Source organism: Acinetobacter brisouisimilis (assembly GCF_000368265.1).
Taxonomy (GTDB): Bacteria; Pseudomonadota; Gammaproteobacteria; order Pseudomonadales; family Moraxellaceae; genus Acinetobacter.
Window position 1 is genome coordinate 1,354,555 of sequence record NZ_KB851219.1, and the last position, 230,686, is coordinate 1,585,240.

The 230,686-nt window shown below is 39.5% G+C and carries 215 protein-coding genes, 6 tRNA genes and 4 pseudogenes (2 of these 225 running past the window's edge); 110 read left to right on the forward strand and 115 right to left on the reverse strand.

Annotation, left to right across the window (positions count from 1 at the left end; genetic code table 11):
• The 4 genes in view from F975_RS10145 to F975_RS10160 are tightly spaced (at most 24 nt apart) and all read right to left on the reverse strand, a layout consistent with a single transcriptional unit that may run on beyond the window.
• Nucleotides 1-192 carry the 5' portion of a helix-turn-helix domain-containing protein gene (locus F975_RS10145; RefSeq protein WP_004752936.1) on the reverse strand. It extends 753 nt beyond the left edge of the window, so only the first 192 of its 945 coding nucleotides appear in the window; it begins with the start codon at nucleotides 190-192; the stop codon falls past the left edge of the window.
• Nucleotides 189-494 carry a hypothetical protein gene (locus tag F975_RS10150; RefSeq protein ID WP_004752938.1) on the reverse strand — a complete coding sequence of 102 codons (306 nt, stop codon included), beginning with the start codon at nucleotides 492-494 and terminating at the stop codon, nucleotides 189-191. Before F975_RS10150 ends, F975_RS10145 begins: the two co-directional genes overlap by 4 nt.
• Nucleotides 476-928, reverse strand: a complete 453-nt coding sequence (locus F975_RS10155; RefSeq protein ID WP_004752940.1) for a phage regulatory CII family protein — start codon at nucleotides 926-928, stop codon at nucleotides 476-478. Before F975_RS10155 ends, F975_RS10150 begins: the two co-directional genes overlap by 19 nt.
• A 24-nt stretch (nucleotides 929-952) precedes the next feature.
• The gene (locus tag F975_RS10160; protein ID WP_004752942.1) at nucleotides 953-1,201 is read right to left on the reverse strand and encodes a Cro/CI family transcriptional regulator; all 249 of its coding nucleotides are present in this window, start codon (nucleotides 1,199-1,201) and stop codon (nucleotides 953-955) included.
• A 90-nt stretch (nucleotides 1,202-1,291) separates the two neighbouring features.
• On the opposite strand from F975_RS10160, the gene F975_RS10165 reads away from it, so the two are divergent.
• From F975_RS10165 to F975_RS10190, 6 genes are all read left to right on the forward strand, one after another.
• Entirely contained in the window at nucleotides 1,292-2,002 is a 711-nt protein-coding gene (locus tag F975_RS10165; protein ID WP_004752943.1) for a LexA family protein, read from the forward strand.
• A 57-nt stretch (nucleotides 2,003-2,059) separates the two neighbouring features.
• Nucleotides 2,060-3,031, forward strand: a complete 972-nt coding sequence (locus tag F975_RS10170; protein ID WP_004752946.1) for an AAA family ATPase — start codon at nucleotides 2,060-2,062, stop codon at nucleotides 3,029-3,031.
• Between the two features lie 28 nt (nucleotides 3,032-3,059).
• Nucleotides 3,060-5,582, forward strand: coding sequence for a S8 family peptidase (locus F975_RS10175; protein WP_004752947.1), 2,523 nt, complete (start codon nucleotides 3,060-3,062; stop codon nucleotides 5,580-5,582).
• A gap of 143 nt (nucleotides 5,583-5,725) precedes the next feature.
• Nucleotides 5,726-5,929: a hypothetical protein gene (locus F975_RS10180; RefSeq protein WP_004752949.1), complete on the forward strand. Its 204-nt coding sequence runs from the start codon at nucleotides 5,726-5,728 to the stop codon at nucleotides 5,927-5,929.
• The gene (locus tag F975_RS10185) at nucleotides 5,926-6,192 is read left to right on the forward strand and encodes a hypothetical protein (protein WP_004752951.1); all 267 of its coding nucleotides are present in this window, start codon (nucleotides 5,926-5,928) and stop codon (nucleotides 6,190-6,192) included. Before F975_RS10180 ends, F975_RS10185 begins: the two co-directional genes overlap by 4 nt.
• Before the next feature lies 1 nt (nucleotide 6,193).
• A complete protein-coding gene (locus tag F975_RS10190) occupies nucleotides 6,194-7,336 on the forward strand; it encodes a tyrosine-type recombinase/integrase (protein ID WP_004752954.1) in 1,143 nt (380 codons plus the stop codon).
• 139 nt (nucleotides 7,337-7,475) lie between these two features.
• On the opposite strand, the gene F975_RS10195 is transcribed toward F975_RS10190, so the two are convergent.
• From F975_RS10195 to efp, 7 genes are all read right to left on the reverse strand, one after another.
• Nucleotides 7,476-7,552: transfer RNA gene (locus F975_RS10195), tRNA-Val, on the reverse strand.
• 25 nt (nucleotides 7,553-7,577) lie between these two features.
• Nucleotides 7,578-9,590 (reverse strand): transglutaminase TgpA family protein, encoded by a 2,013-nt coding sequence (locus F975_RS10200; protein WP_004752956.1) that lies wholly within the window; start codon nucleotides 9,588-9,590, stop codon nucleotides 7,578-7,580.
• 3 nt (nucleotides 9,591-9,593) lie between these two features.
• Nucleotides 9,594-10,502: a DUF58 domain-containing protein gene (locus tag F975_RS10205; protein WP_004752958.1), complete on the reverse strand. Its 909-nt coding sequence runs from the start codon at nucleotides 10,500-10,502 to the stop codon at nucleotides 9,594-9,596.
• A 24-nt stretch (nucleotides 10,503-10,526) separates the two neighbouring features.
• Nucleotides 10,527-11,480 (reverse strand): AAA family ATPase, encoded by a 954-nt coding sequence (locus F975_RS10210; protein WP_004752959.1) that lies wholly within the window; start codon nucleotides 11,478-11,480, stop codon nucleotides 10,527-10,529.
• Between the two features lie 83 nt (nucleotides 11,481-11,563).
• Nucleotides 11,564-11,869, reverse strand: coding sequence for a YbdD/YjiX family protein (locus tag F975_RS10215; RefSeq protein ID WP_171063178.1), 306 nt, complete (start codon nucleotides 11,867-11,869; stop codon nucleotides 11,564-11,566).
• Nucleotides 11,863-13,986, reverse strand: a complete 2,124-nt coding sequence (locus F975_RS10220; protein ID WP_004752963.1) for a carbon starvation CstA family protein — start codon at nucleotides 13,984-13,986, stop codon at nucleotides 11,863-11,865. The genes F975_RS10215 and F975_RS10220 overlap by 7 nt, the downstream gene beginning before the upstream one ends.
• A gap of 160 nt (nucleotides 13,987-14,146) precedes the next feature.
• Nucleotides 14,147-14,716: an elongation factor P gene (gene efp, locus F975_RS10225; RefSeq protein ID WP_004752965.1), complete on the reverse strand. Its 570-nt coding sequence runs from the start codon at nucleotides 14,714-14,716 to the stop codon at nucleotides 14,147-14,149.
• A gap of 70 nt (nucleotides 14,717-14,786) precedes the next feature.
• On the opposite strand from efp, the gene epmB reads away from it, so the two are divergent.
• From epmB to F975_RS10240, 3 genes are read left to right on the forward strand one after another with little or no spacing between them, the layout of a single operon-like run.
• Nucleotides 14,787-15,803 (forward strand): EF-P beta-lysylation protein EpmB, encoded by a 1,017-nt coding sequence (gene epmB, locus F975_RS10230; protein WP_004752967.1) that lies wholly within the window; start codon nucleotides 14,787-14,789, stop codon nucleotides 15,801-15,803.
• Between the two features lie 9 nt (nucleotides 15,804-15,812).
• Entirely contained in the window at nucleotides 15,813-17,576 is a 1,764-nt protein-coding gene (locus F975_RS10235; protein WP_004752969.1) for a hypothetical protein, read from the forward strand.
• Entirely contained in the window at nucleotides 17,573-19,669 is a 2,097-nt protein-coding gene (locus F975_RS10240; RefSeq protein WP_004752971.1) for an EAL domain-containing protein, read from the forward strand. The genes F975_RS10235 and F975_RS10240 overlap by 4 nt, the downstream gene beginning before the upstream one ends.
• A 76-nt stretch (nucleotides 19,670-19,745) precedes the next feature.
• Here F975_RS10240 and rpmE read toward each other — a convergent pair whose 3' ends face one another.
• From rpmE to F975_RS10255, 3 genes are all read right to left on the reverse strand, one after another.
• A complete protein-coding gene (gene rpmE, locus F975_RS10245; RefSeq protein ID WP_004752972.1) occupies nucleotides 19,746-19,973 on the reverse strand; it encodes a 50S ribosomal protein L31 in 228 nt (75 codons plus the stop codon).
• 204 nt (nucleotides 19,974-20,177) lie between these two features.
• Nucleotides 20,178-20,579 (reverse strand): lactoylglutathione lyase, encoded by a 402-nt coding sequence (gene gloA / locus F975_RS10250; protein ID WP_004752974.1) that lies wholly within the window; start codon nucleotides 20,577-20,579, stop codon nucleotides 20,178-20,180.
• A 4-nt stretch (nucleotides 20,580-20,583) separates the two neighbouring features.
• Nucleotides 20,584-22,746, reverse strand: coding sequence for an AmpG family muropeptide MFS transporter (locus F975_RS10255; RefSeq protein WP_171063179.1), 2,163 nt, complete (start codon nucleotides 22,744-22,746; stop codon nucleotides 20,584-20,586).
• A 181-nt stretch (nucleotides 22,747-22,927) separates the two neighbouring features.
• Between F975_RS10255 and F975_RS10260 the strand changes: the two genes are divergently transcribed.
• Complete coding sequence (locus F975_RS10260) at nucleotides 22,928-25,552, forward strand: Lon protease family protein (RefSeq protein WP_034425955.1); 2,625 nt, start codon at nucleotides 22,928-22,930, stop codon at nucleotides 25,550-25,552.
• A 65-nt stretch (nucleotides 25,553-25,617) separates the two neighbouring features.
• Here the strand turns inward: F975_RS10260 and F975_RS10265 are convergent, their stop codons facing one another.
• On the reverse strand, nucleotides 25,618-26,856 hold the full coding sequence (locus F975_RS10265; RefSeq protein ID WP_004752981.1) for a dihydroorotase: 1,239 nt from the start codon (nucleotides 26,854-26,856) through the stop codon (nucleotides 25,618-25,620).
• 11 nt (nucleotides 26,857-26,867) lie between these two features.
• A complete protein-coding gene (locus F975_RS10270; protein ID WP_004752983.1) occupies nucleotides 26,868-27,884 on the reverse strand; it encodes an aspartate carbamoyltransferase catalytic subunit in 1,017 nt (338 codons plus the stop codon).
• Between the two features lie 243 nt (nucleotides 27,885-28,127).
• On the opposite strand from F975_RS10270, the gene rlmKL reads away from it, so the two are divergent.
• Nucleotides 28,128-30,329, forward strand: a complete 2,202-nt coding sequence (gene rlmKL / locus F975_RS10275) for a bifunctional 23S rRNA (guanine(2069)-N(7))-methyltransferase RlmK/23S rRNA (guanine(2445)-N(2))-methyltransferase RlmL (RefSeq protein WP_004752986.1) — start codon at nucleotides 28,128-28,130, stop codon at nucleotides 30,327-30,329.
• Between the two features lie 78 nt (nucleotides 30,330-30,407).
• Here the strand turns inward: rlmKL and F975_RS10280 are convergent, their stop codons facing one another.
• The 3 genes from F975_RS10280 to F975_RS10290 all read right to left on the reverse strand — a co-directional run bounded on the left by F975_RS10280 (nucleotide 30,408) and on the right by F975_RS10290 (nucleotide 35,134).
• Nucleotides 30,408-31,706 carry a DUF945 family protein gene (locus F975_RS10280; RefSeq protein WP_004752988.1) on the reverse strand — a complete coding sequence of 433 codons (1,299 nt, stop codon included), beginning with the start codon at nucleotides 31,704-31,706 and terminating at the stop codon, nucleotides 30,408-30,410.
• A 195-nt stretch (nucleotides 31,707-31,901) separates the two neighbouring features.
• On the reverse strand, nucleotides 31,902-34,481 hold the full coding sequence (clpB, locus tag F975_RS10285) for an ATP-dependent chaperone ClpB (RefSeq protein WP_004752991.1): 2,580 nt from the start codon (nucleotides 34,479-34,481) through the stop codon (nucleotides 31,902-31,904).
• Nucleotides 34,482-34,711: 230 nt separating this feature from the next.
• Nucleotides 34,712-35,134: an OsmC family protein gene (locus F975_RS10290; RefSeq protein ID WP_004752992.1), complete on the reverse strand. Its 423-nt coding sequence runs from the start codon at nucleotides 35,132-35,134 to the stop codon at nucleotides 34,712-34,714.
• Between the two features lie 138 nt (nucleotides 35,135-35,272).
• Between F975_RS10290 and crp the strand changes: the two genes are divergently transcribed.
• Together crp and F975_RS10300 are read left to right on the forward strand one after the other, a co-directional pair.
• Entirely contained in the window at nucleotides 35,273-35,968 is a 696-nt protein-coding gene (gene crp, locus F975_RS10295; protein ID WP_004752994.1) for a cAMP-activated global transcriptional regulator CRP, read from the forward strand.
• Between the two features lie 75 nt (nucleotides 35,969-36,043).
• On the forward strand, nucleotides 36,044-37,096 hold the full coding sequence (locus tag F975_RS10300; RefSeq protein WP_004752995.1) for an NADP(H)-dependent aldo-keto reductase: 1,053 nt from the start codon (nucleotides 36,044-36,046) through the stop codon (nucleotides 37,094-37,096).
• Between the two features lie 47 nt (nucleotides 37,097-37,143).
• Here F975_RS10300 and F975_RS10305 read toward each other — a convergent pair whose 3' ends face one another.
• The 5 genes from F975_RS10305 to F975_RS10325 all read right to left on the reverse strand — a co-directional run bounded on the left by F975_RS10305 (nucleotide 37,144) and on the right by F975_RS10325 (nucleotide 41,745).
• Nucleotides 37,144-37,923: a M48 family metallopeptidase gene (locus F975_RS10305; RefSeq protein ID WP_004752997.1), complete on the reverse strand. Its 780-nt coding sequence runs from the start codon at nucleotides 37,921-37,923 to the stop codon at nucleotides 37,144-37,146.
• Nucleotides 37,924-38,048: 125 nt separating this feature from the next.
• Entirely contained in the window at nucleotides 38,049-38,360 is a 312-nt protein-coding gene (locus F975_RS10310; RefSeq protein ID WP_004752999.1) for a hypothetical protein, read from the reverse strand.
• 146 nt (nucleotides 38,361-38,506) lie between these two features.
• Nucleotides 38,507-39,826, reverse strand: a complete 1,320-nt coding sequence (locus F975_RS10315) for an adenylosuccinate synthase (protein WP_004753001.1) — start codon at nucleotides 39,824-39,826, stop codon at nucleotides 38,507-38,509.
• A gap of 70 nt (nucleotides 39,827-39,896) precedes the next feature.
• Nucleotides 39,897-41,063 carry an ATP phosphoribosyltransferase regulatory subunit gene (locus tag F975_RS10320; RefSeq protein ID WP_004753003.1) on the reverse strand — a complete coding sequence of 389 codons (1,167 nt, stop codon included), beginning with the start codon at nucleotides 41,061-41,063 and terminating at the stop codon, nucleotides 39,897-39,899.
• A 121-nt stretch (nucleotides 41,064-41,184) separates the two neighbouring features.
• On the reverse strand, nucleotides 41,185-41,745 hold the full coding sequence (locus tag F975_RS10325; protein WP_034425960.1) for a cysteine hydrolase family protein: 561 nt from the start codon (nucleotides 41,743-41,745) through the stop codon (nucleotides 41,185-41,187).
• 119 nt (nucleotides 41,746-41,864) lie between these two features.
• Here F975_RS10325 and F975_RS10330 point away from each other — a divergent pair, with 119 nt between their 5' ends.
• A complete protein-coding gene (locus F975_RS10330; protein ID WP_004753008.1) occupies nucleotides 41,865-42,266 on the forward strand; it encodes an Lrp/AsnC family transcriptional regulator in 402 nt (133 codons plus the stop codon).
• A gap of 1 nt (nucleotide 42,267) precedes the next feature.
• Here F975_RS10330 and F975_RS10335 read toward each other — a convergent pair whose 3' ends face one another.
• A complete protein-coding gene (locus F975_RS10335; RefSeq protein ID WP_004753010.1) occupies nucleotides 42,268-42,723 on the reverse strand; it encodes an Lrp/AsnC family transcriptional regulator in 456 nt (151 codons plus the stop codon).
• 155 nt (nucleotides 42,724-42,878) lie between these two features.
• Here F975_RS10335 and F975_RS10340 point away from each other — a divergent pair, with 155 nt between their 5' ends.
• Nucleotides 42,879-43,622: an AzlC family ABC transporter permease gene (locus tag F975_RS10340; protein WP_004753012.1), complete on the forward strand. Its 744-nt coding sequence runs from the start codon at nucleotides 42,879-42,881 to the stop codon at nucleotides 43,620-43,622.
• Nucleotides 43,619-43,921 carry an AzlD family protein gene (locus F975_RS10345; protein WP_004753013.1) on the forward strand — a complete coding sequence of 101 codons (303 nt, stop codon included), beginning with the start codon at nucleotides 43,619-43,621 and terminating at the stop codon, nucleotides 43,919-43,921. The genes F975_RS10340 and F975_RS10345 overlap by 4 nt, the downstream gene beginning before the upstream one ends.
• A gap of 18 nt (nucleotides 43,922-43,939) precedes the next feature.
• Here F975_RS10345 and F975_RS10350 read toward each other — a convergent pair whose 3' ends face one another.
• Both F975_RS10350 and F975_RS10355 read right to left on the reverse strand, forming a co-directional pair.
• Entirely contained in the window at nucleotides 43,940-44,251 is a 312-nt protein-coding gene (locus F975_RS10350) for a hypothetical protein (RefSeq protein ID WP_004753016.1), read from the reverse strand.
• 24 nt (nucleotides 44,252-44,275) lie between these two features.
• On the reverse strand, nucleotides 44,276-45,298 hold the full coding sequence (locus F975_RS10355) for a type I glyceraldehyde-3-phosphate dehydrogenase (protein ID WP_004753018.1): 1,023 nt from the start codon (nucleotides 45,296-45,298) through the stop codon (nucleotides 44,276-44,278).
• Nucleotides 45,299-46,053: 755 nt separating this feature from the next.
• On the opposite strand from F975_RS10355, the gene alaS reads away from it, so the two are divergent.
• The 3 genes from alaS to csrA all read left to right on the forward strand — a co-directional run bounded on the left by alaS (nucleotide 46,054) and on the right by csrA (nucleotide 50,527).
• Complete coding sequence (gene alaS / locus F975_RS10360) at nucleotides 46,054-48,690, forward strand: alanine--tRNA ligase (protein WP_004753019.1); 2,637 nt, start codon at nucleotides 46,054-46,056, stop codon at nucleotides 48,688-48,690.
• A 60-nt stretch (nucleotides 48,691-48,750) separates the two neighbouring features.
• On the forward strand, nucleotides 48,751-50,031 hold the full coding sequence (locus F975_RS10365; RefSeq protein ID WP_004753022.1) for an aspartate kinase: 1,281 nt from the start codon (nucleotides 48,751-48,753) through the stop codon (nucleotides 50,029-50,031).
• A 241-nt stretch (nucleotides 50,032-50,272) separates the two neighbouring features.
• Entirely contained in the window at nucleotides 50,273-50,527 is a 255-nt protein-coding gene (gene csrA, locus F975_RS10370; protein ID WP_004753025.1) for a carbon storage regulator CsrA, read from the forward strand.
• Between the two features lie 81 nt (nucleotides 50,528-50,608).
• Here csrA and rnhB read toward each other — a convergent pair whose 3' ends face one another.
• Together rnhB and F975_RS10380 are read right to left on the reverse strand one after the other, a co-directional pair.
• Nucleotides 50,609-51,181, reverse strand: coding sequence for a ribonuclease HII (gene rnhB / locus F975_RS10375; RefSeq protein ID WP_004753027.1), 573 nt, complete (start codon nucleotides 51,179-51,181; stop codon nucleotides 50,609-50,611).
• 16 nt (nucleotides 51,182-51,197) lie between these two features.
• Nucleotides 51,198-51,575 (reverse strand): hypothetical protein, encoded by a 378-nt coding sequence (locus F975_RS10380; protein ID WP_004753029.1) that lies wholly within the window; start codon nucleotides 51,573-51,575, stop codon nucleotides 51,198-51,200.
• A 217-nt stretch (nucleotides 51,576-51,792) separates the two neighbouring features.
• Here F975_RS10380 and F975_RS10385 point away from each other — a divergent pair, with 217 nt between their 5' ends.
• Nucleotides 51,793-52,350, forward strand: a complete 558-nt coding sequence (locus tag F975_RS10385) for a cytochrome b (RefSeq protein WP_004753032.1) — start codon at nucleotides 51,793-51,795, stop codon at nucleotides 52,348-52,350.
• A gap of 35 nt (nucleotides 52,351-52,385) precedes the next feature.
• Here F975_RS10385 and F975_RS10390 read toward each other — a convergent pair whose 3' ends face one another.
• From F975_RS10390 to prfA, 4 genes are all read right to left on the reverse strand, one after another.
• Nucleotides 52,386-53,384, reverse strand: coding sequence for an adenosine deaminase (locus tag F975_RS10390; protein ID WP_004753034.1), 999 nt, complete (start codon nucleotides 53,382-53,384; stop codon nucleotides 52,386-52,388).
• Nucleotides 53,385-53,446: 62 nt separating this feature from the next.
• Entirely contained in the window at nucleotides 53,447-54,766 is a 1,320-nt protein-coding gene (locus F975_RS10395; RefSeq protein ID WP_004753036.1) for an NCS2 family permease, read from the reverse strand.
• Between the two features lie 271 nt (nucleotides 54,767-55,037).
• Nucleotides 55,038-55,865: a peptide chain release factor N(5)-glutamine methyltransferase gene (gene prmC / locus F975_RS10405; RefSeq protein WP_004753038.1), complete on the reverse strand. Its 828-nt coding sequence runs from the start codon at nucleotides 55,863-55,865 to the stop codon at nucleotides 55,038-55,040.
• Nucleotides 55,865-56,953: a peptide chain release factor 1 gene (prfA, locus tag F975_RS10410; RefSeq protein WP_004753040.1), complete on the reverse strand. Its 1,089-nt coding sequence runs from the start codon at nucleotides 56,951-56,953 to the stop codon at nucleotides 55,865-55,867. The genes prmC and prfA overlap by 1 nt, the downstream gene beginning before the upstream one ends.
• A gap of 316 nt (nucleotides 56,954-57,269) precedes the next feature.
• Between prfA and F975_RS10415 the strand changes: the two genes are divergently transcribed.
• The 3 genes from F975_RS10415 (at nucleotide 57,270) to F975_RS10425 (ending at nucleotide 59,601) form a co-directional block, all read left to right on the forward strand.
• Nucleotides 57,270-57,737, forward strand: coding sequence for a glycine zipper domain-containing protein (locus F975_RS10415; RefSeq protein WP_051064862.1), 468 nt, complete (start codon nucleotides 57,270-57,272; stop codon nucleotides 57,735-57,737).
• Nucleotides 57,738-57,805: 68 nt separating this feature from the next.
• Nucleotides 57,806-58,801 carry an LLM class flavin-dependent oxidoreductase gene (locus F975_RS10420; protein ID WP_004753045.1) on the forward strand — a complete coding sequence of 332 codons (996 nt, stop codon included), beginning with the start codon at nucleotides 57,806-57,808 and terminating at the stop codon, nucleotides 58,799-58,801.
• 101 nt (nucleotides 58,802-58,902) lie between these two features.
• The gene (locus F975_RS10425) at nucleotides 58,903-59,601 is read left to right on the forward strand and encodes a YcbK family protein (RefSeq protein WP_004753047.1); all 699 of its coding nucleotides are present in this window, start codon (nucleotides 58,903-58,905) and stop codon (nucleotides 59,599-59,601) included.
• A 61-nt stretch (nucleotides 59,602-59,662) separates the two neighbouring features.
• Here the strand turns inward: F975_RS10425 and cybC are convergent, their stop codons facing one another.
• Both cybC and F975_RS10435 read right to left on the reverse strand, forming a co-directional pair.
• Nucleotides 59,663-60,043, reverse strand: a complete 381-nt coding sequence (cybC, locus tag F975_RS10430; RefSeq protein ID WP_228127419.1) for a cytochrome b562 — start codon at nucleotides 60,041-60,043, stop codon at nucleotides 59,663-59,665.
• A 398-nt stretch (nucleotides 60,044-60,441) separates the two neighbouring features.
• Entirely contained in the window at nucleotides 60,442-60,906 is a 465-nt protein-coding gene (locus tag F975_RS10435; protein ID WP_004753052.1) for an Lrp/AsnC ligand binding domain-containing protein, read from the reverse strand.
• A 142-nt stretch (nucleotides 60,907-61,048) separates the two neighbouring features.
• On the opposite strand from F975_RS10435, the gene F975_RS10440 reads away from it, so the two are divergent.
• Entirely contained in the window at nucleotides 61,049-62,302 is a 1,254-nt protein-coding gene (locus F975_RS10440; protein ID WP_004753053.1) for a D-amino acid dehydrogenase, read from the forward strand.
• Between the two features lie 74 nt (nucleotides 62,303-62,376).
• On the opposite strand, the gene ppsR is transcribed toward F975_RS10440, so the two are convergent.
• A complete protein-coding gene (gene ppsR, locus F975_RS10445) occupies nucleotides 62,377-63,213 on the reverse strand; it encodes a posphoenolpyruvate synthetase regulatory kinase/phosphorylase PpsR (RefSeq protein WP_004753055.1) in 837 nt (278 codons plus the stop codon).
• Between the two features lie 154 nt (nucleotides 63,214-63,367).
• Between ppsR and ppsA the strand changes: the two genes are divergently transcribed.
• From ppsA to alr, 14 genes are all read left to right on the forward strand, one after another.
• Nucleotides 63,368-65,746, forward strand: coding sequence for a phosphoenolpyruvate synthase (ppsA, locus tag F975_RS10450; RefSeq protein ID WP_004753057.1), 2,379 nt, complete (start codon nucleotides 63,368-63,370; stop codon nucleotides 65,744-65,746).
• A gap of 71 nt (nucleotides 65,747-65,817) precedes the next feature.
• A complete protein-coding gene (locus F975_RS10455; protein WP_004753059.1) occupies nucleotides 65,818-66,567 on the forward strand; it encodes an RDD family protein in 750 nt (249 codons plus the stop codon).
• 265 nt (nucleotides 66,568-66,832) lie between these two features.
• Complete coding sequence (cyoA, locus tag F975_RS10460) at nucleotides 66,833-67,861, forward strand: ubiquinol oxidase subunit II (RefSeq protein ID WP_004753061.1); 1,029 nt, start codon at nucleotides 66,833-66,835, stop codon at nucleotides 67,859-67,861.
• Between the two features lie 2 nt (nucleotides 67,862-67,863).
• Nucleotides 67,864-69,855, forward strand: a complete 1,992-nt coding sequence (gene cyoB / locus F975_RS10465; RefSeq protein ID WP_004753064.1) for a cytochrome o ubiquinol oxidase subunit I — start codon at nucleotides 67,864-67,866, stop codon at nucleotides 69,853-69,855.
• 4 nt (nucleotides 69,856-69,859) lie between these two features.
• Nucleotides 69,860-70,483: a cytochrome o ubiquinol oxidase subunit III gene (gene cyoC / locus F975_RS10470; RefSeq protein WP_004753066.1), complete on the forward strand. Its 624-nt coding sequence runs from the start codon at nucleotides 69,860-69,862 to the stop codon at nucleotides 70,481-70,483.
• Nucleotides 70,480-70,806 carry a cytochrome o ubiquinol oxidase subunit IV gene (gene cyoD, locus F975_RS10475; RefSeq protein ID WP_004753069.1) on the forward strand — a complete coding sequence of 109 codons (327 nt, stop codon included), beginning with the start codon at nucleotides 70,480-70,482 and terminating at the stop codon, nucleotides 70,804-70,806. The genes cyoC and cyoD overlap by 4 nt, the downstream gene beginning before the upstream one ends.
• A 10-nt stretch (nucleotides 70,807-70,816) precedes the next feature.
• Nucleotides 70,817-71,695 (forward strand): heme o synthase, encoded by an 879-nt coding sequence (gene cyoE, locus F975_RS10480; protein ID WP_004753071.1) that lies wholly within the window; start codon nucleotides 70,817-70,819, stop codon nucleotides 71,693-71,695.
• Nucleotides 71,696-71,863: 168 nt separating this feature from the next.
• On the forward strand, nucleotides 71,864-73,933 hold the full coding sequence (locus F975_RS10485) for a PA5441 family protein (RefSeq protein WP_004753073.1): 2,070 nt from the start codon (nucleotides 71,864-71,866) through the stop codon (nucleotides 73,931-73,933).
• 4 nt (nucleotides 73,934-73,937) lie between these two features.
• Nucleotides 73,938-74,669, forward strand: coding sequence for a DUF3142 domain-containing protein (locus F975_RS10490; protein WP_004753075.1), 732 nt, complete (start codon nucleotides 73,938-73,940; stop codon nucleotides 74,667-74,669).
• 135 nt (nucleotides 74,670-74,804) lie between these two features.
• Nucleotides 74,805-75,191 carry a 30S ribosomal protein S6 gene (gene rpsF, locus F975_RS10495; RefSeq protein WP_004753077.1) on the forward strand — a complete coding sequence of 129 codons (387 nt, stop codon included), beginning with the start codon at nucleotides 74,805-74,807 and terminating at the stop codon, nucleotides 75,189-75,191.
• Between the two features lie 11 nt (nucleotides 75,192-75,202).
• Entirely contained in the window at nucleotides 75,203-75,430 is a 228-nt protein-coding gene (rpsR, locus tag F975_RS10500; RefSeq protein ID WP_000090661.1) for a 30S ribosomal protein S18, read from the forward strand.
• An 8-nt stretch (nucleotides 75,431-75,438) separates the two neighbouring features.
• On the forward strand, nucleotides 75,439-75,885 hold the full coding sequence (gene rplI / locus F975_RS10505; RefSeq protein WP_004753079.1) for a 50S ribosomal protein L9: 447 nt from the start codon (nucleotides 75,439-75,441) through the stop codon (nucleotides 75,883-75,885).
• 182 nt (nucleotides 75,886-76,067) lie between these two features.
• Nucleotides 76,068-77,516 (forward strand): replicative DNA helicase, encoded by a 1,449-nt coding sequence (dnaB, locus tag F975_RS10510; protein ID WP_004753081.1) that lies wholly within the window; start codon nucleotides 76,068-76,070, stop codon nucleotides 77,514-77,516.
• A complete protein-coding gene (alr, locus tag F975_RS10515) occupies nucleotides 77,503-78,609 on the forward strand; it encodes an alanine racemase (RefSeq protein ID WP_228127420.1) in 1,107 nt (368 codons plus the stop codon). The genes dnaB and alr overlap by 14 nt, the downstream gene beginning before the upstream one ends.
• Before the next feature lie 205 nt (nucleotides 78,610-78,814).
• Here alr and F975_RS10520 read toward each other — a convergent pair whose 3' ends face one another.
• Genes F975_RS10520 through F975_RS10535 form a run of 4 tightly spaced genes read right to left on the reverse strand, consistent with a single transcriptional unit; the run spans nucleotide 78,815 to nucleotide 82,517 of the window.
• Entirely contained in the window at nucleotides 78,815-79,549 is a 735-nt protein-coding gene (locus tag F975_RS10520; RefSeq protein WP_004753084.1) for a proteasome-type protease, read from the reverse strand.
• Nucleotides 79,550-79,571: 22 nt separating this feature from the next.
• The gene (locus F975_RS10525) at nucleotides 79,572-80,360 is read right to left on the reverse strand and encodes a transglutaminase family protein (protein WP_004753085.1); all 789 of its coding nucleotides are present in this window, start codon (nucleotides 80,358-80,360) and stop codon (nucleotides 79,572-79,574) included.
• Nucleotides 80,357-80,959, reverse strand: coding sequence for an alpha-E domain-containing protein (locus F975_RS10530; RefSeq protein WP_004753088.1), 603 nt, complete (start codon nucleotides 80,957-80,959; stop codon nucleotides 80,357-80,359). The genes F975_RS10525 and F975_RS10530 overlap by 4 nt, the downstream gene beginning before the upstream one ends.
• Nucleotides 80,960-80,969: 10 nt before the next feature.
• Complete coding sequence (locus F975_RS10535; protein ID WP_004753090.1) at nucleotides 80,970-82,517, reverse strand: circularly permuted type 2 ATP-grasp protein; 1,548 nt, start codon at nucleotides 82,515-82,517, stop codon at nucleotides 80,970-80,972.
• Between the two features lie 225 nt (nucleotides 82,518-82,742).
• On the opposite strand from F975_RS10535, the gene F975_RS10540 reads away from it, so the two are divergent.
• Nucleotides 82,743-83,732 (forward strand): helix-turn-helix transcriptional regulator, encoded by a 990-nt coding sequence (locus F975_RS10540; RefSeq protein ID WP_004753093.1) that lies wholly within the window; start codon nucleotides 82,743-82,745, stop codon nucleotides 83,730-83,732.
• On the opposite strand, the gene F975_RS10545 is transcribed toward F975_RS10540, so the two are convergent.
• Both F975_RS10545 and mnmG read right to left on the reverse strand, forming a co-directional pair.
• Nucleotides 83,716-84,237 (reverse strand): hypothetical protein, encoded by a 522-nt coding sequence (locus F975_RS10545; protein ID WP_004753096.1) that lies wholly within the window; start codon nucleotides 84,235-84,237, stop codon nucleotides 83,716-83,718. The genes F975_RS10540 and F975_RS10545 overlap by 17 nt on opposite strands.
• Nucleotides 84,238-84,949: 712 nt before the next feature.
• Nucleotides 84,950-86,830 carry a tRNA uridine-5-carboxymethylaminomethyl(34) synthesis enzyme MnmG gene (gene mnmG / locus F975_RS10550; RefSeq protein ID WP_004753098.1) on the reverse strand — a complete coding sequence of 627 codons (1,881 nt, stop codon included), beginning with the start codon at nucleotides 86,828-86,830 and terminating at the stop codon, nucleotides 84,950-84,952.
• Between the two features lie 256 nt (nucleotides 86,831-87,086).
• On the opposite strand from mnmG, the gene F975_RS10555 reads away from it, so the two are divergent.
• The 6 genes from F975_RS10555 to F975_RS10580 all read left to right on the forward strand — a co-directional run bounded on the left by F975_RS10555 (nucleotide 87,087) and on the right by F975_RS10580 (nucleotide 91,380).
• Nucleotides 87,087-87,440 carry a hypothetical protein gene (locus tag F975_RS10555; protein ID WP_004753099.1) on the forward strand — a complete coding sequence of 118 codons (354 nt, stop codon included), beginning with the start codon at nucleotides 87,087-87,089 and terminating at the stop codon, nucleotides 87,438-87,440.
• A 603-nt stretch (nucleotides 87,441-88,043) separates the two neighbouring features.
• Nucleotides 88,044-88,235, forward strand: a complete 192-nt coding sequence (gene cydP, locus F975_RS10560; RefSeq protein ID WP_004753102.1) for a cytochrome oxidase putative small subunit CydP — start codon at nucleotides 88,044-88,046, stop codon at nucleotides 88,233-88,235.
• On the forward strand, nucleotides 88,235-89,824 hold the full coding sequence (locus F975_RS10565) for a cytochrome ubiquinol oxidase subunit I (protein WP_004753103.1): 1,590 nt from the start codon (nucleotides 88,235-88,237) through the stop codon (nucleotides 89,822-89,824). Before cydP ends, F975_RS10565 begins: the two co-directional genes overlap by 1 nt.
• Nucleotides 89,821-90,966 (forward strand): cytochrome d ubiquinol oxidase subunit II, encoded by a 1,146-nt coding sequence (gene cydB, locus F975_RS10570; RefSeq protein WP_004753105.1) that lies wholly within the window; start codon nucleotides 89,821-89,823, stop codon nucleotides 90,964-90,966. Before F975_RS10565 ends, cydB begins: the two co-directional genes overlap by 4 nt.
• 14 nt (nucleotides 90,967-90,980) lie before the next feature.
• Nucleotides 90,981-91,082, forward strand: a complete 102-nt coding sequence (cydX, locus tag F975_RS15525) for a cytochrome bd-I oxidase subunit CydX (protein WP_004753106.1) — start codon at nucleotides 90,981-90,983, stop codon at nucleotides 91,080-91,082.
• Between the two features lie 4 nt (nucleotides 91,083-91,086).
• A complete protein-coding gene (locus F975_RS10580; RefSeq protein ID WP_004753109.1) occupies nucleotides 91,087-91,380 on the forward strand; it encodes a cyd operon YbgE family protein in 294 nt (97 codons plus the stop codon).
• A gap of 60 nt (nucleotides 91,381-91,440) precedes the next feature.
• On the opposite strand, the gene F975_RS10585 is transcribed toward F975_RS10580, so the two are convergent.
• The 4 genes from F975_RS10585 to F975_RS10600 form a co-directional block, all read right to left on the reverse strand.
• On the reverse strand, nucleotides 91,441-92,034 hold the full coding sequence (locus F975_RS10585) for a nitroreductase family protein (RefSeq protein ID WP_004753111.1): 594 nt from the start codon (nucleotides 92,032-92,034) through the stop codon (nucleotides 91,441-91,443).
• A gap of 402 nt (nucleotides 92,035-92,436) precedes the next feature.
• A complete protein-coding gene (gene ftsY / locus F975_RS10590) occupies nucleotides 92,437-93,552 on the reverse strand; it encodes a signal recognition particle-docking protein FtsY (protein ID WP_004753113.1) in 1,116 nt (371 codons plus the stop codon).
• Between the two features lie 77 nt (nucleotides 93,553-93,629).
• Nucleotides 93,630-93,974, reverse strand: coding sequence for a hypothetical protein (locus tag F975_RS10595; RefSeq protein WP_004753116.1), 345 nt, complete (start codon nucleotides 93,972-93,974; stop codon nucleotides 93,630-93,632).
• A 174-nt stretch (nucleotides 93,975-94,148) separates the two neighbouring features.
• Entirely contained in the window at nucleotides 94,149-94,511 is a 363-nt protein-coding gene (locus F975_RS10600; RefSeq protein WP_004753118.1) for a hypothetical protein, read from the reverse strand.
• Nucleotides 94,512-94,728: 217 nt separating this feature from the next.
• On the opposite strand from F975_RS10600, the gene F975_RS10605 reads away from it, so the two are divergent.
• The 3 genes and pseudogenes from F975_RS10605 to F975_RS10615 all read left to right on the forward strand — a co-directional run.
• Complete coding sequence (locus F975_RS10605) at nucleotides 94,729-94,962, forward strand: hypothetical protein (protein ID WP_004753120.1); 234 nt, start codon at nucleotides 94,729-94,731, stop codon at nucleotides 94,960-94,962.
• A gap of 154 nt (nucleotides 94,963-95,116) precedes the next feature.
• The gene (locus tag F975_RS10610) at nucleotides 95,117-95,548 is read left to right on the forward strand and encodes a CBS domain-containing protein (RefSeq protein WP_004753122.1); all 432 of its coding nucleotides are present in this window, start codon (nucleotides 95,117-95,119) and stop codon (nucleotides 95,546-95,548) included.
• A 112-nt stretch (nucleotides 95,549-95,660) separates the two neighbouring features.
• Nucleotides 95,661-96,083, forward strand: a pseudogene (locus F975_RS10615) (CBS domain-containing protein); the annotation flags it as partial.
• A 150-nt stretch (nucleotides 96,084-96,233) separates the two neighbouring features.
• Here the strand turns inward: F975_RS10615 and trpB are convergent.
• The 9 genes from trpB to F975_RS10660 all read right to left on the reverse strand — a co-directional run bounded on the left by trpB (nucleotide 96,234) and on the right by F975_RS10660 (nucleotide 103,862).
• Entirely contained in the window at nucleotides 96,234-97,436 is a 1,203-nt protein-coding gene (trpB, locus tag F975_RS10620; protein WP_004753127.1) for a tryptophan synthase subunit beta, read from the reverse strand.
• A gap of 24 nt (nucleotides 97,437-97,460) precedes the next feature.
• Entirely contained in the window at nucleotides 97,461-98,648 is a 1,188-nt protein-coding gene (locus F975_RS10625) for a vWA domain-containing protein (protein ID WP_004753129.1), read from the reverse strand.
• Nucleotides 98,649-98,660: 12 nt separating this feature from the next.
• Nucleotides 98,661-99,506: an AAA family ATPase gene (locus F975_RS10630; protein ID WP_004753130.1), complete on the reverse strand. Its 846-nt coding sequence runs from the start codon at nucleotides 99,504-99,506 to the stop codon at nucleotides 98,661-98,663.
• Between the two features lie 15 nt (nucleotides 99,507-99,521).
• On the reverse strand, nucleotides 99,522-99,911 hold the full coding sequence (locus F975_RS10635) for a hypothetical protein (RefSeq protein WP_004753132.1): 390 nt from the start codon (nucleotides 99,909-99,911) through the stop codon (nucleotides 99,522-99,524).
• 2 nt (nucleotides 99,912-99,913) lie between these two features.
• Entirely contained in the window at nucleotides 99,914-100,213 is a 300-nt protein-coding gene (locus tag F975_RS10640; protein WP_034426319.1) for a YcgL domain-containing protein, read from the reverse strand.
• Between the two features lie 109 nt (nucleotides 100,214-100,322).
• Nucleotides 100,323-101,465, reverse strand: a complete 1,143-nt coding sequence (locus F975_RS10645) for a ribonuclease D (protein ID WP_004753137.1) — start codon at nucleotides 101,463-101,465, stop codon at nucleotides 100,323-100,325.
• A 255-nt stretch (nucleotides 101,466-101,720) separates the two neighbouring features.
• Nucleotides 101,721-102,317 (reverse strand): recombination mediator RecR, encoded by a 597-nt coding sequence (gene recR, locus F975_RS10650; protein WP_004753139.1) that lies wholly within the window; start codon nucleotides 102,315-102,317, stop codon nucleotides 101,721-101,723.
• An 11-nt stretch (nucleotides 102,318-102,328) separates the two neighbouring features.
• Nucleotides 102,329-102,661 (reverse strand): YbaB/EbfC family nucleoid-associated protein, encoded by a 333-nt coding sequence (locus tag F975_RS10655; protein ID WP_322782728.1) that lies wholly within the window; start codon nucleotides 102,659-102,661, stop codon nucleotides 102,329-102,331.
• Between the two features lie 13 nt (nucleotides 102,662-102,674).
• A complete protein-coding gene (locus F975_RS10660; RefSeq protein ID WP_004753143.1) occupies nucleotides 102,675-103,862 on the reverse strand; it encodes an O-succinylhomoserine sulfhydrylase in 1,188 nt (395 codons plus the stop codon).
• A 332-nt stretch (nucleotides 103,863-104,194) separates the two neighbouring features.
• Between F975_RS10660 and F975_RS10665 the strand changes: the two genes are divergently transcribed.
• From F975_RS10665 to F975_RS10675, 3 genes are all read left to right on the forward strand, one after another.
• On the forward strand, nucleotides 104,195-105,070 hold the full coding sequence (locus tag F975_RS10665; RefSeq protein ID WP_004753145.1) for an NAD(P)-dependent oxidoreductase: 876 nt from the start codon (nucleotides 104,195-104,197) through the stop codon (nucleotides 105,068-105,070).
• Between the two features lie 85 nt (nucleotides 105,071-105,155).
• Nucleotides 105,156-105,422: a YARHG domain-containing protein gene (locus tag F975_RS10670; RefSeq protein WP_004753146.1), complete on the forward strand. Its 267-nt coding sequence runs from the start codon at nucleotides 105,156-105,158 to the stop codon at nucleotides 105,420-105,422.
• A 24-nt stretch (nucleotides 105,423-105,446) separates the two neighbouring features.
• Entirely contained in the window at nucleotides 105,447-105,863 is a 417-nt protein-coding gene (locus F975_RS10675) for an HIT family protein (RefSeq protein WP_004753148.1), read from the forward strand.
• A 71-nt stretch (nucleotides 105,864-105,934) separates the two neighbouring features.
• Here the strand turns inward: F975_RS10675 and F975_RS10680 are convergent, their stop codons facing one another.
• Nucleotides 105,935-106,546: a glutathione S-transferase family protein gene (locus F975_RS10680; protein ID WP_004753150.1), complete on the reverse strand. Its 612-nt coding sequence runs from the start codon at nucleotides 106,544-106,546 to the stop codon at nucleotides 105,935-105,937.
• Nucleotides 106,547-106,792: 246 nt separating this feature from the next.
• Between F975_RS10680 and trmB the strand changes: the two genes are divergently transcribed.
• A complete protein-coding gene (trmB, locus tag F975_RS10685) occupies nucleotides 106,793-107,509 on the forward strand; it encodes a tRNA (guanosine(46)-N7)-methyltransferase TrmB (protein ID WP_004753153.1) in 717 nt (238 codons plus the stop codon).
• A 132-nt stretch (nucleotides 107,510-107,641) separates the two neighbouring features.
• On the opposite strand, the gene F975_RS10690 is transcribed toward trmB, so the two are convergent.
• The 3 genes from F975_RS10690 to grxD all read right to left on the reverse strand — a co-directional run bounded on the left by F975_RS10690 (nucleotide 107,642) and on the right by grxD (nucleotide 109,631).
• A complete protein-coding gene (locus F975_RS10690) occupies nucleotides 107,642-108,307 on the reverse strand; it encodes a class I SAM-dependent methyltransferase (RefSeq protein WP_004753155.1) in 666 nt (221 codons plus the stop codon).
• 132 nt (nucleotides 108,308-108,439) lie between these two features.
• Nucleotides 108,440-109,222 carry a Rossmann-like and DUF2520 domain-containing protein gene (locus tag F975_RS10695; protein WP_004753157.1) on the reverse strand — a complete coding sequence of 261 codons (783 nt, stop codon included), beginning with the start codon at nucleotides 109,220-109,222 and terminating at the stop codon, nucleotides 108,440-108,442.
• Nucleotides 109,223-109,289: 67 nt separating this feature from the next.
• On the reverse strand, nucleotides 109,290-109,631 hold the full coding sequence (gene grxD, locus F975_RS10700; protein WP_004753159.1) for a Grx4 family monothiol glutaredoxin: 342 nt from the start codon (nucleotides 109,629-109,631) through the stop codon (nucleotides 109,290-109,292).
• 160 nt (nucleotides 109,632-109,791) lie between these two features.
• On the opposite strand from grxD, the gene F975_RS10705 reads away from it, so the two are divergent.
• Complete coding sequence (locus F975_RS10705; protein ID WP_004753162.1) at nucleotides 109,792-111,006, forward strand: aspartate aminotransferase family protein; 1,215 nt, start codon at nucleotides 109,792-109,794, stop codon at nucleotides 111,004-111,006.
• Between the two features lie 481 nt (nucleotides 111,007-111,487).
• On the opposite strand, the gene F975_RS10710 is transcribed toward F975_RS10705, so the two are convergent.
• Entirely contained in the window at nucleotides 111,488-112,102 is a 615-nt protein-coding gene (locus tag F975_RS10710) for a carbonic anhydrase (RefSeq protein WP_004753164.1), read from the reverse strand.
• Nucleotides 112,103-112,326: 224 nt separating this feature from the next.
• Between F975_RS10710 and F975_RS10715 the strand changes: the two genes are divergently transcribed.
• Nucleotides 112,327-113,349 (forward strand): hypothetical protein, encoded by a 1,023-nt coding sequence (locus F975_RS10715; RefSeq protein ID WP_004753168.1) that lies wholly within the window; start codon nucleotides 112,327-112,329, stop codon nucleotides 113,347-113,349.
• A 278-nt stretch (nucleotides 113,350-113,627) separates the two neighbouring features.
• Here the strand turns inward: F975_RS10715 and nfuA are convergent, their stop codons facing one another.
• Entirely contained in the window at nucleotides 113,628-114,272 is a 645-nt protein-coding gene (nfuA, locus tag F975_RS10720) for a Fe-S biogenesis protein NfuA (protein WP_004753170.1), read from the reverse strand.
• A 139-nt stretch (nucleotides 114,273-114,411) separates the two neighbouring features.
• Here nfuA and F975_RS10725 point away from each other — a divergent pair, with 139 nt between their 5' ends.
• Entirely contained in the window at nucleotides 114,412-115,032 is a 621-nt protein-coding gene (locus F975_RS10725; protein ID WP_004753173.1) for a rhomboid family intramembrane serine protease, read from the forward strand.
• A 106-nt stretch (nucleotides 115,033-115,138) separates the two neighbouring features.
• A complete protein-coding gene (locus F975_RS10730; protein WP_004753175.1) occupies nucleotides 115,139-116,668 on the forward strand; it encodes a hypothetical protein in 1,530 nt (509 codons plus the stop codon).
• Between the two features lie 103 nt (nucleotides 116,669-116,771).
• Here F975_RS10730 and F975_RS10735 read toward each other — a convergent pair whose 3' ends face one another.
• Entirely contained in the window at nucleotides 116,772-118,391 is a 1,620-nt protein-coding gene (locus F975_RS10735) for an inorganic phosphate transporter (protein ID WP_004753177.1), read from the reverse strand.
• A gap of 427 nt (nucleotides 118,392-118,818) precedes the next feature.
• Between F975_RS10735 and metH the strand changes: the two genes are divergently transcribed.
• From metH to F975_RS10750, 3 genes are all read left to right on the forward strand, one after another.
• Complete coding sequence (gene metH / locus F975_RS10740) at nucleotides 118,819-122,505, forward strand: methionine synthase (RefSeq protein WP_004753179.1); 3,687 nt, start codon at nucleotides 118,819-118,821, stop codon at nucleotides 122,503-122,505.
• Nucleotides 122,506-122,577: 72 nt separating this feature from the next.
• The gene (locus F975_RS10745) at nucleotides 122,578-123,777 is read left to right on the forward strand and encodes an AAA family ATPase (protein ID WP_004753181.1); all 1,200 of its coding nucleotides are present in this window, start codon (nucleotides 122,578-122,580) and stop codon (nucleotides 123,775-123,777) included.
• Nucleotides 123,778-123,916: 139 nt separating this feature from the next.
• Nucleotides 123,917-124,768: an HNH endonuclease family protein gene (locus tag F975_RS10750; RefSeq protein ID WP_004753183.1), complete on the forward strand. Its 852-nt coding sequence runs from the start codon at nucleotides 123,917-123,919 to the stop codon at nucleotides 124,766-124,768.
• Nucleotides 124,769-124,875: 107 nt separating this feature from the next.
• On the opposite strand, the pseudogene F975_RS10755 reads toward F975_RS10750, so the two are convergent.
• From F975_RS10755 to F975_RS10765, 3 genes and pseudogenes are all read right to left on the reverse strand, one after another.
• A pseudogene (locus F975_RS10755) lies at nucleotides 124,876-125,261 on the reverse strand (endonuclease domain-containing protein).
• A gap of 148 nt (nucleotides 125,262-125,409) precedes the next feature.
• On the reverse strand, nucleotides 125,410-125,940 hold the full coding sequence (locus F975_RS10760; protein ID WP_004753186.1) for a YaeQ family protein: 531 nt from the start codon (nucleotides 125,938-125,940) through the stop codon (nucleotides 125,410-125,412).
• 221 nt (nucleotides 125,941-126,161) lie between these two features.
• Nucleotides 126,162-126,593, reverse strand: a complete 432-nt coding sequence (locus tag F975_RS10765) for a hypothetical protein (protein WP_004753188.1) — start codon at nucleotides 126,591-126,593, stop codon at nucleotides 126,162-126,164.
• A 602-nt stretch (nucleotides 126,594-127,195) separates the two neighbouring features.
• Between F975_RS10765 and F975_RS10770 the strand changes: the two genes are divergently transcribed.
• From F975_RS10770 to lon, 4 genes are all read left to right on the forward strand, one after another.
• Nucleotides 127,196-127,281, forward strand: a tRNA-Leu gene (locus tag F975_RS10770).
• 221 nt (nucleotides 127,282-127,502) lie between these two features.
• A complete protein-coding gene (locus tag F975_RS10775) occupies nucleotides 127,503-127,958 on the forward strand; it encodes a hypothetical protein (protein ID WP_004753191.1) in 456 nt (151 codons plus the stop codon).
• A gap of 115 nt (nucleotides 127,959-128,073) precedes the next feature.
• Nucleotides 128,074-128,664: a 5-formyltetrahydrofolate cyclo-ligase gene (locus F975_RS10780; RefSeq protein ID WP_004753194.1), complete on the forward strand. Its 591-nt coding sequence runs from the start codon at nucleotides 128,074-128,076 to the stop codon at nucleotides 128,662-128,664.
• A gap of 128 nt (nucleotides 128,665-128,792) precedes the next feature.
• Nucleotides 128,793-131,222, forward strand: a complete 2,430-nt coding sequence (gene lon / locus F975_RS10785) for an endopeptidase La (RefSeq protein WP_004753196.1) — start codon at nucleotides 128,793-128,795, stop codon at nucleotides 131,220-131,222.
• An 85-nt stretch (nucleotides 131,223-131,307) separates the two neighbouring features.
• Here lon and F975_RS10790 read toward each other — a convergent pair whose 3' ends face one another.
• Together F975_RS10790 and F975_RS10795 are read right to left on the reverse strand one after the other, a co-directional pair.
• The gene (locus F975_RS10790) at nucleotides 131,308-131,730 is read right to left on the reverse strand and encodes an RcnB family protein (RefSeq protein WP_004753199.1); all 423 of its coding nucleotides are present in this window, start codon (nucleotides 131,728-131,730) and stop codon (nucleotides 131,308-131,310) included.
• Nucleotides 131,731-132,029: 299 nt separating this feature from the next.
• Nucleotides 132,030-132,404, reverse strand: a complete 375-nt coding sequence (locus F975_RS10795; RefSeq protein WP_004753201.1) for an RcnB family protein — start codon at nucleotides 132,402-132,404, stop codon at nucleotides 132,030-132,032.
• A 586-nt stretch (nucleotides 132,405-132,990) separates the two neighbouring features.
• Between F975_RS10795 and rlmH the strand changes: the two genes are divergently transcribed.
• Nucleotides 132,991-133,470 carry a 23S rRNA (pseudouridine(1915)-N(3))-methyltransferase RlmH gene (gene rlmH, locus F975_RS10800; RefSeq protein ID WP_004753203.1) on the forward strand — a complete coding sequence of 160 codons (480 nt, stop codon included), beginning with the start codon at nucleotides 132,991-132,993 and terminating at the stop codon, nucleotides 133,468-133,470.
• 35 nt (nucleotides 133,471-133,505) lie between these two features.
• Entirely contained in the window at nucleotides 133,506-134,282 is a 777-nt protein-coding gene (locus F975_RS10805; RefSeq protein ID WP_004753205.1) for a dioxygenase family protein, read from the forward strand.
• A 112-nt stretch (nucleotides 134,283-134,394) separates the two neighbouring features.
• On the opposite strand, the gene F975_RS10810 is transcribed toward F975_RS10805, so the two are convergent.
• The gene (locus F975_RS10810) at nucleotides 134,395-135,225 is read right to left on the reverse strand and encodes a DODA-type extradiol aromatic ring-opening family dioxygenase (RefSeq protein WP_004753207.1); all 831 of its coding nucleotides are present in this window, start codon (nucleotides 135,223-135,225) and stop codon (nucleotides 134,395-134,397) included.
• Nucleotides 135,226-135,555: 330 nt separating this feature from the next.
• Here F975_RS10810 and F975_RS10815 point away from each other — a divergent pair, with 330 nt between their 5' ends.
• The 3 genes from F975_RS10815 to F975_RS10825 all read left to right on the forward strand — a co-directional run bounded on the left by F975_RS10815 (nucleotide 135,556) and on the right by F975_RS10825 (nucleotide 137,684).
• Nucleotides 135,556-135,915: a hypothetical protein gene (locus F975_RS10815; RefSeq protein ID WP_004753208.1), complete on the forward strand. Its 360-nt coding sequence runs from the start codon at nucleotides 135,556-135,558 to the stop codon at nucleotides 135,913-135,915.
• Nucleotides 135,916-136,064: 149 nt separating this feature from the next.
• Entirely contained in the window at nucleotides 136,065-137,432 is a 1,368-nt protein-coding gene (trhP, locus tag F975_RS10820) for a prephenate-dependent tRNA uridine(34) hydroxylase TrhP (protein WP_004753210.1), read from the forward strand.
• Nucleotides 137,433-137,435: 3 nt separating this feature from the next.
• The gene (locus F975_RS10825; RefSeq protein ID WP_004753212.1) at nucleotides 137,436-137,684 is read left to right on the forward strand and encodes a YfhL family 4Fe-4S dicluster ferredoxin; all 249 of its coding nucleotides are present in this window, start codon (nucleotides 137,436-137,438) and stop codon (nucleotides 137,682-137,684) included.
• Nucleotides 137,685-137,775: 91 nt separating this feature from the next.
• Here F975_RS10825 and ahpF read toward each other — a convergent pair whose 3' ends face one another.
• Nucleotides 137,776-139,341 (reverse strand): alkyl hydroperoxide reductase subunit F, encoded by a 1,566-nt coding sequence (gene ahpF / locus F975_RS10830; RefSeq protein ID WP_004753214.1) that lies wholly within the window; start codon nucleotides 139,339-139,341, stop codon nucleotides 137,776-137,778.
• Between the two features lie 558 nt (nucleotides 139,342-139,899).
• Entirely contained in the window at nucleotides 139,900-141,153 is a 1,254-nt protein-coding gene (gene glyA / locus F975_RS10835) for a serine hydroxymethyltransferase (RefSeq protein WP_004753216.1), read from the reverse strand.
• 202 nt (nucleotides 141,154-141,355) lie between these two features.
• Here glyA and F975_RS10840 point away from each other — a divergent pair, with 202 nt between their 5' ends.
• Together F975_RS10840 and F975_RS10845 are read left to right on the forward strand one after the other, a co-directional pair.
• Nucleotides 141,356-141,802, forward strand: coding sequence for a hypothetical protein (locus F975_RS10840; RefSeq protein ID WP_004753218.1), 447 nt, complete (start codon nucleotides 141,356-141,358; stop codon nucleotides 141,800-141,802).
• A gap of 54 nt (nucleotides 141,803-141,856) precedes the next feature.
• Entirely contained in the window at nucleotides 141,857-142,546 is a 690-nt protein-coding gene (locus F975_RS10845; protein WP_004753221.1) for an exonuclease domain-containing protein, read from the forward strand.
• Nucleotides 142,547-142,548: 2 nt separating this feature from the next.
• Here the strand turns inward: F975_RS10845 and F975_RS10850 are convergent, their stop codons facing one another.
• Entirely contained in the window at nucleotides 142,549-143,526 is a 978-nt protein-coding gene (locus F975_RS10850) for an acyltransferase family protein (RefSeq protein WP_004753223.1), read from the reverse strand.
• A gap of 160 nt (nucleotides 143,527-143,686) precedes the next feature.
• Between F975_RS10850 and F975_RS10855 the strand changes: the two genes are divergently transcribed.
• Entirely contained in the window at nucleotides 143,687-144,787 is a 1,101-nt protein-coding gene (locus F975_RS10855) for a diguanylate cyclase (protein WP_004753225.1), read from the forward strand.
• Nucleotides 144,788-145,047: 260 nt separating this feature from the next.
• On the opposite strand, the gene ilvD is transcribed toward F975_RS10855, so the two are convergent.
• The 6 genes from ilvD to F975_RS10885 all read right to left on the reverse strand — a co-directional run bounded on the left by ilvD (nucleotide 145,048) and on the right by F975_RS10885 (nucleotide 153,605).
• The gene (gene ilvD, locus F975_RS10860) at nucleotides 145,048-146,877 is read right to left on the reverse strand and encodes a dihydroxy-acid dehydratase (RefSeq protein ID WP_004753227.1); all 1,830 of its coding nucleotides are present in this window, start codon (nucleotides 146,875-146,877) and stop codon (nucleotides 145,048-145,050) included.
• A gap of 1,017 nt (nucleotides 146,878-147,894) precedes the next feature.
• The gene (locus F975_RS10865; RefSeq protein WP_004753229.1) at nucleotides 147,895-148,587 is read right to left on the reverse strand and encodes a hypothetical protein; all 693 of its coding nucleotides are present in this window, start codon (nucleotides 148,585-148,587) and stop codon (nucleotides 147,895-147,897) included.
• A 163-nt stretch (nucleotides 148,588-148,750) separates the two neighbouring features.
• Entirely contained in the window at nucleotides 148,751-149,824 is a 1,074-nt protein-coding gene (locus F975_RS10870) for a Csu type fimbrial protein (RefSeq protein WP_004753231.1), read from the reverse strand.
• Entirely contained in the window at nucleotides 149,815-152,274 is a 2,460-nt protein-coding gene (locus F975_RS10875) for a fimbria/pilus outer membrane usher protein (RefSeq protein WP_004753233.1), read from the reverse strand. The genes F975_RS10870 and F975_RS10875 overlap by 10 nt, the downstream gene beginning before the upstream one ends.
• Before the next feature lie 9 nt (nucleotides 152,275-152,283).
• The gene (locus F975_RS10880) at nucleotides 152,284-153,003 is read right to left on the reverse strand and encodes a fimbrial biogenesis chaperone (RefSeq protein ID WP_004753235.1); all 720 of its coding nucleotides are present in this window, start codon (nucleotides 153,001-153,003) and stop codon (nucleotides 152,284-152,286) included.
• Nucleotides 153,004-153,077: 74 nt separating this feature from the next.
• Nucleotides 153,078-153,605, reverse strand: coding sequence for a Csu type fimbrial protein (locus tag F975_RS10885; protein WP_004753237.1), 528 nt, complete (start codon nucleotides 153,603-153,605; stop codon nucleotides 153,078-153,080).
• A gap of 614 nt (nucleotides 153,606-154,219) precedes the next feature.
• On the opposite strand from F975_RS10885, the pseudogene F975_RS15530 reads away from it, so the two are divergent.
• Nucleotides 154,220-154,405, forward strand: a pseudogene (locus F975_RS15530) (phage portal protein); the annotation flags it as partial.
• A 45-nt stretch (nucleotides 154,406-154,450) separates the two neighbouring features.
• On the opposite strand, the gene F975_RS10890 reads toward F975_RS15530, so the two are convergent.
• Together F975_RS10890 and imm48 are read right to left on the reverse strand one after the other, a co-directional pair.
• Entirely contained in the window at nucleotides 154,451-154,675 is a 225-nt protein-coding gene (locus F975_RS10890) for a hypothetical protein (RefSeq protein ID WP_004753240.1), read from the reverse strand.
• A gap of 19 nt (nucleotides 154,676-154,694) precedes the next feature.
• Complete coding sequence (gene imm48, locus F975_RS10895) at nucleotides 154,695-155,087, reverse strand: Imm48 family immunity protein (RefSeq protein ID WP_051064834.1); 393 nt, start codon at nucleotides 155,085-155,087, stop codon at nucleotides 154,695-154,697.
• A gap of 1,457 nt (nucleotides 155,088-156,544) precedes the next feature.
• Here imm48 and F975_RS10905 point away from each other — a divergent pair.
• Nucleotides 156,545-157,758, forward strand: a protein-coding gene (locus tag F975_RS10905) for an IS3 family transposase (protein WP_155757289.1) whose coding sequence is annotated in 2 segments (ribosomal slippage) — nucleotides 156,545-156,872 and nucleotides 156,872-157,758 — 1,215 coding nt in all. Because the reading frame shifts where the segments join, the coding sequence is not laid out codon by codon here.
• On the opposite strand, the gene F975_RS15325 is transcribed toward F975_RS10905, so the two are convergent.
• On the reverse strand, nucleotides 157,755-158,099 hold the full coding sequence (locus tag F975_RS15325; RefSeq protein ID WP_004753246.1) for a hypothetical protein: 345 nt from the start codon (nucleotides 158,097-158,099) through the stop codon (nucleotides 157,755-157,757). The genes F975_RS10905 and F975_RS15325 overlap by 4 nt on opposite strands.
• A gap of 3 nt (nucleotides 158,100-158,102) precedes the next feature.
• Entirely contained in the window at nucleotides 158,103-158,687 is a 585-nt protein-coding gene (locus F975_RS10915) for a recombinase family protein (RefSeq protein ID WP_004753247.1), read from the reverse strand.
• A 223-nt stretch (nucleotides 158,688-158,910) separates the two neighbouring features.
• Between F975_RS10915 and F975_RS10920 the strand changes: the two genes are divergently transcribed.
• A complete protein-coding gene (locus F975_RS10920) occupies nucleotides 158,911-159,090 on the forward strand; it encodes a hypothetical protein (protein WP_004753249.1) in 180 nt (59 codons plus the stop codon).
• Between the two features lie 132 nt (nucleotides 159,091-159,222).
• On the opposite strand, the gene F975_RS10925 is transcribed toward F975_RS10920, so the two are convergent.
• The 10 genes from F975_RS10925 to F975_RS10970 form a co-directional block, all read right to left on the reverse strand.
• Nucleotides 159,223-159,726: a hypothetical protein gene (locus F975_RS10925; protein WP_004753251.1), complete on the reverse strand. Its 504-nt coding sequence runs from the start codon at nucleotides 159,724-159,726 to the stop codon at nucleotides 159,223-159,225.
• Between the two features lie 1,038 nt (nucleotides 159,727-160,764).
• Nucleotides 160,765-161,424, reverse strand: a complete 660-nt coding sequence (locus F975_RS10930) for a hypothetical protein (RefSeq protein ID WP_004753253.1) — start codon at nucleotides 161,422-161,424, stop codon at nucleotides 160,765-160,767.
• Between the two features lie 63 nt (nucleotides 161,425-161,487).
• On the reverse strand, nucleotides 161,488-164,025 hold the full coding sequence (locus F975_RS10935; protein ID WP_004753254.1) for a DUF927 domain-containing protein: 2,538 nt from the start codon (nucleotides 164,023-164,025) through the stop codon (nucleotides 161,488-161,490).
• A complete protein-coding gene (locus F975_RS10940) occupies nucleotides 164,022-164,357 on the reverse strand; it encodes a CHC2 zinc finger domain-containing protein (protein ID WP_004753256.1) in 336 nt (111 codons plus the stop codon). The genes F975_RS10935 and F975_RS10940 overlap by 4 nt, the downstream gene beginning before the upstream one ends.
• A 4-nt stretch (nucleotides 164,358-164,361) precedes the next feature.
• Nucleotides 164,362-164,904 (reverse strand): hypothetical protein, encoded by a 543-nt coding sequence (locus F975_RS10945; protein WP_004753258.1) that lies wholly within the window; start codon nucleotides 164,902-164,904, stop codon nucleotides 164,362-164,364.
• Nucleotides 164,897-165,217 carry a hypothetical protein gene (locus F975_RS16030; RefSeq protein WP_004753260.1) on the reverse strand — a complete coding sequence of 107 codons (321 nt, stop codon included), beginning with the start codon at nucleotides 165,215-165,217 and terminating at the stop codon, nucleotides 164,897-164,899. The genes F975_RS10945 and F975_RS16030 overlap by 8 nt, the downstream gene beginning before the upstream one ends.
• Nucleotides 165,217-166,140, reverse strand: a complete 924-nt coding sequence (locus tag F975_RS10955) for a hypothetical protein (protein WP_004753262.1) — start codon at nucleotides 166,138-166,140, stop codon at nucleotides 165,217-165,219. The genes F975_RS16030 and F975_RS10955 overlap by 1 nt, the downstream gene beginning before the upstream one ends.
• On the reverse strand, nucleotides 166,137-166,457 hold the full coding sequence (locus tag F975_RS10960) for a helix-turn-helix transcriptional regulator (RefSeq protein WP_004753264.1): 321 nt from the start codon (nucleotides 166,455-166,457) through the stop codon (nucleotides 166,137-166,139). Before F975_RS10960 ends, F975_RS10955 begins: the two co-directional genes overlap by 4 nt.
• A 12-nt stretch (nucleotides 166,458-166,469) precedes the next feature.
• Nucleotides 166,470-166,706: a hypothetical protein gene (locus F975_RS10965; RefSeq protein ID WP_004753266.1), complete on the reverse strand. Its 237-nt coding sequence runs from the start codon at nucleotides 166,704-166,706 to the stop codon at nucleotides 166,470-166,472.
• A gap of 121 nt (nucleotides 166,707-166,827) precedes the next feature.
• A complete protein-coding gene (locus F975_RS10970) occupies nucleotides 166,828-167,538 on the reverse strand; it encodes a hypothetical protein (protein WP_004753268.1) in 711 nt (236 codons plus the stop codon).
• A 155-nt stretch (nucleotides 167,539-167,693) separates the two neighbouring features.
• Between F975_RS10970 and F975_RS16135 the strand changes: the two are divergent.
• Both F975_RS16135 and F975_RS10980 read left to right on the forward strand, forming a co-directional pair.
• Nucleotides 167,694-167,782: pseudogene (locus F975_RS16135) on the forward strand (IS630 transposase-related protein); the annotation flags it as partial.
• 581 nt (nucleotides 167,783-168,363) lie between these two features.
• A complete protein-coding gene (locus F975_RS10980) occupies nucleotides 168,364-172,110 on the forward strand; it encodes an RNA-directed DNA polymerase (RefSeq protein WP_004753270.1) in 3,747 nt (1,248 codons plus the stop codon).
• Between the two features lie 826 nt (nucleotides 172,111-172,936).
• Here F975_RS10980 and F975_RS10990 read toward each other — a convergent pair.
• Together F975_RS10990 and F975_RS10995 are read right to left on the reverse strand one after the other, a co-directional pair.
• Nucleotides 172,937-174,307, reverse strand: a complete 1,371-nt coding sequence (locus F975_RS10990; RefSeq protein ID WP_004753273.1) for a tyrosine-type recombinase/integrase — start codon at nucleotides 174,305-174,307, stop codon at nucleotides 172,937-172,939.
• Between the two features lie 180 nt (nucleotides 174,308-174,487).
• Nucleotides 174,488-174,563, reverse strand: a tRNA-Arg gene (locus F975_RS10995).
• Nucleotides 174,564-174,744: 181 nt separating this feature from the next.
• Here F975_RS10995 and F975_RS11000 point away from each other — a divergent pair.
• The 7 genes from F975_RS11000 to F975_RS11030 all read left to right on the forward strand — a co-directional run bounded on the left by F975_RS11000 (nucleotide 174,745) and on the right by F975_RS11030 (nucleotide 181,131).
• Nucleotides 174,745-175,680 carry an ABC transporter ATP-binding protein gene (locus F975_RS11000; protein ID WP_004753275.1) on the forward strand — a complete coding sequence of 312 codons (936 nt, stop codon included), beginning with the start codon at nucleotides 174,745-174,747 and terminating at the stop codon, nucleotides 175,678-175,680.
• Nucleotides 175,677-176,450, forward strand: a complete 774-nt coding sequence (locus F975_RS11005; protein ID WP_004753277.1) for an ABC transporter permease — start codon at nucleotides 175,677-175,679, stop codon at nucleotides 176,448-176,450. The genes F975_RS11000 and F975_RS11005 overlap by 4 nt, the downstream gene beginning before the upstream one ends.
• Nucleotides 176,447-177,262 carry an NADPH-dependent 7-cyano-7-deazaguanine reductase QueF gene (gene queF, locus F975_RS11010; protein ID WP_004753279.1) on the forward strand — a complete coding sequence of 272 codons (816 nt, stop codon included), beginning with the start codon at nucleotides 176,447-176,449 and terminating at the stop codon, nucleotides 177,260-177,262. The genes F975_RS11005 and queF overlap by 4 nt, the downstream gene beginning before the upstream one ends.
• A 28-nt stretch (nucleotides 177,263-177,290) precedes the next feature.
• Complete coding sequence (locus F975_RS11015; RefSeq protein ID WP_004753283.1) at nucleotides 177,291-177,944, forward strand: hypothetical protein; 654 nt, start codon at nucleotides 177,291-177,293, stop codon at nucleotides 177,942-177,944.
• A gap of 131 nt (nucleotides 177,945-178,075) precedes the next feature.
• A complete protein-coding gene (gene rodA, locus F975_RS11020) occupies nucleotides 178,076-179,218 on the forward strand; it encodes a rod shape-determining protein RodA (RefSeq protein WP_004753285.1) in 1,143 nt (380 codons plus the stop codon).
• A gap of 14 nt (nucleotides 179,219-179,232) precedes the next feature.
• A complete protein-coding gene (gene mltB / locus F975_RS11025) occupies nucleotides 179,233-180,234 on the forward strand; it encodes a lytic murein transglycosylase B (protein ID WP_004753287.1) in 1,002 nt (333 codons plus the stop codon).
• A 288-nt stretch (nucleotides 180,235-180,522) separates the two neighbouring features.
• Nucleotides 180,523-181,131, forward strand: a complete 609-nt coding sequence (locus F975_RS11030) for a septal ring lytic transglycosylase RlpA family protein (RefSeq protein WP_004753290.1) — start codon at nucleotides 180,523-180,525, stop codon at nucleotides 181,129-181,131.
• Nucleotides 181,132-181,531: 400 nt separating this feature from the next.
• Here the strand turns inward: F975_RS11030 and tsf are convergent, their stop codons facing one another.
• Together tsf and rpsB are read right to left on the reverse strand one after the other, a co-directional pair.
• Entirely contained in the window at nucleotides 181,532-182,407 is an 876-nt protein-coding gene (gene tsf, locus F975_RS11035) for a translation elongation factor Ts (protein WP_004753292.1), read from the reverse strand.
• Nucleotides 182,408-182,551: 144 nt separating this feature from the next.
• The gene (gene rpsB, locus F975_RS11040; protein WP_004753293.1) at nucleotides 182,552-183,304 is read right to left on the reverse strand and encodes a 30S ribosomal protein S2; all 753 of its coding nucleotides are present in this window, start codon (nucleotides 183,302-183,304) and stop codon (nucleotides 182,552-182,554) included.
• Nucleotides 183,305-183,511: 207 nt separating this feature from the next.
• Between rpsB and map the strand changes: the two genes are divergently transcribed.
• Nucleotides 183,512-184,336 carry a type I methionyl aminopeptidase gene (gene map, locus F975_RS11045; RefSeq protein ID WP_004753295.1) on the forward strand — a complete coding sequence of 275 codons (825 nt, stop codon included), beginning with the start codon at nucleotides 183,512-183,514 and terminating at the stop codon, nucleotides 184,334-184,336.
• A gap of 260 nt (nucleotides 184,337-184,596) precedes the next feature.
• Nucleotides 184,597-184,905 (forward strand): hypothetical protein, encoded by a 309-nt coding sequence (locus F975_RS16190; protein ID WP_004753297.1) that lies wholly within the window; start codon nucleotides 184,597-184,599, stop codon nucleotides 184,903-184,905.
• 198 nt (nucleotides 184,906-185,103) lie between these two features.
• On the opposite strand, the gene F975_RS11055 is transcribed toward F975_RS16190, so the two are convergent.
• Nucleotides 185,104-186,708 carry an isocitrate lyase gene (locus F975_RS11055; RefSeq protein WP_004753299.1) on the reverse strand — a complete coding sequence of 535 codons (1,605 nt, stop codon included), beginning with the start codon at nucleotides 186,706-186,708 and terminating at the stop codon, nucleotides 185,104-185,106.
• Between the two features lie 524 nt (nucleotides 186,709-187,232).
• Between F975_RS11055 and F975_RS11060 the strand changes: the two genes are divergently transcribed.
• Together F975_RS11060 and paeA are read left to right on the forward strand one after the other, a co-directional pair.
• Nucleotides 187,233-188,222, forward strand: a complete 990-nt coding sequence (locus tag F975_RS11060; protein ID WP_004753301.1) for a LysR family transcriptional regulator — start codon at nucleotides 187,233-187,235, stop codon at nucleotides 188,220-188,222.
• A gap of 119 nt (nucleotides 188,223-188,341) precedes the next feature.
• Complete coding sequence (gene paeA / locus F975_RS11065) at nucleotides 188,342-189,667, forward strand: polyamine export protein PaeA (protein WP_004753303.1); 1,326 nt, start codon at nucleotides 188,342-188,344, stop codon at nucleotides 189,665-189,667.
• 32 nt (nucleotides 189,668-189,699) lie between these two features.
• Here the strand turns inward: paeA and F975_RS11070 are convergent, their stop codons facing one another.
• The gene (locus F975_RS11070; RefSeq protein WP_004753306.1) at nucleotides 189,700-190,176 is read right to left on the reverse strand and encodes a hypothetical protein; all 477 of its coding nucleotides are present in this window, start codon (nucleotides 190,174-190,176) and stop codon (nucleotides 189,700-189,702) included.
• Nucleotides 190,177-190,488: 312 nt separating this feature from the next.
• Nucleotides 190,489-192,018 (reverse strand): lysine--tRNA ligase, encoded by a 1,530-nt coding sequence (gene lysS / locus F975_RS11075; protein WP_004753308.1) that lies wholly within the window; start codon nucleotides 192,016-192,018, stop codon nucleotides 190,489-190,491.
• Nucleotides 192,019-192,280: 262 nt separating this feature from the next.
• On the opposite strand from lysS, the gene F975_RS11080 reads away from it, so the two are divergent.
• On the forward strand, nucleotides 192,281-192,793 hold the full coding sequence (locus tag F975_RS11080) for a YqiA/YcfP family alpha/beta fold hydrolase (RefSeq protein WP_034426333.1): 513 nt from the start codon (nucleotides 192,281-192,283) through the stop codon (nucleotides 192,791-192,793).
• A 46-nt stretch (nucleotides 192,794-192,839) separates the two neighbouring features.
• Here F975_RS11080 and F975_RS11085 read toward each other — a convergent pair whose 3' ends face one another.
• Nucleotides 192,840-193,388 (reverse strand): adenine phosphoribosyltransferase, encoded by a 549-nt coding sequence (locus tag F975_RS11085; protein ID WP_004753311.1) that lies wholly within the window; start codon nucleotides 193,386-193,388, stop codon nucleotides 192,840-192,842.
• A 401-nt stretch (nucleotides 193,389-193,789) separates the two neighbouring features.
• On the opposite strand from F975_RS11085, the gene rubA reads away from it, so the two are divergent.
• The 8 genes from rubA (at nucleotide 193,790) to F975_RS11125 (ending at nucleotide 201,097) form a co-directional block, all read left to right on the forward strand.
• Entirely contained in the window at nucleotides 193,790-193,954 is a 165-nt protein-coding gene (gene rubA, locus F975_RS11090) for a rubredoxin RubA (protein WP_004753313.1), read from the forward strand.
• Between the two features lie 63 nt (nucleotides 193,955-194,017).
• Entirely contained in the window at nucleotides 194,018-195,193 is a 1,176-nt protein-coding gene (locus F975_RS11095; RefSeq protein WP_004753315.1) for an NAD(P)/FAD-dependent oxidoreductase, read from the forward strand.
• A gap of 22 nt (nucleotides 195,194-195,215) precedes the next feature.
• Nucleotides 195,216-196,154 (forward strand): alpha/beta fold hydrolase, encoded by a 939-nt coding sequence (locus F975_RS11100; RefSeq protein ID WP_004753317.1) that lies wholly within the window; start codon nucleotides 195,216-195,218, stop codon nucleotides 196,152-196,154.
• Between the two features lie 15 nt (nucleotides 196,155-196,169).
• The gene (oxyR, locus tag F975_RS11105; RefSeq protein ID WP_004753318.1) at nucleotides 196,170-197,072 is read left to right on the forward strand and encodes a LysR family transcriptional regulator OxyR; all 903 of its coding nucleotides are present in this window, start codon (nucleotides 196,170-196,172) and stop codon (nucleotides 197,070-197,072) included.
• A gap of 232 nt (nucleotides 197,073-197,304) precedes the next feature.
• Nucleotides 197,305-198,099 (forward strand): ChbG/HpnK family deacetylase, encoded by a 795-nt coding sequence (locus tag F975_RS11110; RefSeq protein WP_004753321.1) that lies wholly within the window; start codon nucleotides 197,305-197,307, stop codon nucleotides 198,097-198,099.
• A complete protein-coding gene (locus F975_RS11115) occupies nucleotides 198,096-199,067 on the forward strand; it encodes a glycosyltransferase family 2 protein (protein WP_004753324.1) in 972 nt (323 codons plus the stop codon). Before F975_RS11110 ends, F975_RS11115 begins: the two co-directional genes overlap by 4 nt.
• Nucleotides 199,067-199,450, forward strand: coding sequence for a GtrA family protein (locus tag F975_RS11120; RefSeq protein ID WP_004753325.1), 384 nt, complete (start codon nucleotides 199,067-199,069; stop codon nucleotides 199,448-199,450). The genes F975_RS11115 and F975_RS11120 overlap by 1 nt, the downstream gene beginning before the upstream one ends.
• Nucleotides 199,451-199,459: 9 nt before the next feature.
• Nucleotides 199,460-201,097, forward strand: coding sequence for a glycosyltransferase family 39 protein (locus tag F975_RS11125; RefSeq protein ID WP_004753327.1), 1,638 nt, complete (start codon nucleotides 199,460-199,462; stop codon nucleotides 201,095-201,097).
• A 97-nt stretch (nucleotides 201,098-201,194) separates the two neighbouring features.
• Here F975_RS11125 and gyrA read toward each other — a convergent pair whose 3' ends face one another.
• From gyrA to F975_RS11145, 4 genes are all read right to left on the reverse strand, one after another.
• Nucleotides 201,195-203,894: a DNA gyrase subunit A gene (gyrA, locus tag F975_RS11130; protein WP_004753329.1), complete on the reverse strand. Its 2,700-nt coding sequence runs from the start codon at nucleotides 203,892-203,894 to the stop codon at nucleotides 201,195-201,197.
• Between the two features lie 402 nt (nucleotides 203,895-204,296).
• Entirely contained in the window at nucleotides 204,297-205,229 is a 933-nt protein-coding gene (locus tag F975_RS11135) for an FAD-binding protein (protein WP_004753331.1), read from the reverse strand.
• Nucleotides 205,230-205,246: 17 nt separating this feature from the next.
• On the reverse strand, nucleotides 205,247-205,996 hold the full coding sequence (locus F975_RS11140) for an electron transfer flavoprotein subunit beta/FixA family protein (RefSeq protein WP_004753333.1): 750 nt from the start codon (nucleotides 205,994-205,996) through the stop codon (nucleotides 205,247-205,249).
• Nucleotides 205,997-206,404: 408 nt separating this feature from the next.
• Nucleotides 206,405-207,010, reverse strand: a complete 606-nt coding sequence (locus F975_RS11145) for a LysE family translocator (protein WP_004753337.1) — start codon at nucleotides 207,008-207,010, stop codon at nucleotides 206,405-206,407.
• Nucleotides 207,011-207,124: 114 nt separating this feature from the next.
• Between F975_RS11145 and F975_RS11150 the strand changes: the two genes are divergently transcribed.
• Nucleotides 207,125-207,619: an Lrp/AsnC family transcriptional regulator gene (locus F975_RS11150; protein WP_004753338.1), complete on the forward strand. Its 495-nt coding sequence runs from the start codon at nucleotides 207,125-207,127 to the stop codon at nucleotides 207,617-207,619.
• Nucleotides 207,620-207,624: 5 nt separating this feature from the next.
• Here the strand turns inward: F975_RS11150 and xerC are convergent, their stop codons facing one another.
• The 7 genes from xerC to F975_RS11185 form a co-directional block, all read right to left on the reverse strand.
• On the reverse strand, nucleotides 207,625-208,536 hold the full coding sequence (xerC, locus tag F975_RS11155; RefSeq protein ID WP_004753340.1) for a tyrosine recombinase XerC: 912 nt from the start codon (nucleotides 208,534-208,536) through the stop codon (nucleotides 207,625-207,627).
• Between the two features lie 16 nt (nucleotides 208,537-208,552).
• Complete coding sequence (locus F975_RS11160) at nucleotides 208,553-209,374, reverse strand: enhanced serine sensitivity protein SseB C-terminal domain-containing protein (protein WP_004753341.1); 822 nt, start codon at nucleotides 209,372-209,374, stop codon at nucleotides 208,553-208,555.
• Between the two features lie 250 nt (nucleotides 209,375-209,624).
• The gene (gene dapF, locus F975_RS11165; RefSeq protein WP_004753343.1) at nucleotides 209,625-210,470 is read right to left on the reverse strand and encodes a diaminopimelate epimerase; all 846 of its coding nucleotides are present in this window, start codon (nucleotides 210,468-210,470) and stop codon (nucleotides 209,625-209,627) included.
• A 6-nt stretch (nucleotides 210,471-210,476) separates the two neighbouring features.
• Complete coding sequence (lysA, locus tag F975_RS11170) at nucleotides 210,477-211,727, reverse strand: diaminopimelate decarboxylase (protein ID WP_004753345.1); 1,251 nt, start codon at nucleotides 211,725-211,727, stop codon at nucleotides 210,477-210,479.
• Nucleotides 211,728-211,742: 15 nt separating this feature from the next.
• Nucleotides 211,743-211,949: an LPS translocon maturation chaperone LptM gene (gene lptM / locus F975_RS11175; RefSeq protein WP_004753348.1), complete on the reverse strand. Its 207-nt coding sequence runs from the start codon at nucleotides 211,947-211,949 to the stop codon at nucleotides 211,743-211,745.
• Nucleotides 211,950-212,052: 103 nt separating this feature from the next.
• Complete coding sequence (locus F975_RS11180; RefSeq protein WP_004753350.1) at nucleotides 212,053-213,450, reverse strand: amino acid permease; 1,398 nt, start codon at nucleotides 213,448-213,450, stop codon at nucleotides 212,053-212,055.
• Nucleotides 213,451-213,773: 323 nt separating this feature from the next.
• On the reverse strand, nucleotides 213,774-215,186 hold the full coding sequence (locus F975_RS11185; protein WP_004753351.1) for an amino acid permease: 1,413 nt from the start codon (nucleotides 215,184-215,186) through the stop codon (nucleotides 213,774-213,776).
• Between the two features lie 226 nt (nucleotides 215,187-215,412).
• Between F975_RS11185 and radA the strand changes: the two genes are divergently transcribed.
• Together radA and F975_RS11195 are read left to right on the forward strand one after the other, a co-directional pair.
• Entirely contained in the window at nucleotides 215,413-216,798 is a 1,386-nt protein-coding gene (radA, locus tag F975_RS11190; RefSeq protein ID WP_004753353.1) for a DNA repair protein RadA, read from the forward strand.
• A 170-nt stretch (nucleotides 216,799-216,968) separates the two neighbouring features.
• Nucleotides 216,969-217,928 (forward strand): Tim44 domain-containing protein, encoded by a 960-nt coding sequence (locus F975_RS11195; RefSeq protein ID WP_004753354.1) that lies wholly within the window; start codon nucleotides 216,969-216,971, stop codon nucleotides 217,926-217,928.
• 54 nt (nucleotides 217,929-217,982) lie between these two features.
• Here the strand turns inward: F975_RS11195 and F975_RS11200 are convergent, their stop codons facing one another.
• Complete coding sequence (locus tag F975_RS11200; RefSeq protein ID WP_004753357.1) at nucleotides 217,983-219,167, reverse strand: S1C family serine protease; 1,185 nt, start codon at nucleotides 219,165-219,167, stop codon at nucleotides 217,983-217,985.
• 191 nt (nucleotides 219,168-219,358) lie between these two features.
• Between F975_RS11200 and F975_RS11205 the strand changes: the two genes are divergently transcribed.
• The 4 genes from F975_RS11205 to F975_RS11220 all read left to right on the forward strand — a co-directional run bounded on the left by F975_RS11205 (nucleotide 219,359) and on the right by F975_RS11220 (nucleotide 221,219).
• Entirely contained in the window at nucleotides 219,359-220,117 is a 759-nt protein-coding gene (locus tag F975_RS11205) for a Nif3-like dinuclear metal center hexameric protein (protein ID WP_004753358.1), read from the forward strand.
• Nucleotides 220,118-220,267: 150 nt separating this feature from the next.
• The gene (locus F975_RS11210) at nucleotides 220,268-220,894 is read left to right on the forward strand and encodes a superoxide dismutase (protein WP_004753360.1); all 627 of its coding nucleotides are present in this window, start codon (nucleotides 220,268-220,270) and stop codon (nucleotides 220,892-220,894) included.
• A gap of 169 nt (nucleotides 220,895-221,063) precedes the next feature.
• A tRNA-Asn gene (locus F975_RS11215) sits at nucleotides 221,064-221,139 on the forward strand.
• A 4-nt stretch (nucleotides 221,140-221,143) separates the two neighbouring features.
• Nucleotides 221,144-221,219: transfer RNA gene (locus F975_RS11220), tRNA-Asn, on the forward strand.
• A 255-nt stretch (nucleotides 221,220-221,474) separates the two neighbouring features.
• On the opposite strand, the gene phoA is transcribed toward F975_RS11220, so the two are convergent.
• Nucleotides 221,475-222,893 (reverse strand): alkaline phosphatase, encoded by a 1,419-nt coding sequence (phoA, locus tag F975_RS11225; protein WP_004753362.1) that lies wholly within the window; start codon nucleotides 222,891-222,893, stop codon nucleotides 221,475-221,477.
• A gap of 195 nt (nucleotides 222,894-223,088) precedes the next feature.
• Here phoA and F975_RS11230 point away from each other — a divergent pair.
• Both F975_RS11230 and F975_RS11235 read left to right on the forward strand, forming a co-directional pair.
• Nucleotides 223,089-223,164, forward strand: a tRNA-Asn gene (locus F975_RS11230).
• Between the two features lie 153 nt (nucleotides 223,165-223,317).
• The gene (locus F975_RS11235) at nucleotides 223,318-223,584 is read left to right on the forward strand and encodes a hypothetical protein (RefSeq protein ID WP_004753364.1); all 267 of its coding nucleotides are present in this window, start codon (nucleotides 223,318-223,320) and stop codon (nucleotides 223,582-223,584) included.
• 49 nt (nucleotides 223,585-223,633) lie between these two features.
• Here F975_RS11235 and F975_RS11240 read toward each other — a convergent pair whose 3' ends face one another.
• The 3 genes from F975_RS11240 to glnA form a co-directional block, all read right to left on the reverse strand.
• A complete protein-coding gene (locus F975_RS11240; RefSeq protein WP_004753366.1) occupies nucleotides 223,634-224,062 on the reverse strand; it encodes an organic hydroperoxide resistance protein in 429 nt (142 codons plus the stop codon).
• 88 nt (nucleotides 224,063-224,150) lie between these two features.
• Nucleotides 224,151-224,585, reverse strand: coding sequence for a MarR family winged helix-turn-helix transcriptional regulator (locus tag F975_RS11245; RefSeq protein WP_004753369.1), 435 nt, complete (start codon nucleotides 224,583-224,585; stop codon nucleotides 224,151-224,153).
• 105 nt (nucleotides 224,586-224,690) lie between these two features.
• On the reverse strand, nucleotides 224,691-226,100 hold the full coding sequence (glnA, locus tag F975_RS11250; RefSeq protein ID WP_004753371.1) for a type I glutamate--ammonia ligase: 1,410 nt from the start codon (nucleotides 226,098-226,100) through the stop codon (nucleotides 224,691-224,693).
• A gap of 768 nt (nucleotides 226,101-226,868) precedes the next feature.
• Between glnA and F975_RS11255 the strand changes: the two genes are divergently transcribed.
• From F975_RS11255 to folE, 5 genes are all read left to right on the forward strand, one after another.
• Nucleotides 226,869-227,453, forward strand: coding sequence for an anthranilate synthase component II (locus tag F975_RS11255; RefSeq protein ID WP_004753373.1), 585 nt, complete (start codon nucleotides 226,869-226,871; stop codon nucleotides 227,451-227,453).
• Between the two features lie 8 nt (nucleotides 227,454-227,461).
• Nucleotides 227,462-228,511, forward strand: coding sequence for an anthranilate phosphoribosyltransferase (gene trpD / locus F975_RS11260; RefSeq protein ID WP_004753375.1), 1,050 nt, complete (start codon nucleotides 227,462-227,464; stop codon nucleotides 228,509-228,511).
• A 9-nt stretch (nucleotides 228,512-228,520) separates the two neighbouring features.
• Nucleotides 228,521-229,327: an indole-3-glycerol phosphate synthase TrpC gene (trpC, locus tag F975_RS11265; RefSeq protein WP_004753377.1), complete on the forward strand. Its 807-nt coding sequence runs from the start codon at nucleotides 228,521-228,523 to the stop codon at nucleotides 229,325-229,327.
• 208 nt (nucleotides 229,328-229,535) lie between these two features.
• A complete protein-coding gene (locus tag F975_RS11270) occupies nucleotides 229,536-230,222 on the forward strand; it encodes a Smr/MutS family protein (protein ID WP_004753379.1) in 687 nt (228 codons plus the stop codon).
• A 91-nt stretch (nucleotides 230,223-230,313) separates the two neighbouring features.
• Nucleotides 230,314-230,686: the 5' portion of a GTP cyclohydrolase I FolE gene (gene folE, locus F975_RS11275; RefSeq protein ID WP_171063183.1), read on the forward strand. It continues 176 nt past the right edge of the window; only the first 373 of its 549 coding nucleotides appear in the window; its start codon is at nucleotides 230,314-230,316; the stop codon falls past the right edge of the window.

Sequence of the window (230,686 nt, forward strand, 5' to 3'; positions counted from 1 at the left end):
AATTTTCAGGATGGTTTTACGGTCTAAACCTGTATCCTGTTCCAGTCGTTGCATACTTGGGTAACAGGTATGGTCTTCACCTGCCCGATCTGCCAGTGACAACAGTACCAGTTTTTTAAGCGGTTTGAGGCTGCCACCTTTGCGGTCGGCAAATTTGATCCGCCATGCCCAGTTGGTTGCATCTAGACTCATTGCTCACCTGCCTTGGGCTTGATGTAACCGCCCATCATGTCGATTTTGTCTGCATTGAGCAGGCTTTTTTCAATGTCGTTGACCAGCGCCCACTGAATGCGAAAACGGCGCTGGAGTTGTTCTTTAAATTTGTGGCGTGGTACGGCGGCATTGGCTTCGTTGTAGCACCGTTGGCGTAAGTTCTGCTGTGCTTCTGCCAGTAGTTCGTTCAGCACGCGCAATGCGGGTTCGTACCATGTCTGGATTGCCTGACGTTGTTTTTGCGCGGTCAGGCTGTGTGGGTTTAGTTTTTCTCTATACATGCCTGCACCTGTGTAGCGAGTGTGCCGAGTAGCACATGGAGTTCGTGAATGACTTTGCTCATGTCGAGGGCTTCGCCTTGGGTAATGCGTCCGTCTGCCATCATGTCGTGGAAGGTTTGTGCGACATTGCCCTTTTGGATGGCGATGCGTACAAAGGTGTCCATAAGGCTATGGTCACGCTGACTTTCGGGGATGTCGGGCAGATCTATGGCGGCTTTGCCGTGTTCGGCGCAAAGGCTTTGCAATATGCGGTAGTCCCCTGTCAGTGCCATGAGTTTTGAAGCCTCGAGCAATGTCAGGTGATGGGTTTCCGTGTTTGGGTTGACCTTGCTGTTCAGCACGGCGGGGCTTTTGATGCCTAGGCGTGGGGCTAAGGCAGATGCGCCGCCGTGGTGGTCGTGTACGGTTGCGTATGCGGCATCTAGGATGTTCATGGTGGTGTCCTTTGAACGTGTTTTTTAGACTGCTCGCCGAATAAACTGTGTTTGAGTAACGACTTCACGCAATTCGATCCAAATATCTTGGTAAGTGTTTGGAAATAATTCTTTTCTTGAGCTAATGCCTTGTTCTTCTGCAATTACGGCTAGGCGGATTTTTCGATCAGTGGGAATAGTTTTCCATCCACTCACTGAGGAAGGTCTAATTCCTAATAATCGAGCAACGGCGTTACATCCACCAAGAGCTTGTATAAGTTGGTTGTCTGTCATGTTGTGCTCCTAATCTTTGCACCAATTATTAGGCATTCCTTATTTTTAATCAATAGGAATACCTAATTTTATTCATGTTAGGATTGCCTAATGAAAGACTTAAAAACATTGGCTGAACGCCTTAGATACGCAATGGAAGTTTTACCACCTAAGAAAATTAAGGGGGTCGATCTTGCTCGTGCTGTTGGAGTGAAACCACCATCTGTTAGTGATTGGCTGTCAGGTAAATCAAAGACAATGGAAGGTGAAAATCTATTAAAAGCATCTAAATTTTTAGGAGTAAATCCGAATTGGCTTGCTTCTGGTATCGGTGCTCCAACAACTTCTAAAGATGTTCAGGATTCATCTAATGAACAAGCAGAAGCTAATGTTTTATTTACAGATATTAATCTAATCAAAATCCCAGTCTTAGATTATGTTCAAGCAGGTCTATTCCAAGAAGTTGCTTATGATGGGGTTGTTCCTAAAAGCTATACTTACACTGATTATTCGGGAATAGATAAACATTCAGTATTCAGTGTAATTGTGAAAGGTGAAAGTATGCTCCCTGATTTTAAAGAGGGAGATATGCTAATTGTCGATGCTTCCCTACAACCAAAGCCAGGAAGCTACGTAATCGCCCAAAATGGTTCCCATGAAGCAACATTCAAGAAATATCGCGGATTAAGTTTTGATGAGTATGGTCGTGAAATCTTTGAATTAGTTCCTTTAAACTCAGACTTTCCAACCCTTTCATCACAAACACACGAAATTAGAATTATTGGTGTTGTCGTAAGGCACATGAGAGATTTTAAATACTAATTTAGTCAATGATGATAAAATTTAAAAATTGTTCGAAATACTTTGGAGCACTGTAAAGTGGCAACAGCAGATCAAATTAAAATGCTTATAAAAAGTCATGGGGAAAATGACAATCAGCGTTTTTATGTGGCTGCATTACAGATTGCAGCCCGAGAAGCAAGACTTGGCCATACAAAACTAGCAAATGATCTAAAGAATATTATAGAAAAATATCAATTTAAAAATCCAAAATCACCTAATCAAGATTTATTAAATTTAAATACACAGCATAATAACAATTTGGATGGATTAATTGAATTCTCTATGCCTCATACACATAGAGGCTCATTAGTTCTAAGCAGTACTACATTGGATCGTATTGAATTAATTATTCACGAACAAAGACAAAGACATGAACTAACCAAATATGGATTACACCCTCGGAATAAAATATTGTTTGTTGGCCCACCAGGCACAGGTAAAACATTAACAGCTAATATACTTGCATCTGAGTTAAAGCTTCCTCTGTATAAAGTTGTATTAGAATCATTAATTTCAAAATTTATGGGTGATACTGCAAACAAATTAAGAAATATTTTTGACTTCATGAAAGATAATATTGGAGTCTATTTATTTGATGAATTTGATGCAATTGGTTCTCAGCGTAACCTTACAAATGATGTCGGTGAAGTTAGACGAATTTTAAATTCTTTTTTAATACTTCTCGAACAATCATCAACAGATAGTATTATTATTGCTGCTACAAATCACCCAGAATTATTAGATGCCGCACTAAATCGTAGATTTGATGATATTATTAGATTTGAAAAGCCTAGCAAAAAAGAAATAAAAATTTTTATTGAATCAAGATTAAGCCCATTCAAAAAAGAAAATTTAGAATGGGAAAGTATATATATAAATTGTCAAAATCTTAGTCTTGGCGATATATCTAAAGCTTTTGATGACGCGGCGAAAGAAGTTGTACTATATAACAAAGGATATTTTACAAATGCCATTTTATTAAAATCATTAACTAGACGGACTAAATAATTATTCTTCATTTTTACTAGGTTTGATCATGCGTAAAGAAAATCACTTATATTTTAAAAATTTACAATCAAAAGATAGTTATACATCAAAAAAAACATATATACCGACTATTCCCAATAGAATAGCCTCAACTCATGCAAATAAGCTATTAAATGATTTCGATCTTTCACAAGTAGAATTTAATAACAGATCGCAAAAATTTCTCAATCACATAACAACAGATGGAATATACATTACATTAACAAGTGATCCAGAATCTTCCCTGCCTCTAGATTCAATTGATAATAATGATTTTAAATTATCTAATGTTTGTATAAATAGTAATAAATGTGAAGAAGCAACTATTTTTATTCCTGAAGAAAAACGAAAAGTATTCATTAAAAAAATAACAGACTATATTAAAACCATTAATAGCCAACCCAATCCTAAAAATAAAAACCTTATTAATAGTATTGCCAGTATAAAATTATCAAAATTAGAAAATTTTTGGACAGACTCACAAGATAGTTTTCCTAAAAGCAAATATAAAAAATTTTGGTGGGAAGTTTGGATAAAAAAAATAAATAATGATTCTAGTTTAACATATCGTGAAGTATTAGACTTTTCTGAATCTATTCAAGCAAAGATTGGCAATAATTATTTAGAGTTTGTGGAAAATATTGTAGTATTAATAAACACTTCCGCTACTGAGCTAGAAAAATCAGTTTTTCTAATGAATAATTTATTAGAAGTTCGGCAAGTTAATGAACCAGCTACCTTTTTTATTAACTTAAATGAAAAAGAACAGTATGAATGGGTAAATGAGTTAAATTCACGTCTTACTTCTAATCCACATCCAACAACCTCTATTTGTATATTGGATACAGGTGTCAATCACGATCACCCTCTTATAGAAAAATTTATTTTTGGCTCTAATTCAGTTAGTTATGACCCAACTTGGCCTGTATATGATCTTAAACCCAAGTATGGTACGAACTCATATAATCCTCACGGATCTATGCAAGCTGGAATTGCAATATATGGAGATCTTAAACAATGCGTTATAAGTACAAATCAAATACATATTAATCATATAATTGAATCTGGAAGAATTTTCCCTCCTAAAGGCAATAATAATCCAGAACTTTATGGCTCATTAACAATTCAAACTGCTCATAAAGTTGAAATTACGAATCATCATATAAAACATAGAATTTTTTCATTAGCAATCACAGCTGAGGGTGATAATACAGGAAAACCAACTTCTTGGTCTGGTGCAATCGATAAATTCACCTTTGGAGAGCTCCCAGACAAAAACAAAAGTCTATTTATTATATCCACAGGTAACAATAGACACCTACAACCTAATATGAATTTATGGGATCAAGCCCATTTAGCAAAAATAGAAGATCCTGCTCATAGTTGGAATGCTCTTACAATTGGTTCTTTCACCAATTTAACCACAGTACTTGACCATAAAATGAAAGGTTGGGCTCTTTTGAGCAAGGCGGGTGATTTATGCCCTACAACTAGAACATCAGTAAATTGGGAATGGGTTAAGAATGCACCTCTAAAACCAGATTTTGTGCTAGAAGGAGGAAATAGGCTAATTTCTCCTGACACTCCACCAGAAATAACGGATCACGAAGATTTATCTATACTTACAACATCTGGAGATATTCTTAACCCGTTTGATATTCATTTGGACAGTAGTGCTGCATGCGCTTTAGCCTCAAATTATGCAGCTCAAATTGCAGATAAATATCCTAGCTATTGGCCTGAAACTATTCGAGGTTTATTAATCCACTCCTGTCAATACACCCCTGCTATGGTTAATCAATATAATAGATTCATTCAAAATGACATGCTTTCACCCAAAAAAGCTGCGGAGGTTTTGCTACGTTCAGTTGGTTATGGAGTTCCTAATCCAGAAATTGCTCTCAACAGTTCAAATAATCATGCTCTCATAGTTATTCAAGATGAATTAAAACCATTTAAAAAAAATGGTTCAGATGTAAAATTTAATGAAATGCAGGTTATAGAATTACCTTGGCCAAAGCATTTACTTGCTCAATTAGGTGAAAAATCTGTTGAACTAAAAGTTACTCTTTCTTATTTCATTGAACCTAATCCACAACGTAAAGGGTTTCGAAGCAGATTCTCTTATCAATCCTGTGGGCTTCGATTTAGAATGGTTGGTCCCACTCAGACTGTTAAGGATCTAAAAGCAAGTATAAACAGACAAGAGATGTACGCTGATTATGATCCGAGCTCCAATGCTGAGAATGATAATTGGTGGCTTGGCCCCAATTTAAGGACTAAAGGGAGTATTCATTCTGATATATGGTCAGGCACAGGAGCTGAATTAGTAAGTATGGATCATATTGCAATTTATCCTGTTACAGGTTGGTGGAAAAGTTCCAAATCTCAAGCACGATGGACTCAAAAAATCCGATATTCATTAATAATTAGCATCAAAGCAAGTGAAAATGTACCTATCTATAATGAAATTCAAAATCGCATTCAAATAATGAATCAAATACCAAATAATACTATTGAAATAAAGATTTAAGTATTTAGGTTAAAGCATATTTTAAATAAAATTAGGTATTCCTATTGACAATATAATTAGGCTTACCTAATATTTATCTCACTACCAATAAAAAGCCCCTTCACTTTGGACGGCGTAGGGGCTTTGCTTATAGCGAGATAAGTATGAAACAAAAACACATTCCGAGTCAAATGCCTGCAACCTCCGCAAGACTCTACCAACACCCCACCACACAAGAACAACGCCCAAACCGCCTAAAAGTGGTATTGGCCAACACCAAAGACTTTGCCCTGTTCGCCAGTATCGGTACGCTATGCTATGTAGCAATTACGGCTGTGGTGTATGCGCTTGGAGGTGGCATGTCATGAGCTCCAACATTCAACGCCTCAAACTCACCGTATTTGCACGGCGCTACTGGCAAGACGAAGAATCTCGCCCCTGCCGTGATACCCTCATCAGCCACATAAAACGTGGCTGGTTAAGCGGCAAGAAAATCGGGACACAGTGGTATGTCGAGTGTACATCTTGGGGCGCACCTCTATTTTACTCAGCAGAAGTGCCAAAGGTCGAACTCCCGTCCCCACCCAAAACAGGCAACCGCATCGCAGACCGAATTTTAGCGGAGATTTAACATGACACCTCGTGGTCGTGGCGTGGGGCATCAGGACTTACCGCCCCACGTTGAAATTGATAAAAAAGCAAATGGTACCGTATATTACCGCTACCTACTGCCAAACGGACAACGCAAATCTTTAGGCAAAGACAAAACCGAAGCCATTCAGGCGGCACAGGCGCTTAACGCCGTACTGGAACGCAACCCAGACATTGTCTCAAAAATTTTAGCAACGGTTGAAAAAGCACAAAAGCAGTCCACCATGCCGACTTTTGGTCAGGCACTTGCCGAATACGAAAATATTCACTTACCCAAAAAGAAATATGCCAAAAACACACTGGAAATTATCACGGCGAATATTGGCAAATATCATGACCTGTGGGGTCAGCACTACTGCAGTGATATTACCCTGCTCATGGTGTCTGAGTTTTTAAAACGACAAACTGACTTTCAGGCAGAAAAACACCGTTCTCAGCTCATCGATATCTGGAAGTATTTTGTGGCAAATGGTTGGGCTGCAGACAATATCGCAGAGAAAACCCTAAAACCGATTCGCCCAGAAAAAAACCGTACCCGACATTCAAACGAATCTGTCGAGGCCATTAAGGCAATCTGCCCGCCGTGGTTAAAACTCGCGATTGATTTGGCGCTGCATTCTATCCAACGGCGCGCCGATCTGGTGGTGATGGAACGCTCTAGCATTAACATCAAAGACAACACCATGACCGTGTTGCAGCATAAATCGCTCAATTACGACAAACCTGTGTTTATTGAAGTGGATATGCACCCTGAACTTAGGGATGTGGTGTTGGAGTGTATCGAACATGCCATGAAGCTGCGCTGCCCGTTCTTGATTGCCACCCGACCAGAGCGCATTACCGAACACAACCGAAACGTCAAACTACATGCTTTTGCAGTCACCGAAGACCACCTGACAAAACAGTTTAAAAAGTACCGTGACCTGTCAGGTGCATACGATCACCTAGAACCCAATCAGCGTCCATCACTGCATGATTTACGGGCTTTGGGGATTTATAACATCACACAGAAGTATGGCAAAAAGTACGCGCAAGCACTGGCTGGACATGCCACAGTGAAAATGACAGATCATTATCTGGAAGGTCATGAAGCGCCAAAACCTGAGAAAATTAGCTACCGTTAATGATTGTTTTTAAATTTAAATACGGCAGTTTTCCACATGAGGGCTAGAGATAATTCCCCGAAAAGTCCCCGAAAATACCCCTAATAAAAAAGCCCACTGTTTAAGGTGGGCTTTAATATGTTGATTTCTCAACTAATTTTGGTAGGCATATCCAGACTCGAACTGGAGACCTCTACGATGTCAACGTAGCGCTCTAACCAACTGAGCTATACGCCTAAAGTGCCTGTATCATATTCAGATTTTATTGGCTTGACAAGATTTTTCTGCGCTTGCTTAAAACAATTGAACACTCTTTAAGCAAAAAAGCAAACTCTTTCCACATTTCAGCTTTATGTTGCTGTTTTTTCTGAAAAACCAAGCAATGTTGTAGATCAATCAATCGCTTAAAATTCAGCTGTTGCTCAGGTAAAGTCAGCAAGCTCAGCCGCAACATCCATTTCTGAAAGGTTTCCTCTGGCATTTTCTGCAAATCTTGATCCAGCCTTTGATTAAACTGATAAATCAACTTCTCATATTGTGTACGCTGAGGGCGATTCCGCCATACAATCACTGCGATATACAACAATAAAATGCTTAAGATGGTTGCAATCAGCACCCACAATAATTTTGCCTGTGAATTAACTCCCCATGACCGCAGCCAACTGCGTTGCTGCTCGACATCATAGCCCACAACCTTGCTTTGCCATTGATAGCTGGCATAGTCACTCCATACACGCAATTGATTGATCAACAACATACGTTGGGGGCTAAACAATGTTGAGCTATTTTGCTGACGTGTTTCGCTTAAATAATTTTGCATGCCATTATCAATACGCTGTGGTGCAATCAACGCGGTGGGATCAATACGCTGCCAGTGCTGATTCACCCACACTTCTGCCCATGCATGAGCATCAAGCTGACGGACTTCCCAACTTTGATTATCGGGTGCAGGCTGTCCTCCCTGATAACCCACCACCACACGTGCAGGAATGCCTGCGGCGCGCATAAGCACCACAAAACTCGATGCAAAATGTTCGCAAAACCCGACTCGCGTCTGAAATAAAAATTGATCGACGCGATTGCCCTGTAATGCTCCAGGGCTGAGACTATAACTAAATTTATTTTGACGATACCAGTTCAACACACGCTGTATATAGCGTTCAGGTTGTTGATCACTTTCTTGATACAACTGGGTTGCCAATGCTTTACTGCGAGGATCTGTTTCAGGCAATTGCAGATTTATATAGCGAACATATTCAGGCAACAGCCTATCGATTGACGATGCAGATACCCATGTCAATGCAATTGGCTGGGTAGATTGCACAGGTCGGCGTGACACAATGCTGCCATCTTGACGTAGAACATAGCGTTGACTTGCTGGGACTGAATATTCCAACCCCATCACCCAGCGCTGTTCAGAGTCGGCTGGTAAATAGCTATAATTCAGGCGTTTTGCCTGAGCCAATTGTGGCTGTTCTTCTGTTTGCCATTGTTGATTGATTTCGCTACTGTTCCATTTCTGCCCATCAAAACGATCAAGCACCATTGCCCGCCAATACAGTTCAGAACGTGGTGGTAAACTTGAAACAGGCAAGACTATACGAAATGCCAAAGCATTGGATTGAGAAAGTTCTGCAATATCTCCAAGCGACAAAGTATCACTGACACCTGTGACTGCTTTATTCTGATCTGGTAAAGGAATGTACCAAAGCGGCGGCAGCCGCGGAAAAAATAAAAATAAAATGATAAAAAACGGAACCGCAAATAAAATTGCCTTAAAAATATGCAGTGTGTCTGTCCACAGTTCTCTTTTATTGGGCAAAGCATGTTCAGTGAAGTCAGCTTTTTGTATGGCATATAGCCCCAGCAATGATACAACCACACCCAGAAAAACCAAGATTGCCATATAAAAGGCCTGGGTATATAAAAACAAACTGGCAAATACAAAAAGTGCAAAGTTGAAACTGACCAAAGCATCACGTTTATCTTTACTTTCTAGCGCCTTGCCATACAAACACAAACTCAAGAATGCAACGCCAGCTTCAACTCCTAAAAATGTCCGATATTGCAAATAAATACATGCCAGCCCAACAACAATAAAGCCTCCACGAAATACCGCAGGCAAGACCAAAGATTTCTGACGCCCAAATATGCGTAATGTAACGAGCCACACAACGGCATATGCAACCAGCAAACTAACAGGAGCAAAAGCAATCTGGGCAAGTAAAATCAGTAACAGCACACCCAATAGCAAAAACTGGATTTGTTTATTCATGATTTATGCCTGTGCTAAAAATTTCTTGGCTTGCTGATATTGGCGAATGCCAGCCCCCACCACCAATTCGGCTTTAGGCAATAACATGCCATAAGCACGTTTTTCCTGTTCACACTGTTCAACCAGTGCCATCATCATTGAAAGGCGGACTTCATGCATGGCACTGGGCATTTTGGCATATTCGATGATCTGGATTTGTACATTCGGTTCTTGTTCAAAACGTTTGACAAACCAGCCTTGATCACGCGCCACATGCTTCCATGACACACGCTGCAAACTATCACCATCAACATAATTACGCAGATCATGAAATTCTTCCAAACTTTGTTGTTGATGGCGGTGACTCAGTTTACTCTCACGCTGTATCTGCACAGCTTGTGGGGCAATCCAGACCTGATGTTGAAAATACAAATATGTCCATGCCCGAACCAGACCAAAGGGATAAGTCGCCATAATGCGACAGCGCGGCAAAATATAGCGTCCACGTGCTTCAGGGTGCAAACTAATCTGAACATCCTGCGTGACGTCTTTCATCATGATATATAAAGTCTGTTCTGCAATTTCAATGCGTAAGAATCGTGGGCTAGCTTTTGCCTGATGCAAACGCAATCTTAAAATAAAGGGCTGATTAACCTGCCCGACATCATCATCACTAAGCATCTCAACTTTTAAGCCATGTAACTGTTTAAATGCCAGATAAAAACTCATGGCTAAAAGTGCACTGACCAGAAAACATAAACTCAGCACCAGATTATTGGCGTAGTTAATCCCCGCAATAAAAGTTAAAAGAATCAATACACAATATAAAATGCCATCACGATGCAAGAACACCAAAATATCACGCTGCTTAATTTGTTTTTCTGCCTGCATTTGAAAGCGCAGACTCATCCACGCTAAAATTTTCTGACGCATGCGCTCTCTCATTTTAATTTAAAGTTAATAACTTACAGGTACTCGCTGCATCATTTTTTGTGCTTCTAATTCACTTAAACCAATCCGATGTGCGACTACAGCAGCAAAAACTGCCTGTACATCATCTGTGGTTGCAAATGCTCTCTGCTGTATCATCGCATATGCTTGTGTTGCATTTTTCAGGGCAATCACCCCTCGGGTAGATAACCCCTGTAAACCTGTACGGGTTTTATCAGCCAGATCTAGAATATAATCCAGAACTGCATCACTGACTTCAATCTGCTGGCGTAACTGCTGCAATGTCAGCAAATCCTGTGCAGAAAAAATTTCGGGCAAGTCTGACAATAAACTCTGCCGACTTGGATCAGTCAATAATGCGCGTTCAGCAGAACGTGATGGATAACCCAGTGACAAGCGCATTAAGAATCGGTCTAACTGGGATTCAGGCAAGGCATACGTCCCGCTTTGAAATAACGGGTTTTGAGTCGCCACCACCCAAAATGGCTGAGGCAAACGGTAATGCACCGCATCCAAAGTCACGCTCCCCTCTTCCATAGCTTCAAGCAAGGCGCTCTGAGTTTTCGGGCTACTACGGTTAATTTCATCTGCCAGTAAAATCTGGGTAAAAATCGGCCCTTGCTTAAATTCAAATTGCTGGATTTTTTGATTAAATAAATTAATCCCAATCACATCACTCGCTAACATATCATTGGTAAACTGAATGCGGTTAAAGCTTAAACCTGTCAATTTTGCCAAGGCATGCGACAAGGTTGTTTTCCCCAAACCAGGCAAATCCTCAAACAAAACATGACCACCCGCCAACAAAGCAGCTAGCGCCAATTCAGTTTGTTGTGGCTTATCTAAAATAATTTGATTAATTTCGAGTAAAAACTGTTTAATTTTTGGAAAAAATGCTGCGAGCTGACTTTCAAAATCTGTTTCATTTAAAGTTTGTTGTTTTTTATGAACTTCCCACATAAATTATGCCTAAAAAATAGAAAACGGTGCATGTTGTAACATACACCGTTTGACCAGTCATTCAAAGAATTAAGCTTAGTCTATTAGCAAGGGCATTTTTTGATACCTGATTTTGCAGAAGGATAACGCACATCGACACAATGCCGATAAAACGTTTTTGCATCCATTGGCATCAGGTCTGGATGATGCTGATGCATATGCTCCAAATAGGTTGCATAGTCAGGCACGCCCACCATCAGGCGAAAACTTTGCTGTAATCGCTGCCAAAGGATTGCTATTTTAGACCAGTTTTTAGGCGATAGTAGCAGATGTTTTTGCGACAAAATCGTCATCTTGATGATTTTTGCCACAACCGTTGTTCCCTGTTTAGCAAATTTCAAATTCATGATGATTCTCCTGAAACTCGTGCTGTAGCGGCTGTTTCTGAAACAACATCGGCGTACTCGGCAGGTGCTTCATGAACCGTTGGTTTATTGCTTGCCAATGCACGGCGAACAGCACCAATTGAAGCAAAAATCATCACGACCAATACAATCATAAAGAAAGCACACAATGCCGCATTAATCTGATTGGATAACACAATGGTTTGCATTTCAGCCAATGATTTTGCTGGTTTTAACACCTCGCCACGTGCAATTGCATCAGAAAATTTATTGGCCTGTGCCAAAAAGCCGATTTTTGGGTTGGTATGAAAAATCTTTTGCCAGCCTGCCACCATTGATGTGACCACCAAAAAGACTGTCGGTAAAATGGTGACCCAGACATATTTCTCTTTTTTCATTTTAAAGAGAATGACTGTCCCTAGAGTTAATGCCATTGCTGCCAGCATTTGGTTACCAATCCCAAACAATGGCCAGAGTGAATTAACCCCGCCTAAAGGGTCGACTACACCTTGATAAACAAAGTATCCCCAACCTGCAACCGCGACAAATGTTCCAATCATATTACCCGCAAAAGAACGTGATGCTTTTACAGAAGGAATCACTATACCCACTGTATCCTGAACCATGAAACGACAAGCACGTGTTCCAGCATCAACCGCAGTTAAAATAAATAAGGCTTCAAATAAAATAGCAAAGTGATACCAGAACGCCATCATTGAGCGGTTATTAAAAATCTCAGACAGGATATGTGCCATACCAATCGCAAATGTTGGTGCACCGCCTGCACGAGAAAGAATCGATTTCTCCCCCACTTCCTGAGCCAATAATGTCAACGACTCTGGCGTAACCACAAATCCTAAATGACGAACAGCTTCTGAAGCGCTTTGCACATCAACACCAAGTAAAGCCGCTGGCGAGTTAATCGCAAAATACACACCAGGATCAAGTACTGTTGCACAAATCAGCGCCATGATTCCGACAAAAGATTCTGTCAGCATGCCACCATAACCGATCATACGAATATGGCTTTCATTTTCAATGAGTTTTGGCGTTGTACCACTTGCAACCAAGGCATGGAAGCCTGAAATTGCACCACAAGCAATCGTAATAAATAGGAAAGGAAACAAACTGCCTGCAAAGACTGGTCCTGTACCATCAATAAAATGAGTAATTGCTGGCATCTTTAAGCTTGGCATCGCAATCACGATACCTACAGCCAAACCTGCAATCACACCAACTTTCAAAAATGTTGATAAATAATCACGTGGTGCAAGCAATAACCACACAGGTAGAACCGAAGCAATAAAACCATATGTGATCAAACACCAAGTCAATTGTGTTCCAGACAAGGTGAAAACTGGCCCCCAATATGGATGCTGCGAAACATCACCACCATAGATGATCGCCATCATCATTAAAACAAAACCAATGACAGATACTTCAGCAATTTTCCCTGGGCGGATAAAACGCATATACATGCCCATAAACAAGGCGATTGGTATCGTCATAGCAATACTGAACAATCCCCATGGGCTATTGGTCAATGCTTTTACAACAACCAGTGCCAAGACTGCCAGAATAATAATCATGACGCCCAATGTACCGAGCATCACGACAATGCCAGCAAATGAGCCAAGCTCTTCTTTGGCCATTTCACCCAGTGAGTTGCCATTACGGCGCACCGAAATAAACAACACCAGAAAATCCTGAACAGCACCTGCAAACACAACACCAGCCAATAACCAGATTGTGCCCGGCAAATAACCCATTTGCGCAGCGAGAATTGGCCCTACCAAAGGACCTGCACCAGCAATAGCCGCAAAATGATGTCCATACAATACGTATTTATTGGTAGGGACATAATCAAGACCATCGGAAAGACGATAAGCAGGCGTTAGCCGCTTTGGATCGAGTTCAAAAATATTCTTTGCGATATAAAGACTATAAAAACGATAAGCTATGCTATATACACACAGGGCCGCCAAAACCAGCCATACAGCATTGATATGTTCACCACGGTGAAGAGCTAACATTCCAAAAGATACAGCGCCGATGATCGCCACCAGTATCCACATAATTTTTGAAGTAAAAGAACTTTTACTTTGATGTTGATAACTGTCCATGCTTTTCCTCGCCTGCTTAAAAACAGTGCTTTTCTTTATTGTAAATTGTTACAATTCCTTGTGAATGTACACCCCATATTATTATTTTGATCTAAGACTTTTGCATAAAAAAAAGGGGTGAACATCTTCACCCCTCCAATAATAACGGATTTATTCGCCATTATGCACGTTCTAAATATTCACCTGTACGGGTGTCTACACGAACGCTTTCTTCTTGCTGAACAAACAGTGGTACACGAACAACTGCGCCAGTTTCAAGTTTTGCCGGTTTACCGCCACCACCAGAAGTATCACCACGAACACCTGGATCAGTTTCAACGATTTTCAAAACCACGAAGTTTGGTGCACTTACGTTTAATGGTACACCATTAAATAACATGATCGTACATTTTTCATTTGAATCGTCTTTTAACCATTTTGCAGCATCACCCATTGCAGTTTTATCTGCAGCGATTTGCTCAAATGTTACAGGATCCATAAAGTTCCAAAGTTCGCCATCATTGTAAAGGTAGTCCATTTCTACTTCTACAATATCAGCCGCTTCTAGAGAGTCACCTGATTTAAAGGTTTTTTCTAATACTTTACCTGTTCTAAGGTTACGTAATTTCACACGGTTAAAGGCTTGACCCTTACCTGGTTTTACGTATTCATTTTCCATGATCGAACATGGATTACTATCAAGCATGACTTTTAAGCCTTGCTTAAACTCATTTGTAGAATAATTGGCCATGACTGGCTCACTCCAAACTTACTAACTTAAATCAATTAATGCTAGACTAGCATTATTTTTAACGTGTGGCATGATAAACTATTTGTACCAAGAGCAAAACTGGAAAACTCAACTCAGTGATCTAATTACTGACCCAAAAGAGTTACTTCAGCAACTTCAGCTCTCAACAGATCAATTATTATCAGGGGCAATCCTCGCTTCTGAACAGTTTAAATTGCGTGTCCCTCGTGCGTTCGTTGAAAAAATGAACGTTGCTGACCCGTTTGATCCACTTTTACTGCAAGTTTTACCTCATCACCTCGAATTAGAAGAACATGAAGGCTTTGTTACCGACCCACTTGGCGAAGAGCAAGCCAATCAACTTCCTGGTGTTTTACATAAGTATCAGTCGCGATTCTTACTGACTTTGACAGGTGCTTGTGCAGTTCACTGCCGTTACTGTTTCCGCCGCCACTTTCCTTATCAGGTAAACTTACCTAAAAATGACGACTGGATCAATATTCGACAATATCTGCTTGACCATCCAGACATTAATGAAGTCATTCTCAGTGGCGGAGACCCACTCACGCTGACCAATCAAAAACTGGCATTATGGGTAGAGCGTCTCGAAAGCTTACCTCAATTAAAAATTCTACGAATTCACTCCAGAGTGCCGATCGTCATTCCAAGCCGAATAGATGAAGAACTAGTTTCCTTATTAAAAAACAGTAGGCTACATACTATACTGGTGATACACTCTAACCATGAGTCAGAGATTGATGATTATACTGTGCAACAGTTACATAGATTAACTGAAAAACAGGTCACAGTTCTCAATCAAGCAGTATTATTAAAAGGAGTTAATGATTCTGCGGAAAAACTTGCAGCATTAAGCTATCGCTTATTAGATGCACGAGTTATGCCTTATTACTTACACGTTTTAGATAAGGTGAAAGGGGCTCATCATTTTGATTTGGCAACTGACTCAATTAGTCAAATTTATACAGAACTACTCGCAAGATTACCTGGATATTTAGTCCCCAAATTGGTCAGGGAAATTGCGGGAGAAAACAATAAAACGCCTTTATATGGAACGCCTATTTTTTAGTGGTGACGTATGACAACAATCAATCAAAGTGACTTTTTTACAGCACCGATTGAACAATATCGGACTGAATTGAGTTTTTGTGCAGCAAGTGTAAAAGGCATCCAAGAATGGCTTTTGCATTTGCCATCCGTGCATTTAGGTGATTCATCCAAATCTCTGTTGAATGCTGTCATTGAAATTTTAGAGCTTAAATGTGATGAGACTTTACGTTTTGATTTAATTCAGAGTCTACATTTATCTTTAGAGCAAGTTCTTGGAACATTAGAGAAATATTTTCTCAGTGACGTTTCATCGGTCATGAATCACAATGAGTCGATCGTAGAGCTTGCTCAACAATTTCGCTGTTATATTGCGCGTACTTATATTCATATTGCTTTTCAATCTCACACCGAACTTACTTCCAAGCAGTTTTCTTTATTTGCTTTTCGGCAAAAAAAACAATTACAAGACGTTCGTAGCCTGAGTACCTATTATGCGTTACAACAATTAAGCTTACTCAAATTTCAACAACAGGTTCTTTATAAAAGCAGTTTGGTTGGTCAATGGCGCATCGGACATCAGCTTTTTATACTTGCTGAATATCATGATTTTCATCTTGAAGATATTAATTACCTACATGGCTCTATTCATCAACTCAGTAATATCTATCAACTCTACAACCAAATCAATTTACTGGATATTTTAAATACCCACCAGATTCGCCCAATCGAAATTCAAGCGTTATTTCAATGTTCATATCAGTGGGTGCAACTGATTCAAATTACAGATAAAGAATCCCCAACATCTCGCTATATTATTGATCCAAATAAAGACTTCCCCCCTGTGTTGAATAATACACAGTTAAAAAAGAGCGAAGACTGCTATTTTATTGAGACACAAACATTACTCGAACATATTAATCTTGCCAACTTACCGCAAAATAAGCATATTTCACCGACAGAAAAGCATTATTTAAGCGCATCTCTAATCTTCCATGTTCAAAATGTCCTGAATAATATCCCTGAACGTCGTTATGAACGTTATGATTATGTTGCAACCATTCAGTTGGCTTTTGGTTTACAAAGTGCTCATTATTATTTGTCGCATGCTACTCATTTTGAGGATACATTACAATTAGTCAGCAAAATTCATCTACAGCAGAACAACTCTAAATTCTTATCAGGCTGGAATGATGAACCTGTAACATCAACAAACAACAACAAATCATTATATTCAGTACTTGATCCTGAAGCAAAGCAAATTCATACCTGTACTATTATGGACATCAGTATCAATGGATACCGCATTCGTTGGACAGGTGATGTTCCAAAACAACTCCGTGCAGGTGAATTTATTCTGGTGCAAGAAAATTCTCAAACCCCTTGGCGTGGTGGAGTCATTCGCTGGTTAAAACAGGCATCTCCCAAACACCTCGAATTTGGTATAGAGATTCTTTCTCAAGAATTAACTCCCTGTGCAGTACAATTAAGTGCTGACCGCAATACGGTACTTTACCATCCCGCTATTTTGCTCAGCAACCAAGTACTCAACAAATCTCACCTTTCACTTGTTGTACCTGGGTACCAAACCTTTAAGTCACAACAAGGAATTAATCTACGATTAGGCAATAAACAGCTTAAAATTTATCTCAATCAGATAAAATTAATTAGCCAAAGCTTTTCACAATTTGATTTTGAGTTATTAAATGACAATGAACAGGTTATACTTGAACAACATATACAGCAGCATGCTGAAACCATTAAAAAACAAGACGTGTGGGAAAGTCTAAAATGAGAAATGCTTTTTTATCCAACAAGCTTAAACAAATTAAGACTCGTTTACTCATTATCGATGACAACCAAATCCGTTATAACCAGATTGTTGATCTCTTGACATCTAAAGGTCATCAGGTCGATGCTTTTTTACTCGATGATATTAAAAGTTTTGAGAAGCAGTTACACACGCATTGGGATGTTGTCTTGTTTGGACGTGCTTATGACTTAAAGTTTGAACAGGCTTTGGCCCTGATTCATGCTTCTAATCAGCCTCAGCTTCCATTATTGCTGTTAAACCCTGAGAATTATCAGCCATCACAATATCTAAACTATATTAATAAAGGCGTATACGACTTATTTAACCTTGATTATCCAGATCGTTTTTATATTGGTCTTGTTCGTACTTTGTCGTATAGCCGTTCTTTACAAGCACAACAACACTTACTCAAAGAACTAGAAATTGCCGAAACTCATATTCAAACACATGCTAACGACACACATAAAGCTGTTGCTGTGATTCAGGAAGGAATTCACATTAAAGCCAATCCTGAATACTTGGCATTGTTCGGTTTTAAAAAAGAAGAGGAAATTTTCGGGTTACCTCTACTTGATGTACTACAACCCGAACAACTCCAAGATTTTAAACAGCGCTTTAAACGTATTACGCAGCGCAATTTCGATCAGGCACGTTTTGAGATTAAATCACTCAATACAAATGCACAATCGAAAGGCAGTGTACTTCGAATTGAGTTTTTACCAGACAATGCACAAGACGCTGTACAAATTTCCATTGAAACGGACAACCCTCAAGCAAATTCTGGTAAAACAGGTACCGAAACTGGGAGTAGCCCTACTCGCCTTTATGAGCAGTTCAACCGAAAAATGCTGAATGAGCCTGCAAATAAAAATGCAGTTGTTATATTTTTATTGACAGACTTTCATGAGCAAATTGCGAAGTTGAACCAAGTACAAACAAGCGAATATATTAAAGCAGTACAAGGATTTATTCAGGAGCATGCACATAATACTGTCATTAAAATGACCCCTGCTCTCTTTATCGGTTTATGTCAGGCGGCTAACGAAGATCTTCTTCACTCAAAACTTCAAGGTTTAACGCCACTTTTAAAACCGCAATTGCTCGAATTTAATTCAGAAAATTATTCAGTACAGTTTACGATTGGCTATAGTGAGATTGAAGGTGCAATACAAAGCCAAGAACAATTTGATTTTCTCATTACTCAAGGCTTATCACACCCATTACAGCATGAAAAAACCAAAGCTAATGAGATTAAATTTTCTGGTTTTGACAGTGAAGAAGCACCACCTGCATTGATGTTAGGCGCTCAGTTGGATCGTGAGCATATGTTGCTGACCGAATTACATCGTGCAATTGAACAAAATACCATACATCTGAAATATCAGCAGCTTTATGATAAACAAGATACTGAACCTTATATTTATGAAGTCACCAGTGGTGTGATTTTTGACAAACAATGGTTAGCTCTTGAAGATTTAACTGAATTAAATAACGATGTAGAACTTGCTGTCAAACTAGATCGCTGGATTTTGGTTGAAGCATCCAAACAACTCTATAATTTCATTACACAATACCCAAATAGTAAACTCATCATCAACTTAAATATTCATATATTGTTGCATGATAAACAGATTGTTAATTTGGTTGAAAAATTGTTCTCGATTATTCGTAACACACAAAACCATCCTTTAATCCTACAATTTTCAGCACTAGATATCATCAAGCATGTAGAGCAAGTCACACCGGTATTGCAACAGCTTCGTATTCAAGGTGCATTAATTTCTGTGCGTCACTTTGGTGTCTATGATCAATGCATGAGCTTATTATCGCGTGATGACATTGATCTATATCGTTTAGATTCTAAACTAACCGATAGTTTAAATGATGATAAAGAACTGACAGAGTTGCAATTGCAGGTGCAAAAATACAAAGAAGTTGCTGAAGTCGATATGATTCTACCTATGCTCAACAATATGAATAGCTTTGCAAACGCATGGAATATTGATGTACGTTATTTGCAAGGTGATTACTTCCAGAAGAAGCTTGATCACTTAATTGATGGGCAAGACCACTAAGGTCTTGTCTATTTATTTCATCAAAAGGCAAGCATAAAAAAACGGGCAAATTGCCCGTTTTTCACATCCTGATGGATTAGTCGCGTTTGATAGAACGAGACATACCAGCAAAACGTTGTTTGAATTTGTCGATACGACCACCAGTGTCTACATTCTTTTGTTTACCAGTGTAGAATGGGTGGCAAGCTGAACATACGTCAAGATAAAGAGTTTCTTTACCAACAGCTGAACGTGTTTCGATTACGTTACCGCAAGAGCAAGTTGCAACTAATTTTTCGTATTTTGGGTGAATATCGGCGCGCATGGTCGATTCTCCTAAGTTAAGAAAGGTTATGCTGTCATCGCAATTGACCACTCTCATAGCAACTATGAGGAATGCAAAAAGCAGGTCAACACCATTACAGACCATTCTTTTGGCTCACCGAAACTCTAGGTTAGGGCTAAGCTCAACAAGTCGGCATATTATACAGGAAAAAACCCACAGATACGAATGCTTTATTCGTATAGGTTAATTATTGCGTGCGTTGTGATCTTGCTGAATCAACTCGATTTTATAGCCATCTGGATCTTCAACAAATGCAATTACGGTAACACCACCCTTCATTGGCCCAGCTTCACGTACGACTTTACCACCACGTGCTTTGATCTCTTCACATGCCCGATACGCATCATCAACTGCAATCGCAATATGCCCATAAGCATTGCCTAACTCATAACTTTCAGTATCCCAGTTATGAGTCAGCTCCAATACGGTATTATGCTCTTCATCACCATAGCCAACGAAAGCCAATGTAAAACGACCTTCTTCATAATCACGGCGACGCAGTAAAGTCATACCGAGTACTTCTGTATAGAATGCCAATGAGCGTTCTAAATTACCTACACGTAACATGGTATGTAACATGCGCATAAAATTAGTCCTCTTGTGAAGTTTTTACGGATTGATGATCTTTTAATAATTTTGCGACCCAAACCACCAAAAATAAAATTGGAATACCTATTAAGGTGGTCATAAGGAAAAATTTAGGATAACCAATGTGAGTCACAATAGTACCCGAATATCCACCCATAATTTTAGGTGTTAAAGTCATGAGTGAACTGAAAATCGCATATTGTACAGCAGTAAAAGATACACTGGTCAGGCTCGATAAAAATGCAATAAACGCAGCTCCAGCCAAACCTGAAGCCAAGTTATCTACCACAATTGCGAAATATAACCATAATTTACTATAAGGTTTAATGATCTTACCTTTAATTTCTGTCACTGTTTGATCTTGCTGCACCGCATTCAACGGTTGCAAGTCAACATCTAGCTGTTGTGCAATAGAACCACCCTGTATATAGCGCTGCTGTGCCTGTATAGCTTGTGTCGGAGCATGAATAAAATTCACTTGGGCAGTCAATTGTTTAGAGGTTGATTTTGCAAGAACAGCACCATCAATCGCTGCACTAAATATACCCGCATCATCGAGTTTGGCAGGATAGCTCTGTCCATCTAACTGGATCATGACAGGAACATCGGTTTGTAATTTATCTTTTTTCACACCAGCAAGTTGCCCTTTGATTGCAATACTTTGCTGTTGTTCTTGCGTAGAAATTTGATTGTCACTGGTCACGGGTAAAAACTGGATTTGTGGCTGTGCCTTTGCTTTTAAATAAGGCAAACTAAATTCAGCTTTAGAATTTGCCTGATCGGCATATTGCACTTGTACCTGAATATGTTGAGCCTGCATAAGAACCTGATTTGGCACTTTAACCGACCAGTACCCGACATCATCAGGCTGAACACGATAATGCTGTTGTCCTACAGTGAGTTCAACCTGCCCAAGTGGCTGTCCAGATTTGACCAAGCCAATAAAAATAAGATTGGTTGTACTTGCAAATACAGCACCCACAAACATGAGTTTCATAATATTCATGCGCTGTGCCAGCAAACCACCACAGAAACCGCCAAATAAAGAGAAAATTACGCCATAAACTTTCACAGCTTCTGCAATTTGCTGCTTACTAAAGTTCAGATCTTGATAAAACACATTGGAAATTACGCCAGCAATGATGTCTGAAATACGGTAAAAACCAATCAGCAGCAATAAAAATAAGGCTAATTTCACCCCATAGCGTTGGAAAAAATCCTGAATCGGGCTGACCCAGGTGTCCATTGCCATCTGACGGTTGACCACCCCTGCTTTGACAAGCACCGTACCAATCAACAAAGCCACAGCAGCCGAGCCTAAAAAGCGAACTGCTTCAAAGCAAAATAGCAAAAAGCTGTCCTGAATTTCCAAGCTTTTCTCAAGCGCCACGATCAGATTATTTGAAAAAACATAGCTCACAACAAAACTGATCACAGCCAAAAAGAAAACGCAAACCAGACGAAAATAATCCTGACGCTGATAATTTTTGGAGACTCGGTTTACTTTTGGCTCACGAATCATCAATGTCGTGATAATACCGACCAACATGACGGCCGCCATTGCCAAATAGGTATATTTCCATGCAGCATAAATATAATTACCTTTTGATGTACCTAACGATGCTGCTAAAAAAAGCGCCCCAGCTCCCGCCACAATCATTCCAATGCGATAACCCGCATTGTAAGTCGCAGCCAAAACGGTTTGCATTTCTGTGTCAGCCAGTTCAATTCGATACGCATCTATGACAATGTCTTGTGTTGCAGCAGAAAAGCCGAGAAGAACCGCTCCAACGGCCATCTGAATTAAATAACTTTGCCCCAGTGATGGATCAGAAAATGCCATAATGCTAATTGCACAGATGATTAAGCATTGAGCAACAAACAACCATCCTCGGCGATGCCCCAAGGCTTTGGTTAATACAGGTACAGGTAACTCATCAATGAGCGGTGCCCAAACAAATTTAAAGGAGTAGCCTAACGCTGCCCAGCTAAAAAATGTCACGGCACTTTTATCAATACCAGCCTCACCCAACCATAGAGATAAGCTAGAAAAAATCAGTAAAATCGGAATCCCCGCAGAAAATCCCAAAAACAGCATAATCAAGGCACGGCGATCTAAAAAAGCACGAAAGGCGTGTGTCCAGTCTTGGCTTTGTGAGGTCATTGCGCTGCGGTTTTCCATAAGATTTAAAGCTGCTATTTGAAACCTTTCGGTCAAATGTTGCAACCTGAAAGCATCAGAATATTGCTTTTTTCATGTTAATTTATTCATGCCGCTTGATCTTTATAGGCAAACCTGTATACCTTTAAATTGCCAATCAACATTTGTTGTGGATTTAAAAACCGTGACCCAAAGACTCGATCAAATGAATTCTGTACTTTCTGCAAATCAACTTAATAGAAGTAAACAACTCCACAAGGACTCTCCCATCTCTGCATTTGATCAACCTGAAATACAACAAACACTAGAACAAACTGAGTTAAAACCAGAACAACTGACCCACATTCCCGACTGGGAAAAAATTCCAGCATCGACCAAACGCATCAAACCGCTAAATAACTTTTTAGGGCAAGACCGTGCGCGTGCTTCTGTTGAAGCAGGAATTGCTTTACCTTACGCGGGTTATAATATTTTTGCGGTGGGTACGGCTGGTTTAGGTAAACGTACCATGATCAAGCGTTTGCTCAAGCAACACGCCAAAACCATGCCAACACCAAATGACTGGGTTTATGTCAATAACTTTCAAACCCCACGTCAGCCGCTAGCCTTATGTTTCCCTGCTGGACAAGGCACTAAATTTCAAAATGCGTTGCATCAGGCATGGCAAACCATTTTAAAGCAACTTGAACGGCGTTTTAGTGCAGAAACCTACCACAACCGTATTGAACAAATTCGTCAGGAAACTGGACAAGAACAGCAACTCGCGCTGGTCGAATTAACTAAAGAAGCTGAAGATTTCGACCTGAAACTGATTTCTCGCAACGAACAGCACACTTTTGTTCCCGTCTATCTCAAAGATGATGTGTTGCAAGAAATGTCACAAGATGATCTTGATGCATTAAGTAGCAAAGAGCGCGCTGAAATTGCAACCAACATGCGCTACATGAACAAAAAACTGGAACGCTTAGGGTTACACTTGGGCGATCTGGAAGACGATGCGCGCGATCAGGTATCTAACTTAAACCGTGATATTGCCAAGCAGGTGGTCATACCTCGCATTGATCTAATCCTGAATAAATTTCAAAATATTCAAGGTTTGGAACAATTCCTTAAATCATACGCCAACGATATTATTGATAATGTTGAAATGATTCTGGATCAGGATGAAGAAGACTTCTCTCCTGCTCTGTTTAGTCGTATTCCTGCACGTTATCAAGCCAATGTAATTGTCAGCAATACACCAAACAGTGGTGCGCCTGTCATTTTTGAAGATTTCCCAACCCATTACAACCTGTTGGGTCATGTAGAACAGCTCACCCAAAATGGTACGATCACTACCGATTTTACTTTAATTCGTGCAGGTGCGTTGCACCGTGCCAATGGTGGCTTTTTAATGCTTGAAGCAGAGCAACTGCTTGAGCAACCGTATGCATGGCAAGGTCTGAAACGCGCCCTGAAATCGGGGCAGCTTAAACTGTCGTCTTTGGAGCACATGCTGACCTTAACAGGCAGCATCTCGATTGAACCTGCATCTATTCCGCTACAGATGAAAGTCATCTTACTGGCTGAACCTGAAATTTATTATGAAATTTTAGAACTCGAGCCAGAGCTTGGAAGTGTGTTTAAGATTCGTGCTGACTTTACCGACACACTACAGCGCAATGAAAGTAATGAACAAGCCTATATGCACCTGATTGCAGACTATGTTCAGGCAGATAAACTGTTACCATTTGACCGTAGTGCGCTTGCAGCACTTTTGACTGATTCAAGCCGCCAAGCTGAAGATCAAAGCTCATTGTCATTACATGCTTCGACTTTGGGGGATTTGATTCGCGAGTCACATCACCACGCGTTCCAAGCGGGTGATAAAATGGTGACAGATAAGCATATCAATACAGCCTTACAACATCGTCAGTATCGCTTAGGCTATTTAAGAGAATTATATTGGCAAGATCTTTCTCGTGGCACACAACTGATTGAAACCCAGAGTTATCGCTTAGGGCAAATTAATGCGCTTTCCGTGATTCATTATGCCGATGTTGAATTTGGTTTACCCTCTCGTTTGACTGCTTCAGTGTATCAAGGCGGCGGCGACATTCTCGATATTGAACGTAGCGTTGAACTCGGCGGTTCTTTGCATGCCAAAGGCGTGCTGTTGATGTCGAGCTTCTTAAAAGCACACTTTGGTCGTGAACAAATTCTGCATTTCTCGGCAGCCTTAGCTTTTGAACAAAGTTATGGGCAAGTTGATGGTGACAGCGCTACTGTTGCCGAATTGTCTGCCCTCATCTCTGCAATTAGCCAGTTACCGATTGACCAGTCGTGGGCAATTACGGGCTCCATGAACCAATTAGGTCAGGTGCAACCGATTGGTGGTGTAAATGCCAAAATTGAAGGCTTCTATGATGCTTGTAAATTGCAAGGTTTGACAGGCAAACAAGGCGTGATTATTCCACGTCAAAACATGCAGCATTTAATGTTACGTCAAGATGTGATTGATGCTGTAAGTGAAGGTCAATTCCATATTCATGCGATTGATACGATTGATCAAGCCTTAGAAATTCTCATGGCACGTCCAGTTGGCAAATTGGATAAAAAAGGTAATTACAGCAAGCATTCGATTTATGCAGCAGTGATGGATCAGCTTGAGTACTGGCAAGCCATTGAAGATGGCACGATTGAGGAAGAGGAAGAAAAAGCCAAGAAAAAGAAGAAACCTAAGAAAGATGAGAAAAAGGTCAAAGCGGACGATGTGGAAACTACTGTTGAGGAAACTCAGGAAGTCGAAATGGTTTTAAAAAATAAATAGCCTTTAAAGCTCATACAATAAAGCCAGTCATTTGACTGGCTTTATATTTTTCAGATCCGACTGGATTACTTCACATAGAAAGTTTCAATCACTTTGCCTTGTAAAGTTTGCCCAATAAGCGGAGTATTTTTACCTTGAGAAACAATACTGTCTTTAGACACTTGCCACTCTAGTTCAGGGTCAACCAACACCCAGCCCACCTCTGTCTGCCAGCGTTCAAGTATTTTTGCGACACGAGCAGGTGAAACCGTCACTTTTTCAACCCATTCAAGCGGAGTGAACAAGCCTTCACGAACCAGTTGTGTTCCCAAAGCCACATAGGTATCGAATGCACTGATACCTGGTTCAGTTTCAGCAAAAGGTAACATTTTCGCTGAGCTGCTCAGAGGTTCATGATGCGTACAGATCGCATCAATCACGCCAGATTTTACCGCTTCACGAAGCTGTGCTTTGTCTTGTTCTGCACGAAGTGGTGGACGGACATGTGCAAGCGAGTTAAAGCCATCGATTAAGGCATCAGTTAAATGAAGTTGGTGCATCGCAACGTCAGCCGTGACGGGTAAACCTTTGGCTTTGGCAGCAGCAATCAACTCGACTGAGGCACCGCTTGAAAGCAAGCTAAAGTGAGCGTGAACACCTGTCACTTCAATCATTAACAGATATTTGGCAATCGCAACCGTTTCCGCAATGGTTGGAATCATTGGCAAGCCTTGACGCGATGCCACGAAACCTTCATGCACACAACCATCTTTTGCTAACTGATGCTCTTCTGGGTAAAACACTACAGTTAAGCCCAAACCTGCAGCGTATTCTAAAGTGCGAATGACCACATCATCATCTTGAAATGCAGCATTGGCATTAGTGACAGCACTACAACCACCCTTTTTCAAGCCAGCCATATTGGCAGGTTGTTTGCCATTTAAACCTTGCGTTTGTGCACCAATAATATGCAAATGGATTTTGCCATCTTGCCAAGCTTTTTCGACCAAGCCCTGAATCAATGCGCCATTGTCCTGCACAATTGGCTTTGAATCTGGTGGAGTAATCACATGCAAAATACCGTTTTCACGTGCTGCTTTACCTTCAGACTTCAGAGTACCGTGCTGTTGTTGACCTGGTTCACGGACGCGCGCACACAAATCTACCATACTTGGCATAAGCCATTTGCCCTGACCGTTAATCACTTGATCAACTTCTGTCAATTCTGCAACGCGTTTGCCCTGATCTAAATAAATGGTTTCGACGTGGTCTGTTTGTTGAACTGGATCTAACACACGTACATTTTCAATTTTTACACGACTCATGTGTCTCGCCCTTATGCCGAAATTGCTTCAATTAAACCTTTATCTTGCAACTGACCTTGCATTGCCAGTGCCAACACCGCCATACGCACGGCAATCCCGTTGGTCACCTGATGCAAAATCACCGACTGTGAACCATCGGCAATGCTTGATGCAATTTCAACACCACGGTTCATTGGTCCTGGGTGCATCACGATGCAATCAGGTTTGGCTAACGCCAGACGTGTTTCATTCAGACCGTACATTTTGTGAAATTCAGATTGCGATGCCAATGCAGGCGAATCAATTCGTTCATTCTGAATACGTAAAGTAATAATCACATCACAGTCTTTGACGCCTTCATCCATATTGTTAAACAAACGAACTTCACTGCCGTATTCTTCAAAGCCAATTGGTAATAAGGTGTTTGGCCCAATCACACGAATATCTTTACAACCTAATGTCTGTAAAGCTGCAACATCGGAACGCGCTACACGTGAATGTTTAATATCACCAATAATCGCGACGCTTAATGCTTCAAACGGCTTTTTGGTTTCGCGGCGGATGGTCAACATATCCAGCATCGCTTGTGTCGGATGCGCATGACGACCATCGCCTGCATTAATAATTGCTACATTTGGACAAACATCTTTGGCGATAAAATGTGCCGCACCTGAAGAAGAATGACGCACCACAAAAATATCGGCAGCCATTGCTTCAAGGTTCCACAGCGTATCCCGCAGGGTCTCACCTTTTGAAGTACTTGAACGTGCAATATCGATATTGAGCACGTTGGCAGAAAGGCGTTTTGCTGCCGCTTCAAACGTAGTACGAGTACGGGTCGAGTTCTCGAAGAAAAGATTCATTACCGTGCGCCCTTCAAGCAGTGGCGAGGTAATTAGTTGATTATTTTCATTGATAAAGGTCTGAGCTGTATCAAGAATTTTGGTGAGGGTCTGTTTGGAAAGACCTTCGATGGTCAAGAAATGCTTAAGATTGCCATGTTCATTGAGTTGAATCTGACTCGGAGTATGCAATGCAGCCAAATGCATGAGAGATTCCTTGTACATTAAGTTAACGCATTATACAGATAATTTTATTAATCTCGCAGTTGAAGTTTTCAACAATTGGGATTTTATCTACCAGAAAAAATGCGTCTGGAATAAATAAATCACGTCATATAGCCCATTTAAGCAGCGCATTTTAAAAAATCTGAGCTTGCATTTTAATCCACAAGTTTTCCTGTAAAAAATACGCTAAAATAGCCGTTTGCTTTGCTGCTTTTGGAAATTTACATGACTTCGACACCTCGTCTTTCTACATATTGGGTTACCTGTGCAGATGGACTTGAAACCTTACTCCAAGAAGAATTACAAGAGTTAGGGGTTCAGCACATTGAGCGTCTGGCTGGGCGCTTGATTTTCAAAGGCACATTGGAACACGCCTACCGTATTTGCATGTGGTCACGCTTGGCTTCACGTGTACTCATGCCGATTCATACTTATGAACTTGAACACAGTCACGATGCGCGTGATGTTGCCGAAGAACTCTATGAAGGTGCCATCAGTTTTGACTGGTCACTGATTTTTGCACCACAAAGTACCTTTGCCATTCGTTTGCATGCTGAACGTGAAATTAAGGTCAATACTCAGTTTGCCACGTTGCGCGCTAAAGATGGTGTTGTCGACAGCTTTATGGAAGCTGTTGGTCGCCGCCCAAGTATTGATACTAAACAACCTGAAATTACCCTTTATATTTTGGCAGGCAAAACTGAGCATACTTACTGCCTTGATTTATCAGGTGACTCACTGCACAAACGTGGCTACCGTCGCTATATGACTGACGCGCCAATTAAAGAAAACCTGGCAGCAGCAATTTTAAATAAAGCAAAATTAGCACAGCGTCGACCTGAAATTTTCCTTGACCCAATGTGTGGTTCAGGTACGTTTATTATTGAAGCACTGATGATTTTGACTGACCGTGCCCCTGGTTTAGTTCGCCGTTTTGGCTTCAATGGGTGGCATGGACACGATAATGAACTATGGATGGACATTAAAGCAGAAGCAGCTCAACGCCATGAAACTGCACTGGAGCAACCTTTACCACAGTTCTATGCCTATGATGCCGACTGGGAAGCAGTAAAAGCCACACGTCAAAACATTATGGCAGCAGGTTTTGAAAAGCTACTCGATGCGATTCAAATTGAAGAACGTACCCTTGCAGACTGGCCAGAGTTTGACCACAGCAAATCAGCCATGATTGTCACAAACCCTCCATACGGAGAGCGTTTGGGTGAAAAAGCCTCTAACCGTGCTTTGTATCTAGGCTTATCAGCAAAATTACAGGAAAACTTCCCAAATCAATTCGCTGCCATTATTGCGTCTCAGATCGAACAAGCCGATGTATTGGCGCTAAATGAACCTGAAACGTTGCGTTTAATGAATGGTAAATTACCAATTTACATTCGTTTGGGACAAATTAAGCCGCAAGTACAGACTCAACCGTTCCTTGCAACATGGCAACCGCAGCAGTTTGAAGAAATTGAAGGTGCTCAAGACTTTGCCAATCGTTTGCAAAAAAATATGCAAGCATTGAAAAAATGGGCAACCAGCGAAAATATCTATTGCTTACGTCTTTACGATGCAGACTTGCCTGATTTTAACGTGGCGATTGATGTTTACGGTGATCGCTTGCATGTTCAGGAATATGCTCCACCGAAACAAATTGATCCTGAAAAAGCCAAAAAACGCTTTAACCTTGCCCTTGCTGCAATTCGTGCAGTCACAGGCTTAGGTCGTGACGCGATTTTCATTAAAACTCGCGCACGTCAGGAGGGTAAAACCCAGTACACCAAGCAAAGTACAGCTTCGAAACGCTTTATCGTGCAAGAAGGCAAAGCCAAAATTTTGGTCAACCTGACTGATTATCTGGATACAGGCTTGTTCCTTGACCACCGTCAAATGCGTTTACGTATTGCCCGAGAAGCCAAAGGCAAACACTTCTTGAATCTGTACAGTTATACATCAACAGCCAGCTTACATGCAGCACTTGGTGGTGCAGCCAGCACCACAAGTGTCGATTTGTCCAATACGTACATTAACTGGTCAAAAGAAAACTTTGTGCTCAATGGTTTAACTGTTGACCATGCAGATGAACAACATATGTTCTACACCAGCGACTGTTTCGAGTGGCTCAAAGAAGGTCATGAGCAATATGACCTGATTTTCATTGACCCGCCAACCTTCTCCAACTCGAAAAAGTTTTATGGCACATTTGATGTACAACGTGACCATGTGTCTTTAATCAAACGCGCCATGAACCGCTTAAGCACGGAAGGAACTTTGTACTTCTCGAACAACTATCGTGGTTTTGAATTTGATGAAGAAATCGAAGCCATGTTTGTAGTAGAAGAAATTACGAAGGAAACTATTGGGTATGACTTTAAGCGCAATCAGAAAATTCACCGTGCTTGGAAAATTCAGCATATTCCAACCTAATTGAATGTGACTGCATCAAAAATAAAAATGCCAAGCAATCGCTTGGCATTTTTTTATTTATATTTAGATGCGTTTCAGTTAAGGGTAACTGAACTGGCCATTTTCATATTTCACAGCAAAATCAATTTTGTCGCCATTCATCTTGCCATGCCCCATTTGTACAATTTGCGGTAAAGCACGATCATAATCTTGATCTGACACTCCTGAAGGCATTTTCCCTGACAAGTTCATCATATTGCGTAAGAACTGTTTATCCATACTGGCATTGGCTTGGAACTGCGCAGACATTGGTGCTTTGGTACGAAACTCTTGCATATCTGCATACTGGTTGGCTACCAGTTTACCTTGTAAATCTGCAGTGAGTTTTGACTGACCCAACTCAATTTGGTTACCTTTAGACTCATAACTAAAACCATGCGCAGCAATTTTGAGCATCTGCTGATTTAACTGTTGCTGTTGAACTTGGCGTGCTTCAAAACTACAAGCTTTATTGTTGCTATTGGCTAACTGAATAAATTCCTGTAATGCATGCGTATCAAGCCCTATTAGGTTAAAATTCAGTTTGATATTCTTCAGTTTTTTATCATCTATTTGCATCTGATCAATTGACCAATTCGCTTTAACTGAGGTTTCTTTTTCTTGAACATCTGCCTCTGTGGTCAATTGCAATTTGTCCAATTCGACATTCTTTTTAAGTCGTGAGGTCTGATCCAATAAAATCATTTTCTGGATGGAAAATTCAGTTTTTCCAGAATTCAACTCCTGCCCCAGAAAACCTTGATCCGCCTTAAATTGCATACTTTGCAAACTCATATAATTATTGCCATTTCGCATAGTAAAGCCAGGCATTTTTAAATCAGCTTGCGTTACACGATATTTTCCATCTTCTTTTTTGAGCTTCAATGTTCCATTGATACCATTCCAAACAATCTGGAAATCATCTTTTTGCTGATCAACTGATGGACTCGTCACTTTCACATTGACTGTACCAAACCAATTCAGTTGAGAATCTAACTTCATAAAAGATTGATTTTTAAGTAACCACTGATATGTCGCAGCATCTTTTCCTTTTAAGTCAAAGTTGACATCCGACTGGATATGATAGCCATTCCAAGAGCGCTTAATATGGTCCACGCCTTTGATCACGACAAAGTCTTGAGGCTTACATGGGTCTGGAACAATTTTATAAGACCAGTTCGCATCACCTGACCATAACCCCATTTTTACTTGGGAATCCTGCTTTTGAATAAGCGGATGCTCTACAGCCTGTTTCTGGTTATAGTAGTCATTTAAACGATGATCCGCATAAAAATTCGCACCAACAACACTACTCGCAAAAATACCGCCGACAGCGACAGCAATAATTTTCTTTTGCATAAAATAATTTCTCTAAAATAAGTTTAAGTTTTATTTGATTATGTTTGTTTGCACAGCATACGATATTTTTAAAAAAATACAATTTTTATCATTAAAATACTTATTTCATTCATGTTTTATTAAAGAGCCATAAAAAACCTCATACCCAAGTTTTGAGTATGAGGCGATTTTATATCAGATCAATAGATGTAAGTCTTAACTGAGTTTCATTTTACTAAACTGTAATTGCCCATTTTCAGCACTAATCACAATGTTATCGCCTGGCACAAATTCTCCAGATAGAATTTTTTGTGCCAGACTATTTTCAACCTGTTGCTGAATCGCGCGTTTCAAAGGACGAGCACCATAAATTGGGTCAAAACCAGCATCAATCAATGAATCAAAGGCACTGTCTTCAACAGTCAAACTCATGTCTTTCTCTGTCAAGCGGCTACGCAAACGACTCAACTGAATATCGGCAATACCACGAATTTGCACTTTTTTGAGTGAATGGAAAATCACCAGTTCATCAATACGGTTGATAAACTCTGGGCGGAAGTGCTGACTTACTGCATTCATCACCACAGTGCGAATTTCATCATCTTGAGCATGCTCACCAAGTTCACGAACATCTTGTGAACCCAAGTTAGACGTCATGACAATTACGGTGTTTTTAAAATCAACCACTCGACCTTGTGAATCAGTTAAACGCCCATCATCCAAGACCTGCAACAGAATATTAAAGACATCAGGATGAGCTTTTTCAACTTCATCAAACAGAACCACACTATAAGGTTTGCGGCGAACTGCTTCGGTTAATACACCACCTTCTTCATAACCAACATAACCTGGAGGTGCACCGACCAAACGGCTCACCGAATGTTTCTCCATGAATTCACTCATATCGATTCGAATCATGGCATCATCACTATCAAACAGGAAATTGGCCAAAGCTTTGGTCAACTCGGTTTTACCCACACCTGTTGGCCCCAAAAATAGGAACGAACCACTTGGGCGATTTGGGTCAGACAAGCCAGCACGAGAACGACGTACAGCATTCGACACAGCAACAACGGCTTCATCTTGACCTACTACACGGTTATGTAAAAACTCTTCCATATGAAGCAATTTTTCACGTTCCCCTTGCAGCATTTTAGAAACAGGAATCCCTGTTGCAGCACTCACAACTTCTGCAATTTCATTGTCAGTGACTTTGTTACGCAATAGTTTTGGTTCTTCAGATTCCTCAACCACTTCATCCTGTGCCAGCTGTTTTTGCAACTCTGGGATCACACCATATTGTAAACGGCTAGCTTCAGCTAGATCACCATCACGAATGGCTTTTTCCAAAGCAACACGAGCTTTATCTAACTCAACCTGTGCTTTTTTATCGCCCTCTGCCAAAGTTTTTTCAGCTTTCCAGACTTCTTCCAGATCATTGTATTCTTGCTGAACTTCAACAATCTGTTTCTCTAAATGCGCAACTTCGGCTTTACTGCCCACATCTTGATCTTTTTTCACGGCTTCAAGCTGCATTTTCAACTGAATCAGGCGACGTTCCAGTTTATCTAATGCTTCAGGCTTCGAATCGAGTTCCATTTTTATGCGAGATGCCGCTTCATCAATCAAATCAATGGCTTTATCTGGCAACATGCGATCTGTAATATAACGATGTGACATTTTCGCTGCCGCAATAATGGCTGAATCGAGAATTTTCACACCATGATGCACTTCATAACGCTCTTTCAAACCACGTAAAATAGCGATCGTATCTTCCACACTTGGCTCATCGACCAAAACTTTTTGGAAGCGACGCTCTAAAGCAGCATCTTTTTCAATATATTGGCGGTATTCATCAAGGGTGGTTGCACCGACACAGCGTAACTCACCACGGGCCAATGCAGGTTTAAGCATGTTACCCGCATCCATCGCACCATCAGTTTTACCCGCACCGACCAAGGTATGTAATTCATCAATAAACAAGATGACCCGACCTTCTTGTTTTGCCAAATCATTCAGAACAGCTTTGAGGCGCTCCTCAAATTCGCCACGATATTTGGCGCCTGCAAGTAATGAACCTAAATCCAGAGATAGAACTCTTTTATCTTTAAGGCTTTCAGGAACTTCACCATTAATAATTCGCTGTGCCAAACCTTCAACAATCGCGGTTTTACCTACACCGGGTTCACCAATCAGCACTGGGTTATTTTTAGTACGGCGTGACAAAACCTGAATAGTACGACGGATTTCATCATCACGCCCAATGACAGGGTCTAGCTTGCCTGATGCAGCACGCTCTGTCAGGTCAATGGTATATTTATTTAAAGAGTCACGCTGATCTTCGTGAGTATTGCTCATGACTTTTTCGTTGCCTCGAATTGATTCGATTACTTTGCGTAACCCTTCAACGGTTACACCCGTATTATTTAGTATGTTTTTTGTTGCGCCAACTTCTGCTAACGCCAACAACACCCAATCTGTTGATAAAAACTCATCCCCTGCTTTTTGTGCATAGCGATCTGCCAAATTCAGCATTTTGACCGCATCGGGATTCAGATTAATCTCTCCTGTTGGGTTGGCTAAAGTCGCCGCATCATTTAATGCTTGATCTAGCTTTTGTTTTAATTCTGGTATTCGTGCTCCTGCCTGTTGCAACAAGCTAAGATTTGAAGCTTCTTTTAAGAGTGCCGCCAGAATATGAATGTTATCGATTGCAGTGTGATCTTTTCCCATTGCTAAAGACTGTGCATCGGATAAAGTCTGTTGCAATCGATTGGTGAATTTTTCAAATTGCATTATTGTTATACCTCATCATCAATTTGCTACTTAACTAATACATGGGAACACTTATTCAAATTTCAAATATTTTTCTATGATTTTTCAAATATTTATAAAAAAATCATTATATATAATTCAGTAATAATATGTGGCTCATTTTAATTTTTTTCAAGTCAAAAAATTAAAATTTCTGCACAAAAACAAAAAAGCCAGTTCATATAAACTGGCTTTTCTTTACACGGCATATTTTATACTACTTCGACAATTTCAAAGTCATGGGTAATTTCTACACCACCACTTGAAAGCATCTTACTTGCAGAACAGTATTTTTCTGCTGACAATTCAACCGCTTTTGCAACCTGCTTTTCTTTCAACGCCTTACCTGAGACGATAAAATGTAAATGAATTTTGGTAAAGACTGCAGGAACTTCGTCAGCGCGCTCTGCCTGTAACTGACATTCAACGTTACTAATTTCCTGACGAGCTTTTTTTAAAATGGTTACAATATCAAACGATGCGCAGCCACCGAGTCCCATCAGAATCAATTCCATAGGACGTGGACCACGGTTTTCACCGCCATATGCAGGTGATCCATCCATTACCACACTATGACCACTCTCAGACTTTGCTTCAAATGCAACATTCTCGAGCCATTGAACCGTTGATCGCATTGCAACTACCTAAAAAAAAATATAGATTACTGTGTGCTAATACACTAACACAATTTATTTAGAGAAGGAATTTAACCGTAGATATTAACAGAAACCAAAAGCTATCTTTTTACTTCTTATTTTGTGGAACAAGAAAACATGTCGGCTAATCTCTTTCCATTCGCGAACGATGCATTATCTCCTAACCATTTACCAGAATCGGTCAAGGCTTTATTAAAACGCGCCTATATTAATCGGTATCCTAAGCGCACGAGCATCATCGAAGTGGGTAGCGAATCAAAATCTCTATATTTAATACTAAAAGGTTCTGTTTCTATTTTACTCAAAGAAGATGATGACCGCGAAATTGTCGTAGCTTATTTAAACGCAGGCGATTTTTTTGGTGAAATGGGGTTATTTGAAGCTGAACCGCTACGTACAGCTGAAGTACGTACTCGCGAAGTCTGTGAAATTGCAGAAATCTCTTATGAGAACTTTATTGAGCTGAGCAAGCAATATCCTGACTTAAACTACACCATTTTTGCTCAGTTAGCACGCCGCCTCAAAAATACCACCCGCAAAATGACCGACCTCGCATTTATTGATGTGACAGGGCGTATTGCACGCTGTTTAATCGAACTGGCCCATCAGCCAGAAGCGATGCTATTACCCAATGGTCGCCAGATTCGCATTACCCGTCAGGAAATTGGGCGTATTGTAGGTTGCTCACGTGAAATGGTTGGACGCGTCCTTAAATCGCTTGAAGATCAAGGGATGATTGAAACTGAAGGCAAGGCGATCCTCATTTACGATAGTGCACTAGAAAACTCTGAAGATTCCAACCATTCTGTATAAAGAATTGATCGGTCAAAGCAAATCTTCGGATTTGCTTTTTTATTGAGCCAAATAATCACAACTAGAGGTGCTTTCATGAAATTCAATCCGCTTGCACATACAGGTATTCAACTGCCTGAAATTTGTTTAGGTACAATGACCTTTGGTGAACAAAATACACAAGCAGAAGCTTTTGACCAGCTTAACTATGCACTGGATCAGGGTTTGTATTTTTGGGACACCGCAGAAATGTACCCAGTACCGCCCAAAGCAGAAACACAAGGTGCAACTGAGCGAATTATTGGCAACTGGATTCAACAACATGGGCAGCGTGATCGGTTATTTCTTGCATCCAAAATTGCTGGGCCTAGTTTTGGAGGCAGTGCTATTCGCCAAGGCCTAACTCGCTTTAATCATCAACATATTCAACAGGCACTAGATGGCTCTCTGCAACGCCTGCAAACCGATTATATTGATTTATATCAACTACACTGGCCAGAACGCCATACCAATTTCTTTGGACACTTGGGCTTTGGCAATCAGCTTGCAGCCAAACATGAACACGATCTCACTGCCTTGGAAGAAACCCTAGATGCATTGCATCAGGAAATTCAAAAAGGTCGAATTCGTTTTATTGGCCTATCCAATGAAACACCTTGGGGAACCATGAAGTTTTTGCATCTGGCTGAAAAAATGAACCTGAGCAAATTTGTAACGGTGCAAAACCCATATAGCTTGTTGAACCGCAGTTATGAAGTCGGTATGTCTGAAATTGCCAAATATGAAGGTGTCGGTTTACTGGCGTATTCCCCTCTCGCGTTTGGCATGTTGACAGGTAAGTACCGTCATGGCGCAAAACCTGCCAATGGGCGAATTACCTTATTTTCACGGTTTAGTCGTTACACCAACCCTGAATGTGAATGGGCAACTGAACAGTATGCACAGCTTGCTGAAAAACATGGTTTAACCCTAACTCAACTTGCGCTTGCATTTATTAAACAGCAGTTTTTTGTCACCAGCACCATTATTGGTGCAACTTCAATGGCACAGCTCAAAGAAGATATTGCTGCCTTTGATATTGAATTGAATGAAGAAATCTTACAAGAAATTGAAGCTATACATAAACAGCAACCCAATCCAGCTCCATAAACAAAAAAGGATGCAACAGCATCCTTTTTTAATGTCATGACTGAGGTTTATCTACGGCTATTATATATTGCCATTGCTGCTGGCAAGTTCCTACGCATTGCATCAATACGCTGTGAATTTGAAGGGTGCGTTGACAAAAATGCTGGACCACCTGCCCCTTCAAGTTTATTCATTTTTTCCCACAGGCTAAGTGCTGCTTGCGGGTTATAGCCCGCTTTTGCCATGAGCATTAAACCACCATAGTCAGCACGACTTTCCAGACTACGGGAGTATGGCAACCCTACACCAACCTGACTACCCAAGTCTAAAGCCGCTGAGCCCAAGCCACCTGCTGCATCACCAACATAAGACTTGCCTACATTAACTGCCAAATTGGTCAAGGCTTGTGCGCCTAATTTGTTTTTTGAATGTTCTTCCAAGGCATGCGTCATTTCATGCCCCATCACAGCAGCGATTTCAGCATCAGTTAAATTCAGCTTGTTGACAATGCCTGTATAAAATACAACTTTGCCACCTGGAGCCACATAAGCATTGACTTCATCTGACTTTAAGACTGCAAGTTGCCATTGGAATGCTTGCCCAGTCTGGTTTGCCTGATCCGCATAAGGCTGCATCCGTGATAGTACGGCATTAATACGTCTATAAGTACTCGATGATGTATCAAGCTGTCCTTTTTGCTGCGCATCTTGCTTCATCTTTGCAAAGCTGCTTGCTGCGCTGGCATTTAAAGTTGCAGAATCAGCACCAGCCATATCTGCAATTGTTGTACACCCTGTCATACTGACAACAGCAGCCAACCCTAAGCCCAAAATGAGTTTATTGTTCATTATTTCAGAAGCTCCAAATTTAAATTCACATTCAAATTATTGAATATTTTTGTATTATAAAATATAAAATTAAAACAGAACTCCTGACCTAAAGGTTAAAATATTATATTTATGTAATACTGGTGTTACTTAAACATAAACAATAACCAAAAAAGCAAGCACCCCACATTTAAAGCAAAATAAACATTTGATACAGATTTAATTTTTTCTTCAAGCTGTAAACTATCCCGCTTAACCAACAAAAATGTATTTTGAATCAGCACAATAGGAACAAAAACGCAGACCAGCACGACACTTAACCCCACAAAAGCAGACATTAATATATGTGGATCTCGGGTTTGTTGAGATGCGATCAGCATGGCAAGCGTTGGCGCACCACCTAAAGCAAAGAGAAAAGAATAAAAAATTGTTTTTGAAATATTAGGTTGTAACTGCATTGGCATCCCTATCCAATTGATAGCATTTTATTGGAGTTTTAATCATAAAGGCTCAAAAAATAAAGTGAACTTTGGTCGGGTCAGAGTTTCACTGCATAAAAAAACCGCGACACAAAGATCGCGGTTTTCTAGCTTATCTGATCTTATTACGCAGAAAATGGATGACGTAATACGATAGTTTCTGCACGGTCTGGACCAGTAGAAATGATGTCAATTGGACATTCAATCAACTGCTCAATACGTTTGATATAAGCAATCGCATTATTAGGAAGTTGTTCCATGCTGGTTGCACCAACAGTTGACTCAGACCAACCTGGCAGTGTTTCATAAATTGGTTTTAAGGTTTCATATGCAAGTGCATCAGAAGAACCAACACAACCAGAATCTGCTGCTTCATAGCCCACACAGATTTTCACTTCTTCCAAGCCATCTAGAACATCAAGCTTCGTTAAGCAAATACCAGAAAGTGAGTTGACATCGACTGAACGACGCAGAATTTCTGCATCAAACCAACCACAACGGCGTTGACGACCAGTTGAAGCACCAAACTCATGTCCTACAGTACCCAAGTGTTTACCAATTGCATCGCCCTGATCAGCCGCTGCATCATAAACAAGTTCTGTTGGGAATGGACCTGCACCTACACGTGTTGTATACGCTTTAGTAATACCTAGCACATAGTCAAGGTGTAATGGACCAAGACCTGAACCAGAGCTTACGCCACCAGCAGTGGTGTTTGAAGATGTTACATACGGATATGTACCGTGGTCGACATCAAGAAGAGAACCTTGCGCACCTTCAAACATGATGTTTTGACCATTTTTACGATAGTTATGCAACTCAGTTGTTACATCTATCACCAATGGGGCAACCACTTCACGCCATTGATCACAAAGCTCAAGTACATCTTCCAACTTCACTGCTTCTACACCGTAGAATTGAGTTAACTGGAAGTTATGGTATTCAAGTAACTCAGTTAATTGCGCAGTAAGATGTTCACCACCACGAACCAAGTCAGCAACACGTACAGCACGACGAGCAACTTTATCTTCGTATGCTGGGCCAATACCACGACCTGTAGTACCGATTTTAGCATTACCACGTTTTTTCTCACGTGCTTGGTCTAATGCAATATGGTTTGGAAGAATAAGCGGACAGTTTGGAGAAATACGTAGACGCTCTTTTACAGGCACGCCTTCTTTTTCCAAAATGCTCATTTCTTCAATTAGCGCAGCAGGAGAAAGTACAACACCATTGCCAATTAAGCACAGTACGTTGTCACGTAAAATACCAGATGGAATGAGGTGCAATACTGTTTTTTTACCACCAACGACAAGTGTATGCCCTGCATTGTGTCCGCCTTGATAACGAACGACCGCAGCCGCTTGATCTGTGAGCAGGTCAACGATTTTACCTTTACCTTCGTCGCCCCATTGGGTACCGAGTACCACAACATTCTTGCCCATAATAGCCTCATTACATCATGCTGTTAAAATTGAAAACTTAATCAAGTGACATGAACACCTGATTCAGCGCTTAAATTTTCTCGATTGTCCACTCGCCTGCAACTTGCACCAATTGATGCGTTGCGTATGGCACAGAGTTTAAATCATCATTACCCAACAATTGAATTACACTTAAGCCTTGCGCTCGAGCCTGTTCAATTGCTTTCATCAGATCTGCATCAATCCCTTTGGGTGCAACCACAGTGCTGACTTGTTTGAACTGACCCGCACATAGTGCATATAAGTCACAGCTAAAGCCTGTTGCAGGACGGGAGCGTCCAAAATGTTCGCCAATACCATCATAACGACCACCTTGTGCCAGTGGTGCTGCACGATTTGGCGCATAAACTGCGTACATCAAACCTGTATGATAATGATAAGAACGTAACTCAACGACATCTATACCAATATCCAGATTTTCCCAACGTGCACGAATTTGTGCATGTGTGGTAATGACCGCTTCTAAAGCTTGTCTAAATGCAGCATCCGTCAAAACTGCGGAGCTTAGATTGGCTTGCAGAGCATCTAAATCACTTGAATAACGTCCAAGTGCATAAAAATCTGAACCGAAGTTAATTGACTGGGTAAACTCGGCTAGTTCAGGTAAGGCTTTGCGCTGATAAAGATCAGAAAGCTGGTGTTCTGTTTCTTTATTCAAACCTGCTAACTTGACTAAACTACGGAATAATCCGACATGCCCTAAATCTAGATGGACACCGTCAATCAGATCTGCTGTTGCCAATAGATTCAACATGACATCGACCATTTCTACATCAGCATCGATACTGTCATGTCCAAATAATTCCGCACCAATCTGTAATGGTGCACGCGAGGTATTAAACCCTTGTGGTTTCGTATGTAATACCGTGCCCGCATAACAATAACGTGCTATGCCTTGAACAGGACGTACATGCGCATCGATACGTGCCACTTGCGGTGTCATATCGGCACGAACACCGAGTAGTCGACCTGAAAGCTGGTCAATCACTTTAAACGTGGCTAGGTCTAAATCTTGATTCGATTCGGAAAGAGAAGATAAAGATTCGATGTATTCGATAAATGGCGTGTACACCAGCTGATAACCACGCGATGCGAGGAAATCTAATGCTTTACGACGCAATGCTTCTACGACTTGCGCTTGTTCCGGTAATACATCAGCTACACCATCAGGTAATAACCATGTCTCTGAAATGGGCATGTTGTAAACCTAAATTTTTGCCTGCGCGGAAGTAATCCGCATAAAAAAATCGGGAACACACCCGATTTCTCATAGTCTAGCACGTAAGATTAGGACATGCACTGAGATTTTTATATTTTGATTATTTTAATCGTGTTGCATGGCTGAGATATTTTTCTGTGGTTTGAATTTGTGCAAACATTTGAAATGCTGACAAATATGCAGTTTGTACATCTTGAGCAGACACAATGCGCCCTGCATATTGCAAATCTTTAGTCGCGGTTGCATCGGCAATCACAATCGGATCATAGCCATATTCAGCAGCGGCACGTGTCGTTGCATCAACACACATATGTGTCATCATGCCTGTTACCAGCAACTGTTCTATCTCCAATTGTTGCAATTGAGCTTTTAAGCCCGTTTGAAAAAAGCTATTTGGAAAGTGTTTTTGAATAATGATCGACTCTGCATCAACATCTAAATCAGCATATAGTTTCACACCTTCAGTCCCTGCCACAAAAAATGGGGCTTCAGCTGCAGTAGCAACATGTTGAATATAAATAATCGGTGCCTGCACCTGATGAAATGCTTTTTCTAAAAGATGAATATTCTGTAAGGCTTGCTCAGGTTGTGAAAGTGGCATTTTTCCTTTTGGGAAATAATCATTTTGTACATCAATCACCAGCAATGCGATTTTTTTCATCTTGAATTCCTTCATGTTTTAACCTCTGGATAGATTAAGAAAAATGTCGAGTGAAATGCAGCAGTACATGAAAGAATGTGGTATTACTCTCTTTCAAAATGAAAACTATCAGGTCGAATATGTCATTAGATCCAATTGATACCAAGATTCTTGCCATTTTAAAAAATGACTCGCGCCTCTCTCACAAAGAGATCGGAACAATGGTGCATCGCACAGGGCAAGCCGTGGGGCAGCGCATCACAAAAATGCACAGTGAAGGTCTGATCAAAAAATACAGCATTCAACTTCACTATGATGCAACCCAATTTATCCGCGTCATGATGCAAAGCAACCGCTTTACTGAATTTGAAAGCTTTACCCAACAATTTAATGCGATTGAAAGCAGCTTTAAAGTTTCAGGCTCAGCCTGTTACATGCTCATCGCACATTTCGACTACGAAGCATTAAACAGTTTTATTGAACAGCTTTCAGACTGGGGACAATATTCAGTCGATAGTGTAGTTCGCCCCATACAAAAATAAACTAATACAGTGGCAATTCTGTAGTTTGTTTGATTTTTTGCAGTGGAATCTCAGTTTTGACATTTTGAATCCCTGAAATTTTATTCAGCCGCTGAATTTGAAATTGTCGGTAAGCTTCCAAATCAGATACCACAATTCTTAAGAAAAAATCACAATCTCCTGCCATGAGTTGACATTCAACTACTTCTGGTAAATCAGTAATCGCCTCAACAAACTGATTTACCGTTTTGGCATCTTGCTCTTTCAACCAGATACGAGCAAAAACAGTCAGACCCAGATTGACTTTGGCGGGATCAACTAGCGCAACATATTTTTCAATCACGCCTTCATCTTCAAGCTGTTTGACTCGACGCAAGCACGGAGAAGCAGATAAGCCAACCCGTTGTGCCAATTCATTGTTTTGCAATTTTCCATCATGCTGTAACGCTTGCAAAATACGTCTATCGATCTGATCCACAATTCACACCAAGCATTTAAATGCTAATTTTTATTAATTTAATAGCATAATATATCAAAATAATAAAATTCAAAGCTAATTTTAGCGCCAAATACTTTAACAATTGCCATAAACTATTTTTCTGTTTTTGTAATACTCCAGTTAGGTTTATAGACATGTTGACACTTAAAAATACGGCGCAAAGCCTGAATGATTCAAGTGATTTTGTTGAGTTCAAACGTGGATTAAAAATGTCTATACCGATGCTACTCGGAATTATTCCTTTTGCGCTGGTTTTAGGTACCCAAGCCACTCAAAAAGGCTTTAGCCTGCTCGAAATTCCATTATTGACAGGTTTAAATTTTGCAGGTGGTTCAGAATTTGCCATTTTAGAAGTCTGGACCAATCCACCACACATTTTTGTCTTGATGTTTATTACTTTTTTAGTCAACAGTCGACATTTGCTCATGGGTGCAAGCCTTGTTCCCTACCTAAAGCACTTACCCAATAAAAAAGTCCTGCCCGCACTATTCTTTATGTGTGACGAAAGCTGGGCAATGGGGCTTGCCAATGCACAGCAAAACTCACATTACAAATTGAGCCAGCAGTTCAACATGGCTTTTTATTCAGGTGTCTGTTTTGCCTTATACAGCATGTGGGTCGTATTTACAGCGCTCGGTGGTGCAATTGGTCCTGTGCTAGGTGATGTGACTCGCTGGGGCTTTGATATGGCATTTCCTGCAGTGTTTCTAGTGCTATTACGTGGCATGTGGCAAGGTTTTTCCGCAGCACGCCCCTGGTTAGTCAGTTTAGTTGCCGCGGTATTGGCATACCTGTATTTGCCTCAGGGCTGGTATGTACCTGTAGGGGCAATTTGCGGCATTGCTTCAGCATTCTTTTTAACTGGAGATGAAGTATGATTCATTCAATGACTTTAGTTGCCATCATTTGTGTTGCACTGACGACCTATGCTACGCGAGTATTAGGCTATCTTTTACTCAAAAATAGAACCTTGTCTGTACGACAAAAACGTATTCTTGAAGTTGTGCCAGGTTGTGTGCTGATCTCTGTAATCGCCCCGTATTTTGTACGGGACAATCCAGCAGACTTTATTGCGATGGCAATTACTTTACTGGCAGCATCGCGTTTTTCTTTATTACCAACGGTTATACTGAGCATGCTTTCTGCCGCTGCATTACGCTTAATCTGGCTACATTAACCACAACCAAAGACAATATTATTTGTCTTTGGACTGTACCAGTTGTGCCAGCACATGCAGCATATCAACCTGTTGCTTTTCAAGCTGCTGTAATTTACCTGATGTTCTGTCCAATACTTCTTGTTGTGTGTGCATTTTCTTGACAAGATCCTGCATAATTTCTAAAGTCTTTTTAAGATGATCTTCCAAATGTGTTACTTGTTGTTTTAGTTGATGATTTTCAGACAGATCACTTAAATCTTGACGCTGATTTTTAACCTGCATCCATACCACAACCATAACGACTACAATGAGTAGACTGGTTAATCCCCAAAGCCAAATCAGCATCATTTAGTTACCCTATTTTATTCATTTTTAAGTAAAAGATTCGCACAAATCCAGCAAGCGATTTGCATAACCCCATTCATTATCATACCATGCAAATACTTTTGCCTGACGCCCCACCAACATAGTTTGAGTAAAATCAACAATTAAAGACTCAGGTGAATGGTTAAAGTCACTTGACACCAACACCTCATCCGTTACCGACATAATTTCGGCATAATAAGTATCCGCAGCTTGTTTTAAGACTGTATGTAATGTCTCTACACTCAGCGTTTTTTGTGCAACAAAACTTAAATCAATTGCAGCAACATTAATGGTTGGCACGCGAATCGAATACCCATCAATCCGATCTGCCATTTTTGGCATGACCCGTTTTAATGCCCCTAAAGCACTTGATGTCGTTGGAATAATATTGTGTCCTGCTGCACGTGCACGGCGTAAATCACGATGTGCATGATCAAGCACTGACTGATCAGCAGTCACCGCATGAATTTCGGTCATTAACGCGGTTTCAATACCAAAATTGTCGTCCAGAATTTTTACCAATGGTACTAAAGCTTGTGTAGTACATGACACACTGGAAATAATTTGATCGCTGGCTTTAACCTCTAAATGGTTAACCCCATACACCACCGCAATATCGACACTGTCGAACGGCGCAGCGCCAATAATCACACGTTTTGCACCCGCAGTTAAATGCCGTGTTGCCGCCTCACGCGAACGAAACAACCCTGTACATTCGAGCACAACATCAATATTGAGTTGATCCCACGGTAACTGTTCTGGCTGTGAACCACGGAATACCTGAATTTTGAGGGATTGTCCTGCGCTTTGTACCGACAAAAATGTATCGCCCTGCTCAGTGACAATCTGTGCCTGACCTTTAAAACGACCGTGCGTAGAATCATACTTAAATAGGTGTAACAAAGTTTCAACATCAGCAATATCATTAATAGCCACAATATCGAAGTGAAACTGTTTTGGATTCTCAAACCATGCACGAATTACATTGCGTCCAATCCGCCCAAACCCATTAATTGCGATTCGCTGCATGATCATCATTTCCTAATAACGAAAAATTGAGTGAGTTATCTTAAAACATTCAAGATAGTGATGATAGTTCAATTGCTCATATTTCAAATATAATTTAAAAACAATTATCTGCATGTTCATTAAAATATAATCAAGCATATTTTTTTGTTTTGATAAAGAATATACTCAACTTCAATGATCACTAATCAAGCTATTCTCAATAGATGCATTCTTTCAATGTCATCATCATGACTACAACATATTTTTAAACCAATAATGCTAAATTTTAAACAATATTTTGAGGAAAGAAATCTAGATGCAAATTTGAAATTTAATCAACATCACAATAACAAGGCAGCCAATTTTCTGTTCAATATCTTACAATTCAAAATGACCATATAAACAATGCACTTTTATATTTTTATACCACAATGGTCAATTTATTAAATATTTTTAAAATCAAAATCTTAATTAAAAAATAAGTTCAGCGCTTCGTCTTTCTTGTACCAGTTTTCAAGGTTTCTGGCTATATGGCTGAAATTTAAAGAAAACCCACAGATTTCATCTCCCGAAAGCATATATCAAACATAGACTTATTTCATAGATTTGTCGTGATTTACGCCTAAAATCATTGGTCATACCCTGATTTTTCGTTATAATTTGGCGTTTTTAAATTATCAGCCTCGTATTAATCGGTTTTACTATTTTAAAAGATTTGATTTAATGCGTTTAGCCAAAATGATTAGATGGAGTGACTTGTTGTGAGTACACGTTTTATGACGTCCGCTGAAATTCGTGAAGCCTTTTTACATTTCTTTGAAACTAAAGGTCATACACGTGTTGCATCGAGTTCTCTCGTTCCCGCGAATGACCCGACTTTACTTTTCACCAATGCGGGTATGAACCAGTTCAAGGACTGCTTCCTAGGTTTAGAAAAACGTGATTATGTTCGTGCGACAACTTCACAAAAATGTGTACGTGCTGGTGGTAAGCATAACGACCTTGATAATGTCGGTTATACCGCACGTCACCATACCTTTTTTGAAATGTTGGGCAACTTCTCTTTTGGTGATTACTTCAAACGCGATGCCATTACTTATGCGTGGGAGTTTTTAACTTCAGCAGAATGGCTAGGTTTAAACAAAGATAATCTTTATGTCACTGTTTACCATACTGATGATGAAGCTTATGACATCTGGAACAAAGAAGTTGGTCTAGCTGCTGAACGTATTATCCGTATTGGTGACAATAAAGGCGAAAAATACGCATCTGACAACTTCTGGGCAATGGGTGACACAGGTCCTTGTGGTCCTTGTTCCGAAATTTTCTATGATCATGGCGATCATATCTGGGGTGGTTTACCAGGCTCTGCCGAAGAAGATGGCGACCGCTATATCGAAATCTGGAACAACGTCTTCATGCAGTTCAACCGTACTGCGGATGGCGTATTACATGCGCTGCCTGCTCCTTCTGTTGATACAGGTATGGGCTTAGAGCGTATTTCTGCAGTTTTACAACATGTGAACTCAAACTACGATATCGACTTGTTTAAGCACCTGATTAAAGCTGCGGCTGAGATTGTTGGTACTGAAGATCAAGGTCAACCTTCTTTACGCGTGGTTGCTGACCATGCACGTTCTTGCTGCTTCCTGATTGCTGATGGTGTCAACCCATCCAATGAAGGTCGTGGTTATGTACTGCGCCGCATTATCCGTCGTGCGATTCGTCATGGTAATAAACTTGGCGCAACAGGTACCTTCTTCTACAAAATGTTGCAACCTTTAATTGATGTGATGGGCGAAGCTTATCCACAATTGATCGAAAACCGTGAACGCATTGAAGCAGCGCTTATCAAAGAAGAAGAACAGTTTGCCAAAACCCTTGAACAAGGTTTGAAAGTACTTGAAGGCGAACTCAGCCAGTTAAAAGGCAATGTTATTCCTGGTGAAGTAGTGTTCAAACTATATGACACTTACGGCTTCCCTGCTGACTTGACTGCCGACATCGCACGTGAACGCGAACTGACGATTGATGAAGCTGGTTTTGAAACTGAAATGGCTGCACAGCGTCAACGCGCACGTGATGCAGGCAAATTCAATGTTGACTATAACAGTATTGTGAAAGTCGACAGCAAAACTCAATTTGACGGCTACACTGCAACGCAAGGTCAAGGTCAAATTGTTGCCATTTATAAAGATGGCGAACAGGTTGACGAAGTGGTTGAAGGCGATGAAGCACTGATTGTACTGAACCAAACACCTTTCTATGCTGAAAGCGGTGGTCAGATTGGTGATACGGGTATCTTCAAAAACGAAACTGGTATTTTTGAAGTTCAAGACACCAAAAAATCAGGCGCAGCATTTGTTCATCAAGGTATCGTGACTATGGGTAGTTTAAAAGCTGCTCAAAATGTCGAAGCAACGGTAAAAGCAGATCTACGCGAAGCCACTGCACGCAACCACTCTGCAACACATTTACTTCACGCTGCACTACGCCAAGTTTTAGGCTCTCACGTTCAGCAAAAAGGCTCTTTGGTTGCTTCTGATATTTTACGTTTCGACTTTGCCAACGACCAACCTGTAAGCTTCGAGCAATTACAGCAAGTTGAGCGCCTGGTGAACCGTGAAGTGATTGCCAATACTGTTGTTAGCACTGAAGTTTTAGACATCGAATCTGCCAAAGCCAAAGGCGCAATGATGCTGTTTGGTGAAAAATATGGTGATGAAGTTCGCGTATTATCAATGGGTTCTATCATTGATGAGAAAAACTTCTCGATTGAGCTTTGCGGTGGTATTCACGTTAAGCGTACTGGCGATATTGGCTTGTTTAAAATCACTTCTGAAGGTGGTGTTGCAGCAGGTGTTCGCCGTATTGAAGCAGTTACAGGCACCAAAGCACTTGAAGCAGTGCAAAAAATGGATGCGACTATTCAACAAATCAATGGTCTATTGAAAGCACAAAAAGACCAAACTCTAGAGAAAGTTCAGGCAACTGTTGAGCATGCATCTAGTTTGCAAAAACAGATTGATCAGTTGAATCAAAAACTTGCAAATTTCCAAGCAAGTGAGCTGATCAACCAAATGCAAACGATTGCTGGTCGAAAAACTTTGATCAGTACCGTTCAAAATGTTGACGCAAAATCATTGCGTCATTTACACGATAGTATCAAATCTAAATTCAATGATGCCGTGATTGTGTTGGCTGGTGTAGAAGCTGATAAAGTGAGCTTGCTTGCATCGGTTGCGCAAGAATTCACAGCAACCTTGAAAGCAGGCGATATCATCAAGCACTTAAGCCAAGAGCTTGGTGGCAAAGGCGGTGGGAAACCAGATCTAGCACAAGGCGGGGCACCACTCAATGACAAGTTTGATCAAGTTATGGCAGCACTCCCTGCTTGGCTTGAGCAAAAATAATCTCACTTTTTGTGTAACTGACCCTGTTTCAAACAGGGTCGTGGCTTGTATGGAAAAATTATGGCATTAATCGTACAAAAATATGGTGGTACCTCAATGGGAACACCCGAGCGCATTTTAAATGTAGCTCGTCGCGTGAAGCGCTGGCATGATCATGGTCACAAAGTGGTTGTGGTGGTGTCTGCAATGAGTGGTGAAACCAACCGCTTGTTGTCTCTCGCGAAAGCCATTACCGAGACACCTGATCCTCGTGAACTTGACCAAATGGTATCTACGGGTGAACAGGTTACTATTTCCATGTTAGCGATGGCACTCAATTCTATTGGTGTCGAAGCTAAATCCTACACAGGTCGTCAAGTGGGTATTAAGACCGACAGTGCCTTTACCAAAGCTCGTATTGAAGCAATTGAAACTGACGTGATGACTGCTGATTTAGATGCTGGTCGTGTCATTGTGGTTGCTGGCTTCCAAGGTGTGGATGCGCTTGGCAATACAACAACACTTGGTCGTGGTGGTTCAGATACGACAGGTGTTGCACTTGCTGCTGCACTACGTGCAGATGAATGCCAAATCTATACAGATGTCGATGGTGTATATACAACTGATCCACGTGTTGCGCCAAAAGCCAAGAAAATTGATCGTATCTCTTTTGAAGAAATGCTGGAAATGGCATCTTTAGGCTCAAAAGTTTTACAAATTCGTTCAGTTGAATTCGCAGGAAAATATCAAGTGCCACTGCGTGTATTGTCAAGTTTTGACAATGATAATGACGGCGTATTTGATGATGAATTCAAACAAAACGTAGGAACACTTATTACAACTGAAGCGGAAGACACTATGGAACAGCCTATTATCTCTGGTATCGCATTCAACCGCGATGAAGCTAAATTGACTATTTTAGGTGTGCCTGATGAACCAGGCATCGCTTCAAAAATCCTATCGCCTATCGGTGCTGCCAACATCGAAGTTGATATGATCGTACAAAATATTGAAGAAGATGGTACAACCGACTTTACATTCACTGTAAACCGTACTGACTTTGCTAAAGCCAAAGCAATTTTGGACAATATCGCAAAAGAAATTAAAGCACGTGAAGTAACTGCACGCGACAATATTGTAAAAGTCTCTATCGTGGGTGTAGGTATGCGCTCTCATGCAGGTGTTGCTAGTAAAATGTTTACTGCACTTGCAGAAGAAAACATCAATATTTTGATGATTTCAACTTCAGAAATCAAAATTTCAGTATTAATTGAAGAAAACTATTTAGAGCTTGCTGTTCGCAGCCTGCACACCGCGTTTGGTTTAGACCGTGAACACGGCGAAAGCAGCGCACGTGCTTAAAGCTTATTCACTTATCTTCAGGTTTTTAGGAAGATGAGTGAGAAAAAAGCAGAGCCGCTCTATGGAAACTAGAGCGGCTCTGTTATATTAGCAAAGAATATTTAGAAAATATTTAACAATCACGGTATCATACTGCTTCTTATTAGTAGTTACCGCATGCTGTTAAAATATTTTTTCTGAGATTGTGGTTTAATTTTTGCATAACAGCAATGCAGGTTTAGCGATTAGCAAGGAGACAAACATGCTGATTCTGACTCGTCGTGTCGGAGAAACTTTAATGATTGGGGATCAAGTCAGTGTGACGGTACTTGGTGTTAAAGGCAACCAAGTTCGCATTGGTGTAAATGCTCCCAAAGAAGTATCAGTGCATCGTGAAGAAATTTATCAACGCATTCAACATGAACGCGCTATGCACGAGCACCTTCAAAACATCGATCAAGATTATCAACCGTCATTTTACGATGATGAATTTAATCAAAATAAATTTAACCGATAATTACAGATGATATATATCGTTATAGGCTCTGTAAAAAATATTAAAAGCGATCAAAGAGATCGCTTTTGATATTTTAAGTAATTATTCTAATAAGCCCAAAGCCTTTTTCACGGGCTTATAGCTGCGACGATGCTGCTCAATAACGCCAAATTCAGCGATTGCATCAAAATGCGCTTTCGTTGGATACCCTTTATGTTTGGCAAATGCATATTGTGGGTATTCCTGATCAAGCAGTAACATTTGCCGATCACGTGTGACCTTTGCCAAAATACTGGCAGCACTAATTTCAGCGTGAGTTGCATCGCCCCCAACTATTGCTTCGCAATCTATAGTTAAACCTTTCGGGATCTGGTTACCATCAACCAAAACTTTATCAGGTTGTATAGATAACCCAGCAACTGCTCGGCGCATTGCCAAAAAAGTCGCTTGCAAAATATTTAACTGATCAATTTCTTCATGCGTTGCTTCAGCAATTGACCATGCCAAAGCTTTTTCCTGAATTTCCACAAACAGTTTTTCACGTTTCTTTTCTGTCAGCTTCTTGGAATCATTTAACCCATCAATCGGGTTGTTCGGATCCAAGATCACCGCAGCAGCCACGACTGAACCTACTAAAGGTCCACGACCTGCCTCATCTACGCCTGCTATTTTCATGCGCTGCTACCCTGATTTAAGGTTTTAAGGCTTCAGCAACACACTGATTCAAGGTACGTGTAACTGCATTATTCACAATGGTTGCTCGTGCGGCTGGATCAATCGCAGCGGTCGCCAAATCAACTGCTGTAATATTTTCAGGAGCTTTGTCACTTACACAACCACAAATATTTGTTTGTACAGTTTGCTGCTGTTCTGTAGTCATGGCACGGCTCATCATTTTCCATGCTGGTTGATTATCAAGCTCTGTTGTACATTTAGCATTAATCGCAATTTTGATGGCAGTCATACCGAGCTGTTGTGCTGCTGCTTGATTTGTACCTGTTGCTAGGGTTCCATCTGTTGCACATCCACTAGATAAGATTGCACAGAGTGCCCCAAAAGTTTTTTTCATTTGCTACTTACACCTTACAGTTAATCAAAATATTTTGCCCAAATAACCAGAACACCGTAATTTTTCTAGTGCCCATCGGCTATGTGTATAAAATTACAGCACAATCGCAGGATTGTTCTATATTTCACACAACACTGTCACGCAGATTGCATTTTAAGCCAAGACGCTCGATTTTTATAATACAAAATCATTAAACTGCTTCTGATCAAAAAGCTTTATGAATACAAAATCTGCTTATTACACGCGTACTGCTCAGTTTTTACACTGGCTGATGGCTCTTATTTTTATTAGTGCATGGATCATCGGTTTTTATAGTGGCAACTTCCTCAGCTATGAAACCGATGGTGCATTTAAAGGTGATGTCATTACCCTGCATAAAAACATTGCAACCACGATTTTATTTTTAGTGGTGATTCGCATTTTCTGGCGCTATACCCATCCTGCTCCACAACTTCCTGATAGCATGTCAGCAGGCATGAAGACATTGGCTCACTTCGGGCATTTGGCGCTATATTTTATGTTACTGGCACTACCGATTACAGGTTGTTTATTCAGCTGGACTGCTGGACATCCTGCACCTGTACTGTATTTGTTTAATATTCCACGATTACTCGATACCAATCCTGAAATTATGGCAATTGTAAAACCCATCCATATTTATCTATCTTGGGCAGTGGGCTTATTGTTAGTTGGCCATATTCTTGCAGCACTAAAACATCATTTTGTTGATAAAGATACTGTCTTGCTTAGTATGACTCGCCAACCTAAACCATAAAAAAAGGAACGCAATTGCGTTCCTTTTCATTTTGCTTATAGTGCATGAATCTGGTTAATCCATTTCTCTTTTTCAGCATCTTCCAAAAAAGATGCTTCAAATGAGTTGATTGCCAATTTTTTCAATTCGTCTTCACTCAAAGCCAAAGCTTCTGCAACTGCAATAAAGTTGTCATTCATATAACCACCAAAATAAGCTGGGTCATCTGAATTCACGGTCACACATAAACCTTGCTCAAGTAAGCGCTGAATGTTGTGCTCGCGCATATCCTTCACCACACAGAGCTTTAAGTTGCTCAGCGGGCAAACGGTTAAAGGCATACGTTCTTGTGCCAAACGCTGCATAAGTGCTGGATCTTCTTCTGAGCGCACACCGTGGTCGATACGATTGACTTTAAGTAAATCTAGTGCCTGCCACACGTATTCCGCTGGTCCCTCTTCGCCTGCATGCGCTACAATCAGGAACCCCGCTTCACGGGCTTTGGCAAAAACACGTTCAAATTTTTCTGGTGGATGCCCAACTTCACTAGAATCTAGGCCAACACCAATAATTTTGTCTTTAAATGGCAAGGCTTGCTCAAGTGTTTCAATCGCATCGGCTTCGCTTAAATGACGCAAGAAGCACATAATCAGTTCTGAGCTAATGCCGAGTTTAGCCTTGGCATCTTCACAAGCACGAACTAAACCATTGAGTACCGTTTCAAAGGCAATGCCACGCACCGTATGGGTTTGTGGGTCAAAGAACATTTCTGTATGTACCACATTGTCCTGTTGGCATTTTTCAAAATATGCCCAAGCCAGATCATAAAAATCCTGCTCATGAATCAGAACGTTGGCACCTGCATAGTAAATATCTAAAAAAGATTGCAGATTGTGGAAATTATAGGCTTGCTTGACGTCCTCAATCGTTTCATAAGGAATAATAACTTGGTTGCGTTTTGCAATCGCAAACATGAGCTCAGGCTCAAACGTACCTTCAATATGTACATGCAGCTCTGCTTTTGGCAAAGCACGAATGAGATCAAGTTGACTCATGTTATCTCCTAAAAACAAAAAAGGGTGCAAACTAAGTTTACACCCCAACTTTCAATAAAAAACTAACCACCAAAGGCAATAAACTTAATCACCCAAAGCACTGCCACAATCCACACCATATACGGTACGCTGCTCGCTTTACCTGTAAACAGTTTAATCAAGGCATAGCTAATAAAGCCCATGGCAATACCATCAGCAATTGAGTAGGAAAATGGCATAAACACCAAGGTTAGGAATGCAGGAACAGCCTCAGTAATATCATCCCATTCAATATGAGTGATACCCTGAATCATCAATACGCCAATAAAGAGCAAGGCTGGTGCAGTTGCAAAACCAGGAACCGATTGAGCCAGTGGCGCGAAAAACAAACATCCCAAAAACAGGATGGCAACCACAACTGCTGTTAAACCTGTACGTCCACCTGCAGCAACACCCGATGCAGATTCAATATAAGGCGTCGTTGAAGATGTCCCAAGTGCAGCACCCGCAATAATTGCGCTTGAGTCAGCAAACAGGGCTTTTTTCAGGCGCGGTAATTTACCTTCTTTCAATAGTCCTGCACGATGTGCAACCCCAACCAATGTGCCCGTTGAGTCAAACAAATCGACCAAGAAAAATACAAAAATCACCCCAACCATGCTCGCAGTAAACAAACCTTTAAAGTCCATTTGCAAGAAGGTTTGCGCTAGTGATGGCACTTCACCCACAACACCTTGGAACTTGTTTAAGCCCATTACAGTCGAGATCGCTGTAATTGCCAAAATACTAATAATAATCGCACCGCGTACACGGAAGTGATGCAGCACGACAATCATCAAAAAGCCAAGTAAGGTCAACAAAACTGTCGGCTGCTTAATATCACCCAAACCCACTAAAGTGGCGTCATTATGAACAATAATGCCTGCATTTTTTAACGCGATCAGTGCCAAAAACAAACCAATCCCGCCACCGATTGCAAATTTGAGCGACATTGGAATGGCATTAACAATTGCTTCACGGACTTTCAAAAAGCTAATCAGAACAAATACACAGCCTGAAATAAACACCGCAGCCAGTGCCGTTTGCCAATGTACATGCATCCCCAAACATACAGAATAAGTAAAATACGCATTCAGTCCCATGCCTGGTGCGAGTGCAATTGGGTAATTGGCAATCAGCCCCATCACCAAACAGCCAATTGCCGCAGCCAAACAGGTTGCTACAAATACAGCGCCATGATCCATTCCTGTCGTGGAAAGAATCATTGGATTAACAATAATGATGTAACACATGGTGATAAATGTAGTTACACCTGCAAGCACTTCGGTTCTAAACGTTGTCTTGTTTTCACTTAACTTAAATAAACGTTCAAGTACACCTGATGAAGATTGAGGAGTCGCCATATACAGCCCTTGAAAAAAATGCCGATTGCACGCTGCCGCACATCAGCATTCACGAAAATGCGTAAAACAACATATATTGAGTGTATGCCAAAGCTTATGGACAACCCATATATGCATGTAAGTCACTTTAACCATTGCAAAATGAAATTAAAAAAGCCGCATTTCTTGATGCAGCTCATTTTAATTTTTGGCAATCAGTCAGTGTTCAGCCAAAAAATCATGCTTTAGTATAACATAAGTCGGCAAAATGTTATATTTTGTGACGATATTGTCAGTTCTTTTTATTGCCCCATTGCGCCAAGGTTACACGATCATTTTTTCCATAATCTTGTACTGTTCGAATCTGACTAAAACCTGCCTGCAAAAATATTCCTCGAACCGCAACACCCTGATCATAACCATGTTCAAGCACCACCCAACCTTGTGGGTTTAACCAGTTTACGGCCTGATCAATAATAATTTTCAAGTCCGCCAGACCTTTCTGCTGAGCAATCAAAGCCCGCTGTGGTTCGGCACCAAGTTGCTGCAAATGGACATCTTCTGGGTCAATATACGGCGGATTTGACACAATCAGGTCAAATTTTTGGGCTGGAATCGCATCAAACCATGCGCCACATGCAAATCGTACTTGTTGCAACTGATGGCGCTGGGCATTTTCTTGTGCAACTTGTAACGTCGGCAAATAGATGTCTGTTGCCAACACTTGCCAACGCGGACGTTCACTGGCAAGCGCCAAAGCAATTGCGCCTGTGCCTGTACCTAAATCCACCATCGAACATTGCTCAGATAATTCCAGATTCAGCACAGTGTCCACCAAAATTTCAGTGTCAGGGCGCGGCACAAGCGTATCGGAAGTGACTTTCAAATCCAGTGTCCAAAATGGCTGTGAACCTGTGACATAAGCCAAAGGTTCTCCCTGTTCCAGACGTTGCAACCCAGCCAAATATTGCTGGGTTTGTGCTTCAGTCAAACTTTGCTCTAAACGAAATTTGAGTTCTAGTGCCCCGACTTGCACAATATGTTCAAGCAGCCACATGGCTTCCTGACGCTCGTAGCTGTCAGGATCTCCTCGCAAATTCAGCGCTTCGGCAATTTTCATTAACCGCCATTTTCCTGTGCAAGTGATGCTAACTGATCTGCCTGATATTCACGGTGCAAGCTATCAAGTAACTCGGTCAAATCACCTTCCATAATCGCATCTAGCTTATATAACGTCAGGTTAATGCGGTGATCAGTCATACGTCCTTGTGGATAGTTATACGTACGAATACGCTCTGAACGATCGCCTGAACCAACCAAGTCACGGCGCATTTCAGAGGTTGCTGACTCTTGAGCTGCACGTTTAGCATTTTCCAGACGCGAAACCAACAGTGCCATGGCTTTGGCTTTATTTTTATGCTGTGAACGCTCGTCCTGACATTCCACCACAACGCCTGTCGGAATGTGGGTAATTCGTACTGCCGAGTCTGTTTTGTTAATATGCTGACCACCTGCACCTGAGGCGCGATAGGTATCAATCCGTAAATCGGCAGAGTTAATTTCAACAGTCGTATCAACATCGACTTCAGGTAGAATTGCTACAGTACATGCTGAGGTATGTACACGACCTTGTGATTCGGTTGCTGGTACACGTTGCACACGGTGCGCGCCACTTTCAAATTTTAGGCGCCCATATACGCCATCACCATTAACCAAACAAATGACCTCTTTATAGCCACCATGTTCGCCATCATTCTCTGACAGGATTTCAATACGCCAACCTTGCGTTTCTGCATATTTGCTATACATACGAAATAAATCGCCTGAGAAAATCGCAGCTTCATCACCACCCGTTCCAGCACGAATTTCCAAATAAGCGGAGTTCGCATCGTTCGGGTCTTTCGGAATCATTAAAATATTCAAATCAGCTTCAAGCTGTTCGATTAAGGCTTTATTGTCTTTGATTTCTTCTTGTGCCATATCCTTAAAATCAGGATCACTGAGCATGGCTTCAGCAGTTTCAATATCTTCTTCTGCCTGACGATACTTTTGCCAGACCTCGGTAAGTTCTGTCAAATCACTGTGTTCACGGGATAATTTGCGAAACCGCTTATTATCAGAAATCACTTCTGCATCCGCCAATAATGCGGTTAACTCTTCATGGCGGTCAGAGAGCTGGTCTAATCGTAAACGCAACGATTCTTTCATTGTAAAAATATCTCAATAATAACAGTGCTAAAACTAGCAGAATTTGAACTGCGCATAGTTTAACGTATTCTTCCCAGAAATAAACCTCAGCGTTTTAATACAGAAATTCGATCAGTCCTCCACAAGAAATATTCAGCAGTCACTTAACACAACAACAAAACTGCCCGAGCGATATCCACGCTGCACAATTGATCATTTAATGAATTATTTTAATATAAAGCATACAAACATTAACTAAAGCATTGCAAGCTTGGAGAAATTCTCCATGATTACTCTGAAGTCTCTTGTTACCTTTGTCAGCATTCAAGAATGTCTGATGACATGGAGCAATGAAACAATGAAAAAATTTGCAATGATCTTAATGAGTGCCACGTTGGCAACATCCGCAATGTCAGGTATTGCACATGCAGGCGACACAGCAAACGTCGCAATTACCAGTGCACTTGGTAGTGTAGTCGGTACTTCAGTTGGTCGTCATGTTGGTGGTAACGGCGGTGCTTTAGTGGGTTCAGCGATTGGTGGAGGCGCAGGTGCTGCGGTTTCAAGTGACCGTCATAACCGTACTTCCGCTGCCATTGGTGGTGCAGTAGGTGGTGCTGCTGGTTACTCCGTAGGTAAAAATATCGGAGGTTCTAGAGGTGGTCTGGTTGGCGCAGGTCTTGGTGCAGCAGGCGGTTCAGTAGTAGGTAACAATATTGCCAAAGAAAGACGTGCTGATCGTAACTATTACTATAGCCAACAACACCATCACCACAAACGCCATCATCACGACTACTATCGTTAATTGATATTTTAATCATTCTAAAATGGAGTATATTAGGATTTAACCATTATAATAACTCCATTTTAGCTATGGCAAATCTCAGAGATATTCACTTTTCGATTCTAGAACTAGCTTCAATACGTGAAGGTCAAAGCGTTCAAGCGACCTTAGCGCATACTCTGCAACTGGCACAACATGCCGAACAACTTGGCTATCATCGCATGCTATTGGCAGAGCATCACAATATGAGTGGGATTGCCAGTTCTGCAACTTCAGTTTTACTGACCTATTTACTTGTAAATACCAAACACCTGATTTTAGGTTCAGGTGGCGTAATGTTACCTAACCATGCCCCTTTAGTCGTTGCAGAACAATTTGGGACTCTAGCCACACTGTTTCCTGAACGCGTCGTGTTAGGTTTAGGGCGCGCACCTGGTACAGATCCAATCACCATGCGGGCGTTACGCCGCGGCAATCAAGCATCTGAAGATCAGTTCCCACAAGATGTTTTAGAAATTCTGCAATATTTTAAACAACCACGTCCCAACCAGCAGATTATTGCTACGCCTGGGCAAAATACCTATGTCCCTGTTTTACTACTAGGTTCAAGTTTATTTAGTGCGCAGCTGGCAGCTCAGCTCGGTTTACCTTACGCTTTCGCCTCACATTTTGCGCCACGCTTTTTAGAAGAAGCCATCAAGATTTATCGGGGGAATTTTCAACCTTCAGAATATCTAGATAAACCTTACATCTCGATTGGCGTTCCTACAGTTGTGGCAGAAACCGATGAAGAAGCGCAATTTCTAGCCACAACTGCTTATCAACGTATTTTGGCACTCTTGCGCGGGCAAAGTTTAAAACTCAAGCCACCTGTATCATCCATGCAAAATTTATGGTCTTCGAGCGAATTAGAGGCTGTAAAAAACTTCTATGCTCTTGCCCAAATTGGCTCAGTGAAAACCGTACAAGACGGGTTACAACAGTTAGCCGAACGACTGGCTGTAGACGAATTTATTTTTACCTGTGACATTTACGACATGCAAAAACGTCTCGATAATTTTCAGCACCTCATGCAGATGAAATAAACCAACTCGGGCAGGTCACCATGTTTTTGTTAAGTCACAATACATCGTGACCTTATTATAATGTTATACTATAACAAATTAATTCTTTTGAGTTGTTGTTCATGTTGTTGAAACGGATTAGTGTACTTCTAACAATTTCTTGTGGTTTTATTGGTTGCACCCAGACACCTCCAATTTCAAAAACAATATCTTCAGGTCCTATTCAACCCACGACATTCTCTCCTCAAGGTAACGTTCTACCACCTGCATCCTATCAAGCATGGCTTTTGCAAAGCGGCCATCAATTTAAAGTGCAAGCATATAAAAACTTTCTCACCCAACAGCGTGTTGAATTTGTTGTACCAGACTTTGAAATGTTTCGTTCTGCCCGTGATTGGCAACAATGTCATTATGATGAATACGATGTGCCAGACCCTTCCGTCTGGGGAAATGCTGTAGCAACTTTACGTCTGCTTAAATATCTGCATGATCAAGGAATCGTGAATAATATTGAAGTAACATCAAGTTATCGTTCTCCATACTTAAACCTGTGTGCTGGCGGAGCCAAATCATCGAGCCATTTGCTTAATTCAGCAATTGATTTTCGAATAGGCTCTCCACAACCATCGGGGCAAGAGCAACTTGAGATTCAGGCAGATAAACTAAAGCTCTGTAAATTTTGGCAGCAACAAGGTCAAAGTTGGCGTATGGGACTAGGTATTTACAATACAGGACAAGTTCATATCGATACACAAGGCTTTAGAACTTGGGGACCCGATCATACATGGCATAGTTCTTTATGCGGCGAAATCATTCTTTAACCAGCCAAGAAAAAAATATCCGCCAAATTGACGGATATTTTATGTCTAGCTAGATACTGAATTAACGGAATTTCTTATGGTTCGTATCACGAATATCCAGTAATTTTTTACCTTCTTGCTTTGCTTGTGCCAACTTTCCAGCTTTTACCAAGGCATTGGTTTTATCAATTTCACCAACCAACTGATCAACCCCTGCATAATAAGCTTTTAACTGCTGTGGATCTTTTTGTACTTTGGCAGGAGCCTGTTTTTTTGAATCAAGCGCAGCAGCACGCATTTTAGTTAAAGCAGCAGTTGCTTGTTGAGCATTATCACTACCTGAAAATGTTTTATAACCAATTGCCAAAGTACGCATATCGTCTTCTAAGGTTGCTGCCATTCCCCACTGGCTTGCCAACATACTCGAAACTGCTAAAACGCCAGCGGCTACAAATTTTTTCATCATCACGTCCCTACAGGATATTGGGTAAGTTTTATTGATTTGGCAAACATGCCACAACCACACAATAAAATAGAAGATAAAGCTCTATTATCACATTGAATTTAAGTAAATTAATGTAATGTTAAGTTCTTATATTCAAGTTACATTATAACATAATACCAACACCCTTTTTACACCTAAAATACTACAACATGCCGATTATAAAAAACTGCCTGTTACTGTGCACTCAGGTTTTTTAAGTGCTGGAAAAACCACATGACTAAATCATATTTTATAAATAGCCGTAAAAATCATAGAATGGCTTTGATTGTCATTCACATGCCAAAGTTAGATATTCATGCAACATCGCAGAGTTCTACACTCCTGTTAATGATCAGCATTTCAAGCAATCAGCTAACTTAACTCACATCTAAATATAAAGTTTCCTTCACTTCTTCCATCACCACATAACTATGCGAAGATGCCGAGGCAGGCAACTTTTTCAATAAATCGCCAAGCAAACGTCGATAAGCACTCATCTCTTTCAGGCGAGCTTTCACCAGATAATCAAACTCACCTGAAATGAGATGACACTCCAACACTTCTGGAATCTGCGCCAAGTCATGCGCCACCCGATCAAACACATCTCCAGACTTTGCCGAGAGCTTAATCTCAAGAAAAACCAACAAATTTTTGTCTACTAATGCAGGGTTAACGCGAGCATAATATCCTGTAATGATGCCATCACGTTCAAGACGTTTGACTCGCTCAGAACAAGGCGTTGTTGATAAATTTACCCGTGTTGCAAGCTCACTGATGGCAATACGCCCATCTCTTTGCAAAATATCCAAAATGAGACGATCTGTACGGTCTAATGTACGCATAGATTTTTTCCTTCCTTAGACGCTATTTTTTAGTAAAAACTCATAAAATTCACTATATTTTAGCCTTTAAAATAGTGAAAAAAACTGATTATCTAACTCTATACTAGCAAAATCAACTAAGGATTTACACAGAGGGTTTGTGATGCATGTCATCATCCTAGGCAGTGGCGTAATTGGAGTAACCAGTGCTTATTATCTCGCAAAACAAGGGGCAAAAGTGACTGTGCTTGACCGCCAGCCAAACCCTGCTGAAGAAACAAGTTTCGGCAACGCGGGACAAATTTCTCCTGGATATTCAACCCCTTGGGCAGCCCCTGGTATTCCATTAAAAGCGATTAAATGGATGTTCCAGCGCCATGCACCATTGGCAATTCGTTTAGATGGGACTTTGTGGCAACTTAAATGGATGTCACAAATGCTGGCAAACTGTAATGCTGAGCGTTATGCCATCAACAAAGAACGCATGACACGTGTGGCTGAATATAGTCGTGACTGTTTACGTGAACTCCGTAAAGACACAGGCATTAACTATGAAAACCGTTCAGGTGGCACATTACAATTGTTCCGCAATCAGGCACAAATTGAAGCAGTACAGCGTGACATTAAAGTCCTTGAAGAATGTGGTGTACCTCACCAACTTCTGACAGCAGAACAATTGTCGAGTGTTGAACCTGCTTTGGCACATGCTAAAGACCATTTGACTGGCGGTTTACGCTTACCCAATGATGAAACAGGCGATTGCTACTTGTTTACCAATCGTCTTGCCAAAATTGCTGAAGATTTAGGTGTTGAATTCCGCTTTAACCAAAATGTGGAATCTCTAGTTTGGGAAGGCGATAAAATTACAGGCGTTAAAGTTGGTAATGAAATCCTGAAAGCTGACCAGTTCGTTTTGGCATTTGGTAGTTACAGTCGTGATTTTATTGCACCACTAGGTCTAGACGTTCCTGTTTACCCTGTAAAAGGTTATTCAATCACTGTACCGATTATAAATGAATCTCTGGCGCCACAATCAACCGTCCTTGATGAAACCTACAAAATTGCAGTGACACGTTTTGACAACCGCATTCGTGTTGGCGGTATGGCAGAACTTGGTGGTTTCGATTTACGCCTCAATCCAAATCGCCGTGCGACTTTGGAAATGGTGGTAAATGACTTGTTCCCAGGTGGTGATGTTTCCCAAGCAACTTTCTGGACAGGCTTACGCCCGATGACACCAGACAGTACACCAATCATTGGGGCAACGAAATATAAAAACCTATTCTTGAATACAGGTCACGGTACGCTAGGCTGGACCATGTCTTGTGGTTCAGGAAAATTACTCAGCGACATTATTTTTAATAATAAAACAGAAATTAGTACTGAAGGTTTGGCAATTAGCCGTTACGGACATTAAGTTTCCTGCTCTCTCCCACTCTCTCCCAACTAAAAGAGCTGACCTCGGTCAGCTCTTTTTTTAATTCAAAAATTTTATCCAATACGACGTTTAAGACCTGTCATTTGTAAAATACGGGTTGAGATTTCTTCAATCGACATTTCAGAGACATCCAAATATGGAATCCCTTCGGAAATATAAATACCTTCAACAGCGCGTAGTTCCATCTGACATTGATTAAAGCTGGCATAACGACTACCTGCCTTACGTTCTGTACGAATCGCAACAAGGCGCTCAGCATCAATCATCAACCCAAACAGTTTATTTTTGTGGTGCTTCAGTACTGTTGGTAAACGGTTGTCATCTAAGTCTTCTTCAGTCAGTGGGTAGTTCGCCACCCGAATACCAAATTGCAAAGAGAGATAAATTGATGTTGGTGTTTTTCCTGAACGAGAAACGCCAATCAGAATAATATCCGCTTTATCATAATGACGGGTACGTGCGCCGTCATCATTGTCTAATGCAAAATGTACTGCATCAATACGCGCTTTATAGTATTCAGTATCTGTGACTGCATGAGTTTGACCAATTAATGTGGTCGGTGGTGTCCCCAACTCCTGCTCTAGCTTGCTAATCAAACCTTCAAACACGTCTAGATTGACCGCATTGGCAGTATTAATAATATCACGCACATTTCGATCAACTAAAGTATCAAACACTAGAGGTAATTTACCCTCTTCATGCTGGCAATTATTGATTTCTTCAACCACCTTCATGGCTGCTTCTTCTGTCGTGATATACGGGATGATATGAATATCAAAATTGACGTTTGGAAACTGTGCCAGTAAAGAATGCCCTAAGGTTTCAGCGGTAATTGCTGTTCCATCAGAAATGAAAAATACCGTTCTTTTAATTTGTTTACCTTCAGGCATCAAAAATCTCCTCAAATATTTGTCTTAGTGGCGTATATTCTTTATAGTAAACCCATCTTACAGAACTGTCGCTTAGTTAACATCAAAAAAGCTAAGTGTTTGTGTTTTTGACATGATCGAATAAATCACATTTTGCAAAAGTGGAGAAACTACTTTGGAAGCGCGCGTAATAGGTCTAGAAAAATTAGGGAAACATGACGTTGAACTTGTTGGTGGGAAAAACTCATCTCTAGGGGAAATGATCAGCCATCTTTCTAATGCAGGAGTCTCCGTTCCTGGTGGTTTTGCAACAACAGCCGCCGCTTATCGTGAATTTCTTGAGCAAAGTGGTCTTAATGCAAAAATTCAAGCTGAACTTGAACAACTGAATGTTGATGATGTAAATGCTTTAGCAGTCACAGGTGCAAAAATTCGCCAATGGATTGTTGAAACTCCACTCACAAAAGAATTAGAAAAAGAAGTGCGTGAAGCATTCACAGCACTTTCAAACGGCAACCCAGATATCGCGGTTGCCGTTCGTTCTTCTGCAACAGCAGAAGATCTTCCTGATGCATCTTTTGCGGGTCAACAAGAAACTTTTTTAAACATTCGCGGCATTGAAAATGTCCTCGTCGCAATTAAAGAAGTGTTTGCCTCTTTATTTAATGACCGTGCAATTGCTTACCGCGTACACCAAGGCTTCGACCACAAATTAGTTGCACTTTCTGCAGGCATCCAACGTATGGTTCGCTCAGAAACTGGTGCTGCGGGCGTTATGTTCACGCTTGACACAGAGTCTGGCTTCCGTGATGTTGTGTTTATTACTGCATCTTATGGCTTAGGTGAAATGGTTGTACAAGGGGCTGTAAACCCTGATGAATTTTACTTGTCTAAACCATTATTAAATAATGGCAAGCACGCAGTCATTCGCCGTAACCTTGGTGCTAAACACCAAAAAATGATTTACGGTGAAGAAGGCGCTGCTGGTAAATCTGTCGTTATTGTTGATGTTGAAAAACAAGATCGCCAACAATTTGCGCTCAATGACCATGAATTGCATGAACTTGCTAAACAAGCGCTTATCATCGAACAACATTATGGTGCTCCAATGGACATCGAATGGGCAAAAGATGGTGATGACGAACAGATCTACATTGTTCAAGCACGTCCTGAAACTGTGAAAAGCCGCCAAAATGTCGGCACAATGGAACGCTACCTGCTTAAACAAAAAGGTACTGTTCTTGCTGAAGGCCGTTCAATTGGTCAACGCATCGGTTCTGGTAAAGTACGTATCGTTTCTTCAATCAAAGAAATGGACAAAGTTCAAGATGGCGATGTGCTTGTTTCAGACATGACTGACCCAGACTGGGAACCAGTAATGAAGCGTGCTGCTGCAATTATCACAAACCGTGGTGGTCGTACTTGTCATGCAGCCATTATTGCTCGTGAACTCGGTGTCCCTGCAATCGTAGGTTGTGGTAATGCAACTGAAGTATTAACTGATGGGCAAGATGTTACTGTTTCTTGTGCTGAAGGTGATACAGGTTTCATTTACGAAGGCGCTTTAGACTTTGAAGTACAACGTAACTCAATCGAGTCTATGCCAAAACTTCCGTTCAAAATCATGATGAACGTGGGTAACCCTGATCGCGCATTCGACTTTGCTCAAATTCCAAATGAAGGTATTGGCTTAGCGCGTCTTGAGTTCATCATTAACCGTATGATCGGTGTGCATCCAAAAGCTTTGTTAAATATTGACAGCCTACCACGTGAAACACGTGCAGCAGTCATGACTCGTACCGCAGGTTATGCATCTCCTGTTGAGTTCTATGTTGAGAAACTGGTTGAAGGTATTACAACACTTGCTGCTGCTTTTGCAGACAAACCAGTAATTGTGCGTATGTCTGACTTCAAATCAAACGAATACGCAAACTTGATTGGCGGTAAACTATACGAACCTGAAGAAGAAAACCCAATGTTGGGCTTCCGTGGTGCAAGCCGTTACGTATCTGAAAACTTCCGTGACTGCTTTGAACTCGAATGCCGTGCATTGAAAAAAGCACGTGATGAAATGGGTCTAACCAACATCCAAATCATGATTCCATTCGTACGTACAGTTGCTGAAGCGAAACGTGTCATTGAACTGCTTGCACAAAATGGCTTAAAACGTGGCGAAAATGGTCTTAAAGTCATCATGATGTGTGAATTACCAACCAATGCATTATTGGCTGAACAATTCCTAGAGCACTTTGACGGCTTCTCAATCGGTTCAAATGACTTGACCCAGTTAACACTTGGTTTAGACCGTGACTCTGGTATCGTATCGCATTTGTTTGATGAACGTGATGCAGCTGTGAAAGCACTTCTTTCTATGGCAATCCATGCATGCCGTAAAGCAGGCAAATATGTCGGCATTTGTGGTCAAGGCCCTTCAGATCATCCTGACCTTGCAAAATGGCTCATGGAGCAAGGCATTGAATCTGTATCATTAAACCCAGACTCGGTGCTTGATACATGGTTCTTCCTAGCCGAAGAAAAAATTAAACAACTTTAAGTCATCGTAAAAACATGATAAAAAAGACCCGTTAATGGGTCTTTTTTATTGAATATTGAGATAATGGTTTTATGCAAATATATTTAGCGCGAAATAATCAACAAGCAGGACCTTATACCTTAGAACAACTCAATCAAATGCTTGCCAACCAACAGGTCTTACTCACCGACCTTGCTTGGCATCAAGGTATGACCGAATGGAAACCATTAGGTGAACTCACCCATGGGCAACTTTTCTATCGTCCTCAAAATTATTCAGAGCAGCCACAACCCCAGTTTTCATCGATTAATTTATCTAAAAAAGCACAGCAGCCAGCAGTCAGCCTTGCATCAATTGAAAAACGGGTATTCGCAAAACTGATCGATCTATTGCTTTGGTTACCCGCATTTGCACTTCCATCATTCTATATGGATGATGCGACAAAAACGCAAATGATCAAGTTGCAAGAACAAGGGATCAATGCCAACTCTCAAGCCGAGATCTTTAATCTTATTCCCACCGATGCATGGCATAGCATGTTGATTTACATCATAATTATGCTAGCAATTCAGGCATTTTTGCTTGCTAAATCAGGGCAAAGTATCGGTAAGTATATTGCCAAGATTCAAATCGTTGATGCAGAAAATGATGAAACTGTTGGTTTAACACGAGTATTTTTACTACGTAGTATGGTCTTCATCATTTTGAATTTACTTTTCATGCCTTTTATCACTATACTAGATTTTGCTTTCATTTTTAGTGAAAAAAAGCAGACTTTGCATGATCGTATTGCTAAAACTAAAGTTATAAATAGAATAAAAATCACAAATAAAGTGGAATAACTAAAAATAATTCCATGTTATTAACTTTATGATTTTACGTATTTTTCTTATTTTTATTTATTAAATCCAACTTTATTTGTTGGATTTAAATAACTTATTTTTGCTGATTGTAAATATAGCTTAGTTAATCAATATAGGGCATAATGCCCTACAAAGTAGCGGTGCCCTATGTTTTTGAGAGAAAAATCTTTCTAAAACATCTGACACTATAATCGCTATCCCATATTCCAAGTATGTAAATGGGACTCTTCACCGAGGTTGTAAAATGAGACAAACGATATTAGCTGTATTGTCTTTATCTACGATTTCTGCACTCTTGACTGGGTGTGGTGGTGATTTAGTACTTCTAAACTCAAAAGGTCCTGTCGCTCATGGTCTTAGCGGACTCATGATGACTGCGATCTATCTTATGCTCTTGGTAGTAATTCCGTCTATCATTATGGCATTGTGGTTTGGTTGGAAATATCGCGCGTCGAATAAAGATGCAGACTATAAACCTACATGGGCGCATTCAACTGCAATTGAAATCGCAGTTTGGGGCATCCCTATCATTATTATTGCAATTTTAGCATATATCGCTTGGTGGGGTTCTCACCAATACGATCCATATCGCCCGCTTGATGCGGAATCAACTAAAAAACCTGTTGATATTCAAGTTATTGCTGAGCCGTATAAATGGGTATTTGTGTACCCAGAACAGCAAATTGCAACAATCAATGAACTGCGTTTCCCAGAGCAAACACCTGTACACTTCCATATTACCTCTGACTTTACAATGAACTCATTCTTCATTCCACAGTTAGCAGGTCAAATTTATGCAATGGCAGGCATGCAAACCCACCTACATGTTTTAGCAAATGAAGCAGGCGTATATCGTGGTTTCTCTGCAAACTATAGCGGTTATGGTTTCTCCCAAATGCATTTCAAAGCGCACAGCGTAAGCCAAGCAGACTTTGATAAATGGGTTGCTGATGTAAAAGCAGGTAATGGTACTCGCTATGTAGCTGTTCAAAAACAATCTTTGGACTTTGCAGGCTTACAAGCACTACGTGATGGTGAACGCTCTAAACACCAAATTGAAGGTATGCTAGCGGACGCTCAAACACCTGAACAGAAAGCTGCTGCTGAAGCACTTGAAAAGCAAGGAACTTATCCGCACCACCCTCATCCAGTAACTTATTATTCTTCAGTTGAGCCTCAACTCTTCAAGAAAGTTATTGCGAAATATATGAGCAATTACCATGGTGCAGAACAAGCTCATGCTGACGCTTCTCACGCTGCTGCAGGGGAATAAACATGGATATGCTATTAGGTAAACTTGGATGGGGTGCCATCCCCAAAGAACCAATTGTTATTGTGACTTCGATCATTATGGCACTTGGCGCAATCGCTGTTCTGGCAGGTATCACTTACTTTAAGAAGTGGGGTTACCTCTGGAAAGAATGGGCTATGTCTGTAGACCATAAAAAAATCGGTATCATGTATATCTTGGTATCTGTGATCATGCTAGTACGTGGTTTCGCAGATGCATTCATGATGCGTCTTCAACTATTCCTTGCTAGTGGTGGCGGTGAAGGTTACTTACACCCTGACCACTATGACCAGATCTTCACTGCCCACGGCGTGATCATGATCTTCTTTGTAGCAATGGGTCTAGTTGTTGGTTTATTCAACATCATTGTACCATTACAGATTGGTGCACGTGACGTTGCATTCCCTTTGCTTAACCAGTTCAGTTTCTGGGCATTTGCTGGTGCTGCTGGTCTAGTTATGGCATCACTGGTTCTTGGCGAATTTGCTGCAACTGGATGGATGGCATACCCTCCTCTTTCAGGCATTCAATACTCGCCAGGTGTCGGTGTAGACTACTGGATTTGGGCATTACAGGTTTCTGGCTTAGGTACGCTTTTAACAGGTGTTAACTTCTTTGTTACCATCATTAAAATGCGCGCACCTGGCATGAAATTGATGGACATGCCAATTTTCACTTGGACTGCATTATTTACTTGTGTTCTGATTATTGCGACTTTCCCTGTGTTAACTGCAACTATTGCCATGTTGACACTTGACCGTTACTTCGATTTCCATTTCTTCACCAATGAGCTTGGCGGTAGCCCAATGCTGTATGTGAACTTGATTTGGACTTGGGGTCACCCTGAAGTTTATATTTTGGTATTGCCTGCATTTGGTGTGTACTCAGAAGTTGTACCTGTGTTTTCTCGTAAAGCACTATTTGGTTACAAAACTATGGTATACGCAACTGGCGCAATTGCTGTTCTTTCTCTTATCGTTTGGTTACACCACTTCTTCGCCATGGGTGCAGGAGCGAACGTTAACGCGTTCTTTGGTATTATGACCATGATTATTGCGATCCCAACTGGTGTGAAAATCTTCTCTTGGTTATTCACCATGTATAAGGGTCGTATTACCTACACATCTCCAATGCTTTGGACACTAGGCTTCCTTGTGACTTTCGGTATTGGTGGTTTGACTGGTGTACTTATGGCGGTTCCACCTGCGGACTTCCTTGTGCACAACTCTTTATTCCTGATCGCCCACTTCCATAACGTAATTATTGGTGGTGTTGTATTCGCGATGTTTGCTGGTATTACCTTCTGGTGGCCAAAAATGTTTGGCTGGAAGTTAAATGAAGCATGGGGTAAAGCATCTTTCTGGTTCTGGTTCATCGGTTTCTATTTCGCATTCATGCCTCTTTATGTTCTTGGTTTCATGGGCATGACTCGTCGTTTAAATACATATGACAACCCAGAATGGACACCTTACATATCGGTCGCTATGATTGGTGCAATCTTGGTTGCGATTGGTATTTTCTGTTTCGTTATGCAAGTTGTTGTTGGTTTCCTACAACGCAATAAAACTGTTGATTATACAGGCGACGTATGGGATGGCCGTACATTTGAATGGGCAACTTCTTCACCTGCTCCATTCTACAACTTTGCTTACTTGCCACAAGGCGAGCATATCGACCGCTTCTGGTTAGATAAAGAAAATGGTGTTGCGTACGTTAAGCCAACGAAATATGAAGATATTCATATGCCAACAGATCGTGTTGCTGGTTTTGCTTTAGCGATCCTAATCACAGTCATGTCATTTGGATTAATTTGGCATATCTGGTGGTTGGTTATTGTTTCGTTTGTTTCAATTATCATTACATTCATCAGAAGCTCAAATACTGAAAAAGTAGACTACTACGTACCAGCAGCTGAAGTTGAACGTATTGAAAACGAACGCTTTGCAATCCTTGAAAAACACTTGAAGAAGGACTAAGACAATGGCTGACGTACTTCATCACGATAGCCATGGGCATGACGATCATCATCATCACGATGACACTGATCTGACTACCTTTGGTTTCTGGACTTATTTGATGAGTGACTTGATCCTGTTCGGGACACTCTTCATTGCCTATGTAGTTTTACATACTCATGTTCCTGCTGGCACGCCAAGTCCAAAAGAGTTATTTAGTGAATCTTTAGGTTACGTTTTAATTGAAACCTTTGCGCTTTTGATTTCTTCAGTAACTTTCGGTTTTGCTGTACTTGCACGTTACAAAAATAACGTGAATGGGGTAATTACTTGGTTAATTATCACATGGTTATTTGGTGCAGCCTTCATCGGTATGGAAATCAATGAATTCCATCACCTTGTAGTTGAAGGTTACGGTCCAAGTCACAGTGCATTCTTATCTGCATTCTTTACTTTGGTTGGTACACACGGTATCCACGTGACTTCTGGTCTGGTTTGGATGATCGTTTTGATGTTCCAAATCAAAAAGAATGGTTTAACTTTACCGAATACACGTCGCCTTGCTTGCCTAAGCTTGTTCTGGCACTTCCTTGACATCGTTTGGATCTGTGTATTTAGTGTTGTTTACTTGATGGGAGTTATCTCATGAGTCATGATCATCATTCATCCGATGCATCTCATGGCAACATGAAGCAATATACCATTGGCTTTATTTTGTCTATCATTCTCACCATCATCCCATTCGGGATGGTGATGACTGGTGGCTTTGGTCGTGGCTTGTTGCTTGCAGTTGTTGGCATTACTGCGATTGTTCAGGTTCTTGTACAGTTGATGTTCTTCTTACATATGAACTCATCTGAAGAACAACGCTGGAACGTGATTGCTTTTATTTATACCATTCTAACCATCGCAATCTTGTTGATCGGGTCTGTTTGGGTAATGAACTATCTACATTTCAACATGATGATCTAAACTGGTTGTCATGCTGAAAAAATATATATTCCTGACCAAGCCAGGGATACTCTTCGGTAACTTCGTTACTACCCTGGGCGGCTTCTTCTTAGCCGCCCAAGGCTCTGTAGATATCCTATTACTTCTCCTCACACTTTTAGGTACAACGCTAGTTGTTGCCTCAGGTTGTGTTGTCAATAACTTCATTGACCAAGACATCGATGACAAAATGGAGCGCACACAAAACCGTGCTCTGGTAAAAAAAACCATCGAACCACAAGCTGCCCTAATTTTTGCAACAATTTTAGGTATTTCAGGTTTGAGCCTTTTATGGTTTTTTGTCAATGCGTATGCAACGGGCTTTGCAGTTCTTGGCTTTATTGTTTATGTGTGTTTATACAGTTTGTGGTCAAAACGAACTTCCATTCACCAAACTGTGATTGGCAGTATTTCGGGTGCCTGCCCTCCCGTGATTGGCTATACCGCTGTTGCACATGAGTTTGATGTTGCTGCTTTACTGGTCTTTTTAGCGTATGCAATTTGGCAAATGCCTCATTCTTGGGGAATTGCAATTTATCGCTTCGATGACTATAAACGTGCAGGAATTCCAATTTTGCCTGTTGCTCGCTCAATTTTTCGAACCAAAGTTGAATCTTTGATTTATGTGGTTTTATTTGCAGCGGTACTTAATGGCTTATATTGTTTTGGCTATACCAATGTCTTTTTTCTGATTACCTTTAATGCATTATGTGCCTATTGGTTGTACTTATCGATTATTGGTTTTAAAGCTAAAAATGATCAGGTTTGGGCAAAACGTTATTTCCTGTATTCGGTGATTTTAATTACCGCACTCAGCATTAGCTTTAGTTTTAGCTATCAATCTCCTGCTCCACATTTGCCACTTTTTTGATATAAGTTAGAGTGGGTTTCCACTCTATCTTTTGTCAGTCCACACGAATTACTTTCCTTCTAGTTTCTTATACAATACCCAACATTCTAATAATGAATGAAATATGGATTATAATATGGGTTTGTCTAAGCATTTTTCCCGCTCACATTTCTGAGTTTAGCAACAAGTTTGAGCTTTTCAACACATGCCAGCTTCGATGAAGGCTGTTTCTCACCAAGTATTCAAATCAATTCCAATAGTTATAATACCTGTAGCAATCTACCTGTTTTAGATCCTGCCAATGACAACAAAACCAATATGTATTTAATGTTGATTGATATGGGTTTTGCAAAAGCCAACCCCATCACCAATACAAACAAAATATGGCTGGCAGAATATGGGATTGTACCGTTTGACACCGAAACCTTTACAGGGCAAATCAGCAGCAGTATACCTAATCAGCGTCAGGCTATACCAAATCAACCCGAAGCGATTTATGATGAGAAACAAAACTCGATTACCCTAGGTGAAACCCAGTTTATTCAACAGGTTCAGGCATCCAAACAACTTTCAGCCACAGAAAAACAACAATTAATCACAGCCCGTCAAGCTATTCAAGCCAATCCTGAAACTGCCTTGGCATTCGTTACAATCGATCCCAAGTGGTCTCAGCCTGCACAGCAGTTTGCATCTTATCTGAATGCATCTATTGCCTTTTATAATAGTGATTACATTACTGCGGGGAAAATTTACACTGTCCTGAGTACAGTTAGTCAGCCTTGGATTAAAGAAACCTCACAATATATGCTGATTCGGGTAGCCATCAATCAGGCTTATCGAACTGGAACAGATACTTATGGTGACTTTGATGTTAGCAAAGTTGACCCAGTTTTAAGCAAAGCAATTTTTACTCGTATCAACGATTATTTGAAAACCTATCCTCTAGGCTTGTACCGTGCCAGTGCACGAGGTCTACTGCGTCGTGGATACTGGTTTTCAGGTCAAAACGATAAATTGGTACAGGAACTCATCTGGCAACTACGACACCCTAAAGATCCCAATTACAATCTTGATATTCGGATTTTACCTGATGAGTTAGATCGACAAGTTTTTTCGAATGAAAAACTCAATCCAGACAGCTTAGAAGATCCTTTCTTTTTAACTATTTATGACCTCATGCAAATGCGTAAACCGTCTGGGGAAAATAAACATCCAATTACATGGGCACAATTACAACAGCAACAAGCCTACTTTAAACAGCAACCTGAACTGTTCCAGTATTTACAGGCACTACATTTATTTTTTATTCAAAAACAATCTGCCCAAGCACTCAGCTACTTACCTAAAAATGATCCGAGCAAGATCAGCAGTTACCTGCAACTCAGCCAAGTTATGTTGAAAGGTCGTATTTTAGAAGCACAGCAACCTCAGGCCGCTTATTCATATTGGAATACCATGTTGGAACGCACCAGCAACAATTATCAATATGCGACACTTGAAAGTGCTTTAGCCATTAACATGCAGAAAAATAAAAACTATGCAGGATTTCTAGCCAAGGACAGTAAAATCAAACAACGTAATTTGCGTAAGATTTTTATTCAAAAAATTGCAGATCAAACCAGTTTGGAGCAGATGCTTGCATCCAAAGACACTAACGCAGATGAGCGCAATATTGCGCTAGACACCTTACTGCAAGAAGCAATTATGCAGCAGGACTACAACACCTTTATTCAAAATTTCAAATATGTCCCGAAAAATGCAGCCCAATACCAAGGCTACTCCAGCAAAAATGAAGACTATAAAGCTCAGCCACCACTTTCCATTTTTGTTTGGCAAGGTAAAAAAATTAGCCCTGAAATTCAGTGCAGTTCATTGATTGATACGGTTACGCAATTATCCAAAAATCCGAATGATCGACTAGCGAGTGTTTGTTTAGGTGAAGCAATTCGTGAGACAGGTAATTTTCTAGATACGTTTACAAATGAAAGCCATCCCGATATTTTGGGTGAAATTAAAAAACCTGTAAAAAGCCAGATTTTTTACCGTGGTACAACTTACCAAAAAATTATTCAAGAAGCTCAACCCAGTGAATTACAAGCCTATGCACTGTATCGTGCAATTCAATGTTATGCGCCAAGTGGAACCAATGAATGTGGCGATAAAGCAGTGAATAAAGCGACTCGTAAACAATGGTTTCAGAAACTTAAAACCCAATATCCAAACACGACTTGGGCAAAATCTTTAAAATATTACTGGTGATACTGTGCAACGTTTTTTTCAAACTGCGTGGATCATTTTACTGGGTTTAATCAGTTGTCCATTAGCTTATAGCCATGTCGATGCACAGCATTATCAGCAATTTTGGTTATGGGGCAATATTCAAACACGCCCCTATTTATCCAATGCGACCGAATTGTATATTTTGCAGGGTGAGGTTAAATTTTCACGGTCTGAGCAGCGCAGTCAACTGATTCCTCAAGGAATTGGTTTACGTACATTTCCTCGGCAGCAAAAAGTCTGGCTGGTATTTCGAGCCACTCATTTACAGTGGCAGACCGAAACCACAATGCAGATTATTCAGCGCCTACAGCAATGGAAAAATGCAGGTAATCAACTTATCGGACTGCAAATTGACTTTGATAGTGGTACACGTAATCTTGGATCATATGCTGACTTTCTTATACAACTTCGCCAAAAATTGCCTAAACCTTATCGTTTAAGTATTACGGGCTTACTGGACTGGACTAACCATCAAGATCCGCAAACGTTGAGTAAATTACAGCAAAGTGTCGATGAAATCGTACTGCAAAGCTATCAGGGGCAGCATACCATTGAAAACTATGCTCAATATGTTCAACGTTTAAAAATGTTACCTATTCCTTTTAAGCTCGGGCTGGTCGAACATGGTACATGGCAGCCACCTTCAGATTTAGAGTCAAATCCCAATTTCTTGGGCTATGTGGTTTTTCTGCTACCGAAAAAGTTTGACAAATAATGACGTTTTTTCTTGAGTTAAATGGGCTGATCTTATAAAATTCAGCCTTCGCAATTTGCGACTCAACTTTTAAAGTTGAGACTCCTTGCTTCTAAAAATTTATTTAGGGGCTGTCTAAACCGTAAGGAGCTGACAATGCGTCATTACGAAATCGTACTTTTAGTACACCCTGATCAAAGCGATCAAGTGGTTGGTATGGTAGAACGCTATATCTCTCACATCAAAGATGCTGAAGGTCAAATTCACCGCTTAGAAGATTGGGGCCGCCGCCAATTGGCTTACCCGATTAACAAAATTCATAAAGCACACTACATTTTAATGAATGTTGAATGTGGTCAAACGACTCTTGATGAATTAGAAGAATTGTTCCGTTATAACGATGCAATCATTCGTAACTTGATCATCCGTCGTGAACACGCAATTACTGAAGAGTCTTTGCTTGCTAAAAGTGCTGAAGAAAAACGTGCGCGTAAAGCTCAACGTGAAGAAGCACAGCAAGTTTCTCAAGAAGCTGCTGAATAAGGAGAACATCAATGGCACGTTTTTACCGTCGTCGCAAGTTCTGCCGCTTTACAGCTGAGAATGTTGCGTACATCGATTACAAAGATATCGACACTTTGAAACAGTACATCACTGAAAACGGCAAGATTGTTCCTAGCCGTATCACTGGTACTAAAGCTCGTTATCAACGTCAGTTAGCGCTTGCAATTAAACAAGCTCGCTATTTGTCTTTGATTCCGTACACTGACAACCATAAGTGAGGTGATCTGTGGACGTTATCTTATTACAACGCATTAAAAACCTTGGTAAATTAGGCGATAAAGTTTCTGTGAAAGCTGGTTACGGCCGTAACTTCCTTATCCCTCAAGGTAAAGCAGTTGCTGCGACTGAAGCAAACACAACTGCTTTTGAAGCTCGTCGTGCTGAACTTGAAAAACAAGAAGCTGAAGTATTAGGCGCAGCTCAAGCACGTGCTGACCAATTGAACGAAGTAAATATCGTTATCACTGCGAAAGCAGGCGATGAAGGTAAACTATTCGGTTCAATCGGTACTCGCGACATTGCAGACGCATTAACAAATGCTGGTCTTGTAGTGGATCGTGCTGAAGTTCGCTTACCAAATGGTGCGCTTCGTCATACTGGTGAATTCAACATCGCAATCCAATTGCATCATGATGTTGCTGCTGAAGTACTTGTTACTATCGTTTCTGAGTAATTTCAGTACCATTCCCAAAAAAAAGAGCATGCTTCTGCATGCTCTTTTTTTTCATCATAGTTTTTTCTGATTCATCTGTTCATTTATATTGTTATTAAGATTATGTAGTTTGTCACTTTTGTTTTAAGATAGATTCGCTAATCTTTTTGTTTTCCCCTGCTTTATTCAATTTAAGGTTATCTATGTCTCAGGCGAATGCCACAGTTGCACAACACTCTGTTTCTTCTGAAAATAAAAATACGGAGTCGTCAGGTCAACTCAAAGAATTTCGTACACCTCCACATAACTTGGCAATTGAACAGGCTGTTTTAGCCGCATTAATGACTGTTGCCGAATCTTTTGAACAAGTCAGTGATGTACTCAATGAAAATGATTTTTATGCAACTCGGCATAAATATATTTTTCGCGCCATTGAAAAACTGGCACAAGAAAACTCGCCTTACGATGCAGTATTAGTCAATGACTGGTTATTTAAACAAAACCTGCTTGATGCAATTGGTGGCGAAGACTACCTCATGCAACTCATGTCAGACTCACCTGCAAGTTTCTATAATTTAGAAACCTATGCCATTAAAATTCGTGAATTTGCTACCCTGCGCAGTATGATTAAAGCCAGCAATGAAATTTTGCTGAATGCGTATAACACCAACGGACGCAGTGTTTCTGAAATTCTTGATTTAGCAGAAACAAATATTTTTTCGATTGCTGAACAGCACAATAACAATAAGAAAAATTCAGGCCCTCAACCGATTACGGCTGTGGTCTCTGACGTATTCAATAAACTCAGTGAATTATCGCAACTTGAAGGTAATATCACAGGTTTGACCACAGGATTTGTTGAACTAGACAACAAGACCTCAGGGATGCAAGGCGGCGACATGATTATTGTTGCAGCACGTCCATCCATGGGGAAAACCACTTTTGCCATGAATCTGGTTGAAAGTGTGCTGTTTAACTGTGATCTGCCAGCACTGGTTTTTTCAATGGAAATGCCCGCCGATTCGATTGCCATGCGTTTAATCTCATCGTTTGGTAAAGTCCACCAAGGACATTTGCGTTCAGGCAAACTTGATAGTGATGAATGGTCTAAAGTTACAGGCACAATTTTACAACTTCAAGAAAAGCACCTTTATATTGACGATTCCTCTGCACTTCCACCCACAGAATTACGCGCCCGTGCTCGCCGTGTTGCCAAGCAACATGGGGGCAAACTCGGTTGTATCATGGTTGACTATTTGCAATTGATGAAAGTACCGGGTATGGGGGATAACCGTGTTGGTGAGATTGGTGAGATTTCCCGAAGTCTAAAAGCTTTAGCAAAAGAAATGAACTGCCCTGTTATTGCACTATCACAGCTCAACCGAAGTTTGGAAAACCGACCAAACAAACGCCCAGTGATGTCAGACTTGCGTGAATCTGGTGCGATTGAACAAGATGCGGATTTAATCATGTTTATTTACCGCGATGAAGTTTACAACAAAGAGTCCAAAGAAGCTGGCACTGCAGAAATTATTATCGGTAAGCAACGTAATGGTCCTATTGGAACAGTACGACTGGCTTTTGAAGGACAATACACTCGTTTTAGTAATCTCTCTCCCGAGTACTATAACCAATTTGATGACGAAGAATAATCTCTTAAGGAGTCCGAAAGTGCGTCAAGCTACAGTTACTATCAACCGCGAAGCACTACAGCATAACTTGAACAGAGTGAAACAGCTCGCGCCAAATTCCAAGGTCGTCAGTATGGTCAAAGCCAATGCCTATGGTCATGGACTAGAAAACTGTTTGTCTGCACTTACACAATCAGATTCTTTTGGAGTTGCTTGCTTAGATGAAGCAATTGAAATTCGTCAATTGGGTTTTAATCAGTTGGTTACCTTAATTGAAGGTGTTTTTAGTGAAGATGAAATGCAAATTGCCATCGATAATAAATTCGAATGCATGCTGCACCATCAGCAACAACTTGACTGGATTCGTAAATATAAAAACCAATATCAGGCAAAAGGCTTAAAAGTCTGGGTCAAACTCAATAGTGGTATGAACCGTTTAGGCTTTAAAGTCCCTGAAATTATTGACATCATCAATACATTGAAAGCTGAAGGTTTTGAATGTGTCTTGGCAATGCACTTCGCTAACGCCGATGCTGATGACCACCCAATGAACGAACAGCAAAAACAACAATTTTTACAAGTACGTGAAGCCTGTGCACCTGTCTTAAGTTCTTGCTGTAACTCAGCTGCGATCATGAAATGGCCAGAGCTGCACTTTGATTATGTGCGTCCAGGCATCATGTTATACGGTGCAACACCGTTTGATCACCGCCCTGTCGCAGAACTTGGACTTCAACCAGTCATGACTTTTAGCGCAGGCATTATGGCTTTAAATAAAATTCATGCAGGCGAAAAAGTGGGATACGGCTCAACTTTCGTTGCACACAAAGATATGGAAATTGCCATTGTCTCAATTGGTTATGGTGATGGCTATCCACGTGCATACATTGAGCAAAACTATGTTGTTGTAAATGGTCAAACCGTTCCTTTAGTTGGTCGTGTCAGTATGGACATGATGGCAATTGATGTCACAGGTTTAAATGTCAGCATTGATACTCCTGTTGAACTTTGGGGGACACAGCGCCTAGTCGATGATGTTGCCAAAGCAAATGGAACTATTGGTTATGAATTACTTTGCCGTTTAAGTAAACGTCCTACACGCCAAGTGATTTAATCAAAAAAAAGAAAGCCAAGTTGAACTTGGCTTTCTTTTTTTTATATTGGTTTTAGTACCGATCATACTCAGTTCATTTAAATTACTGGCACATCATTACTATTCATTTATCGCTTAAATTCTTCAGCACATCCTATATAGAACCTGTTGCCGTGATATCAGATCTCACTCAAAAAAACCAGCTTCTTACCCAGATAAATAAATATTAAAGCAAATAATCGTCACTTGGTTTTGGTATCTCATGCAACCCGCGACGCAAGGTTTCAGACCATTGCGTGCTAATTTGATGAAAATAAGCATCTTCGCTGGTAATGCGTTTACCCTGTGGAATTTTAAGGCTATCCACCTGATAAACCAATAAATCGAGCGGCATACCAACCGATACATTGGAACGCAAGGTTGAATCAAAAGAAATTAGACTGCAACGTATGGCCTCATCCAGTGGCATATCATAGGTCAATGCTCGATCTAAAATCGGCTTACCATATTTACTTTCACCAATTTGAAAAAACGGCGTATCTTTGGTGGCACAAATAAAATTGCCTTGGGGGTAAATATTGTAAAGTTGCAGTTCATCATCCCCTATTTGCCCTCCCACCAGCAAACTACAGTAATAATTACTTTGCTCTTGTGTATCTTCAGTCACATCCTGAATTACTTTACGCAAGGTGCGCCCAACCAACTGCGCAACTTCAAACATCGTATTAAGGGTATATAAATTGGGTTCTTGTTTTAAGGCAATCTGGTTGCGTAAATAGCCAATGACTGCCTGAGTAGTCGCAAGATTACCTGCTGTTTGGATTGCAATAAAACGCTCCTGATGCACGCCAAATGTATATAACTTACGGAACACCGAAATCTGATCAACACCAGCATTAGTACGAGTATCGCTAATAAATACCAACCCATCCTTTAAACGTAAAGCACAACAATAGGTCATTAATACTTCCCTTCGTTTTAAACTAGCATGGCAAAACCTGTACGATTGAACGCATCGTTTCTACGCCGCCACGCTCACGCACCCCCCGTATGGGAGCAACATCATAATAATCTCGACCAATTGCAACATAAATATGCGAATGTGGGGTAAAGATTTGATTACTGATATCAAAACAATACCATGTTTGATCTAAATAAACCTCAGCCCAAGCATGACTTGCCAAGTGCAGCATATCTGGCGCATATAAATAACCCGAAACATAACGTGCAGGGATACCTAAAGCACGACACATGGCAATAAATACATGGCTATGATCCTGACAAACACCGCCTTGCTGATGCGCGTTAAAAACCTCTGTTGCAGGGGTATGAACTTCTGTGGCCTGCGAGCAGTATGGAATGTGCTGCAAAATTGCAGCTGCCAGCAACTGCAACTGCTCGCGAGTTTTATATGTGACATATTCATGAGCAAATGCCAGCATCTCGCGATTGCATTCGGTCATACTAGTTGACTGCAAAAAAATACTCGGATGAATGGCACAACTTTGTACTGCAACTTCACATTTTTGATCAATTTCTACAATACCCTGCGCCATAATTGTTAGCTGCTGGTAATCGTAATGCTGAGAACTGGTCACCCACAGATTACTAAAAGCATCCTTTTGGGTGCTATATTGTCCAGGAATGCTTAAATCCCATGAATGTACCTGTTGATGCCCTCCGCTTTGTGGCATCATTTTAATATATTGAATGCTATTACGTGCTGCCTCTGAATACTGATAATGCGTTTGATGATTCACCATTAATCTCATGTGACAACTCCAAACATCTGCTGTAAGTGAGCATTTAATCGGTTAAATGTACTCAAATCAGGCTGAACTTTAAATTTCTGCCAAACTTGAACATAATCATCCCAACCATAATCACTCAAGGCATTTGCAAGAATATCCAGCTTTTCAAGGCTGTCATGACACTCCTGTTGTGTCCGCAACGCCTGATCGAGCTTCTCAATATATTTGCCTAAACTAAAAAACAAGAAAATATCTTGAGACTCAGCTTCCAGAACTGCCTCAACATCAGTGATAATCTGACAAATCGCAACCGCATTACTCTTAGCAGATTTAAACATCGCATTGAGTTCAGCGTAGCTTTGCACTGATAAAATACCTCTCAATGCCTGCACATTGTCATAGGCAACTTTAAACTGCTGGCTAAATGAATAAGTCTGTTCAGAATCAAATAATAACGCTGTTAGTGATGCAGCATCATAGGCTGGTAAGTACAAAGCAGAAATCAACTGTTTGGCCTGTTCATCATCTTGCAAGGGCAAATGTTGACACAGAAACTGAATCCGCGCCAAATAACGACCTAGCCAAAAGATATTGTATGCATTTGAAGTCAGCAATAACATATGTCTCTCCTTATGCATGCAATGTTTCAATAACCCAAGTATCTTTAATACCACCACCTTGCGAAGAATTTACCACCAGTGAACCCTCTTTCATGGCAACACGGGTTAAGCCCCCTGGCACAATTTCGGTGCGCTGCGGTGAACTCAAGATAAACGGACGCAAGTCTATATGACGCTCAGCAATACCACTGTCCGTTAATGTTGGCGCAACTGATAAATCTAGAGTCGGTTGCGCAATATACAAATGCGGATATGCAATAACTTTTTGTTTAAATTCAGCAATTTGCTTTTCTGTTGCCTGTGGACCAATCAACATGCCATAACCACCAGAGCCTTGAGCTTCTTTCACGACAAGGTCATGCATATTTTCAATCACATACTCCAAATCATGACGATCACGACACTGATAAGTTGGTACATTTTTTAAAATAGGTTGTTCATTGAGATAATATTCAATCATTTTATCGACATACGGATAAATTGATTTGTCATCAGCAACGCCTGTGCCTGGCGCATTGGCAATAATCACATTCTGTTTCAAATACGCTGACATCAATCCAGCAACACCTAAACAACTGTCTGGGCGGAAACTCAAAGGGTCTAAAAAGGCATCATCCAAACGGCGATAAATCACATCAACTCGTTGCTTCCCACGAATGGTTTTGGCATAGACCATATCATTTTCAACAAACAAATCTTGCCCAGTAACCAAAGGCACATCCATTTCCCGAGCCAAAAATGCATGCTCATAATAAGCACTATTAAAACGCCCTGGCGTAAGAACCACGACTGTTGGTCGATCAACTAAAGCATTTTCTTCTAAAATAGCGCGCAAAAGTTGTGGGTATTGCTCAATTTCATATAATTTACTTTTCTGGCACAAATCAGGCATCAGTTCTTTACTGATTTTGCGACTTTCCAGCATGTAAGATACGCCTGACGGTGTACGTAAATTATCTTCTAGAACAAAAAATTCGCCCGAACGATCCCGAATAATATCGATCCCACTAATTTGTGAATAGATTTTTCCTTTGAGTTTAAAATTCATCATTTGTGGCTGAAATGCTTCATGACTCAAGATTTGAGTCTCAGGAATAATGCCATTTTTTAAAATTTCCTGACGGTTATAAATATCATCAAGAAAATGATTTAAAGCATTCACACGCTGCAAACATCCTGTAGAAATTTTATCCCATTGTTTTTTTGCAATCACTCTTGGAATCAAATCGTAGGGAATTGTGCGCTCTGTTCCTTCTGCATCGCCATATACGGTAAATGTAATCCCATGATAAAGAAAAAATTCTTTCGCTTCCTGATTTAAAATTTTCAAATCTGCAAGGCTACGTTCAAATAACCATTTTTCAATATTCTGACAAGCTTCTGCTGACATGTGACGATCATCAAGCATTTCATTAAAGAACTTCGAATGAAGCTGCTGAAACAAATTTTTATCTTGCTGGCTTCTCTGCTGAACATGCTGTGGTTCTACGTGACTATAGCCTACACCTGTAACAACATTTTCTATCATATTTAAAGGCTCTTTATTATCTTTTAGCATATCAACCTCTCATCTTTATAAGACTTATATTTAAACTAGCAAAATTAATGCCATATCAACATAACAGCTTTTTAATTCAATTTTTTGTATCGTTTAAGATTTATTATTGATATCTCACCGACAAAAAGCTAGTGTATAGTAAGTTTTCGTTTCGAGTTGTTTTTTAAATTATTTACAGCTCAAAGCAACCTCATTCATTTAATCATTCAGTACCTTAACTCATCCATGTCTGCACAAGAAAAAGAAACCTCAAATAGCCTGCATCGACAATGGCAAATTTTATCGTGTCTGACCACAGGAAAATGGACAGGTACACGTCAATTACAAGAAATTTTGCAGCGTGAAGGGATTGATATTAGCTTACGAACCATTCAACGTGACCTCAACCAGTTAGCACAACGCTTTCCTATTGAAAGTAATAAAGAAGTGCCTCAAGGCTGGCGTTGGCGTTCAGATGCTCCTATTCAAAGTCTGCCACATATGACCAGTTCACAAGCTGTGACATTTATGATGGTTGAAGAGCACTTAAAGCACCTGCTTCCACCCAGTTTAATCAATGAAATGATGCCATGGTTCGATCTGGCACGGCGAAGCCTATCAACTCAAAATAATGTCCGACAATGGATTAATCGGGTACGAATTGTGCCTGCAAGCCAGCCACTCATTCCACCTTTGATTGATCAACAAGCCCAACAGGTTATTTATGAAGGCTTATTGCAGGACAAACAAATTGAATGTGTGTATCAAGGGCGCGAACGTGAAGAAAAAACCTATTTGCTCAACCCATTAGGTCTGGTACAAAAAGGTGCGATTATTTATCTGATTTGTACTCGACATGATCGGCAGGATATTCAGACTTTTGCTTTGCACCGTTTTAAGTCAGCCAGCTTATCGAATCACCGTGCCATGCATCCTGTCGATTTCAATATTGATCAATATATTGAGTCTGGCGCTTTGGGATTCCGAATTGATCTGAACAAGCCCACCGAACTAGTACAACTACAGCTCACCATGCATGAAACAGATGCAAAAACATTCTATGAATCACAACTCAGTAAAGATCAGAGCATTCAACATTTAGATCATCAACTGGTCTTGATTCAAGCAACTGTTCCATTAACTTCACAGCTAATCTGGTGGTTACGCAGCTTTGGGAAAAAAATTCGGCATATTGAACCCGCTGAAGTTTCAGCTTATGTTAATGAGGTAATTTAGGGGTTGTATCCGTCTCATCATCCTCATCACCTTGTTCTATAAATGCGTAACGTTGCAGCTCTAATTGGTCTAACTGTTTAGCAATTGGCTCTTCTAAAAAATCATCCAGTAGCTGTTTCACAATGGCTTCAACATCATCACCTTCTTGCAAGATGCCTGTACCTTCGTCCTCATGTACTTCGCCATTTACAGTCATATAACGGCGCTGTAATTTACCTTCATGATATTGCTCAAAAAAATAGCTATTCGCCAAAGAAAATAAAACAAACTGAATAATATCCTCTTTCACGTCTGACACATCATAAGACTGACCTGCATGATAAATAATCAGGCAACCCACAGCGTTACAATAGACATCTATCGTATTTTCATCACGTTCTAAATCACAGGCTTCAGCAAAGCTAATATCCCCCTGAAACTCTAGCTCAGCTCCAAATAATTCTTCTAAATCATATTGAGAGGTAATGACTTTTTTGACAATGCATCCCGCAATATTCATTCCCATAAAATCACCTTAAAATTTTTATAAATTAATATCGTAAGCATACTTGATTTTTGAAAAGACCACTATTTTTTGTCCAATGATAATAACTGAATTATCAATGAAATAGCCTCATTTCATCATCGTATACACCCTCTTTATTTTTCTCGCTGAGCAAAATTGAAATATATTTCAATGTAGCCTAAAGGAATAAAATGGGCTGATGACACAAGCCTAATATGCTACACAATATAAGGGGCAGATAACAATTGGAATCTTGCGACATCTAAAAATACCTGCTTGCTGACTCAAAATCAGCATCCAATATTGAGTCTGGCTTTTAAAAATACTCAATACCATAAAAAATAAATAGGTTATTTAAAATAAATCTCAAAAAATAAGCCTATTTCTCATTTCTAAGAATAGGCTCGTCTGATCTGGTATATCTTATTGTTATTTTTCTTTATTTTTATTTAGGAAGGACAATACTCACTCAGCACATAAACTGAAGCACGCTAATTCACCACGGTTGTATCGGATATGTTTGAAGGTCATGGCTTTTTCTCATTGTTAACTCCATGTACTCACTATACGAAGATTTCTACAACATGAGAAATAAATAGATTGCATGAGCTTCTAAGAGAAAATGCTTAATTCTTTTTACGCTAAGCTTTTTATTGGACATAAAAAAGCCCAATAGCTTTGGATAACTATTGGGCTTTAGATTTTTGTTCAATTAAGCCGATTTACGCATCGCATTATTTTTACGGATGGTAATCATAATTAACTGAACAGCAGCAGGCGTAACACCTGGAATACGAGTCGCTTGCGCCAAAGTATCTGGGCGAACAGTTTTTAGCTTCTGGGTAATTTCACGCGACAAGCCAGACACCACATCATAGTCAAAATCGACTGGAATTTTGGTTTCTTCCAAACGTTTTAGCTGAGCGACATCTTCATGCTGACGGTTGATATAACCCTCATATTTCACTGCAATCTCGATTTGCTCACCAACCTGTTGCGATACTTCAGAGCCAGTCAATTCCGCAATTTGCTCAAAGCTGATATTCGGGCGTTTTAATAGATCAATCGCACTACATTCTTTGCTTAAATCTGCACCTGTCATTTCAACGAACTTTTTACCCATCGGGTTATTTGGCGCAGCCCACAAATGTTGTAAGCGTGAGGTTTCTTGCTCAACTGCTTCCATTTTTTCACAGTAAGCAGCCCAACGTGTGTCATCCACCAAACCAAGCTCACGACCAATAGCAGTTAAACGCTGATCGGCATTGTCTTCACGTAACATCAAGCGATATTCGGCACGAGAGGTAAACATACGGTAAGGCTCTTTAGTCCCCAACGTAATTAAATCGTCAACCAATACACCCATATACGCTTGATCACGTTTTGGTGTCCACTCTTCTTGTTCCCATGCACGGCGAGCAGCATTTAAGCCTGCAAGTAAACCTTGAGCACCCGCTTCTTCATAACCTGTCGTACCATTGATTTGACCTGCAAAATACAAACCATTAATCGCTTTGGTTTCAAGGGTAAATTTCAAGCCTTGTGGATTGAAGTAATCATATTCAATCGCATAGCCTGGACGCAAAATGTGCGCATTTTCCATACCACGAATAGAGCGCACCAAAGCAAACTGCACGTCAAATGGTAGAGAAGTCGAAATCCCGTTTGGATACAACTCATGTGTATCTAAACCTTCAGGCTCTAAAAAGACCTGATGCGAATCTTTATCGGCAAAACGATGAATCTTGTCTTCAATCGATGGGCAATAACGTGGACCAACACCTTCAATCACGCCTGTATACATTGGTGACCGGTCTAAACCGCCACGAATAATGTCATGGGTTTTTTCATTGGTATGCGTAATATAGCAATTGACTTGCTCTGGGTGCATGGCAGCATCACCCATAAATGACATCACTGGCGATGGAAAATCACCTGGTTGTGGCGTCATCACAGAAAAATCGACACTGCGTGCATCAATACGAGGCGGTGTACCTGTTTTTAAACGTCCAACGGGTAATTTTAATTCACGCAAGCGATGTGCAAGTGCAATAGATGGTGGATCACCTGCACGACCACCACTCGATTTCTCTAATCCAACGTGGATCACACCACCCAAGAATGTACCTGTAGTTAATACAACGGTTTTTGCATCAAAACGAATGCCCATTTGGGTCACAACGCCTTTAATGGTATCACCTTCTACAATCAGGTCGTCAGCAGCTTGTTGAAAAATATCTAAATTGGCTTGATTTTCCAGAGTTTCACGAATCGCAGCTTTATAGCGGACACGGTCAGCTTGCGCACGGGTAGCACGAACAGCAGCTCCTTTACGTGAATTCAGGATACGAAACTGAATACCGCCTTTATCGGCAGCCAGTGCCATTGCACCACCAAGTGCATCAATTTCGCGCACTAAATGCGACTTACCGATCCCACCAATTGCAGGATTACAGCTCATCTGCCCTAAAGTCTCAATATTATGAGTTAATAGTAATGTCTGTCTCCCCATACGTGCAGCAGCAAGTGCTGCCTCTGTACCAGCATGACCACCACCAATAACGATGACATCGTAAACTTTAGGATAATGCATAATCTTTGTGTCAGAACTAAAAAAAAGACAGAACATTATAGCAAAAAACAGGAAAAAAATACCAAAAACTTATGCTTTCACCAGCGATCACAATGCTATATAGCAATAGGCATACACAAGGGTTGTAATGCTTGTACATTTATCATAAATGTTCACAAACTTATGCATCTTGTTACGAAATAAACAAAGACAAAAATTGATTATTTTTTATACTAATAATCGGCTTTAAAACAATATCAATTAGGAAGGTCAACATATGAATAAAAACGTCTTCGCAACCGCAGTGTGTTTAGGCTTGTCACTTGGTTATATGTCTCTCGCTCAAGCCAATGACAAAGTTGAAAAAATCTATAACACACAAACCATACAACACGTCTGTAAAGGCAAACATGCAGGTGATGCTGTTTCATTTGCAGCAAGAGGAATTTTATGGAATGGGACTTGCGAGACCCAATTTATTCCAATGCACAGCAAGATGATTCAGGGCAATGAAAATGAGCTGTATGACGCTTGTCAAAGTGATCCTCATACCAAAATGGTGACAATCAATGGCCACGAAGTGAAAGGAAAATGTGCGCTGGCTTTTACCCCACCTCGACCAAAACAGTAATTCAATTTTTTGAGGTTATCGATACCACATGGCCTAGAAAAATTTATCATGATTCAGATTAGGCTTCTTTTTATCATTATTTATATCTTTGTTGAATTTCTCATATATACAGAGAAATTCAACATTGAAGTCATTTCAATGTAACGTAAAAGAAATACAATAAACTAATGAAAGAAGCCTATTATTTAAATAAAACTTTAAAATAGCCACTACAATGTAGTGTAGTAATTTTTTTATGCCAACAAATCATTAGAATATTATTAAGTTAGATTAATATCGAATTATCTTAAAATAAATAAATTTGGCAAGTTTTATGCATATAAAAATACGAAAATTAATTTTAAAAACTGCAATTCCTATTAAAACAATCAGATTCATTTCCTATTCCCGACTATTTCACTCACATTTTGATTGTAAAATTACGAGCAATTTAGTCAGATTTTATTAGTTTAATAAATAAACTAATTTATACCAAAACAACATTTTAAATTATTGATTTTAATCAATTAAATAAAAACAAATCAATATTTGTTTTTTATTGTTTATTTTTTATTTTTTTTATTCAATAATAATCAATATAGAGATTTTAATAGGCTTATTAACATGAGCTTAGAAACGAATAAATTCGATAAACGGCTAGTAAAAGAAATCATCATTATTTTGGTGATTAAATTTGCTCTTCTAATGCTAATCAAAAATATTTGGTTTGATTCCCCGACTTTTCCCAAAAACTTTGACAATCAAGTTGCCGAGCGTATTGCTGGCAGTCCACCCCCAATTAAGGAGACACGTTGATGATTTCTGAAAGCGTGGTCGATCTTTCGCGGTTGCAATTTGCAATGACCGCGTTATATCACTTTTTATTTGTTCCATTAACTCTAGGTATGTCTTTTCTTCTTGCCATTATGGAAACAGCTTATGTTGTTTCTGGCAAAGAAATCTATAAAGACATGACCAAGTTTTGGGGCAAGCTCTTCGGTATTAACTTTGCGTTAGGCGTTACTACAGGCCTAACCATGGAGTTCCAGTTTGGTACAAACTGGGCATATTATTCGCACTATGTAGGTGACATTTTTGGTGCACCACTGGCGATCGAAGGCTTAATGGCGTTCTTTCTTGAATCAACATTTATTGGTTTATTCTTCTTCGGATGGGAACGACTTTCTCGTGTTCAACACCTGAGTGTAACTTGGTTAGTTGCTCTTGGCTCTAACTTATCTGCGCTTTGGATTCTGATTGCGAATGGCTGGATGCAGCACCCTGTTGGTGCAGCATTCAATTTTGAAACCATGCGTATGGAATTGACTGATTTTGGTGCATTACTGTTTAACCCTGTTGCTCAAGTGAAATTTGTTCATACCGTTTCTTCAGGTTATGTCACAGGTTCTATCTTTGTATTAGCCATTTCAAGCTATTACTTACTAAAAAAACGTGATTTAGCATTTGCTCGTCGTTCTTTTGCAATTGCTGCGATCTTTGGTCTTGCTTCAACATTCTGCGTTATTTTGCTTGGTGATGAATCAGGTTATGAAATTGGTGACGTACAAAAAACCAAATTGGCTGCTATCGAAGCCGAATGGAACACTGAACCTGCTCCAGCAAGCTTTACCCTGTTTGGTATTCCAAATCAGCAAGAAATGCGTACTGACTATGCCATCAAAATCCCATATGTATTGGGTCTGATTGCAACACGTTCTACGACAGGACAAGTCACAGGGATTAAAGATCTCATGACTCAACATGAAGCTCGTATTCGTAATGGTATGGTTGCATACGGTCAGCTTGAAAAACTTCGTGCTGGTGATCGTACACCTGCGTTACTTAGCGCATTTAAAGACAGCCAAAAAGATTTAGGTTATGGCCTACTTCTTAAAAAATATACACCAAATGTTACTAACGCGACTGATGACCAAATCAAGTCTGCAGTTAAAGACAGTATTCCAAATGTAAAAGCTTTATTCTTTACTTTCCGTGCGATGGTTGTATCAGGTGCATTAATGCTACTGTTATTCCTTCTTTCAGCATGGTCTGTAGCACAACGTAATTTTGAACAAAAACCATGGTTACTTAAATTCGCGCTATATTCATTGCCATTACCTTGGGTTGCTACTCAAACTGGCTGGTATGTTGCAGAAGGTGGTCGTCAACCATGGACTATCGGCGAAGTATTACCAACCCACTTGTCTGCTTCTAGTTTAAGTACAGGAGATCTAGCGGGTTCTATCTTTGCACTGGTTGCTTTCTATACTGTTCTATTGATTATAGAAATGTACCTGATGATCAAATTTGCTCGCCTTGGTCCAAGCTCGTTGCATACTGGCAAATATCATTTTGAAAAATCAGACACACATCACCAATCTGCTGTTGGGGAGGCTCAATCATGATTGAATATGAATTACTCAAAATCATTTGGTGGGTTCTTGTTGGTGTCTTATTAATTGGCTTTGCTCTAACCGACGGTTTTGACATGGGTTCCATGGCAATCATGCCTTTTGTTGGTAAAACTGATAACGAACGACGTGCTGCAATCAACACGATTGCACCGCACTGGGACGGCAACCAAGTTTGGTTTATCACTGCAGGTGGCGCCCTATTTGCTGCATGGCCAATGGTGTATGCCGTTGCCTTCTCTGGGATGTACTGGGCGCTATTGTTGGTTCTATTCGCCCTCTTCCTTCGCCCTGTTGGATTTGACTATCGCTCTAAGCTAGAAAATACCAAATGGCGTACTTCATGGGACTGGGGTCTATGTATCGGTGGTGCTGTTCCAGCATTAGTGTTTGGTGTTGCATTTGGTAACTTATTCCAAGGCGTACCATTTCACTTCGATGACACACTTCGTTCTGAATACACAGGTAGCTTCTTTGCCTTACTCAACCCATTTGCATTAGTGTGCGGTATTGTCAGCTTGTCAATGCTTTCAGCACATGGCGGTGCATGGTTAATGCTTCGTACCGATGGCGTATTACGTCAACGCTCTGCGAAAGCAACTCAAATCATGGGTATCGTATTCTTGGTATGCTTCTTGGCAGCAGGTGCTTGGTTGTATTTCGGTCACATGCCTGGTTATAGCTTAGCAACTCCACTTAACACCAATGCTGCAATTAACCCTCTAACCAAACATGTTGTAACCAATACAAATCCTGGCTGGATGAATAACTATTCAACTTATCCAATCACTATGGTTGCACCTGTTCTTGCTATTTTGGGTGGTCTATTAACGATTGTTGGTGGTGGTTCAAATAAAGCAGGTCTAAGCTTTACAGGTACAAGTTTAAGCATTGTCGGTGCAATTTTAACTGCTGGCTTTGCCTTGTTCCCATTCTTGCTTCCATCTAGTATTGATCCAACTTCAAGCTTAACCATGTGGGATGCAGTTTCAAGTCATAAAACACTCGGTGTAATGACTGTTGCAGCGTGTATTTTCGTTCCAATCATCCTAATATATACAACATGGTGTTATTACAAAATGTGGGGCGTGATTACCAATAAACACATTGAAACTCACTCACATAGTCTGTACTAATAGGAGAATAGAATATGTGGTATTTTGCGTGGATTCTCGGAATTTTAATGGCATGTTTCGCAAGTGTACTTAGTGCGCTATACACTGAACATCATCAAAATCTAGACGAGGAATAAGACAATGGCTGAAGCAATGACAACACCAAAGAAAAGTGCAGCAGAGATTTTCATGATGATTGTTTCTTTTATGCTGGCATTGCCTTTGGCTGGAATCTTATTGGTCTACCCTTCTTTAATGCTTGATGCAAATGGACACTATAATCACAGTGTGCTCATGCTCGTCATGTTAGGCATTTCAGGTGGATTCATTTATGGTGTGGGTTTTATACCGCGTTGGTGGTTATGGAAATGGTTATTTAGCCCTGTAGTCGCATGGCCACTGATGGCAGTTGGTTATTACCTCTGGCTTGGCTAAAAAATCTGCACCAATAAAAAAACCAGCAAATGCTGGTTTTTTTATTGGCTAGATTAAAACTTAGTTAAAAGCTTTAAAACGTGCTGCGTCATCCATAAAAGTTTTGTCGCCAGCAGGTGCTTCAATTGAACCAAATACCAACTGAGCGCGAAGTTTCCAGTTTGCAGGTACCGCAAAAGTTTCTGCTGTTTCAGCATCAATAATTGGGTTGTAATGCTGTAGTGATGCACCAACACCTTGTTCAGCCAATGCAGTCCATACTGCAAATTGAGCAATACCAGAAGAATGTTCAGACCAAACAGGGAAATTGTCTGCATAAGCAGCAAATTGTTCTTGTAGACCTTTCACCACATCTTGATCTTCATAAAACAAAACCGTACCTTTACCTGCTGCAAAGCTGTTGATTTTATTATTGGTTGCTTCAAATGCTGCTTCTGGCACAATTTTACGTAGAGTTTCACGCACAATTTCCCAGAATTTAACATGTGATGCATCAAACAAAATCACTGCACGAGATGTTTGTGAATTAAATGCAGATGGACTAAGACGAATTGCTTGTTTAATTAATGCTTCAAGTTCGGTATTTGATAAAGCAACTTGGTTACCAATTGCATAAATTGTACGGCGTTTTTCAATTTGATCGATAAAAGACATGCTGTAACTCCTGATTGTCACAATTTTAATAAAATGCAATGACTGTAATTTTAATGTTTTATATCTGCGGGAAAAGCAGGCTTATCTAAACACTGTGTCCTATTTTTAGAATAAAATGAATAATATCTCAAGCTATTAGAGATTTTTTATATGTTGTAGATTCCTGCAGCGTGAACCATGTTGAAGTATTTCTAGGCAAGAATCATAAAATTTAGTGATTTTCGTACATCGTTGTGAACGGGAAAATATTCAAAATAACCGAATTGAGAAGGATGATGGCTAAACTTCATTAAAATCAGGCAATGGGAATTCCATTGCCTGATTTCATACCTTACTGAAACCGCTTTTCACTGATAACGCAAATTATAAATAAAGCGTCAACAGAGCAGCTCCATATAGATTTTATTTTTCTGTTTCAAAAAGTGCAGCAACAAATGATTTCGCTGAAAATGGGCGTAAATCATCAATTTTTTCACCAACACCAATAAATCGAATTGGCACATGAGTACGGCTTGCAATATTAAATAACACCCCGCCTTTGGCTGTACCATCAAGTTTTGTAATGGTAATTCCTGTTAGCCCAACTGCCTGATCAAATTCTTGCACCTGATTAATTGCATTTTGTCCTGTGCCTGCATCAACAACCAGCATAATTTCATGTGGTGCAGTGGCGTCAATTTTTTGCATGACGCGTTTAACTTTTTTCAGCTCTTCCATCAAGTTGCTTTTATTGTGTAAGCGCCCTGCCGTATCAGCAATCAATACATCAATACCTTTAGCACGTGCACTTTCGAAAGCATCAAAAATAACCGACGCACTATCTGCACCATGCCCCTGAGCAACCACAGAAATATTGTTACGCTCACCCCAAATTTGCAATTGTTCAGTTGCAGCCGCACGGAAGGTATCACCCGCAGCCAACATGACTTTTTTACCTTCACCTTGTAACCGCTTGGCTAATTTTCCAATGGTAGTGGTTTTTCCTACACCATTTACCCCAACCATTAGAATGACAAACGGGCGCTTATTGGTATCGATATGCAAGGGTTTTACACGCGGTGCTAACAGTGCAACCAGCTCTTCCTGAAGCGCTTTATATAAAGCGTGAGAATAAATGAGGTCACCACGTGCGGTACGTTCGGTTAAATTTGCAATAATGGTTTTAGTTGCTTCAACGCCAATATCCGCAATCAATAATTGCTCTTCAACTTCTTCTAAAAGCTCATCATCAATTTCTTTACCACCAATCAGAATATTCACCATACCATCGGTAAAATTTTTCCGAGTTTTGGTTAAGCCTTCTTTCATACGGCTAAAGAAACCACCTGCTTTAGGCTTTTCTTGTGCGTCAGTTTCAGTCACTTCGGGTGCTGAACTTTGAGTTAAATTTACAACTTGCTCAGCTTTTTTTTCTACAATTGGAACTTCAACAGCAGGTAAACTTGGCAAAGTGACATCATCATCACCAATCTCTGCATCAATCAAAAATTTGTTTTGCCCATGTGTTTGTTCTTGCATGCTGATCCCTTGAAAAACATTGCATTAAAAAGAATAAGTTTAACATAAGTTATTGCTATTCTACCGCTTGAGCCCGCTTAAAATCTCGGCAGAGTATCATTTGTATTGAGTGCAGGATAACGCATTGTTTTAGTTTTCTCATATTGATAAGCACGTATCACTTGAAAGTACTGCCACTGAGTCAAATGAGGTTGTTGTAGCAGCTGAATTGCAAAATGCTGAGTTTTAGGATACTGTGCCGAGCGAGCCAAGTTTTCAACTACATCATATTGATGACTCTGAATTGGGCAAATTGAAAGAAAATATACAAAAACAATCACCGACAGTGCGATGCACCCGAGTAAAAAATGCGAAAAATATTGAACAGATATTTTAATTCTGCTTCTAAATGATATTGCGATAGTATCTATAGCTTTAAGCATGACCAACCTCTATGAATTATTAGTTTAAGTTGATCATCCCTAGAGTACAATAGACTTCTTTCATTAATCTATTTTCCTTTTCTCTATGGAAAAAATATAAAAGGATATAAATCATGGTGAAAGAAGTCTCATCATTTATGTTTAGTTCATATTAAACATTTAATGAACTATGTATTAACCTGTTACATGGCGCACAAAAGCAAAATATAAAATCACTGCAATCATCAACATAATCACAATTAATAAAAATACATTGACGCCCTCTTCAGCATGTGGAGGATGCAATGGATCATCAACCGCCAAACGACGCAATTCATGATTATATATTCTATAAAATTCGAGGCGTTTTTCAGCAGGCAATTGACGAGTAAAGTCCGCTATTTTGACACGATGTGCAATTCCTAGCTCACCAATATGCTGGTCTTTGTGATAAATGGCCTCGCCTAACTGATCGTGATGTAGTAAAGCAAGTGCTTTAATTTTCGCCTGGTCTAAAGGCACGTCAAACTCTAAACCATCTATTATTGTTAGGGTCATTATTTACTCTCCTTGTTATACTTTTATATTTCTATATTAATAAAAAATATTTCTGTTTAATGTTTAATCATGTAACCTTGAAAGAATAGAAATTGCCTTCATATTGAGATTGACTTAATATATGAACTGTAATATTAGTTAAATGTAGATATGTTAATTTAAATTAGACTTCAGTAAATAAGTCGATTGTAATCATAATTAAAATAAGGAGCTATATATGATTAAACAACTCTCTCAACAAGACCTAGAGCATGTGTACGCAAATGCAGTTAACACAATCCAGTCACAAATGAATTTTTGTGATGCTGTGACAGATCTAGAAAATGTCGCACACGCAGGTCATGGCAAAGCTGCATTATTCTTGGCAGAACTTTACACCCAAGGATTCCGCGTAGAACGAGATAGCCTGAAAGCCTTATACTGGCAAAAACTGGCAACTATGAAAGCTTAAAAAAACGTCACTTAGGTGGCGTTTTTTTGTGCCTGTTATTTATGACTTATACATAATTTTTATATACATTTATTCATTTTTTCACTCTTGCAAAATTTCATCATTTATTCCATCTTAAGTTACAACTAAAAAAACCGCGAAGGATAAGCATAATATGACAAACGTAGCCCATGTAATTCAAAAAAAACAGAATTCATCGATTTACACCATTGCTCCAGATGCATCAGTTACTGAAGCAGTCACGCTGATGGCAAACAAAGACATTGGTGCACTGGTTGTCACCGAAGGTAATCAAGTCGTTGGTATTTTGTCAGAGCGCGACTGTGCCCGAAAAATTATCATGCGTGATTTATCCGCAGATAGTACACAAGTTTGTGAGCTCATGACCTCAGCCGTCATTAGTGTGCGGTTAAATAATACCGTTGAAGAATGCTTAAAGTTAATGACTGATCGACATTTACGACACTTACCAGTCTTGGAAAATGACTTACTGGTTGGTCTTGTGGCAATTGGCGATTTAGTCAAGGCAACTATTGAAGATCAACATGATTTGATTCAACAGCTAAAGCACTATATTTCGAACTAAATCAATTTTAAATGTAATTATTCCTTACATTTTATATGGATTTTATTGTTGATAAAATGATCGATTTATTCCATTTTAGTCAGACTAGAACAACGAAAAATCTAGGAAAATCATGACTAATATTAAATATGTGATACAAAATAAAATTGATCCTTCTGTTCATACAATTTCACCAGATGCTTCTATCCATGAAGCAATTTCTTTAATGACAAACAAAGATATAGGGGCTTTGATTGTCACTCAAGAACAGCGTGTCATTGGAATTTTATCAGAGCGGGATTGTGCACGTAAAATGCTCAAGCATCAGTTTCTCACCGAAGACACTCAAGTCCGTGAGTTAATGACTGCTGAGGTGATTACCATTCAGCTAGAGCATACTGTCAAGGACAGTCTGAAATTAATGACCGATCATCATTTACGGCATTTACCAGTTCTAGAGCAAGAGCAGCTTGTAGGAATGGTTGCAGTCGGAGATTTGGTGAAAGCCATTATTGAAGATCAGCATGATCTGATTCAACAATTGGAGAATTATATTGAAAATTTTGGCGACTTAGCTGATGCGACCATCAAGGATCAGCAAAATTTAATTCAGCAATTACAATCCTATGATCGACAATAACTTCACCACTGTTCATCTTTAATTAAAAGAGCTACCAAAAGGTAGCTCTTTTATTTTATATAGAACTTATAAACCTAGCTTCTGAGCAACATAATCAGCGTCTTTATCGCCGCGACCAGACAGGTTCACGACAATTTTAGTTTCTTTTGGCAAATGCGGTGCTTCGCGCAGTGCCCATGCAACTGCATGTGAGCTTTCTAGCGCAGGAACAATACCTTCTACACGAGATAAGATCATAAATGCATCCAGACACTCCTGATCGGTTGCTGTGGTATATTCCACCCGACCCAAATCCTTTAAGAAACTGTGCTGTGGTCCTACTCCAGGATAATCCAAGCCTGATGCAATAGAGTGTACAGGCAGTGGCTGCCCCTGTTCATCTTCAAGGACATAACATGCCATACCATGAATTTGACTCGGTTTGCCCAATGTTAGAGTTGCAGAATGTTGTGTCGTATCCAGACCATAACCCGCAGGTTCAACACCCACTAACTTGACACTATCTTCATTTAAAAATGCGGTGAATGCACCGATTGCGTTCGACCCGCCACCAACACAAGCAACCACATAATCTGGGAGTTGCTGAAATTGTGCCTGACTTTGTTGTTTAATTTCATCGCCAATAATGGCCTGAAAGTCACGCACCATTTTTGGAAATGGATGAGGTCCAACCACTGAACCAATCGCATAGATGTAGTTTTCAGGATCTTTCAAATATTCTTCAAAGGCACTATCAACTGCATCTTTTAAAGTTGCTGTTCCACGGGTTACAGAAATTAGCGTTGCCCCTAAAATTTTCATTTTGACGACATTAGGGTGTTCTTTTTCAATATCCACCTGCCCCATATGAATTTCACACGGAATGCCCACCAAAGCGCAGGCTGTCGCAAGCGCAACACCATGTTGCCCTGCACCTGTTTCTGCAATCACTTTGGTTTTGCCCATGTATTTAGCAAGTAAGGCTTCACCTAAGCAGTGGTTGATTTTGTGCGCACCCGTATGGTTTAAATCTTCGCGTTTTAAATAAATTTGTGCACCGCCGAGTTGTTCGGATAAACGCTTCGCATAAAACAATGGACTTGGACGACCAACATAATGCTGAAATAAATCATTCAGTTCTTGCTGAAATTCGGCGGTATGGCGAATCTGTTCATATGCAGTATTGATTTCATCCATCGCCACTTTTAAGTGTGGTGGAATAAACTGACCGCCATATTCCCCAAAAAAACCATCTTGAGTTGGTAAAGCAAAACCTTGTAATTGCTGCATTATATTATCCCACTTCATTTATTGTTAACGTGATAAATACTTAGTCATTTCCTCAATGCCTTTTAAGGTCATTGGGTACATCTGCTGTTCAAAAATCTGCTGAATCAGGCCAATAGTTTTGGTATATGTCCAATAACGCTGGTCTTCTGGATTCAACCATGCCGTTTTCTGAAAATGTTGTCGGACGCGTTGTAGCCAGATTTGCCCCGACTCATCGTTCATATACTCAACTGAACCACCGACACTCTGTAACTCATAGGGTGCCATACTGGCATCACCAACGAAAATTACCCGATAGTCTGAGCTATAAGTATGGAGTAAATCCCAAGTGGATAATCGAGTTGTATTACGACGAGTATTGTCTTTCCAGACATAGTCATACAGACAGTTATGAAAATAAAAATAATCCAGATGCTTAAACTCATTTTTTGCGGCACTGAACAAAGCTTCACACTGCTGAACATAGCCATCCATAGATCCGCCGACATCAAACAGCATGAGGACTTTTACACCATTACGGCGTTCTGGAACAAGCTGTACATCTAAAATGCCTTGTTTGGCTGTTGCCTGAATAGTGGCGTGAATATCGAGTTCTTGTGCCACACCTTGACGAGCAAAACGGCGTAAATAACGCAGTGCCAGTTGCATCTGACGTGAACTCAACACTTGTTCATCATCTAGGTTTTTATATTGACGCTGCTCCCAAACCTTGACTGCCGAACGTTTACGGCTCGGCCCACCAATTCGGATTCCTTCTGGATGATCACCATAAGCACCAAACGGTGATGTTCCGCCTGTGCCAATCATTTTATTACCACCCTGATGCTTCTTCTGCTGCTCGTGCAACCGCTGTTCAAGCTGTTGCAATAACTCGGCTAAAGAATTGGCTTTTTGCAGTTCTGCTCTCTGCTGTTCAGTCAGGTTTTTTTCAATAAGTTCTAGATCAAACCATGCTTTAGGTAAGTGTTGCAGTTGATTTAAAATTTCTTCTTGAGTTAGGCGCTCAACCCCGTCCATATAAGCTTTAAATGCACGATCAAATTTATCGAAATAACGCTCGTCTTTTACCATGAGCATACGTACAAGCCAATAAAATTGCTCAAGATCAGCAAATACCAAATTTTTTGCGATTGCCTGATTTAAATCGAGTAATTCTTGGGTGGTAACAGGAACGCCGTATTTTCTTAAAGAATAAAATAGACGTATAAACATAAGTGTTGTCCGTTAACGCCGCGACATTTGAGCAAGACGTTCGAGCAATTGTAAATCTTGCTCATTTTTTATCAGTGCGCCATACAGAGGCGGCAAGGCTGATTGTTGTTGTAGCGCCTGCTCAGGCAAATCATCCGCTAAAATAAGCGCTAACCAGTCAATCAATTCAGAAGTTGATGGTGCTTTTTTTAAGTTCGGAATATCTCTAAGTTTATAAAAGACCTGTAACGCCTGACTGAGCAAATTCTGCGAGATCTGTGGAAAATGTACCGCAACAATTTTCCGCATTATAGCTTCATCTGGAAACTCAATATAATGAAAAAAACAGCGACGCAAGAAAGCAGTCGGCAATTCTTTTTCATTGTTTGAGGTAATAATCACGATGGGGCGTTGCTTGGCATGAATGGTCTGATTGGTTTCATAGACATAAAATGACATTTTGTCTAATTCATGCAGCAAATCATTTGGAAACTCAATATCTGCTTTATCAATTTCATCAATCAACAAGACACAGCGTTCAGTGCTGGTAAAAGCCTCCCATAATTTGCCAGGCTTAATATAATGCTGGATATCATAAACGCGGCTATCACCAAGTTGACTATCGCGTAAGCGCGACACCGCATCATATTCATATAGCCCTTGTTGAGCTTTAGTGGTCGACTTGATATGCCATGTAATCAGCTTCAAACCCAAACTCGCAGCGACTTGCTCTGCAAGTAAAGTTTTCCCTGTTCCCGGCTCACCTTTAACCAATAATGGTTTTTCCAAAGTACAGGCAGCATTCACTGCGAGTTTGAGTCCATCTGCCGCAATATACTGTGATGTCCCTTGAAACTGCGCTGTCACTTTGGCAACCATAAAGCCTTCCTTTTGCTAAAATGGAGCAGTATTTTTGGTTTGCTGAGATTTATTTTGTAAAAATTTTAACCAGAAGAAACCCACCACACTGCCTAAACCAATCACAAATAAAATTGTAGCTAGATTTACCCACATCAAATTATGATCATGCGTAAAGATACCAAACATGAGTCCAAATACAGCAGGAGCAATTGCAGCATTACTCCCATCTGAAATGCTCGGCGTCACCATAAATGCAAACACAATCCACGTCGACATTGCACAAAATTTTGGATACGGCCTAGTCATTAAATACCACAGCAGCAACACAAGAATTGCACCTGCAACATACACACTCACTGCAATAATATTTTCAGGAATCACTGTGAGAAATGTCATCGTTTGATGCACGATGCTTGTATCCATCGTTAAGCGCCTCGCAATCCTTCAGGTTCGACTGCATTTGGATTAATGAGGCCTTCTGGTGGAACCTGAATAAAGAAACCCTTGGTTTGTAAAGAGTCAATCACATGCAATACATTGGCACGCGCCAACTTGCGTGTTTCAGTTAACTCAAGATGCATAACAAATGTTGCGCGCCCAAAAGCAACGCTTAACATTTCTGGAACATTCGCAAATGGATCTTCATGCGCCTGCTCTGCATTTTGACGTGCAACATACAAATACATTTCATCTTTTTTGCTAGAGCGATAAATATCACAATGCACAACCATAACCACGGCACTCTTATAATACAGAAATAACAATATCGAAAATAACCGAATCTAGCATCATTATTGACGCTAGAGTCATGAATATTCTATAGGATTTTTTGAGTTATTGGCGAACTTTCATCTGCTCAGCCAGATTTTCCTGATCTTGCTGCAAGATTTCGAGCAATGGCTGGGTGAGTAATTCATAGCGCCACCCCATGAGGTAACTGGACAATTTCTGTGTTGTTTGCGGCATAACAATATATTGATAGAGCTCATTGAGCCACTTCTTACGCATAAGTACCGCATGTGGGATACTGGTCTGTTCAACCACCCCACCAATCATACGATCGATCTGCTCTGCTACTGGCTTGGAAATATGTTTGACTGGTCGTGGAATGCTGGCAGGCCAAAGCTCTTTCTCTGGTAAATATTTCAATAAGTCCAGAATAAGCTTACCGTACTCACGGATAACATTTGGACGAATATGCTTAATGTGCGAGAGCTGAAAATGGTTACGTGGATTTTTTTCAACCAAATCAATCATGCTCGAATTTTTTAACAAAAAGCTCCGTGGGATATTTAAGCTTTTTGCAAATTGTTCTCGCCAGATACTCAACTGCTGTAATTGCATCAGTTGGCGACGTGAGTGGCGATAATTTCCAATATCGGTATATAACAACTCTATTGGCGTTTGCTGTGCAATTTCTTCAGTCAAGTGTTGACAATCTTCTAACACAAACTCAAGCAAACCTTTCTCTTGGAGTTGCGACTTTAATCGTTGTGCCAGATGATTCAGATAAATAACATCGTTGGCAGCATAACAGAGCTGTTTATCTGACAATGGGCGAGCCAGCCAGTCTGAACGCGTCTGATCTTTTTCAATATCAATGTCGATCATTTGCTTCAACGCATTTTGATAACTGACCTGTAAACCATGCCCTAAAAATGACATCGCAACCTGTGTATCAAATACATTATTTAACTGGCGAACTTGAGCATAATGATAAATTAAATCAATGTCTTCACCACAGGCATGGAAAATATTTTGCTGGGCTGTTGCCAATTTTTTCCAGAACTCAGTCAAATCTAAATTTACACCGTCTAGCAAATAAGTTTGCTCAGAAACATTGATCTGGAATACACCTAATTTTGGCCGCAGCGTATCAACCTTGATAAATTCACTATCGAGTGCGTAAATGGCACTTTGGTCCATGGCAGCTAAGACCATCTCGAGTTCGGGTTGATGCTGAATAAAATGATACATGTTCTTGCAAAATGCGTGATGCATTACCTCAAAGGTGAGAAAAATAACGCTAAACCGTTTTACATATTAACCGATGAATCAGAAACCTGTCGATTGCGATAATTGTCAACAATTTAAAAAAACCACTCCTATTGTTATATTTTTGACCAAGCAATAAAAGTCATTTTATTGTTTTTATAATCTGCATATTTTAAACAATTTTAATTTAAAACTAAAAAACCACTCAAATGATAGGTTTTTGAATGGCAAACTGGATTATTTCAATTGCATACGATGATGCAAGGCTTGGCTTAACGTATGACTATCAACATACTCAAGCTCTCCACCTTGTGGCACACCTTGAGCAATTCGCGTCATGCTGACAGGTAAAGTCTTACACGCTTCCAAAATATAATGTGCTGTTGCCTGACCTTCGATCGTTGCATTGGTTGCCAGAATCACTTCCTGAATCTGCCCCTGTTTTAAGCGTTGAACCAATGCGGGAATACCAATTTCTTCAGGTCCAATACCATCTAACGGCGACAAATGCCCACCAAGTACATAATATTTCCCATGAAATCCAGCGCTTTGCTCAATTGCCATAACATCGGCAGGAGATTCAACCACACACAGCACCGTGTCATCTCGACGTGGTGATGCACATATCTCGCAAATTTCATCCTCACTCAGCGAATGACACACATGACAGCTTTGAATATAAGATGCCGCTTCATGCAAAGCATGGGCAAGTTGAAAAGCACCTTCACGGTTTTTCATCACCAGATGCAGCGCCATACGCTGGGCCGACTTTGGCCCAACGCTTGGCAAGGTGCGCAATGCTTGAACAAGCTGTTCAAAACGGGGACTAAACACCAAATAATCCCTTAGAACAAACCAGATAAACCAGGTGGCAAACCTGTGCCAGCATTTGCAGCTTTCATTTTTTCTTCTGAAATTGCTTCAGCCTGACGTGATGCATCGTTCATTGCGGCTGCAATCAAGTCTTCAACCATGTCTGCTTCGTCTTGTAGCAACTCTGGGTTAATTTCAATACGTTTTACCACATGACGGCAAGTCATAGTGACTTTTACAAGACCACCACCCGCTTCAGCATGCACTTCAGTTTGTGCCAACTCTTCTTTGGCTTTTTTAATATTGCTTTCCATGTCTTTTTGCATGCGCTGGGCTTGCTGCATCAGCATATTAATATTCATCAGATTGACTCCAAAATTAAATCAGATCGAGACCACGAGAAAGGTCGGCAATAATATCATGAATATCTTCCAAACCAACCGATACACGAATAAGACCTTCACGAATTCCTGCAGCAGCTTTAGCCGCATCGGATAATTTACCATGTGTCGTGGTCGCCGGGTGAGTAATGGTTGATTTTACATCACCCAAGTTACCGGTAATTGAAATAAACTGGGTACTATCAATTACTTTCCAAGCTGCTTCACGACCACCTTTCACTTCAAAAGATACAATGCCACCAAAGCCGGATTGCTGTTTTGCCGCCAATTCATGTCCTACATGTTCAGGTAAGCCTGCATAGTAAACTTTCTCAACTTTATCATGCTGATTGAGCCACTCAGCCAGTTTTTGTGCACTTTGACAGTGTGCATTCATACGCAAACGCAAAGTTTCCAAGCCTTTCAAGAATACCCATGCATTAAATGGGCTCATAGACGGGCCAAGGGTACGCACCACACCAAACACTTCTTCAAGTAATTGATGTTTACCGACCACTGCACCGCCTAAAGCACGCCCCTGACCATCGATATATTTGGTTGCAGAGTAAATCACAAGGTCTGCACCAAACTTGACTGGTTGCTGTAAAGCAGGCGTACAGAAGCTGTTATCAATTGCCAACAACGCACAATGTGCATGTGCCAGATCAGAAAGTGCCTGAATATCCGCAATTTCAGCCAATGGATTTGATGGAGATTCAACAAAGAAGAGTTTGGTTTCTGGACGAATCGCATCTTGCCAAGCTTGTAAATTGGTCAAATCTACAAAATCAACTGCAACGCCAAATTTACCAATATATTTTTCAAACAGGCTGACGGTAGAACCAAACACAGCACGCGAACAAATCACATGATCGCCGGCTTTTAAGTATGCCATCGCAATTGCCAAGATCGCACCCATACCCGAACCTGTTGCCACTGCACGTTCTGCACCATCTAAGGCTGCCAGACGTTTTTCAAACATGGCAACTGTCGGGTTAGTGAAACGTGAATAGATATTGCCTGGCTCTTTGCCTGAGAATTTTGCTGCAGCTTCAGCAGCGTTGGCATAGACAAAAGATGAAGTCAGGAAAATCGGTTCACTATGTTCACCCTCGAAACTGCGAGTGTGCCCTGTACGGATGGCTAAAGTATCTAATTGATATTGGGAATCGTCGTGCTGGCTCATGAGCTCTACTCTTTATATAACGCTATGCATAGAATCAAAACTGCCAACATTTTGAGCGCCTTATAGCCAATCGGTCAAGGTAAAATATTTCATGATTACGCTACCGCTATGCATTTTTTGAGCAATTATTGTTTTCACAGCCAAGTTTCAAGCTCACAAATTTGCTATTTGCATCGATTTTCAGCAATCGTTTAAATTTATAAGGCCATTTTACATTGCCGATCTTATCAAAATTGGTTATATCAATAGCAGAAGATTGCCATTTCAGTATGTAGTGATTTTGGCATAGTGATTGCTTTAAAGCTCCCAATCCATATTATCAAGGACTTATCATGACCATCTCATCTGTTGCATTCCTCGGTTTAGGTGCTATGGGCTACCGTATGGCAGCACATTTACCGAAACACTTTGAGCAAGTTCTGGTTTGGAACCGCACAGAAGAAAAAGCCAAACAACATGCTCAAACATATGCAACACAAGCAGTTTCTTTAGAACAAGCAGTACAAGCCGATATTATTTTTTCTTGCTTGCCGACCAGCCAAGACGTTGAAAACCTGATTAACAGTGTCAAAATTAAATCAGGTGCTATTTGGATCGATTGTACCAGTGGTGTTCCTGCGAGCGCACAACAACTCGCAGCACAGCTTAAACAGCATGGTGTTGACTACCTTGATGCACCTGTGAGCGGACAAACAGTTGGAGCTGAAAATGCGACATTAACTGTTATGGTAGGTGGCGATGCAGCAGCCTTTGAACGTGCTTTACCTGCCATGCAAGCGGTTGGAAAACTGATTAAACATGTTGGCGAATCAGGTGCAGGTTTTGCAGTAAAAGCGGTCAACAATATGCTCATGGCAGTACATTTATGTGCAGCTTGTGAGGGTGCAACCACATTAAAAGCGCACGGCGTAAACCTGACAGAAGCATTTGAATGCATCAATGCGTCAAGTGGGCAAAGCACCGTGACTAGCAATATCGTACCCAACCGTATCTTTAACCGTAGTTTCCCACTGACTTTTGCTTTGCCACTTCTGGCAAAAGATACAGGCATCGCGGTTGATCTGGTACGTGAAGCCAAACTTGCTGCACCTGTGATTGGTTTGTCACAAAGCCTGATTCAAGCTGCCAATGCTTTAGCTGAAGAAAACAGTGACTTTTCTACTGTGGCAAAAATGTACGAATCATGGAGCAAGATTACAATTGAGTAATCTTTAAACATTGCAATTTGGTGCAACTGTATCCATATTAAACCTTGTGTATAAACACATATCGTTACAAATGAAGGAACAGCTCATGAAGAAGTTTTCAGTTGCGCTTATTGCGATGTTGGCAGGATTGTTCAGCATTAATGCGCTTGCAGCCTCTGAGCAGGAATGTCAAAAACTCAAAGATGACTATAATCTGATTTATGCGTCAAAAGGTTATTGTTTTAGCGATCCTGAAGCCAAAGCAAAATATGGTAACGACAACTGTCATACCACCAAACCAAAATTTTCTGAAAAAGAGCAACAAAAACTTGACCAGATCAAAGCTCGTCAGAAAGAATTAAGCTGTAAATAATTCAGCACTTTAAGGAAATACGTTATGGCATATAATGACCAAAATATTTTTGCAAAAATTTTACGTGGCGAAATCCCAGCAATTAAAGTCTATGAAGATGACCGCGTACTTGCATTTATGGACATTATGCCGCAAGCCGATGGCCATACTTTGGTTATACCAAAAGCTCAGGCAGAAACTTTACTGGACTTGCCTGCAGAAGATGCAGCCTACACCATTCAAATTGTGCAAAAAATAGCACGTGCCATTGAAACTGCACTGAGTGCAAAAGGCATTGTGCTGATGCAACTTTCGGGCGAAGCCGCAGGACAAACTGTACCCCATGTGCATTTTCATCTGATTCCAAGTTCAGTACATAAGCTAGGGCGACACGCTGCAGAAATGGGCGATCAGGAGAAAATCAAAGGCTTTGCAGAAAAAATTAAAGCTGCACTAGCATAAAAACATAAAAAAAGGAGCAATTGCTCCTTTTTTCTTATTTAATTTAAAAATAGTTTGATAAAAAACAATAATTAACTAATTAAACCTTCATCACGCATTGCGATTTGCACAGACTGGCGCACAGCTACTTTGTTACGTAACTCAATAATGTGCTTATATGAGTCAAGCTCATGCTTAATTAACGGTGACCAGTTGGTCAGCACAAACAAATAAGCGTCAGCAGGACCAAAATTATCGCCAACCAAGTATTCAGTATCCGAGTTGGCAATCGCCTGATCAATATAATCTAGCAATCGGTCTATTTCCTGATAGGCTCTAGATTTTTCTTCATCTGTCAGTGGTTTACCAAAAAATACAGCATACGCATCATGCAATTCTGAATTTAAGAAACCCAACCATTCCAACACTTTAGCACGTCCCAAACCTGAGGGTGGAATCAAGTCCTGATGTGGATCATGCTGTGCCAAGAAAGGTAAAATCGCAACCATTTCAGTTAAAATCAAGCCTGGGTTAATTTCTAAAGCTGGCACATAGCCTTTTGGGTTAATTTGATAATAATCACTCCCTTTTTCTGTGGTATGGGTTTTTAAGTTGACTTTTTCCAAGTCAAAATCAACATTAATTTCATTTAATATAATATGGGCTGCAAGTGAGCAAGCCCCTGGCGAATAATACAGCTTCATAGCTTGTCTCTCGTCCTTTTTCTGTGTTTTTTACTCTGACTTTATTGTTTTAAAACGCCACGATACAACTTGCAAGTGCTGAATCACGAAAATTGCAAAAAAGTACATTACTTGCAAAAAAACAATAAAACTTATTTTCTGTTGTCTAAAGCTATAGCATCATCGTGTGGATGAGAGATTTTTTATTTGACTTGCTTAAATCGCGACTTAAAATATCGGTTTTTTAATCCATTGAATTCCATTCTTATGAGTAACGAGCAACTTGAACCACAAATTGTTGAGTTAGACAATTTGCACGAGCACCGTGAAATTGTGACATTTATGCGTCGCTCATCCCCGCTAAATACTTCACAACGTACCGCGCTGGAACAACATCGTGACTTTATTTTGGAATATCCAGTCGGTGATTTACGTCAGCATTTTTCACATCCTGAACGTCCATTGACTGTTGAAATTGGTTTTGGAATGGGGCGTTCTCTCGTACTCATGGCACAAGCCAACCCTGAACGCAACTATGTCGGGATTGAAGTACATATTCCTGGTATTGCCCAATGTGTTTATGAAGCAGGTGAAGTAGGTTTAGACAATCTCAAAGTGCTAGATGCCGATGCGATTCAGGTTTTGCGTGAAATGCCAGATGCCAGTATTAACTGTGTACAATTGTATTTCCCAGATCCATGGCAGAAAAAACGTCATTTCAAACGCCGTTTTGTGGTCGATGAACGCATGGCTCTAGTAGAACAAAAACTGGAACTTGGCGGTACATTCCATGCCGCAACAGACTGGGAACCATACGCAGAATGGATGCTTGATGTCTTAGACAATCGGGAAAACCTAGAAAATCTGGCAGGCAAAGGCAACAGCTACCCTCGCCCAGAATGGCGCCCTCTGACCAAGTTTGAACGTCGTGGTTTAGAGTCAGGTCACAAGATTAATGACTTTATTTTTAAAAAAATTAAATAATTGATTTTTAGCATAATGCCAAGCTAATTTGGCATTATGCTTTCCCAAAGAAAGCCAACCATAACTTTAACAATTCAATTAATTACATACATCAAGGCTTCATCAAATCCATAGCACTGGACAGTTTCACAGTTAAACAGGAAATGCCATCACACCACGATATTGCAGCATTTGCCAAAAGCCTGTAACTCGAGCGAACCCTGCACGGTGCAATAGCTGAATATTCTGTTCAGGACTCAATAAATGAAAATCTTGCTGTAATCGCTGACGCATTTTCTGACTTTGCTCAGGTGTTAAACCTGTTTGCTCACACACCTGTTGCAGCATGGCAAGGTCACTCTCCTGCTCAGGTTGAGTCAAATCAACATTGAGCAATATACCCTCTGGCTTTAAATGCCGATAAATAGACTGGAAAAAATCCTGTTTTTTCGATGGTTCAATAAAATGAGCAACCAGTATGCTTAAAACGGCATCGTACTGCGCGGTTGAATCCAAACAGTTTAAATCCCCTTCAACCCACTCAATTTGCGTCACCCCTGCCAAACGCCGCTGCGCTGTTTCGAGCATAGCGGCAGACAAGTCTAATGCCGTCAATTGCCAGTCAGGATGCTGTTGACTCAAATAAGCCAGCTCATAACCTGTGCCGCAGCCCACCACCAAAACTCGTGCAGACTCTGGCAAATAGTGTTGTAAAATTGCCGCGATCTGCTGATGGATCAGCTCATAACCCGGTATGAGCTTGACGATGTGTTGATCATAACTGGCAACCACTTGCGGGCTATGAAAATTTTTTGCCATTTTATCCTCTTGATTTTGTTATTTTTCATCATCCTAAATCATGGGCATCAATATAAAGGAATCTGGGATACTACTCTAGCTTATTGACCTAGAAGTTCATTATCAGAAAAACGTCAAAGTCTCTGAATTATTTTATGTTGCCGTATGTCTGCGCTGAATTGCATGACTCAATTGTTGATAAATCTCTGCTAAATCAGCACGTTGTTGATACTGCAAGATATCTTGATGCATCTTCAAAATCTGTTGATCTTGACGTACGGCTGGCCCTGTTTGTACATCTTTCGGATTAAACTGCGTGGCTTTTTGTGCAGTTTCTAAAATTAAAGGATAGAGCAAACTAAAATCGACTGCGGCCCCATCCACCACCTGTTTAGCCATGTCATAACAATAATTGCTGAAGTTACAGGCAAATACCGCAGCCAAATGCAAGCTCAAGCGCTGTGCGGATGAATATACATACACCCGCTGACTTAACTGCTGTGCTAAATCTTGCAACAAGACCAAATCTTGCGGCTGAGTGGTTTCGAGTAGTAAAGGTACATTTTTCCAATCTACTGATTTTTCAAAACTAAATGTTTGTAATGGATACAGCACCCCACAGCGTACATGATGCTGTTGTAAAACTTGAAGGTCCGTACTACCTGAAGTATGCAACACCAATATATTCGATAAATGCTTGGATAGCTGCTGAGCAACTTGCGCAATTGCCTGATCTTTTACCGCGATAATTAGCAACTCAATCTGGTGATCTAATTGCTGTAACTGATCTACTGCACAAGCATGAACCTGTATCGCAAGCTGCTGAGCATGCGTCAAATTTGGGCTATAGACTTGCTGAATCTGATGTCCCGATTGTTGTAAGGCCATTGCCAAATGAGTAGCGACACGCCCAGAACCAATAAAACTTATTTTCATAATGATTTTCTCAAGCACTCCACAATAAAAAAGCGCCAAATATGGCGCTTTTCAGATCGGCAGCAGATTATGCTTCTGGTGCTGAGCTGTATTGTTCAACCAAAGGCTGTAATTCGCCTTTTTGGAACATATCGAGCATGATGTCGCTACCGCCGATTAACTCGCCATTGATCCAAAGCTGTGGAAATGTTGGCCAGTTTGCAATTTTTGGTAAAGTTGCACGAATATCTGGATTTTCCAAGATATTCACATAAGCAAATGGACGACCAATCTGACTGAGTGCTTCTACTGCACGTGCAGAAAAACCACATTGTGGGAATTGTGGTGTGCCTTTCATATATAGAAGTACAGCATGTTTAGCAATTTGATCACGAATTAACGCTTCAGTATCGCGTGCTTGTTCAGTCATAGATAAATCCTCAACTATTCTAGGCGGTATTATACCTAAAACTTAGGAATAAGGTGGGTATGTCGAGAATTTTTCTGTTTTTCTCTTATTATGACTTTCCATCTGTGGCAGATTTTGTTTATATAAACCTTTTTTAATCTAAAACCAATACGAGATTATCATGAGTAATATTACCCTTGCTCCGGTACAAACTGATCAGCCTTCTCATCTAATGGCAACTTATGGTCGCCAACCGATCAGTTTTGTGCGAGGACAAGGTTCGTATTTATATACTGAAGATGGTACAGCTTACCTCGATGCGCTAACAGGGATCGCGGTTTGTGGTTTGGGACATGCTCACCCTGTAATCGCACAAGCTATTGCAGAACAGGCTCAAACCCTTGTTCATACCAGCAACCTGTTTGAGATTCCTTGGCAAACTGCCGCAGCACAAAAATTGGCAGAAGTGTCTGGTATGGAAGAAATCTTCTTTTCCAACAGTGGTGCAGAATCCAATGAGGGTGCAATTAAAATTGCACGTAAATATGGACACCAGCAAGGTATCCAGTCACCGAAAATTATTGTCGCTGAACATTCATTCCACGGCCGTACTTTGGCAACCCTTTCAGCAACAGGCAATGCCAAAGTGCAAGAAGGCTTTGCTCCTTTAGTGGAAGGTTTCTTACGCGTTCCATTTGGCGATATTGAAGCGATCCAAGAACTGGCTTTAGCACATCCTGATATTGTGGCAATACTGGTTGAGCCAATTCAAGGTGAAGGTGGCGTCAATACTGCTCCTCAAGGATTTAGTTATCTAGAAGAAATTCGTCAGATCTGTAACCAACACCAATGGCTGATGATGCTTGATGAAGTACAGACAGGTAATGGTCGTACAGGTAAATTCTTTGCTTATCAACACACCAACATTATTCCTGATGTATTAACCACGGCGAAGGGCTTAGGAAATGGTTTCCCGATCGGTGCTGTAATGGCTCAAGGTCGTGCTGTAGGTGTGTTACAAGCAGGTAACCACGGTTCAACTTATGGTGGTACAGCTTTGGGTTCGCGTGTGGTATATACCGTGCTTGATCTACTTCAAAAAGAAAATATTGTTGAGAATGCTGGAAAAATTGGTCAATACATTGTTGATCAGTTACGTAGCCAACTTAGCGGGTTAAATGTGACTGTGCGTGGTTTTGGTATGATGATCGGGATCGAATTACCAAAAGCCTGTGGCACATTGGTCAATACTGCTCGTGAACAAAAGCAATTAATCATTAATGTGACTGCGGGCAACGTTGTACGTTTATTGCCAGCGCTGAACATGACGCAAGAACAGGCAGATGACCTGATTCAACGTCTTGTACCACTGATTAAAGACTTCTTGCACAACTAATCTGTCTCATCACAGATTACCCCTTTGTTATATTTATTCCATAGGAAAAATCCAGCAAAGAAGCATAGTCACTAATTCAAAACCGAGTTAAGTCATTAACTCGGTTTTTTTATATTGGGTTGAGTGTAAGCAGATTTACGCTCACATTTAGTCAGTAAAGTGATCTATTAGGATTGTTCAGTAATCAGTTCAACGCTGTAGGCTTAGAAACTCATATTTACAGAAGATCTTAAAAAAAAATGGAATTTAAAAAAAGATTGCAAAGGCTAGAAAACTGATTAAGAAATCAATAGAGATTTAGAATCAATGCCTGTCATAAGCCCATTTTATTTTTTCACTTTACTAAAGTAAAAATGATAAAAAACCCAACAGTAAGCAACTACATTTATCTTTAAAAATACAAACGCCCAATGAAAATTCATCAGGCGTTTGTTTAAAACAACATATCATTCTATTTCAGAATAAGACTCTTTTTTAATTCTTAGAAATCAAAAAAATCGACATTACCTGTTTGTAGTGAATACTCAGCACCCACAACAATCATTTTACCTTTAGCAATCAGACTTTCTAATACTGCTGAGCCATGACGTAACTGATTGACTGATGCAAAGACGTTTGAACGTACTGCATGTTCTGAAAGTTTGCAAAGATCGTGTTTAAGTTCAGTCTGCATTAAAATTTCAACCGATGGACGCACACGATTGACAATTGACATCAAGTTGCTTGATGGTGGACTCTCAGGATTCATCAAAGTATCGATGGTTGCCTGAATAGCGCCACAGTGACTATGACCTAAAACGACCACAACAGCACAATCATAGCGTTCTGCTGCAAATTCCACACTTCCCACTTGAGAAGGCGCAACAATATTACCTGCAACACGAATTACGAATAGATCACCCAAGCCCTGATCAAATACAATTTCAGCAGGAACTCGAGAATCCGAACAACCCAAAATAATTGCAAACGGATTTTGGTCTGTTGTGAGTAATTCACGGTGTTCTTGTGAAACGAGGTCAGGAATTGAGGATTTCCCATTTACAAAACGCTCGTTACCTTGTTTTAAACGCTCTAGGGCTTCTTGTGCCGTTAACATGTTATTTCCCATTCGCTTTAAATTGAAAAATCAACAACATTCTAAAACTGCATAACACGCTTGTCACTGACTAAAACATCCTCTTTGTAGAACTTATTGGTCTGAATTTCGTAATTCAAAGCACTTTTTTCCCAAGTTTTTTTAATTTGCATAAAATCTATCTCTAGCATCTATTTTTTTAGACAAGGTATACTGAAAGCTTTCCATGTTGATTTTGATTGTCTATGACTGCCACTGCTGCACATCCTCGTATAGAGCAATTAATTGAATCTCATCTCGATTTTTTAGAGCAGGAATTCTCTCAACCTAAAAATCTGCATGATGAAGTTCAGGCGTTTTTTCATTGGTTTACAGAACAAAACTTGCAGGATTTGTGGAACTTTCAAAGTCTGTTTAATTTGCTGGAACAACAAGTCTTAAAAAACCAGTTAAGCGCATTTTTTGTTGAACAATGTGTTGAACATATTCGTTTTGCATTGGTACACGACCTCAATGATCATACAAAAATTGCAGATATCTTCGATGTCATGACCATTGACAAAATTGCTCAATATGTTGCAAGCAAAACTGAACATCGTCACAAATTAATTCATCGGGTTGTGAATCATCCTGCTTTTTCTGCCATGATTTCCCAACTGATTCAGCAAGCTTTAGAAGATTATTTCGAACATAGTATGGGCAAGCGTGTGCCAACTGTTGGGCGTTTTATGAAAATGGGCAAATCAGTGTTTGAAAGTGTCACAGACTCACGCTTTGAACAGACAGTGGCACATTATTTACAAAAAAATATCGTAAAATTGAGCCAACTGAGCGAACAAGTGCTGAATCAGCATTTTGACAATGACAAGCTCTATCATTTTCAGGCGAATCTGTGGCACAAAATCAAAGCCTCACCACTCAGCGTGTTTAAAAATTATATCGTCCTAGAAGACTTGCCACATACCGTTGGGCTTGCACATGAGGTTTGGAATCATCTGCGTCAAACGGACTATTTAAAACAGCAGCTACATGATGGTTTATATACGTGGTATGTGCGCAATCAGGAGCGTAACTTCCGACAATTACTACGTGATTTAAATATAGATGAAGGCTTACTCATGCAGCAGTTACAGCCATTATTTGCATCTATTATGCAACAAGCAATTAGCTCAGGCTTTTTAAGACAACGCGCACGTGGTTTTTTAGAACGCTTTTATTATGCTGAAACAACACGGCAAATTTTGGCCTTCGACAACAATCAAGAATAGGGTCTGATTAAACCTGAACTTTCTTTCGTTTAAGCTAAGATTGCCAAACCGTATCACTCTAGTGCTACTGCTTGTCTCTGTGTGACAACTGGCAATTTAATCATCGATAGATCGGGCTGTAGCAGCAGCCCCTCATGCAAATAAATATAGCCAAAAGCTTACTCAGCATTTTAGCTGTAGTGTATAAGTTAGATTTTTAAGGTCAGTTATTTTTTCAGATCATAAAAAAACCTCCATTATTTATGGAGGTTTTGGCTTTACGGCAAACGCTTTCGTTATTATTTAAAATAAGCGCCTTCAGCCTGACTATGGTCAGTTTGGTCAACCACACGTTGCAGCTCAGGAATATGTTCGCGCAAAGTCGTTTCGACACCTTGCTTCAAGGTCACATCGATTGCTGAACACCCCTGACAACCACCACCAAATTTTAGTACTGCAGTTAAACCATTCTCAGCGTCATCTTGGACTTCAACCAATGAGCAGCTACCGCCATGCCCTGCAAGACCTGGATTAATTTCAGCTTGCAACACATAGATGATACGCTCTTCAATCGAAGCATCTGGACCAACACGCGGCACTTTCGAGTTTGGTGCACGGAAAGTCAGCTGACCACCAAAGCGATCTTTGTTATAGTCGATTACAGCATCACGCAAATACGGAATCGATGGACGATCAACAAAGGCAGGAAAATCTGGATAATCTTGTTTATAGTCTGTTGGAATTACTTCATCTGGTGCACTATAAGCCATGCAGCATTCAGCACGCGGCGTTCCTGCGTTTTCTACAAAAACACGAACACCAATGCCTGGAGTATTTTGTTTTTCCAATAAATCACTTAAATACTCTTGTGCAGAGGGAGTAATCAATAAATTTGGAATTTCCTCTGCGTCTGTCACTTTAATGCTGATGTTCTCAGTCGACATAACGTTTTTCCTCAATATGAAGATTGTATTTTAACTGAAGATATGGGGGAATTGAGAAAAATCAACTAAAATTGTCGGAATTCTTTTATACCCGCATATAGCCTCTATGAAACCAGATCGGAATTAAGCGAAAACTCTTATGTTACCTTTACCTTTTAACCACACCATTACCTTAATTATTATCACTGTTGCGATCTCGTTGTTGGCGTTTTCCAAGCAACAGGTCATGAACCGACTAATTTTTTGGCCACCTGCTGTTCAACAAGGTCAATATGATCGTTTCTTTGCACATGGCTTTGTTCATGCTGATGGTACTCATTTGCTGTTTAACATGATTACCCTGTTTTTCTTCGGTAGTGTCATTGAACAGTTTTACCGCCAATACTTAGACAATATGGGTTTTGTGCTATTTTATTTTGGTGCATTAATTTTTAGCATCTTGCCAAGTTATCTAAAACATAAGAATGATTATCAATGGGCAAGTTTAGGGGCTTCAGGTGCCGTTTCTGCTGTACTGTTTTCTTATATTCTGTTTAAACCCTGGAGTCTAATTCTGGTATTTTTCATTCCCATGCCAGCCATTGTTTTTGCAATTTTATATGTAGGCTACAGCATTTGGTCAAGTAAACGTCAAGGGAGCCACATTAATCACAGCGCACATCTCTGGGGAGCACTCTATGGTGTTGTTGTCACGATTGTAGTTAACCCGGCAGTGATTGGTTACTTCTTTAATCAAATTCAGCATGTGCCATTCTTCTAATAAAAAGCTACATTTTTTAGCAAATTTGATCATTTATGTTATGCCTTTTGCTGTATTGGGATACATAATGAATCATGATCGCAGTAAATGAAAATAAGGAAGATCAATGTCTGCTCCTGAAGGATTACAATTTCCAATTGACCCAGAAACCCATCGTGCCAGTACCTCGCACACAGGCAAACAGATTATTTCTGAAGCACTGGCTTTAGTTGACAACAAATTGTCCCAGCAAGTGCTCAAGGAAAAAAACTGGCGCAAGCGTTATCCACATTATTTTAAGGCAATGGTATATCAAGGTATTTTATATCAGGATAACCCTTTCAAGATTGCCAGTCAGGGCTTGCATAAGGCACATCAATTATTTGAATTTTACCGCAACAATCAACACCACTCGCTTAAAGACTTTATGCGAGTACCACACATTCAGAATTTACACAGCATTACAATCAAAGGAAAAGGTCAGCACACGCCAGAGTGGTATGTTCCCTATCATGGTCAGGAACTTAGAGGACAAGCCTTACTTGATCAGATTACGACTTGGGAACAGCAAGGCATTATTGAACCTAGCCATGCGGATGCCTTACGTGAAGTTCATGCACATCCAGAATGGCTCGATTTGTCAAACTATCACATGGTGCTGTTTGGAGCAGGTTCAGAAGCAGGCCCTCTGACTTGGCTTTGCAAATGGAAAGCCAATATTGTGGCGATTGATCTGCCTAATGAAAAAGTTTGGTCGCGTATTTTAAATAAAATAGAACAAGGCAATGCAACACTGATTGCACCCAGTCAGGAACCTCTTGCAAATGACTATTCGATCAGTGAGTTAAGCCATAAACTGGGTGCGAATTTGCTGACCCAGACACCTGAAATTGCAGGTTGGCTAGCTCAAATGCCTCAGCGCCTACATATGGCAGCAATCGCTTATTTGGACGGTGAAAAACATGTCCGCGTTGCGATGGCAATGGATGCGATCATGCAATATGTCAGTGAGCAAAAACCCGACTCCAGCCTGATGTTTATGTGCACACCTACTGACGTCTATGCGGTTCCTAAACATGTGGTTGAGAATTGCAAACAAAAATCCAGAGAGCGCTCTACGATTGAGAAATTGCTTGCCAAAGGTGTTTCGCAGCTGAGTATCCGTCATTTCCTGAAACCGCATTCTCGTGAACTCTACCATTCTAATAATGGTAAAGATTATGCGATTGCTGATTGTTTGGTTATTGAACAAGGCCCTAACTACGCTCTTGCTAAACGAATTCAGCAGTGGCGAGCAATTATGGCACGGGAGCAAGGCCAGCATGTCTGTATCAATATCGCACCATCGACCACCACACACTCTGTGACTAAAAACCCATTACTTAGAGCTGCATTTAATGGTGCACATTTATTTAATGTAGAGGCTTTCCAACCAGAAACTACCAATGCGCTCATGGCAGCGATGTGGATTCATGACCTACGCAATCCGAAAGCCCTTGCTAACCCAAACAATCAGTTGGATCATCCACTGGAATTGCTCATGAATGGTGCCAATCATGGAGGTATGTGGAACGCAGCTTATCTGGTTCGAAGTGCATTACCATTCGCCGCAATTTATGGGTTAGTGGCCGATAAATTCCCATTAAATAAAAAATAAGTTGTTGTTTTTGGCTGTTCAACCGAATCATTAAAGAACAAGACATAAAAAAAGCTTTGCCGAGGCAAAGCTTTTTTTATATGAATCTGTTTTTGGATATTAATTAGACGAAGCGTAAAAACAACCAGTATAAACCACCAGATAAACAGATCGTTGCAGGTAAAGTCAGTACCCAAGCTGAAATAATATTACGGATAGTGATCCACTGTAAGCCAGATTTATTGGCAACCATCGTTCCTGCTACAGCACTATTTAAAACATGTGTAGTTGATACAGGTAAACCAAAACTGTCTGCTGCTGCAATCGTACTCATCGCAACCAGTTCGGCCGACATACCTTGAGCATAGGTCATATGGTTTTTACCAATACGCTCACCCACTGTTATCACAATGCGCTTCCAGCCAACCATAGTCCCCAAGCCCAACGCTAGAGCAACTGCCACTTTCACCCATGTTGGAATGTATTGCAAGAAACCATCTAAACTTTTTTGATAAGCTTTCACGGTTTTTTGCTGTGCTGCATCCCACTTTGGTAAGGCTTCAGCTTTATCCAAAGTTTTCAAAGCACTGGTACTTAAATACATTTCATTGCGAATTTGGCTGACTTGCTGCTCAGGAATATCTTTTAATGATTTGTATTGTGACAACTCTTGCCCTAAATGATGCGTTGTACTTGCCAAAGCTGGTAATACATCAGGTGTAACCTTTTTATTTTGAATGTACTGGGTCAAAATAATGCGGGCTTTACCATCTTCAATATGAGCATAATCTGTGGAAATCGCAGGCGCTGTTTGCTGAGATAACGAGATAAACTGGCTAACCTGATTATTGTCCAGATTTTTGTTAAGTGAATATGCTAACGGCACTAACCCAACCAAAATCAGCATAATCAAGCCCATACCTTTTTGACCATCATTCGAGCCATGCGCAAAACTTACACCTGTACAGGTGAAAATCAATAAAGCACGGACAATCGGTGGAGGTGGTGTATGACCATTTGGTGCATCAAACAGGCTTAGCTGACGTTTAAAAACAAACTTCACCAAGACAAAAACAATCGCTGCAAATGCAAAACCGATCAATGGTGAAAATAACAAAGCCTTCCCAACTTTGAGAAGCTGTGTCATGTCAATGCCGCTGGTTCCTGTAGAGGCATTCAACAAATGATTCATTAACCCCACACCAAGAATGGAGCCAATCAGGGAATGTGAACTTGAAGCAGGAACTCCCAGAAACCACGTACCCAGGTTCCAGATAATTGCAGCAATCAGCAAAGCAAACACCATGGCAAAACCTGCACCACTGTTGACATTGACAATCAACTCAACGGGTAACAAGGCAATAATACCGTAGGCAACCGCACCACTTGCTAGCATCACACCAAGGAAGTTACAAAATCCTGACCACATCACTGCAACGGGTGCAGGTAATGCATTGGTATAGATGACTGTCGCGACAGCATTGGCGGTATCGTGGAAACCATTGACAAATTCAAACCCCAATGCAATGAGCAAAGCGGTTGAAAGTAAAATTACTGAATATAAATTTAATGGCGGAACATGTGCCAGATCAGCACTGACTTGAAAACCGATGTAAATTAAGGTCGAAATAATGACCGTTAACAATACAGGCACAAAAAACTTAGGAGTTGGTGCATGTACATTTTTTGATTTCGTTGAATCAAATTGTACTGACTTTGGCGCAGAGGGAATATTCGAATTCATGCAGTCATGTAAAGAGGATCAAAAAGTCCCCTTATTCTTCATTTAAATTATGACAATTATATGACATTCCCTTTCACAGAAAAATCAATTTTTAATTTTTTAGCATATTTTGAACGAGTTGATAAAAATCTGATCTATTTTAATTCAATTACACCTTATCTTTGCACCAACACATCATTTGACTTCTGACTAAATTGCCATACAAATATTGCAAATTAATGAAATTTTTAGCTTGTATGAATTTTTTTGGAAAAAAATAAGCTATCTGCAACCCAGTTAACGCTTTTTTGCACAGCATAAAAGTGTAATCAATAAAGCTTATAAGAAACCGATATGATTAAAATCGCTATTTTTGCTCAAAAAACATCAATCATGCGTATAATAAGCTCATTTTCTCGCTGTTGCCCTCTGCTATATAAGGCTGTGTATGTCGACACTCAACACTTTAAAACAAATCCTTTCTCAACGTATTATGATGCTCGATGGTGCTATGGGCACCATGATCCAGCAACATAAATTACAGGAACAAGATTATCGGGGTGAGCGCTTTGCCGACTGGAAACATGACTTAAAAGGCAACAACGACTTACTGGTACTCACCCAACCTGACATTATTCAAGGTATTCATGAAGCATACCTTGAAGCAGGTGCGGATATTATTGAAACCAACAGTTTCAACGGAACACGGGTTTCCATGTCAGATTATCACATGGAAGATCTGGTTCCTGAGATTAACCGCGAAGCAGCACGTCTGGCTAAAGCTGCGTGTGAAAAATACTCTACCCCAGATAAGCCGCGTTTCGTGGCAGGTGTGCTTGGACCAACATCGCGTACCTGTTCGATTTCCCCTGATGTGAACAATCCTGCTTTTCGTAACATTACTTTCGATGCACTTAAAGAAAACTACGTTGAATCTACACTTGCCTTAATTGAAGGTGGTGCAGACATTATCCTGATTGAAACAGTATTTGATACGCTGAACTGTAAAGCGGCCATTTTTGCCGTGGAAGAAGCTTTCCAGAAGTTAGGTCGCAGCTTACCAATTATGATTTCGGGCACGATTACCGATGCTTCTGGTCGCACTTTAACAGGTCAAACTGCTGAGGCATTCTGGAACTCGGTTCGTCACGCCAATGTCTTGTCGGTAGGTTTTAACTGTGCGCTGGGTGCAGATGCCATGCGTCCACACGTTAAAACCATTAGTGATGTTGCTGATGTATATATTTCTGCACATCCAAATGCTGGCTTGCCAAATGCTTTTGGTTCTTATGATGAAACTGCTGATCAAACCGCAGCCTTTATTCGTGAGTTTGCAGAAAGTGGCATTATCAACATTGCAGGTGGTTGCTGTGGTACAACACCTGCACATATTCGCGCTATTTATGAAGCGATTAAAGAATTACCACCACGCCAAGTGCCTGAAACCATCCCTGCTTGCCGTTTAAGTGGTTTAGAAGCATTTAACATTTATAAAGATTCTTTATTTGTTAACGTTGGTGAACGTACTAACGTGACAGGCTCTAAAAAATTCCTGCGCCTCATTCGTGAAGAAAAGTTTGCCGAAGCTTTAGAAGTTGCTCAGCAACAAGTTGAAGCTGGCGCGCAGATCATCGACATCAACATGGATGAGGGGATGCTGGATTCGGAAAATGCAATGGTACATTTCCTGAATCTTGTCGCTTCTGAACCTGATATTTCACGCGTACCGATCATGATTGACTCCTCTAAATGGGAAATCATTGAAGCGGGCTTAAAGTGTGTTCAAGGTAAACCTGTCGTTAACTCGATCTCTTTAAAAGAAGGCTATGACGAGTTCGTACATAAGGCACGTCTGTGTCGTCAGTATGGTGCTGCGATTATTGTCATGGCATTTGACGAAGATGGACAAGCGGATACCGCAGCACGTAAACGTGAAATCTGTAAACGTTCTTATGACATTTTGGTCAATGAAGTTGGTTATCCATCTGAAGATATTATCTTTGACCCGAACGTATTTGCTGTAGCAACAGGGATTGAAGAACACAATAACTACGCTGTGGACTTCATTGAAGCAACAGGCTGGATTAAACAAAACCTGCCAAATGCCATGATTTCAGGTGGTGTGTCTAACGTTTCATTCTCATTCCGTGGTAATGAACCTGTACGTGAAGCGATTCACTCTGTGTTCTTGTACTATGCCATCAAGCAAGGCATGACCATGGGGATTGTCAATGCGGGGCAAATGGCAATTTATGATGACATTCCAAAAGAACTCAAAGATGCAGTTGAAGATGTTGTTCTGAATCAGAATCAAGGTGAATCTGGTCAAAATGCCACAGAAAGACTGCTTGAAGTGGCTGAGAAATATCGTGGTCATAGCGGTGCACAACGTGAAGCTGAAAATCTTGAATGGCGTAATCAATCAGTTGAAAAACGTCTTGAATATGCCTTGGTCAAAGGGATTACCACTTATATTGATCAAGATACCGAAGAAGCCCGCTTAAAAGCGAAACGCCCTCTTGATGTGATCGAAGGTGCGTTGATGGATGGTATGAACGTGGTTGGTGACTTGTTCGGTTCAGGTAAAATGTTCCTGCCACAAGTAGTCAAATCAGCACGTGTCATGAAACAAGCGGTGGCTTGGCTCAACCCGTACATCGAAGCAGAAAAGACTGGTAGCCAATCTAAAGGTAAAATCCTGATGGCAACCGTAAAAGGTGACGTACATGATATTGGTAAAAATATTGTAGGCGTGGTCTTGGGTTGTAATGGTTACGATATTGTTGACCTTGGCGTGATGGTGCCTGCTGAGAAAATTCTACAAACTGCAATTGATGAGAAATGTGACATCATCGGTTTATCAGGTTTGATTACCCCAAGTCTGGATGAAATGGTATTTGTTGCTAAAGAAATGCAACGCAAAGGCTTTAATATCCCGTTGATGATTGGTGGTGCAACTACATCCAAAGCACATACTGCGGTCAAAATCGAACCCCAATACCAAAATGATGCCGTGATTTACGTTGCCGATGCTTCGCGTGCTGTGGGTGTTGCTACAACACTTTTATCTCAAGACATGCGTGGTGCATTTATTGCTGATCAACGTGCGGAATATAACAAAATCCGTGAGCGTTTAGCCAACAAACAACCTAAGGCTGCGAAACTTAGCTATAGAGAATCGGTTCAGAATGGTCTAAAAATTGACTGGCAAAGTTATGTACCACCTGTGCCAAACTTTATTGGGACACAAGTCATTACCAATTACCCGCTTGATGTTTTGGTTGAATACTTTGACTGGACACCATTCTTTATTTCATGGAGTTTGGCGGGCAAGTTCCCTAAAATTTTAGAAGATGAAGTGGTTGGTGAAGCTGCGACTGACTTGTATAACCAAGCACAAGCGATGCTCAAAGATATTATTGACAATAAACGCTTCGATGCTCGTGCGGTGTTTGGTTTGTATCCTGCCAAACGTACAGGTGCAGATACCGTGACTGCCTATGATGAGTCAGGCAATGCAACCCATCACTTTGAGCATATTCGTCAGCAGTCGGACAAAGTCACAGGCAAACCGAACTTGTCTCTGGCTGACTTTATTGCACCAACTGACGATCATCAGGATTATCTGGGTGGCTTTACGGTTTCGATTTTTGGCGCAGAAGAAATTGCCAATGACTATAAAGCCAAAGGTGATGATTACTCGGCGATCTTAATCCAGTCTTTGGCAGACCGTTTTGCAGAAGCCTTTGCTGAGCACTTGCATGAGCGTATCCGTAAAGAGTTCTGGGGTTATCAAGCCAATGAAACTTTAAGCAATGAAGAGTTGATTAAAGAAAAATATGTCGGGATTCGTCCTGCACCAGGCTACCCTGCTTGCCCTGAACACTCGGAAAAAGCGACCCTGTTTACCTGGCTCGGTTCGACTGAGAAAATTGGGACTAAGCTCACCAGCAGTTTTGCAATGTGGCCACCTTCATCGGTCAGTGGTTTCTACTATAGCTTGCCACAAAGTGAATACTTTAATGTCGGCAAGATTTCGCAAGATCAGTTAGAAGATTATGCGAAACGTAAAGGTTGGACACTGGATGAAGCCAAGCGTTGGTTAGCACCGAATTTAGATGACTCTATAGTATAACATTAAAGAATTATTCAAAGAGGTCTTCGTAAATGAAGATCTCTTTTAAAATAAGAGTGGATAGGAACTATTATGTCAATACAATCTATTAAATTAAAAAATTTTAAAAGTATTAATGAATTAAATATAGAAGCGAATAACCAATCACAAGTAATATGCTTTGTGGGTGAAAATGGTAGCTCTAAGACATCATTATTAAGTTTAATCGTTGATTCTATTATTAGCAACTTAAATATTAGTTTTCCGGATTATGACCCAGAAGATGGAAAAAGATTTAGATCTATAAGCCATATGGAAATACATGATGATAAAGATTATTACTTTTTAAATTTAAAATATTCTTCAGGGGATGAAATTAATAATTACGAAAGAAATGTTTTTAAAATTACTAAAAATCAAAATAATGTAGATATTTATAACAGTGCTGAATGGGAGGGAATTTCATTAAATCAATTTCATCAGGAAAAAAACTCTCCTTACCAAGATAAAAACTCCAATTATCTTATTAATAATATATTTTTATATAGACCTAGTTATCGTTATGAACCGGATGCTCTAGAGGTAAATGACTTAAATGACAGCTATGTATTCAAAATTTCTACACAAAAGAAAAAACAGACCGATTATCCATTTCCATTCAAAGTTGCCCATTCAGGAACAGATCTTGAAAGTTTAATCATTGAGTTACTTTTGGATAATTTCATTGGTTTTGAAAACTCTATTAATGCTTTCTCAGGTATCCCTAAAATTCTAAATACTGTAACCAACAAAGATTATGGTAATTTTCAAATTTCTCGCCATCCATACCGAAAATTATGGTCATCTACTCAAGGCTTAATTACTTCATTGTCTCAAGGTGAGTTAGACTTATTGGTTACTATAACCTCAATTGTAACTCGACAATTATACATATATGATAATAACGAAGAATTACGTAAGAAATATAAGTCTTTTCACGACGTTCCAGGCTTAGTAATCATCGATGAAGTTGATCTACACCTTCATCCTAAAGCCCAGGAAAATTATTTAAAGGTTTTAACAACAAATTTTAAGAATATTCAATTTTTAGTAACAACCCATAGCCCTTTTGTCGTCAGAGGCTTACCAACAGACTCTATAGTAGTTCAGTTGCCATCTGGTACAGTTATTGAAGAAAATTTTTCATTAATGGATATCGACAGTATTACTAATAGAATTTTTAATTATAAAGGTCGCTTTTCAGATAATATTGAAAATGACCTGAAGAAATTTAAAGAACTCATTACAAAATAAGACAAAGATCAAAATATAGTTCAACTCATAGAAATATACCATAAATATAGAACATCACCACCAATAATAAATGAGTTAGATACCTTTTTATCTATTTTTTCAACTCCCGATTTTACTAAAAAAATTATGGGTGATTAATATGCGCCAAGTAGATAGGAATCTAGTTAATGCTCCTAATAATTTATCTAATTTATCAGCTATACAATTAGGTCATTTGTCTAATCATAAAAATATTCGTCAGGATATTTATGCCCATGATGATGTTAAACAAGCTTTAAAAGCTTTATATCATGATAAATGTTATATATGCGAATGTTATGTTGGTGATAGTTATGATGTTGAACATTTTCTTCCAAAAAAACATTTTCCAAACCTCGGTTACACTTGGGAAAATTTACATAAAGTCTGTACCCCATGCAATCTAGCTAAAGAAAGTAATCAATTTCTGGTAAAGGATACATCTGGCAATGTTACTGATATATTATTACTAGATCCATCATCACCTTCTTATTCAATTCATGATTATTTATCATTCAATATTAATGGTGAAACTGTACTAGTTAATAAAGGTACTGACAGCACACTTAAACATAAAGCGGATATTACTGCTAAGTACTTAAATGGTGAGCTAAAAAAAACTCAAGGCAAGCCTTTCGAACATGCATCTAAATTAAATCATTTAAGATCTTCACGTATTGCTGCATTTGAAAGATCTTTACGAGAAAATCGTTTTATGTCTTTTCAACAAAATATTATGAATATTCATCTTACACTTAGTAACTATATGGTTAAGACTAATTTATTAGAAATTCAACATGATAGAGAAACTTATGATTTTTTAGCGAAAATTTTTGAGAGTTTTTTAAACGAACATTGCCCCTTTTGTTCAGTAATAAGAGAATATTGTTTTGTCGCTTTCAAACTTAGCTTCAATGATTTAAAAGCTGTTTCAGAATGTTTAAGATTGTCTTACGGACTTCCAATTTATTAGTCAATATTGTATGCGTGATTATTGCCCTCCTTTTAAAAGGAGGGGGTATCAAGAGTCCAAGATTTACATTGAATTCACGTAAAGTCCCACTTTCTAAAGATGAGAAACTACGTTTTACAAGAGGGAGATTCCAATCTCTGTTTCACAAAACAATTAATCTGCTCCACCACAGCATCAGTTTCAGTCAAAATCTGCCTGTTACTAAACCTTAGTACTACAAGTCCTAACTCACTTAAAGCCTGATCTCATCTCGAATTTGATCTGCTAGAAGCCCATCTTCCATGTAATGTTGCCCACCATCACACTCAATAACCAAATTCACTGCGGCACAGTAAAAATCCACAATAAAATTGAGAATGGGCTTTTTTCGATAAGACTGTAATCCTAAAATTTGCTTACGGCGTAATCTTTGCCATAGTAATTGCTCTGCATCAGTCATGTTACTGCGTAAATCGCGCGATAGAAGTTTTAAATTTTTATTATATGGTTGCATTGATAAACTCTTGGTTTTTATATTTTTAAAAACATCTTCGCATAATATCTTCCAGATAAAAGCAGTGCTCATCTCTTTGTTTTAATTATTATTTTCATAAAAAAGCCCCTGACTCAGGAGCTTTCTTTTACATCAAGCGACTCAAAGATTATTGCAACTTGATCCATTCAATCATGGCTTGACCAGCATCACTCATCAGCGTCCACTCACCATCCATAATGTTGAGTTGCAACTGCATGGTACGTTCACATAACGCTTGGATTGCCGTGGTGGTTGCTTCGCTCAACTGCCAAACTTCAACATTTTTTAAAGTTTTTAATTTACTGCTACGCTTATACCATTCTTCCACTGAGCTGCCATAAGCAATCACGACAACCTGCTGACAACGCGCACTGGCTTTTTTTACTTTATCTTCATCAGGGCAACCGACTTCAATCCATTTTTCGAGCAGACCTGTTAAATCTTTCTGCCACAATGCAGGCTCATTCACTTCAAATAAATCTTTGGTAAATTCCAGTTGCTCATCGGCATAACGAGCAAAAGCCAAAACACGCACCATTAAACGCTCGATGGTTTCTGATGGATGCAATGCAATCGTCAATTGATAATCACCATAATTGTGATGATCCATATCCGCAATATTGAGGTCTGCTTTATAAATCGTTGCTTTAAGTGCCATGTGCTACAAATTACCTAAAAAATCCGCGCCTAGCATAACCAATTTTAAATGCCCGTGTAGAAGTTTTTCAGGCCAACATTCAAATTGGGATTGCAAAGTTTCAAGCTCTGCAATGATCATATGAAGTAATACTGCACACTAAATGTTAACTTCATAACAACAAGAGAAACCTTGGATACTGAATTATTTAAATCATTTTCCCATCTTTATAATCATTCACATTATTTTATCAAAATTTCCTGAATTTTAAGGTGATGCATCATTTCACGAATCATCACAAAATAAACAAAGACTTGTTGTTGGTCTTCTTTAACTTGATGCAAATAATAGTTTAAATGATCGACAAAATCATTAAAGGCATGCTCAAGCTGGACTCGATCAATTGAGCCTGATGTCTTAAAAAATAGTTGATTCAATAACTTCATCATTGGATCAGAGGTGATTGCTCTCCCCTGTACATGTCTTAGCTGCGGTTCTGACTCTAGTAGTTCTTCAATCAAATAGATCATTTTCTCAATAGCAAGCTCAGACCAGATGCCTTGTACCAAACTCTGTTGTTGAATAGCATCCAATCCTTGAGTAAGGATAAGCTGCTGCGAATGCCACAGAATCTCGATATGGTCGGCTTTAAGAGAAAATTGGAGAGGTTGCATATGGGTTTCTTTATTTCAATAGATACTGATAGTAAAGTATAAACTTCTTTCACAACTCAAAAAATGATCATATTTTTGGTGGGTGTTTGTACCAATTTTGGGTATTCATACATAATCTACAGATGAAATACACCGATTTAAAAAAGCTTTCTGAAAATCAGTTCAAAAATATACAGTCACTCATCGGCAATTTTCTATTGAATAGTTGAGGTGATTGACTCTGTAACTCTATAATTTTTCGCAACAAATATTTGCGCCAACAACTTAGAGATAGAAGAATTTTTCCACGCTTAACTTGGGTGGTCTATCTGTAATTGTCATATGTATCTTTAACTACTAAAGAATTATACATAATGTTAATAGCTACCTAATTCAATCCAAAGGCTTAAAATAACAGAAGAAAATATAGCAGCAAGAAAAAAGCACATACTTTTAAAGTACAGAGTATGATTCACTACAAAATTTAGCGAATTCTGAGTTTATATAGCAATTTTTTATATTTTCTTATTTTTATGCAAAAAACAGTTATTTGAGTAATTTTAAAGCAAATACCACAAGATAGTGTTGCCAACAAAAATAACTTGTTTTATGATTGCGCCCATGCCCGGGTGGTGAAATAGGTAGACACAGGGGATTTAAAATCCCCCGCCCACAAAGCGTGCCGGTTCGAGTCCGGCCTCGGGCACCATTTTAAAACTGTTAAAATGGTGTAAACAAAATCCAGCGAAAGCTGGTTTTTTTATATCTATAGATTTTCTGCACTTTCTGTGTAATTACAAAATTTTTAATTTTTATGTGCTTTTACAGCATAGCTCATACTTAGAGACTTTATACTTTCCCCCTGCACGATTAAGCTTTTTCTATGCATGCATTCTATTTCTTTTACTCACAGTAAAGTCGGGGCATGTTATGAAACCATTGTTGATTGTCTGTTTATGCCTTTCTTCATGGACACTATTTGCCTGCAAGCTCAATCATATAAATTCACAACAGATTCATTTTAGCCACAATCAAGCCACTGATATTAAAATAGATCTTGGAATACTACAAAATTTAGCACAACGCCAAAATCAGGAAAGTTCTGTTTTTCAGCAAGAAGCCTTACATACCATTCGTTCTGGTAATACTGCCCAGATTGAACAAATTATTCAAAGCATGCAGCAGCGTGTCACAAAATTTAATTATGAATTACAGGACTTATTATTGAGTAGCGCAGAGGTTGATACGATTCGTCAAAAAATGATGCATAACAATCAGCTTAGCCTTGAACTTGCACAACTAGGGGCAGCTCAACGTCCAGATATGTTCAAGATCCTACAATTGCAAAAAAACTTGAACAGAATCAGCAAGAAATTATTCAGTTAACCCATCGCGCCCAAGCAAAAATCAGTAAAATGACCAGTGCATCATAAGTGCTACTTTACTCGTTTACTTTTTATGGTAATACTTCAATCGTAAGCCGAACCCAAATGACCTGATCATGAATAATGCCTTAAACCTCCAACAGTTACGTCGTGAGCTGCGCCGTAAGCGTCGTCGACTCACCTGTTTTCAGCAACGTCAGGCTGCTCAGGCCGTATTAAGTCGTTTCCGACGTGTTCCTGCGATTCAAAAGGCAAAAAAAATCGGATTATATTTAGATGCTTTTGGTGAAATTGCAACCAAAGGGCTCATCGAACATTGCTTCAAACTAAATAAAGAAGTTTACTTACCCAAAATCTGCAATATGAATCAGCATTTACTCTGGGTCAAAATTTCTAGACAACAATTTTATACACGGCGTTTTGCGCCACACTGCTTGGGTATGCTAGAACCGCAACAACGCGGGATTGCCGTGAAGCATCTAGATGTATTGTGTATGCCTTTACTGGCTTGTGATATAAAAGGTATGCGTTTGGGTATGGGTGGTGGTTTTTATGATCGTACATTGTCTCAGGCTCAACATCTTCCCTTTCGCTTAGGGCTAGCACATGACTTTCAACGCCTTGATATTGTGCTTCCCCATCAGTCTTGGGATCAGCCGCTACATGCACTTTGTACACCACAATCTTATCGATATTTTAACCGATAACATGCTGTTTTAAATTTAATCAAAATCATGGTTTTTTAATTTTTTCACAAGACTTGCCCTTGTAATTTAAAAAAAACCCATCACTATAAAAATCATGGCAACACTGTTGTCACTCATTAGGAGTGCCCATGACTGAACAAATTTTGAATCTTGAAAGTTCGCAAGAACTGACAATTCCAAACATATTACCATTATTAGCGTTACGTGATGTAGTGGTTTATCCGCACATGCAAATCGCGCTTTTTGTTGGTCGTGAAAAATCAATAAAAGCTGTTGATATGGCGCGTAGCAGTGACAATTTAGTCTTTGTGGTTGCACAAAAAGATTCTCTCACTGAAGATATTGATCAGGACAACCTGTACCAATACGGAACTGTGGCGAAAATCGTGCAAGTTGTGAACCACGAAAACGATGAAAACTGCATCAAAGTACTGATTGAAGGTTTACATCGTGCAAAACTAGAAAAGATCATTGATCAAACTGAGTATTTCACAGCTGAACATACGCTAAGCCCGATGAGTGTAGCATTAGACCAAGACACTCAGGATGAGCGCTTACAAGAATTGAAAGCATTATTTGCTCAATATGCTGAAGCAAAATTGCGCAATGCACGCGAGTTAATTACCGCTGCAAATAAGATTGATGATTTGCAACAATTGTTATTCTTCGTCGCAACACGTGTTCCTCTAAATATTGAAGTTAAACAGAATTTCTTGGAACATGATGAATTCGAAGCTCACTTAAAAGAGCTAATGACTTATTTGTTGCAACAGTCTGAAGAGCAGCAAATTGAGCAGACACTACACGATAGTGTCAAACGCCAGATGGAAAAGAACCAACGCGAATACTTTCTTAATGAAAAAATGAAAGTCATTCAGCGTGAACTTTCTGATATGAATGGCGGTGCTGAAGATGATGTTGCTGAGCTTGAAAAACGTCTTGCCGAAGCAGATTTGCCTGAGCATGTGCGTAAAAAAGCAGAAGCAGAGTTTCGTAAACTCAAAGCCATGCAACCTGCATCAAGCGAAGCGGCTGTGGTACGTAACTATCTAGATGTCATTTTAGATACACCATGGAATAAAGCCAGCAAGGTGAGTATTAACTTGCCAAAAGCACAGGAAATTCTGGATGCTGACCACTATGGTCTTGATGATGTTAAAGACCGTATTGTTGAATACTTAGCTGTTCAATCACGTGTGAAAAAACTCAAAGGCCCTATCCTCTGTTTAGTAGGTCCTCCAGGGGTTGGTAAAACTTCTCTTGGTGAATCCATTGCCAAAGCGACTGGTCGTGAGTTTGTACGCATGGCTTTGGGCGGTGTACGTGATGAAGCTGAAATTCGTGGTCACCGTCGTACCTATATCGGTGCGATGCCAGGTAAAATCGTGCAGTCATTGACTAAAGTTGGCGTGAAGAACCCGCTATTCTTACTCGATGAAATCGACAAAATGGCACAGGACTACCGTGGCGACCCTGCATCAGCATTGCTTGAAGTTCTTGACCCATCACAAAATAGTAAGTTTAACGACCACTATTTGGATTTGGATCTTGACCTGTCTGAAGTCATGTTCATCTGTACAGCCAACAGTATGAATATTCCTGAAGCATTGCTTGACCGTATGGAAGTCATTCGTCTTCCGGGTTATACCGAAGATGAAAAAGTCAATATTGCTTCACGCTATTTAGTACCGAAAGCAATTAAAGACAATGGCTTACGTAATAAAGAACTCACCGTTCATGAAGAAGCGATTCGTGATATTGTCCGCCGTTATACCCGCGAAGCAGGTGTACGTAGCCTTGAACGAGAAATTTCTAAAATTGCTCGTAAAGTCGTGAAAGAAGCGGTAAGCAAGAAAGCGAAAAGCTTGCATATTGATGTAACTGAGCAGAACTTGCCAGATTACTTAGGTGTGCATAAATTCGATTACGGCATGGCTGAATCTGAAGCACAAGTTGGTCGTGTTAATGGTCTTGCATGGACATCTGTAGGTGGTGAATTACTCACCATTGAAGTAGCTGCGGTAAAAGGTAAAGGTAAGTTCATTACCACAGGTTCGCTTGGCGATGTGATGAAAGAATCGATCACCACAGCGATGACTGTAGTTCGTACCCGCGCTGATGAACTTGGTATCGAAGCATCACGTTTTGATGAAACCGATATTCACGTGCATTTACCTGAAGGTGCAACACCGAAAGATGGTCCATCCGCAGGTTTGGCACTGACTACGGCATTGGTATCTGCCTTTACAGGTATTCCAATCCGTGCAGATATCGCGATGACAGGTGAAACTACGCTTGCTGGTCGTGCACTGCGAATTGGTGGCTTGAAAGAGAAGTTGTTGGCAGCCCATCGTGGTGGGGTCAAACTGGTCTTCATTCCACAGGACAACGTGCGTGATTTGGCGGAAATTCCTGACAATGTGAAGGAAGGTTTAGAAATCAAAGCCGTCAAAAGCATTGATGAGATCTTGCCATTGGCATTGACTCAACAACCAACGCCTTTACCAAAAACACCACTTGTTGCAACAGTGACTGAAAACCAAACTGCTCGTCACTAATCCCAAAAACATAAAAAACCACTTCTTCGGAAGTGGTTTTTTTATTGCCTAAAATATTCAATTTTTTATCAATCCATTGAATAGCTTAACGGAAATGTGGGCCAAGTAAAATTTGAGTAATCACACTTGATGCCACCGCAACCAGTACAAAGTCTCCATCAATCTGCATCCAGCGATGACCATATGGAGGTGGCGGTAAACGTCGTTCATGCCAGTCTACATAATAGCGATCATCCATGTAATCACGTGGAATATATTGCCCTTCATGCCAGTAACGTACGGGATGATCTCGATCTCGCCAGTCATCACGTGATGAGTATTCTCGCCAATCATGTGATGAGTATTCTCGCCAATAACGTGGTGGTGGCTCATCCCAATGGCGATAATGATGATGCTCATAATATTCCGATGCTCGATCATCATGATCCCACGGATCTGCCAAAGTTAGACCCGATGCAAGACTGGTGCTGAGTGCCAAGGCGACAGCCATCCATTTTGACTTACTCATTTATTTCTCCTATCATTTTGCATCCAGATACCGCCAGAGCAAAATATTGATACTTTCACGCATACATTTAAACTAATGTACGGCGTTACGCTTTTGGCTACTGTACGGAAATATTTAAGAGAAACCATGTAGATCGATGCAGTTTTGTGCAATGCTTTGTCTCATTTTTCGTGCGCAATTACTACGATTTTTAACGGTTTAAGCAAATCTTAATTTTTTGATTTTATGAATAATTACTGTACATCTGCATAAAAAAACTGCTTCAAAAGAAGCAGTTTTTTGTCAAATATAGCGGTTTTCTAGCGCGATAAAACTGCCCCAGTAATTATACCTGTGGCAATTGCAATCAATAAGTAATCACCATTCACACGTACCCAACGATGTCCACGTGGTGGTGGGTATGGCAAGTGATGCTCGCGCCAGTCTACATAATCGCCACGATAACGAGGGGGTAATCGGTCACCACGTGACCAGTGACCGCGATGATCATCCCAGTCTTCATGACGATGTTCCCAACCACGTCCGTCACGGTAATCTCGATGATCTCGATAATCACCTCGGTGATCGTAACCATGACGATCTCCATCACGATCATGCCAAGGCTCTGCCATTGCTAGGCTACTGGTGGCTACTGTCGAAACCACTAACACGGTGGTTATAATTTTCTTCAACATCGCTATTTACCTCTTTTTCATCATCAAGCCGAAACTTGACTGAAGATACTAAGGATTTACACCGACTTGGTTTTATCATCAAACTTTGAAGATGCATCCTGCTTAAGAAATAAGTTAGCCCGTAAATATAGTTTGATGATGTAGAAAGCCATTTCCTTATGTAATAAGTTTTACATATTCCATTTCAGATTAATCTATTTTTTTAAAAGATTCTCTTTTTTGTGCGACTTCTGTAATTTTTAAGATGATTTTGAATAGATTTATGATGATTTTGCTCGATCCAAATTCACTATATGGGCGATTGAATCGCATTTTCACTTTCGTATAAAAGTACAAATAGCCTGAAGATCACTTTTAGAATATTTCCACTGCTTTAAGGTTTCTTGCAAGGCACGATATAGTTCACCCTATTCCTATTAAATGTAGCTTTCGCCTCCTTGCTAAGCTTTAACCGCTTCTCAAGACAAACCTTGCTTTGTTTATCTTCTTATCACTCAAGCACAGCTTTCGCCTTGCGCTCAGACAAAGCCTTGCTTTGTTTATCTTCGCTCAGGTTATAATTGTTTTTTTCGCAAAGATTGTCACGATGAAGATTCGCATTTTAACCATTGGGCAGAAAATGCCTGCTTGGGTATTGACTGGTGTAGATGACTATTTAAAACGGATTCAACCCTTCGTCCAAACCCAATTTGTTGAATTGCCGATGGCAAAACGTGGTAAAAATGACTCCGATGCCGATATCTTGAAATACTGCCAGACTGAAGGTGAAAGTATTTTAGCTGCGCTCAAACCCAGTGAAACCCTGATTGCACTTGAAGTCGGTGGTCGGGAACTGAGTACCGAGAAGCTAGCAGAAACTATGCAGCAATGGATGCTAGAGGGTCAGGATATTGCTTTAGCGATTGGTGGGCCCGATGGCTTGAGTGATGCCGTACGACAGGCAGCCAAGTGGCACTGGTCTTTGTCTAAACTGACACTACCACATCCTCTGGTTCGAGTGATGCTAATTGAACAGCTTTACCGTGCCATGAGCATTAATCATAATCATCCGTATCATCGTGCTTAAAGCATGATGCAACAGTTCAAATTCAGGTGAACCTTATGCATCTTCAAACTTTACCTGGGTTATTTATTTCTCATGGTTCTCCCCTGATGGCACTCGACCCTGAACAGGTTGGCCCAGCATTACAGCGTTTAGGTCTAAACCTGCCTCGTCCTCAAGCCATTGTGGTCATGTCTGCCCACTGGGAAAGTCAGGCACTCGAAGTCAGTAGTGCTGTACGCCCTGAAACATGGCATGATTTTCGTGGCTTTCCACCAGCCTTATATCAGCTTCGCTACCCTGCACCTGGACAACCAGGGCTTGCCGAACAGATTTTACATTTACTGGCAGAAGCAGGCTTACATGCACATGCCAATAGCACTCGCCCGCGTGATCATGGGGTTTGGATGCCTCTATTACATTTATATCCTGAGGCGGATATTCCAGTGGTCGAAATCTCTTTACCGATGAGCTATAGCGCCGAAGAGATTTTTAAGATTGGGCAGACCTTAAAGGAACTGCGTCAACAACAAATCCTGCTGATTGGCTCAGGCAGTATTACCCACAATCTGGCAGAGCTATCTTGGCATAATACACAGGCAACAGTGCCTGTATGGGCATCGGAATTTCGCAATTATGTGGTACAAAAGCTCAACCATCAGAACTACGAAGCTGTTTTAGATTGGCAAACTATTCCTCATATTGAACAAAATCACCCAAGTCTTGAACATCTTGCACCGCTATTTTTTGCCATGGGTTTAGGGCATCGCTTTACCATTGTACATAGCAGTTTTTCAATGGGTGCATTAGGCATGGACATTTATCGTTTTGATTAATTGACAGCTTCTAAAATGAAAAGCCGAGGTACAAATAGACCTCGGCTTTTATCGCTTGAGTAAACTTCTCTTTCATATCTACTGGGTTGATAAAAGAAAGAGCGTGACTCAACTACGCCTGTTTCAACTCACCAAAAGCAAAATTGGACACCCATAAACCACCCACAAACCCAGTTTCATGATAGGTTCGCACTCCAGTTTCCTGTTGCGCTGCGCCTACAGTGACCATTAAAGGTAATAGATGTTCTTCACGTGGATGGGCAATGCGCGCCGCAGGAGCTTGCTCCCACTGGGTCAATAACTGATTACGTGCTGTGCCTTGATGTTCAACCACCGTTGAATACAGCCATTGATCAAAGGCTTTCGAAGGTTCAGCAGCATATGCATTAAACATGCGTAAGTTGTGGTAGCTTAAACCACTGCCAATAATTAGCACATTTTCATCACGTAACGGCGCTAAAGCCTGCCCCATTTGAATATGAGCTGCAGGATCTAAACCCTTTTTCAAAGACAACTGCACTACAGGAATATCTGCGGCAGGGTTAATCACCTGCATTGGTGAAAACATGCCATGATCATAACCGCGAGTTGTGGTTTGCTGCACAGAAATATCCGCTTGGGTGAGCAATTCACTGACGTGCTGTGCCAGTTCAGGACAACCTGCCGAACGATAGTGAATATGATAGGTATGCTCAGGAAAACCACCGTAGTCATAGATCATGCCTGGCTCAGGAGTTGCCTGTACAGTAAATTCACGTTCTTCCCAGTGCGCTGAAACCATCAAAATAGCTTTGGGTTTTTGCGGCAAGCTTGGTAGTAATGTTGCTAATGACTGCGCAAGATTGGCATAAATGGTCTCCAGATGGTCTGGCATCCATGGCCAAGGCCCACCGCCATGAGAAACAAAAAATACAGGCTGCCGAGTTGGAATTATTGTAGACATGTAAATCACCTAAATCCGAATAACACAATATAGGGTTACTTTACGATTTGCCTAGAATACAAACAATAAAGAAAATAGGACACTCGCATAAGTTTATGCAACGCTGTGCAATTTATATTTTTTATCGTTGCAATATTGCCGCTTGATGAAGAAAATGTGACAGCATTTCTTAAAATAAGCTTTAATGATAAAAGAATTAACCATTCTCATGTCATATATCATATTTCTCCATACATCCTAGCAACTTAGCTCCATACAATTTCCACAACTCTTAGAGATAATGTCAGTGTGAAATCCACCACCTAACGAAAAAACAAGGTTGATCCCGAAATGAAAAAACTTACTGCTGCTTTAATCTTTGGTTTTGCTGCAACTGCATTTACAGGTACTGCAATGGCTGAACCTGTGCAACAGCATCCTGAAAAGACTGAATCAACAACACATAAAGTTGTACAAAAAACTGAACATGCAGCACATACCGTTGGGCATGATACTAAAAAAGTAGCCCACAACGTTGGACATGAAACCAAACATGTTGCCCGTGAAGTTGGGCATGGAACTAAAAACGTCGCGCGCAAAATAGGTCATGGCACCAAACATGTTGCACATAAAGTAGGTCAAGGCACAAAACACGCTGTACAGAAAGTTACTCATCACGACAGCAAAAAACCTGCTCCAAAACACGATTAATTCATCTAGACTCGCTAAAACCACACCCTTCGGTGTGGTTTTTTTATGCCGAATTACTCAAGAATCCTGACTAAAATACTAGGTTGAGCGCCACTCAGAGAATCACTAAACTATTCCCCTATTTTTTCTAAGCTTTTACTGTGTTTACCATGAAAACAGAACTTCTCTCACCTGCTGGTTCGCTCAAAAACATGCGCTATGCATTTGCCTATGGTGCAGATGCAGTTTATGCAGGTCAACCTCGTTATAGCTTACGTGTACGTAACAATGCCTTTGATCATGACAACTTACAAATCGGCATTAATGAAGCACATGCACTGGGTAAAAAATTCTATGTGGTCGTGAATATTCAGCCACACAACAGCAAACTGAAAAACTTTATCCGCGATCTTGAGCCTGTAGTAGCGATGCAACCCGATGCCTTGATCATGTCTGACCCAGGTTTGATCATGATGGTACGTGAGCATTTCCCGCATATGCCGATTCATTTGTCTGTACAGGCCAATGCCATTAACTGGGCAACGGTTAAATTCTGGAAAGACTACGGTTTGACTCGAGTGATTTTATCGCGTGAACTATCAATCGATGAAATTGAAGAAATTCAACAGCATGTTCCAGAAATTGAGCTTGAAGTCTTTGTACACGGTGCATTGTGCATGGCGTACTCAGGACGTTGTTTGCTATCTGGTTATATGAACAAACGCGATGCCAACCAAGGCGCATGCACCAATGCTTGCCGCTGGGAATACAAAATTCACGAAACACAAGAAGATGCCACAGGTGATGTTATTCCTGTCACTCAAGTTGAAGAGAAAAAAGCCTGTTGTTCAAATGCAAATGATCAGCATCAATTTGCCGAGCCTGTGCTGATTCAGCGTAATGATGAAGATATGTTTGCCGCTGAGGAAGATGAACACGGCACTTACTTCATGAACTCCAAAGATTTACGCGCCGTGCAACATGTCGATCGCTTGACGCATATGGGAATTGCTTCATTAAAAATCGAAGGCCGTACCAAGTCATATTTCTACTGTGCACGTACCGCGCAAATTTACCGTAAAGCCATTGATGATGCTTTGGCAGGTCGCCCATTTGACCCGAGCCTGATGACTCAACTTGAAGGTTTGGCAAACCGTGGTTATACCGAGGGTTTCTTACGTCGCCATGTACATAGCGAATATCAAAACTATGAAGATGGTTCATCACATTTTGATTATCAACAGTTCTGTGGTGAAGTGCTTGAACGCAATGGTGACTATATTCGCATTGAAGTGAAAAACCGCTTCCTTGTGGGTGATTCACTAGAGCTTATGACACCAAAAGGCAACATTACTTTTACTTTAACCGAAATGCGTGACCTGAAAGGCAATCAGATTGATAATGCCAAAGGCTCAGGACATATCGTTGAAATTCCACTTGATGCCAGCATTGATGTTGAATTTGCCTTGCTAGTTCGTAACTTGCCCGATGCAACAGGCAATATTCAGGCGGCTTCTTTAGCCTATTCAGCAGGTTAAACTATGGCATTGTTGATTACCAACGAATGTATTAACTGTGATATGTGCCTACCAGAATGTCCCAATACCGCCATTTCTGAAGGCAAAAAAGTCTATGAAATCGACCCTGAACGGTGTACCGAATGTGTCGGTTTTTATGAAGAGCCAACCTGCATGGCAGTTTGCCCAATCAACTGTATTGAACCTGACCCTGCTCACGTAGAAGATCAGACACAGTTAATGCAGAAGTTTAAAGCACTCAATATTGTGTAAAACACACCATAAAAAAGAGCGACAATCTTGTCGCTCTTTTTTGAGCTGATCAAAATCGAATTTGATCAACTTCAACATTTACCTTTCAAGCTTACTGTCCCGAACGAATAATATAGTCAAACGCTGAGAGTGATGCTTTCGCGCCTTCACCTGTGGCAATGATGATCTGTTTGTATGGCACTGTAGTACAGTCACCTGCTGCAAAGACCCCTTTCACATTGGTTTCATTGCGGTCATTGACCATGATTTCACCACGGTTTGACAATGCAACTGCGCTGTCTTTTAAGAAGTCGGTATTTGGCAATAAACCGATTTGTACAAAGATGCCTGCGAGTTCCACCACATGTTCTTCACCTGTAGTACGGTCTTTATATTTCAAGCCAGTCACTTGAGAACCATCACCCAATACTTCAGTAGATAATGCATTCATAATGACTGTGGTATTTGGCAAGCTATTCAACTTGTCTTGTAACACCTGATCGGCACGAAGTTTAGTATCAAACTCAACCAAAGTGACATGCTCAACAATTCCTGCCAAGTCAATTGCGGCTTCGACACCTGAGTTACCACCACCAATCACGGCGACACGTTTACCTTTAAACAGTGGACCATCACAGTGTGGGCAGTATGCGACACCACGGGTACGGTATTCAGCTTCACCTGGAACATTCATTTCTCTCCAGCGCGCGCCTGTCGATAGAATTACAGTTTTAGACTCAAGTTTGGCACCATTTTCCAGTTCAACAGCCACTAAACCATTGGCGGTTTGATCTGCACCTGTAATGTGTTTTACGCGCTGTAAATTCATGATGTCGACATTGTACTCACGCACATGTGCTTCCATATCGGCTGCGAATTTTGGTCCCTGAGTTTTTTGAACTGAGGTAAAGTTTTCAATGTCCATAGTGTCCATCACCTGACCACCAAAACGCTCTGCGACAATCCCTGTTTTGATGCCTTTACGGGCTGCATAAATCGCTGAAGTTGCACCTGCAGGCCCACCACCAATGACTAACACATCAAAAGCATCTTTGGCATTGAGCGCTGCGGCGTCTTTTTCTGCCGAGTTTTGATCCAGTTGCGCCACAATTTCTTCAAGGGTCATACGACCTTGACCAATATGCTGTTCATCTTGGAACACCATTGGTACAGCCATGATTTTACGTTGTTCTACTTCATCTTGGAAAAAGCCGCCATCAATCATGGTCGTTGTGGTATTTGGATTATAAATCGCGATCAAGTTCAAGGCTTGAACCACGTCAGGACAGTTATGGCAACTTAAAGAAACAAACACATCAAAATTTGCTTTTAAGTTTAATTCTTTAATTTGATTTAATAATTCATCTGAAATTTTTGGTGCATAGCCTGAAACTTGCAATAACGCCAAGATCAATGAGGTAAACTCATGCCCCATTGGCAAACCTGCAAAAAATACGCGAGGTTGTTCACCTGCTTTTGCAATCCCAAAACTTGGACGGCGTGCATTTTCACCATCAAAACGGGCTGTGACTTGATCAGATAATTCTGCAATTTCAGTCACCAGTTCTTTGACTTGCTCAGCCTTGTCTGAATCATCAAGTGCAGCAACCAACTCAATTGGGCTTTCCAAACGTTCTAAGTATGCTTTCAATTGTGCTTTAATATTTTGATCTAACATCATATTTCTCCAAATAGAGCGAATTTCTTAACTTGGGTTTATAGTAACGCAAGTCTTTTCATTGTTAAAACAGTATATTTTTATTCATACAATCGGTTTTACAAATTAAATAACTAAAAACTTGTTTTGTACTCAATCACTCAATTGCTTTGAATCATAGGTTTCAATCAGCTTTTGCAACATACAACTTGCAATCAAATAAAGTAACTATAGCGGTAGTTCACATAGCTATAATTGAGCAATCAACAGATTTGCATAAAAACTGAAACTCACTAGCCCTGTCACCGAAAATAGTCATAAACAGAGAGTCACACCATAATTGCCATTGCGGGTGAACAAGATACTAAAAATTTTACAAAAGATCTGAAAGTCTTATCTAGTATCCCCTGAAATTTATAAGGAATATTAAGATGACGCAGTAACATTACAGCAATCAAGAGAAGAACTCCTATCTGTAAGTTATACAGATTGTATTCAATTCGATTTTTATCGGTTTAAGTTTTTTAAAAATAAAAAAGCCTCCAAATTCAGGAGGCTTTTTTCAGTCAGGCAAAACGATTATTTTGCATAAACTGGGAATTTTGCACAAACTTCTGCAACTTTGTCTTTCACAGCAGCGATCACACTTTCGTCACCTTTGCTGTCTAGGATGTCAGCGATCCAGTTTGCAAGATCACGTACTTCAGCTTCACCGAAACCACGAGTGGTTACAGCAGGTGTACCGATACGAATACCTGAAGTCACAAACGGAGAACGTGGATCGTTTGGTACAGAGTTTTTGTTCACAGTGATGTGCGCCGCACCTAACCATGCATCTGCTTCTTTACCAGTCACGTCTTGTTTAATCAATGACAATAAGAACAAGTGGTTATCTGTACCACCAGAAACGATGTCATAACCACGAGCAATTAAAACTTCAGCCATTGCTTGAGCGTTTTTAACGACTTGTTGCTGATATGCTTTGTATTCAGGCGCCATTGCTTCTTTGAAGCAGATTGCTTTTGCTGCAACAGCATGCATCAATGGACCACCCTGGTTACCAGGGAATACAGCTGATTGAAGTTTTTTCTCGATTTCTTCGTTTGCTTTCGCAAGAATCAAACCAGAACGTGGACCACGAAGTGTTTTGTGAGTCGTTGTTGTGGTTACGTCAGCGATTTGCACTGGGCTTGGGTAAACACCAGCAGCAACAAGACCTGCAACGTGTGCCATGTCAACAAACAAATAAGCGCCAACTTTGTCCGCGATGTCACGGAAACGTTGCCAATCTACAACACGGCTGTATGCAGAGAAACCTGCAATGATCATACGTGGTTTGTGTTCTAAAGCTAGGCGTTCAACTTCTTCATAGTCGATTTCGCCAGTTTCAGGGTTTAAACCGTACTGAACTGCGTTATACGTTTTACCCGAGAAGCTAACTTTTGCACCGTGAGTCAAGTGACCACCGTGAGCCAAGCTCATACCCAAAACTGTGTCGCCTGGGTTAAGTAATGCTAAATAAACTGCAGAGTTTGCTTGAGAACCAGCGTGTGGCTGTACGTTTGCGTAGTCAGCACCAAATAATTCTTTAGCACGGTCAATCGCCATTTGCTCAATGACATCAACATATTCACAACCGCCGTAATAGCGTTTGCCTGGATAGCCTTCTGCATATTTATTGGTTAACTTACTTCCTTGAGCTTCCATAACTGCTGGAGAACAGTAGTTTTCAGAGGCAATCAACTCAATATGAGCTTCTTGGCGCTCACCTTCAGAAGCAATTGCTTTTGCTAAATCTGGATCAAATTCAGAAATAGAGATGTTGGCAAACATTAGCGAGGGTCCTATCAATTAGGGCTTTTAAGCCGTGCTAAAATCGAAGCCTATTCTAGCACGAAGTTTGAGGTTTTTCGGCATGAAGTTTTCTCAGCTTGCAATAAAAATCGCTCAATTTAAACCATGATTTAAAATCTGTTGAATTCAATTGCAGAATTTTAGATCATAACAATGTTTAGATTTTTAAAATAATTTTAAAATGTTGATATTAATTTGTTTAATTTTAGGTTTTTGCTTAGGCTATTATATTCGTGGACAAAAACAATCTGCACCACCACAACCCGCTATACAAAACCAACCGCCACAGCGCAGTCATGTACAGCGCCTGTATTCTAAAAGTCAGCATCGCTCTGATAGTGACCGTATTCGTGATCTAAACCAACTCAGTACCCATCAGGCAGCTTTTTTACGTTTATTGAAACAGACTTTTTTCAATTATGAAGTTTCAATTAAACAGCAGCGCTTTTTCATTTTAGATCAGGACAAGATGCCACTGGCAATTTTTGAATACCGTGATGGTACGCAAAGTTTTAAAGCAACAGATCAGGAAGATGGCATTCCTATATACATTTATAAAGCACTGATTTCTAGCGAAGCCTTACAGCAAGATTTGCAAGCAGTTTTGTTGCAACAACGAATACGCTAATTTGTAGTTGATCTCAAGCAATGTTACATTGCACAAAAAACTCCTGTGACGGCCATGCATACTATTATTCTTGATACTGAAACCCATACGCTCAACGGCTTACCGATTGAAATCGCCTATGCACCGATTGAAATCCAGCAAGGTAAACTCAGCTTAGATAAAAGCAAGATTTTCGATCAATTGTATTCGGTTGGCGAACCCATTTCTTATGCGGCTATGGCGGTTCATCATATTTTAGAATCGGATATTGCAGATCAGCCAAGCTATACGACTTTTCAGTTGCCAAGCGAAACGACTTATATTATTGGGCACAATATTGATTATGACGTACAAGCCATTGCCCGTTGTGGGGTCGATGTATCGCATTTAAAACCGATTTGCACGCTAGCACTGGCACGTCAAGTCTGGGCAAATGCGGAAGCACACAACATTTCTGCCCTCATTTATCAAATCAGTCGTGGCAGTGAAAAAGCCCGCGAACTACTCAAAGGCGCGCACCGAGCCGATGCAGATATTATTTTAACTGCCAATATTTTGATGCATATTATTGCCAGTCTTGGCATACAAACAGTTGAAGAACTTTATGTCGCTTCTGAAGATGCACGTATTCCCAAAATCATTAATTTTGGCAAGCACAAAGGTACAGCCATTAAAGACTTGCCATCAGACTACGCCAACTGGTTACTCAAACAAGATGAACTTGACCCTTATTTGCGGACTGCACTTGAAAAGTCAGGTTTTTAAATCTAGGTTTTTTGCGGAATAATCTTGGTAAATAGCCATAAAAAACTGCTGGATAACATCTGTATGCTGCGCTGAAAAATGGGCAGCATACAAACCCAGCAAGTCAAAATACTAGCGCAAAATGCAACGAGTAGTTGAATAGGTGATGTCATGGCACCATGCCATATATGACTCAACCACAGCACAATCAAACCATGCCACAAATAAATAGGTAATGATGCTTGCCCAAGCTGAGATAAAAATTGTGGGAGTTTTCCTGCGAGCATTGCCCAAGCAAACACTGCACAGCATGACATGATTAAATATTGACTGCGTATCAACATTCCCTGTAACGGCGCAATATGCATTTGCGTATAACTTAGACTGCCATATAACCAGTAAGATTTAAGCGGATGCAATTGCGTTAAACCTAGTAATCCCACGATGGCGATGACCGCAATAAGGTAAGTAAATGGCAAACGGCGTAAAATATCCAGCCACGTCTTACCATAAACGTGCCCAAGCATAAAAAATGGCAAGAAGTTAAAGATCCGCCCGATCGAGAATAGATAGTTATTGATTGGAGATAAACCGATCAGCAATGCCAACAGTAAACTTAGCACAACGGGATATGCTGTTTGTTTCAGCCAATGCGTCAAAATAACCCAAGCCAAAATTGCCCATAGATACCACAACAACCAATAGGGTTGCCACAGCCATTTGCTACTGAACTGCCCCGCATAATATCCATCAAGCAGGATATAAAATAGTTGAAACGGAATCATCAACGACAAGAAATATTGTAGTTTTTGAGAAATGTTCTGATCTTTAAACAAATAACCCGAAATAAATACAAAAGCCGGCATGTGTAGTACATAAATGTTTTGTAAAAAAAATTTGGCCAAAGTATCTTGCCAGCCTAACAACCGTTCTAAAAAGTGCCCAAAGACCACCAAAAAAATCAGCAATCCTTTATAGATATCAATACTCTGATCTCGCATATACTCATCATACACTGACTGGTAAAATTAATAAGCTTTACAAACGCATAGGAAACCGACCTATTATAGAATTTTCTTGTTATAAATTTACTTTTCTTTCGCTATAACCGATTAAAATTTGCTAGATTAATCCAATAATAATCATTCTTAGGCATTGATTATGTCTTATATCATTCCTGATGAAGCAGCCTTAAAAGCTCGCAGTCAAAGATTTGTCTGGCGAATTTTTATGATGCGCCAACTCGGTACAAGTCTGTGCTTTATGGCCATTGCTTCTGTGATGTGGGACATGCATTACCATCTGTTTTATTTCGTTTTGCTGGCAGTCAATGCTTTTGTCTGGCCAACTGTTGCTTGCCTGTTTAGCATGCAGGCCTATGATCCTGTCAAAGCTGAAAATAATTGTTTAATTATGGACAGTGCTCTTGGGGGTGTCTGGATTGCAATTATGGGAATTAGTCCACTTCCCTCCTTGCTGATTTTTTCGGTACTGGTTGCTGACCGTTATGCTGCTGGTGGTTGGAAACTTTTAAAATTGGCTTTAATTGCTTTTTTTCTGGCTTTTTTTGTGACGTGGGGTTTACTCGGTTATCACATACATCTTGAGTTTAGCCAACGAACAGTATGGCTCAGTCTACCATTAGCAACCATTTATATGATTGGTCTAAGTATCGTCTCCAGACATTTATCTGTGCGTTTAAGCAAGCGCAATCGTGAATTTGAACGCATCGCCATGATGGATCCTCGCTTGCATATTCCCAATCGACGGTTGTTTGAACAACGTCTTGCCAGTACTTTTATTCAAACCCAGCGTGAACAAACTTCAGCTTATTTAATGCTACTAGATGTTGATCATTTTAAACAAATTAATGACAACTACGGGCATGAAATTGGCGATTATATCTTACTTGAAATTTCCAATATATTACGGCAAACCTTACATGCATCTGACACGCCTGCCCGTTTTGGCGGAGATGAACTCGCAGTCATTGCGATCAATTATAAACAAGATGATGTGTGCGATTTGGCTCAACAAATTTTAGAAAAAATCACAGCTTTGCGGCTTACCAATCATGACTTATGTCGTGTCAGTATCAGCATCGGGATTGCTTCAGTTAAAGACGCGTATTCAACCACCGACTGGTTACGTAAAGCAGATCAAGCTTTATATAAAGTCAAAAATTCAGGAAGAAATGGTATTTTCTTTTATCAAAAACCTAAAAATGAACAACAGGCTATTAAAAAATCTTTCATAAAATAATATTGATTAGTAAAAGTTCTTTAAATATCAGTCAAAACTGTAAGGCATGGTCATCATTCATTTATTTTTCAACACCTTGAGTGAAAATTTTCACCACACTCAATCTAAATTATAAAAACTGTGCTTTTTAACAGTATTTTTCCTCAACCAATCACAAATGACGTTTCACGCCAGCAGACACTCACCTTAAATAAAAAATGCCAGTCAATCCATTGACTGACTGGCATGACTTCATCAAGAAGTTTTTTGCTCTACTTAAATTATAGAACGCGAACTGCGCCTTTTGCAGCACTGGTTGTATGCTGAGCATAAACTTTAAGTGCTTTAGACACTTTACGTTTACGCTCTTCTTTTGGATGCCAGCCTTTTGCTTCTTGCGCAGTATGACGATGAGCCAAAGTTGCATCATCAACATCAAGATGAATGGTACGGTTTGGAATATCGATTTGAATGGTATCGCCATCTTCAACCAAACCAATTGCACCACCTTCAGCCGCTTCTGGTGAAATATGACCAATTGATAGACCTGAAGAACCGCCAGAGAAACGACCATCGGTAATCAAGGCACAGTCTTTACCCAAACCTTTCGATTTCAAGTAGCTGGTTGGATACAACATTTCTTGCATACCTGGGCCGCCACGTGGACCTTCATAACGAATCACAACCACATCACCCGCTTTAATATTGCCACCTAAAATCGCTTCTACAGCAGAATCTTGGCTTTCAAATACGCGTGCTGTCCCTGTAAATTTCAAGATCGACTCATCTACACCCGCAGTTTTTACAATACAGCCATCCAATGCAATGTTGCCGTAAAGAACTGCCAAGCCACCATCTTTAGAGAAAGCATGTTCTAAATTACGAATCACACCTGTTTCACGGTTACCATCTAAAGTTGAGTAGTAACGGTTTTGTGAGAATGCAACTTGTGTTGGTACGCCACCAGGAGCTGAACGGTAGAATTCATATACTTCTGGGTTTTCAGTACGGATAATATCCCACTTGTCCAACGCATCTTTCATGGTTGGTTCATGTACAGTATTTACCGATGTTGTCAACAATCCAGCACGATCAAGCTCACCTAAAATTGACATGATGCCGCCTGCACGGTGCACATCTTCCATGTGAACGTCCTGTTTCGCTGGCGCAACTTTACAAAGTACAGGCACTTTGCGAGATAGGCGGTCGATATCATCCATGGTGAAATCAACTTCTGCTTCATTTGCAGCAGCCAATAAGTGCAATACGGTATTGGTTGAACCACCCATAGCAATATCCAAAGTCATGGCATTTTCAAATGCTGCCTTGGTTGCAATAGAACGTGGCAAAATGCTGTAATCATCTTGCTCATAGTGGCGTTTTGCCAATTCAACAATCAATTTTCCTGCACGCTCAAACAGTTTTTTACGGTTTGCATGCGTTGCAACAATTGAACCATTACCAGGTAAAGACAAACCTAAAGCTTCGGTCAAACAGTTCATTGAGTTTGCAGTAAACATACCAGAACATGAACCACAGGTTGGACATGCAGAACGTTCAAATGCTTGTACTTCTTCGTCGGTATAGCTATCGTCAGCGGCAACAATCATCGCATCGACAAGATCAATGGCTTTGTCATTGCCACGGAATTTGACCTTACCCGCTTCCATTGGACCACCAGACACAAATACAACTGGAATGTTCAAACGCATTGATGCCATTAACATCCCTGGGGTAATTTTGTCGCAGTTTGAAATACAAACCATCGCATCAGCACAATGTGCATTGACCATATATTCTACAGAATCAGCAATCAGGTCGCGTGATGGCAATGAATACAACATTCCATCATGTCCCATCGCAATACCGTCATCGACCGCAATGGTGTTGAACTCTTTAGCCACGCCACCTGCTGCCTGAATTTGCTCAGCAACCAGTTGACCCAAGTCTTTTAGATGTACATGACCTGGCACAAACTGGGTGAAAGAGTTGACCACGGCAATAATCGGTTTTCCAAAATCTTCATCTTTCATTCCTGTTGCACGCCATAAACCGCGTGCGCCAGCCATATTTCTTCCATGTGTCGATGTTTTTGAACGATAGTCAGGCATGTTATTGTTTCCAATGAAATTGTGCTTGAAATGAATCATCTCGAGATTCATTCTGGCGAAAGAATACTCACCTATAGAGTACTTGATCAGTAAAGCTACCGATATATCATACTAGGGTCTGTTGATGTTGCACAGATACTTGCAACAGTGCTGTTTTAAGCTGATACAAAGTATGTTTTGCAGAGCTCAGTTTTTCTAAATGAACAGAACATCACCAAGTCACGGCAAAATATCCTGTCATTGAGTCTTGCTCGGAATGATGGCTAAAACTAAAAAATTCAACAGATCCTTAGAATTCCCAGTTTATGGGCAATTTGGATGATATTGATATTTATACACGAGTCATGGGAAAAATTCTTATCAAAATTTACTGATTTATTACATAATTTATGAAAAATTTATTATCAAAGAATGATTTTTATGAAAAATAAATGCAAATACTGGGTTCAGATAGAAAATTATTCGCAAAAAAATAAGAAAATTGAATAAAATAAGAAAGGTATAAACAAGAAGATGGTGCGCTCAGCGCGCACAAGAAATATAAAATTGATTGATAATAAAATTTATAATTACAACAATAAAATTACCGCAATGATTACCGTAATAAAATTACCGTATTAATAGCATGAAATAAGTAATTCAAAGTTATATTCTAGTCATAAACTCAAATGTAACAGGTAATTTACCTAGTTCACTTTAATTCGGAATGCACTGCGTTCCAATTTTAAAATTCCAATATATTACGTAAATTACACTCACCAAAGCCTTTCCCATAAATATGTATCAGTTTTTCAGGATAGTTGACCTAGATTTTTTGCCATAAGCTACACGACTCTGCCCCCAAATCGCACTAGCATCAATAAATAGTAATGAACGGTCAAACTTCTACTTTTTAAAGATCAAAATGGCTGCTGGAATCTATGTACCATAAAATAGCTTTTCAGGTAGACTGATTAAAGCATCGAATAGGCTTTATTCAATATAGAGATAGATATTAAAGAAATATAATTGAATTTATTAAATTATACATAACACTCCGACAACAACTACAATAATACAAAAAAGATAAATATAATTTTCTTTCAAGTAAAAATCTTTAAATTTATTTATGGTAAAATAGCATTTTTCAAAAATTTTATAACTTAGATCAACATACTCAGGTTTTTTATTGTTAAATCTTATAATAGCTCTTTCATCTTCAGAACTAAGTTTTACATTTATTTTTCGAAAATAAAAAATAGAGTCTTCATAGAATGGCTGAGATGAATATATTTCTTGGCAAAGCTGATCTAAACTTGTTCTTCCACTTAATCTATAATTAGAAATCTCCTTTAAATTCAACTTCATATTCCATGAATAATTATAGTAATTAAGATCATATTGTACATTAAAATAAAATTCTTCATTTTTTTCCAACAAATACCATTTACCCTCACTAAAATCCAAAACCTTCATTTCACTTGGAATATCAGAAACAATTTTATTTGAGAATTTCAAAAATTTTAAACAAGCCAAATACTCGGTTTTAAAAAACAAACTATACCTTTGTGAATCTCTCAATATAATATCCATGCACCATTCTCTTTGATCATTTATTTTATCTAAAAAAATAATCATATCGGAATATTCATTATAATGAATAGTTTTAATATTTATTAAATCATATGTTACCATTGGATATAAGATATGATGTAAATCAATTAATTTCATATTTTAACGATTACTTTAAAAGGTAATTTTTTGTTTAAATGCTTTCGCTTTAAACATTATAAAAAACATTCCATTTTTCTAAAATTATTTCATAAGTACTCCCCTCATTCTCTACTTATTTATGTCGCTTTAAAATATAAATTTAATTCTATATTTATTAAGATCAATAAGTGACTGTAACGACTACTGAATCAGAATATGTATTAGGTGTAGTAGGTATTGTTGTGTTCACAGGTATACGACCATAGACAGCTGTATTTACAGCAGACCCTGATCCTGTTAAGGATACCCCTCCAGATCCACCAGTACTGGATGTTCCACCTGTTGCATTCCAAATCGTGGAGTGACTTGAATCTTTATATAATTGATAGGGTATATATTGCCCACTAGAAGCATTATACATTCGTCTATAACCTGTAGAAGAATTATAGTACTTTCCTAAATCTAAATAGATTGTATAAGCAGTTCCATAATTACATGTAGTATTTACTGCACCTGCTGCATCATAGTTTACACGTGTTGTACCAATATCTGAGATTGACCCAAAATTAACAGCAGACGTTGAATTTAGTTGACAAAAACTCGGAATAATATAGTTGGCTGTCAATGTCATATTACCCCCATCCCAGTTACTGCTTCCTGTTGCAGTATTTCCTTCACAAATTGTGCTACTGTTTGCCTGCATATCCCAATATATTTTGACTGTTGCGGTATATGTTCCAATAGGATATGCAACTAATGTACTAGACTGTGCTGGGATCGTAATTGCTATAGAATAAGATAATATATTATTAGAGGCAGATGTTGTTGCAGGTCCTATCCAAACACCATTTGTAAATTTTGTTGATGAACTGCCAGCCCCACCTAAACTACCTGTAACAGTATAAGCTAGACTAGTGCCATTCACAGAAGAAGTCGTACTACTTGTATTATTTAAAGAAGCCATAATACAAATATATTGGCTCGTACCAGCTTTAGGAGGACTTCCACCAGTACATGTAATTGTTCCAGAAAAGTTAAGTGGAGCAGAGTTAGCAATCGTTGATGCTGTATAAGTATATGTTCCTGTTGTTGTTCCTGTTACTGTACAAGTTGCATGTGCCGAATTAAAAATAGTGACTCCAAGTAGGAGTAAACAGCCTGTTAAAAATGAACGTACAAAACTGTATTGATTCGCTTGATCTAATTTAAATGGACGTTGAAAAATACTTCGTACAAGATTTATGCTTATTGACATATAAATGGTCCCAATTTTTTAGTAGAAGATATTTTCTCTCCATAATCAAAATGCACGGTACAAGTTCCCTGTCCTAATAAATCGATTTCCAAAGTATTTTCAGAAAGTAAACCTTGTACAAAAACCTCTCCATCGTATCCAACCATTGAGTTACTGACTCCATTCACTTTCACGCTATATCCAGGAGAAATTGGTTGTTGGTTTTTATCAATTAAGCGAATAACAGCAGAAATAACTTTGTGTGCACCAAAATCAATTTTTGCTCCTTGCTTGTAACCTGTAACTAAAGTTTGTTCAGTTCTATCTAAATCCCAATCTAGTGGCATATAAGCAGGATCTGCAAATATTCTATGTTCTTGATATGGAATCAAATCAGAAATTAAAAAACGGCCTTTTGCATCTGTTTTCCCTAAATCAACGCCACCATTGAGAATTTCAGTATTTGGGCCTGCATTTTCAATTATTGCATAACCATCACCGATTTGGTTGGCAAGGAATATACGATTAGCTGCAGCAACAATAGCACCTGTAGCAGATACCATCGTTTGCTGTGTTTTATTATATTGACTATAACTCGCTGCTAAATATGCTGGTCTAGTGCGGTAAGATCCTGAAATTGATGAAGAGTCATAGCCATTATTGTTATGTTCAACATATGCTCCCCAACCTATTCCACCAACACGTTGATCAGAAGATCCTGTGATCTCTTCACGATAACTTGTTGTACCACTATCATTTGTAATACTGGTATTTACATTGACATTTTTGAATGGCACATATCTTAGTGTTAAATACAGGCCATAATTTTTATTATCTTCTAAATCTTGATAAGCAGAAGTATAAATGCTCCAATTTTTATTTAAACTAACACCAAAATTAAAAGACAGTAGTTTATAGGCTATATTTGATTTTTTGATGGCATTATAGCCTGCGTAAAAACTATAATTTTGTTTAAAATTATAGTTTAGGCCAAATCGCGTAATTTGATTCGCATAAGCACTATATAGAATATTATCTGGATTAATCGATTGATGGGAATAATTTTGATATCGAGCTTCTGATACTTTGGCCAAATTATAGTAATCATCATAATTTTTTTGAAAACTTGTATTAAATGATAATTTAGATGAAATTCTACCTTCTAATCCAATTAAAGAAGATAAACCACTATGATCTTTATAATGACTTTCTGCAAGGTCAGCATTAAGAACACCAAGTCCAAAAATATTTTTTGCGACTCCAAACCCTAAATTCGTTAGACCATCTGTTGACCCCTCAGCACCACCACTTAATGTTAGCGTATCTGAAAGACCATAACGAATAGAACCTGAACCAAATACAACATCATCATAGTCATTAGACTGAGTACCATAATTATATCGAGGAACACCAACATCTATAGAAAATTCATTTATTCCCTTAGTTAAAATCTTAGGTGAAAAATAATAAGCTTTCTTTGTAACCTGTTGTTTTCCGATAGCATCAGTGGTAATTAGAGTAATATTATTACCTGAAACATAAGGTAATGACTTAAGATCAAATGGGCCTGAAGGAATTTCTCCAGAATAAATTTTTTGCTGATTGATGTATAAATCTAAAGTAGATGGTAAAGCAGCAGAACCTGAAAACTGCGGTAGTGCAGATGTAATAATATCTGCACGTTGTGTATAAGCACTCGCCCACTGTAAACCAGCAACACGAATACTACTTCCCCATTCCGTAGTATTTGTAACAAAATCACCTAAAGTATAAATTTTTACATTGATTGGGTCTATGTACTGCCAATTAGTAGACAGTCTAACTGTATCATCATGATTATAAGATGTTCTTCTATCATTGTTATAAAGAAAACCTGTTGATAAATTACCCAATACTGTACTAAGTACAATATCAGCCGTCCCAGAAAAAACATTATACCCATCTGTATTTGTATTATAAAAACTATAATTAATAATAGATGATGTTAATGTTTTACTCTTCAATAAATCATTACTTGTTATATTTTGACCACCCAAATTTATATTATATTTTTCCAACATGACCGATGGAACTGAAATATTTAAAATTTGTTTATTTTTATCATAAATATATTTTAGATTATTTATTTTCTTTAAATCTAAAAGATCATTATCATTAATCTTTTGATCTATAATAATTCTAAGTGTACGTAAATCTTTTGCGATAATATATAAGTTACCTGATTTATCTTGCTTTACATTTACTAAGTCAGAACTATTTGATGTATTGACAGTAATCGATAAAAATAATGGGATATACCCATCAGGCGTTAAATTATTATTTTTAAAATTAATATCCTGCGTAACTTTTGGTATAAAAGATAAATCTTCTGTGCCACCAACTATAATATCATTTGGTAACTTCGCTGAAAAAGCTTCTTTTGCAGTAACATACAAAACCACAATAATAAAAAATAAATTATACCTATTCACACTTATTTCCTATAATTTATTTTCTTTTCCATCTATAACAACATTTACAGAATAATGATGATTTGATTGATATAAAAAATTCTTATCTAATATATATTTTTTACTCTTCCCACTTAAAATATATCCATTCATAGTTGTTAAATTTACTGTATATTTCTTATCAATTGTTTCATCATTCAATATAAATCTGGATAAAAATTTATGACTAGAACTTTGATTTGAAAAAATTAAAAAATTTTGATTATTTTCAAATTTAATATTCCACGTCAAATTTAAATTATCATTTTTTGTTTTTATAAAAACAGGAATAGATGTTCGAAGTAATACATTAAGGTTCTGCGATGGATTATTCGAATCATTTGGTTTTGGTAATTCATCCAAAATCAATCTATAACTTTTTTCTGTACTTATAGGGCTATTATCCAGTCTAATAATACGATAATTATAGGAAGATGCCGATTGCATTTTCATAAAAGGAGGGCTAACAACAAGATCATTTGTTGGCTTCAGCACTTCTTTTCCATCTTCCTGTGTCCATAAAAAAACTCTGGCTTGAATTGATACAGGTTCAGAAGATTGATTATAAATTGATAAACTTTGAGCTTTCTGATTTTCTAAAAAATCAACTTTAATTGGAGATATTCTTAATGAGGCAGCATAGCAGTTTAAATCAATCATTGAAAAACTTAGCACCAAACCAATTAAAGCTTCTTTTCTTAAAAAAATCATGATTTTACCATTAAATATATTGCATTTTTAAATTATATGTGGGTAAAAAATTACCCACATGAATCAATCTATAATTAATAAGTAATTGTCATTGTGACTGTATCAAGATAAGTTGATGCAGATGGTAAAATTGTTCCAGCAGGGATACGACCGTAAACAGGTACGGCCTGAACGCCACCTGTACCTGTACCTTTTACTGTTCCATTCACAGCAATTGCTGTGCTATAAGCAGAATCTGCATATAGATTGTAAGGGATATATTCTGAAGTTCCCCCAGCCATACGACGTTGGCCAGATGAAGCATTACTACCGCCATCAAACGCTAGTGTCCAACTAGTGCCATTATTACATAAGACATTAATTGCACCAGCACCACCTGCTGTTGTTCCAGTATTTGCATCAGTTGCTGACTGAAAATTTGATACCGTACCAAAGTTCAGAGTTGAATTACCAATTGAGCTACCAGTTGCAGTTGTATTGACTGAGCAACTGCTTGTAATAGTTGCAGTTACATTCAATGTTCCTGTCGTTGTTGTTGCTTGAGCAACTGTTGATAGAGCAGTACCCAATGCAATAACTGATAGTGCAAATGTCTTTTTCATCATGTTTCTCCCACCAAGAATAAAATTGCTTAAAATTTAATCATTTTACTTTTTTATAAAACCTTTAATTTATAAAAATGTAAAAAATATCTTAAACAAAATGTGATACAAGTCACACTATATTAGCAATTATGAGTATATTTTCAACATAAAATGATAAAAAACGGTAAAAATCACTTTCTTAAATATATCTCATAAGAAAAAATGATTTGACTTATATACCAAACGTAAAAAAAAGAAAATTACATGTTTTTGATTAAATTATAAAAATTAAACTATTAAAAAATAATAGAAGCATTTAAACTAACTAGCCTCAAAAGAAAAATAATCTTCAAACAATTGTTTAATACTCATAAAAACTAGGGCCAGTCCTCATTTAATAAGCAGCTTCAAGAATGGCAATTTATATGCTTAAAGTTTGATACCAGATGAGAAATCGCTTTTTTTATGCATAATACAAACTAATTTTCTTCGCTAAGTGGAATAAGAACACGCTCTAAATTACATAAAATTTCACTGGATATTTAACAGATGTTTTATCTAAAAGTATTTATAAGAATTCCATAATGTTCTTAACATAACTGAAAATAGTTAGTTCCAGTTGGACTGATTGATTACCGCCCCAGCTGATGGGAATCGTCCCAAACAATACTGGAGGGTTTGGTTCAATCAAAGATGCTGCTGAAGTCTTTTATCAGAATGAAATTGTTCCACTTCAGTCGCAGATGCAACAGATCAATGATTGGGCGGGTGAAGAAATCATTCAGTTTAAGGAATATAAAATTCAAAATGTTGTATAACTAAAGCCCATCAATTGATGGGCCTTTGATTCAATCAGCATCGTTCTAAAAATTGAACTCGACCACGCAATTTGGATAATCCTTATTATCTAAGACACCACCACCTTCAACTATAAGTGCCTCTTTTATAATAGAAACCAATTCACTATTAGCATAACCATGTAGACTTTGTGGCGTATAGCTCAAAAGCTTTTCCCATTTATAGTGATGTACTTCACTATCCACATAATGTCGAAAATTAGCATCTGGTAATAATTCAAAATGTTGCATAGAAAAATTAATTATAAAATTATTTCTTGAATTCATTAAATATAGTTTCTATATCTTTCTTTAGAGAAGGATAATCTTCAATTTTCCATTGATCGTATCCACGGATGCCACAATGTATTATGGCATTCATAACTTTGTGTTCTTCTTTATTAGATGCAGCTTCAATTAATAAACCTGTAAAATCATATGCTTGCTCAGGACTATATTGAAAAAAATCCTGTAAACTTAATATTGATAATGCATGTATTTCACTCGGATTTAATCCTCTTTCTCTTCCACCAGCATATATTACACCAAACACAAAACTAGCCAGCAACTGCCTCTCTAGCTCTGTAGTATTTGAAAGAACTATACTAATTTTCATTAAAAAGTCATTAATTTTTCTTATATTTTCATTTCGATAAATAGACATATTACTCATAAAATTCAGACCATTAAAAAAATTTTGTTTGGATATAAATCTGCCCAAATATAAGGAAAATTTCCTTCTTTATAAATTAGAATCTCATTTATATTTAACATAGATTTAAATTAGACCTATTTAATAAATAATTTTTCACTCCATTAAATATTAGACTTCTATTAAGTCAGAAATATGATCCACGTTTTGCATCTCATTCTGCATTCTTGGCAGAAGGTGCAGAGAACCTGCTACGCACACATTAAGCAGACTTTAAAAAAGCGCCTCATCCCTGATGGGGCTTTTTTTGTCTAAAACTCTCAAAATCCCTCAACTGACCAACCTGACCCAGCGCTACGCAGTCACCCGCGCGCCTGCGGTTCATCTAAATGGGTCAATATTACTGCAAGCAAGATGACTATGGGGTAAATCGCAAAAACCTATACAAACTAGGCTTTAGAAAGAAAAAATTTAAAAATCAAATACTGCATTTCACTGCATAAGCACAGCTTAGATAAATTTTTTTAGTTTAAGGCCATAAAATTAAGCTGATGACCATTCACAGCACAATGAAATGTCTTTTTATAGGTTCAGAATTCATTTAGAAGTAATAAAGTAATATCAGAAAATAAGCATTTGATTATAAATAAAAAATAACATTACTTTTTGAGGTAATTTTTTGTAATAACAGAAGTAATATTTTATAAGTCATTGTTTTTATTGATAGTGGTTTTATATCTTTATCACTTTTTTATACAGTAATTTATTACTCAAATATTACTTCAAAATTACTTCAAATGATCATGTATTGTACTGATTTTAAATAGGAATTAGAGAAATATTACTTTATTACCTCAAAAAATTGCTATCTCCATTTTATTTTTTGGGTTCTCTTTCTTGGTATTTTAACTAATTTACACTCAAGAATCATGAAAATATGGGAATGAAATGGGAATTTTTTAGCTAAAAACTCAATTTATATACACTTGTGCATAAATTTAGGTTGTTGATATCTATTAATTTGTTTTTGAAAATTGGTGCGCTCAGCGAGAATATTAATTAACAATCAAAATAATGATATTTATAAAGAAATAAATAAAAATAATGATTGTATCCTTAATCATATCCTTATTATTAAGTTTTTAAATTTCACAAAAATCCATCCAACAATGTATTTTATGTATTCCTCATTCACTTCTACATAGTTTTTTTATACATGGAATATGGATATAAGATACTGATTAATTTATCAATACATTCATCTAATCGTAATGTATTTTGTTTTGTCATCTCTAATTGCATAAACTGCAACAATTGCATGTCATTTGAACAACCAACGACATTGTTAATAGAGTGATATATACTTTCTTTATATTGGTAGTAATTAGGTAATAATGTATTAGCCCCGAATTAAAACGGACATTTCAAAATCAAGATCTAGTCATAGCACTAGGGTTAAGGAGTGTCTTATGGAACGTATTGAAGTTATTACAACAACTCAACGTCGTCGACGTTATTCAGGTCAAGAAAAAGCTCAGTTTGTTGCTTTAGCCATGCAAGCAGGCTCATCGGTTTCTTCTGTTGCCAGACAGTATGGTATTGCACCAAGTTTACTGTTTAAATGGAAAAGACTAATGCAAGATGGTGGAGTAACTGCCGTGGAAGCCAATGATCAAGTGGTCAGTGTATCTGACTATAACGTGCTCTTAAAAAAGGTCAAACAGCTAGAGCAAATGCTTGGGCGTAAAACCGTAGAAGCTGAAATTCTCAAAGATGCCTTAGAGATTGCTCAAGCAAAAAAGTACATATCGCATATACCCTTGTTACCACCCAACGATACCCAACACAACAAATAGCCCAAACCTTAAGGGTATCCAGATCCAATCTATATCGGCGACTAAAGCATCCTGAAGCAGTTTCTCGTCCACGATATTGTAAGGCGGATGATCTGATTTTATTGCCGATCATCCGAGAAATCTGTGATGAACGACCTAGCAATGGCTATCGACGGGTTACCGCCCATTTAAACCGTTATCTCAAACAGCATGGAATGCAATTGACTCAAGTTAACCCTAAACGTATTTACCGTATTATGAAGCAGAGCCAGTTACTTCTTACGCGAGCTGAACCATTAAAGAATGATCGGACGCACGATGGTCAGGTTGCAGTGTCAGTATCCAACAGCCGTTGGTGTTCAGACGGATTTGAAATTAAGTGTTGGAATGGTGAGAAAGTACGGGTGATCTTCAGTCTAGATTGTTGCGACCGTGAAGTGATGAGTTATGTTGCAACAACCACAGGCATCAGTAGTGACATGGTCTGTGATGTGCTTGTGCAGAGCATGGAAAAACGATTTGGTGTTGTGAATGGTTTACCACATCCTATTGAATGGCTGACAGATAATGGGAGTTGTTATATTGCGAAATCGACACGGCAATTTGCCCATGCACTTGGCTTTCGCATCTGTACCACGCCGATCAGAAGTCCACAGAGTAATGGCATGGCAGAAGCTTTTGTAAAAACATTCAAACGTGATTATGTCTATTTAAATGATGTACCTGATGCTGAAACTGTATTGAATGCTTTACCTGTATGGATGAATGATTACAATTGCAATCATCCACATAGTGGATTAAAAATGAAATCCCCTCGGGAATTCAGGTCGCTAAAATTAGCGAGTTAACTGTCCGTTTTAACGGGGGCTAATACAAATAATAAATCTAATTTATCTATATCCTTATCAGTGTTTAGAAATAGCATAGCTCTATGGGCTTTTTCTGATATTTCTTTAAATTTTGATAACTTAGATTCTAATTCAGCCCTACTTTTTGAACCCCCGAATACTATATTGAAGTTTATTACAGAAAGCTCTAGCAAATCTTTTATTGCTTCCTTAGATTCATTAGCAATAACTTCACTTCCCTTTTGTTTTTTCCACTTTTTAAATATGTATATAGCTACAATTGGTGTTATCAGTGGAATAAACTTAGAAGCTAGGTTAAAGTCAAAACTACAAATGTCCATTTGTTACTCCTTTAACACTCTATAAACGGTAGCTACGCCACAATTAACAGCTTTTGCTATTTCTTCTTTCGTTAAGCCTTTAGTATTTAACTCTTTAATTCTATCATGTTTAGCAATATCTGCTTTCTTTCCAGTAGGCACATATCCTGAACGTACCAATCCTTGCTTGATCCGTTCCTTGCGTTTGTCATTATCCAGCTTAGCCATTGTTGCTAATAGATCAATGAGCATGGCATTAATAACATTCAATATCTCGCCTGTCATTCCATCATTGGTTGTATGTGTAGTCGGTAGATCCGCAATTATTAAACGTAAACCTTTAGCCTTGATTTTATCTTTTAAAATTGCAAAGTCATCTTGTGACAGTCGGCTAAGTCTATCCACGCTTTCGACTAAAAGAATATCGCCTTTACTCGCCTCTGTAAGTAATCGGTTTAATGCTGGGCGTTCAAGCTTCGTACCTGAATAGTTTTCTATGTATGTGCCGTATTGATCGCCATAGCTTTGGCTGAATAAAACTAGATCGCTCAATGCTCGTTCTGCATCTTGATCTTTTGTGCTTGCTCTCACATAAATACGAATTGTCATATCATTAGCCTTTATCATATAGCTATCATTTCACATGTTCTATGATAAAGTTATCATTTAACCAAGTAAATAAGTTAAATGATAGGTACAGAAATATAATTATCAAATTATCTTTTGGGTATAGTCTAATGACAGTCGCAATCTAATATTAATGGTTTTTAATTCTACTAAATTGTGTTAACTATATAATTTATGAAGTCATAACAAAGTTGGAGTTCTTACAATGGGATTATTTGATAATTTATTTTCATCAAACACAAGCAATAGTAATTCTGATAGAAATCAAAATAATGTGATTGAATCAGGTCGAAATAAAAACACTGGTGGTCATGACCATAGAACAAATAAAGGAGATGATCGTACCCCTTCACAAAAGGAAGGTGATAAATCTCGAAGAAAATAAATGTATCTAACTTTTTGAGATTCTTATCTGACCTGTACGTGAATGAAGTAGCACTATCACCCTGTTAAAACAATTATATTCACGTACAGCATTCAATCTGATAGGCTTATAGTCTATATGATAGTTAGAACTCTAAAAAATACTCGCAAAGTCATCCTGTAAATTACTTTGTTTAAACTCAACTTTATTCGTAATGACATGATTAAAAAATAAATCAACTAATTCTAAAAAATCATTCGTAGAACTATCACTATGTTTATATGTATAAGATCCATTTTTTTTATATTGAGTTATATCAAGCACTTCAAAGCATTCTAAATCAGCATTCTTTTTTCTTTGAATGCTCACGTTAATCTTAAGTCTTTTAGTTACACGTTCAGCAAAATTATATTCCTTTTCTTTGCGCTTTTCTGTTATTGGATTAATGATTTGAATATATATACTTAATTCTTTGTATTTAAAAGATAATATATTATTTTCTTTAATTTCATGCTCAAAATCCTCACAAATTGATAAAAACTCTTTTGTGATTAGATCTTTTAGATGATTTACATGTTCATCTAATTGCCTCGCTTTCTCACTGTTGTAGGCTTCAAATTCATGTTGTTGTTCAATTAACAGTTGAAGTCCTTCCATCTTTAATACTCTTTCTTAAATCAAGGGAAAGAAAACAGTATAGTCGATGATAAGTAAATGCTGTAATCCTTCACTCTCATTATGAGCATGTGACTGCCTATGCTTATATTAAAACGCTGTGATCGTTTTGCCATGTTGTTCCCTATGGCAAGGGAAATTACCTTTCCAAAATTTTTAGGTGTGATGCAGTGAACCTGACCACCTGACCACCTGACCACCATCATGTCTTAGCTTGCCCACTGGTCAAGGGGTATGGGATCAAAAGTCCGAAAGCCGTCCACGAAAAAGACCGTCCCCTCGTCAAATTTTTGTGTGGTCAAAATTCCCATATGGGGTATACCTTAATTAATTCAATTAGTTAAATTAATTTAACAATCAATATAAATGGTGTCCATGTTGGTGCAATCGCATGAAAAAGCTTTAAACTTGATAGCTTTTGCCACTCTATACAAATCGCTATTTTTTGATGTGTTACAGGTGTTACATAGGTTACAAGACTGTTTTATATATACTTTTTAATTTAACGATCATTATTTATTATTAACAACTATCTATATATCAATAGTAAATTTAAATATTAATTATTATATATCAATATCTTACAAACAGAACTTATTGTTTAATTGCTCTATATTCATGTTGCCACACATATTGATCATTTTTGAGTGGTTACAAGTGTTACATAGGTTACAACATTGTTTTATATCATTTTATTTGTAACATTTTTAGCCTTTGAGTCTTGTTACAAGGGTTACATTTCAGGTCATGGGGGGCTTAAAATTTACATTTAACCGCCTCATGTGGACACCGCCCACTTCCTCATGTGCAAAAAAAATCCCATTTGGGACTAAAAATAACTAAACATTGAGGGCTTTGAGCTAAATTAGGATAAAAATCTGAATACTCGGAATAAATTTTCAGTTTCTCATTGGATAGCTTATCTAATCACATGGCGACATTACAAAACAGTGCCAAAATTTTGGAATGAGTAACCTCGCCCTTGCAATTCAATAGCGCAATTTTTAGGAATAGTGTTTTTTATGATGTGGCTTGGGCTGTGTAATTGTACTTATGAAAGCTGTCCATGGTTGTATGGGCAAAATTAGGAAATAGATAAAATTTAGAATTACTATCGTGATAAAAAATGCCCTGTTCAATCATAGCTATGATGTATTGCTGTGCTTGATCCTGATTCAACATAAATTTAAGTATTAAATCTTGGATTAGGTCTTTTGGTCTAACTAAAGCATTTTCAACTGGGCTATGAATTTTGCGTAAGTTACTGCGCTGTCGCTCCAGCCGATCAAAATAGGTCTGTATGATTTCATGCTGGATACATTGATCTAGGCTACTATTTGTTGTGGCTACTATGTTGTTTAGAATTTCGATCAATTCGCCTTTAAGGCGCTTTATTTTCTGAATGTCTGTATCAGTAATGCGCTCTATATAATGCAAACGCAAGGTTTGGTTATCAATAAGTTGAATATCTGCACCCTCTAATCGAATATGCTCCAGTAATCTATAAGCCGATTCAAGCTGCAAACAGCGTATGAGCTGTGCTTTATATTTGCGTACTAGCTCAGTCAAATGTGATGGTAATTCTTGCTGTTGATGCAGCCGTAAGGTGTGATTGTTAATTAATTCTAGGTTTGCGCTACAGTGCTGCAATGCTTGATTTAATAATTGGGCAATATTCATAAACTGTACCCTCAGAAATAAATAAACCGTATGGGGTTGCCATCCATACGGCTTGAAATTGGTTTAAATGTCGATGGTTGTGCCTGTGTTCACATCATCCGTATATGGATTAGTCGCTTTCTCAATGTCATAGCTAAACATTGTGGTATTAAACACATAAAGCCAAACAGGATTTTTACTCTCAGGGGTACGCTCTTGCTTGGTGGTTTTGCCATTTGCACAGTCAATCCAACCGTGTTTTTTAAGCACTTTAGCCACTTTCTTAGGGTCAAAACCTGTGCAAAGCTCTTGTTTAAATTGCTCTTTAAAGAACAAATAACGTAGGGTTTCACGCTGTTGGGCATTTACGACCTTATAACCCACTCGATATATGGTTTTTTCTCTAAAAGTCTTGGCATCGGTGCTTGCTTCATCTGCATGGTCTGAGTTGCCATAACTTGCCCGTTTATTGCCCTCGATTAAGGTATCAAAACGGCTATTTCCGTTTGCCTCAAAAAATGCTCTGACTTGCTGGAGTATCTGCCGATCCTCAAAGTCCCCGACCATTTCAAAGCTGTTGAGCCATGTCTTAAATACACTGTTGACAGCCTCTAAAGCCCTGCCCTTTTTCCAGCCTGTGATATTGGCTTGCGTTGCCAACTCTCCAGCTACAGCGACAACGGCAAAACGTGCAGCCACACGCTCAATGTGTCCCTGTGCATTATCAGGCGTAATCTTGGCTTTATATTGCTGATAAAGTTTTAGGGCGGTTTCTGTAATATGACCTTTGTCACGGGTCAAATACTCAAGCCAAGATTTGCCAGCTACGCCATAAGCACTAATTGCATTTTCATACAGCTTATTTGCCTGTTGTGCAGCATTTGGGGCAAAGTCTACTTGGTCAAATATGCCGTATTCACAAGCATCTAAACTAATTTCAGGTAGGCGTATTTCTTGCCCTAGTTTAGATGTTTGCCCTATCTCATTTAAAATTTCTTTAAAGGTCTTTTCACCACTGGATAAGAACAAGACTCGCCATTGTTGTGGTGCTTTGGCTATGGCAGTGCGTGCCATACGTGCTTTACCCTGACCATTGGCAAGCATATATACAGTTTGCCCAATGTCTTTTGCTGCTGCCTCACCAATTTCATCCAGTACCAAAAAGCCATCATTGTGCATAAAGGCGGTTTGCTCTAATGCGTTGCCTGTTGATCGCCATGTACGGTAATACTCTTTCGGGTGTCCCCATACACTACAAGCAAGATAGATAGCGGTACTTTTGCCTTTGGATGACGTACCATTTAAATGAAAACCGCCACCCTGTTGATTCAATGGCTCAAGTAGTTGTCCAGCAAAGGCACATGCCACACTAAATACAAGCTTAGAATGGCTTTCGAGCAATAAACTTACCCCATTTTTCCATGCTTCCAATTCACCCTTATATTGAAAGCGGTTATCTAGCCCATCGGTACGCTGATAAACAATTAATTCATCGTGTTTAGTGCCTGGATTGCTATAGGTTTCAGTCGGTAAAACATAACGATGACCATGCCAACCGACACTATCCACACATAAAGCGAATTTATCGACTGGATAGCTCATTAGGTAAATTTGAAAAAGCTCTCTGCCTCTGCGGTCAGGGGTAATAATCACACCTTGATTGGATAGGGCTTTTCGTGATTCCGTCCCATCACCTTGAAATAGCTCGTTCGGCACAGCCCAAGTGTGATGAATAAAAGCATCATCTTGCCACTGTAATAAACGCCCCCAATTGTTACTCGTATTGTCACGGGTTTTGGCTGTCACCAAAATAGGGCTAGAGATAAAGCGTTCCCGATACTCGCCATTTTTGAGCTTTTCGATAAAGAACACACCTTTATCATGGATTTCAAAGCTACCATTCTCCCATTCCATTGGCTCAGCTAACATGCCATCAGGTAAATTATCGCTTGGTGATGGTGGTTGATAGGCTGCTGTATTTAAGGCGGTTATATCGCTTGCTGTGCTGTCTTGTCCGTTTTGCTTGCGTATCTCCACCCAATCCATCACATCGGCTTTATCAGGCAAATTTAGCCCATCTAGCACGATATAACGCACATTACAGCCCAATTTATCTAATTCACTGGCAATTTCATTGAAAAACTTAGTTCCAGCCTTGTCATTATCTGCCCAAATGACAATATCAAGGCGTGCTAGTGGTCTAAGGTCGGTTTTATCTGTATTGCCACTCCCTCCGCATGTGGTGGCATATAAACCCAAACTATTGAGATAATCAGCTTTTTGCTCACCCTCAACAATGTAAATTGGCTGTTTATCAGGGACAAAGAGGATGCGCTCTAAGGCATATAACGGCTTTTTACCCTGACCAACAGGATAAGCTTGGCTAAAATCAGGATCGCCAAATTTAAAGCCACGTTCGCCACTGGAGAAAATACGAATCCATTTATCACCTGTATGATGATTTTTGGCTCTGACTTTCCAATACACTGGCATACCGTGACCATCGGTATAACAGAACAAATATTCAAACTGATAGCCGTTTTTAACCTCACGTTCTGCCAACTTTTGAGCATGGGTAAAGGCTTGTTCTTGTACTTCCTGATAATCTAAAAATTCACTCATGCGTGATTCTCCCATGCGCCTAAGTCTTTACATGCTTCAATAAAAGACTTGCCTGTAAGCAACTGGTGAAATGCAATCAAATCACCACCTTTGGCTTCGCAAGCCATACACTTAAAGCAACCCTTACGGCTGTTTATGCGTAGGCTTGGGGTACTGTCATCATGAAATGGGCAAATCATCTCACGCCATTCGCCACGACCTTTGACGGCGTAACCTCTAGCAGTTAGATATTCGATAGGATCAGGAAGTAATGCCCGATTTAAACCAAATTTCTTTGGCTTATCAGTATTAGAGTTTCGGTATTTCCCTAGCGTAGGGTGCGCTTTTTTCATAGTGCTACGCCCCTACTTTAAAAATCGTTGGGTATAGCTCTCCCAATACATCACATTCGGCGAAAATGTCAGAATGTAATTGGGTTGTCATGCGCTTGATCGCATCCGTCATAAACTGAATGACACCCAATTCAATCCCTGCGATTTGGAATGTTTTTGGGTTAGTTTGTAAAAGCTCATCACAAGCAATTTTGGCAAGATTCATTAAATGCTGTACATCAGCATCAAGTTTCTGAAAATCATTGTAAATGGCGTGAATTAGGCTTGTTGGATTGTCTATTTCTGCAATATCACTGATTGCATCAGTTTGCTTGTCTAATTGGGCAAGCCATAAATTTAAAATTTGCATTGAACCGTACAAGGTTGAATGAACAGCTTTAGTGGCATTTTTAAAATGCTGATTCGTTTCTTTGCCAATGAAGTAAATCACGGCGTTATGTAGTGCTTGGATCTCTTTTAAACAAAAGAAATAGTCTTTAACAGGTTTATCTAGTTCGGCAAGGGTTTGAAATGCCTGATTTTTAGGCGTAATAATTTGATTAGGCATGATTATGCACTCCTAACGAATTGATAGAAGCCTTGCCATTCACGTCCAAATGAGGGTGGCAAAGCTGAAAAGGGTTGGACGATAGGCTCGTTAGGATACCTACACACGTAAACGTGTCCCTCTCCAGCTTCGCCATAGAGATATGCGAACGCATAGAGATAATACGCACAAAAAAACCACTTATAGCGGTTTGTGCGCTAACGAGTTCATAGCCGTCCAAAGCTAACCCAACTGCTTTCTGTTGGGCATGTTTAGGATATAAAGCTTTGTCTTGTTTTGCAATGTAATTTTGCTGTAATAGCTTAGAAAGCATTAGATATGCCCTCCTTGCTGTTGATTTGCAATCGCTTGGCGGATGCTTTGGCTATGGTTGTAACTTTCAATCACCCATGTGGCACGTTCTTTATTCGGTATATCGCCTTTTTCAAAGTCATAAGGTTTTTCTATATCAATCAGTGCGTGTTTATATGCACTTTCTTGGCTTTCCTGATTCATCAAAATACAACCTTGCACCACAAGCGTTCTCGGATTGGAATGCCAATTCATTTCCTTAATATCTTTAAGGGCTTGATGTGCTTGGGTTTTGGTGTAGTGGTCTTGATGGTCAAAGCGGGCGTGTTCAGTATCACAATTGGTATAAAGCTGATAGGTTGCCCAATAATCCCCAGCATGTCCCAATAAATTGCTGTTGTGGGGCTTTAATAGCTCAACGTGATTAAGACGTTTATTTATCTGATACTTTGCATTTTCAACGGTGGTTTTTTCAATCGTTAAAAAGCCTGTATTTGTGCCAATGGATAGCAAGAAACCCACAACATTTAAAACACACTGTAGATTACTGGTGAAATAAAGGTGACTTGGTGAATATTCAGCTTCATGTGTCACCATTTCAGCTTTTCCGACTTCATTATCAAAACGATAAGCCGTGACTAGGTAAACGTGTTCTTTATCATCTTGAAATGGCTGAATTAAATCACTAGACAAGACAAAATCATTGTTTTCTACTGTGAAATAGGCAAACTCAGGTAAATTATCGTAGCCATCCATGAGTAAGTTATTTTGAATCATCACCTGTATGGTACAAGGTTGCTCCAAGTCATATTTTAGGTTAGCAAATAGCTTATTAGCATCATACAAATGTGCCTGATCTGTTTGCTTACATGAGATACCGTGAATAACTTTATCGGATAATTCAGGGTTACATGCCTGATAGGTTGCTGTCGAATAAATTGTCATACTGCAATGCTCCGATCTTTTTGTTTCATCCATTCCGCAATATCTGAGGCACGCCATACGGTAATAGTCGGACTTAAACGGATTGGCTGGGGGAACTCACCTTTACGCACCCATTCCCATAATGTTTTTTCAGATACACCAATTAAGCCTTTGCTGGCTTGGCGTGCGCCAATAATCCGCATCTTGCCTTTATTGATGCCTGACTTATACATGTGGGTGCGTGCTGAACGTTCGGGAATATTAGCAAGGTCTTTCATACGGTAATAACGATCTGTCGCTTGGTGATCTGTAGCCGTTGCATACATTTGATTTGTCATATCGCCACCCAATTAAGCCGATTGCACAGCATTGGTTTGCTTTTGGTTGTTATGCCATTGCACCAATTCTGCATAGTCGAAATAAACAGGCGCTTGGCGTGTTTGCCCTGCTTTGTATGGTTTGGGGAACATAGGGTCTTTTGCCATAAGTTTGCGTAAACCCTCTGAGGAAAGGTCTAGCATTTGGCAAGTGGTCTTTTGAGATACTCGTAGCGGTGTAGCTTGATTGGATAAATTGAGGTCGTGCATATAATGCCCCTATCATTGTGTTACATGACTAGCTATTGCATGACATTGCAAAGCTGATAGGAGCTATTTTCTTATTGATTTTAAAGGCGTTGTTCTAGTTAGAAATTAGTTAGAATAAAAGTCAGATATTTTTATTATTTGCATCCTCTAACCATTTCGATACTGTATCTTTTGATGGAATTTTTAACTTTTTTCCATCAGCATGTAATTGCATTACACCATAAGCTTTGAATGGATTATCTATTGGTAGTTCCGCCATATCGACCAAAACATAAATAATATCTAACAAATTGTTTTTAGCCCTTGTGCTTTCGATATTACCTTGATTTTTAATTTTTTTATTTTCTTTTAATAACTTACTATTTTCCTGCTTTAATTTTTCGATCTCTGCTTTTAGCTGTGTATTTTCATCAGCCAAAGCCTGTTGGTTATTACTACGCTCTAAGGCTGAAACAAGTTGGTCATGGCGATTTTGTTCTAATTTTTCTTTACGTTCATGTTCTTGCTGAAATGCTTGTGATATTTTTTTCTGTTGCTTTTCTATTTGATCATAATGGTTATGATCAAAATAGTTGAAATGTGAAGGCTGAATATGAGTAGGAATTACTGCTTTTTTTGCCAAAGTCATAGCTTCCATGCTTTCGGTAGCATTTTGACTGAAATTTGATTTATGTGATTGTTCTTTATTAATTACATCCATAAATCTATTTTTCAGTGTACTGTTTGATGAGTCCATTTCCTCAGTTACAGTTTGTTCTTGGTTACTTTTTTCTGATTGGGATATTCCTTCAACTAAATCTAATGTTAGTTTTCCTAAATTTTTAACAGCCATGTTTAGAGTCCTGTTATTTAATATTGCTCAGTATAGATTACATTTTGGTATATTGGCATATATGAGATTTACACAACAAAAAGTGATCTATCTCGCATATGTCACCTACAAATACACCTATAATCAATCTATTAAAAATATAAAACAATAGCCAAATTAGTTATTTAGAACATTTCAGAAAAAAGTATTGGTAAAGCTTGAGGAGGAATATTCCATTCGAGCTGTTGCTGCACAATTTGAAATGGCTTTATTGCACAAACCTATCTCTAAAGGCTTATTTAGCAATATAATTTTCAAATGAATAAGCCTACACCTAAAATTTATCGTACAACCAATTGGTCCATGTACAACCAAGCCCTAATGAATCGTGGAAATAAAGCGACTTAAAATCACAGTTAAAAAAAGACCTTACGTCATCTGCAAGCCAAAGTAGAACTGCGAGAACAATACCTAAACCAACTAAATAGGCTTAAATCCAAGTATCCTATTATTTATATTGATGAAAGTGGGTTTAAGTCAAATGAATACAGACCATAAGGTTACTCGATTTAAGGAATACCTTTAGTGTAATCATTATGGACAATGCAAAATTTCATCAATGGCAAGATATAAAAGATTTATTGGCACACCATGAGCATCAAATCTTATAGCCTTGATTTCAATCCAATTGAAAAAACGTGGGCATGGGTTAAACGCAAGCGTAAAGAATATTTGGTTGAGTCTGTTGATCAGCTTTTTCAAATGTTTTTTCAGCTTTGTATAAGAAATCAAGCAGATTGACTATATAATAAGAACAAATCAAAACTTAATTATGATGTTACTGTGATGCTAATAAATAACGAATATATGACGCTTGATGATAAAGATTTAATTACTGATATATATATTGCGTATGCTTGGAAAAAAGCTCAAGCATATATAACTAGTACAAATTGGTATGCAGACAATCTTGAAATTAAGCTTAGTTCCTTAAAGTTAGAAAATACAATTGCGACTGTAAAAAAGAAAATTAATATAAAAAGGGAGAAATTTAAGCAGCTTCAGCTGGTGCCAGTACCAAAAGGTACAGCTTGGGACTTCATTGAGACAAATGAAGGTAATTTACAATGGCAACCTAAAGAATTAGAAAAGCAGAAGTTAAGACCATTAGCACACATTTCAATATATGATCAAATAGTCATGATATTAATCATGATGGGGCTAGCAAATAAAGTTGAAAGTATACAGGGTGATCCTAATACATCTTTTCAGGAAGTACATAATAAAAAAGTTGTAAGTTATGGAAATCGGTTATATTGTAATTATATAAATGATATTGCATATTTTAATTATTATGCTGAGAACACATATAGCAAATATTTTGTAGATTATCAAAAATTTTTAAAAAGACCACAACACTTTGGTGAAAAAAATATAGGAAAAATTTCTCCTGATGAACAGTTATTTATATTGGAGTTAGATATTGAAAAGTTCTTTGATAATATAGATAGAGAATTACTTTTAAATAAAATTATTGAAATTAAAGGTGATGATGGAGGTATCAAGTTAAATAATATTTTAAGAAAATTCAAAGATTGGGATTGGGATGATATATCTAAAAAAAAATTTAAAGATTATTTTCTAGATGAAAAAATTCCATATGGCATACCTCAAGGTCTTGTGGCTGCTGGTTTCCTCTCAAATATTTATTTATTAAAATTCGATGAAGAAATTATAAAAAAAATAAATAAAAATATTGGAAATTCTGATATTAAATTAATTGATTATTGTAGATATGTAGATGATATTAGAATTGTAGTAAATGCTAAAAATAAAGAAAATAAATTTAAAGTATTAGAGGCTATCCAAGAGGAAATAAATAAATATTTAATAGATATTAAGTTAAATATAAATGGTAAGAAATCAAAAATTGATAGCTTTATTGTATCGAAAGGAAATATTTCAACAAAAATTAGCAATTTGAAGAATAAACTAAGTGGCCCTATCCCATTTGAAGATGCTGAGGATCAATTAGGACACTTAGAGGCTTTACTCAACTTAACACGTGAAGAAGAGGAGAAAAAAGATTTCTCTTTGGGGCAACCTATAAATTCATTACAACAAATTGATAAGCATTATTTTGATTTAAGAGAAGATACTGTTAAGAGATTTTCTGCCAATCAAATTTCAAAAATACTTAGTGAAATTCGTCATAATACAAGTCAAGAAGTTGATTTAAATGGAATAATAGTTCCAGGTGAATGGGATTATGTACAGGAAAGAATTGCTCGTCGATTTATTTCTATATGGGCTAAAGATCCTTCTACTACACTTTTATTAAAGAAAGCTGTTGAACTTTTTCCAGATAAACGGATTTTAAAACCAATACTTCTTGAATTAGAAAATTTAAGAAAATGTAAAAATAATAAGGTTCTAAATGTAATAGCAGACTATTGTTTAGCTGAATTATTTAGACATTCATCTACTATCATTCATAATAAAGAAAGATTGTCATTTCCAGCACATTGTGAAATAGATGGATTTTTTGAATTATTACAATCTTTTGCTGCCAAATTAATGAATGAAATTGGTATTAATCATGAATATAATTTACTGTTAAAACAAGCAGAGTATCTTTTACTAGTACGTTTGGATAGCACTTTAGAAAATAAAAGTAATAATCCTATAAATGATTTTATTTTTAAAATTTGTAATGGTTTTAGAAAAATATCAGTTAATAAGCTAAGTAACTTTCAGTTAGCTCTATCAATATTATTAGCTTATAATATTTATATTGAAGAATCAAAATTCTATAGAGCATTGTCTGAATTTTTTCAAGAAATATATAAAGATAAGATTGATTTTAAAGAAATAATCGAAATAATTATTAATGAAAATTATCAAGTGGTTAAAGACTTATATTTTTATGCTAAAAATATAGGTTATGACTTTGTAAAATCTGAATATTTCAATCTTATTGTTGAAAATTATAATTTTAAGGTACTTCCTTTAAGTGGAAATCTAGAGGAGATAAATGGTAGTAACTCTTTATTAAAAATAATTCTAAGAAAAGACAATCCATTTTCCAATGAAATTATGATATTAAAATTATTTCAAGAAATTATAAAATCTCCAGAAATTATTAAAGGTTTAAAACCCAATCAGTTTATTGATTTTGCAAAAACAAATGTTCAATTCAAAGCTTTTTCATCCCCATTAAAATATAATGTTTTTAATGAAAAATTAACTATAAACATTCATCTTAAAGAGGAAAGTGAAAATCTTATTTATAAAGCATTAGAGATGGAAAAAGGAACTTTACACAAGATTGCAACTTTTATTAGATCCGTTATTGTGGGGCAAGAAGACTGGGCTTTATCTAGAGGGCTTTGGATTAAAAGAGCTGCTAATAATGAATTAAACAGTTCTTCTATACGCAGACGCCTGAGTGTATGGTCATCACCTGAACATTTACTAGGAGAGGGTGCTCAAGTATCGAATTGGTTGACAGATTTATTGACTAAATTATTACAGATTAATTTTTATAAGCCTTATAAGAATATTCATAATTGGCCAAACCAACTAACTTTGTCCAATTTAGATACAATTATCCAAGATAGATTAAAAATGCTGAGTGAATATTATTGTCAACTATCAGGGACACCTACCTTAATTGAGAGGGTCGATCTTGGATGGAAAAAAGATAAGAAAAATTTAACTGTAGCAATGGTCCAGTCTAAAATGCCAAGAGTTAAAGATATAAGAGATTATGGCTTATATTTAAATAATAAATTATATAGACCTCAGCATAGAAAGCATATAACCAGGGTTTGTAAGCTTATTCAAGAACATGTTAAAGCTCAAAAAATTTATGAACCTTTGGAAAAATCTGAACCCAATCATAATCACATTGATATTCTAGTCTGGCCTGAACTTGCTGTACATAAAGATGATTTAGATGTACTGATCAATCTATCCAGAAAAACTAAGTCTATTATTTATGCTGGATTAACTTATATTGATCAACCTAATATTGATGGACCTAACAACTGTGCTATATGGATAGTACCTAATATTCAGGATACTAACCAAGTAGAAATTAAAAGATTACAAGGTAAAAAACACATGATGGCTCTTGAGCGATCTATTAAACCTTGGAGGCCTTATCAATTAATTTTAGAATTAATTCATCCAGCTTTTCCTAATGAAAAAGGATTTATGATATCAGGTTCAATTTGTTATGATGCGACAGATATAGCATTAAGTTCTGATTTAAGAGATAAAACTAATGCTTATTTCATTTCGGCATTGAATAAAGATATAAATACATTTGATTCTATGGTTGAAGCTTTGCATTATCATATGTTCCAGCATGTTGTATTAGTTAATTCTGGGGAATATGGTGGTTCATATGCTAAGGCCCCTTATAAGGATCATTATTGTCGATTAATTTCACATGTTCATGGTAATAACCAAGTTTCTATTAGCACTTTTGAAATGAATATGTTTGATTTTCGAAGAGATAATGTGGGAAGTAGTATGAGATCTGGTAATGATCTAAAAGCAACTCCTGCTGGATTGATAAAAAACTAATAGTTGAATGATATAAACACCTATCAACAATGTTGCTGATGGGTGTGTTGACTAATGCAACTGAAATAAGTTTTTTTAGCTTTGCTGCACAAAGATTTAAAAATAAACCCCGCCCATTCTATTCAAATTTAAGTGGCAACTTGAGTATAAGGTTGACCTAATATGTACAATGCAACATTTCATCAACGGCAAGATATAAAAGATTTATTGATGCACGATGCACATCAAATTCTTTGGTTACCTCGTTATAGCCTTGATTCCAATCTAATTGAAAAAACGTAGGCATGGGTTAAACGCAAACGTAAAGAATGGTTGGTTGAATCTGTTAATCAACTTTTTCATCTTTGTATGAAAAATTAAGCAAATTGACTATATAAAAATGTCATTTTGGTCAATCAATAATTATCTTTCTATAAATTTTATTGCCCATGCTTCGCTTTTTTGTGCTGTAACACTTTTTCAGATCATCTATTTTCAATCAAATTTATAAAAAAACAGGTTACAAAAATGGGTACAGTGACCTTTTAAATAAAAACAATATAAAACAAATGTTTGAAACAAAAATTAAGTGTTTTTAAACCAAAACTTTAAATTTTAAAGGTGTTACAGCCTAGATTTTACCTTACAATATTTTTAATTTTTTAAATAAAAACAATGATGTAACCTATAAAATAAAAGGTGTTACAATTTTTAAAAATTAAATCATTAAAAAACAACGATGTAACCTGTAACACTTGTAACACCTAAAAAAACATCATATCTGCAAAATAAAAAAATTAGAATTAGGGCAAAATTCACAATTAAAAAATTCTTGAGAGTATAGCAATCATGCTATGTATGAATTTGTCATTTCAGCCAATTTAAGCTTAACCAATTTTGCATATTTGATATTGATCACACCCTGCTTTGCCTGTTCCATCAATGAAAGGCTAAATTCCATCGGGCTTATAAATTTCTCTTGGTTCGCCTCTAGGTAATCGCTCCACCAACAAAGCATCATCCTACGTTCTTCCATAAATTCCGCATGATGAATATAAGCCTGTCTTACGCCATTGCGTTCTTGGTGGCTCATTTGCTTCTCTACTGCATCCTCAGTGAATAACGTGCTTTCAATTAATGCACCGCACGCCATACCCCTAAAGCCATGCCCACAAATATCTTGATTTGTATCGTATCCCATACGTCTTAGAGTGTTATTAATAGTTGATTCACTCATAAAGCCGTGTGGATCACCATTCTTAGGAAAAACATTGTTATAGATACCACTATAGCTATGAATTTCACTAATAATGCGTAGAGCCTGTGGTGACAATGGGATTAAATGCGGTGTTTTCATCTTTGCGCCCCGATTTGAGAATTTATACCCCTCTACTAGCGTGCGCTCAGGTGGTATCGTCCAAATTCCTTTTTTAAGGTCAAATTCATTCCATCGGGCAAAGCGTAACTCACTGGAACGTGCAAAGGTATGTAAAGCAAATTCAAGGCATAAGCCTGTTAATGGGTGTCCTTGATCTGCTTGTAATCTTTTAAATAGTTCGGGTAATTGAGTTAATGGCAATTTCGGGTGATGTTTGGTTTTACGTGTGACAATAATTGCATCTTTTAAGCTATAAGCTGGGCTTAGCTCTATATATCCTTTTGATATTGCAAACGCAAAAATACTGACAAATCTTTGCCTTGTCTTTTTCAAGACCTCTAAATAGCCTTTTTCTTCAATTTTGCTTAGGACAAAATTTAAATCACGAGGTTTAATGCTATCTATTGGTTTATTCCCAAGCTCAGGAAATACATAAATTTCAAAATTTTTTAATGCCCGTTCTGCCGTACCATCACCCCATTTTCCAGTAGCTTTATATGCTACATGCCATGCCCGTGTAACAGCTTCAAAGCTAAAGCTATCATCATGTTTGGCTTTTTGGATTGCTAACTGATCAATCGGATCAATGCCATTAGCCAATTGATTAAGCAATGTATGTCTTTTCCCTCTAGCTTCTTTCAAAGTCAAAGCTGGATAATTCCCCAAAGTCATAAGCCCATCTTTACCATTAGGGCGTTTGTACTTAAATCTCCATACTTTTGAACCATTTTTACGAATAAATAGAATTAATCCTTGTCCATCGTACAAGTTATAGTCTTTTTCTTTGGGTTTTGCGCCATCACATTGGGTAGAAGAAAGAGGCTTGATTTGTCTTGCCATAAGAATAATTTGCCTAAAATAAGGATATAAATTGCATAGAATTGACTTATATCCTTTAATGTATCCTTATTATTTCACGCTGTATAGTGATGTATGTTTGTTTATGTTGGCAACATAAAACACTATTATTATGATTTTTATAGTTTTTTAACGATATGTTGGTATGTGTTGGTATTAAATTGGTGCGCTCAGCGGGACTCGAACCCACGCCACAGGCTTCGGAGACCTGTACTCTATCCAGTTGAGCTATGAGCGCTTTTAAGTCGCCCATCATAACAAAAAAAATCATAAGGTAAAGCAAAGAATGATTTTCTACTTGACTTACTGTCTATCCTTTAAACAGTTTTATCTATGCAACGAAGAATTCCATTTAGATTACTTGGTTTATCCGACTAGATCGCTCACAATATACCCGTCTATTAATACGTGAGAAATTCATGACTGATGCATTAATGCTGAAAGAGTTATCGAAAACCTATAAAAATGGCTTCCAAGCCTTAAAAGGCATCAATTTAACTGTTCCTGAGGGCGAATTTTACGCACTGCTCGGGCCAAATGGTGCTGGAAAGTCGACAACTATTAGCATTATTAGCTCGCTAACCCGTAAAACGTCGGGACAAGTCGAAATTTTTGGACATAACCTCGACACTGAAGCCTCAAAAGCCAAACAGTGCCTAGGTGTCGTTCCACAGGAATTTAACTTTGGTCAGTTTGAGAAAACCTTTGACATTTTAGTCACTCAAGCAGGTTATTACGGTATTCCTAAGAAAATCGCCGAACAACGTGCCGAACATTATTTAGAAAAACTGGGTCTTTGGGAAAAACGAAATTTGCAAGGCCGCATGCTGTCTGGTGGTATGAAACGCCGTTTAATGATTGCACGTGCCATGATGCATGAACCTAAACTCCTGATTTTAGATGAACCAACCGCTGGAGTTGATATCGAACTGCGCCGTTCTATGTGGGAGTTTCTCACTGAAATGAATGAAAAAGGTACATCAATTATTCTGACCACGCATTATTTAGAAGAAGCCGAAATGCTGTGTCGCCGCATTGCGATCATCGATCATGGCGTGATTAAAGAAGACACAAGCATGAAAGCGTTCTTGAGCCAGCTCAATGAAGAAACTTTCATTTTTGATTTGGCAGCACCGATTGAACCTATCAAGCTGAACTTTATTGGAATTCGTTTTCATTTGGTTGATAGTCTGACCTTAGAAGTTACAATGGATAAATCGCATGCCTTAAATGAAATTTTTCAATTATTTGAAAATTTAGGCATTCAGGTACGCAGCATGCGCAACAAAGCCAACCGTCTTGAAGAGTTATTTGTCAAAATGGTCGAGAAAAATTTACAGGAGGCATCTGAATGAACTTCACTCAACTGCAAGTTGCCTTATGGACGCTGGTTCGTAAAGAAATTCGCCGCTTTATGCGCATTTGGGCACAAACCCTGCTTCCACCTGCCATCACTATGAGTCTGTATTTTGTGATTTTTGGTAATCTGGTCGGTTCACGAATTGGACATATGGGTGGCTTTACCTATATGCAGTTCATTGTCCCAGGTCTGATTATGATGGCAGTGATTACCAACAGTTATGCCAATGTCTGCTCAAGTTTCTTTAGTGCCAAATTCCAGAAAAGTATTGAAGAACTCATCATGAGCCCTGTACCACTTTACTTAGTTCTGTGGGGTTATGTGATTGGTGGTGTGTGCCGCGGCGTTTTAGTCGGCTTAATTGTCACTCTCGTCAGCTTGTTTTTCACTGACCTGCACATTCACAACTTATTTATTACGATTTACACCGTTGTAGTGACCAGCTTGCTATTTTCGATTGCAGGTTTCATTAATGCGATTTACGCCCGTTCATTTGATGATATTTCGATTGTTCCAACCTTTGTACTGACTCCACTGACGTATTTAGGTGGTGTATTCTATGCAATTAGCGCATTAAGTCCATTTTGGCAAACCCTTTCATTAATCAACCCGATTGTCTATATGGTCAATGCTTTCCGTTATGGCATTTTGGGACATAGCGATGTTAATGTCAGTATCTCACTTGCTGCAATCAGCGGGTTCTGTCTGGCTTTTTATGCTATTGCCTACTATTTATTAGCACGCGGTTCAGGAATTCGTGAATGAGTGTAGAAAAATCTTTATTGGGTAAAGACACCAATTACCCGACAACTTATCAACCTGAGATTTTATTTCCAATTTCTCGAAGCCTCTCTCGTGAGAGTTATGCAGATGTTGCAGGAATTCAGCAAGGCTGTGACTGGTGGCATGTGTTTGAACTGTCTTGGCTAAATGCACAAGGAATTCCCCAAGTTGCGATTGGACGGTTACGCCTGCCTGCAACATCGCCGAACCTAATCGAATCAAAATCGCTCAAACTATACTTTAATAGTTTGAACTTCATGCGTTTTGATTCTACAAAACAGCTGATTGCAACTGTGGAACAGGATTTGTCAAAAGCCGCCGAAGCACCTGTGCAACTGACACTGATCGATGTAAATAATCTGGCAGTATCACAACCTGAAGGTCAATGTCTGGATCAGCTTTCACCTCAGCGTTTATCTGAACAGCCTGATGCCAGTTTGTTACAACATGCAGGTTCAGGGCGCATGGTTGAAGAACAATATTATTCCAATTTGTTGCGCAGTAACTGCCCTGTAACAGGTCAACCTGACTGGGGTACGATTTTCATTCGTTATCGCGGTGAAAAAATTTGCCCAGCAAGTTTATTGGCTTATATTATTTCTTATCGCCAACACAACGGTTTTCATGAACAGTGTGTCGAGCAAATCTATGCAGATATCTGGAAAACGCTAAAACCTGGACAACTTATGGTCTATGCTGCCTATACCCGTCGTGGTGGGCTAGATATCAACCCATGCCGTGTTTCCACTGAAGCATGGTTACCACAAACGCCTGTCCGCCTTGCCAGACAATAAACAACTATTTGAATTTTGAGGTGTAACCATGGCTTTTTTTGGTTTTATTCCATCTGAAAGTTTATTGAACAAGATTCAAACCGCTATCGCGCAAAAAGACTCTAAAGAACCACTGTATCCATTGCGTGATGAAATTGCCTTACAGGTCAATGACGAAATTATTGATGCGATTGTCACAAATCTAATTCACCATTTTCCTGAAACAGATAAACGTGAAACAACTGAAAAACTGGCAGGTTTTGTCAAGTCCAGTGTGCACTTTTTATTGTCTAAGCAATTATTGAGCAAGGCACCCAATGATGTCGTACGTCAATCTATCACTTTTTCAGAACAAAGCCTGTTTAAGGACCCACAAGGTCAATGGCGTTTAGGTGAAGCACTGGATGATAGTTTAGTGACAACACTGAAACATCAGTTTGCGCAGATTCAGGCAGGTGAAAAGATCAATTTGCATGCTCTGGCAGAAAGCTACAAAATGTTTGCCGAAGCAACCGTACGCCATTATATGCATGACTTTAATCACACCCTCGATTTAGGCATGATTAAACGCAAAGCATCAGACTTGGGCTGTGCTGCGGTAATTAAAGCTGTACATATTGCGATTGATAAAATTATCCCGCATTTAAACAAGCATGAGCTAAAAGCACTCGCTGAATATCATAATGGCTTATTTTTCCACTGAGCTAAACTTTCAGCTATCGAAAACCTAGCTTAGGCTAGGTTTTTTTATTGCTAAATGTGCAAAGAGATTGCCTAAAAAGTCCAATATGTTAGCATTCGCACTTGCTGCTTATTACTCGTTTTCAATCCATTATGGCACCAAGTCCACAGTACAAATTTTTACGTCAAGCACCCCGTGATGGCTTAAGTACAGCTATGCAGCCTTCACGTTGGCAAAGGTTACATATCGACCCTTGGTTATGCTCATTTCTCATTCTAAATGCTCTGCTTGGACTCACTGTTTTATATAGCGCTTCTGCACAAGATGTTGGTATGGTCAGCAAGCAAGCCTTGAGTTTTGGTTTAGGTTTTCTAGTGATGCTCAGCATTGCACAAATTCCACCAAAGGTGTTTCAGTCTTTTTCCCCCTATTTTTACTTATTTGGTGTGCTTTGTCTGGCTGCGGTGAAAGTCGTAGGTGAAGTACGTATGGGCGCGCAGCGCTGGATTAATATTCCTGGCATTGGGAGTGTGCAGCCTAGTGAATTCATGAAACTGGGTATGCCGATGATGACAGCATGGTTTCTGACCCGCCAAGCATTACCTCCTAAGCTGAAAACAGTCATTGTGACCTTAATATTGATTGTCATTCCTTTTGTACTGATTGCCGAACAGCCTGACTTAGGTACTTCACTCTTGGTTTTGGGTAGTGGTGTTTTTGTTTTATTTCTCAGTGGCTTATCTTGGAAACTTATTGCTGCTGCATTCGCAGGGGCTGGGATCTTTATTCCTGTTGCATGGGAATTTTTATTGCATGACTATCAACGTCAGCGAGTACTGACCTTGCTCAACCCAGAGGCTGATGCGCTCGGCACAGGTTGGAACATTATTCAGTCCAAAACAGCGATTGGTTCTGGTGGTTTTTCTGGTAAAGGTTTCCTGCAAGGCACGCAGTCACATTTGCACTTTTTACCTGAAGGTCATACCGACTTTATTATTGCCGCATATTCAGAAGAATTTGGCTTAATTGGCGTGATCATTTTGGTTTTATTGTATTTTGCCATTATCTGCCGCACATTCCAAATTGGTATGCAATGCTTCCACAATTATGGTCGTTTACTTGCAGGTGCTTATGGATTGTCGTTTTTTATATATGTCTTTGTAAATGCAGGCATGGTCAGTGGTATTTTACCTGTAGTGGGCGTGCCTTTACCATTTATGAGTTATGGCGGCACCGCAATTATTACTTTAATGACAGCTTTTGGCATTGTCATGTCGATTCATACTCATCGTTAACTCGGATTCACATTATGTGGCAACAAAAATTACATAAAATTTGTCAGCTTCTTACAATTGTAACTACAGCAGTATTTTCTACTTCATTTTGTCAGGCAAATGATTTTATTAACAATCCCAATTATGAAAACTTCAAACTTAAAACCATGCAGCAATATGGTTTAAGTGCCGAGCAGATTGATCGCGCCATGTTAGATGCGCAAAATCGCCCGAATATCTTGAAAATCATGGAAAACCCAGGCGAAAGCAAACCGTGGTATGCCTATCGGGAAATGTTCATGACCGAAAGTACTATTCAACGTGGAGTACGCTTTCGTGATCAATATGCAGATGTTCTCAACCGTGCTGAACAACAGTTTGGCGTCCCTAAAACCGTTATTTTGGGAATTTTGGGTGTAGAAACAGGTTTTGGCAATAACAAAGGTACGATCATCACACGCGATGCTTTAGCTACCCTTGCTTTTGGTTATCCACGTCGTGCCGATTACTTTGCCAACGAACTCGGTTCCCTGATCGCATGGACATATAAAGAAGGCTATCCAATTACCAGCATTACAGGCTCTTACGCTGGTGCGATTGGCTATCCACAGTTTATGCCAAGTAACATTGGCAAGTATGGCGTAGATTACGATGGTAACGGGCATATTGACCTGCGCAACTCACCTGCTGACGCCATTGGTTCAATCGCCAATTATCTTGCTCAGCAAGGTTGGCAACGTGACCAGCCTATTGGTTTTCAAGCACGCTATACAGGCAGCACACCAGATACAGTGATTGCCAAAGATTTAACTCACCCCACCCCTTACGGCGCGTTAAAACAACAAAATGTTGCACCACTCAATCCGCTCATAAAAATCGATGATTTGGATCTCGTTAATGTCATTCAATTGCAAGATTATAATGCTGAAATCTATTACATTACCTATCCAAATTTTCAGGTCATTACCACCTATAACAAAAGCCGAATGTATGCAACAGCGGTATGGCAATTGGGTACAGAAATCATGAATAGATAACAAAAAATAATGTAAATTAAAATTGTCAAGTATTTTCTTGTTAGAAATGCCTCAAATTTGATTGATTTTAATTAAATGTTACAATTTTGGTTATTTTTTAACCGCATAACGTAGCATTTTCACTGTTTTTGTAATTTTTCGCCACCCAACACTAGACACTCTACTGGTCACATGAATATTATCCCTATCGTCAAATACAGTTGAACACATCAAGTTTTAGGCAGGTTGTGTTGATTTTCAAGTAATTACTTGAAGATAACGATGCCTTAACTGAAGGAGATAATATTTATGCGCTTTCCAGTGAAATCACTGCTAGCTATTACATTTTGCGTATCGCTGACGCAAACGCATGCTGACATGGTGCAATCATCGTCGTTAAACAATGACAATGAGAGCTCTAGCCTTGCAGCTCGCGTAATCAATAAAGATTCTACAAAAGCAATTTATCATTCAAACTTAAATGGTCTTTCAATTACTGAGCGTTCTGGAGATAAAATCCGCCGCCAAACTTTAGCTGCAAAAGTTGAAGTACCAGAAGATGAGCCTTCTGTGATTGATCGTTTAAACAATGTTGCTTCAAATACCGTGCGTAAATTCACTCAAACAGGTATTGCGTCTTGGTATGGTCGCCAATTTCATGGCCGTAAAACTGCCAATGGCGATACTTTCGATATGAATGCAATGACTGCTGCCCACCGCAGCCTGCCACTTAACTGCTATATCCGTGTAACCAACAAAGATAACGGCCGTAGTGTTGTGGTTAAAGTTAACGATCGTGGTCCATTCCACGGCAACCGAGTTCTTGATTTATCTTATGCTGCCGCAAAACAAATTGGTGTAACTAATTCTGGTACGGCACGAGTGAGCATTGAGCGTGTAGACGGTCCAAATTCTTAAAAAATATCTCCACACTGTTTTTGACATTCCAAAGCCACAATTATGTGGCTTTTTTTATTAGCAAAATCGGGCTATTTTTCAGCAATCAGGTGATTTGCGTCCAATCCCTCATTTACATATCCATTATTTCGCTCTCCTTTGCGTTTTTTTACACCCAAAAACCCTTTTCACCTACAACCCTAGCTTAGTTTTTCAAATCATCGAGATATGCGATTTTAGGCGCAAATAAATAGCATTGATTTTTTATGCCTTTTAATTGTATTTTTTTGATTGGTTTTTCCATATTTGAATTGCTGAAATTTATACCACTTCATCTAGAAATTATGCTTTAACAGGCATTTTTTATTGTTTTATACAGGCATAAAAAAAGCCCCAAAGGGGCTTTTTTGCAGCGCTAAAATTATTTAGCAGCAGCTTGAGCAGCAGCAACTTCTTCAGCGAAAGAAAGTTCAGCTTTTTTCTCAATACCTTCACCCACTTCAAAGCGAGTAAATTGAGCAATAACAGTACCAGTTGCTTTCAATACTTCAGCAACTTTTTTGTCATTGTCGATAACGTACATTTGACGTTCAAGTACAACTTCGTTCAAATATTTTTCAACTGAACCAGTAACCATTTTCTCAACGATGTTCGCTGGTTTACCAGATTCGATTGCTTTTGCTTCAGCGATTTCTTTCTCTTTAGCAACAAGCGCAGCAGGAACAGCTTCAGCAGTTACTGCAACTGGGTTGAACGCAGCAACGTGCATTGCAACACCTTTACCAGTTTCAGCATCACCTGTGTAAGATACAACAACACCGATTTTTAAACCGTGTTTGTAAACTGCAAGGTTTTCACCTTCAACGATTGCAGCACGACGAACCTGAATGTTTTCGCCAATTTTTTGAACAAGCGCAATACGTGCTTCTTCAACAGTTGCACCATCTTCAAGTTTAAGTTCTGCAATTTTCGCAGCATCAGTTTCGCCAGCAGCAAGAGCAGCAACAGCAACATTTTTAGAGAAGTTTGCAAAATTTTCGTCTTTAGCAACGAAGTCAGTTTGACAGTTTACTTCTAAAAGAATTGCTTTATTGCCTTCTTGAGCAATTGTGATCGCACCATCAGCTGCAATGTTACCTGCTTTTTTAGCAGCTTTCGCTTGACCAGATTTACGTAGGTTATCAATCGCTAATTCGATATCACCATTCGCTTCAGTCAAAGCTTTTTTACATTCCATCATCGCAAGACCAGTACGGTCACGTAATTCTTTAACCATGCTTGCAGTAATTGCAGTCATGTTAATCTCCTAAATAGGTAGAAAATAATCAATCTTTTTTTTAACAAAAACGGCCCAAAGTGTTCTCTGGACCGTTCTGCTTTCTTGACGCTTAATTTGCCACGATTACATGTCGCAAAAATGACAAGCCTGCGTCAAAACACATTAAGCCTCTGGAGCTTCTTTAGCAGCTTCTTCAACTTTAGCTTGAGCGTTTGCTTGTGATTGAGCGTACTCTTTACCAGCAATGATCGCATCAGCCATAGAAGCAGCATAAAGTGTAACCGCACGGATCGCATCGTCATTACCAGGAATAACGTAATCTACGTTGTCTGGGTTAGAGTTTGTATCAACGATACCGATTACAGGAATACCAAGGTTTTTAGCTTCTTTAATCGCGATTGATTCGTGGTCAACGTCGATTACGAATAATGCGTCAGGTAAACCACCCATGTTTTTCACGCCGCCTAAAGCACGTTCAAGTTTTTCCATCTCGCGAGTACGCTCTAAAGCTTCACGTTTAGTAAGCTTCGCAAAAGTACCGTCTTGAGATTGAGTTTGAAGGTCTTTCAAACGGTTAATTGATTGACGAAGAGTTTTCCAGTTCGTCAACATACCACCTAACCAACGGTGATCAACGTACGGCTGACCAGCACGTTGCGCTTGTTCACGGATGATGTTAGATGCAGCACGTTTAGTACCAACGAACAATACTTTGTTCTTTTTGCTAGCAAGATTGTTAACAAAGTTCAAAGCATCATTTAACGCAGGAACTGTATGCTCAAGGTTGATGATGTGAATTTTGTTACGCGCACCAAAGATGTATTGACGCATCTTTGGGTTCCAGAAACGAGTTTGGTGACCAAAGTGCGCGCCAGCTTGAAGAAGGTCGCGCATGCTTACGTTGTAATCTGCCATTTTCTTTACCTTAAAGTTTGGGTTAAGCCTCCATATATCCGCATTCTCCACCTCGAAAGGCACCCAGAGAAATGTGTCGATATATGTGCGGATTTTATTGCCCCATCCAACAAAGCCCGTGAAATTTATTCACGAAAAAGCATTTGATAAAATGGGCGGCTATTTATACCATAGTCACACATAAATTTCCAAAAGTTTTTAGAGATCATGAACAGTACTTACGAAGCTCCACGCCGCCTGATTAAAACACCTGATGAAATTGAAAAAATGCGTGTGGCGGGACGACTGGCGGCTGAAGTTTTGGATATGATCAAACCGCATATCCAACCTGGGGTAAGCACTCTAGAATTAGATACGATTTGTCATGATTATATTGTAAATGTTCAAAATGCAATTCCAGCATGTTTAGGATACGGCGCGGCACCTGGTCGCCCTGCTTTTCAACATACTATCTGTACCTCTGTGAATCATGTGGTGTGTCACGGTATTCCATCAGCAGATAAAATTTTGAAGAAAGGCGATATTCTAAATATTGATGTGACTGTCATCAAAGATGGCTATCATGGCGATACCAATATGATGTACATCGTGGGTGGTGAAACATCTATTTTAGCAAACCGTTTATGTCATGTTGCACAAGAAGCAATGTATCGTGGTATTGAAGCAGTAAAACCTGGCGCCTATATTGGTGATGTTGGCGCTGCAATTCAAAAATATGTTGAATCTGAGCGTTTTAGCGTTGTACGTGAATATTGTGGACATGGCATTGGTACAGTATTTCATGATGAACCACAAGTATTGCACTACGGTACAAAAAATACAGGCATGCGCTTAGAAGCAGGTATGACATTTACCATTGAACCTATGGTCAATGCAGGTGTTTGGCAAACCAAAACTTTAGGTGACAAGTGGACGGTCGTCACCAAAGATCATAAATTATCTGCTCAATATGAACATACAATTTTGGTCACACCAACAGGTGTAGAAATTTTAACTGCTCGCCCTGAAGAAGATTTATCACGTTTCAACTAAGCATAATTTTAAATGGGCACAAAAGATGTTAATTCTATTGTGCTCTTTATCTTAATAAACGCTCATAATATCAATTTTTATAAAAATAGGAACAAGTTCTCATTTTTAAAATAAATTAATTATTTATTAACAATATTATATTTTTAAATTACTTTTTGTTACTTTATTCAAACAAAAAAAGGGGATTTAAGAAATATGTCATATAAATAGATTATCTAAATATGCTTAGAATATTGCAGCCCTAAAATAACCCCTTCACCATGAAACTTTTATTAATACTGCTAATTTCTTTGTGTCTATCTGCTTGTTTATTTACTAGCTCCAACGAAGTCAAGCGCTCTGAGCTGCTGCTTTCTCATTTTAGTTGCCACAATTATGCAGATAATAGCATGAGCCCAATTAATAGCTTTCATGAGCAAACGCTGAACTCAACCAAACAAAAAGCAACCGATTATCTCCAGCATTATAAAAATGGTGACAAGCTATTCAATATCCCTTTAGATGATGTCATTAGCCAACAATACAAATTATATAAAGAAGCATGCCAATCTATCGGTGGAGTTTTATAAAATATAAATAAACTGGACTTTAATTCAGTTTTATAAAAACAAGATCGCTTTGATTAACACACTCTTTCCATGTTCTCTTGCAACACAGAGATAAATCAAATGATCTTATGAACAGCGCAATATAAAATCAAAACTCTCAAATCATTTAAACAAAAATAAAAAAAACCCTGCATGAGCAGGGTTTTTTATTTTCAGCGCTTAGTGAGCTGAGAATTGGTTCATTGTGTTCTTAGAGTCATCGCCTGCTTTAAGCGCGTTGTCGCCAGAGAAGATTTCTTTGTGGTCATCACCGATGTCTGAACCAGCCATTGCTTGGTGTTTAACACATGCGATAGTACCGCGGATTTCTTTACGTTGTACGCCAGCAACATAAGCCAACATACCTTCAGAACCGAAGTAACCTTTAGCAAGCTCATGAGTAGAAAGAGCAGCTGTGTGGTAAGTTGGAAGTGTGATCAAGTGATGGAACACACCTGCTTCACGAGACGCATCAGCTTGGAATGTGCGGATTTTATCATCAGCAGCAGCAGCCAATTCAGTATTGTCATAGTCAGCGCTCATTAATTTAGCACGGTCGTATGCAGATACGTCTTTACCTTCAGCTACGAAACGGTCGTAAGCTTGTTGACGGAAGTTTAAAGTCCAGTTGAACGATGGAGAGTTGTTATAAACAAGTTTCGCATTTGGAACAACTTCTTTAACACGGTTCACCATGTGTGCAATTTCACCTACGTTTGGAGTCGCAGTTTCGATCCAAAGAAGGTCAGCACCATTTTGCAAGCTAGTAATACAGTCAAGTACTACACGGTCAATTTGAGTGCCTTCACGGAACTGGTACAAACCAGAAGCCAAACGTTTAGGGCGATGTAACTTACCATCACGTTTGATTAGGATTTCGTCGTCAGTTGCTTCAGAGATGTCAATTTCTTGAGTGTCTAAGTAAGCGATGTATTGAGAAGCGATGTCGCCTGGCTCTTTAACCACTGGGATTTTTTGAGTCAAGTCAGCGCCTTCAGAGTCAGTACGCGCAACAATAACACCTTCATCAACACCCATTTCTAAGAATGCGTAACGTAAAGCATGGATCTTAGAGATAAAGTCTTCGTGTGGAACAGTAACTTTACCAGCTTGGTGACCACATTGTTTCGCATCAGATACTTGGTTTTCGATTTGAAGCGCACAAGCACCAGCTTCGATCATTTTCTTAGCAAGTAAGTAAGTTGCTTCTTCGTTACCGAAACCAGCGTCGATGTCGGCAATAATTGGCACAACGTGAGTTTGGAAACCGTCGATTTGAGCAGTAATTTCTGCAACTTTAGCAGCATCACCAGCTTCTTTTGCTTTGTTCAAAGCACGGAACAAATCATTTAATTCTTTCGCGTCAGCTTGGCGTAAGAAAGTGTAGATTTCTTCGATAAGCGCTGGAACTGAAGTTTTTTCGTGCATAGATTGGTCAGGAAGTGGACCAAACTCTGAGCGAAGTGCTGCAACCATCCAACCAGAAAGGTAGATATAACGTTTGCTAGTTGTACCGAAGTATTTTTTGTTAGCAATCATTTTTTGTTGTGCAATAAAACCATGCCAGCAACCTAATGATTGAGTGTATTTGCTAGAATCGGCATCGTATTCAGCCATATCACGACGCATAATTGCAGCTGTATATTTAGCAATATCCAAACCTGTTTTGAAACGGTTTTGCAGTTGCATACGTGCTGCATCTTCTGGGCTGATATCTGCCCATGTATTACCGAATTTTGCCTTCAATTCACGAATTGCATCAATCGCTGTTTGGTATGTAGTCATGATTGGTTCCTTTTAATTTTAGGATTTTCATAACGCATCATGATCAAATCCCGCTTTACTGGATTGTTTGGTTTTTGATCATTTCCGCCTGATGAACACAGATTAGAACGTAAAAAAAATTAAATCCAATATCCTTGACTAATCCCCACTATTTATTAAAAAAATACATAGATCAAAGTCGTATTATAATCGTGATGATTATTATCAAGTTATTGAAATAAAAAGAGTTTATTTAGACTACTTTTTATAAAAAATGATGATTTTTTAATCTTTTTAATCATTCGACTAAAGTATGGTGGCTTTAACGAATAGATTCAACCTGTGTTTGAAGGCTTTTTGTTGCTGTTTTTTTCAGTAAAAATTCTTTTTATGTGCATGTTATAAGGAAGATTAAAAATCAAACGAAACTAAATCATTTCACAACTATAAAGATTCAGCGTTTTTTTGGATATTTTCACACAAAAGCTTTTGCTTATGGCATAATTTGCAACTAATTTCATACGGTTATATTCGGTATTTGTTCTATGAATTTGGAGCGGGTTGACCTTAATCTATTAATCTATCTTGACGTACTTTTACGTGAGAAAAATGTAACTCGCGCTGCTGAGCAACTTGGTGTTACCCAGCCCGCTATGAGTAATATTTTACGCAGATTAAGAACTCTTTTTAATGATCCGTTGCTCATTCGCTCATCTGAAGGTATGACCCCCACAGAGCGCGCTTTGGAGCTACAACCTCGTATTCGAGATGTGCTTTCTGATCTTTCCATGATTTTAGAGCCACGTACTGAATTTCGACCATATACGAGTAATCGTGTCTTTCGTATTATGACGTCCGACTATGCTGAAGCAACTTTAGTACCTCGCCTAGTCAAAGCACTACGTTCTGAAGCACCCAATGTCGTTCTTGATTTCCTAACTCCAAGTGATGTGTCTTACCGTGACATGGAACAAGGTAAGGTCGATCTGGCAATTAATCGCTTCAATGAAATCCCTCAAAGCTTCCATCAGGTCTTGGTTTGGCGCGATAGCTTTTCTTGTCTAGTCAACCCCAAACATCCTAACGCCAACAACCTTAACCTAAAAAACTATCTTGATGCATATCACATCTGGGTTTCCAAGACAGGTATGGGCATTGGTTTTGGTGTCAACCCTGACAAACAGGCAGGTTTAGGCTGGATTGATCAAGCTTTAGAACGTATTGGTCAAAAACGTAAAATTTCCGTCTTTACCCGTCATTATCAAATGCCAGCCTTGCTCGCTAGAAATGTTGATCTGATTGCAACACTACCAAGCCGCATTGCACGCTTACAAGCAAAAAGTCAGGAACTTGTGATTAAAGACCCTCCATTTTATATTCCAGAAATCGAATTAAAAATGGCATGGTGTCCTTTATTGCATCATCACCCTGCTCATCGCTGGTTACGCCAACTGATTCTTTATGTTGCTCGCCAAATGATCGAAGAAGAAAATCGTGAATTCCTGATGAACAATTCACAATTTTCACAGTATTAATCGCTGTTTATCCTATTATTCAACGATTTATTATAATCAGGTGATATTCCAGTATCACCTCTTCTGTTTTTGTGTTAAAAAATACTTGATAATGAATAATCTATAATGACAGGTGTAATGTGAGTCTGTTTCAGAACATCATCATCATCATCATATTAATTGCTGGTGCAGGTTTCCTTGCTCTAACCGAAATTGCTCTCGCGGCCGCACGCAAAGTTAAACTGAAAATTTTGGCTGAAGCTGGTGATGAACGCGCACAACAAGTTTTGGATTTACAAGAAAATTCCGCTGATTTTTTTGCCGCTTCTCAAATCGGTTTAAATGCTGTTGCAATTTTAGGCGGTATTTTAGGTGAAGGGGCTTTTCGTCCCTATTTACTTAATCTGGTGACCCACTTTTATACGGGGCAATGGGCAGAAACCATTAGTTTTGCCCTATCTTTTACATTAGTAACTTCACTCTTTATTTTATTTGCTGATCTTATGCCAAAACGCTTGGCAATGATTGCACCTGAAAAAATCTCGATTGCTGTCATTAATCCGATTCAGGTGTTCATTAAGGTCTGCAAACCATTGGCATGGGTGATTAATGCAATTGCCAATTTGCTGTTTCGCCTCTTTAAGATCAATACCACACGCGAAGACAACATTACTTTTGATGATATTTCTGCCGTCATGGATGCAGGTGCGCAAGCGGGTGTATTGCAAAAACAGGAACATCACTTTATTGAAAATGTTTTTGAACTTGAAGAGCGTAATGTACATTCGAGCATGACCACTCGTGAAAATGTTGTATTCTTTACGTTAAATGAGTCCGAAAATAGTATTCGACAAAAACTGGCAAAATACCCATTTTCCAAGTTTTTAGTCTGTAACGAAACCATCGATCAAGTAATTGGTTATGTTGATGCTAAAGATATTCTGGTTCGAATTCTTAACAATCAATCCATCAACCAGCTCAATGAATCCACCATCCGTACTGTTCCCACCCTCCCTGATTCATTAAGCCTATCAGAAGTGTTAGACCGTTTTCGTGCCAGCAAAGAGAAATTTGCTGTAGTGATTAACGAATATGCGTTTGTGGTCGGGGTCATTACTCTTTCAGACATCATGATTACAGTCATGGGAGACTGGGTGACCACCATTGAGGAAGAGCAGCAAATTATTAAGCGTGATAATAATTCATGGTTGATTGATGGTGGCACTCCGATTGAAGACATGAAACATGCGCTGGGTATCGATGATATGCCTGACGAAGAACATTATGAAACACTTGCAGGTTTTATGATGTATCAACTCCGAAAAATTCCTCGACCTGCTGATAGTGTGGAATTTGGAGGTTATAAGTTTGAAGTTGTCGATGTTGACCACTTCAAGATTGATCAGCTTTTAGTGACTCGAATTATTGAAAAATCCGAATCACTGATTCAACCTGAAGAATCTTAAAAGAAAAACCGCCTCATTGCAGGCGGTTTTTTTCAGGCATGGAGCTCAATTAAAGCATCCAAAACCTTCTCATAATGTATCTGAATATCTTCTAGCAAGATTGTGTAAGCATTATCGAACTGTACCATTGGAAAACCTTCTTTCCAGAATGGAAAAATATTGTCCAAATCATGCGTTACAATCGCATCTTCATACACAATACTTTGTGCAATCCAAGACAAAATTTGTGCCGTTTCAGCCCCATCTATCGCTGTATAATCAATATCATGCTGTTTGAATACACGTACGCGATCTTTTTTATAGCGTACTTTTTTCGCTTGTCCTGAATTCAAACCAAATGCCAACATCACCGCTTGTAATAGGTGTTCTTCAAATGCCTGATTTAATTCAAGCAGAGCCTGCTTGTAGCTTTCCTGACGCTGTGTTTTATTGCTACGCTGTAAGACTTGATTGGCTGATTTTGCCAACTCGACCTGTTTCAAGGAGATCAGTTGTTGCTGAAGGCTCATTTTATCTTTCCAAAAAATAAGCTGTAAATTATACGTCGCATCGGGCTGACAAGCATTAGCTATTTTAAAATTCTCGTCCCTTTTCTACTATAAATAAGCACGTACCTGTAAATAACTCATTAACCTGCAATCAAAAAATAATCTGATTTCATCAAGACAACGATAATGAAATTAAATAAAAAATTTACCTTCTAGATAAATAAGCAAAATATTTTTTAAGACCTATTTATTCAAAAAAACTGATGAGCATGAATAAAAAAATCCCCCTGATATGCAGGAGGATTTTTTTATTAACTGGTGAATTAGTTGAAATTAAGCATCTTTACGACGCATGTGCGGGAATAACAACACATCACGAATACTTGATGCATTTGCAAATAGCATCACCAAACGGTCAATACCAATCCCTTCACCCGCTGTTGGAGGCAAACCATATTCCAATGCTTCAATAAAGTCCGCATCGTAATGCATTGCTTCATCATCACCCGCATCTTTTTCAGCAACTTGTGCCTGGAAACGCTCAGCTTGATCAAGCGGGTCATTTAACTCGCTGAAGCCATTTGCCAACTCACGACCACCAATAAAGAACTCGAAACGGTCAGTAATATGCGGGTTATGATCATTACGGCGCGCTAGTGGAGAAGTTTCTGCTGGATATTCAGTAATGAACGTCGGTTGACGCAATTGAGTTTCAACAGTTTCTTCAAATACGATGGTTTGCAATTTACCCAAACCAAAACCTGGTTTCACCTGTTCTTTCAACTCTTCACGCACAAAGTTTGCCAAGAATTCACGATCATTGACATTGTCTGGCGTAAATGTTGGATTGTGCTCAAGAATCGCATCAAACATTGAGATTTTCTTGAATGGACCTTTGAAGCTATAAACTTCATCACCATATGGCACATCAGTTGAACCTAAAATATCAATTGCCAGTTTTTCTAGCATATTTTCAGTCAACTGCATCAAATCTTTATAGTCAGCATAGGCTTGGTAGAATTCAATCATCGTGAATTCTGGGTTATGGCGAGTCGAAACCCCTTCATTACGGAAGTTACGGTTAATCTCAAATACACGCTCAAAACCACCCACAACAAGGCGTTTCAAATAGAGTTCAGGCGCAACACGCAAATATAAATCCATATCTAACGCATTGTGATGTGTCACAAATGGACGCGCTGAAGCACCACCTGGAATCACATGCATCATTGGTGTTTCAACTTCCATAAAACGCTGAGCTGCCAAGAAATTACGAATACCTGCAACCACTTGCGCACGGATTTCGAAAGTTTTGCGTGTTTCTTCATTGACGATCAAATCAAGATAACGCTTACGATATTTCGCTTCAGTATCACTTAGACCATGAAATTTGTCTGGAAGCGGACGTAAAGATTTGGTTAATAGTTCAAATCCTTCCAAGTGAACATACAAATCGCCTTTACCTGAACGACCGATGTAACCACTTGCCGCAACAATATCACCCAAATCTAAAGATTTAATGGTGCTTAAGGTATCTGCTGGCAAACCTTTGCGGTCTACATAAAGCTGAATACGACCTGTCATGTCTTGCAATACAATGAACGAGCCACGGTTCAACATCACACGACCTGCGACTTTCACATAAACATGTTCACCCACTTCAATCGCAGCTTTATCTAAATCTTTAAACTGCTCTTGCAAGTCACCTGCATAATGCTCACGCTTAAAGGTATTTGGCCAAGGGCTTGTACCCGTCTCTTTAGCACTTTCCTTGATTTGCTTTAACTTGGCATGACGCTGTGCAATTAAATCGTTTTCGGAAATAATGGGTTCAGAAGTCGATTGAGCGTTGTGTTGCGTCATCTCTGCCTCGAAAAAGTAGTTGAAAAAAGAAGTCCCATAGCATAGCAGAATTCACGCTTCTTTCGAAAGAATTCTTAAAAATCGATTCAAAAAATCAGCCCAGTTATGCAACTTTAGTCTAAAACAAAATCTTTTTAGACCTTTCGCTAGCTCACATAACTACCCAAGCAACGTAAAATATGGCAGAAACCGCGAACATTTTAAGACCAAATGCATGTTTCTAGCTGACTTTTCTACATTATCCTGTGATGAAACCAACTCGATGAAGATGAATAATGCCAAAATTCTATTCCTGCACGGATTAGATTCATCTAAGGAATCCAATAAATTCCATGCAATTCAAGCAAAACAAAAATTTTGTATAGACGTCGATTATCGTAATTTAAGTTTTCAAACGGTTGAAATGCTCTACCAAAACATTATTGAAAAAATTAAACCAGATTTATTGGTGGGACATGGCGTTGGAGGATATTGGACACTGAGAATGTCTTACCAGTTTCATTTGCCTGCCATTGTGGCGAACCCAAGTCTTGCACCAAATTTTCGCGATGATTACCCTGCACTTGAAGAAAAAGACTTAGATCATGACATTCCACAGTTTGCCTACTTAGAACTGGGGGATGAAATGCTCAACATGTATCAAACACAACAAATTCTCGAACGCTTCATGATTGTACACACCTATACAGGTGGCTATCATCGACTTGAATACCCAGAAAACATTAATTTGCTAGTTCAGCAATTTGAGCAAAGTTTTCACCCATCACCAAAATAAAAAATGCCGATCTAAGATCGGCATTTTTCTGTCTTGTTTACTTCATTTATGCAACAACTTCTTGCAACTCAGTGTTTTCACTTTCACGTACTACAGACCAAACATCCAAACCGATGTCTTTATGTTCACGGTCTAAGTCTAATAAAATTGTTGCACCTAAAACGTTTAATTGGCATTTGTTTGCCAACGTTTGAACTGCCTTTAATGTACCGCCTGTTGCCAAAATATCATCTACCAAAATCACGTTTTGGTTTGGCTGAACATCAGCTGACATTTCAAGTTTATCTAAACCATATTCTAAGCTGTAACCCACACCCACAACTGGCGGCGGTAATTTTCCTGCTTTACGCACTAAAATTAAACCTTTGTTTAAACGTTGTGCCAAGAAACTTGCCAACACAAACCCACGCGCTTCTACAGCAACAAAGCTGTCTACAGCTTCTATTTTGTCTGCTGGGATACTTGCAACCAAAGCATCAGACAATGCTTCAATTTGATTCACCAACAACGGCGTCAAATCATAAAAACAAATCCCAGTTTTTGGGAAATCTGGAATGGTACGAATATGAGACCAAAAAGTTTGAGCAAAGTTCATGGCAGGAGAATATCTAAGCTATCGATTTGAGCTAATTTTAACCATTTAAACTTAAAAAAACTATTATTTTTTATTCAATTAACATTTTTCAGCGCATAAACTTATCTAAGTCATTGATTTACAATTAAATTTATTTTCACATCAATAAAATCCCGATAATATTTTATGCATTTTTATTTTTTTTGCATTACCACCTTAGTCTAAGACGTAAAAAATATGAGTTTCACTCTATTGTTACTTCTTTTTAAAAACGTAATCTTCCAAGAATTTCTTTACTTTACAGTACAACAAGGTAAAAATTTCAAGATAAGAACCTGTAAACTATAATGATCAGGCTTCCCCTTATAACAGCACCGCTGACAGGCATTTTTTGGCTACCCATCAGCATTTTGGAGATACTCATGAAAAAATATCAATGCATCGTTTGTGGATGGATTTACGACGAAGCAACAGGCTGGCCAGAAGATGGCATTGCTCCTGGGACAAAATGGGAAGATGTACCCAATGACTGGACCTGTCCAGACTGTGGAGTATCCAAAGCAGATTTTGAAATGATTGAAGTATAAAGCCGCTCAAGACCATGTTTGAACATGGTCTTTTTACTTAATAAAAACATTTTGGAGAATATTATGCAGCCTATTGTGATTGTGGGTTCGGGTATGGCGGGTTATACCCTTGCACGTGAATACCGAAAATTAAACAAAGAACAAGAACTGATCATGATCTGTGCTGATGATGCAGCAAGTTACGCCAAGCCAACATTATCAAATGCCTTGGCAGGCAATAAACAGCCTGCTCAAATTGCACTTGCAGATGCAACCAAAATGGCTGAGCAACTCAACATGCGCATTGAAACACATGCTTGGGTCAATCATATTGATGCTGAAAAGCACCAGTTAAGCTATGTGCAAGATCAACAAACTGTTGAACTTAACTACAGTAAACTCATTTTAGCTGTAGGGGCGAATCCAATTCGTTTAGCGATTGCTGGCGATGGTAGTGATGATATTCATGTTGTGAATTCACTCACCGATTACCGCGAATTTCGCGAGCAGCTTGATCAAAAACAAGATAAACGGATTGCCATTTTAGGCGCTGGGCTAATTGGCTGTGAATTTGCCAATGATTTACAGCACACAGGTTATCAAACAACAGTCATTGATTTAGCGCCACAACCGCTTGGTCGTCTATTACCACAATATGTTGCTGAAGAGTTTCAAAAGAAACTGCACGAGAGTGGTATTAAGTTTATTCTTGGCACAACCGTTGAGAAAATCAGTAAAGTTAAAAAACATTACGTCGTGACACTAGAAAATGGTCACAGCCTTGCAGCAGATCTCGTCTTATGTGCGGTGGGCTTACAACCCAATATTGATATTGCCAAGCATGCCAAGATTGAAACCAGCCGCGGAATTCTCACCAATAGTCTAATGGAAACCAATCAGCCCGATATTTATGCTGTCGGTGACTGTGCCGAAGTGAATGGACTTTTATTACCATACGTTATGCCAATTATGCAACAAGCACGTGCGTTGGCAAAAACTTTAGTAGGTCAGCACACTCATGTTCACTACCCTGCTATGCCAGTTGCGGTTAAAACGCCTGCTGCACCACTCACTGTATTGCCAGTACCACACAATGTCGATGTGAATTGGGAAACTGAACATTTTGAAGATGGCATGTTATCTAAAGCTGTCGATAGCGAAGGAACCATTCGTGGCTTTGTACTGCTTGGTGCAACAGCAGCTAAACAGCGTTTAGCGTTGACCAAACTGGTACCTGATTTAATTCCACCACAAGCATAATCACACTTCATGGATGCTCACAATGAATCAGAGTATTGTGTTTAGCCCATCACCATATAGTAAGTATATGCGTGAAGCACAAGTCGATCTCGGCAATGGCATACAATTGCACATTGAAATGGGTGGCAACCCCGAGCATCCATGTATTTTGCTGATTATGGGTTTAGGTGGACAACTAATTCTTTGGCCAGATTTTTTTTGCAAATCGCTGATTGATCAGGGTTTCTGTGTGATTCGTTTTGATAACCGAGATATTGGTTTATCTAGCAAAATGACCACAGAGCCTCAAAACCCTCATCACTTACTCAGCATGATGGCGCGTTTTAGTGTCGGGCTTAAAAATCATGGTGCGCCATATACTTTGGAAGATATGGCCGATGATGTTGGCTTATTGCTCGATAAACTGGAAATTAGTCAATGCCACCTGATTGGAGCTTCTATGGGCGGCATGATTGCTCAGATCGTCGCTGCAAAATACCCAGAAAAAATTAGCAAGCTAGGGTTACTGTTCACTAGCAACAATCAACCGCTGCTGCCTGCACCTGGTATCAAGCAACTTAAATTGATGATCAGTAAACGCCCAACACAGGAAGATGAAATCATTCGGCAGAATGTACAGCTTTACAAGATTATTGGATCACCCAACTATATTAATGTCGAAGAAATCCGACTCTTTGCACGTAAAGCTTATTTTCGCAGTTACTATCCAAATGGTGTCTTACATCAATTACTGGCGATCTTATGTACAGGGTCATTACTCAAGTGGGATCAACAAATTCAACAACCTACGTTAGTCATTCATGGCGCAAGCGACCGATTATTGCCACCTAAACATGGTCGGGTTGTTGCAAAAGCAATTAAAGCAGCAAAATTTGAATTAATTGCCGGAATGGGGCATGATATTCCACCACATTTTATCCCTCAATTGAGTGGTTTATTCGCACATCACTTTAAACCTTAAAAGTATCAGGACACTATGGCTGCATTACCCTCTTTAAGACAGCTTTCTTATTTAGTAACACTGTCTGAAACATTGCATTTTACCGAGGCAGCACGTCGCTCTTTTGTAACCCAGTCGACTTTATCTGGCGGCATTATGGAGTTAGAACGTTTACTTGGTGGTGTTTTGGTTGAACGCGATCGCCAAAATGTACGTTTAACACCTTTAGGGGAACAAGTGGTTGCGCGGGCTCGCGTTTTACTTGCAGATGCTCAAGATCTCATGCGGCTCAGTCGGGAAATGAGTGAACCACTCACTGGCGATTTACATTTAGGGATTATTCCGACCATTGCTCCCTTTATTTTGACGCAGTTGCTTGATGAAGTGCATCATTATTTACCTAAAATCCAGTTACATCTGCATGAAGCACAAAGTGAAAAGATTGTTGAAAAACTGGAACATGGTAATCTGGACATGATTGTCTTGGCACTGCCATTTGACACACGTGGACTCAAAGTTGCCGAGATTGCCAAAGAAAATCTGGTCTTGGTACATCATAAAGCAGATCAGCAATGTATCCGCGCGAGTAACCTTGATGATCTTGATCTCTCTCGCTTGATGTTGCTTGAGGAAGGTCATTGTCTACGCGATCATGTCTTGAGTGCCTGCCCAATTGGCGAACGTAAAAATGATCACCGATTAAAAGCCAGCTCTCTTCCAACTTTAGTTGAAATGGTATCGTCGAATTTAGGTTATACCTTATTGCCTGAAATTGCCTTACAACGCCCGATGTTACAATACCATGCGGATTTGCAAGTCAAACATATTGAGGCAGCACCTGTGCGCACTATCGCATTAGTTACACGTAAAAGCACACCATTACACAATGAATTTAATGTTTTGGTTGACGTTTTAAAGAAAATCGTCCTGTCTCAATAATTCATCTTCTCCATTCTAAGGTTACATGACTTTAGAATGGGACTAAAACAGCTCGGATTTGCAATCTATTTAGATCGTCTAAGCTGATTAGTTAAATCACGTTTTTACTCTGTAACAACATTTTCCCCAGTTTACACTTAAGTTGTTCTTAAGGGATACTGAGCATATTAGACGCATCTTTTATTTTGTAGATATTTGATATGATTTATAATAATGCAAGCGAGTGTCTAAAATGACACATGTCTGCTACTGCGCCGATGATTTTGCTTTACACCCAAGTATTTCTACGGCAATCATTGAGCTGATTGCACGACAGCGGCTGCACGCGACATCTTGCATGACCCAATCACCTGACTGGTCACAAGCGGCACAGCAATTAAAACCTTATGCTGCTCAGGCGGATTTAGGGTTACATCTCAATTTTACCCATGCTTTTGATGACAAGACTATCGCTTTTCCTTTAAATACACTCATGGTTAAAGCATGGTTACGATTACTTGACCGTCAACAGATTCGCGATAGCATCGCCCAGCAATGGAACGCTTTTATCGAAGCATTGGGGCAAGCGCCTGACTTTGTTGATGGACATCAACATGTTCATCAGTTTCCAGTGATTCGTGAAGTACTGATAGAGTTTTTAAAAGAACAGAATTTTAAAGGCTGGGTGAGAAATCTTCGACATACTCTTGTAGTTTCACCATATCAGTTTAAAACATATATGCTCATGCAATTAGGTTCAGCAACTCTTAATCACTTATGTATGCAAAATAAATTTAAACAAAATCAATTTTTTGCTGGAATTTATGATTTTCAGCAAATTGATTATGCTCATCTGAACCAAAAATGGTTAAGCCAAGCGCAAGACAATCTTTTAATTATGTGTCATCCTGCGCAGGATTTAATAAAAAACACTGATCCAATTACAATAGCACGGCTACAAGAATATCAGTATTTAGCATCTGAACAATTTGCAATTGACTGTCAGAATTACCAAATTACTCTTTCACGTATCGGAGTAAACGCATGAGAACAAATCCATTTCTATCTTGTGTGATTCCTGCTTATAACGAAGCGGGAAATTTACCCCAATTTATTCCAGCTTTAGCTGCCAAGTTAGACCAGTTAGACCTTGCTGGTTATGAAATCATTGTGATTGATGATGGTAGTAAAGATAACACCTTAGCTGTTTTATATAGTTTGGTTGAGGATTACCCTCTGCGTGTACTAGAACTCTCTCGTAACTTTGGTAAAGAAGCTGCACTCAGTGCAGGTTTAGATCATGTTACAGGAGATATTGCATTATTGATTGATGCAGATTTTCAGCACCCGATTGATGAAATTCCAACCATGCTCAATTTATGGCGTAATGGCTATGACATGGTGTATGGTATTCGCAGCCGTAATACCGAATCTTGGCTGAAACGCCTTTTCACCCATGCTTATTATAAATTAATGAGTTTTAGTACTTCCGTTGAAATTCCTGAAAATGCAGGAGATTTTCGTCTAATTGACGAAAAAGTAGTCAAAGCCATTCAGAATTTACCTGAAAAAAACCGCTATATGAAAGGTTTATACGCGTGGGTGGGTTTTAAAAGTATCGGACTACAATTTTCCGAACAAGAACGTCAGCACGGAACCTCAAGTTTTAATTTCAAATCATTGTTTAACCTTGCCATTTCTGGATTAACAGGCTTTTCAGATTTACCGCTAAGAGTAAGTACTTATCTGGGAGCATTGCTCGCATTTATGGCGATGGCATATGGTATCTGGATTATTCTTGAAACACTCATCGAAGGCAGTAGTGTTCCAGGTTGGGCAACGCTTGTTGCTGGCATGACATTGCTTGGTGGAATTCAGTTACTATTTATTGGTATTCTTGGAGAATACATCGGACGTATTTATACTGAAGTCAAAAACCGTCCTAAATATATTGTTGCTGCAGAGCACTCTAAAGCTAAAAATTTATCATCAACATCTGATAATAAGACCCTCTAATGCTTGCCCATGTTCTTACATTTGCTCGCTTTGGGATCATTGGTGTGCTTGCGGCATTGACGCATTACGCTATTGTGATTCTACTGTTTGAGCAAATGCATATTGCTTTAGCGTATGCCAATCTCATTGCTTTTTGTCTTGCTTTTTGGGTGAGTTACTTTGGGCATCGACATTTTACATTTCAAGCTCAGCAACTTTCACATCGGCAAACCTTACCTAAATTTTTTATCGTTGCAACTTTAGGTTTTGTGTTCAATGAAAGTTTATTGCTTATTTCACACCACTATCTAAATATTTCACTATCCATTTTGGTCATTATTGCAATTTTTCTCACTGCAATTTTCACCTTTTTATTGAACCGATTTTTTGCATTCCAGCATTGAGGCTATGTTATGCAACCTTTACTTAGATCATCTAAATTATTACTGATTTTGCTACCGATCTGGCTCTTCATTACTTCAATCATCAGACCAATGTCAGTACCTGATGAAGGACGTTATGGAGATATCAGCCGAGCCATGTTTGAAACTGGCGACTGGCTCACACCACGTATCAATGGCTTTCCATTTATGCATAAACCTCCTCTCTTGCACTGGATCAGTTCAGGTTTGATGGAAATTTTTGGTGTGCATTTATGGGTATTACGCCTGGTTCCTGTACTCGCTGGCACTTTGATGTTAGTCAGTCTGTTTTTCTTTGTTCGTAAATATATCAATGAACGCGTTGCCCAGCTCAGTGCACTAATTCTAGCAACCAGCTTACTGTTTTTTGGCAGCAGTCAGTATGTTAACCATGATTTACTGGTTGCAACATGGATGACACTGACCGTTTTCTGTTTTGCCGATTTTACTTTGTCTGGGAAAAAATCGATTTTATTCCTAGGCTATGTTGCCTGTGCTGGTGGTTTTTTGAGTAAAGGGCTGATTGGTGTACTGGTTCCAGGGATGGTGATTTTGCCATGGGTGATTTATTGTAAAGAATGGAGAAAAATCCCATCTTTACTTAATCCACTGGGTATTTTACTGTTTATTTGTCTAGTTGGTCCATGGCTATATTTCGCTCAACACCACTATGCAAATTTCCTAAATTATTTCTTTATTGACCAGCAGTTTAGCCGCTTTAGTTCATCTGGATTTAACAATAAACGACCTTGGTTTTTTTATTTGCTCATCTTATTGATCAGCTTCTTACCTTGGTTACTCGTTACGGGCTTTAAAGGCGCAAAACAACATATTCGTACAGTTGTTCCATCGCCAATTCTTGCTTTACTGCTCTGGTGGTTCGTTTCTGTCACGATCTTTTTTTCGATTCCGCCATCCAAACTAGCAGGTTATATTTTACCTGTCGTTGCCCCACTGACGATTCTCATCACAGCATGGGTTCAGCAAACACTGACTTTACCTAAAAATAAATTACAGATTTTAGGTGTTTCAATTTTTGTATCCCTAATGGGACTCACTATATTAGTTGCACCACATGTCATGAAAACTAATCATGATTTTTATTTTCAGCATATTGGTCTTATTTATCTGCTCGGCACAATTTTAACAGCTAGCCCATGGGTGTTTCTGGCATGTTATAAAGCTGAAAAGATCTCATTTTTACAAGCTACAGTACTTAGCCTACTGATGCTGTGTTCAAGTGTTCCTTTTGCAGTTCGATTGTTCGATACGAAAACCAATTCTGACCAGTTACAATTTCAGCAATATCTACATGGTAATACGAAGTTAGTGTTCTATCGCTACTATTTTTATGATGTGCCATTTTTACTGGATTGGAAATCACCTATATATTTGGTGAATAACTGGGATGCTGTTGGGGGAGATAATTCAGCTGTAGAAATTAAAGATGGCTTATTATTTGAACCCGAGTTAAAACGCAATTTATGGAATGATGCGACCTTTGAGCAAGCTTTGAAAAACAAACAGCCTTTGATTGTGATTAGTCGTCCAGGTGAGTTTAAATCGTCTGATCCTCAGGTCAAAGTATTGCATCAACGTAATTATGACGTATTTATATTTAATCAATGATAAAAAAGAGGAAGCCTAGGCTTCCTCTTTTATTTTGATCTGTATGTCTCATTCTGAAATAAGTATCAACCTACTTCAAAATGAGACAGATCTGAATTTATTCTTCTGTATTGTCTACTTCTTCAGTTTCAACAGCTTCATTCACTTCACTGATGTCGAGTTCAATTTCATCTTCCTCAACGGCATCAATAGCTTCAACACCGACCAGTGTTTCATTTTCACCCAAACGAATCAGACGAACACCTTGTGCGTTTCGCCCTGTAGTTGCCACTTCAGAAGCACGGGTACGCACTAAAGTACCACCATCGGAGATCAACATGAGCTCTTTGGTTTCATCAATCGCAACTGCGCCAACCAACTCACCATTACGCTCAGAAGTTTTAATCGCAATAACGCCTTTACCACCACGTTTTTTGGTCGGGAAGTCATCGACTGGAGTACGCTTACCATAACCGTTTGCACTCGCACACAGCACTTCACCTGTTTCAGGAACAACAACCAGTGATACAATGCGACTGATCACATTCAAATCTGCGCTGTCTTCAGCATCATCTGTATCATCATTTTCGGTTTCAGTATCATCCACCTCAAGTGCAGTTGCAGCAAGAGCAACTCGCATACCACGTACACCTTTTGCAGTACGCCCCATTGCCCGCACATCAGTTTCAGCAAAACGAATGGCTTTACCTTCATTTGAGAACAGCATAATTTGCTGATTACCATCAGTAATCGCAACGCCAATCAAGGTATCTTCTTCATTAAGCTCAATTGCACGCAAACCATTGGCACGAATGTTTGCAAATTGCGCCAATTCCACACGTTTTACAGTACCCGATGCAGTTGCCATAAACACATAATGGTTTTCTGGGAAGTCGGTTAATGGAAGAATGGCGGTAATGGTTTCATTGGCATCCAATGGCAACAGGTTGACCATTGGGCGACCTTTTGCACCACGTGAAGCTTGTGGAACTTCAAATACTCTCAGACGATAAACTTTACCAACATTGGTAAAGCACAGCACCGTTGCATGGTTAGACGCGACAATCAGATGTTGAATATAATCATCTTCTTTCATGCTGGTTGCAGATTTACCACGACCACCACGGCGTTGAGCTGCATAGTCAGAGAGTGGCTGCGTTTTTGCATAACCCGTTTTAGAAACGGTGAGTACAACTTGCTCTTCTGGAATAAGATCTTCACGGCAGAAATCAACGCGAGATTCAATAATTTCTGTACGACGAGCATCGCCATATTGTTGCAAAATCAGTGCTAACTCTTCACGAATAACATTCATCAACAAGTTAAAATCATTCAAAATTGCTGTAAATTCAGCAATCTGAGATAAAATCTCACTGTATTCTGCATGAAGTTTATCTTGTTCCAAACCTGTTAAACGGTGCAAGCGTAACTCTAAAATTGCGTTAACTTGAGTCGGTGACAAACGATAGCGCTGATCAATCAAACCAAATGGACGATTTGGATCTTCACCCTCAATTTCATCTGGACGAACTGAAATAGCACCTGCTTTTTCAAGCAAGCCCACGACACCACCAGCAGCCCACTCGCCTGCTTGTAGGCGTTCACGCGCTTCTGCTGGATTGGCTGAAGTTTTAATGGCTTCAATGATGGCATCGATATTCGCCAATGCGACCGTCAAGCCTTCCAAGATGTGTCCACGTTCACGTGCTTTACGCAATTCGAACATGGTACGACGTGTCACGACTTCCTGACGGTGGCGAATAAACGCAGCAATAATATCTTTCAGATTCATTAATTTTGGTTGACCATTGTCAAGGCAAACCATGTTGATGCTGAACGAGTTTTCAAGCTGTGTATTCAAAAACAGATTATTGACCACGACTTCAGCATTTTCACCACGCTTTAAGTCAATCGCAATACGCATACCGTCTTTGTCAGATTCGTCACGAAGTTCTGAAATTCCTTCGAGTTTCTTTTCTTTAACCAGTTCAGCAATACGCTCAATGACTCTCGCTTTATTGACCTGATACGGAATTTCAGTAAAGATAATCGTGATACGCCCAGTTTTCGCATCTTCTTCAAAATGATACTTACCGCGAATGTGCAAACGGCCTTTACCTGTACGGTAAGCATCGACGATGCCTGATTTACCGTAAATAATGCCGCCTGTTGGGAAATCTGGACCACTGATATAATCCATTAAACCTTCAATAGAGATATTTGGATTATCTGCATAAGCAAGGCAAGCGTGAATCACTTCGGTCATATTATGCGGCGCCATGTTGGTCGCCATACCGACTGCAATACCCGCAGCACCATTGATCAGTAAATTTGGAACACGTGTAGGTAAAACTTGAGGAATACGCTCAGAGCCGTCGTAGTTGTCTTCCCAATCGACCGTGTCTTTTTCAAGATCGGCCAGAAGCTCATGAGCAAGCTTGGTCATACGCACTTCAGTATAACGCATTGCCGCTGCGCTATCGCCATCGATTGAACCAAAGTTACCTTGGCCATCGACCAACTGATAACGCAAGCTAAAATCTTGTGCCATACGTACGATGGTTTCATACACCGCAGAGTCGCCATGCGGGTGATATTTACCGATCACATCACCAACTACACGGGCAGATTTTTTATAGGCCTTGTTATAATCATTACCCAGCTCATGCATCGCATATAGCACACGACGATGAACAGGTTTGAGACCATCTCTCACATCTGGCAATGCACGAGAGACAATCACACTCATGGCATAATCAAGATACGAGTGCTTGAGTTCATCCTCAATGGCAATCGGTCGGATTTCCGATACGCTCATGCATACTCCTTATTATATTGACCATTTATCATCGATAACCAGCCAAAAAACTTGAAAAAAATTCAGAAAAAATTAGTGAAAAACTTATCACTAAAACTAAAAAACATAACGCAATATTTTAGCATATTTGCCTGTGTTTTGTGGCGCTCGAAGCCCATAGAATCACATTTCTCTTATAAAATTCCTTCGATTTTTGCTGATTTTTTACACATACTTTTGAGTATTTTTTTGATAATGTTTTTTTTATCCAATTCGCCTAATTTGCAAGGATTCTTCTGACTCAAATTGAGATTTTTCTCTAAATATATTTGTAAATTTTAACTTCAAAGAAAATTGCTCAAACACAAATTTAAAGCATAAAAAAACTCTGCACGAAGCAGAGTTTTTTTTAAAATGACTCAATTAAAGCTTAGATACCAGTTCAGGTACAACTTCATTCAAATCACCCACCAACCAGTAGTCTGCAACCGCATTGATTGGTGCTTCTTCATCCTTGTTGATCGCAACGATCACTTTAGAATCTTTCATACCTGCCAAGTGCTGAATCGCACCTGAGATACCAACCGCGATATACAAGTCTGGCGCAACAATCTTACCTGTTTGACCCACTTGCATGTCGTTTGGTACAAAGCCCGCATCAACCGCAGCACGAGATGCACCTTGTGCTGCACCCAGTTTGTCTGCCAATGGATCAAGTACTTTGTGGTAGTTTTCACCTGAACCCACACCACGACCACCAGATACAACGATGCGTGCACCTGAAAGCTCTGGACGTTCAGTTTTTACGATTTCTTCTGAAACGAATTTCGATACGCCTGCATCTTTAGCTTCACTTACTGCTTCAACAGCTGCTGCACCACCTTCTGCTGCAACCGCATCAAAAGCAGTAGTACGTACAGTCGCAACAATGATTGCTTCTTCTGATTGTACAGTGGCAATCGCATTGCCTGCATAAATTGGGCGTTTGAAAGTATTGGCTGATTCAACCGCAATTACATCACTTACCATGCTCACATCCAGCAAAGCTGCAACACGTGGCAAAATGTTTTTACCAGTCGTGGTTGCTGCTGCCAAAATTTGGCTATAGCCTTTACCCAAATCAGCAATTAATCCAGCAACGTTTTCTGCTAGTTGGTTGGCATAGACTGCATTGTCAGCCAGTAGAACTTTGCTAACACCTGCAACTTTTGCTGCGGCATCGGCAACAGCTTGTGCACCTGAACCAGCTACAAGAACAGTGGTGTCGCCACCAATTTTTTGCGCTGCTGCAACAACGTTTAAGGTTGCGCCATTTAAAGTTTGGTTGTCGTGCTCAGCGATGACTAAAATACTCATGATGTTATCCCTGCCTTTTAGATCACTTTCGCTTCATTTTTAAGTTTATCAACAAGCTCATCTACAGATTTCACTTGTACGCCCGCTTGACGTTCTGCTGGTGCTTCAACTTTTAAAGTTTTCAGCTTACTACCAGTAGCTACGCCATAGTCCGCAGGAGATTTTGTATCCAACGGTTTTTTACGTGCTTTCATAATGTTCGGCAAAGCCGCATAACGCGGTTCATTCAAACGCAAGTCAGTGGTAACGATTGCAGGTAACTTCAGTTCAATTGTTTGTAAACCACCGTCAATTTCACGGGTAACTTGAACTTTTTCACCTTCAACTTTCACTTCAGATGCAAATGTAGCCTGACCTGAACCTAAAAGTGCTGCCAACATTTGACCCACTTGGTTAGAGTCATCATCAATGGCTTGTTTACCCAAAAGAATCAATTGTGGTTGTTCTTGCGCCACAACACCTTTCAGGATTTTCGCAACTTCTAAAGCACCTAGCTCATCAGCTGTTTCAACCAAGATGCCACGGTCAGCACCAAGCGCCATAGAAGAACGAATTTGTTCCTGAGCTTCTTTTGCACCCACTGAAACCACTACGATTTCAGAAACAATGCCTTTTTCTTTTAAGCGAACCGCTTCTTCGACTGCGATTTCACAAAATGGGTTAATTGACATTTTTACGTTGGTTAAATCAACACCACTATTGTCCGGCTTAACGCGAACTTTAACGTTGGCATCGACCACACGTTTGACAGCAACAAGAGCCTTCATGTATTCCTCGGCTGTAGTATCCAATGATCTAGAAGAAAAGTGCGATACTTTTCAAAAATTTGTTTCGTTGCCTATCTTGCAATGCGTTTGGCATTTCGGTCAAGTCACAATTTCTCAACAGAGACTGAAATTATGTTAAAAACGTGAATTGGCCAGTTCAAAGAAAAGCTTTACGCGGCATATTCTACCTGAGTTTCTATTAATTTTTAAGATAAAAAACAATGATTTAAAAAATTAAACTCATAGGTCATTTTTATCAAAATCATCAATTTTGCTCATGACTAACATCAGAAATACCCACATCTACTGATAAGTAGGGCAAAAAATAATCTCTGCGATATTGTCATAAATACGATATTCACCAATATAAAAAAGCCAGCAATATGCTGGCAGAAAAGAGTTTTTAATTTAGTGAGCAATGAGCCATGTAGCCGCCAGCATAATCATGCTCGCAGAGGTCGCATCGACCCATTTTTGTTTCTGCTGATCAAAACCTGCTTTCTCTGTCATTTTGACCACAATAAATGTTAGTACCAAATATACGATAATACATGAACTTATAAAAATTAAAGACAAGAGCAAACCTTCAACCACAGGGTTGCCTTTGCTATGCATAAATTGCGGCAAGATTGCAAAATAAATCAGCATGACTTTGGGATTTAGCAATGACGTTACAAAGCCTTTGCGAATGGGATTATGGGTCTGTGCCGCCGATAACCGAATACCTTTACTCTGAAATGCTGAACGAAATAACTGAATTGAAAGGTACACTAAGTATGCAACCCCAAAAAATCGAATCGCATTAAATAGCATCGGATAGGATACAATAATCGCGGAAATTCCCAGTGCAACCAGTACCGAATGTACCAGATAGCCAGAACACACGCCAAAAGTTGCCATCATGCCTGACTTAAAATCTTTACCCATCGCCTGTGAAAGTACAAATAACATATCGGGCCCTGGCGTTAATACCAGCGGAATGATGGTGAGTGCAAATAATGTAAAGTCAGACATCACTTTTGCCTTTAAAACAACAAAATAAAGTCTCTATATTGTCCAAAAAAACCAATCAAATAGGCTTGCAAATATTCTATAATTAAAATTATTTTTCGAATTTAATTCTAATTTATGAAACAAATAAATAATTCTATATCAATAAAACTCGATCGTATCGACAAAAATATTATTCTTCATTTACAACAGAATGGACGGATTCAAAACAACGATCTTGCCAAGCAAGTGGGACTATCACCCTCCTCTTGTTTACGGCGCGTAAAACTTCTCGAAGAAGCAGGCGTGATTCAAAGTTATACCACTCTGGTTGACCCACAAAAGGTCGGTTTCTCTTTGATTTTGTTTTCTCGGATTTGGCTGATCGGTCAGGATGCGGAAACCATTGACTGCTTTATTGAAGCCATGAAAGAGTTACCGCAAGTCATGGAATGTTACATCATCTTGGGTGAATGTGATGCCATGCTCAAAGTGGTGGTTCCTGATCTGGAAAGTTACCGCAAGTTTCAGTCCAGCCATTTGACCAAGAAAAATGGTATTACCAGCGTGAAAACCGATTTACCCAGCCAGATTATTAAGCAAAGTTATCAGTTACCTCTGGACGAATACTAGGAACTTTACTTTTGCGCACGCGGATGTGCCTGATCATAAATTTGTGCTAAACGATCAAAATCAATATGCGTATAGATTTGTGTTGTGTTCAAGTTGCTATGCCCGAGCATTTCCTGAATGCCACGCAAATCACCACTTGCCGAAAGCAAATGACTGGCAAAACAATGCCTGAGCAAATGTGGATGTAAATCAACATTTACCCCTGCTCGTAATGCTTGGGCTTTGACACGATTTTCAATCTGACGTGGTGTTAGACGCGTACCACGCTGAGAAATAAACACTGCACTGTTTGGTTGCAAGCTCTGCCCCATCCAAATTGCTGCCATTTGCAGCCAGCGATGTAAGCTCTGCTTGGCTTTTTGTCCAAAAGGCACAATACGGGTTTTATCGCCTTTACCCGTTACGCGTACCTGCTGTCGTTCAAAATCCAGATCTTGCAGATTTAGGCTTTGTAATTCTGCCAAACGCAGGCCACTGGAGTAAAGCAACTCCAACATAGCTTTATCTCGCAGCCAGAGCTGTTGCTCTAAAGGCTTTTCAGGTGCAGGCTGTTCCAGAATTTGTAAAATGGTTTCAATATCCAACATACCTGGTAACGCCCTTGGTTGGCGCTTTAAACGGAAATCTTTGGCTGGATTTTGGGCAATTTTTTGTTGCTGTTCAACCCACTGCATAAACTGGCGAATCGCACTCAAAGCACGCTGCAAACTACTGGTCGCCAGTTGTTGCCGTTCCACTTTTTCTGCCAAGTATTCACGCAGATCAGCCGAGGCAATATTATTAAGATCTAACTTCTTGCGTTGGCAAAAATTTAGAAAATCCCGAACATCACGTTCATAAGCTGACAATGTATGCTCGGACTGCTGCTGAATTTTACGAGAATTCAGCCATATATGAAGCAATTCGAACATATCCATAAAATCAGCCTATTCATTAAGAAAAAAATCGGGTTAGCATACCACGGCGTTTTTCAGGTTGTTCACGCTGATAAAATGGTGTGGTTTCTTCACGCATATAACGACTCAGACCATCATTTTTTTGATCATCAATAATCGTCAAATCTACAAGACTTGGTTGATCCAGACTCTCAAAGGCAACTTGCCCTATCTGCTGAATCAACTGATCCAGTTGCAATGGTTGCTGCATGTCCAGTTGCAAGCCAATCATTAAAGTCGGTTTAGCATCACGCTGTGGGTTATGCATCAGTGCCAAATACGCGGCTTGTACCTGCGGCTTGGTTTGCAAGAATTTTTGTAGCTGTAACAACAGCTTATAAGGATATTCAGTGGGTTGTCCAAGTAAAACTTCGGTGTCTTGCTGGACTTCATAACTTTCGACCTGACCTGCATCAATTTGCAAGAGCTGACGAATTTCACTTGGGCTAAATTCTTTGCCATAAGCTGACATCGGGTTCATTACCAATGTGTCTCCAAGTGTCATTTCAAAAAACTGCTGCGTTGGAAGATATAAATACGAATGTTCTTCTTCAATGGACTGCTGCAAGGTTTCTAGTGACAAGAAAAATGGTAATGCTTCTGTCCCATCCGCTTTTTTCCATTTTTGCAGATGCAGTTCATCACCTTGTTTCATGTGAATTTGCTCGGTTTTCATCGGCTGAGTCGTTCGATCTGTGACACCTAAGCAGTAAATATGCCCAATCAATAATTGCTGTAAAAATTCTGGACGGTATGCAGGTTCTTTGGCTGCTTTTTCTAATAATTGCTCAAGTTGTTGTTCCTGCATTTGATTTTGCATAATTTTACTCTAGGCAGTATGATTTTTTTAATACTTACAGTATGAAAAACTTCCATTACATAATCAAGCAGCTTCAAGATCAAAAAATTAACTGAGTAACACGAATTATGTTTCAAACACTGAAGCATCAAATGGTTGATGAAAATTGAATACAAAAAAAGAAAATACGAGATCTGTTATGTTTATAAAAATAAGGAAAACATTAAATAGCCCCCAACCCAGACCATCATCTGGCTTGGGGGATCACAATTTAGCTTTGAAAATAACGTAAATCAAAGCGTCCTTCATAGACGTTAGCTGTTGGGCCAGTCATCCAGACCACATCACCATCACGCCACGCAATATGCAATGAACCACCTGCAAGCTGGATTTCGACTTCACTTGCAAGCAAGCCACGGCGCATAGCGCTGACTGCTGCTGCACACGCCCCTGTACCACAGGCCAATGTTTCACCGACTCCACGTTCAAACACACGTAAACGCGCATGCTTTTCATCTACAATCTGCATAAAACCAGCATTAACACGTTCAGGGAAACGCACATGTGATTCAATTTGTGGTCCCAGGTTTGCAACATCTGCCGTCAAAACATCAGGCACAATGGTCACTGCATGTGGGTTACCCATATTCACAACATCAATCAACAGGTTCTGACCATTTGCCAGATCAAGACGATAAAGTTCTTCTTGCTCATCGGCAACAAATGGAATTTCTTGCGGTAAGAATTTTGGATAACCCATATTCACCCGCACCCAACCATTTGGCCCCAATTCAGGCTCAACGATACCTGCCTTGGTCTGTACTTTAATTTTAGTTTTATGTGTCAATTGACGTTCGTGTACAAAGCGTGCAAAACAACGCACACCATTACCACATTGCTCAACCTCAGAACCATCGGCATTGAAAATACGGTACTTAAAGTCGACGTTTGGAAAATCAGGTGGCTCAACAATCAAAAGCTGATCAAACCCAATACCAAAATGGCGATGCGCCATACGCTGAATAGTTACGGCATCCAAGTAGGCACGCTGACGAATCAGATCAATCACCACAAAGTCATTGCCCAAACCATGCATTTTGGTAAATTCTAACAACATCAACAATTACTCCTGAGGCAATAAACGCTCTTTTTCCCATAAAGATTCTATGCTTTCACGTTCACGAATGACATATGCCTGATCACCATCAACCATCACTTCAGCAGCACGACCACGACTATTGTAATTCGAGCTCATGACAAAACCATACGCTCCTGCACCCAACACGGCCAAGGTGTCATTTTCCTGTAGAGCCAACTCGCGGTCTTTACCTAAAAAGTCACCCGTTTCACAGATTGCGCCAACCACATCCCATGCTTTGGTTTCAGTGTCCTGACGTGGTGTTACTGGCTGAATATCCATCCACGCTTCATACAATGACGGACGAATCAGGTCATTCATCGCTGCATCAACAATCGCAAAGTTGCGGTGATTGGTTGGTTTCAACAAATCAACTTTAGTCAGGAGCACACCCGCATTGGCACTAATGCTTCGACCTGGTTCCATATAAACTTTTAAGCCCAGTTTTTCTAAAGCAGGACGCAATGCATTGGCATATTCAACAACACTTGGCGGCACTTCATCTTTATAAGTGACCCCCAGACCGCCACCGATATCGACATGCTTTAACTGGATACCCAGCGTTTTAAGCTGTTCGATCATAAGCATAACGCGATCCAGTGCATCGACAAACGGCTGAGTTTCTGTCAACTGTGACCCAATATGACAGTCAATTCCCACAACATCTAATTGTTCAAGACTGTGTGCATATTGATAAGTTTCAAACACGCTATCACTTGGAATACCAAATTTGTTTTCTTTTAAGCCTGTCGAAATATAAGGATGAGTTTTAGCATCAACATCAGGATTTACACGTAAAGAAATCGGCGCTTTTTTACCTAAACGCGCCGCCACTTTTTCAATGCGATCCAGCTCAGCATGTGATTCCACATTGAAACATGCAATGCCGACATTCAGGGCTTTTTCAATATCGGCTTCAGATTTACCTAAACCTGAAAACACCACTTTACTTGGATCACCACCTGCTGCCAACACACGAGCCAGCTCACCACCTGTGACAATATCAAATCCCGCACCCAATTTTGCCAAGACATTTAACACAGCTAAATTTGAGTTTGACTTCACCGCAAAGCAGATTTGATGATCAATAAAGCTAAATGCCTGATCCATATCTAAATAATGCTTTTCAAAGCTGGCTTTTGAATACACATAAAGCGGTGTAGAAAATTGCTGTGCAAGCTGTTCCAAAGAACATTGTTCAGCATGCAAAACCCCTTGAATGCGGGTAAAACTCATGATAAATCCTTAAAATTACTGAACTTTAGAAGATGGTGTAGAAGCTGAGGTATTGACTTCAGATGCAGCATTTGGCTGTTCATGACGATGGTAAAGCAGATACTTTGGACGAGTATCCAAATTTGGATCGTTTGGTAACTGTAAATCTCCAGCCTGCCCACAACCCACCAAGCTTAGACCTGTCGCCAGCAAGCTAATCACAGCAATCATTTGACGCATCATAGACATCACCTGTATGTAAACTAAAAAGCAGTATACCTTGAACCCTGTTCTGACCAAAGTATTTCTAAAATAAAAAACGCCAGTTTAAAACTGGCGTTTTGCTTTAATGTTTACTGATTTTTTTGGGCTTAAAAAAGAAATACCCGATCAGCAAAATCAAGAACCAGATTGGGCTAACCTTTAAAGCTTTTAAAGTATCTGGCTCCAAAGACAAGACATAAATCATACCAATGAAGAAAATAATCACCACCCAACAGGTCACCAAACCACCAGGCAATTTAAACTTGGACTGCTGGTGTAACTCTGGGCGCGTTTTATAGTAGTTAATATAACTCCAGATGATAATCAGCCACACACAAATAAACAGTATCGTTGACAATGTAGTTGCTAAGGTAAAGGCTTCAATCGTATTGGGTACAAAATACTGAAGTGCAGCACCACCAAGTAAACAAAATGCTGAGAAATATAAAGCATTGGCAGGAACTAAACGTGGGCTTAATTTACCAAACAGTTTTGGACCTTGCCCTTCGCGCGACAAACCAAATAGCATACGGCTAGTCGAAAACACACCACTATTCATGGAAGACATGACAGAAGACAGCACCACCAAATTCATAATAATAGCTGCCGCCGCAATACCCGCGTGACTAAACAAATTTACGAATGGACTAACACTTGGGTTAATCTTATCCCACGGTGTGACTGACATCACAATCACCAATGCAAAAACATAGAAAATAATAATCCGCACAGGAATAGAATTCACTGCTTTAGGCAAGTTACGTTCTGGATCACGAGTTTCTGCTGCCGTTGTACCAACCAACTCCACACCAACAAAAGCAAAAATAGCGATCTGAAAGCCTGCTAAAAAGCCTGTCGAACCTGTGGGAAAGAAACCACCATTTGCCCATAAATGAGTAAATGAAGCAACCTCACCTGTAGGCGCAGTAAAACCTGTAAAGATCATCCATAGACCCACAGCGATGAGCACAACAATCGCAATAATCTTGATCAGAGCAAACCAGAATTCCATCTCACCAAACAGTTTTACGGTAACCAGATTCAGCCCCATAATAAAGAAAATCGAGGTGGCACAAATCAGGGCACTTTCCCCAGGGCTAAATGGATGTCCACCATTAAAAAACTGCAAATAGTTAATAATCGCAGATAGGTCAGCAATCCCGATCGTGATCCAGCACAACCAGTATGTCCACCCTACAAAATAACCCGCCCAAGGGCCAATTAAGTCAGTAGAAAAATCAATAAATGACTTATAGTTTAAATTGGAGAGTAAGAGTTCACCCAAGGCTCGCATAACAAAAAACACCATCAAGCCAATAATCATATAAATAAATATGATGGAAGGCCCCGCCAGACTGATGGTTTTACCTGACCCCATAAATAAACCTGTTCCAATTGCACCGCCAATTGCAATCAACTGTAAATGGCGATTGGACAAGCTTTTACTTAGCTCATTGTGTTCGACTGACTGTTGTTTCATGTCGTATTACCTTTCATTTGTGTTCACTCTCCCTTTGATGCAATACAGTCAAAAAGACAATAGCCCCTTATAAGACTCTATTGCGGGAATCTGTCATGAGATGATTTTGATTTTTCTAAAATAGAACCAAGTTAGAGCAACTTTATAAATATGTATGTAATAAAGAGACTTACAAATTAAAATCGCACCATATTATAGCAAAGCAAGAACCTATTTTTGATCGTATTGAACCAAAGTAGTGCGAATGAGATTTTTTTTAATTTACATTTCTTATAATAACTTAAACTCCCCAGATGGAGAGTTTAAGTTCACTTAATCATTGATTATGCTTTCTTTTTCTTAAACATATAACCAATCGCTAAAATCAGTAGCCACAATGGACTAATCAATAGTGACTGGCGAGTATCTGGCTCAAGCACCAAAATACAGATTGTAAAAATAAAGAACGCAATAACAACATACGACATAAACACACCACCAGGCATTTTAAATGTCGATTTTTCATGCAACTCAGGACGTAATTTACGATAACGGATATAGTTCACCATAATCAGGATCCATACCGATACGAACAAAATTACAGACAAAGTTGTTGCCAGAGTAAACGCAGTAATAGTGTCTGGTACAAAGAACTGAAGGATTGCACCACCCATAATACATGCACAAGAGAACATCAAACCATTTGCAGGAACTGCACTTTTTGATAATTTTCCTAATTTCTTCGGCGCCTGACCATCTTTTGCCAGACCGTAAAGCATACGACTGGTTGAGAAGATCCCGCTGTTCATTGATGACATTACAGATGATAAAACCACCAAGTTCATAATCACCGCAGCAGTTGGAATACCTGCCATAAGGAACAATTCAACAAATGGACTCTTGTTTGGAATGACATGATTCCAAGGAATCACAGACATCACCACAGTTAATGACAATACGTAGAACAAGATGACACGTACAGGAATTGCATTAACTGCTTTTGGCAAGTTGATGTGAGGGTCTTTCGCTTCAGCAGCCGAAGTTCCGACAAGCTCTACCCCAATAAATGCGAAAATCGCAATCTGGAAACCTGCCAAGAAACCTTCAACCCCTTTCGGGAAAATACCACCGTGTGCCCAAATGTTGCTCAAAGATGCCACATCACCGTTTGGTGAGTGATAACCTGTAAACACCATGTACGCACCCGCACAGATCAAAGCAATAATTGCCACGATTTTAACAATTGCGAACCAAAATTCAGTCTCACCAAACAAGCGCACTGTCAATAGGTTCAATAACATTAAGAAAAGCACACAGCCTGCACTAATTAACGCTTGCCCCGCAGGTGTAAACTGCATATCCGGTGGGAGCCAGAAAGTGAGGTAGTTAATTACAGCAGTTAAGTCAGCCATACCCGTAAGTACCCAGCCAACCCAATACGTCCAACCCACATAAAAACCTGTTTTTGGACCAATCAAGTCATAAGACATGTCCACAAAAGATTTATAATTCAGGTTAGACAGGAGAAGTTCACCTAATGCACGCATTAGGAAAAAAACCATAATTCCAATAATAAAATAAATTAATAAAATAGATGGGCCTGCCAATGAGATGGTTTTACCCGACCCCATAAACAAGCCAGTGCCAATGGCACCCCCAATAGCGATCAACTGCAAATGACGATTGTGTAAATTACGTTGTAATTCATGAATCGAATCGTCAGGTGCGTTAATATCATTTAGCTCGTTAAAACTCATTGATAATTATCCATAACAGAGTTGCTGCTAACAAATAGCAATTAGCATTCCAATTTCAGAGTTAGATGCTTAAAAAAAACACATACGGCACAGACGTCCAAAAGACACCGTTTATAAAGCATGAGCCATACAAGATCGATTCCATGATCTCTAGTGTTTTTTATCAGATGAACATGCTAATGTTAAGCCCCTTTTTTATTTTTTTTATACAAAAAAGCACTAAATCATGAGTAAAGTTAAAACGGTCTATCGCTGTGAACAATGTGGAGCAGATCATTCTAAATGGGCGGGACAGTGTTCTGAATGTGGTGAATGGAATAGTTTAGTTGAAATCCGTATAGAACCAAGCATTACTCATCGAGCAAAACCAGGATCATTTTCAGGTGGCTATGCGGGACAATCAGCGCAAATCACCACACTCAATCAAATTTCCATTTCACATGAAACACGACTTGTAACAGGGATCGGCGAATTTGACCGCGTTTTAGGCGGCGGTCTGGTCACAGGTTCAGTGGTCTTAATTGGTGGTGACCCAGGGATTGGTAAATCGACCATTTTATTACAGACTGCAACGCACATGGCGAGCCATAAAAATTCGGCGCTGTATGTTACAGGTGAAGAATCGCTTTCTCAGGTCGCTCTACGTGCCCAGCGCCTCGAACTACCGACCGACCAGCTCAAGGTCATGGCAGAAACCTGTGTCGAACGGATTTGTGAAGTGTTGGCTCAGCAACGCCCTGCTGTTGCTATCCTGGATTCCATTCAAACCCTCTACACTGAAACCCTGCAATCTGCACCTGGTGGTGTCTCGCAGATTCGAGAGTCTGCTGCCTTACTCACCCGTTTTGCCAAAAACAGTGGTACAGCTTTATTTCTTGTCGGACATGTCACTAAAGAAGGTGCTTTGGCAGGCCCACGTGTTCTTGAGCACATGGTCGACTGTGTACTGTATTTTGAAGGTCAATCCGACTCACGTTATCGTATGATTCGTGCGGTAAAAAACCGTTTTGGCGCAGTCAATGAACTTGGGGTTTTTGGCATGACCGATAAGGGCTTACGTGAAGTTGCAAACCCTTCAGCCATCTTTTTGAGTCGTTACGATGAAGCCATTCCAGGCTCGGTGGTCATGATCAGTCGTGAAGGTACGCGTCCTTTACTGGTCGAGGTTCAGGCTTTGGTGGATGACGCACAGGGGCAACCTCGCCGTGTCGCACTCGGTTTGGACCAAAACCGTCTTAACATGCTACTTGCCGTGATGCATCGCCATGGTGGCGTACAAACCACAGGGCAAGATGTCTACGTCAATATTGTCGGTGGTTTAAAAATTACTGAAACAGGCTCAGACCTTGCAGTATTGCTGGCATGTGCCTCTAGTTTACGTGGTAAAGCCTTTCCACAACAACTTGCAGTTTTTGGTGAAGTTGGGCTATCGGGTGAAATTCGCCCTGTTCCTAATGGGCAAGAACGCCTCAAAGAAGCAGTAAAACATGGGTTTAAATATGTGATTTTACCGCGTGGTAATGCGCCACAAAAACCAATTGCAGGTGTACAGGTTATTGCTGTTGCGCGCTTGCATGAAGCCCTACATGAAGCCATGCAACTCAGCGAATAGTTTACCAAAAGGTAAATTATTAAGAGTTTATAGCTATAAATCCAGCAAAACATACCGACCAGATTACAGTATGGCCTCAACTGCATAAAAGTTACTCGTTTACTATTGAAATTCGGTTCAAATAACCGCATAAATGCAATGGAAAATCTGTATTTATATAGGAACAATCAATGAACACACGCCAACGTGGCCTAGTTGCGAGTATTTTAATGGCAACATTGGTGCTATCACCATTGGCTGAGGCAAAACGTGCAGGCGGTGGTCGTAGCCACGGCATGACACGTTCTGTTACTCCAAGTCAGCCACACCAACAGCCAACTTCTACTTACCAAGCACCATCTGCCCCAGCACCGCAACCACAAAAATCTGGTTCAAATTTGGGTAAAATGGTCGCAGCAGGTGCAGCAGGTGCAGCCGTTGGTGCATTAGCGACCCACGCTTTAGCCAATAATGACCATAATGGCACTGCAACATCCGCACCACAGCAAAATGTTCAAGCTGAAAAGAAATCGGGTATCCCAGGCTGGATCTGGCTGATTTTACTCGGAGGCATTGGCTTCTTTATTTATCGTAAAATGAGCGCCAAAAAATCTGAAGCAGCAAATCCATATGTATCTAATCAAGGTTCTGCTCCATTTACAGCGCAGCCAAGCCCAACAAACGAAAGTACCAATAATATTTTTGGTCAAAACGTAGGTGGCAACTCAGCGAGCAATAACCAAGGTTTTGGCGGAGCATACACGAACAATGGTAGCCAATTACCTGATGGTACTGAGCCTGCTTCATTTTTACGTATCGCCCGTCAGCGTTTTAACCATATTCAGTCCGTTAACAGTGCGAGTAATATAGAAGAAATTCGCCGCTACTTAACGCCTGAACTGTATAACTCAATGTATCAGGACATTATGGCAAACCGAGATCAGGACGTTGCAGAATTTAGCAATCTCAATGCAATGGTGGCAGGTTCAGCGACTGAAAATGGCCAGTATGTTGTCAGTGTGCGTTTTACAGGAACTGTTTCTGAAGACATGAATAGCTTACCGCAGCCATTCACTGAAGTTTGGCACTTTGTAAAACCTGTAGGTTCACAGCAAGATTGGCTTGTTGCAGGGATTCAAGTCGAAAACTAATTTTCGCAGTCAAAAAAAATCAGTTGCTTGCAACTGATTTTTTTACATCTAAATTTAGCGTTTTGGTAATGGAATATACTGAGCGGTGGTATTTTTTAACTTACGCTCTCCAACTTTCACAGCCAAATCTAGCGCTGTACCTTTACGGTCAATTGCCAAATGAATGGTACTGTTCGGTGCCTGTAATGCAACATAATTAATCAAATGTGATGCCGAAGTAATATCATACTGATTTACTTTTAGAATTTTATCTCCAATACGTACACCCGCATCTGCTGCTGGACCACCTGTCAATACACCTGCAACCGTAACACCTGCGCTATTGCCAGCAGATGACTGCCATTGAGCATCCTGTTTTGGCGGCATCAAACTAATTCCCAACCAACCACGAATGACTCGACCATCTTTTAAAATTGCATCAAACACTTGCTGGCAAATTCTGGCAGGAATTGCAAAACCAATTCCAAGTGAACCACCCGATTGTGAAAAAATTGCAGTATTGATACCGACCAAATTTCCTGCAACATCAATTAATGCACCACCTGAATTACCTGGGTTAATCGCAGCATCGGTCTGAATAAAATCTTCATAGGTGTTAATCCCTAAATCTGAGCGTCCTGTTGCCGAGACAATTCCTTGTGTCACGGTTTGCCCCACACCAAATGGATTACCAATCGCTAAAACGACATCCCCTACTTCATTACCACTGAGTTTAAAAGGTACAACAGGCAGATTTTGTAGATCTATTTTAATCACAGCCAAATCGGTATCTGGGTCTGTACCAATCACTTTAGCTTCTGCACGGCGACCATCTTTCAAACCTACAACAATTTGATCGGCCTGAGCAATCACATGATTATTGGTTAAGATATAGCCATCAGCACGTACAATAACCCCTGAACCTAAACTATTTTCATTTTTGTTGAGTTCTTCAGGTATGCGATTGCCAAAAAATTCACGGAATACGGGGTCATTGAGTAAGGCATTATCACTACGATTGACTTTTTGTGTGGTAAAAATATTCACAACCGCAGGCGCAGCAACTTTTACAGCATTACGATAAGACTGTACCCCTCCCTCCTGATTATGTTCTACCAATACTTGCTGCTTCTCGATTGGCATAGCAACACCATCCGATGCAACCACTACTTTGGGTTTTTGCATCTTTTGCCATGCAGTAAATCCTAAAATCACAAAAATTAGTAAAACCCATGGCAACCATGTCAAGGTTTTGCGCACGTTATCATCCTCTGTCGGGTATCTTCTTCATTAACAAAAAAGTTTTCGGGTCAATATTGTAAAATGAAATATTCATAAAAAGCTAAAAACTTGGCAAGGTTTTGTCTAGCTTTAGTTACAATAAGCTTAATCAACTTCACAACAACAGCAGTGATTTTGGAATGATCCAATTGAACTGAATGAGGAATTTTATGGCGCAGTTACAGGATATTTTACAGTGGTGTGATCAAACCTTACTCAGCTCTGAATTTAAAGACTATGCGCCAAATGGTTTACAAATCGAAGGCAAAGCAGACGTTAAAAAAATTGTTTGTGCAGTAACTGCTTCGTTAGATGCCATTGATGCTGCAATTGAGGCACAAGCTGACCTATTACTGGTACATCATGGTTATTTCTGGAAAGGTGAACCTGCACCAATTACAGGCATGCGTGGTGCGCGTATTAAAAAACTGATTCAACATGATATCTCACTTGTCGGTTATCATCTGCCTTTAGATGCGCATCCAAGTTTAGGCAACAATGCTGCCATTGCAGAACTTTTACAGTTTGAAAATATTCAGGCACTCAATCCTGGTGATCGCCACCCGATTGGCAATATTGGCTATTTAAAACAAGCCGTTTCTGCCGCAGCATTTAAGCAAAAGCTTGCCGAGGTTTTTTCTCGCGAGATTATCCATTTGCCATCGACTACTGAAAAAATTCAGAAAATTGGTTTTTGTACAGGTGCCGCACAAGATTTTATTACTCAAGCAGCAGAACAAGGCTGCGATGCCTATATTTCAGGTGAAGTGAGTGAACGAACGTTTTACGAAGCACGTGAGCTAAACGTACACTACTTTGCTTGCGGGCATCATGCAACTGAGCGTTATGGTGTACAACGGCTGGCTCAAGCACTTACCAAGCAGTTTGATGTAGAAGCAATTTATTATGAACAAGACAATCCCATCTAAATAATATCTAAATCAGATTGAAAGAATTGTCATTGTACAAAACAGCACGTATATTGTATTTCATTGTTTATCAACCACGTTTTTTGTTGAAAAATACATTAAACTATTCACCACAAAATTTTCAAACCCAGCTTACGCAAGGAAAGAAAGATGACAACGATTACCCTACCTGCTCTTCCATATGGTTATGATGCGCTTGAACCACACATCTCGAAAGAGACTTTAGAATTCCATCACGACAAGCATCACCAAACTTATGTAACTAACTTGAATAACCTGATTAAAGGTACGGACCTTGAAGGTAAATCTTTAGAAGAAATCATCACTGCAAGTGCTGGCGATGCTTCTAAAGCTGGTATTTTCAATAATGCTGCTCAAGTTTGGAACCACACATTCTACTGGAATTCTATTGCACCAAACGGTGGCGGCAAACCTACTGGCGCAATTGCTGCAAAAATTGATGAAGCTTTCGGTTCTTACGAAAAATTTGCTGAACAATTTGCCACTGCTGCTGCAACTCAATTTGGTTCAGGTTGGGCTTGGTTAGTTGCAGACAAAGTAAACGGTAACTTGTCTATCGTGAAAACTTCAAATGCAGACACTCCACTTGCACACGGTCAAGTTGCAGTATTAACCATTGACGTTTGGGAACACGCTTACTACATCGACTACCGCAATGCACGTCCTAAATACATCTCTACTTTCTTAGAAAGTCTAGTGAACTGGGACTATGCAAATGCAAAACTTGCTGGTCAAGCTGCTGGTGTAGAAAAATAAGTTTTCTTTGAAAACTTTAAAAAAGGCGTCATTTGACGCCTTTTTTTATAACTAAAATGTCCTAAATTTAAAGTTACTCCAGACAAGTGATTATAAATCCAACAAATAAATTTATTTTTGATTTTTAACTTGACCTAACTGCCAGTAATCCATAGAATGCGCTTCAGATTCTCCAATAGCTCAGTCGGTAGAGCGACGGACTGTTAATCCGCAGGTCCCTGGTTCGAGCCCAGGTTGGAGAGCCACTATTCTTCCATAGCTCAGTCGGTAGAGCGACGGACTGTTAATCCGCAGGTCCCTGGTTCGAGCCCAGGTGGAAGAGCCAAGATTCGAGAAAGCCCTGCATCATACATGCTGGGCTTTTTTTTATATAAAAATAACCAATCATGAACGAGCCTTATTTTGTTTCACGCCGCTCTATACCGAGTTTAAACAGAATACAAATCAAACAAATCCGCTCTAAGCCTACAAATCAGGCTCAACAAAAATGCACAGACAAGCTGTGCATTTATTTCAACAACCAAGCCTATGATTAAACTTGTTTCATAAACTCATTCTATTTATCTTGCTCTTCAAAAGCCTAATGAATATTCAAAGCATCTCGCATAATAAAAAACAAATCAGTCTGATCAATTAAACCAGAAACATTCGCTGCACGTGGACCATAAGCCGCAATACGGACTTGCGCACCTGTATGCTCCTGACTATTCCCTGTTGAAGTGGCATAGTTGACAGCCATTGGCGACTGGTCTTTAGTCAACAAGTTTGCGGTTTTCCCTGGGCTATCAGCATCTACAGGAATGATCTGGCTGGTATGCGCATGATCACCTGTAACAATAATTAAAGTGTCAGGATGTGTTTTAGCAAATGCCAGTGCTTCTTGAACTGCTTCATCTAAAGCCACAGTTTCACCAATTTGCCCGCATGGATCAGCAGCATGGTTTTGTTTATCAATCGAACCACTTTCCACCTGCAAGAAGAAACCTTTTGGGTTTTTCTCAAGAAGCTGAATCGCTTTTGCAGTCATCATCCTCAAACTTGGCACCTCTGCCCCACGTGCAGGGTTAATCTGGCAACGCTGTGCAGCTTGTTTATTGCCATTCAGTACTGCTTTAGGGCCAATCCAGCTTACAGGTAAATTGCCTTGCGCAAATAAGCCTAAAACAGGTTGCTGTTGATTGGCTGTGCTGAGTTGACTTAACTGATCAGCATTAGAAACTACTTTATAACCGCGCGCCTGAGCCTGCGCTAATAAAGTCTGACCTTTATATTGCCCCGCAGTTGCCATTTCATTAAATGAAGTTGCACCACCACCCAAAGTTACATCGGCACGTGCATCGAGCAGTTGTTCACTAATCGAACCCAAGCCACCATTTTCCAAAGTATTCGTTGGGCAGAGTTTTGCTGTTGAAGATGGCGAATAGCATTTACGATGGGTGACATGCGCAATCAATGCTGCAGGTGTCGCATCTTGTAGTTCAGTTGTGGTGACATTACCCGTTGCATAACCTGCACGTTTTGCCAATGCTAAAATTGATTCATGTGCTTTTGCCTGCACATCGACCCCAATTGCACCATTATAGTTTTTTATCCCCATTGCCCATGCAGAAGCTGATGCTGCCGAATCTGTTACATAATCAATGGTTTTGTCTTTATTGACCGAATAGGTGGTATAGCTGCCTGTAAATGGCAAAACATCAATCCCTTTAAAATAACCTCCTGCCCCTTCAACATAATTACGGGCGATGGTGATTTCCGAGTCACTGGTACCATCCCCAATAAATAAAATCACATGCTTGACATGACGAGAGCTGATCGAAGCCTTAAGCGCCTCACTACGCTCTGCAGTTAGGCGGGTTGCACCTGAAAACTGATCCAGCTGTCCCTTAGCATGTGGGGCAATTAAGCTACTCTGTGATGTTGTGGTCTGTGGCAGGCTATTGCACGCACTGACTGCGATTGCCACGCAACTGCTGAGTAAAAGTGGTTTTAAGTTCACAAAGAGGCTCCTGTTATCTGTATTGTTTTGCCGCTTGCTTTAAATTAGTGGATTTATATTGCAATTTGATTTAATTCCTAAGCGATATTACAGGCATAACTGATTATTTTTAAAACAATTAAGCTCAAAAAATCAAAAAATCGCATATAGAGGCTTGACCTCCACTCAAGTAATCCATAAAATCCTTACCCAGATTCTCCAATAGCTCAGTCGGTAGAGCGACGGACTGTTAATCCGCAGGTCCCTGGTTCGAGCCCAGGTTGGAGAGCCAGATTCTAAAGCCCATAAGTCTACTTATGGGCTTTTTTAATGCAGTTACCAATTCCTAGCAGAATTTGTTTTGACTCAGTGAAGTGATCCTCTAAACTAGCGACCTAAGCACTGTGTCAGTCAGTTTCTTTTCGCCCCATTTAGGATATTTCCCATGTTAACACCACAAGAAATCCGAGCTCGCGATCGTAAGCGCTGGACAATTTTTGCTATCGCACTCCTTATTCCTATTGCTTTAGTATTTTTACTATTTATTGCAGCCTCTCAAGATGTCAAGACCAAAGCCCGATATGATCAAGAACGTGCTGAATACGCTGAAAAATATCAACAAGATAGCAATGCATCTGCGGCAATGAGTTCTCAACAACAATTTGATAAGCTCAAACAAGATCCTGAAGCAAAAACCGCTGATCAACGCTAATCAAAAAAGGCTTATCAAAAGATAAGCCTTTTTCACATCAAATTAGATTTTATTCAACGATCTTTAAAGTCACGTCAATATTGCCACGAGTTGCATTTGAATATGGGCAAACGATATGCGCCGCATCGACCAGTTTCTGTGCTTCATCATGTGGCATTCCAGGCAAGTGAATATTTAGTGTCACTTCAATACTAAAGCCAGTTGGAATTGGACCAATACCCACTTCCCCTTCAATAAATGCATCTTTAGGCATATCAAATTTGTCGCGTGCTGCCACAAACTTTAATGCACCAAGGAAACATGCCGAATAACCTGCAGCAAACAACTGTTCAGGATTGGTAAATGCACCACCTGCACCACCCATTTCTTTAGGCACACCCAGTTGTATGTCCAAAACACCATCACTTGAAACGGCACGACCATCGCGCCCACCTGTTGCTTTGGCTTTTGCGGTATATACGACTTTTTCTAATGACATGATTTCTTCCTTTAAATTAGTTATCACACAAATATATCGTACACGATATAAATATTCAGTCAATAACTCACAGCAACTAAACTGTAAATTATTTGATCAATTTAGCACGCAATTGTTCAAGCTGATGTTTCAACTCAATTAAAGTTTGTAAATCACACTGACTGGTTTGCTGAATCAGTTCAGGAATGATCTGTGCTTGTTGTTTTAATGCCGCACCTTGCTCAGTTAAGCCAATTAACACTTGTCGTTCATCCTGTTCGGAACGCTGGCGAGTAATCAAGCCTGAATTTTCTAATTTTTTTAACATTGGAGTCAGCGTTGAAGATTCCAAATAAAGGCGCTTACCGATTTCAGAAACAGTCAACTGATCCCGCTCCCAAAGCACCAACATCACCAAATACTGAGGATAGGTAATCCCTAGAGGTGCAAGTAACTGGCGATATTTTTGATTAAATGCCAAGTTGGCAGAATACACTGCAAAACAAAGCTGGTTATCTAGTTTTAATAATCGCTCGTCACTCAAAAGTTTATCCTCATACAACAGTTATCTTTTCTTATTATAGCCAAGATCAGCAATAAAAAAGCCCGCACAAGGCGAGCTTTTTTCGGTATGAATACAGTTGTAAAATTACAAGCTGTAGTACATATCAAATTCAACTGGGTGAGTTGTTGTGTTAAGACGACGTACATCTGCCATTTTAAGGTCGATATAAGCTTCCAACATTTCTTTAGTGAACACGCCACCTTTCAACAAGAACTCGTGATCCGCTTGAAGTGCTTCTAACGCCATTTCTAGGCTGTGAGCAACTGTAGGGATTTTTGCTTCTTCTTCAGGAGGAAGGTCATACAAGTTTTTGTCAGCAGCTTCGCCTGGGTGGATCTTGTTTTGGATACCGTCAATACCAGCCATCAACAATGCTGCAAAACCTAAGTACGGGTTCATCATTGGGTCAGGGAAACGTGCTTCGATACGTTTGCCTTTAGGGCTAGAAACGTATGGAATACGGATAGAAGCAGAACGGTTACGTGCTGAGTAAGCAAGCATAATTGGTGCTTCAAAGTGTGGAACTAAACGCTTGTACGAGTTAGTAGAAGGGTTAGTAATTGCGTTCAATGCACGAGCGTGCTTGATCACACCACCGATGAAGTAAAGTGCCATTTCTGACAAACCTGCATATTCATCACCAGCAAACAAGTTCTTGCCATCTTTAGAGATAGACATATGAACGTGCATACCAGAACCATTATCGCCTACCATTGGTTTAGGCATAAAGGTAGCAGTTTTTGCATATTGGTGTGCAACGTTGTGAACAACATATTTGAATTGTTGTACTTCGTCAGCTTTAAGAACCATAGTGTTGAAACTTACACCAATTTCTAACTGGCAAGATGCAACTTCGTGGTGGTGAACTTCTACACGACCAGCGCCCATGATGTCTTCAATTTTGTTACACATCTCAGCACGCATGTCGTGGTGAGAGTCTACAGGTGGAACTGGGAAGTAACCGCCTTTAACACGTGGACGGTGACCTGAGTTACCAGACTCGTAATCTTTACCAGTTGACCAAGCAGCTTCTTCAGCGATCAATGTATGACGAGCGCCAGACATGTCGATATCCCATTTCACTTCGTCAAATACAAAGAATTCTGGTTCTGGACCAAAGAATGCAGTATCACCGATACCTGTAGATTTTAAGTATTCTTCCGCACGACGAGCGATTGAACGTGGGTCACGCTCATAACCTTGACCAGTAGATGGCTCGATAACGTCACAAGTCACTACAACAGTTGGTTCAGCGAAGAACGGATCGATAAAACATGTTTCTGCGTCTGGGCGCAAGATCATGTCAGATGCTTCAATACCCTTCCAACCTGCAATTGAAGAACCATCGAACATTTTACCATCTTCAAATGTATCTTCATCAATTGAATCAGCAGGGTAAGTTACATGTTGCTCTTTACCAATAGTATCTGTAAAGCGAAAATCGACCCACTTAGCGCCACTTTCTTTGATGAGTTCAAGGACCTTGTTCGCCATGCTCTATGCTCCAATCAAGTATTTTTATTGCACGTATGAGGTGCATGTTAGAAGTTGGACGTAATAAAGCAACTCCCGTGCCAACTTTTCGAATATCAGCTAAATTATTGATAAATATATATTCTAAATAAATATTAGCCAATTATTTCATCATTATTATACTGAGTGCAAAATGAAATGCACCATATTCAAACATTTTCTTATGCTTTACCCAAAAAACCACACAAAACGAACCAAAAAAGTGCAATTATTCTTTTTTGATGTAATGCAGTGCATTTATAAGCTGGTTATGGCGATTTGATTGCTATTTTTTTATACAGTAACGCTTTTTTTTGAACATTTAATGTCAATTACAAGCATAGTTATCTCTACATTTAGCAAATTAATCTACGATTTGGGTTTAAAAACATCAAATTCATAGGCAAAACCCATAGCTTAAATCTTAACGACACAACCACCGCCCCATATATTGTGCAGGTTTAGTGCGTTGTAAATTTCACTAGAACAATCCTCCCGATCCTCATCTTATTTAAGTCAGGCATAAAAACTCTAGCCAACTTTGATTAAATCCACAGATGACACTTGGTTGAGAATGCAACAATTCAGCATGAAATAGTTCAGCAAAAAATGGTTATTTTTTGCTATGATGATTTTCGCTATAGAAATTACCTTTATTTTTTCTCTTACAATAAAGGTCTTTTATGTTCTATATCAGTAATTTTGGACTAAGCACATCTAGCGTGCATGCACTTCAATAGGTTAAATATCATGCTTCTAATGATAGACAATTACGACTCCTTTACTTACAACATCGTCCAGTACTTTGGCGAATTAAATCAGGAAGTAAAAGTAGTTCGCAATGATCAAGTCTCATTAGAGGATATTGAACGATGGCAACCAAAGTATCTGGTGATTGGTCCTGGCCCTTGCTCGCCAACTGAAGCAGGTATTTCAATTCCTGCCATTCAGCATTTTGCAGGTAAAATTCCTTTGCTCGGCGTGTGTTTGGGGCATCAAAGTATTGGACAGGCTTTTGGCGGTAAAATTGTACGTGCCAAACATGTCATGCATGGTCGTTTATCTGACATGTACCATAGCAATACTGGGATTTTTAGCGATCTACCATCACCATTTACTGCAACACGTTATCACTCTTTGGTGATTGACCAAGCAACATTGCCTGAGTGTCTGGAAGTCACCTGCTGGACGAAAGAAGCAGATGGTTCAATTGAAGAAATTATGGGTGTGAAACACAAGACATTGCCTGTTGAAGGTGTGCAGTTCCACCCAGAATCGATTCTGAGCCAGCACGGACACAAAATTTTCCAAAACTTTCTTGATATTTACAAATAGCGGTTGCCATGAACATTCAACAAGCTTTAAACCATATTACAAAAAACATTCACTTGACCCAAAGCCAGATGCAGGATGTCATGCGTAGCATCATGCAAGGTGAAGCCACAGATGCCCAAATTGGTGCTTTATTGATGGGACTTCGCCTCAAAGGTGAAAGTATTGATGAAATTACGGCTGCCGCGCAAGTTATGCGCGAACTAGCCATTAAAATTGATGTCAGCGATGTTCCGCATCTGATCGATATTGTCGGCACAGGCGGCGATGGACAAAACTTATTTAATGTCTCTACAGCATCCAGTTTTGTGATTGCTGCCGCAGGCGCAAGTATTGCCAAACACGGCAACCGGGGCGTATCAAGCAAATCAGGTTCATCAGATCTTCTTGAACAAGCAGGCATTCAGCTCAATCTCAACATTGCTCAAACCGAGCGCTGTATTCGTGAAATGGGCATTGGTTTCCTGTTTGCACCCAATCATCATACCGCCATGAAGCATGCGATTGGTCCACGTAAAGAACTGGGTATTCGTACCATTTTTAATTTGCTTGGCCCACTCACCAACCCTGCTGGGGTAAAACGCCTCGTAATTGGTGTGTTTTCTGATGAGTTATGCTACCCAATGGCAGAGGTCATGAAGCAACTTGGCGCTGAACATGTCATGGTCGTGCATTCCAAAGATGGTCTAGATGAAATCAGCCTTGCAGCAACCACCACCATTGCCGAACTCAAAAATGGTGAAATTCAGTCATGGGTGATTACCCCAGAAGACGTTGGAATTGAATCACAAAGTTTACATGGCTTAATCATTGACTGTCCTGAAGCCAGCTTAAAACTGATTAAAGATGCGCTTGGACGGAACAAATCAGAAATTGGGCGAAAAGCTGCCGATATGATTGCACTCAATGCGGGTGCAGGTATCTATGTCGCAGGTTTGGCAAAAGACTACAAACAAGGCGTTGCTTTTGCTCAAGATATTATCGATGGTGGTCAGGCGCTAGAAAAAATGAGCGTTTTTGCCGAATTTACAAAAACTCTAAAACAGATTGAAAGCGCATAAGGAACGGTGATGGTAGATATTGCAAACACAATTTTAGGTAAAATTGTTGATCGTAAAGTTGATGAACTCGCCGCGCGCCGTCAAAAATATAGCCTGCAAGACCTTGAACAACTGGCTGCCCAAGCAACACCTGTACGTGGCTTTGCCCAAGCACTACGTTCTAAACGCCCAGGCGTGATTGCTGAAATTAAAAAAGCATCGCCATCCAAAGGTGTGATTCGTGCCAACTTCAACCCTGCTGAAATCGCACAGCAATATGAACGCGCAGGTGCAGCCTGTCTATCTGTACTCACCGATGTCGACTTTTTTCAGGGTGCCGATGAAAATATTCAAATTGCCCGTACCCACTGTGCTTTACCTGCCCTGCGTAAAGATTTCTTGATCGACCCTTACAATGTGGTTGAAGCACGCGCTTTACACGCTGACTGTATTTTGCTGATTGTGGCGTGCTTATCTGATCAACAATTACAGGAAATGTCACAGACTGCATTTGAGCATAACCTCGATGTATTAGTTGAAGTGCATGATGAAGCTGAACTTGAGCGCGCCCTGCAACTGGATGAATGCTGTCTTCTTGGTGTAAATAACCGCAACTTAAAAACTTTTGAAGTCGATTTAAATACTTCATTACGTTTGAAAAAATTGCTTGATCCACAGCGTTTACTGGTCACGGAAAGCGGCATTGCTACCACTGAAGATGTCAAAATCATGCAAGAACATGATATTCACAGCTTCTTGGTAGGCGAAAGCTTTATGAAACAACCTGATCCTGCACAGGCATTCCAAGCGCTATTTGGAACACCTGAACAGCTATAAAAGTATCTTGATATGAGCCGAATTTAGATGAGTCTAGATTCGGCTTTTTATATTTGTCATTCGTCAAAACCATTTAAAATATTTCAGAACATACCCCCCTAATTGAGAGCGATTTACATTAAAAAATATGTCTGTGGCTTTTGATTTCTCACCCCACGCCATTTCGTACTATACTTAGCAAAATTTCACTTTTTTATGTTTTATTATCATGAGTAATAAAGATTCTGCGCTGTCAAAAGAGCAACAGTCCCTGCTCAAGCAGTTTAAAAAACAAATCACTCATCCACATACAACTCAACTGGCGCAACAACAAGCTGCTGCCCAAACCAAAGTTGAAGAACCTGAGGATGACTGGGATTTATTTAAAAAAGCCACACAAGGTGTGCAAAAGTTAGACAACACCAATATTGCTAACTTAAATCGTAGCAAGCAAAAAAAACTTGATGCTCAAACACTGGCAAAACGTGTTGCAGCGGAAGGTACAACCGAAAGTGAAAATGCAGAACTGTCAGATACTCAGGCTGCATTAAACCCAGTAGGCAGCCAGCAAACCCTAAACTATCGGGTTGCGACATTACAGCACCGTGTGTTTGAAGATTTAAAAACAGGTAAACTGCGCTGGTTTGAAGCCGTTGACCTGCATGGGTGTACCGTTGAACAAGCACGCGCTGCGATTTTGCAACTGATTCAAATGGCAAAAGATGAAAATCAGAATGTAATTAAAATCGTACATGGTAAAGGCCCAGAAGCGATTTTAAAAACTTATGTGAATGGTTGGCTACGCCAGCATCGTGATGTATTGGCTTTTGTCAGCGCTCCTGAAAATCAGGGTGGAACAGGTGCAGTTTTGGTTTTACTGAAGCGTGCTGAAAAAAATCCAAAGTATAAACAGTAAGCTGTTTTAATAATTAGTATCGGTCTTTCGCAAGTTTTCTGTTAAAATGCCGAGCTTGCTCAACCAGTGTAAGTGAACACCTGTTATGTCTATGCAGCAATCCTACGAAAAAATTCTCACCGCAGTTGGTGAAGATCTTCAACGTCCAGGTCTTAAAGATACGCCTGTTCGTGCGGCGCGCGCTTTTTCGTATTTGACTTCAGGTTATAATCAAACGCTTGAAGAAGTTACAAACAATGCTGTTTTCCCATCAGAAAACCGCGAAATGGTACTGGTGAAAAATATCGAATTTTATTCGCTCTGTGAACACCACCTTTTACCATTCTATGGTCGTGTGCATATTGCCTATTTGCCTGAAGGACAAGTGTTGGGTCTTTCTAAATTTGCTCGGATTACTGAAATGTTTGCACGTCGTTTGCAAATTCAGGAAAACTTGACGCAGCAAATCGCTGAAGCAGTCGCAA

What these genes read in the sequence shown, in the direction of transcription:
- F975_RS10150 (WP_004752938.1), bottom strand. Translation starts at nt 494, where the DNA reads ATGTATAGAGAAAAACTAAACCCACACAGCCTGACCGCGCAAAAACAA.
- F975_RS10155 (WP_004752940.1), bottom strand. Translation starts at nt 928, where the DNA reads ATGAACATCCTAGATGCCGCATACGCAACCGTACACGACCACCACGGC.
- F975_RS10160 (WP_004752942.1), bottom strand. Translation starts at nt 1,201, where the DNA reads ATGACAGACAACCAACTTATACAAGCTCTTGGTGGATGTAACGCCGTT.
- F975_RS10165 (WP_004752943.1), top strand. Translation starts at nt 1,292, where the DNA reads ATGAAAGACTTAAAAACATTGGCTGAACGCCTTAGATACGCAATGGAA.
- F975_RS10175 (WP_004752947.1), top strand. Translation starts at nt 3,060, where the DNA reads ATGCGTAAAGAAAATCACTTATATTTTAAAAATTTACAATCAAAAGAT.
- F975_RS10180 (WP_004752949.1), top strand. Translation starts at nt 5,726, where the DNA reads ATGAAACAAAAACACATTCCGAGTCAAATGCCTGCAACCTCCGCAAGA.
- F975_RS10185 (WP_004752951.1), top strand. Translation starts at nt 5,926, where the DNA reads ATGAGCTCCAACATTCAACGCCTCAAACTCACCGTATTTGCACGGCGC.
- F975_RS10190 (WP_004752954.1), top strand. Translation starts at nt 6,194, where the DNA reads ATGACACCTCGTGGTCGTGGCGTGGGGCATCAGGACTTACCGCCCCAC.
- F975_RS10200 (WP_004752956.1), bottom strand. Translation starts at nt 9,590, where the DNA reads ATGAATAAACAAATCCAGTTTTTGCTATTGGGTGTGCTGTTACTGATT.
- F975_RS10205 (WP_004752958.1), bottom strand. Translation starts at nt 10,502, where the DNA reads ATGCGTCAGAAAATTTTAGCGTGGATGAGTCTGCGCTTTCAAATGCAG.
- F975_RS10210 (WP_004752959.1), bottom strand. Translation starts at nt 11,480, where the DNA reads ATGTGGGAAGTTCATAAAAAACAACAAACTTTAAATGAAACAGATTTT.
- F975_RS10220 (WP_004752963.1), bottom strand. Translation starts at nt 13,986, where the DNA reads ATGGACAGTTATCAACATCAAAGTAAAAGTTCTTTTACTTCAAAAATT.
- efp (WP_004752965.1), bottom strand. Translation starts at nt 14,716, where the DNA reads ATGGCCAATTATTCTACAAATGAGTTTAAGCAAGGCTTAAAAGTCATG.
- epmB (WP_004752967.1), top strand. Translation starts at nt 14,787, where the DNA reads ATGATAAACTATTTGTACCAAGAGCAAAACTGGAAAACTCAACTCAGT.
- F975_RS10235 (WP_004752969.1), top strand. Translation starts at nt 15,813, where the DNA reads ATGACAACAATCAATCAAAGTGACTTTTTTACAGCACCGATTGAACAA.
- F975_RS10240 (WP_004752971.1), top strand. Translation starts at nt 17,573, where the DNA reads ATGAGAAATGCTTTTTTATCCAACAAGCTTAAACAAATTAAGACTCGT.
- rpmE (WP_004752972.1), bottom strand. Translation starts at nt 19,973, where the DNA reads ATGCGCGCCGATATTCACCCAAAATACGAAAAATTAGTTGCAACTTGC.
- gloA (WP_004752974.1), bottom strand. Translation starts at nt 20,579, where the DNA reads ATGCGCATGTTACATACCATGTTACGTGTAGGTAATTTAGAACGCTCA.
- F975_RS10255 (WP_171063179.1), bottom strand. Translation starts at nt 22,746, where the DNA reads ATGACCTCACAAAGCCAAGACTGGACACACGCCTTTCGTGCTTTTTTA.
- F975_RS10265 (WP_004752981.1), bottom strand. Translation starts at nt 26,856, where the DNA reads ATGAGTCGTGTAAAAATTGAAAATGTACGTGTGTTAGATCCAGTTCAA.
- F975_RS10270 (WP_004752983.1), bottom strand. Translation starts at nt 27,884, where the DNA reads ATGCATTTGGCTGCATTGCATACTCCGAGTCAGATTCAACTCAATGAA.
- rlmKL (WP_004752986.1), top strand. Translation starts at nt 28,128, where the DNA reads ATGACTTCGACACCTCGTCTTTCTACATATTGGGTTACCTGTGCAGAT.
- F975_RS10280 (WP_004752988.1), bottom strand. Translation starts at nt 31,706, where the DNA reads ATGCAAAAGAAAATTATTGCTGTCGCTGTCGGCGGTATTTTTGCGAGT.
- clpB (WP_004752991.1), bottom strand. Translation starts at nt 34,481, where the DNA reads ATGCAATTTGAAAAATTCACCAATCGATTGCAACAGACTTTATCCGAT.
- F975_RS10290 (WP_004752992.1), bottom strand. Translation starts at nt 35,134, where the DNA reads ATGCGATCAACGGTTCAATGGCTCGAGAATGTTGCATTTGAAGCAAAG.
- crp (WP_004752994.1), top strand. Translation starts at nt 35,273, where the DNA reads ATGTCGGCTAATCTCTTTCCATTCGCGAACGATGCATTATCTCCTAAC.
- F975_RS10300 (WP_004752995.1), top strand. Translation starts at nt 36,044, where the DNA reads ATGAAATTCAATCCGCTTGCACATACAGGTATTCAACTGCCTGAAATT.
- F975_RS10305 (WP_004752997.1), bottom strand. Translation starts at nt 37,923, where the DNA reads ATGAACAATAAACTCATTTTGGGCTTAGGGTTGGCTGCTGTTGTCAGT.
- F975_RS10310 (WP_004752999.1), bottom strand. Translation starts at nt 38,360, where the DNA reads ATGCAGTTACAACCTAATATTTCAAAAACAATTTTTTATTCTTTTCTC.
- F975_RS10315 (WP_004753001.1), bottom strand. Translation starts at nt 39,826, where the DNA reads ATGGGCAAGAATGTTGTGGTACTCGGTACCCAATGGGGCGACGAAGGT.
- F975_RS10320 (WP_004753003.1), bottom strand. Translation starts at nt 41,063, where the DNA reads ATGCCCATTTCAGAGACATGGTTATTACCTGATGGTGTAGCTGATGTA.
- F975_RS10325 (WP_034425960.1), bottom strand. Translation starts at nt 41,745, where the DNA reads ATGAAAAAAATCGCATTGCTGGTGATTGATGTACAAAATGATTATTTC.
- F975_RS10330 (WP_004753008.1), top strand. Translation starts at nt 41,865, where the DNA reads ATGTCATTAGATCCAATTGATACCAAGATTCTTGCCATTTTAAAAAAT.
- F975_RS10340 (WP_004753012.1), top strand. Translation starts at nt 42,879, where the DNA reads ATGTTGACACTTAAAAATACGGCGCAAAGCCTGAATGATTCAAGTGAT.
- F975_RS10345 (WP_004753013.1), top strand. Translation starts at nt 43,619, where the DNA reads ATGATTCATTCAATGACTTTAGTTGCCATCATTTGTGTTGCACTGACG.
- F975_RS10350 (WP_004753016.1), bottom strand. Translation starts at nt 44,251, where the DNA reads ATGATGCTGATTTGGCTTTGGGGATTAACCAGTCTACTCATTGTAGTC.
- F975_RS10355 (WP_004753018.1), bottom strand. Translation starts at nt 45,298, where the DNA reads ATGCAGCGAATCGCAATTAATGGGTTTGGGCGGATTGGACGCAATGTA.
- alaS (WP_004753019.1), top strand. Translation starts at nt 46,054, where the DNA reads ATGACGTCCGCTGAAATTCGTGAAGCCTTTTTACATTTCTTTGAAACT.
- F975_RS10365 (WP_004753022.1), top strand. Translation starts at nt 48,751, where the DNA reads ATGGCATTAATCGTACAAAAATATGGTGGTACCTCAATGGGAACACCC.
- csrA (WP_004753025.1), top strand. Translation starts at nt 50,273, where the DNA reads ATGCTGATTCTGACTCGTCGTGTCGGAGAAACTTTAATGATTGGGGAT.
- rnhB (WP_004753027.1), bottom strand. Translation starts at nt 51,181, where the DNA reads ATGAAAATAGCAGGCGTAGATGAGGCAGGTCGTGGACCTTTAGTAGGT.
- F975_RS10380 (WP_004753029.1), bottom strand. Translation starts at nt 51,575, where the DNA reads ATGAAAAAAACTTTTGGGGCACTCTGTGCAATCTTATCTAGTGGATGT.
- F975_RS10385 (WP_004753032.1), top strand. Translation starts at nt 51,793, where the DNA reads ATGAATACAAAATCTGCTTATTACACGCGTACTGCTCAGTTTTTACAC.
- F975_RS10390 (WP_004753034.1), bottom strand. Translation starts at nt 53,384, where the DNA reads ATGAGTCAACTTGATCTCATTCGTGCTTTGCCAAAAGCAGAGCTGCAT.
- F975_RS10395 (WP_004753036.1), bottom strand. Translation starts at nt 54,766, where the DNA reads ATGGCGACTCCTCAATCTTCATCAGGTGTACTTGAACGTTTATTTAAG.
- prmC (WP_004753038.1), bottom strand. Translation starts at nt 55,865, where the DNA reads ATGAAAATTGCCGAAGCGCTGAATTTGCGAGGAGATCCTGACAGCTAC.
- prfA (WP_004753040.1), bottom strand. Translation starts at nt 56,953, where the DNA reads ATGAAAGAATCGTTGCGTTTACGATTAGACCAGCTCTCTGACCGCCAT.
- F975_RS10415 (WP_051064862.1), top strand. Translation starts at nt 57,270, where the DNA reads ATGACATGGAGCAATGAAACAATGAAAAAATTTGCAATGATCTTAATG.
- F975_RS10420 (WP_004753045.1), top strand. Translation starts at nt 57,806, where the DNA reads ATGGCAAATCTCAGAGATATTCACTTTTCGATTCTAGAACTAGCTTCA.
- F975_RS10425 (WP_004753047.1), top strand. Translation starts at nt 58,903, where the DNA reads ATGTTGTTGAAACGGATTAGTGTACTTCTAACAATTTCTTGTGGTTTT.
- cybC (WP_228127419.1), bottom strand. Translation starts at nt 60,043, where the DNA reads ATGAAAAAATTTGTAGCCGCTGGCGTTTTAGCAGTTTCGAGTATGTTG.
- F975_RS10435 (WP_004753052.1), bottom strand. Translation starts at nt 60,906, where the DNA reads ATGCGTACATTAGACCGTACAGATCGTCTCATTTTGGATATTTTGCAA.
- F975_RS10440 (WP_004753053.1), top strand. Translation starts at nt 61,049, where the DNA reads ATGCATGTCATCATCCTAGGCAGTGGCGTAATTGGAGTAACCAGTGCT.
- ppsR (WP_004753055.1), bottom strand. Translation starts at nt 63,213, where the DNA reads ATGCCTGAAGGTAAACAAATTAAAAGAACGGTATTTTTCATTTCTGAT.
- F975_RS10455 (WP_004753059.1), top strand. Translation starts at nt 65,818, where the DNA reads ATGCAAATATATTTAGCGCGAAATAATCAACAAGCAGGACCTTATACC.
- cyoA (WP_004753061.1), top strand. Translation starts at nt 66,833, where the DNA reads ATGAGACAAACGATATTAGCTGTATTGTCTTTATCTACGATTTCTGCA.
- cyoB (WP_004753064.1), top strand. Translation starts at nt 67,864, where the DNA reads ATGGATATGCTATTAGGTAAACTTGGATGGGGTGCCATCCCCAAAGAA.
- cyoC (WP_004753066.1), top strand. Translation starts at nt 69,860, where the DNA reads ATGGCTGACGTACTTCATCACGATAGCCATGGGCATGACGATCATCAT.
- cyoD (WP_004753069.1), top strand. Translation starts at nt 70,480, where the DNA reads ATGAGTCATGATCATCATTCATCCGATGCATCTCATGGCAACATGAAG.
- cyoE (WP_004753071.1), top strand. Translation starts at nt 70,817, where the DNA reads ATGCTGAAAAAATATATATTCCTGACCAAGCCAGGGATACTCTTCGGT.
- rpsF (WP_004753077.1), top strand. Translation starts at nt 74,805, where the DNA reads ATGCGTCATTACGAAATCGTACTTTTAGTACACCCTGATCAAAGCGAT.
- rpsR (WP_000090661.1), top strand. Translation starts at nt 75,203, where the DNA reads ATGGCACGTTTTTACCGTCGTCGCAAGTTCTGCCGCTTTACAGCTGAG.
- dnaB (WP_004753081.1), top strand. Translation starts at nt 76,068, where the DNA reads ATGTCTCAGGCGAATGCCACAGTTGCACAACACTCTGTTTCTTCTGAA.
- alr (WP_228127420.1), top strand. Translation starts at nt 77,503, where the DNA reads ATGACGAAGAATAATCTCTTAAGGAGTCCGAAAGTGCGTCAAGCTACA.
- F975_RS10520 (WP_004753084.1), bottom strand. Translation starts at nt 79,549, where the DNA reads ATGACCTATTGTTGTGCTTTACGTTTAAAGGATGGGTTGGTATTTATT.
- F975_RS10525 (WP_004753085.1), bottom strand. Translation starts at nt 80,360, where the DNA reads ATGAGATTAATGGTGAATCATCAAACGCATTATCAGTATTCAGAGGCA.
- F975_RS10530 (WP_004753088.1), bottom strand. Translation starts at nt 80,959, where the DNA reads ATGTTATTGCTGACTTCAAATGCATACAATATCTTTTGGCTAGGTCGT.
- F975_RS10535 (WP_004753090.1), bottom strand. Translation starts at nt 82,517, where the DNA reads ATGCTAAAAGATAATAAAGAGCCTTTAAATATGATAGAAAATGTTGTT.
- F975_RS10540 (WP_004753093.1), top strand. Translation starts at nt 82,743, where the DNA reads ATGTCTGCACAAGAAAAAGAAACCTCAAATAGCCTGCATCGACAATGG.
- F975_RS10545 (WP_004753096.1), bottom strand. Translation starts at nt 84,237, where the DNA reads ATGGGAATGAATATTGCGGGATGCATTGTCAAAAAAGTCATTACCTCT.
- mnmG (WP_004753098.1), bottom strand. Translation starts at nt 86,830, where the DNA reads ATGCATTATCCTAAAGTTTACGATGTCATCGTTATTGGTGGTGGTCAT.
- F975_RS10555 (WP_004753099.1), top strand. Translation starts at nt 87,087, where the DNA reads ATGAATAAAAACGTCTTCGCAACCGCAGTGTGTTTAGGCTTGTCACTT.
- cydP (WP_004753102.1), top strand. Translation starts at nt 88,044, where the DNA reads ATGAGCTTAGAAACGAATAAATTCGATAAACGGCTAGTAAAAGAAATC.
- F975_RS10565 (WP_004753103.1), top strand. Translation starts at nt 88,235, where the DNA reads ATGATTTCTGAAAGCGTGGTCGATCTTTCGCGGTTGCAATTTGCAATG.
- cydB (WP_004753105.1), top strand. Translation starts at nt 89,821, where the DNA reads ATGATTGAATATGAATTACTCAAAATCATTTGGTGGGTTCTTGTTGGT.
- cydX (WP_004753106.1), top strand. Translation starts at nt 90,981, where the DNA reads ATGTGGTATTTTGCGTGGATTCTCGGAATTTTAATGGCATGTTTCGCA.
- F975_RS10580 (WP_004753109.1), top strand. Translation starts at nt 91,087, where the DNA reads ATGGCTGAAGCAATGACAACACCAAAGAAAAGTGCAGCAGAGATTTTC.
- F975_RS10585 (WP_004753111.1), bottom strand. Translation starts at nt 92,034, where the DNA reads ATGTCTTTTATCGATCAAATTGAAAAACGCCGTACAATTTATGCAATT.
- ftsY (WP_004753113.1), bottom strand. Translation starts at nt 93,552, where the DNA reads ATGCAAGAACAAACACATGGGCAAAACAAATTTTTGATTGATGCAGAG.
- F975_RS10595 (WP_004753116.1), bottom strand. Translation starts at nt 93,974, where the DNA reads ATGCTTAAAGCTATAGATACTATCGCAATATCATTTAGAAGCAGAATT.
- F975_RS10600 (WP_004753118.1), bottom strand. Translation starts at nt 94,511, where the DNA reads ATGACCCTAACAATAATAGATGGTTTAGAGTTTGACGTGCCTTTAGAC.
- F975_RS10605 (WP_004753120.1), top strand. Translation starts at nt 94,729, where the DNA reads ATGATTAAACAACTCTCTCAACAAGACCTAGAGCATGTGTACGCAAAT.
- F975_RS10610 (WP_004753122.1), top strand. Translation starts at nt 95,117, where the DNA reads ATGACAAACGTAGCCCATGTAATTCAAAAAAAACAGAATTCATCGATT.
- trpB (WP_004753127.1), bottom strand. Translation starts at nt 97,436, where the DNA reads ATGCAGCAATTACAAGGTTTTGCTTTACCAACTCAAGATGGTTTTTTT.
- F975_RS10625 (WP_004753129.1), bottom strand. Translation starts at nt 98,648, where the DNA reads ATGTTTATACGTCTATTTTATTCTTTAAGAAAATACGGCGTTCCTGTT.
- F975_RS10630 (WP_004753130.1), bottom strand. Translation starts at nt 99,506, where the DNA reads ATGGTTGCCAAAGTGACAGCGCAGTTTCAAGGGACATCACAGTATATT.
- F975_RS10635 (WP_004753132.1), bottom strand. Translation starts at nt 99,911, where the DNA reads ATGGATACAAGCATCGTGCATCAAACGATGACATTTCTCACAGTGATT.
- F975_RS10645 (WP_004753137.1), bottom strand. Translation starts at nt 101,465, where the DNA reads ATGTATCATTTTATTCAGCATCAACCCGAACTCGAGATGGTCTTAGCT.
- F975_RS10660 (WP_004753143.1), bottom strand. Translation starts at nt 103,862, where the DNA reads ATGAGCCAGCACGACGATTCCCAATATCAATTAGATACTTTAGCCATC.
- F975_RS10665 (WP_004753145.1), top strand. Translation starts at nt 104,195, where the DNA reads ATGACCATCTCATCTGTTGCATTCCTCGGTTTAGGTGCTATGGGCTAC.
- F975_RS10670 (WP_004753146.1), top strand. Translation starts at nt 105,156, where the DNA reads ATGAAGAAGTTTTCAGTTGCGCTTATTGCGATGTTGGCAGGATTGTTC.
- F975_RS10675 (WP_004753148.1), top strand. Translation starts at nt 105,447, where the DNA reads ATGGCATATAATGACCAAAATATTTTTGCAAAAATTTTACGTGGCGAA.
- F975_RS10680 (WP_004753150.1), bottom strand. Translation starts at nt 106,546, where the DNA reads ATGAAGCTGTATTATTCGCCAGGGGCTTGCTCACTTGCAGCCCATATT.
- trmB (WP_004753153.1), top strand. Translation starts at nt 106,793, where the DNA reads ATGAGTAACGAGCAACTTGAACCACAAATTGTTGAGTTAGACAATTTG.
- F975_RS10690 (WP_004753155.1), bottom strand. Translation starts at nt 108,307, where the DNA reads ATGGCAAAAAATTTTCATAGCCCGCAAGTGGTTGCCAGTTATGATCAA.
- F975_RS10695 (WP_004753157.1), bottom strand. Translation starts at nt 109,222, where the DNA reads ATGAAAATAAGTTTTATTGGTTCTGGGCGTGTCGCTACTCATTTGGCA.
- grxD (WP_004753159.1), bottom strand. Translation starts at nt 109,631, where the DNA reads ATGACTGAACAAGCACGCGATACTGAAGCGTTAATTCGTGATCAAATT.
- F975_RS10705 (WP_004753162.1), top strand. Translation starts at nt 109,792, where the DNA reads ATGAGTAATATTACCCTTGCTCCGGTACAAACTGATCAGCCTTCTCAT.
- F975_RS10710 (WP_004753164.1), bottom strand. Translation starts at nt 112,102, where the DNA reads ATGTTAACGGCACAAGAAGCCCTAGAGCGTTTAAAACAAGGTAACGAG.
- F975_RS10715 (WP_004753168.1), top strand. Translation starts at nt 112,327, where the DNA reads ATGACTGCCACTGCTGCACATCCTCGTATAGAGCAATTAATTGAATCT.
- nfuA (WP_004753170.1), bottom strand. Translation starts at nt 114,272, where the DNA reads ATGTCGACTGAGAACATCAGCATTAAAGTGACAGACGCAGAGGAAATT.
- F975_RS10725 (WP_004753173.1), top strand. Translation starts at nt 114,412, where the DNA reads ATGTTACCTTTACCTTTTAACCACACCATTACCTTAATTATTATCACT.
- F975_RS10730 (WP_004753175.1), top strand. Translation starts at nt 115,139, where the DNA reads ATGTCTGCTCCTGAAGGATTACAATTTCCAATTGACCCAGAAACCCAT.
- F975_RS10735 (WP_004753177.1), bottom strand. Translation starts at nt 118,391, where the DNA reads ATGAATTCGAATATTCCCTCTGCGCCAAAGTCAGTACAATTTGATTCA.
- metH (WP_004753179.1), top strand. Translation starts at nt 118,819, where the DNA reads ATGTCGACACTCAACACTTTAAAACAAATCCTTTCTCAACGTATTATG.
- F975_RS10745 (WP_004753181.1), top strand. Translation starts at nt 122,578, where the DNA reads ATGTCAATACAATCTATTAAATTAAAAAATTTTAAAAGTATTAATGAA.
- F975_RS10750 (WP_004753183.1), top strand. Translation starts at nt 123,917, where the DNA reads ATGCGCCAAGTAGATAGGAATCTAGTTAATGCTCCTAATAATTTATCT.
- F975_RS10760 (WP_004753186.1), bottom strand. Translation starts at nt 125,940, where the DNA reads ATGGCACTTAAAGCAACGATTTATAAAGCAGACCTCAATATTGCGGAT.
- F975_RS10765 (WP_004753188.1), bottom strand. Translation starts at nt 126,593, where the DNA reads ATGCAACCTCTCCAATTTTCTCTTAAAGCCGACCATATCGAGATTCTG.
- F975_RS10775 (WP_004753191.1), top strand. Translation starts at nt 127,503, where the DNA reads ATGAAACCATTGTTGATTGTCTGTTTATGCCTTTCTTCATGGACACTA.
- F975_RS10780 (WP_004753194.1), top strand. Translation starts at nt 128,074, where the DNA reads ATGAATAATGCCTTAAACCTCCAACAGTTACGTCGTGAGCTGCGCCGT.
- lon (WP_004753196.1), top strand. Translation starts at nt 128,793, where the DNA reads ATGACTGAACAAATTTTGAATCTTGAAAGTTCGCAAGAACTGACAATT.
- F975_RS10790 (WP_004753199.1), bottom strand. Translation starts at nt 131,730, where the DNA reads ATGAGTAAGTCAAAATGGATGGCTGTCGCCTTGGCACTCAGCACCAGT.
- F975_RS10795 (WP_004753201.1), bottom strand. Translation starts at nt 132,404, where the DNA reads ATGTTGAAGAAAATTATAACCACCGTGTTAGTGGTTTCGACAGTAGCC.
- rlmH (WP_004753203.1), top strand. Translation starts at nt 132,991, where the DNA reads ATGAAGATTCGCATTTTAACCATTGGGCAGAAAATGCCTGCTTGGGTA.
- F975_RS10805 (WP_004753205.1), top strand. Translation starts at nt 133,506, where the DNA reads ATGCATCTTCAAACTTTACCTGGGTTATTTATTTCTCATGGTTCTCCC.
- F975_RS10810 (WP_004753207.1), bottom strand. Translation starts at nt 135,225, where the DNA reads ATGTCTACAATAATTCCAACTCGGCAGCCTGTATTTTTTGTTTCTCAT.
- F975_RS10815 (WP_004753208.1), top strand. Translation starts at nt 135,556, where the DNA reads ATGAAAAAACTTACTGCTGCTTTAATCTTTGGTTTTGCTGCAACTGCA.
- trhP (WP_004753210.1), top strand. Translation starts at nt 136,065, where the DNA reads ATGAAAACAGAACTTCTCTCACCTGCTGGTTCGCTCAAAAACATGCGC.
- F975_RS10825 (WP_004753212.1), top strand. Translation starts at nt 137,436, where the DNA reads ATGGCATTGTTGATTACCAACGAATGTATTAACTGTGATATGTGCCTA.
- ahpF (WP_004753214.1), bottom strand. Translation starts at nt 139,341, where the DNA reads ATGTTAGATCAAAATATTAAAGCACAATTGAAAGCATACTTAGAACGT.
- glyA (WP_004753216.1), bottom strand. Translation starts at nt 141,153, where the DNA reads ATGTTTGCCAACATCTCTATTTCTGAATTTGATCCAGATTTAGCAAAA.
- F975_RS10840 (WP_004753218.1), top strand. Translation starts at nt 141,356, where the DNA reads ATGTTGATATTAATTTGTTTAATTTTAGGTTTTTGCTTAGGCTATTAT.
- F975_RS10845 (WP_004753221.1), top strand. Translation starts at nt 141,857, where the DNA reads ATGCATACTATTATTCTTGATACTGAAACCCATACGCTCAACGGCTTA.
- F975_RS10850 (WP_004753223.1), bottom strand. Translation starts at nt 143,526, where the DNA reads ATGCGAGATCAGAGTATTGATATCTATAAAGGATTGCTGATTTTTTTG.
- F975_RS10855 (WP_004753225.1), top strand. Translation starts at nt 143,687, where the DNA reads ATGTCTTATATCATTCCTGATGAAGCAGCCTTAAAAGCTCGCAGTCAA.
- ilvD (WP_004753227.1), bottom strand. Translation starts at nt 146,877, where the DNA reads ATGCCTGACTATCGTTCAAAAACATCGACACATGGAAGAAATATGGCT.
- F975_RS10865 (WP_004753229.1), bottom strand. Translation starts at nt 148,587, where the DNA reads ATGAAATTAATTGATTTACATCATATCTTATATCCAATGGTAACATAT.
- F975_RS10870 (WP_004753231.1), bottom strand. Translation starts at nt 149,824, where the DNA reads ATGTCAATAAGCATAAATCTTGTACGAAGTATTTTTCAACGTCCATTT.
- F975_RS10880 (WP_004753235.1), bottom strand. Translation starts at nt 153,003, where the DNA reads ATGATTTTTTTAAGAAAAGAAGCTTTAATTGGTTTGGTGCTAAGTTTT.
- F975_RS10885 (WP_004753237.1), bottom strand. Translation starts at nt 153,605, where the DNA reads ATGAAAAAGACATTTGCACTATCAGTTATTGCATTGGGTACTGCTCTA.
- F975_RS10890 (WP_004753240.1), bottom strand. Translation starts at nt 154,675, where the DNA reads ATGCAACATTTTGAATTATTACCAGATGCTAATTTTCGACATTATGTG.
- imm48 (WP_051064834.1), bottom strand. Translation starts at nt 155,087, where the DNA reads ATGTCTATTTATCGAAATGAAAATATAAGAAAAATTAATGACTTTTTA.
- F975_RS15325 (WP_004753246.1), bottom strand. Translation starts at nt 158,099, where the DNA reads ATGGACATTTGTAGTTTTGACTTTAACCTAGCTTCTAAGTTTATTCCA.
- F975_RS10915 (WP_004753247.1), bottom strand. Translation starts at nt 158,687, where the DNA reads ATGACAATTCGTATTTATGTGAGAGCAAGCACAAAAGATCAAGATGCA.
- F975_RS10920 (WP_004753249.1), top strand. Translation starts at nt 158,911, where the DNA reads ATGGGATTATTTGATAATTTATTTTCATCAAACACAAGCAATAGTAAT.
- F975_RS10925 (WP_004753251.1), bottom strand. Translation starts at nt 159,726, where the DNA reads ATGGAAGGACTTCAACTGTTAATTGAACAACAACATGAATTTGAAGCC.
- F975_RS10930 (WP_004753253.1), bottom strand. Translation starts at nt 161,424, where the DNA reads ATGAATATTGCCCAATTATTAAATCAAGCATTGCAGCACTGTAGCGCA.
- F975_RS10935 (WP_004753254.1), bottom strand. Translation starts at nt 164,025, where the DNA reads ATGAGTGAATTTTTAGATTATCAGGAAGTACAAGAACAAGCCTTTACC.
- F975_RS10940 (WP_004753256.1), bottom strand. Translation starts at nt 164,357, where the DNA reads ATGAAAAAAGCGCACCCTACGCTAGGGAAATACCGAAACTCTAATACT.
- F975_RS10945 (WP_004753258.1), bottom strand. Translation starts at nt 164,904, where the DNA reads ATGCCTAATCAAATTATTACGCCTAAAAATCAGGCATTTCAAACCCTT.
- F975_RS16030 (WP_004753260.1), bottom strand. Translation starts at nt 165,217, where the DNA reads ATGCTTTCTAAGCTATTACAGCAAAATTACATTGCAAAACAAGACAAA.
- F975_RS10955 (WP_004753262.1), bottom strand. Translation starts at nt 166,140, where the DNA reads ATGACAATTTATTCGACAGCAACCTATCAGGCATGTAACCCTGAATTA.
- F975_RS10960 (WP_004753264.1), bottom strand. Translation starts at nt 166,457, where the DNA reads ATGACAAATCAAATGTATGCAACGGCTACAGATCACCAAGCGACAGAT.
- F975_RS10965 (WP_004753266.1), bottom strand. Translation starts at nt 166,706, where the DNA reads ATGCACGACCTCAATTTATCCAATCAAGCTACACCGCTACGAGTATCT.
- F975_RS10970 (WP_004753268.1), bottom strand. Translation starts at nt 167,538, where the DNA reads ATGGCTGTTAAAAATTTAGGAAAACTAACATTAGATTTAGTTGAAGGA.
- F975_RS10980 (WP_004753270.1), top strand. Translation starts at nt 168,364, where the DNA reads ATGCTAATAAATAACGAATATATGACGCTTGATGATAAAGATTTAATT.
- F975_RS10990 (WP_004753273.1), bottom strand. Translation starts at nt 174,307, where the DNA reads ATGGCAAGACAAATCAAGCCTCTTTCTTCTACCCAATGTGATGGCGCA.
- F975_RS11000 (WP_004753275.1), top strand. Translation starts at nt 174,745, where the DNA reads ATGACTGATGCATTAATGCTGAAAGAGTTATCGAAAACCTATAAAAAT.
- F975_RS11005 (WP_004753277.1), top strand. Translation starts at nt 175,677, where the DNA reads ATGAACTTCACTCAACTGCAAGTTGCCTTATGGACGCTGGTTCGTAAA.
- queF (WP_004753279.1), top strand. Translation starts at nt 176,447, where the DNA reads ATGAGTGTAGAAAAATCTTTATTGGGTAAAGACACCAATTACCCGACA.
- F975_RS11015 (WP_004753283.1), top strand. Translation starts at nt 177,291, where the DNA reads ATGGCTTTTTTTGGTTTTATTCCATCTGAAAGTTTATTGAACAAGATT.
- rodA (WP_004753285.1), top strand. Translation starts at nt 178,076, where the DNA reads ATGGCACCAAGTCCACAGTACAAATTTTTACGTCAAGCACCCCGTGAT.
- mltB (WP_004753287.1), top strand. Translation starts at nt 179,233, where the DNA reads ATGTGGCAACAAAAATTACATAAAATTTGTCAGCTTCTTACAATTGTA.
- F975_RS11030 (WP_004753290.1), top strand. Translation starts at nt 180,523, where the DNA reads ATGCGCTTTCCAGTGAAATCACTGCTAGCTATTACATTTTGCGTATCG.
- tsf (WP_004753292.1), bottom strand. Translation starts at nt 182,407, where the DNA reads ATGACTGCAATTACTGCAAGCATGGTTAAAGAATTACGTGACCGTACT.
- rpsB (WP_004753293.1), bottom strand. Translation starts at nt 183,304, where the DNA reads ATGGCAGATTACAACGTAAGCATGCGCGACCTTCTTCAAGCTGGCGCG.
- map (WP_004753295.1), top strand. Translation starts at nt 183,512, where the DNA reads ATGAACAGTACTTACGAAGCTCCACGCCGCCTGATTAAAACACCTGAT.
- F975_RS16190 (WP_004753297.1), top strand. Translation starts at nt 184,597, where the DNA reads ATGAAACTTTTATTAATACTGCTAATTTCTTTGTGTCTATCTGCTTGT.
- F975_RS11055 (WP_004753299.1), bottom strand. Translation starts at nt 186,708, where the DNA reads ATGACTACATACCAAACAGCGATTGATGCAATTCGTGAATTGAAGGCA.
- F975_RS11060 (WP_004753301.1), top strand. Translation starts at nt 187,233, where the DNA reads ATGAATTTGGAGCGGGTTGACCTTAATCTATTAATCTATCTTGACGTA.
- F975_RS11070 (WP_004753306.1), bottom strand. Translation starts at nt 190,176, where the DNA reads ATGAGCCTTCAGCAACAACTGATCTCCTTGAAACAGGTCGAGTTGGCA.
- lysS (WP_004753308.1), bottom strand. Translation starts at nt 192,018, where the DNA reads ATGACGCAACACAACGCTCAATCGACTTCTGAACCCATTATTTCCGAA.
- F975_RS11080 (WP_034426333.1), top strand. Translation starts at nt 192,281, where the DNA reads ATGAAGATGAATAATGCCAAAATTCTATTCCTGCACGGATTAGATTCA.
- F975_RS11085 (WP_004753311.1), bottom strand. Translation starts at nt 193,388, where the DNA reads ATGAACTTTGCTCAAACTTTTTGGTCTCATATTCGTACCATTCCAGAT.
- rubA (WP_004753313.1), top strand. Translation starts at nt 193,790, where the DNA reads ATGAAAAAATATCAATGCATCGTTTGTGGATGGATTTACGACGAAGCA.
- F975_RS11095 (WP_004753315.1), top strand. Translation starts at nt 194,018, where the DNA reads ATGCAGCCTATTGTGATTGTGGGTTCGGGTATGGCGGGTTATACCCTT.
- F975_RS11100 (WP_004753317.1), top strand. Translation starts at nt 195,216, where the DNA reads ATGAATCAGAGTATTGTGTTTAGCCCATCACCATATAGTAAGTATATG.
- oxyR (WP_004753318.1), top strand. Translation starts at nt 196,170, where the DNA reads ATGGCTGCATTACCCTCTTTAAGACAGCTTTCTTATTTAGTAACACTG.
- F975_RS11110 (WP_004753321.1), top strand. Translation starts at nt 197,305, where the DNA reads ATGACACATGTCTGCTACTGCGCCGATGATTTTGCTTTACACCCAAGT.
- F975_RS11115 (WP_004753324.1), top strand. Translation starts at nt 198,096, where the DNA reads ATGAGAACAAATCCATTTCTATCTTGTGTGATTCCTGCTTATAACGAA.
- F975_RS11120 (WP_004753325.1), top strand. Translation starts at nt 199,067, where the DNA reads ATGCTTGCCCATGTTCTTACATTTGCTCGCTTTGGGATCATTGGTGTG.
- F975_RS11125 (WP_004753327.1), top strand. Translation starts at nt 199,460, where the DNA reads ATGCAACCTTTACTTAGATCATCTAAATTATTACTGATTTTGCTACCG.
- gyrA (WP_004753329.1), bottom strand. Translation starts at nt 203,894, where the DNA reads ATGAGCGTATCGGAAATCCGACCGATTGCCATTGAGGATGAACTCAAG.
- F975_RS11135 (WP_004753331.1), bottom strand. Translation starts at nt 205,229, where the DNA reads ATGAGTATTTTAGTCATCGCTGAGCACGACAACCAAACTTTAAATGGC.
- F975_RS11140 (WP_004753333.1), bottom strand. Translation starts at nt 205,996, where the DNA reads ATGAAGGCTCTTGTTGCTGTCAAACGTGTGGTCGATGCCAACGTTAAA.
- F975_RS11145 (WP_004753337.1), bottom strand. Translation starts at nt 207,010, where the DNA reads ATGTCTGACTTTACATTATTTGCACTCACCATCATTCCGCTGGTATTA.
- F975_RS11150 (WP_004753338.1), top strand. Translation starts at nt 207,125, where the DNA reads ATGAAACAAATAAATAATTCTATATCAATAAAACTCGATCGTATCGAC.
- xerC (WP_004753340.1), bottom strand. Translation starts at nt 208,536, where the DNA reads ATGGATATGTTCGAATTGCTTCATATATGGCTGAATTCTCGTAAAATT.
- F975_RS11160 (WP_004753341.1), bottom strand. Translation starts at nt 209,374, where the DNA reads ATGCAAAATCAAATGCAGGAACAACAACTTGAGCAATTATTAGAAAAA.
- dapF (WP_004753343.1), bottom strand. Translation starts at nt 210,470, where the DNA reads ATGTTGTTAGAATTTACCAAAATGCATGGTTTGGGCAATGACTTTGTG.
- lysA (WP_004753345.1), bottom strand. Translation starts at nt 211,727, where the DNA reads ATGAGTTTTACCCGCATTCAAGGGGTTTTGCATGCTGAACAATGTTCT.
- lptM (WP_004753348.1), bottom strand. Translation starts at nt 211,949, where the DNA reads ATGATGCGTCAAATGATTGCTGTGATTAGCTTGCTGGCGACAGGTCTA.
- F975_RS11180 (WP_004753350.1), bottom strand. Translation starts at nt 213,450, where the DNA reads ATGAAACAACAGTCAGTCGAACACAATGAGCTAAGTAAAAGCTTGTCC.
- F975_RS11185 (WP_004753351.1), bottom strand. Translation starts at nt 215,186, where the DNA reads ATGAGTTTTAACGAGCTAAATGATATTAACGCACCTGACGATTCGATT.
- radA (WP_004753353.1), top strand. Translation starts at nt 215,413, where the DNA reads ATGAGTAAAGTTAAAACGGTCTATCGCTGTGAACAATGTGGAGCAGAT.
- F975_RS11195 (WP_004753354.1), top strand. Translation starts at nt 216,969, where the DNA reads ATGAACACACGCCAACGTGGCCTAGTTGCGAGTATTTTAATGGCAACA.
- F975_RS11205 (WP_004753358.1), top strand. Translation starts at nt 219,359, where the DNA reads ATGGCGCAGTTACAGGATATTTTACAGTGGTGTGATCAAACCTTACTC.
- F975_RS11210 (WP_004753360.1), top strand. Translation starts at nt 220,268, where the DNA reads ATGACAACGATTACCCTACCTGCTCTTCCATATGGTTATGATGCGCTT.
- F975_RS11235 (WP_004753364.1), top strand. Translation starts at nt 223,318, where the DNA reads ATGTTAACACCACAAGAAATCCGAGCTCGCGATCGTAAGCGCTGGACA.
- F975_RS11240 (WP_004753366.1), bottom strand. Translation starts at nt 224,062, where the DNA reads ATGTCATTAGAAAAAGTCGTATATACCGCAAAAGCCAAAGCAACAGGT.
- glnA (WP_004753371.1), bottom strand. Translation starts at nt 226,100, where the DNA reads ATGGCGAACAAGGTCCTTGAACTCATCAAAGAAAGTGGCGCTAAGTGG.
- F975_RS11255 (WP_004753373.1), top strand. Translation starts at nt 226,869, where the DNA reads ATGCTTCTAATGATAGACAATTACGACTCCTTTACTTACAACATCGTC.
- trpD (WP_004753375.1), top strand. Translation starts at nt 227,462, where the DNA reads ATGAACATTCAACAAGCTTTAAACCATATTACAAAAAACATTCACTTG.
- trpC (WP_004753377.1), top strand. Translation starts at nt 228,521, where the DNA reads ATGGTAGATATTGCAAACACAATTTTAGGTAAAATTGTTGATCGTAAA.
- F975_RS11270 (WP_004753379.1), top strand. Translation starts at nt 229,536, where the DNA reads ATGAGTAATAAAGATTCTGCGCTGTCAAAAGAGCAACAGTCCCTGCTC.